The 226,379-nt window shown below is 64.6% G+C and carries 212 protein-coding genes, 1 tRNA gene and 4 pseudogenes; 93 read left to right on the forward strand and 124 right to left on the reverse strand.

Translation table 11 applies throughout. The features are described 5' to 3' along the window. The 4 genes and pseudogenes from KZ498_RS14560 to KZ498_RS14575 all read right to left on the reverse strand — a co-directional run. Positions 1-582 (reverse strand): annotated as a pseudogene (locus KZ498_RS14560) (hypothetical protein); the annotation flags it as partial. Between the two features lie 162 nt (positions 583-744). Further along, on the reverse strand, positions 745-1,272 hold the full coding sequence (locus tag KZ498_RS14565) for a hypothetical protein (RefSeq protein WP_312619727.1): 528 nt from the start codon (positions 1,270-1,272) through the stop codon (positions 745-747). A 147-nt stretch (positions 1,273-1,419) separates the two neighbouring features. After that, on the reverse strand, positions 1,420-2,316 hold the full coding sequence (locus KZ498_RS14570; protein WP_312619728.1) for a hypothetical protein: 897 nt from the start codon (positions 2,314-2,316) through the stop codon (positions 1,420-1,422). After that, positions 2,313-3,590 (reverse strand): hypothetical protein, encoded by a 1,278-nt coding sequence (locus KZ498_RS14575; protein WP_312619729.1) that lies wholly within the window; start codon positions 3,588-3,590, stop codon positions 2,313-2,315. The genes KZ498_RS14570 and KZ498_RS14575 overlap by 4 nt, the downstream gene beginning before the upstream one ends. 854 nt (positions 3,591-4,444) lie before the next feature. On the opposite strand from KZ498_RS14575, the gene KZ498_RS14580 reads away from it, so the two are divergent. Beyond that, positions 4,445-4,894 (forward strand): hypothetical protein, encoded by a 450-nt coding sequence (locus KZ498_RS14580; protein WP_312619730.1) that lies wholly within the window; start codon positions 4,445-4,447, stop codon positions 4,892-4,894. Positions 4,895-7,203: 2,309 nt separating this feature from the next. On the opposite strand, the gene KZ498_RS14585 is transcribed toward KZ498_RS14580, so the two are convergent. Beyond that, complete coding sequence (locus KZ498_RS14585) at positions 7,204-8,982, reverse strand: SNF2-related protein (protein ID WP_312619732.1); 1,779 nt, start codon at positions 8,980-8,982, stop codon at positions 7,204-7,206. Between the two features lie 185 nt (positions 8,983-9,167). Here KZ498_RS14585 and KZ498_RS14590 point away from each other — a divergent pair, with 185 nt between their 5' ends. The 4 genes from KZ498_RS14590 to KZ498_RS14605 all read left to right on the forward strand — a co-directional run bounded on the left by KZ498_RS14590 (position 9,168) and on the right by KZ498_RS14605 (position 15,679). Further along, complete coding sequence (locus KZ498_RS14590) at positions 9,168-10,052, forward strand: hypothetical protein (RefSeq protein WP_312619733.1); 885 nt, start codon at positions 9,168-9,170, stop codon at positions 10,050-10,052. 3 nt (positions 10,053-10,055) lie between these two features. Further along, positions 10,056-12,938, forward strand: a complete 2,883-nt coding sequence (locus KZ498_RS14595; protein ID WP_312619735.1) for a DEAD/DEAH box helicase family protein — start codon at positions 10,056-10,058, stop codon at positions 12,936-12,938. A 498-nt stretch (positions 12,939-13,436) separates the two neighbouring features. Beyond that, positions 13,437-13,784: a nucleotide pyrophosphohydrolase gene (locus KZ498_RS14600; RefSeq protein WP_312619736.1), complete on the forward strand. Its 348-nt coding sequence runs from the start codon at positions 13,437-13,439 to the stop codon at positions 13,782-13,784. A gap of 5 nt (positions 13,785-13,789) precedes the next feature. Further along, a complete protein-coding gene (locus KZ498_RS14605; RefSeq protein WP_312619738.1) occupies positions 13,790-15,679 on the forward strand; it encodes a DUF2075 domain-containing protein in 1,890 nt (629 codons plus the stop codon). A gap of 41 nt (positions 15,680-15,720) precedes the next feature. Here the strand turns inward: KZ498_RS14605 and KZ498_RS14610 are convergent, their stop codons facing one another. The 7 genes from KZ498_RS14610 to KZ498_RS14640 form a co-directional block, all read right to left on the reverse strand. Continuing rightward, entirely contained in the window at positions 15,721-16,293 is a 573-nt protein-coding gene (locus KZ498_RS14610; protein WP_312619739.1) for a hypothetical protein, read from the reverse strand. An 82-nt stretch (positions 16,294-16,375) separates the two neighbouring features. After that, positions 16,376-16,771, reverse strand: a complete 396-nt coding sequence (locus tag KZ498_RS14615; RefSeq protein WP_312619740.1) for a hypothetical protein — start codon at positions 16,769-16,771, stop codon at positions 16,376-16,378. Between the two features lie 366 nt (positions 16,772-17,137). After that, on the reverse strand, positions 17,138-18,400 hold the full coding sequence (locus KZ498_RS14620; protein WP_312619741.1) for a transposase: 1,263 nt from the start codon (positions 18,398-18,400) through the stop codon (positions 17,138-17,140). Next, positions 18,397-18,594: a hypothetical protein gene (locus KZ498_RS14625; RefSeq protein WP_312619743.1), complete on the reverse strand. Its 198-nt coding sequence runs from the start codon at positions 18,592-18,594 to the stop codon at positions 18,397-18,399. Before KZ498_RS14625 ends, KZ498_RS14620 begins: the two co-directional genes overlap by 4 nt. Before the next feature lie 390 nt (positions 18,595-18,984). Then, a complete protein-coding gene (locus KZ498_RS14630; RefSeq protein WP_312619745.1) occupies positions 18,985-19,833 on the reverse strand; it encodes an OB-fold nucleic acid binding domain-containing protein in 849 nt (282 codons plus the stop codon). 65 nt (positions 19,834-19,898) lie between these two features. Further along, the gene (locus KZ498_RS14635; RefSeq protein WP_312619746.1) at positions 19,899-20,144 is read right to left on the reverse strand and encodes a hypothetical protein; all 246 of its coding nucleotides are present in this window, start codon (positions 20,142-20,144) and stop codon (positions 19,899-19,901) included. A 451-nt stretch (positions 20,145-20,595) separates the two neighbouring features. Further along, the gene (locus KZ498_RS14640) at positions 20,596-21,591 is read right to left on the reverse strand and encodes an HNH endonuclease (RefSeq protein ID WP_312619747.1); all 996 of its coding nucleotides are present in this window, start codon (positions 21,589-21,591) and stop codon (positions 20,596-20,598) included. Positions 21,592-21,916: 325 nt separating this feature from the next. Here KZ498_RS14640 and KZ498_RS14645 point away from each other — a divergent pair, with 325 nt between their 5' ends. The 5 genes from KZ498_RS14645 to KZ498_RS14665 all read left to right on the forward strand — a co-directional run bounded on the left by KZ498_RS14645 (position 21,917) and on the right by KZ498_RS14665 (position 30,645). After that, a complete protein-coding gene (locus KZ498_RS14645; protein WP_312619748.1) occupies positions 21,917-22,381 on the forward strand; it encodes an excalibur calcium-binding domain-containing protein in 465 nt (154 codons plus the stop codon). Positions 22,382-22,715: 334 nt separating this feature from the next. Beyond that, positions 22,716-26,294 carry a hypothetical protein gene (locus tag KZ498_RS14650; protein ID WP_312619749.1) on the forward strand — a complete coding sequence of 1,193 codons (3,579 nt, stop codon included), beginning with the start codon at positions 22,716-22,718 and terminating at the stop codon, positions 26,292-26,294. A 1,024-nt stretch (positions 26,295-27,318) separates the two neighbouring features. Next, positions 27,319-28,353 (forward strand): hypothetical protein, encoded by a 1,035-nt coding sequence (locus tag KZ498_RS14655; protein ID WP_312619750.1) that lies wholly within the window; start codon positions 27,319-27,321, stop codon positions 28,351-28,353. A 518-nt stretch (positions 28,354-28,871) separates the two neighbouring features. Next, positions 28,872-29,864, forward strand: coding sequence for a hypothetical protein (locus KZ498_RS14660; RefSeq protein WP_312619751.1), 993 nt, complete (start codon positions 28,872-28,874; stop codon positions 29,862-29,864). 238 nt (positions 29,865-30,102) lie between these two features. Next, on the forward strand, positions 30,103-30,645 hold the full coding sequence (locus KZ498_RS14665; protein ID WP_312619753.1) for a cupin domain-containing protein: 543 nt from the start codon (positions 30,103-30,105) through the stop codon (positions 30,643-30,645). Positions 30,646-30,945: 300 nt separating this feature from the next. On the opposite strand, the gene KZ498_RS14670 is transcribed toward KZ498_RS14665, so the two are convergent. The 5 genes from KZ498_RS14670 to KZ498_RS14690 form a co-directional block, all read right to left on the reverse strand. Further along, positions 30,946-31,311 carry a hypothetical protein gene (locus tag KZ498_RS14670; RefSeq protein WP_312619754.1) on the reverse strand — a complete coding sequence of 122 codons (366 nt, stop codon included), beginning with the start codon at positions 31,309-31,311 and terminating at the stop codon, positions 30,946-30,948. A 35-nt stretch (positions 31,312-31,346) separates the two neighbouring features. Continuing rightward, positions 31,347-31,820: a luciferase family protein gene (locus tag KZ498_RS14675; protein ID WP_312619755.1), complete on the reverse strand. Its 474-nt coding sequence runs from the start codon at positions 31,818-31,820 to the stop codon at positions 31,347-31,349. Positions 31,821-31,880: 60 nt separating this feature from the next. Continuing rightward, complete coding sequence (locus KZ498_RS14680; protein ID WP_312619756.1) at positions 31,881-33,200, reverse strand: MFS transporter; 1,320 nt, start codon at positions 33,198-33,200, stop codon at positions 31,881-31,883. 246 nt (positions 33,201-33,446) lie between these two features. Then, positions 33,447-34,082 (reverse strand): NAD(P)H-binding protein, encoded by a 636-nt coding sequence (locus tag KZ498_RS14685; protein ID WP_312619757.1) that lies wholly within the window; start codon positions 34,080-34,082, stop codon positions 33,447-33,449. Then, entirely contained in the window at positions 34,082-34,453 is a 372-nt protein-coding gene (locus KZ498_RS14690; protein ID WP_312619758.1) for a helix-turn-helix domain-containing protein, read from the reverse strand. The genes KZ498_RS14685 and KZ498_RS14690 overlap by 1 nt, the downstream gene beginning before the upstream one ends. A 149-nt stretch (positions 34,454-34,602) precedes the next feature. On the opposite strand from KZ498_RS14690, the gene KZ498_RS14695 reads away from it, so the two are divergent. The 4 genes and pseudogenes from KZ498_RS14695 (at position 34,603) to KZ498_RS14710 (ending at position 41,732) form a co-directional block, all read left to right on the forward strand. Further along, positions 34,603-35,037 carry a DUF6069 family protein gene (locus KZ498_RS14695; protein WP_312619759.1) on the forward strand — a complete coding sequence of 145 codons (435 nt, stop codon included), beginning with the start codon at positions 34,603-34,605 and terminating at the stop codon, positions 35,035-35,037. A 577-nt stretch (positions 35,038-35,614) separates the two neighbouring features. Further along, positions 35,615-38,173 (forward strand): PAS domain S-box protein, encoded by a 2,559-nt coding sequence (locus tag KZ498_RS14700; protein WP_312620150.1) that lies wholly within the window; start codon positions 35,615-35,617, stop codon positions 38,171-38,173. A 252-nt stretch (positions 38,174-38,425) separates the two neighbouring features. Next, positions 38,426-38,809, forward strand: a pseudogene (locus tag KZ498_RS24710) (ACT domain-containing protein). Positions 38,810-40,313: 1,504 nt separating this feature from the next. Continuing rightward, complete coding sequence (locus tag KZ498_RS14710) at positions 40,314-41,732, forward strand: MATE family efflux transporter (RefSeq protein ID WP_312619760.1); 1,419 nt, start codon at positions 40,314-40,316, stop codon at positions 41,730-41,732. Positions 41,733-42,478: 746 nt separating this feature from the next. Here the strand turns inward: KZ498_RS14710 and KZ498_RS14715 are convergent. The 3 genes from KZ498_RS14715 to KZ498_RS14725 all read right to left on the reverse strand — a co-directional run bounded on the left by KZ498_RS14715 (position 42,479) and on the right by KZ498_RS14725 (position 43,866). Continuing rightward, positions 42,479-42,991: a hypothetical protein gene (locus tag KZ498_RS14715; RefSeq protein ID WP_312619761.1), complete on the reverse strand. Its 513-nt coding sequence runs from the start codon at positions 42,989-42,991 to the stop codon at positions 42,479-42,481. A gap of 206 nt (positions 42,992-43,197) precedes the next feature. Further along, on the reverse strand, positions 43,198-43,440 hold the full coding sequence (locus tag KZ498_RS14720) for an amphi-Trp domain-containing protein (protein WP_312619762.1): 243 nt from the start codon (positions 43,438-43,440) through the stop codon (positions 43,198-43,200). 6 nt (positions 43,441-43,446) lie between these two features. Beyond that, positions 43,447-43,866: a CBS domain-containing protein gene (locus tag KZ498_RS14725; protein ID WP_312619763.1), complete on the reverse strand. Its 420-nt coding sequence runs from the start codon at positions 43,864-43,866 to the stop codon at positions 43,447-43,449. 261 nt (positions 43,867-44,127) lie between these two features. Here KZ498_RS14725 and KZ498_RS14730 point away from each other — a divergent pair, with 261 nt between their 5' ends. The 3 genes from KZ498_RS14730 to KZ498_RS14740 all read left to right on the forward strand — a co-directional run bounded on the left by KZ498_RS14730 (position 44,128) and on the right by KZ498_RS14740 (position 47,142). Then, positions 44,128-45,726 (forward strand): FAD-binding domain-containing protein, encoded by a 1,599-nt coding sequence (locus tag KZ498_RS14730; RefSeq protein ID WP_312619764.1) that lies wholly within the window; start codon positions 44,128-44,130, stop codon positions 45,724-45,726. Positions 45,727-45,785: 59 nt separating this feature from the next. Beyond that, on the forward strand, positions 45,786-46,601 hold the full coding sequence (locus KZ498_RS14735) for a MarR family transcriptional regulator (protein ID WP_312619765.1): 816 nt from the start codon (positions 45,786-45,788) through the stop codon (positions 46,599-46,601). Positions 46,602-46,908: 307 nt separating this feature from the next. Beyond that, entirely contained in the window at positions 46,909-47,142 is a 234-nt protein-coding gene (locus tag KZ498_RS14740; RefSeq protein WP_312619766.1) for an HTH domain-containing protein, read from the forward strand. A gap of 125 nt (positions 47,143-47,267) precedes the next feature. Here KZ498_RS14740 and KZ498_RS14745 read toward each other — a convergent pair whose 3' ends face one another. Genes KZ498_RS14745 through KZ498_RS14755 form a run of 3 tightly spaced genes read right to left on the reverse strand, consistent with a single transcriptional unit; the run spans position 47,268 to position 50,131 of the window. Next, positions 47,268-47,828, reverse strand: a complete 561-nt coding sequence (locus KZ498_RS14745) for a hypothetical protein (protein WP_312619767.1) — start codon at positions 47,826-47,828, stop codon at positions 47,268-47,270. After that, positions 47,825-48,592: an AAA family ATPase gene (locus tag KZ498_RS14750; protein ID WP_312619768.1), complete on the reverse strand. Its 768-nt coding sequence runs from the start codon at positions 48,590-48,592 to the stop codon at positions 47,825-47,827. The genes KZ498_RS14745 and KZ498_RS14750 overlap by 4 nt, the downstream gene beginning before the upstream one ends. A 60-nt stretch (positions 48,593-48,652) precedes the next feature. Beyond that, positions 48,653-50,131 (reverse strand): cobyric acid synthase, encoded by a 1,479-nt coding sequence (locus KZ498_RS14755; RefSeq protein WP_312619769.1) that lies wholly within the window; start codon positions 50,129-50,131, stop codon positions 48,653-48,655. A 74-nt stretch (positions 50,132-50,205) separates the two neighbouring features. Between KZ498_RS14755 and KZ498_RS14760 the strand changes: the two genes are divergently transcribed. Next, on the forward strand, positions 50,206-50,475 hold the full coding sequence (locus tag KZ498_RS14760) for a hypothetical protein (RefSeq protein WP_312619770.1): 270 nt from the start codon (positions 50,206-50,208) through the stop codon (positions 50,473-50,475). A gap of 22 nt (positions 50,476-50,497) precedes the next feature. Here the strand turns inward: KZ498_RS14760 and KZ498_RS14765 are convergent, their stop codons facing one another. The 3 genes from KZ498_RS14765 to KZ498_RS14775 form a co-directional block, all read right to left on the reverse strand. Further along, on the reverse strand, positions 50,498-51,148 hold the full coding sequence (locus KZ498_RS14765; RefSeq protein WP_312619771.1) for a cob(I)yrinic acid a,c-diamide adenosyltransferase: 651 nt from the start codon (positions 51,146-51,148) through the stop codon (positions 50,498-50,500). Between the two features lie 69 nt (positions 51,149-51,217). Continuing rightward, positions 51,218-51,934 carry an adenosylcobinamide amidohydrolase gene (locus KZ498_RS14770; RefSeq protein ID WP_312619772.1) on the reverse strand — a complete coding sequence of 239 codons (717 nt, stop codon included), beginning with the start codon at positions 51,932-51,934 and terminating at the stop codon, positions 51,218-51,220. After that, positions 51,927-52,982 carry a threonine-phosphate decarboxylase gene (locus tag KZ498_RS14775; protein WP_312619773.1) on the reverse strand — a complete coding sequence of 352 codons (1,056 nt, stop codon included), beginning with the start codon at positions 52,980-52,982 and terminating at the stop codon, positions 51,927-51,929. Before KZ498_RS14775 ends, KZ498_RS14770 begins: the two co-directional genes overlap by 8 nt. A 305-nt stretch (positions 52,983-53,287) precedes the next feature. Between KZ498_RS14775 and KZ498_RS14780 the strand changes: the two genes are divergently transcribed. After that, positions 53,288-54,661 (forward strand): hypothetical protein, encoded by a 1,374-nt coding sequence (locus KZ498_RS14780; protein WP_312619775.1) that lies wholly within the window; start codon positions 53,288-53,290, stop codon positions 54,659-54,661. Between the two features lie 47 nt (positions 54,662-54,708). Here the strand turns inward: KZ498_RS14780 and KZ498_RS14785 are convergent, their stop codons facing one another. From KZ498_RS14785 to KZ498_RS14800, 4 genes are read right to left on the reverse strand one after another with little or no spacing between them, the layout of a single operon-like run. Further along, positions 54,709-55,248, reverse strand: a complete 540-nt coding sequence (locus KZ498_RS14785) for an NTP transferase domain-containing protein (protein WP_312620152.1) — start codon at positions 55,246-55,248, stop codon at positions 54,709-54,711. Then, positions 55,248-56,051 (reverse strand): adenosylcobinamide-GDP ribazoletransferase, encoded by an 804-nt coding sequence (gene cobS / locus KZ498_RS14790; protein ID WP_312619776.1) that lies wholly within the window; start codon positions 56,049-56,051, stop codon positions 55,248-55,250. The genes KZ498_RS14785 and cobS overlap by 1 nt, the downstream gene beginning before the upstream one ends. After that, the gene (locus tag KZ498_RS14795) at positions 56,042-56,965 is read right to left on the reverse strand and encodes a CobD/CbiB family cobalamin biosynthesis protein (RefSeq protein ID WP_312619777.1); all 924 of its coding nucleotides are present in this window, start codon (positions 56,963-56,965) and stop codon (positions 56,042-56,044) included. Before KZ498_RS14795 ends, cobS begins: the two co-directional genes overlap by 10 nt. Then, positions 56,959-57,597 carry an HAD family hydrolase gene (locus KZ498_RS14800; protein WP_312619778.1) on the reverse strand — a complete coding sequence of 213 codons (639 nt, stop codon included), beginning with the start codon at positions 57,595-57,597 and terminating at the stop codon, positions 56,959-56,961. The genes KZ498_RS14795 and KZ498_RS14800 overlap by 7 nt, the downstream gene beginning before the upstream one ends. A 202-nt stretch (positions 57,598-57,799) precedes the next feature. Between KZ498_RS14800 and KZ498_RS14805 the strand changes: the two genes are divergently transcribed. The 3 genes from KZ498_RS14805 (at position 57,800) to KZ498_RS14815 (ending at position 60,224) form a co-directional block, all read left to right on the forward strand. After that, a complete protein-coding gene (locus KZ498_RS14805; RefSeq protein WP_004515075.1) occupies positions 57,800-58,180 on the forward strand; it encodes a translation initiation factor IF-5A in 381 nt (126 codons plus the stop codon). Between the two features lie 2 nt (positions 58,181-58,182). Further along, positions 58,183-58,986, forward strand: coding sequence for an agmatinase (gene speB / locus KZ498_RS14810; protein ID WP_312619793.1), 804 nt, complete (start codon positions 58,183-58,185; stop codon positions 58,984-58,986). Between the two features lie 224 nt (positions 58,987-59,210). Further along, positions 59,211-60,224 (forward strand): NAD-dependent epimerase/dehydratase family protein, encoded by a 1,014-nt coding sequence (locus tag KZ498_RS14815; protein ID WP_312619794.1) that lies wholly within the window; start codon positions 59,211-59,213, stop codon positions 60,222-60,224. Positions 60,225-60,268: 44 nt separating this feature from the next. On the opposite strand, the gene KZ498_RS14820 is transcribed toward KZ498_RS14815, so the two are convergent. Beyond that, a complete protein-coding gene (locus tag KZ498_RS14820) occupies positions 60,269-61,294 on the reverse strand; it encodes an amidohydrolase family protein (protein WP_312619795.1) in 1,026 nt (341 codons plus the stop codon). A 118-nt stretch (positions 61,295-61,412) separates the two neighbouring features. Here KZ498_RS14820 and KZ498_RS14825 point away from each other — a divergent pair, with 118 nt between their 5' ends. Continuing rightward, positions 61,413-62,381, forward strand: coding sequence for an alpha/beta fold hydrolase (locus KZ498_RS14825; protein ID WP_312619796.1), 969 nt, complete (start codon positions 61,413-61,415; stop codon positions 62,379-62,381). A gap of 69 nt (positions 62,382-62,450) precedes the next feature. On the opposite strand, the gene KZ498_RS14830 is transcribed toward KZ498_RS14825, so the two are convergent. Then, complete coding sequence (locus tag KZ498_RS14830; RefSeq protein WP_312619797.1) at positions 62,451-63,323, reverse strand: CheF family chemotaxis protein; 873 nt, start codon at positions 63,321-63,323, stop codon at positions 62,451-62,453. Positions 63,324-63,504: 181 nt separating this feature from the next. Here KZ498_RS14830 and KZ498_RS14835 point away from each other — a divergent pair, with 181 nt between their 5' ends. The 4 genes from KZ498_RS14835 (at position 63,505) to KZ498_RS14850 (ending at position 66,225) form a co-directional block, all read left to right on the forward strand. Continuing rightward, positions 63,505-64,218 (forward strand): hypothetical protein, encoded by a 714-nt coding sequence (locus KZ498_RS14835; protein WP_312619798.1) that lies wholly within the window; start codon positions 63,505-63,507, stop codon positions 64,216-64,218. Positions 64,219-64,269: 51 nt separating this feature from the next. Further along, complete coding sequence (locus KZ498_RS14840; RefSeq protein ID WP_312619799.1) at positions 64,270-65,037, forward strand: Nif3-like dinuclear metal center hexameric protein; 768 nt, start codon at positions 64,270-64,272, stop codon at positions 65,035-65,037. 4 nt (positions 65,038-65,041) lie between these two features. After that, a complete protein-coding gene (locus KZ498_RS14845) occupies positions 65,042-65,605 on the forward strand; it encodes a transcription elongation protein SprT (RefSeq protein ID WP_312619800.1) in 564 nt (187 codons plus the stop codon). A 185-nt stretch (positions 65,606-65,790) separates the two neighbouring features. Further along, the gene (locus KZ498_RS14850) at positions 65,791-66,225 is read left to right on the forward strand and encodes an ester cyclase (protein ID WP_312619801.1); all 435 of its coding nucleotides are present in this window, start codon (positions 65,791-65,793) and stop codon (positions 66,223-66,225) included. A gap of 140 nt (positions 66,226-66,365) precedes the next feature. Here KZ498_RS14850 and KZ498_RS14855 read toward each other — a convergent pair whose 3' ends face one another. Together KZ498_RS14855 and KZ498_RS14860 are read right to left on the reverse strand one after the other, a co-directional pair. Continuing rightward, positions 66,366-66,707 (reverse strand): AzlD domain-containing protein, encoded by a 342-nt coding sequence (locus KZ498_RS14855; RefSeq protein ID WP_312619802.1) that lies wholly within the window; start codon positions 66,705-66,707, stop codon positions 66,366-66,368. After that, on the reverse strand, positions 66,697-67,389 hold the full coding sequence (locus KZ498_RS14860; protein WP_312619803.1) for an AzlC family ABC transporter permease: 693 nt from the start codon (positions 67,387-67,389) through the stop codon (positions 66,697-66,699). Before KZ498_RS14860 ends, KZ498_RS14855 begins: the two co-directional genes overlap by 11 nt. A gap of 147 nt (positions 67,390-67,536) precedes the next feature. Between KZ498_RS14860 and KZ498_RS14865 the strand changes: the two genes are divergently transcribed. Then, positions 67,537-68,544 carry a deoxyhypusine synthase gene (locus tag KZ498_RS14865; RefSeq protein WP_312619804.1) on the forward strand — a complete coding sequence of 336 codons (1,008 nt, stop codon included), beginning with the start codon at positions 67,537-67,539 and terminating at the stop codon, positions 68,542-68,544. A gap of 84 nt (positions 68,545-68,628) precedes the next feature. Further along, the gene (locus KZ498_RS14870; RefSeq protein WP_312619805.1) at positions 68,629-69,132 is read left to right on the forward strand and encodes an MGMT family protein; all 504 of its coding nucleotides are present in this window, start codon (positions 68,629-68,631) and stop codon (positions 69,130-69,132) included. Here the strand turns inward: KZ498_RS14870 and KZ498_RS14875 are convergent. Continuing rightward, positions 69,129-69,950 carry a CPBP family intramembrane glutamic endopeptidase gene (locus KZ498_RS14875; protein WP_312619806.1) on the reverse strand — a complete coding sequence of 274 codons (822 nt, stop codon included), beginning with the start codon at positions 69,948-69,950 and terminating at the stop codon, positions 69,129-69,131. The genes KZ498_RS14870 and KZ498_RS14875 overlap by 4 nt on opposite strands. Next, positions 69,951-72,083 carry an ATP-dependent protease LonB gene (gene lonB / locus KZ498_RS14880; RefSeq protein WP_312619808.1) on the reverse strand — a complete coding sequence of 711 codons (2,133 nt, stop codon included), beginning with the start codon at positions 72,081-72,083 and terminating at the stop codon, positions 69,951-69,953. It abuts the gene before it with no gap. Between the two features lie 169 nt (positions 72,084-72,252). Here lonB and KZ498_RS14885 point away from each other — a divergent pair, with 169 nt between their 5' ends. The 4 genes from KZ498_RS14885 (at position 72,253) to KZ498_RS14900 (ending at position 75,527) form a co-directional block, all read left to right on the forward strand. Next, the gene (locus KZ498_RS14885) at positions 72,253-72,819 is read left to right on the forward strand and encodes a nicotinamide-nucleotide adenylyltransferase (protein ID WP_312619809.1); all 567 of its coding nucleotides are present in this window, start codon (positions 72,253-72,255) and stop codon (positions 72,817-72,819) included. After that, positions 72,819-73,595 carry an SAM-dependent chlorinase/fluorinase gene (locus tag KZ498_RS14890; RefSeq protein ID WP_312619810.1) on the forward strand — a complete coding sequence of 259 codons (777 nt, stop codon included), beginning with the start codon at positions 72,819-72,821 and terminating at the stop codon, positions 73,593-73,595. The genes KZ498_RS14885 and KZ498_RS14890 overlap by 1 nt, the downstream gene beginning before the upstream one ends. A 450-nt stretch (positions 73,596-74,045) precedes the next feature. After that, positions 74,046-74,858, forward strand: coding sequence for an endonuclease III (gene nth, locus KZ498_RS14895; RefSeq protein WP_312619812.1), 813 nt, complete (start codon positions 74,046-74,048; stop codon positions 74,856-74,858). Between the two features lie 471 nt (positions 74,859-75,329). Beyond that, positions 75,330-75,527, forward strand: coding sequence for a hypothetical protein (locus KZ498_RS14900; protein WP_312619813.1), 198 nt, complete (start codon positions 75,330-75,332; stop codon positions 75,525-75,527). A gap of 113 nt (positions 75,528-75,640) precedes the next feature. Here KZ498_RS14900 and KZ498_RS14905 read toward each other — a convergent pair whose 3' ends face one another. The 3 genes from KZ498_RS14905 to KZ498_RS14915 form a co-directional block, all read right to left on the reverse strand. After that, entirely contained in the window at positions 75,641-77,578 is a 1,938-nt protein-coding gene (locus KZ498_RS14905; protein WP_312619815.1) for an ABC transporter ATP-binding protein, read from the reverse strand. Between the two features lie 123 nt (positions 77,579-77,701). Continuing rightward, the gene (locus tag KZ498_RS14910; protein WP_312619817.1) at positions 77,702-78,733 is read right to left on the reverse strand and encodes an aldo/keto reductase; all 1,032 of its coding nucleotides are present in this window, start codon (positions 78,731-78,733) and stop codon (positions 77,702-77,704) included. Positions 78,734-78,795: 62 nt separating this feature from the next. Next, the gene (locus KZ498_RS14915) at positions 78,796-79,215 is read right to left on the reverse strand and encodes a disulfide bond formation protein B (protein WP_312619818.1); all 420 of its coding nucleotides are present in this window, start codon (positions 79,213-79,215) and stop codon (positions 78,796-78,798) included. Positions 79,216-79,332: 117 nt separating this feature from the next. Here KZ498_RS14915 and KZ498_RS14920 point away from each other — a divergent pair, with 117 nt between their 5' ends. Then, positions 79,333-79,635, forward strand: coding sequence for a hypothetical protein (locus KZ498_RS14920; RefSeq protein ID WP_312619819.1), 303 nt, complete (start codon positions 79,333-79,335; stop codon positions 79,633-79,635). Positions 79,636-79,656: 21 nt separating this feature from the next. Here the strand turns inward: KZ498_RS14920 and hpt are convergent, their stop codons facing one another. Next, positions 79,657-80,205, reverse strand: coding sequence for a hypoxanthine/guanine phosphoribosyltransferase (gene hpt, locus KZ498_RS14925; protein WP_312619821.1), 549 nt, complete (start codon positions 80,203-80,205; stop codon positions 79,657-79,659). Positions 80,206-80,322: 117 nt separating this feature from the next. Beyond that, entirely contained in the window at positions 80,323-81,846 is a 1,524-nt protein-coding gene (locus tag KZ498_RS14930; RefSeq protein WP_312619822.1) for a phytoene desaturase family protein, read from the reverse strand. A 148-nt stretch (positions 81,847-81,994) separates the two neighbouring features. Here KZ498_RS14930 and KZ498_RS14935 point away from each other — a divergent pair, with 148 nt between their 5' ends. Then, complete coding sequence (locus KZ498_RS14935) at positions 81,995-83,059, forward strand: Brp/Blh family beta-carotene 15,15'-dioxygenase (protein ID WP_312619824.1); 1,065 nt, start codon at positions 81,995-81,997, stop codon at positions 83,057-83,059. 89 nt (positions 83,060-83,148) lie between these two features. Here the strand turns inward: KZ498_RS14935 and KZ498_RS14940 are convergent, their stop codons facing one another. Together KZ498_RS14940 and KZ498_RS14945 are read right to left on the reverse strand one after the other, a co-directional pair. Beyond that, entirely contained in the window at positions 83,149-83,301 is a 153-nt protein-coding gene (locus KZ498_RS14940) for a hypothetical protein (protein WP_312619825.1), read from the reverse strand. A 140-nt stretch (positions 83,302-83,441) separates the two neighbouring features. Continuing rightward, positions 83,442-84,413: an aldo/keto reductase gene (locus KZ498_RS14945; protein WP_312619827.1), complete on the reverse strand. Its 972-nt coding sequence runs from the start codon at positions 84,411-84,413 to the stop codon at positions 83,442-83,444. Positions 84,414-84,555: 142 nt separating this feature from the next. Between KZ498_RS14945 and eis the strand changes: the two genes are divergently transcribed. Beyond that, complete coding sequence (eis, locus tag KZ498_RS14950; RefSeq protein ID WP_312619828.1) at positions 84,556-85,746, forward strand: GNAT family N-acetyltransferase; 1,191 nt, start codon at positions 84,556-84,558, stop codon at positions 85,744-85,746. An 8-nt stretch (positions 85,747-85,754) separates the two neighbouring features. Here the strand turns inward: eis and KZ498_RS14955 are convergent, their stop codons facing one another. The 6 genes and pseudogenes from KZ498_RS14955 to KZ498_RS14980 all read right to left on the reverse strand — a co-directional run bounded on the left by KZ498_RS14955 (position 85,755) and on the right by KZ498_RS14980 (position 90,802). Continuing rightward, positions 85,755-87,134, reverse strand: a complete 1,380-nt coding sequence (locus KZ498_RS14955) for a hemolysin family protein (protein ID WP_312619829.1) — start codon at positions 87,132-87,134, stop codon at positions 85,755-85,757. Between the two features lie 58 nt (positions 87,135-87,192). After that, the gene (locus KZ498_RS14960) at positions 87,193-87,435 is read right to left on the reverse strand and encodes a UPF0058 family protein (protein ID WP_312619830.1); all 243 of its coding nucleotides are present in this window, start codon (positions 87,433-87,435) and stop codon (positions 87,193-87,195) included. 368 nt (positions 87,436-87,803) lie between these two features. Beyond that, a complete protein-coding gene (locus tag KZ498_RS14965) occupies positions 87,804-88,211 on the reverse strand; it encodes an NAD(P)-binding protein (RefSeq protein WP_312619831.1) in 408 nt (135 codons plus the stop codon). Between the two features lie 170 nt (positions 88,212-88,381). After that, a pseudogene (gene ppcA, locus KZ498_RS14970) lies at positions 88,382-89,859 on the reverse strand (phosphoenolpyruvate carboxylase). Between the two features lie 224 nt (positions 89,860-90,083). Next, the gene (locus KZ498_RS14975) at positions 90,084-90,554 is read right to left on the reverse strand and encodes a nucleic acid-binding protein (protein WP_396276136.1); all 471 of its coding nucleotides are present in this window, start codon (positions 90,552-90,554) and stop codon (positions 90,084-90,086) included. Next, positions 90,551-90,802, reverse strand: coding sequence for a hypothetical protein (locus tag KZ498_RS14980; protein ID WP_312619833.1), 252 nt, complete (start codon positions 90,800-90,802; stop codon positions 90,551-90,553). Before KZ498_RS14980 ends, KZ498_RS14975 begins: the two co-directional genes overlap by 4 nt. Before the next feature lie 296 nt (positions 90,803-91,098). Between KZ498_RS14980 and KZ498_RS14985 the strand changes: the two genes are divergently transcribed. From KZ498_RS14985 to KZ498_RS14995, 3 genes are all read left to right on the forward strand, one after another. Then, positions 91,099-91,755 (forward strand): thioredoxin domain-containing protein, encoded by a 657-nt coding sequence (locus KZ498_RS14985; RefSeq protein ID WP_312619834.1) that lies wholly within the window; start codon positions 91,099-91,101, stop codon positions 91,753-91,755. Then, positions 91,752-92,351, forward strand: a complete 600-nt coding sequence (locus KZ498_RS14990) for a hypothetical protein (protein WP_312619835.1) — start codon at positions 91,752-91,754, stop codon at positions 92,349-92,351. Before KZ498_RS14985 ends, KZ498_RS14990 begins: the two co-directional genes overlap by 4 nt. A 75-nt stretch (positions 92,352-92,426) precedes the next feature. Continuing rightward, positions 92,427-92,999, forward strand: a complete 573-nt coding sequence (locus KZ498_RS14995) for a hypothetical protein (RefSeq protein WP_312619836.1) — start codon at positions 92,427-92,429, stop codon at positions 92,997-92,999. 38 nt (positions 93,000-93,037) lie between these two features. Here the strand turns inward: KZ498_RS14995 and KZ498_RS15000 are convergent, their stop codons facing one another. Both KZ498_RS15000 and KZ498_RS15005 read right to left on the reverse strand, forming a co-directional pair. Beyond that, entirely contained in the window at positions 93,038-94,225 is a 1,188-nt protein-coding gene (locus KZ498_RS15000) for a redox-regulated ATPase YchF (RefSeq protein ID WP_312619837.1), read from the reverse strand. Between the two features lie 168 nt (positions 94,226-94,393). Next, the gene (locus KZ498_RS15005) at positions 94,394-94,678 is read right to left on the reverse strand and encodes a hypothetical protein (protein ID WP_312619838.1); all 285 of its coding nucleotides are present in this window, start codon (positions 94,676-94,678) and stop codon (positions 94,394-94,396) included. Between the two features lie 653 nt (positions 94,679-95,331). Between KZ498_RS15005 and KZ498_RS15010 the strand changes: the two genes are divergently transcribed. Next, entirely contained in the window at positions 95,332-97,290 is a 1,959-nt protein-coding gene (locus KZ498_RS15010) for a S8 family serine peptidase (protein ID WP_312619839.1), read from the forward strand. 241 nt (positions 97,291-97,531) lie between these two features. Here KZ498_RS15010 and KZ498_RS15015 read toward each other — a convergent pair whose 3' ends face one another. Then, on the reverse strand, positions 97,532-98,029 hold the full coding sequence (locus KZ498_RS15015; RefSeq protein ID WP_312619840.1) for a GNAT family N-acetyltransferase: 498 nt from the start codon (positions 98,027-98,029) through the stop codon (positions 97,532-97,534). A 114-nt stretch (positions 98,030-98,143) separates the two neighbouring features. On the opposite strand from KZ498_RS15015, the gene trpC reads away from it, so the two are divergent. The 4 genes from trpC to KZ498_RS15035 are packed head-to-tail and all read left to right on the forward strand — an operon-like array spanning position 98,144 to position 101,875. After that, positions 98,144-98,956, forward strand: coding sequence for an indole-3-glycerol phosphate synthase (gene trpC, locus KZ498_RS15020; RefSeq protein WP_312619842.1), 813 nt, complete (start codon positions 98,144-98,146; stop codon positions 98,954-98,956). Further along, positions 98,953-100,215, forward strand: a complete 1,263-nt coding sequence (gene trpB, locus KZ498_RS15025) for a tryptophan synthase subunit beta (RefSeq protein WP_312619843.1) — start codon at positions 98,953-98,955, stop codon at positions 100,213-100,215. Before trpC ends, trpB begins: the two co-directional genes overlap by 4 nt. Then, positions 100,215-101,045, forward strand: a complete 831-nt coding sequence (gene trpA / locus KZ498_RS15030) for a tryptophan synthase subunit alpha (RefSeq protein ID WP_312619845.1) — start codon at positions 100,215-100,217, stop codon at positions 101,043-101,045. The genes trpB and trpA overlap by 1 nt, the downstream gene beginning before the upstream one ends. Before the next feature lie 26 nt (positions 101,046-101,071). Next, positions 101,072-101,875, forward strand: coding sequence for a 2-amino-3,7-dideoxy-D-threo-hept-6-ulosonate synthase (locus KZ498_RS15035; protein WP_312619846.1), 804 nt, complete (start codon positions 101,072-101,074; stop codon positions 101,873-101,875). Here the strand turns inward: KZ498_RS15035 and KZ498_RS15040 are convergent. Continuing rightward, complete coding sequence (locus KZ498_RS15040) at positions 101,872-103,497, reverse strand: P-loop NTPase (RefSeq protein WP_312619847.1); 1,626 nt, start codon at positions 103,495-103,497, stop codon at positions 101,872-101,874. The genes KZ498_RS15035 and KZ498_RS15040 overlap by 4 nt on opposite strands. A 251-nt stretch (positions 103,498-103,748) precedes the next feature. Between KZ498_RS15040 and KZ498_RS15045 the strand changes: the two genes are divergently transcribed. Continuing rightward, positions 103,749-104,915 (forward strand): 3-dehydroquinate synthase II, encoded by a 1,167-nt coding sequence (locus KZ498_RS15045; protein ID WP_312619848.1) that lies wholly within the window; start codon positions 103,749-103,751, stop codon positions 104,913-104,915. A 36-nt stretch (positions 104,916-104,951) separates the two neighbouring features. Here the strand turns inward: KZ498_RS15045 and KZ498_RS15050 are convergent, their stop codons facing one another. The 10 genes from KZ498_RS15050 to KZ498_RS15095 form a co-directional block, all read right to left on the reverse strand. Further along, complete coding sequence (locus KZ498_RS15050) at positions 104,952-105,368, reverse strand: zinc ribbon domain-containing protein (protein WP_312619849.1); 417 nt, start codon at positions 105,366-105,368, stop codon at positions 104,952-104,954. 85 nt (positions 105,369-105,453) lie between these two features. After that, positions 105,454-106,143: a type I 3-dehydroquinate dehydratase gene (locus KZ498_RS15055; RefSeq protein ID WP_312619850.1), complete on the reverse strand. Its 690-nt coding sequence runs from the start codon at positions 106,141-106,143 to the stop codon at positions 105,454-105,456. 36 nt (positions 106,144-106,179) lie between these two features. Beyond that, entirely contained in the window at positions 106,180-107,208 is a 1,029-nt protein-coding gene (locus KZ498_RS15060; protein ID WP_312619851.1) for a site-specific DNA-methyltransferase, read from the reverse strand. A gap of 111 nt (positions 107,209-107,319) precedes the next feature. Next, the gene (locus KZ498_RS15065; RefSeq protein ID WP_004591241.1) at positions 107,320-108,285 is read right to left on the reverse strand and encodes a transcription initiation factor IIB family protein; all 966 of its coding nucleotides are present in this window, start codon (positions 108,283-108,285) and stop codon (positions 107,320-107,322) included. A 348-nt stretch (positions 108,286-108,633) separates the two neighbouring features. Further along, positions 108,634-110,451, reverse strand: a complete 1,818-nt coding sequence (locus tag KZ498_RS15070; RefSeq protein ID WP_312619855.1) for a flippase-like domain-containing protein — start codon at positions 110,449-110,451, stop codon at positions 108,634-108,636. A gap of 67 nt (positions 110,452-110,518) precedes the next feature. Beyond that, the gene (locus tag KZ498_RS15075) at positions 110,519-112,285 is read right to left on the reverse strand and encodes a radical SAM protein (protein WP_312619856.1); all 1,767 of its coding nucleotides are present in this window, start codon (positions 112,283-112,285) and stop codon (positions 110,519-110,521) included. A gap of 45 nt (positions 112,286-112,330) precedes the next feature. Then, positions 112,331-112,675, reverse strand: coding sequence for a DUF4112 domain-containing protein (locus KZ498_RS15080; RefSeq protein ID WP_312619858.1), 345 nt, complete (start codon positions 112,673-112,675; stop codon positions 112,331-112,333). Positions 112,676-112,720: 45 nt separating this feature from the next. Further along, entirely contained in the window at positions 112,721-113,149 is a 429-nt protein-coding gene (locus KZ498_RS15085) for a hypothetical protein (RefSeq protein WP_312619860.1), read from the reverse strand. Between the two features lie 114 nt (positions 113,150-113,263). Further along, on the reverse strand, positions 113,264-115,186 hold the full coding sequence (locus tag KZ498_RS15090) for an ABC transporter ATP-binding protein (RefSeq protein ID WP_312619861.1): 1,923 nt from the start codon (positions 115,184-115,186) through the stop codon (positions 113,264-113,266). A gap of 95 nt (positions 115,187-115,281) precedes the next feature. Then, positions 115,282-116,079 carry a DUF429 domain-containing protein gene (locus KZ498_RS15095; RefSeq protein ID WP_312619862.1) on the reverse strand — a complete coding sequence of 266 codons (798 nt, stop codon included), beginning with the start codon at positions 116,077-116,079 and terminating at the stop codon, positions 115,282-115,284. 105 nt (positions 116,080-116,184) lie between these two features. On the opposite strand from KZ498_RS15095, the gene KZ498_RS15100 reads away from it, so the two are divergent. Next, complete coding sequence (locus tag KZ498_RS15100; protein WP_312619864.1) at positions 116,185-116,343, forward strand: hypothetical protein; 159 nt, start codon at positions 116,185-116,187, stop codon at positions 116,341-116,343. Then, positions 116,340-116,882 (forward strand): Hsp20/alpha crystallin family protein, encoded by a 543-nt coding sequence (locus KZ498_RS15105; protein WP_312619865.1) that lies wholly within the window; start codon positions 116,340-116,342, stop codon positions 116,880-116,882. Before KZ498_RS15100 ends, KZ498_RS15105 begins: the two co-directional genes overlap by 4 nt. 30 nt (positions 116,883-116,912) lie before the next feature. On the opposite strand, the gene KZ498_RS15110 is transcribed toward KZ498_RS15105, so the two are convergent. The 5 genes from KZ498_RS15110 to KZ498_RS15130 form a co-directional block, all read right to left on the reverse strand. Next, complete coding sequence (locus KZ498_RS15110; protein ID WP_312619866.1) at positions 116,913-118,016, reverse strand: FAD-dependent oxidoreductase; 1,104 nt, start codon at positions 118,014-118,016, stop codon at positions 116,913-116,915. Next, positions 118,017-118,802: a luciferase gene (locus KZ498_RS15115; protein WP_312619867.1), complete on the reverse strand. Its 786-nt coding sequence runs from the start codon at positions 118,800-118,802 to the stop codon at positions 118,017-118,019. Positions 118,803-118,861: 59 nt separating this feature from the next. Beyond that, positions 118,862-119,482, reverse strand: coding sequence for a CoA pyrophosphatase (locus KZ498_RS15120; RefSeq protein ID WP_312619868.1), 621 nt, complete (start codon positions 119,480-119,482; stop codon positions 118,862-118,864). A gap of 152 nt (positions 119,483-119,634) precedes the next feature. Then, the gene (locus tag KZ498_RS15125; RefSeq protein WP_312619870.1) at positions 119,635-120,105 is read right to left on the reverse strand and encodes a hypothetical protein; all 471 of its coding nucleotides are present in this window, start codon (positions 120,103-120,105) and stop codon (positions 119,635-119,637) included. Positions 120,106-120,137: 32 nt separating this feature from the next. Then, positions 120,138-121,274 carry an MFS transporter gene (locus KZ498_RS15130; RefSeq protein ID WP_312620154.1) on the reverse strand — a complete coding sequence of 379 codons (1,137 nt, stop codon included), beginning with the start codon at positions 121,272-121,274 and terminating at the stop codon, positions 120,138-120,140. 119 nt (positions 121,275-121,393) lie between these two features. On the opposite strand from KZ498_RS15130, the gene KZ498_RS15135 reads away from it, so the two are divergent. Continuing rightward, on the forward strand, positions 121,394-121,564 hold the full coding sequence (locus KZ498_RS15135; RefSeq protein ID WP_312619872.1) for an HVO_0758 family zinc finger protein: 171 nt from the start codon (positions 121,394-121,396) through the stop codon (positions 121,562-121,564). Here the strand turns inward: KZ498_RS15135 and KZ498_RS15140 are convergent, their stop codons facing one another. The 13 genes from KZ498_RS15140 to KZ498_RS15200 all read right to left on the reverse strand — a co-directional run bounded on the left by KZ498_RS15140 (position 121,565) and on the right by KZ498_RS15200 (position 134,836). Then, positions 121,565-122,650 (reverse strand): aldo/keto reductase, encoded by a 1,086-nt coding sequence (locus KZ498_RS15140; RefSeq protein WP_312619873.1) that lies wholly within the window; start codon positions 122,648-122,650, stop codon positions 121,565-121,567. It abuts the gene before it with no gap. A gap of 57 nt (positions 122,651-122,707) precedes the next feature. Continuing rightward, the gene (locus tag KZ498_RS15145; protein WP_312619874.1) at positions 122,708-123,892 is read right to left on the reverse strand and encodes a DHHA1 domain-containing protein; all 1,185 of its coding nucleotides are present in this window, start codon (positions 123,890-123,892) and stop codon (positions 122,708-122,710) included. Between the two features lie 48 nt (positions 123,893-123,940). Further along, on the reverse strand, positions 123,941-124,831 hold the full coding sequence (locus tag KZ498_RS15150) for an SDR family oxidoreductase (RefSeq protein WP_312619875.1): 891 nt from the start codon (positions 124,829-124,831) through the stop codon (positions 123,941-123,943). Further along, the gene (locus KZ498_RS15155) at positions 124,828-125,256 is read right to left on the reverse strand and encodes a DUF5791 family protein (protein WP_312619876.1); all 429 of its coding nucleotides are present in this window, start codon (positions 125,254-125,256) and stop codon (positions 124,828-124,830) included. Before KZ498_RS15155 ends, KZ498_RS15150 begins: the two co-directional genes overlap by 4 nt. Before the next feature lie 50 nt (positions 125,257-125,306). Continuing rightward, positions 125,307-128,309: a hypothetical protein gene (locus KZ498_RS15160; protein WP_312619877.1), complete on the reverse strand. Its 3,003-nt coding sequence runs from the start codon at positions 128,307-128,309 to the stop codon at positions 125,307-125,309. Then, positions 128,297-129,166 carry a hypothetical protein gene (locus tag KZ498_RS15165; RefSeq protein ID WP_312619878.1) on the reverse strand — a complete coding sequence of 290 codons (870 nt, stop codon included), beginning with the start codon at positions 129,164-129,166 and terminating at the stop codon, positions 128,297-128,299. Before KZ498_RS15165 ends, KZ498_RS15160 begins: the two co-directional genes overlap by 13 nt. Beyond that, on the reverse strand, positions 129,163-129,558 hold the full coding sequence (locus KZ498_RS15170; protein ID WP_312619879.1) for a hypothetical protein: 396 nt from the start codon (positions 129,556-129,558) through the stop codon (positions 129,163-129,165). Before KZ498_RS15170 ends, KZ498_RS15165 begins: the two co-directional genes overlap by 4 nt. Further along, a complete protein-coding gene (locus tag KZ498_RS15175; RefSeq protein WP_312619880.1) occupies positions 129,539-130,000 on the reverse strand; it encodes a hypothetical protein in 462 nt (153 codons plus the stop codon). Before KZ498_RS15175 ends, KZ498_RS15170 begins: the two co-directional genes overlap by 20 nt. 34 nt (positions 130,001-130,034) lie before the next feature. After that, on the reverse strand, positions 130,035-131,768 hold the full coding sequence (locus KZ498_RS15180) for a type II secretion system protein (protein WP_312619882.1): 1,734 nt from the start codon (positions 131,766-131,768) through the stop codon (positions 130,035-130,037). Further along, positions 131,765-133,627, reverse strand: coding sequence for an ATPase, T2SS/T4P/T4SS family (locus KZ498_RS15185; RefSeq protein WP_312619883.1), 1,863 nt, complete (start codon positions 133,625-133,627; stop codon positions 131,765-131,767). The genes KZ498_RS15180 and KZ498_RS15185 overlap by 4 nt, the downstream gene beginning before the upstream one ends. Continuing rightward, the gene (locus tag KZ498_RS15190; RefSeq protein ID WP_312619884.1) at positions 133,620-134,093 is read right to left on the reverse strand and encodes a hypothetical protein; all 474 of its coding nucleotides are present in this window, start codon (positions 134,091-134,093) and stop codon (positions 133,620-133,622) included. The genes KZ498_RS15185 and KZ498_RS15190 overlap by 8 nt, the downstream gene beginning before the upstream one ends. After that, positions 134,090-134,617: a hypothetical protein gene (locus KZ498_RS15195; RefSeq protein ID WP_312619885.1), complete on the reverse strand. Its 528-nt coding sequence runs from the start codon at positions 134,615-134,617 to the stop codon at positions 134,090-134,092. Before KZ498_RS15195 ends, KZ498_RS15190 begins: the two co-directional genes overlap by 4 nt. 90 nt (positions 134,618-134,707) lie before the next feature. Then, on the reverse strand, positions 134,708-134,836 hold the full coding sequence (locus KZ498_RS15200) for a hypothetical protein (RefSeq protein WP_312619886.1): 129 nt from the start codon (positions 134,834-134,836) through the stop codon (positions 134,708-134,710). A gap of 183 nt (positions 134,837-135,019) precedes the next feature. Between KZ498_RS15200 and KZ498_RS15205 the strand changes: the two genes are divergently transcribed. The 3 genes from KZ498_RS15205 to rad50 all read left to right on the forward strand — a co-directional run bounded on the left by KZ498_RS15205 (position 135,020) and on the right by rad50 (position 139,403). Further along, positions 135,020-135,382: a hypothetical protein gene (locus tag KZ498_RS15205; protein ID WP_312619887.1), complete on the forward strand. Its 363-nt coding sequence runs from the start codon at positions 135,020-135,022 to the stop codon at positions 135,380-135,382. Between the two features lie 84 nt (positions 135,383-135,466). Then, complete coding sequence (gene mre11, locus KZ498_RS15210; RefSeq protein ID WP_312619889.1) at positions 135,467-136,714, forward strand: DNA double-strand break repair protein Mre11; 1,248 nt, start codon at positions 135,467-135,469, stop codon at positions 136,712-136,714. A 13-nt stretch (positions 136,715-136,727) separates the two neighbouring features. After that, entirely contained in the window at positions 136,728-139,403 is a 2,676-nt protein-coding gene (gene rad50, locus KZ498_RS15215; protein WP_312619890.1) for a DNA double-strand break repair ATPase Rad50, read from the forward strand. A gap of 23 nt (positions 139,404-139,426) precedes the next feature. Here the strand turns inward: rad50 and KZ498_RS15220 are convergent, their stop codons facing one another. The 3 genes from KZ498_RS15220 to KZ498_RS15230 are packed head-to-tail and all read right to left on the reverse strand — an operon-like array spanning position 139,427 to position 140,514. Beyond that, positions 139,427-139,849: a hypothetical protein gene (locus KZ498_RS15220; RefSeq protein WP_312619891.1), complete on the reverse strand. Its 423-nt coding sequence runs from the start codon at positions 139,847-139,849 to the stop codon at positions 139,427-139,429. A gap of 25 nt (positions 139,850-139,874) precedes the next feature. After that, complete coding sequence (locus KZ498_RS15225; protein ID WP_312619892.1) at positions 139,875-140,282, reverse strand: hypothetical protein; 408 nt, start codon at positions 140,280-140,282, stop codon at positions 139,875-139,877. A 40-nt stretch (positions 140,283-140,322) separates the two neighbouring features. Next, positions 140,323-140,514 (reverse strand): hypothetical protein, encoded by a 192-nt coding sequence (locus tag KZ498_RS15230; RefSeq protein ID WP_312619893.1) that lies wholly within the window; start codon positions 140,512-140,514, stop codon positions 140,323-140,325. A gap of 107 nt (positions 140,515-140,621) precedes the next feature. On the opposite strand from KZ498_RS15230, the gene KZ498_RS15235 reads away from it, so the two are divergent. The 4 genes from KZ498_RS15235 to sufD all read left to right on the forward strand — a co-directional run bounded on the left by KZ498_RS15235 (position 140,622) and on the right by sufD (position 149,706). Then, positions 140,622-145,970: a DNA polymerase domain-containing protein gene (locus KZ498_RS15235; protein WP_312619895.1), complete on the forward strand. Its 5,349-nt coding sequence runs from the start codon at positions 140,622-140,624 to the stop codon at positions 145,968-145,970. Between the two features lie 125 nt (positions 145,971-146,095). Further along, a complete protein-coding gene (locus KZ498_RS15240; RefSeq protein WP_312619896.1) occupies positions 146,096-147,025 on the forward strand; it encodes an ABC transporter ATP-binding protein in 930 nt (309 codons plus the stop codon). Positions 147,026-147,061: 36 nt separating this feature from the next. Further along, complete coding sequence (gene sufB, locus KZ498_RS15245; protein ID WP_312619897.1) at positions 147,062-148,492, forward strand: Fe-S cluster assembly protein SufB; 1,431 nt, start codon at positions 147,062-147,064, stop codon at positions 148,490-148,492. A 2-nt stretch (positions 148,493-148,494) separates the two neighbouring features. Next, the gene (gene sufD, locus KZ498_RS15250) at positions 148,495-149,706 is read left to right on the forward strand and encodes a Fe-S cluster assembly protein SufD (RefSeq protein WP_312619899.1); all 1,212 of its coding nucleotides are present in this window, start codon (positions 148,495-148,497) and stop codon (positions 149,704-149,706) included. A 199-nt stretch (positions 149,707-149,905) separates the two neighbouring features. Here sufD and KZ498_RS15255 read toward each other — a convergent pair whose 3' ends face one another. Beyond that, positions 149,906-151,537, reverse strand: coding sequence for an alpha-amylase family protein (locus tag KZ498_RS15255; RefSeq protein ID WP_396276140.1), 1,632 nt, complete (start codon positions 151,535-151,537; stop codon positions 149,906-149,908). Positions 151,538-151,696: 159 nt separating this feature from the next. Here KZ498_RS15255 and KZ498_RS15260 point away from each other — a divergent pair, with 159 nt between their 5' ends. From KZ498_RS15260 to KZ498_RS15270, 3 genes are all read left to right on the forward strand, one after another. Next, positions 151,697-152,179 (forward strand): ferritin-like domain-containing protein, encoded by a 483-nt coding sequence (locus KZ498_RS15260; protein ID WP_312619903.1) that lies wholly within the window; start codon positions 151,697-151,699, stop codon positions 152,177-152,179. Next, positions 152,176-152,610: a metal-dependent transcriptional regulator gene (locus KZ498_RS15265; protein ID WP_312619904.1), complete on the forward strand. Its 435-nt coding sequence runs from the start codon at positions 152,176-152,178 to the stop codon at positions 152,608-152,610. The genes KZ498_RS15260 and KZ498_RS15265 overlap by 4 nt, the downstream gene beginning before the upstream one ends. Before the next feature lie 127 nt (positions 152,611-152,737). Further along, positions 152,738-152,810, forward strand: a tRNA-Gln gene (locus KZ498_RS15270). A gap of 212 nt (positions 152,811-153,022) precedes the next feature. On the opposite strand, the gene KZ498_RS15275 is transcribed toward KZ498_RS15270, so the two are convergent. After that, positions 153,023-154,633, reverse strand: a complete 1,611-nt coding sequence (locus KZ498_RS15275; protein ID WP_312619905.1) for a Na+/H+ antiporter NhaC family protein — start codon at positions 154,631-154,633, stop codon at positions 153,023-153,025. Between the two features lie 75 nt (positions 154,634-154,708). On the opposite strand from KZ498_RS15275, the gene KZ498_RS15280 reads away from it, so the two are divergent. Together KZ498_RS15280 and KZ498_RS15285 are read left to right on the forward strand one after the other, a co-directional pair. Continuing rightward, entirely contained in the window at positions 154,709-155,131 is a 423-nt protein-coding gene (locus KZ498_RS15280; protein ID WP_312619906.1) for a universal stress protein, read from the forward strand. 184 nt (positions 155,132-155,315) lie between these two features. Further along, on the forward strand, positions 155,316-156,044 hold the full coding sequence (locus KZ498_RS15285; protein ID WP_312619908.1) for a GNAT family N-acetyltransferase: 729 nt from the start codon (positions 155,316-155,318) through the stop codon (positions 156,042-156,044). 4 nt (positions 156,045-156,048) lie between these two features. Here KZ498_RS15285 and KZ498_RS15290 read toward each other — a convergent pair whose 3' ends face one another. Beyond that, positions 156,049-156,246, reverse strand: coding sequence for a hypothetical protein (locus KZ498_RS15290; protein WP_312619909.1), 198 nt, complete (start codon positions 156,244-156,246; stop codon positions 156,049-156,051). 280 nt (positions 156,247-156,526) lie between these two features. Here KZ498_RS15290 and KZ498_RS15295 point away from each other — a divergent pair, with 280 nt between their 5' ends. Continuing rightward, entirely contained in the window at positions 156,527-157,243 is a 717-nt protein-coding gene (locus tag KZ498_RS15295) for an HD domain-containing protein (protein WP_312619910.1), read from the forward strand. On the opposite strand, the gene KZ498_RS15300 is transcribed toward KZ498_RS15295, so the two are convergent. From KZ498_RS15300 to KZ498_RS15310, 3 genes are all read right to left on the reverse strand, one after another. Beyond that, the gene (locus KZ498_RS15300) at positions 157,238-157,933 is read right to left on the reverse strand and encodes a LysE family translocator (RefSeq protein ID WP_312619912.1); all 696 of its coding nucleotides are present in this window, start codon (positions 157,931-157,933) and stop codon (positions 157,238-157,240) included. The genes KZ498_RS15295 and KZ498_RS15300 overlap by 6 nt on opposite strands. Before the next feature lie 33 nt (positions 157,934-157,966). Continuing rightward, a complete protein-coding gene (locus KZ498_RS15305; RefSeq protein WP_053967480.1) occupies positions 157,967-158,857 on the reverse strand; it encodes a coiled-coil protein in 891 nt (296 codons plus the stop codon). 267 nt (positions 158,858-159,124) lie between these two features. After that, positions 159,125-160,969, reverse strand: coding sequence for a hydrolase (locus tag KZ498_RS15310; protein WP_312619914.1), 1,845 nt, complete (start codon positions 160,967-160,969; stop codon positions 159,125-159,127). Positions 160,970-161,077: 108 nt separating this feature from the next. On the opposite strand from KZ498_RS15310, the gene KZ498_RS15315 reads away from it, so the two are divergent. Next, complete coding sequence (locus KZ498_RS15315; RefSeq protein WP_312619915.1) at positions 161,078-161,251, forward strand: hypothetical protein; 174 nt, start codon at positions 161,078-161,080, stop codon at positions 161,249-161,251. A 26-nt stretch (positions 161,252-161,277) separates the two neighbouring features. Next, complete coding sequence (locus tag KZ498_RS15320) at positions 161,278-161,709, forward strand: DUF371 domain-containing protein (RefSeq protein WP_312619916.1); 432 nt, start codon at positions 161,278-161,280, stop codon at positions 161,707-161,709. 139 nt (positions 161,710-161,848) lie between these two features. Here the strand turns inward: KZ498_RS15320 and thsA are convergent, their stop codons facing one another. After that, positions 161,849-163,408, reverse strand: coding sequence for a thermosome subunit alpha (gene thsA, locus KZ498_RS15325; RefSeq protein WP_312620155.1), 1,560 nt, complete (start codon positions 163,406-163,408; stop codon positions 161,849-161,851). A 175-nt stretch (positions 163,409-163,583) separates the two neighbouring features. Here thsA and KZ498_RS15330 point away from each other — a divergent pair, with 175 nt between their 5' ends. Beyond that, on the forward strand, positions 163,584-164,393 hold the full coding sequence (locus tag KZ498_RS15330; protein WP_312619917.1) for an amidohydrolase family protein: 810 nt from the start codon (positions 163,584-163,586) through the stop codon (positions 164,391-164,393). A gap of 39 nt (positions 164,394-164,432) precedes the next feature. Here the strand turns inward: KZ498_RS15330 and KZ498_RS15335 are convergent, their stop codons facing one another. After that, entirely contained in the window at positions 164,433-165,338 is a 906-nt protein-coding gene (locus KZ498_RS15335) for a glycosyltransferase (RefSeq protein WP_312619918.1), read from the reverse strand. A gap of 96 nt (positions 165,339-165,434) precedes the next feature. Continuing rightward, positions 165,435-166,139: a methyltransferase domain-containing protein gene (locus tag KZ498_RS15340; RefSeq protein ID WP_312619919.1), complete on the reverse strand. Its 705-nt coding sequence runs from the start codon at positions 166,137-166,139 to the stop codon at positions 165,435-165,437. 246 nt (positions 166,140-166,385) lie between these two features. On the opposite strand from KZ498_RS15340, the gene KZ498_RS15345 reads away from it, so the two are divergent. Genes KZ498_RS15345 through KZ498_RS15355 form a run of 3 tightly spaced genes read left to right on the forward strand, consistent with a single transcriptional unit; the run spans position 166,386 to position 168,206 of the window. After that, positions 166,386-166,655, forward strand: a complete 270-nt coding sequence (locus tag KZ498_RS15345) for a winged helix-turn-helix domain-containing protein (protein WP_312619920.1) — start codon at positions 166,386-166,388, stop codon at positions 166,653-166,655. Between the two features lie 9 nt (positions 166,656-166,664). Continuing rightward, positions 166,665-167,450: an MBL fold metallo-hydrolase gene (locus KZ498_RS15350; RefSeq protein WP_312619921.1), complete on the forward strand. Its 786-nt coding sequence runs from the start codon at positions 166,665-166,667 to the stop codon at positions 167,448-167,450. Between the two features lie 33 nt (positions 167,451-167,483). Continuing rightward, positions 167,484-168,206, forward strand: coding sequence for a YkgJ family cysteine cluster protein (locus KZ498_RS15355; RefSeq protein ID WP_312619922.1), 723 nt, complete (start codon positions 167,484-167,486; stop codon positions 168,204-168,206). Between the two features lie 2 nt (positions 168,207-168,208). On the opposite strand, the gene KZ498_RS15360 is transcribed toward KZ498_RS15355, so the two are convergent. Further along, positions 168,209-168,607, reverse strand: coding sequence for a TRAM domain-containing protein (locus KZ498_RS15360; RefSeq protein ID WP_312619923.1), 399 nt, complete (start codon positions 168,605-168,607; stop codon positions 168,209-168,211). Positions 168,608-168,860: 253 nt separating this feature from the next. Between KZ498_RS15360 and KZ498_RS15365 the strand changes: the two genes are divergently transcribed. Beyond that, positions 168,861-169,103 carry a hypothetical protein gene (locus tag KZ498_RS15365; protein WP_312619924.1) on the forward strand — a complete coding sequence of 81 codons (243 nt, stop codon included), beginning with the start codon at positions 168,861-168,863 and terminating at the stop codon, positions 169,101-169,103. A gap of 199 nt (positions 169,104-169,302) precedes the next feature. Then, on the forward strand, positions 169,303-171,183 hold the full coding sequence (locus KZ498_RS15370; RefSeq protein ID WP_312619925.1) for a PAS domain S-box protein: 1,881 nt from the start codon (positions 169,303-169,305) through the stop codon (positions 171,181-171,183). Between the two features lie 48 nt (positions 171,184-171,231). Here the strand turns inward: KZ498_RS15370 and KZ498_RS15375 are convergent, their stop codons facing one another. From KZ498_RS15375 to KZ498_RS15425, 11 genes are all read right to left on the reverse strand, one after another. Beyond that, positions 171,232-171,837 carry a MarR family transcriptional regulator gene (locus KZ498_RS15375; RefSeq protein ID WP_312619926.1) on the reverse strand — a complete coding sequence of 202 codons (606 nt, stop codon included), beginning with the start codon at positions 171,835-171,837 and terminating at the stop codon, positions 171,232-171,234. Between the two features lie 52 nt (positions 171,838-171,889). Then, positions 171,890-173,077, reverse strand: a complete 1,188-nt coding sequence (locus tag KZ498_RS15380) for an SPFH domain-containing protein (RefSeq protein ID WP_312619927.1) — start codon at positions 173,075-173,077, stop codon at positions 171,890-171,892. 71 nt (positions 173,078-173,148) lie between these two features. After that, positions 173,149-173,745, reverse strand: a complete 597-nt coding sequence (locus KZ498_RS15385) for an NfeD family protein (RefSeq protein WP_312619929.1) — start codon at positions 173,743-173,745, stop codon at positions 173,149-173,151. 63 nt (positions 173,746-173,808) lie between these two features. Next, complete coding sequence (locus KZ498_RS15390) at positions 173,809-174,177, reverse strand: hypothetical protein (protein WP_312619930.1); 369 nt, start codon at positions 174,175-174,177, stop codon at positions 173,809-173,811. A gap of 41 nt (positions 174,178-174,218) precedes the next feature. Continuing rightward, the gene (gene metG, locus KZ498_RS15395; protein ID WP_312619931.1) at positions 174,219-176,357 is read right to left on the reverse strand and encodes a methionine--tRNA ligase; all 2,139 of its coding nucleotides are present in this window, start codon (positions 176,355-176,357) and stop codon (positions 174,219-174,221) included. 74 nt (positions 176,358-176,431) lie between these two features. Next, entirely contained in the window at positions 176,432-177,016 is a 585-nt protein-coding gene (locus tag KZ498_RS15400) for a VTT domain-containing protein (protein WP_312619932.1), read from the reverse strand. 77 nt (positions 177,017-177,093) lie between these two features. After that, complete coding sequence (locus tag KZ498_RS15405; protein WP_312619933.1) at positions 177,094-177,231, reverse strand: hypothetical protein; 138 nt, start codon at positions 177,229-177,231, stop codon at positions 177,094-177,096. A gap of 95 nt (positions 177,232-177,326) precedes the next feature. Beyond that, complete coding sequence (gene mfnA / locus KZ498_RS15410) at positions 177,327-178,379, reverse strand: tyrosine decarboxylase MfnA (protein ID WP_312619934.1); 1,053 nt, start codon at positions 178,377-178,379, stop codon at positions 177,327-177,329. A gap of 46 nt (positions 178,380-178,425) precedes the next feature. Further along, positions 178,426-179,328, reverse strand: a complete 903-nt coding sequence (locus tag KZ498_RS15415; protein ID WP_312619935.1) for a chemotaxis protein CheY — start codon at positions 179,326-179,328, stop codon at positions 178,426-178,428. Positions 179,329-179,383: 55 nt separating this feature from the next. Further along, positions 179,384-181,693, reverse strand: coding sequence for a phosphoenolpyruvate synthase (ppsA, locus tag KZ498_RS15420; protein ID WP_312619936.1), 2,310 nt, complete (start codon positions 181,691-181,693; stop codon positions 179,384-179,386). A 121-nt stretch (positions 181,694-181,814) separates the two neighbouring features. Further along, on the reverse strand, positions 181,815-182,726 hold the full coding sequence (locus tag KZ498_RS15425; RefSeq protein WP_312619937.1) for a PhzF family phenazine biosynthesis protein: 912 nt from the start codon (positions 182,724-182,726) through the stop codon (positions 181,815-181,817). A 120-nt stretch (positions 182,727-182,846) separates the two neighbouring features. Between KZ498_RS15425 and KZ498_RS15430 the strand changes: the two genes are divergently transcribed. From KZ498_RS15430 to KZ498_RS15455, 6 genes are all read left to right on the forward strand, one after another. Then, on the forward strand, positions 182,847-183,596 hold the full coding sequence (locus tag KZ498_RS15430) for a 4-phosphopantoate--beta-alanine ligase (protein WP_312619938.1): 750 nt from the start codon (positions 182,847-182,849) through the stop codon (positions 183,594-183,596). Continuing rightward, complete coding sequence (locus KZ498_RS15435; RefSeq protein ID WP_312619939.1) at positions 183,593-186,139, forward strand: ATP-binding protein; 2,547 nt, start codon at positions 183,593-183,595, stop codon at positions 186,137-186,139. Before KZ498_RS15430 ends, KZ498_RS15435 begins: the two co-directional genes overlap by 4 nt. A 104-nt stretch (positions 186,140-186,243) precedes the next feature. After that, positions 186,244-187,032 (forward strand): hypothetical protein, encoded by a 789-nt coding sequence (locus KZ498_RS15440; protein WP_312619940.1) that lies wholly within the window; start codon positions 186,244-186,246, stop codon positions 187,030-187,032. An 82-nt stretch (positions 187,033-187,114) separates the two neighbouring features. Further along, positions 187,115-188,050, forward strand: a complete 936-nt coding sequence (locus tag KZ498_RS15445; RefSeq protein ID WP_312619941.1) for a sulfide-dependent adenosine diphosphate thiazole synthase — start codon at positions 187,115-187,117, stop codon at positions 188,048-188,050. A gap of 129 nt (positions 188,051-188,179) precedes the next feature. Further along, complete coding sequence (locus KZ498_RS15450) at positions 188,180-188,668, forward strand: HTH domain-containing protein (RefSeq protein ID WP_312619942.1); 489 nt, start codon at positions 188,180-188,182, stop codon at positions 188,666-188,668. A gap of 209 nt (positions 188,669-188,877) precedes the next feature. Further along, positions 188,878-189,639, forward strand: coding sequence for a DUF7001 family protein (locus KZ498_RS15455; protein ID WP_312619943.1), 762 nt, complete (start codon positions 188,878-188,880; stop codon positions 189,637-189,639). Between the two features lie 21 nt (positions 189,640-189,660). Here KZ498_RS15455 and KZ498_RS15460 read toward each other — a convergent pair whose 3' ends face one another. The 5 genes and pseudogenes from KZ498_RS15460 to KZ498_RS15485 form a co-directional block, all read right to left on the reverse strand. Then, on the reverse strand, positions 189,661-190,311 hold the full coding sequence (locus KZ498_RS15460) for a methyltransferase domain-containing protein (protein ID WP_312619944.1): 651 nt from the start codon (positions 190,309-190,311) through the stop codon (positions 189,661-189,663). Continuing rightward, the gene (locus tag KZ498_RS15465; protein ID WP_312619945.1) at positions 190,308-191,204 is read right to left on the reverse strand and encodes a thiamine-phosphate synthase family protein; all 897 of its coding nucleotides are present in this window, start codon (positions 191,202-191,204) and stop codon (positions 190,308-190,310) included. Before KZ498_RS15465 ends, KZ498_RS15460 begins: the two co-directional genes overlap by 4 nt. A gap of 136 nt (positions 191,205-191,340) precedes the next feature. Continuing rightward, a complete protein-coding gene (locus KZ498_RS15475) occupies positions 191,341-193,026 on the reverse strand; it encodes a dCTP deaminase domain-containing protein (protein ID WP_396276141.1) in 1,686 nt (561 codons plus the stop codon). Beyond that, a pseudogene (dcd, locus tag KZ498_RS15480) lies at positions 193,012-193,365 on the reverse strand (dCTP deaminase); the annotation flags it as partial. The gene KZ498_RS15475 and the pseudogene dcd, both read right to left, overlap by 15 nt. A 41-nt stretch (positions 193,366-193,406) precedes the next feature. Continuing rightward, complete coding sequence (locus tag KZ498_RS15485) at positions 193,407-194,129, reverse strand: Yip1 family protein (protein WP_312619946.1); 723 nt, start codon at positions 194,127-194,129, stop codon at positions 193,407-193,409. Positions 194,130-194,227: 98 nt separating this feature from the next. Between KZ498_RS15485 and pth2 the strand changes: the two genes are divergently transcribed. The 3 genes from pth2 (at position 194,228) to psmB (ending at position 196,063) form a co-directional block, all read left to right on the forward strand. Then, positions 194,228-194,566 (forward strand): peptidyl-tRNA hydrolase Pth2, encoded by a 339-nt coding sequence (gene pth2 / locus KZ498_RS15490; protein ID WP_312619947.1) that lies wholly within the window; start codon positions 194,228-194,230, stop codon positions 194,564-194,566. A 70-nt stretch (positions 194,567-194,636) separates the two neighbouring features. Beyond that, positions 194,637-195,371 carry an archaeal proteasome endopeptidase complex subunit alpha gene (psmA, locus tag KZ498_RS15495; RefSeq protein WP_312619948.1) on the forward strand — a complete coding sequence of 245 codons (735 nt, stop codon included), beginning with the start codon at positions 194,637-194,639 and terminating at the stop codon, positions 195,369-195,371. Then, entirely contained in the window at positions 195,371-196,063 is a 693-nt protein-coding gene (gene psmB / locus KZ498_RS15500) for an archaeal proteasome endopeptidase complex subunit beta (protein WP_312619949.1), read from the forward strand. Before psmA ends, psmB begins: the two co-directional genes overlap by 1 nt. Before the next feature lie 56 nt (positions 196,064-196,119). Here psmB and KZ498_RS15505 read toward each other — a convergent pair whose 3' ends face one another. Genes KZ498_RS15505 through tenA form a run of 5 tightly spaced genes read right to left on the reverse strand, consistent with a single transcriptional unit; the run spans position 196,120 to position 199,619 of the window. Beyond that, positions 196,120-196,515, reverse strand: a complete 396-nt coding sequence (locus KZ498_RS15505) for a universal stress protein (protein WP_312619950.1) — start codon at positions 196,513-196,515, stop codon at positions 196,120-196,122. 58 nt (positions 196,516-196,573) lie between these two features. Beyond that, a complete protein-coding gene (locus tag KZ498_RS15510) occupies positions 196,574-196,702 on the reverse strand; it encodes a hypothetical protein (RefSeq protein ID WP_312619951.1) in 129 nt (42 codons plus the stop codon). Next, positions 196,699-198,207, reverse strand: coding sequence for a sodium:solute symporter family transporter (locus KZ498_RS15515; protein ID WP_312619952.1), 1,509 nt, complete (start codon positions 198,205-198,207; stop codon positions 196,699-196,701). Before KZ498_RS15515 ends, KZ498_RS15510 begins: the two co-directional genes overlap by 4 nt. Then, a complete protein-coding gene (locus tag KZ498_RS15520; protein WP_312619953.1) occupies positions 198,208-198,963 on the reverse strand; it encodes a TenA family protein in 756 nt (251 codons plus the stop codon). Further along, a complete protein-coding gene (gene tenA / locus KZ498_RS15525) occupies positions 198,960-199,619 on the reverse strand; it encodes a thiaminase II (RefSeq protein ID WP_312619954.1) in 660 nt (219 codons plus the stop codon). Before tenA ends, KZ498_RS15520 begins: the two co-directional genes overlap by 4 nt. Before the next feature lie 115 nt (positions 199,620-199,734). Here tenA and KZ498_RS15530 point away from each other — a divergent pair, with 115 nt between their 5' ends. Further along, positions 199,735-200,658: a thiamine-phosphate synthase family protein gene (locus KZ498_RS15530; protein ID WP_312619955.1), complete on the forward strand. Its 924-nt coding sequence runs from the start codon at positions 199,735-199,737 to the stop codon at positions 200,656-200,658. Positions 200,659-200,680: 22 nt separating this feature from the next. On the opposite strand, the gene KZ498_RS15535 is transcribed toward KZ498_RS15530, so the two are convergent. After that, positions 200,681-201,652: a C-terminal binding protein gene (locus tag KZ498_RS15535; RefSeq protein ID WP_312619956.1), complete on the reverse strand. Its 972-nt coding sequence runs from the start codon at positions 201,650-201,652 to the stop codon at positions 200,681-200,683. Between the two features lie 157 nt (positions 201,653-201,809). Here KZ498_RS15535 and KZ498_RS15540 point away from each other — a divergent pair, with 157 nt between their 5' ends. Both KZ498_RS15540 and KZ498_RS15545 read left to right on the forward strand, forming a co-directional pair. After that, positions 201,810-203,213, forward strand: a complete 1,404-nt coding sequence (locus tag KZ498_RS15540; RefSeq protein ID WP_312619957.1) for a TIGR00366 family protein — start codon at positions 201,810-201,812, stop codon at positions 203,211-203,213. 72 nt (positions 203,214-203,285) lie between these two features. After that, positions 203,286-204,635, forward strand: a complete 1,350-nt coding sequence (locus KZ498_RS15545; RefSeq protein WP_312619958.1) for an MFS transporter — start codon at positions 203,286-203,288, stop codon at positions 204,633-204,635. Between the two features lie 15 nt (positions 204,636-204,650). Here KZ498_RS15545 and KZ498_RS15550 read toward each other — a convergent pair whose 3' ends face one another. Further along, positions 204,651-204,779: a hypothetical protein gene (locus tag KZ498_RS15550; protein ID WP_312619959.1), complete on the reverse strand. Its 129-nt coding sequence runs from the start codon at positions 204,777-204,779 to the stop codon at positions 204,651-204,653. Between the two features lie 229 nt (positions 204,780-205,008). Between KZ498_RS15550 and truD the strand changes: the two genes are divergently transcribed. The 4 genes from truD (at position 205,009) to KZ498_RS15570 (ending at position 208,862) form a co-directional block, all read left to right on the forward strand. Next, a complete protein-coding gene (truD, locus tag KZ498_RS15555; protein WP_312619960.1) occupies positions 205,009-206,391 on the forward strand; it encodes a tRNA pseudouridine(13) synthase TruD in 1,383 nt (460 codons plus the stop codon). Between the two features lie 70 nt (positions 206,392-206,461). Then, complete coding sequence (locus KZ498_RS15560; RefSeq protein ID WP_312619961.1) at positions 206,462-207,157, forward strand: phosphoribosyltransferase; 696 nt, start codon at positions 206,462-206,464, stop codon at positions 207,155-207,157. Positions 207,158-207,623: 466 nt separating this feature from the next. Further along, on the forward strand, positions 207,624-208,286 hold the full coding sequence (locus KZ498_RS15565; RefSeq protein WP_312619962.1) for a ribonuclease H: 663 nt from the start codon (positions 207,624-207,626) through the stop codon (positions 208,284-208,286). A 315-nt stretch (positions 208,287-208,601) separates the two neighbouring features. After that, positions 208,602-208,862, forward strand: a complete 261-nt coding sequence (locus tag KZ498_RS15570; RefSeq protein ID WP_312619963.1) for a hypothetical protein — start codon at positions 208,602-208,604, stop codon at positions 208,860-208,862. 133 nt (positions 208,863-208,995) lie between these two features. On the opposite strand, the gene KZ498_RS15575 is transcribed toward KZ498_RS15570, so the two are convergent. Further along, positions 208,996-211,248, reverse strand: a complete 2,253-nt coding sequence (locus KZ498_RS15575; protein ID WP_312619964.1) for an NADP-dependent malic enzyme — start codon at positions 211,246-211,248, stop codon at positions 208,996-208,998. 171 nt (positions 211,249-211,419) lie between these two features. After that, complete coding sequence (locus tag KZ498_RS15580; protein WP_312619965.1) at positions 211,420-213,330, reverse strand: methyl-accepting chemotaxis protein; 1,911 nt, start codon at positions 213,328-213,330, stop codon at positions 211,420-211,422. 128 nt (positions 213,331-213,458) lie between these two features. Between KZ498_RS15580 and KZ498_RS15585 the strand changes: the two genes are divergently transcribed. The 5 genes from KZ498_RS15585 (at position 213,459) to KZ498_RS15605 (ending at position 217,223) form a co-directional block, all read left to right on the forward strand. Next, positions 213,459-213,947, forward strand: coding sequence for a cytochrome AA3 biosynthesis protein (locus KZ498_RS15585; RefSeq protein ID WP_312619966.1), 489 nt, complete (start codon positions 213,459-213,461; stop codon positions 213,945-213,947). A gap of 64 nt (positions 213,948-214,011) precedes the next feature. Then, positions 214,012-214,806, forward strand: coding sequence for a basic amino acid ABC transporter substrate-binding protein (locus tag KZ498_RS15590; protein ID WP_312619967.1), 795 nt, complete (start codon positions 214,012-214,014; stop codon positions 214,804-214,806). A 3-nt stretch (positions 214,807-214,809) separates the two neighbouring features. Next, positions 214,810-215,490 (forward strand): amino acid ABC transporter permease, encoded by a 681-nt coding sequence (locus tag KZ498_RS15595; protein WP_312619968.1) that lies wholly within the window; start codon positions 214,810-214,812, stop codon positions 215,488-215,490. Further along, positions 215,487-216,239, forward strand: coding sequence for an amino acid ABC transporter ATP-binding protein (locus KZ498_RS15600; protein WP_312619969.1), 753 nt, complete (start codon positions 215,487-215,489; stop codon positions 216,237-216,239). The genes KZ498_RS15595 and KZ498_RS15600 overlap by 4 nt, the downstream gene beginning before the upstream one ends. A 3-nt stretch (positions 216,240-216,242) precedes the next feature. Next, positions 216,243-217,223, forward strand: coding sequence for an amino acid ABC transporter permease (locus tag KZ498_RS15605; RefSeq protein ID WP_312619970.1), 981 nt, complete (start codon positions 216,243-216,245; stop codon positions 217,221-217,223). Here the strand turns inward: KZ498_RS15605 and KZ498_RS15610 are convergent, their stop codons facing one another. Then, positions 217,224-218,744 (reverse strand): replication factor C large subunit, encoded by a 1,521-nt coding sequence (locus KZ498_RS15610; protein ID WP_312619971.1) that lies wholly within the window; start codon positions 218,742-218,744, stop codon positions 217,224-217,226. A 99-nt stretch (positions 218,745-218,843) separates the two neighbouring features. Here KZ498_RS15610 and KZ498_RS15615 point away from each other — a divergent pair, with 99 nt between their 5' ends. Genes KZ498_RS15615 through KZ498_RS15625 form a run of 3 tightly spaced genes read left to right on the forward strand, consistent with a single transcriptional unit; the run spans position 218,844 to position 220,776 of the window. Continuing rightward, the gene (locus KZ498_RS15615) at positions 218,844-219,413 is read left to right on the forward strand and encodes a hypothetical protein (protein WP_312619973.1); all 570 of its coding nucleotides are present in this window, start codon (positions 218,844-218,846) and stop codon (positions 219,411-219,413) included. Between the two features lie 54 nt (positions 219,414-219,467). Then, on the forward strand, positions 219,468-220,016 hold the full coding sequence (locus KZ498_RS15620) for a type IV pilin N-terminal domain-containing protein (protein WP_312620156.1): 549 nt from the start codon (positions 219,468-219,470) through the stop codon (positions 220,014-220,016). 52 nt (positions 220,017-220,068) lie between these two features. Next, positions 220,069-220,776, forward strand: coding sequence for a helix-turn-helix domain-containing protein (locus KZ498_RS15625; protein ID WP_312619974.1), 708 nt, complete (start codon positions 220,069-220,071; stop codon positions 220,774-220,776). A 256-nt stretch (positions 220,777-221,032) separates the two neighbouring features. Here the strand turns inward: KZ498_RS15625 and hmgB are convergent, their stop codons facing one another. The 4 genes from hmgB to KZ498_RS15645 form a co-directional block, all read right to left on the reverse strand. After that, entirely contained in the window at positions 221,033-222,370 is a 1,338-nt protein-coding gene (hmgB, locus tag KZ498_RS15630) for a hydroxymethylglutaryl-CoA synthase (protein ID WP_312619975.1), read from the reverse strand. 96 nt (positions 222,371-222,466) lie between these two features. Further along, positions 222,467-224,359: a PKD domain-containing protein gene (locus KZ498_RS15635; RefSeq protein WP_312619976.1), complete on the reverse strand. Its 1,893-nt coding sequence runs from the start codon at positions 224,357-224,359 to the stop codon at positions 222,467-222,469. 14 nt (positions 224,360-224,373) lie between these two features. Beyond that, positions 224,374-225,564 carry a hypothetical protein gene (locus tag KZ498_RS15640; RefSeq protein WP_312619977.1) on the reverse strand — a complete coding sequence of 397 codons (1,191 nt, stop codon included), beginning with the start codon at positions 225,562-225,564 and terminating at the stop codon, positions 224,374-224,376. Between the two features lie 46 nt (positions 225,565-225,610). Next, positions 225,611-226,192, reverse strand: a complete 582-nt coding sequence (locus tag KZ498_RS15645; RefSeq protein ID WP_312619978.1) for a DUF2150 family protein — start codon at positions 226,190-226,192, stop codon at positions 225,611-225,613. Positions 226,193-226,379: the final 187 nt, after the last annotated feature.

Genomic DNA, 226,379 nt, shown 5'->3' on the forward strand with positions numbered 1-226,379 from the left:
ACGCCTGTGGAGACTGCGCTCCCTGTGGATACACCCGTATCTGCAAAGCGCGTCGTGGAAGCAGGAAGCCCTACCCTCAAGGAGCGAACGGCGCAAGCCGTGAGCGAGTAGGGTAGGGTAGTTCACTGCAAGAGCTCGACGTGTTGAATCGATTTCAGTGCCAGCAATCTGAGGACTCGGTGCTCTGACTTGGGAACTGATGACTCCATTCTCACCAACAGGAATCGTACCGACGCCGGCTGCATGGGCTGCATCGTCGAAGGCAGTAAGTGCTGATGCCTCAGCCGCCAAGTACGATTTATGCACGCCCCGCCGATAATCGGTGGCTTGCCCGATTCCTTTACGAAGATGCTTGTCGCCTTTGGCCTCAACAGCGATGAGTTCGTTTCGCCCGAGGATGCCGACGAGATCAGGCGTGCGACTGGCGATCGTGATTGAGTCGTTGAGTCCACAGTTGGGGCGTTCGCAGACAGTTGTCCGGACCTTGTCGTATGATTCGTCAGATCCTGGATCAACGAACAGGACTGCTCCCTTGCTGTTGAAATACCGGATGACAGCATCCAGGACAGTAGCTTCGTCCATCAACCAATCCCTGATATTACATCCATATTATTGTTGTGACCAGTTCAGGGTGAGACTGATAGACAAGTGTATTTATTTTAGTTCTGTTACTGAAAGTTACAGTGGCCGGTAGGAACGAGGTGAGACACACCCTGTTTCGAGTGTAATTCGGCACGTCTGTCACTATTTATAGTGTTCTCGGGATCCATCTCCCCTCATGAGTTCTGCAACGTCCTCTACGTTCTCGAACGCTGCGAGAAGTGCATACTCACGGGCGTCTGTCTTTGCGATGTCGTCTGTCTTGAGCTCCGAAGCAATCTGGCTCCGAAACTCCGCTTCTCGCGAGACGACTTTATGACGAGCGAAGAAGTTGAGGCGATTGTCTCGTTCGTCCCCGACGTTACTCCGACGCACGAAGTACGGATACTGGTGGCCACTGGTCTGGTGTGATCTGGTATCGCTGGCCGTCGAGGTACTCGTCGTACTCTCTTCGCTGGTACTATTCGCTTCCTTCGCTCCTGAGGACCCCCGGCCGTCATCTGCTTTCTCAGAGGTGACCCCCTTGGGTTCCCAATTATCCGCCTCTTTGTCTGCGATGTCATCAATCTCCTCAGCGGTTTCCTGTGGCTCGCCGTCTACTTCTTCCTCATCGTTATTCCGGAGTGTCTGTGTGGTGACGTCCAAAATATCAGAAAATCTTCCTGTCATCATCGATTCCTCAACGCCTAACAGTATCGCGACGGCTTCTGAGACCGAAGGGCAATATGGAGTGAGAGTTCGCCGACATTCAGCATTTGCTGCGCATGAGCGGCGTTTCGACCTACGCAGATTCTATTCATCACCATCATATTAGCAGGACTACTCCCACACATGCTCGTATTCGCAAACGGCTTGGAAGTAGCTTGGTTCGTCGACGACGGGTCGAGGGATGACTCCGTTGTCGAAATTGCTTAGCTGCCCGAGGTGAATTGGGAAGTGGCCAGTAGACGGGTCGTCGTCTCCGCTTGTGGCAACGAGCCGTCGGTTGACGAGTCGCAAAGTGGCTGTATCGTCTTCCTGCTCGGCTGTTTGTTTCCACTGTTTGATGGCACGTCGGACGGCGGATTGTTTCGCTGGTGCGATGTCATCTTTCGGGACGTTCACCCAGACGTGAGCATTCTCTGTGATGTATAATCGACCGGCTGTTCCGCGATACTTTTGATATTTACTGACGAGTTCTGGATGGTCAAAGGCTGATTCGAACCGGTAGTCTTTCCATTTCCAGAACAACGTCTCATCATGGCTGACGCTCCAACGTTCCCCATGATGGAACGGAAATCCCTTCCACACTTTGATACTATATTTCCGTGGTTTCGGTGGGTCTAAGTCTACCTCGTCGAATTCGAGTGTGCCTGAGAGTTTCCCAACGTATACCGGAATCCATCCCTTGTCGAGGGGGGCTTCATCGATGTGCTTGTACTCGTCGGCTTTGACCTTCGTCAAGACTTCGTTGTCAGCAGTGACTCGGAAACTCCCGTACCCGCCGGTTTTCCCGATGAGAGCGAGTGCGCGATGTAACCCGTCTGGTGGCTCTGTGTAAATCGCAAGATCGCGTTGTTCCCATTTGAGGACGGCGTCGTCAAAGTCGTCATCGGAGACGAGACTGTACTTCGACCCGCGATACGCAGACGGCCATGGTTTCCATGGTTCCAGTGTGATTGATTTTTGATTTTCTACTGGTACGCTCGTCGACTCCTCTTTGAGTGTTGCCGTCATTGAGAATCTCCTGTATGGCCACTATTCACTGCATCCAGAGCATTAGCCAGCGAGCCGAACTCTTTCTGATAATATTCTACCGGATACGAACCATGAGTTCGAACATCTTTCCAGGACATCATTTCATCCGCATCTTGTTTCGCTTCTAAGAGGTCAAACACTAGCTCTTTCCGGTCAGTCTCATCATATGTGATTAATTTCTCATCCGTATCGTCCGACGCCTTGTTTACAGTCCCTGTGCCCTCATCATCGGATGGCTTTGACTCCTGCTTTCCATCCTTGATGTCATCAACAAATCGGTCAAACGCTTCAAAGTCGCCGTCTTCACTGGGATCCGCGTACAGTGTCCCGGTTTCGCCGGCAGTGGGTTGGGTGCCGCGGAGTGGATCATCTCTGGCGGTTGAGCGGTCCAAGCCGGTTCCCTGCTTACCCCTGTTTGTCTCTGTCCGCTCAACTGTCGAGGGTGGGGTATCTCCCTCAACAGGTGTTGTGAGAGAGTCGATATCGAATGCTCGATTGATTTCGAGAGGATTGATGGTCTTCCTCGGGTCTGGGATTGATGGGAGTTCGACGAGGTCAGTGAGCGGCCCATCGTGGGATTCACCGTCTTCGAGTAGTGTGCCGACGACAACCATTGGGATTCTGGCCCGGCGGAACCATTCTTCGACATGCCCGGCATCGAAACAGTGGATGTCGTGTTCATCGGCGGAATCGAGGGCCTCGTCGGTGAATGCCCGATTCGTGACGATAGCCAGTTCAGAGGGACTGCTGATATCGTCTGGAACGACCGGTCCGTCAAGTAAGGCGTCGATGTGGTTGGTATCAACAGTCCCTGATGGGGTTGAGACGATGCGCAACGCGACGGTCATCTGCTGTCGGTGCCAGACAAGATCTGTTTCTACCTGCGTGGCCCCGGGCGGGCGTACCGTATTCCCGTCGAACTGTTCGAGTGCAAGCCCAATGAGTCGAGCAGCTTCGCGGTTCGAAACATACTCTAGGTCGTCGACGGCGAGTTGGTTCGTTACGGGCTCACGCGGTTCTGCGTCCGTGGCTTCGGGTTGTGAGAGCTGAACCGTCGCTGCTGACGTGTCTTGGGAGACAGGGATAGTCTGAATGATGTGTTCGACACGAGACAACGGGACGTCATCGAACTCGCGTTGTGCAAGATATTCAGCAATACGGCTCGTCGATATATCGTTCGCTAACCCGTTTTCGACGGTCGCACGGATGTTGCCCGGGTCATACCAGGAGAAGGATTGTTCGCTATCGCTCATAGTCGCCCTCCGGAGAGCCGGGCAAGTAGCCCCGTTCGATACTGTTCGATTATATCACCGGAGTCGCGTTCGAGCACAACAATCTCGTTCGACCGTACGAGTCGCTTCCCGTAGACTACAACGAATGCCGGGTTGGTACTGATGAGCATTGAGCGGAAGCTGAGTGAATCCGGGAGTGTGTCCTCGACTTTCGGCTGGAGTGATTCGTTTTCAGCTAACTCGTGACAGGTGCGACATTCCCCGTTATCCACAGCAGTCGTGGCAACGGATTGTCGGCACGTGGTACACGTCGTTTGGTGCTCTGTACACACCGCTTTCTGTAGAACCGGGTCGGTGTGAGCGTGTTCGGAGCACAGGTTCGCCTCGTCAATGACGCACGTTTGTAGGTGATTCTGGCACCGGGGCTGGTCGAGGTCAGTCTCGTCTTGACAGACACTGCACGACGCGATGTGTTCGTGGCAGTGTCGGTCCTCGTCGTCAACGCATTCAGTACTATCTGCGGCGCAGATTGGGTTGTTGCAGGTGCCACAACGGGAGTGATGGTCGGCACAGAAACTCTCTTTACAGTGGATACAGTCTGCACTGTCTGAGAGGCACGCCGTCTCACCGCAGGATTCGCAGGTCTCTCGGTCAGTGCGACAGACGAGATCCCCGCAGTTGTGACATTCCTCTAGATGGTCCGTGCAGAACGTGAAGTCACATTCTGTGCATGTAGCTGAGTGAGTGACGCAATGTGGTTGATGACAACCGAGACACCCCTCAGTGTGGGTGGCGCAATGTGGTTCTTCACACGTGGTACACATCGTCGCGTCGTCCTCGCATAACAGATCGCCGCAGTGTGCACAGGTTTGGACGTGGGCCTCGCAGACGCTCTCACCGCACGTATCACAGGCAATGATGTGGGAATCACAGTGTGGTTGCTCGTCGACAGTACACGTGGTTTGATCGGTCTGGCAGAGTACTTTGTCGCAGGTAGCACAGTCCGCACGGTCATCCTGACAGACGTGTTCGCCGCACCGATTGCAGGCTTCCAGATGTTCAGGAGTGAATTTAGTGCCACAATCAGCGCACTCTGCTGCATGGTCCAGACAACGGACTTCGTCGGTATCATCGGCGGTGGCAGAGTGTGCCGGGCAAAACGCCTCTTTACAGACTGCACAGAATCGGTTGTGCTCGGCGCACACCGTCTCATCGGTATGAGTACACGTGTCTTGGTGGTGGCGGCAAACGACGCCATCACAGTACGCGCAGTCAGTAACGAGGTCGACACAGTAGGTTTCCTCGCATTGTGTACACGTATCTGAGTGGATATTGCAGAGCACGGCGTCGTGGTCTGTACACCGGGATCGGTCTGCCGGGCAGAGAACGTCCCCACACGTAGCGCACGTGTCGCTGTGTTCCGGGCACAGGTCTTTTTCACACGTTTCACACGTCTCTGCGTGCACATCACAGGTAACAGCGTCACAGACATCACATTCTATCCGATCAGTCTCACAGATATCGTCGCCGCAAGCGGTGCACGCTTCGAGATGGTCAGTACAGAACGGTTCAGCACACAGGTCACAAGAATTCGTGTGTGTTGGGCAGGTGATATCGTTACACTCCGTGCAGGTTCTGGAGTCGTCAGTACAGACGATGTCATCGCAGACACCGCACTCCCCGCGGTCCGTTCCACAGATTTCGAGGCCGCACGTCTCACACGCTGTCAGGTGCTGTGTCCCGAAGGGATCTGCACAAATGTCACACTCGTTGCTATGGGCCTCACAGAGTTTGTCGCTGCAACCGGTACAGTCGATAGTATGGTCGCTGCAGAGGGTCTCTCCACAAGTGCCACATACGGTAGAATCGGACTCGCAGACGGTACGGTCACAGGTCGTACACGCGTCTAAGTGTCGCGCTCCGAATGAATCGGCACAAATCTCACACTCGTTGCTATGCGTGGCACACAGCGCATCACTGCAACCGGCGCAGTCAATAGCATGGTCTGTACAAATCGTGTCTCCACAGGTACGACAGTTCTCGGAGTCAGTTGCACACACACTGCGGTCACAGGAGGCGCATGTAGAGAGATGAGCGCTCCCGAATTTGTTCCTACAGATCTCGCATTGTTCAATTGACTCAGCGCAGTGATACCCGCTGCATCCGTCACAGGCGACGGCATCGTCGTGACAGCGCGTCTCACCGCACGTCTCACAGGTCACTCGGTCGTCAGGACAAACGCCAACCCCACACGCGGTACAGGACTCAAGATGATCGTCACAAAGCGTGCCTGTACACTCATCGCAGACGCCAGAATCAGCATCGCAATACAGATCACCGTCAACGCGGCACCTATGGAGTTGCGAGTCAGCATGGAATGTCCCGCAACTGGTACATTCTTCACCGCAAGCCAAACACGTTGAATTCTCGGTCACAGCACATGTATCGGTATGGCTGGTGCACACTGCTCGGCCGCACTCTTCGCAGACCGATCCACACTGGTGACATTCGACGCGGCCACACAACTCACAGGCCGCAACTGGTGTATCACAATTTGGACAACCGGTTGCACTACACTCTTGACAGATGTTTAGACAGCCAGCACAGATAACGCTACCACACTCGCACACTTGCGGCCGGGTTTCTTGGTCAAATGATGTCTCGCACGTTGCGCACCCGAATTGAAGCGTTTCCCCTGTTGCAGGTGCATAACGAGCCACCGCAGTACCAGACCGTTCACCGTCATCGATTGAAAGTGTGAGACTGCCGACATCGTGGGAAAGTAGCGTCATCCCGACGAGGGAAATGTTCACCGTGACATCATGCCGGTCAACCATGTCCTCTATCTCGTCGCCTTCGCGTTTATCGAATGATTTTCGTCGTTTTCGGAGCGCGCCACCGTGCAGTTCGTCTGCAAGTTCTTCCCGTCGCTGGTCGTACAAGTCACTGATTTCTTCTGCTCGAGTTGATGCAGCTTCGGTGGCCTCATCAAGTAACTCGGCCGCATCGTCTTCGATTCGTCGTTCAATCTCCTCGACAGCCGTCGTGTATCGCTGTTCGATTGTGTCGCCTGACGGGTTGATATCGCTTGTCTCGTGGGACCAGCCGAGCGTGCTGGTGTGAGCCAGTAATCGCTCGGTAATGGCGGGTTGAGGACTCCCGTTTCCCAGGTCTAGCGTGACGGTCTCAAATCGCTCCCGATGAAACGACGAAACACTCTCCATCTCGACCAGAAAATGAAACGCGACGGCGTCGGCTGTCTGTTCTGGAGTGAATTCATCAATCCTTGCTGTCGTTTCGGAGACATCGAGCACGTCAGGAAGGGTGACCTGCATATCGGCAGCCGTGAGATACAACTGTCCGACTGAGATTTCTTGTTTTACTAATTCGAGTAATTGGTTGAACGCGAGGGAGCCAGGTTGGACGAGAATCTCATCACGACCAGGTTGCTGGTCTTTCGGGTCAAACACCACGGCGACTTCACGAGATTCTGCGAGATTACTAAGTGGGCCTGGTAGTCTGACATGCCAAGAATCCGCGTTGCGTCGGTTGACGTCGCCGCCGTATGCTTCAATCGTTGTCGCAGTGAATCGACGCAGCTCCAAGCGATTGAGTGTGCTAACGTCATCAACGCTCATGCGCTCTCACCGAACTCAAAGCCGTCAAACACGCCGCGGTTGAAATCGTTCATTTTCTCTGCGGCTTCGGTATTTTCTTCCAGGTCAACTGCCATATCCTCGAAGTTATTTTCGAGTTCGACTTTTGAATCGGCGTGGCGTAACTGTTCGAAGACTTCCCGTTCGAAGTCGGATCCAGACTTTTCCATGCGGGAGAGGATATCTCGGAGTCCGCCGATGGATTGATTGAACAGATCGATCTTCCCGAACAGTTTGTTCAAGACGTGTTCCTCAATCGTGCCCTCCAAGGCCATATTGAAGACGTGGACCTCGCGGTCTTGCCCGATACGGTCGACGCGCCCGATGCGCTGCTCGACTTTCATCGGATTCCACGGCAAGTCATAGTTCACTAAGACATTGCAGAACTGCATGTTCCGGCCCTCACTGATCGAATCAGTGGCAACCATAATGCCGCCCTCATCTTTGAACTGCGCCACTTTCCGTTCTTTCCCCTTGCTGGAGAGGTCTCCGTTGACAATATGGACTGGCAGATTTAACCCTCGGATACTCTCCGCGATCGCGTCCTGTGTTGGACGGAACTGCGTGAACACAATTGCCCTAGTGGTCCCGATTTGGTCCTGAATCGTTTCGATGACATTCTGGAGCCGTTCCTGCTTGGTCGTCCGATCGATATCCTCGATAATCGACTGAATATCGCTCAACGCGCTCCGTTCTCCCTTTGAGAGAATCTTTTCTTTGTCAGCCAGCCACCGGTCAATCGTTTTGTCGACCGCGTACGGGCTTGACACGACTTCTTTCTGCAGAGTGAACAACACTAGGTGCCGAGCATCGTCACTAGAGTAGTTCGATCGGACATAGTCCGTGACCGCATCGTACAGCTCTGTCTCGGCTGCTGAAGGCTCAAATACGTTCGTATGGACGTTTCGGTTCGTAAAGTCGATTTTTGTCTCTTCACGACGGTTCCGAATCATCACACGATTGAGTTTCTCCTGCAGTTCCTCGCTACGTTTGATTTGAGCATCATCACTATCGACAACATACCGGTTGTCGAACTGTTGTCTGGTTCCGAGCATCCCGGGGCGGATGAGATCAATAATGTTGTAGAGGTCAGAGATGTCGTTTTGAATCGGTGTCGCGGTCGCAAAGAACGCCTCTCCGTAGCTAAGTTCGTCCATAAGTTCGTATCGCATCGTGTCGTCGTTGCGAACATAGTGAGCCTCGTCAAGAACAGCAACATCCCATCGGCGTGAGAGAACGTCGTCTCTGTTGGTTTTCGATTTGGCGGTGTCGACACTAGCGATTATCTTATCATGCGCATCAAATCCGCAGAAATTCTCATCGTAATTACAAACGAAGTCTAGTCCGAACTTCTCTTCAAGTTCTTTCTGCCATTGTGGGGCCAATTGGGCTGGGGTCAGGATGAGAAAACTGTCTCGAGTGTCCCGGAAATCCATCTCCTTGAGAACCATACCGACCTCTATCGTCTTCCCGAGTCCAACTTCATCGGCGAACAGAGCTCCACCGCTCATTTTGAACAAGGCACGGTGGGCGGCCTGAAGTTGGTGGTCTAGCAGTTTGATCCGGTCTTTAATCTCCTCAACAGAGAGTAACTCCTGTTGCCCTTGTGCGATTTCGAACTCCCGGGCCTGCACATTGAGGAGGTGGCTCGTCACGTTCGAAGTGTCCGTTGAGAGTGCCTCTACTGCAGTAGAGGGTTCATCGATAGAATATGATAGCTCCGGCCCAATCCCGGATTTCGAAACCTCTTGTGACATCTACTCGTACAATCTGGTACGCAGATGATAAACTCCACGTTGCCTTTTCAGGTAATGATAATCACACGTAGCAATACCAGAAAATACTATCAAATAGTCTACTTCTTTTCAATTTGGTCGTCAGACATATATTTCGGGCTGTGAATACATCATGAAACGGTCCCTCTGACCGTCACCAGCTACCGATGACATCAAGACATGAATCCGGCGACAGATGGACTGAACATTATCGTGGCTATCGACTGCGGACGAACCCGGACGGTGATGTCTGGTGGCAAGCCTACCAAGGAACTGACCGACTGTACCTGGAGCCTGCACCTGAAGACCTCGTCGAGTCACTACTAGAACTCAAACGCCTCGGTGGCCGTATTCGGATTACTGAAGGGAACGATGTACTCACACGGGCCGAAGAGGGCGACGAATACGAAACTTACTGGATCGGATCCTTTGACCTCAAGGGCGAGTTAATCCCACCAGAGGACCCAGATTTCAGTGTACCAGTACAGCCTGACGACTTGGAACCCGGTGACTTCTGGCCAAGCGTGTATGATGGTGCGAAATACTCATTCGGACCAGGCGTCGAGCGAATTTGGTGGGACAACCCACAGACGCACAAGCGACATCCAGTCCAAGAATCGCTTTCACAGGAGTTAGTGACAACACTGTCGCGGTACAAGCCACAGGGCGGTTCATTGCGTGTCACTCCATGGAACGATATTCTGACACTTGTGGATTTAGACAAACTCCCGTCACAAACTAAAACGGAATTCGATTCGCTCCCGCGTGTGGTGAAGAACCTCATTGCGCTTCGACGTGACCGTGGAGGCGTCCAAAAGCTCCCAATTTACGCCGGGCAGGTCGATGATACGCCATTCTCTATTGATGATCCCCCATCGTTGACCGACCCCTTCGAGCAAGAAAGTGGCGGGGTCGATAGTTGGCTTGATTCGCTCGGTGAAACATCACAGACAGATGTCGACAACCACACTGTGAGTGGTTCAGAAATCGAATCAGATCCGGGTAATGAGCACGATACTGATATCCCCGACGATGACCCGGTTGATTGGTAATCGATGGGGCGACGCTTCCCACCACCGCTGTTCGGTGTTGAAGAGACTGCAGACAGAGCACGGTGCTTTATCGACATTGCTACCGCCTCAATTGAACCAATAGAAAAGACGGAATTCGTTCGTCGCGCTCGCTTACGGTTACTGAAACCAGACGGAGAAAAATATTCTGAGCAGTATCTTCGCCGCATCGTTTCAACGTATATCCAGTTGGGTGTCCTTCGGCAAACACAAGATGGAGTCACAGTTTACGAGTTCGCCCACGACTGGAGATCGGGCGAACTTGAGTTTGAGACATTCCTCTGGTACGCCGTCAAGCAATCATGGGCGCTTGAAGGGTCCTTCCCGGAGGGAATCGAGGGGTTGTATAATATTCACCACGTCGTCAAACAGGCAAGTGAGCCAGTACGTAGGGGCACAATCCGAACACGTCTCGGGGAAAAGTACGGATACGAATTCAATGAGGAGGGAATACGCGGGTACCCACTACTGTTAGAGAGCATGGGTGCATTGCGTAACGGTGAGGATGGGTATGAAACGACAAGTCCTGAGAAATTCAGTGAACGGTTCCGTAACGCCGATATTCTGTGGCAGTTCGAGCAGTGGCTCAAACGGGAAGGCCCGAACACAACACCGCCCTCGGAGAGAGTGAAACGTGACCTCGCAAAGTACTATATGTACCGTGAATCCGGCGGGCATGGCCAACATCGGCAACTCCTCGATACAGCTAGACGTGATTATCTCGACGAGTCGGTGCTGACGGATTCGTCGGAACCGCGACTCCAACGGTCAAAAACGTACATCAAGCAACGGCGGCATCGTCGAAAACTCCGAGAGACAATCTGTGCAGAGTTCGATTCATTCACCCCGCAAGATCTCGCTGGTCTGTCGACAGCAATGTTGGAACAGATCGCCGATGCAGACACGGAAGTTGCGGCAATGCGAGCGAAGGCGAACGCTGGTAGCGGGTTTTCACGAGCGACTCTTGAAGCGATGGTCCCAGATCGGCAACCGTACACGTTTCCTGAAGCCTTCGAACTGTACGACTGGCAAAAAGAAGCCGCTACAAAATGGTTCACTGGCGAAGAGACGGATACGGAGCGCGGTATCGCACAGGTGGTAACCGGTGCTGGGAAAACGGTGATGGCGCTTGAAGTCATACGTCAGTGGCTCGCCGACCACCCAGATGGCGTGGTGACAGTTATTGTTCCGACGAAGGTGCTCATGCATCAATGGCTCGAAGAACTCGTCGAAACACTCGGTGTCCCGGCTGACGGCATCGGCTGGCTTGGCGACGGGCATAAGGACGGATTTGAGGGTGAATATCGGGTCCTTGTCTCGATCGTTAATTCGGCGGTCAAAGATGGGGCACTGTCACAGACGCTTCGAAATGCCGATGTGCGTGATCATCTGCTCATTGCCGACGAATGTCACCGCTACACCGGCGACACATTCTCTGAAGTGTTTGACTGTTATAGAACCGCCAGCTTGGGTCTTTCTGCAACCCCACTGTCTGACCCCACCGCTGACGAACGGAGTCCTGAAGACGAGATGCTGGTTGCCAACCTCGGCGATATCTACTACGAACTGTCGTACGATGAAGGCCAACGTCGTGGCCTCATTCCGGACTTCCGGATTAATTACATCGGGTTTGACCTCACCGATGCCGAACAAATGGCATACCAGCGCCTAACCGACGCGGTGGTTGACGCCGTCACGGATATTGAACGGCAGTACCAGAACCGGTTATACGAACTCAATGGAAGCTTTTCACGGAAACTGCAAATTATTCGGAACAGCGCTGACAAGGCGACGCCAGCGATCTCGGATTATTTCAAATACACACAGGAGCGGCGAGAATTGGTGGCTGACGCCGTCGCTCGGCAAGCCGTAACACTGGAACTGCTTGAAGAAAGCGTGGACAACGAGCAGAAAGCGATTGTTTTCCAAGAGCGAATCGAGCAGTTGGAGCGGATGGTTGCCCCGAAAGAAACTCGGGGCCGTGATGCACGGACTGGCGAAATCACCGATACAGATGTTGACCGTGCGCACCTCTACGAACGCTACCCGGCACTGGAACGAATCGACGAGAAATTGGAAGAACTGTTCTTCACGGCGAGTTACCGTCCAGTGATGTACCACTCCGGACATCGGAACAAAGCCTGGAATGATTTCGCCATCGAATGGTTCAGCGACGAGGGGTTTGCAAACGTAATGCTGAGCGTCAAGGCGTTGATCGAAGGCGTCGATGTCCCATCAGCAGACGTGGGTATCGTTCGTGTCTCTTCAGGGAGTATAAGACAGCGTATCCAAACGCTGGGTCGTATCCTTCGGACCGGCGAGGATCCAGACAAACAAGCGGAGCTGTTTGTTCTGTATGCACGAGATACCGTCGATGCGAACATCTTCGAGCGATACGACTGGCGGGAAGAATTCTCACAGGCAGAGGTTCGCCATCTCACATGGGAAACCGAAGAAGATGCGATTACTGGCCATCTCAGACCTGCAACCGAGAATGAAATACCGGACCCACCGACCAGCAAAACGATTCCAGATCCCGATGAGTTAGGACAAGGCGATCCGTACTCGGGCCCAAGCGAGGGATTCGAGTTCAGTGTTGATGCCGAGGGCCGTCCGTTCACCAGAACACAGGACGGTAGGAAATTTATTCAGTCAGAAAGCTACCGAGACATCGCTTCGTTCATCCATGCTGAGAAAGGTGGCGGGAGCGTGACGGTCAACGAAGCAAACCATGCAGTGACCTATCTCGGTGACTCACTCGTCTTCGTCGGCGTCGTCAAGGATCCCACTGAGATCGATTATATACAAGATTCCGGTGGCAGCTTAACGGACAAATCAGATATTACCCTCGATGAGATGGGCGAATAGACGTGAATTCTCTTCAATAGAATGGCGTGACGCTCTTTTGGCGTAGATTGTGGGTGTGTTAAAGTGCAGAGTTGAACTGACGGGATGCGTGAGGTGTAACTGAAACGGACCGGAGCACCTACCCATCACAAATTTAATGCCCATAGAGAATATATTTGAGCCTGATTATGCTCAAAGGGCATTATGTTACTCCCTCGCTCAGCACACGCTCACTGCGGTCCAGGCCGACAGTCTCTCTGGTACGGTTCGGACACAAGTCACTGACGAACTAGATACCCCCCTCGAGACGTTCGATCTCATCCAGATCGGTAAATGGAACACTGACAGTACGAATTATTCACTCGCCGAGTTCACAGACGCCTAAACCACGGGTTGATGTCGGGGTGCGATCGTCCGAGCATATTTATCTCGGTATTTTCAAAGGGGAATTGAAGTGAGACCAATAAGAGTTCTCCGCAAGCCAGACCTTCTATACGCGTCGCGACTGAACCATCATGTATGCAGCTCGACGAATTGAATGCAGAGATTAGGGAATTCTGTGATCGACGCGAGTGGGGGCAGTATCACACACCCAAGGAACTCGCAATCGGGATCACCACGGAATCCAGTGAACTTCTCGAACGGTTCCGGTTCAAGAACAAACAGGAACAGATCGCACTTATAGACGAGCCCCGTAGTCGTGAAATAATCGAGGATGAGATGGCTGATGTGCTGTTTTTTCTCCTCCGATTCGCGGATCTGTACGACATCGATCTCGAAACGGCGCTGGAAAACAAGTTAGAGAAGAATAGAGCCCAATATCCGGAAGACGAATATAAGGGACGGAATAAAAAGCACGACGAATAACGTCGATGCTCGTCTACGAAAATACCAAGGCTGGATTTCTCGACGACGTCCTTGAGGATCAACTCGTTCCAGAGATCAAACGTGGCTACGAATCTCAGGGGCTGGGAATGGGGAGCACCAGTGAAGTCCGCTCTTGGAAGAACTCTTTCCAGTATGTGTTCAAGGTACTCAGTGGGAGCGATGTGCCACCAGATGCTGGCGTAGCCATCGAGTTCAAAATTCCACTGACGTCACGGCGGATCGACTTTCTGATCTCCGGCTACGACGAGGACGACACGGCCAAGGTCGTCGTCATCGAGCTGAAACAGTGGAGCGGCCCAGAGACCGAAGCAGTCGAAGGGAAAGACGGCATCGTCAAGACACCGCTTGGAGGTGGCCTTCGGGAGACGACACATCCCAGTTACCAAGCAACCTCGTACGCCCAGTTGCTCCGGGATTTCAACACCACGATCCAGGAGAAACCCATCGAGTTGTCGCCGGTCGCCTATTTGCACAACTTCGAGCCACAGTACCGGAACCGCCTCGACAACGACCAGTACGACCCCTACACCGAACAGGCGCCGCTGTATTTACGGGGTGACGCCAAGAAACTGCGATCCTTCCTCGAATCCCAGATTCGGATTGGCGACGACAAGGCCCACCTCTACGAAATGAACGATGGGGAAATCAAGCCAGCCAAATCGCTCCAAGACACCTTACTGGGGATGCTCGAAGATCAAGACGAGTTCACGCTGATCGACTCCCAGAAAGTGGTCTTCGAGCGCGCCGTCGAACTGGCACAGCGCTCTCAGCAGGACGGCCAGAAACGCGTACTCCTCGTTGAGGGTGGGCCTGGCACTGGCAAGACGGTGGTCGCGATCAACATCTTGGCCGAACTCATCAGCAACGACCTATTTGCCCAGTACGTCTCGAAAAACCGCGCCCCGCGCGAAGTCTACAAGGAGAAGCTCCGGGGAGACAAGCTGGTCAAGGAGATCGAGCATCTGTTCACTGGCGCCGGTAGTTACGTTGAGACCGAGGCCGATACGTTCCCGGCACTGATTGCCGACGAAGCCCACCGGCTGAACGAGGAGTCGACCTTCTTCGGGCGTGGAGAGAACCAGATCATGGAGATCATCAACGCTGCAACCTGCAGTGTGTTCTTCATCGACGAGAGTCAGCGCGTCCACATCGACGACATAGGGTCGAAGGAGGAGATTGAGCGACACGCCCGGAATATGGACGCCGAAATCGAGCACATGACCCTCGAATCACAATTCCGCTGTAACGGTTCGAAGGGGTATCTCGCGTGGGTCGACGACGTCCTCGAGATCCGTGAGACGGCTAACGCCGACGGGTTTGAACTCGACTTCGACCTGCGCCTGTTCGACGATCCGGAGACCCTCCACAAGGCGATTGCACAGCGCAACGAGGAGACCCGTCTCTCGCGGGTCGTGGCTGGCTACTGCTGGGAGTGGGACAAAGAGGGCCGAAGCGATCCCGACGCCGTCGATATCACAATCGGCGACTACGAGCGCAGCTGGAACCTCGACGTGAGCGAGCCCTGGGCCATCGCGGAGGGGTCGATTGACGAAGTTGGCTGTATCCACACCTGCCAGGGACTGGAGTTCGACTATATGGGCGTCATCATCGGCGAAGATCTCAAGTACAGGGACGGAGAAATCGTAGTCGACCACGAGGCCCGCGCAAGTAGCGATCGGTCGCTGTTCGGCATCAAAAAGATGTTCGACGAAGAACCTGAGCGAGCAGCCGATTTAGCCGAAGAACTGATCAAGAACACGTACCGCACGCTCATGACACGCGGGATGAAGGGGTGTTACCTGTACTGCTGTGACGACCAGTTACAGGAGTATCTGCGGACTCGAATCAGAGCTGTCAGTACTGGGTCGGAGTGATGTTCCGGTTCGACCTCAGTATTATCCGAATGGTCTCCTTCTCAGGCTGACTCAGCCAGTTCCGAATATGCGTCTTCCAGGGAGCCTTCTAACTGCCAATTTGCCCGCTCGAAGGCCTCGTCGGTCGGCCCGTCCCACCGGGGGAATGCGGAGTGGCCGCTCACCTTGACGGTCCACTCAGCAGGCTTGTCGATTGGGTTCTCTGTCGGTAGTTCGACGACGTAGATATACTCCTCGTCACCGTGGATGCCGTCTGCTGGATTCTCGACGCCGTGGCCCAGCAGGAACAGTGGCTGGTCAAGATGCACCATCTTGGCTGGATCGAGGAGGTCCACTGGCTGGGCTGCGTCAATCGTTCGCTCTGGCTTGCCATCCAGATACAGTCTCATCGTCGAGAGTTTGCCGAGGAACACGAATGTTGCCGCCGTGTATCCTGGTCCGCGCTCGGCGCGGGTCGCATCGAGGAGTTCCTTCAGTTGAACGAGATCCCGAAGCACGCTCTCCGGGTAGCCGTCCGAATGCCGGTACACCTGCGCGACTCGTTCGACGTTACCTTCTGTTTTGTCGGCCTGTTCGACTCGTTGGACGAATCGGAGTTGGCTACGTGTCGACATCGATACTCTCCGGCGCGTGTGCGCCGGCACCTATCGCCGGCGCAAAAAACACCACACGTAGTCGCTGCGGGATAGAACCCTCCTACGCTAGATGCGACACCTCTTCTGGCTCCTCGACGTCATCGAACTCGCCACGTTCGACCGGCTCCCACTCCCCGTCCGGCTTCGGGCTCCACCAGTCAATCTCGTAGCCGTCCCGCGTGCCGAAGATCTTCACCCGTGCCAATCCATCGGGCAGATCACGACGGAACTTCTCGTCGATATGAAAGTTCCAGGTTGTGTCGGTGTCGAAGCAAGCGAGGATGGCCTCTTCGTAGCCCCGTGTCTCTTGGGACTCTTGGAGGATGACCTGCGTGTTACAGTTCTTGCAGAACACCCCCTCAAACGGGATGGGGCTGAAGACCTCGTGTCCACAGACTGGACACCAGAGGAACTCGAACAGTGCTTCACTATGACGATCAAGTACTTCCAGACTCATTGCTGAACCTGGCCCGCTCGGGACGGGCCATACATTGTGGCCCACAAATAAACCACACCGGTGGGACGATCCCGTCCTCACCGTTCGGCGCCGTAGACGGCTTTCGACGGCGACTCGTAGACACACTCAGGGCAGTCGAACCATCGCTGTACCGTTGAGCCATCGGCAGCCTTCTGCCCGATGACGACGTTGTTGGTCAGGCAATTCAACAAATAATACCTGAATACAGCACTGCGTATCCTGTTAGTCAAGTAGAGCCAATTTCCCTGCATTACGCCATTTCTCTCGTCCTGATCAAATGTAACGAATTGACGTCCACCTTGGGATTAGGCTCCTCCACGCTGGACGATGGTCCACGGGAGTGATTTACGGGTTTGTGCGCTGTTCTTTGGAATTTGTCCCGATCTCAGGGGCGTCTATGGTCGAACGCCACTCGTGATTGTCCCACTGGAACCGCACGGGCCGCGCCATCGGCCTGACTTGGTGGTCAGTATTCCGGCGTAGGAACGTCTCTGCGGCAGTGAGATCGGCGTGTCCCTCAAACCCGCAGGGACAGGTCAGCGTCTCTCGATGCCGAACCGTCTCGTCTTGCTCCCCACACTCCGGACACGTCTGACTCGTCCATGCCTCGGTCTTCTCCTCCACCTCGATCCCATATTCCTCACAAACGGACCGCAGCTGGTCGGTGAACTGTTTGAACGCCCAGAAGTGCTTCAGCTTCTCGTTGATTTCAGGGGACGGTTGGGTTTCGATGATGCCGGTGAGCTCGCCGATGTACATCGTTGCGATCCCTTCGTCGTGCAATCGCTCGACGAGGTCACGGATGAGGGCCTTCTGGGCGTGGGTCCGTCGGCGAGAGCGTTTTCGGTAAAGCCGGCGAATTCGCTGGCTCGTGTCCTGCTCTGGCGGTAACTTGGAGGATAGGCGCGCAATCTCTTTGGTCGTCGATCGGAACTGTTCGAACAGCTCTTCACCGTCGTAGAGGTACTGAGCCCCCACCGTGGTCGTACACGCAACGAGGTTGTTAGCACCCAGATCGAGGGCGGCTTCTTCGGAAGCCAGCGGTGAGTCCAGTTTCGATTCATCGACTGAGACTGGTTGATATGCCCGGTAGGTGTCTTCAACCTCGTCGTATTGGATTTCCAGCCGGCCCTGTTTGCCGGACCACTTCGGCTCGCCACGCACCTCCAACCGGAGCCGTTCGTAGTACCCCAGTCCATACCCCTCTTTGAGGTCCTGGCCGACCGGAATCTCTACCCGTGAGTACTCGCTCCACTGGATCTCGTACGAGTCATTCCGTACGAACAGCCGGAGATCCCGGCCATCCTCTTGATTCCCCCAGTAGCCGGGTGGGGACGCGTCTTCACCGCTTTCCAACTGTGCGAAAAACGACTTCCAGGCCGCGTTGTTCTTTCGTGTCACCGTCTGGACGCCGGCAGCGCCGAGTTGGCCTTTGTATTGTTCGCGAAACTCATCGGTCTCCCAGATGTTCTCGTCATCGAAGAACCGCTGGCGGCGGGCATAGGTCAACTCGTTCCAGAAGCTCGCGGTCGCGTTCATAACTTCCTGCAGAAGGGCCTCGTCTGCTTCCGAGAGTGGGCGCACCTCGAAGGTGTTGGTCCGCTTCATCGCTGGCTTACTTCCTGCTGGTCGGGTTGCTCCCACCGGTGAGGGGATGTACCAAGCCGTTCGATTTCGGCAGTCTGTTCGCGGAGGATACCGACGAGAATCTGCTCTGGAACGCCTGCCTGTGCCTGCACGACCAACAGACTCTGGAGTTCCTCACGGGCGTCCTCGGCGGCTTCGAGATTGTCATCACCCATCGATGCACTCCCGGGTATCCCCGGCTTGATATTTGAATGTTCGCAGCGGGATTCTGCATTTGGAGTTCCTTCGACTCCGATCGAAAGCGGCGTTAGCGTGTGGATCAGCGCCAACGAGTTGACTGAACACTGCCTTTCCTGCAGCCAATGCTTCGTCTTCTGTCGATGCCTCTACCAGCGCGTAAATCACCATATGCATTTTCAACACCTCAAAACGCCGACGACTGGGTAGGGGGCGTGTCCGCCCCAACTCCGCCGGCACCCATCACGGCGGAAAAACCATACCCGAGGTTGTGGCTGCGCGCGCAGCGAAGCGAGCACGGAGCGGAGGGTGGGGTGGCGGGGTCTGGGCCGGTCCGGCAGATAATAAAAAAGAGACGTGTTAGCTCGTTATTCCCACCACCGACCGCGTTCGGGGAAATGGATGGATGACCAGCCGGTGACGGCCAGCGAGGCGCGTCCCTCGTACCAGCTCACCGAGGCCCCGTGGATACGCACCGTATCGCCTTCCTCGATCCAGGGAGCTTCCGAGGCCTTCCAGATGGTCACACGCGTTCTGCCGCTCTCATCCTCGAGTAGCCCGACGTTCTGTATTTTGGGGCTTGAGGGATCCCACAACTGTGCGACCCGGCCTTCGACGCTCACCTCGCCGCGATTGACCTCTCCGATCTTCTCAATGGGGATGACCGTCCCGGCCGCCTGATCCAGTTCGTCGTAGACATCGACGACTGCGTCCGTCATTCCACGGCCGTCTGCAACCCGCTCGGCCAGCCGACGACTGATCGCCGCCCGCGTCCAGCCATCGAGTTGCTCTTCCAACCGCGCGGCCTGCCTGTTGACCGTTGCGAGGTCTGACTGCGAGAGCAGCTCTCGGGGATCGTCCTTCGCTGGATCCCGCCATCGGTCCACGCTCGCGGCCCGTTCGTCGAACCGCTCTCGTGCCTGCTGCCTCGCCTCCTGCACTGCCTGTCGCGACCCGGCTTCCCGCGTTTCAATCTGCTCGCCAACTCGGCCCCGAGTTCGTGCGATTTCGATGTCCCGCGCCATCGCTTCCTCTTCCTGTTCCAGGGTCATGCTCGCCCGGCAACTGTCCGGGTGATTCGTATCGACCTTTCCCTGGATCTCCTGTTGGACTGACCGCCGCAGTTCGGGTGTCTCGTCGACGACCCACCCGCGCTTCTCGTCTGTTCGCTTCTGTGCGACCGTACGCTTATCACGAATGATCTTCTTACCTGACATTGGAATCTCTCCTGATTCCGAAGGCGCTCACGCGCCGACACCGCGATGTCCCAGCATCGCGGTTTTCACGACGACAACTGCCCGACAGTCCCGACTGCGCTCTCGCTCGCGCCTTCGCGAGCGCCCCAGTGGGCGCGAGCGAGAGCGCTTTCGTGGGATGCATACACCAGCCCCGCGCGCCGGCACGCCGCCCGGAGCGAGCGGCCAGCGGGATTAGCTTGCTCGTGTCCGGCCCGGAGGGCGGGTACGTGTCCAGTGTGACTGTCGACGAGCACTCGCGCCGCCGGGTGGCGCGAGGGCGCAGTCGGCACCAAACACTGGAACGCGAAAGCCAGCGAGGGGCGCAACCGACAAGCTAACCCGCTGGCGTCGAAGGCACATACATTTTAGCCCGGAACGGACGCTCGCGGTGCGGAGAGCGTCCGCACGCCCGGAATGGTCAGTCGCGAGCGTGGCGAGAGCGACCGTCGCGAGCGGGGAGGCACGACCCGCGAGCAGGGAGCGACTCGCTGCGAACGGGGAACGCAGTGACCCGTGAGCACGCGGAGGGCGGCAGGGCGAGCGGGGCGAGCCATAGACGAGTCAGTTACACGATCCTCACAGATGTGGCTGTTCAAACGGGCAGGACTGATTGCTGAGATTGCGTCTAAAACGGCTGTTGGGGATGGCGAAATTATCGATAGCTAAAGTCTGATTGAAACTATGGTATATCTACTCGGGAAAGCTACCATATTTACACTTCGGGCGCAGTTTCCGTTGTGCTCAGCTCGTTATCCAGCCGATTGAGTCGTTATACTGCCGTAGATACGCCGGTGCGACATTTCCATCCAGCTGTGGAACTGACTCACCAGCCCGGTCTATGATTGTCTGTTTCAGCAGGTCACTGTCTGTCTCGAAGTCGGGATTGACGTGCAGCTGATAGTTGTGGTCGATGGTGAATAGTTCGCGATCGAAGGCTGCGTGGTGAATTTTGCTGAGTGGGAGGACGTTAGTAGGATCCGCCCGGTGCTGCGGATAGTCGCTCCAGGGCAAGACGTGGGCAACATCCAGCAGCCCGCGGTGGTCAACGCCGGATATCGGACAGGCCACATCGTACTGGACGAGTACTGTCTCCCGGAACTCCGGGTCAACTGCCCGGGCCTGCACCGTCGTTTCGTAGGTCGTTGCAGTCGAAGAATCTGTGGTTGATACGCCGGCCTGTGGGTCAGATCCGGCCCACTTTTCGACTGCAGTCTCCACGAACCGGCGTCCCTCATCCGTGAGTGCGTACTGCTGGCCGTCCCTGTGGACGAGCCCGAGACTCCGGAGCCAGTTCGCCCGCTGTTTGGCCATGTCCGTGTTGGCTGGATCCCAGCCCAGGTTTGCATGTGTCTCGAGTTGTTGACGCCCGATTTCTTCGATTGTCATCGGGGCAGGCACGAGCGAGTACAGCAGGCTCCGGAGGCCGACGTTCCGTCGACACATGATTTCGAGAAGCGTTTCGGTCGTTTGCTCCGCGACGTAGGTGGTGCCCTCCGGCCCGAGTCGCCAGTGGTGGCCGTCCTGCTGGATAAAGCCGACATCTTCGAGATAGTCGATTCGGCGCTGTATTGAGTCCCGGCTCGAGACTCGTTCGAAGTGGCCCCGGTGCCAGCCGATGAGTTCATCGGGTGTGGGCTGCTGGTCAGCGACGTACTCGAGGATTTCATCGAGCGTCTTGACGTAACTCGTCGCGCCGCCGAACATCGGGACGATACTCCGGAGCCGATCAGGTGGCATCCCTGGGTGGTATTCTGGAGGTCAGTACATGATCTTTGGGACTGCGCGGTTGGATTAATAGACGGAGTCTCTGCTGGCTGTCGGATTGAGAGGGTCCCTTGGCGTTGGTACTGTGTATTGCCGTTCCAGCGTTATCGTGCAGGCTACATGCCGAGTTCTTGACTGGGCTCTCATGGTTTCGAAGGCGATACGCTATGATCGTCCTGGAAGATTGTGGTCACGCACTCGGTGACTGGTGAGTCTCTACCTGCAGGTATGGTCGAGGTTGAGGGGTAGACGTTTTAGACCCAACGCGTATATGTAATTGGTAAGTAAACGACCGTAGATGCATAAAGGACGGCTGCTCGTTATCGGTGTCAGCCTCGTGGCGTTTGCGAGCGGCGTAACCGATCTCTGGAACGGAAACATCAGCCAGGGCGTGTTCGCGGTTGGCCTGTGTCTCGCACTCGGGTACTCGTTGAAGATCTCGACGGCCGAGGACCCGGTCGCTGGTGGGATCGTGTTCGTCGTGCTCCTCGTGGTACTGGGCGGCATTGTCGGCGCTATCGGCCTTGTGCCTCCACTGGACACCGGCGACGTCCTCGGATCTGACGACACAGAAACGAGTCCGACACCTGAACCGAGTGCTCTCAAGACAGACACCAGTGCTAAGTCGTCCGGATACAGCGGTGACTACGATTGCGATGATTTCTCCTCACAGTCGGCTGCCCAGGACGTGTACGAGGAGTCTGGTGGTGCCCATGGGCTAGACGGCGATGATGATGGGAAAGCGTGTGAGCATCTGCCCTGAAATCGAGCAGCGCACACGACTAGAAAGCGATTTACAACGAACACGCAACGTCTTTTGAGCGGTACAATGGCCCGTCAACTAGCTTTCAATCACATCTGTCGCTACCTGCACACCCGAATCGGGCGGGACTGAAAGGGGCCGGTCGCTCCGGGACGACGGGCGAAGCAAGCACCGACTGGCGCGCAGCGAGTGTACGGCGCCCCGCGCCGCAACCACTCGAACGGTGAGCGAAGCGAGCCCTGAGAGCCCCTCGACTGGAGCGACCGGGGGCGTTCTCAAGCAATACGACCGTTCTCCCACAGATTTATACTAAATTATACATATGAAAATTGTAATGGCAGTAGAGAACAATTTACCGGTCCCGGTCGAGGAGACCCGGCAGTACATTCGGATCACGCCGACGGACGAACCAGTTGATCCGGACACCGTCGAGGCGCAGTTCGAACGCCTCCACCAGCTGGACTCCCGCGACACTGCCACTGGTCTCCTGGACCGATTCACCGAGTCCCCGCCAACGATTGAAACGTACCTCGTCGCACCGCCGGAAGACACCCAGACGATCCAGTACTACGTGGGCGTCGACGCCGACGACCTCCACCAGCCACTTGAGCGTATCCTCCGGACACTGTTCCCGGACAGCTACGAGTTCAGAACTGTCCAGTGGGCACCGACACTCCTCCCTGAACAGCCTGCAGCCGGCGTGGAATTCGAGGGGCGACCCGATCGTCGCAGGGACTGGCAAACCCGGCTCACGCCGTTACGCGAGTTCCGGAACGACGGCGAGCACGTCCGCACGCCACTGGCCAGTGTTGTCGAGGCGATGGCCGCCACCGACGGACCGGCACTCCTGCAGGTACTCATCCAACCGAAGGCAGACTGGTCGACCGACAGAGACCTCCAGCGACGAGAACTCGAAGCGGGGCGGGAATCGTGGGCCGGCCAGGTTATCACCGCACTGATCGCCCCGGCCGAGCCGACCCACACCGACACGCCGATCCCCATCGAGGATCGAGCACGCCTTGACGAACTCGCCGAGCGCGACCCCCGACGGTCCTTCGAGGTCAACGTCCGTGCCGTCCTGTGCGACGACGTCGATCAACACGTCGCCGACGACCTCGCAACGGCCTTCGCCGAGGTGAGTCACAGCTGTTACGAGATTACCGGCACCGTCTGTACAGGCACGGATGCAGCCGACCTCCGAACCCGGATCTGTGACCGGATGTTCCGGCCCGCTGACTACGACCGACTGCAACACCGCCTTCCGTTCACCCGCCCGTCCAGTCCGGGGATCGTTGCCGACGCGAGTGAACTCGGGGGCCTCTGTCTCCTGGACGGCAGCGCACTCACGACTGCAGCCAGACGCGCCCTTGCGACGACACCCGGTGAACGACGCATGCTCCCACCGCCGCCATCGTCACATCTCACTCCGTTTCACGACGATGGCCTCCCACTTGGCCGTCCGCTTTCACAGGACGGCACGGCCCAGGACGACGCGGTGTCGCTCCCGCCATCACTCCAGTCGCTGCACGTCGCATGGTTTGGCAAAACTGGGTCAGGCAAGTCGACGAGCCTCACGAACGGGGTTGTCGCGAATCACGGGGCCACGGACGGGGCTGACATCGTGTTCCTGCCGAAAGGCGGTGGGATGGCCACCGAGTATATGCGCGCCCACTACGCCACGTACGGAGACCTCGATGATGTCCTCTACTTCGACTGTGCCACACTGTTGCCCGCGCTTTCGTTTTTCGACATCCGCAAGGACCTCGCGGCTGGCGTCTCCCGGACCACCGCTGTCGAGGACAAAGCCGACCACTACCTCGAACTGCTGGTGGGCATCATGGGTCGTGACCGGTTCGAACAGGCCGTCCGCTCGCCGGATATCATCCGCTATCTGGTGAAGGCACTGTTCGACCCGGTCAACGGCGACGACGCCTTCCAACATCGCGACCTGCATATGGCCGCCCAGGAGATGCACGACCGCCAATCCGCTCCAGCCGTTGCCGACGAGGACCTCGAACGACTCCTTTCCGGCGTCGTCGCCAACAGCGCCCGCTCGTTCGATGAGATCATGCAGGGGGTCGCCAACCGGATCGAGAAGATCCCCGTCGACCGACGACTGGCCCGCATGTTCAATCACGTCCCAGAGGATGACGACCGCCACTTCGATTTCGGCGAGTTCCTCGATGAGGACGTCGTCATCATAATCGACACCGGCCGCGTTCGGACAGATACCCAACGTGTCATGACGCTTGTCTTACTCTCGAACCTCTGGTCTGCACTTCGCCGGCGCGCCCAGTCGACACCATCTACTGAATCGTATAATCTCGTTAATGTCTATCTGGAAGAGGCAGCGTCGATAGCGACCTCGGATATCTTACAGGACCTGCTCTCACAGTCGCGTGGGTTCGGCGTTGGAATCACGCTTGCGATGCAGTTTCCAGACCAGCTTCGGCGGATCGACGACGGCGTCTATCGGGAGTTGCTCAACAACGTCTCGACGTACGTCACCGGAAACGTTCCGACTGACGACCGGCTGGCCAGCCGGTTCACGACCGCGGATATGTCAGCAACAGAGATGGCGGATCAGCTCAAGTGGCTCCCCCGTGGTGAGTGGCTGGTCCAGCTGCCCGCCCCCTTTGACCACCCTGAACCACGTCCGTTTCAGGTGGAGTCACTGCCGCTGCCAGCCGGCGATCCAGACGGCCCCGGACCGACGATTCCGACCGAAGAGATCGAGCAGTTGATCGAGGACGTAGCCGAGCGGACGCATGCGACCGCTGGACTCACACTTCAGGCACCGAGTACTACAGACGAGACCGGCGACGACAGTGATCCGACCGACAATGGTGCGCCCGTGCGCGTCGATAGTGCCCTCCCGCACACGCGGCGCCTCCCGGAGACGGTCTCCTACGACCGTGAGAGTCATGCCCTGCACTGTCAGCGGTGTGGAAACCGGTACGATCCGTCTATCGACGGGATGCGACGCGCGATCGCCTGTTGTGGCTCCCTTGCCGATATCAATCCGGATGACGTCCCGATCTGTACGCTGAATCTGAAGCGCTCCGCCGACGAACGTGCCGATAGCGAGTGGTCGACGTCACAGCTGTGTTTCCTCCAGGCCGTCTACAACGCCCAGCAACTCCGGTATGAGCCGCTCGAATACGATCTCCTGTCCGACTCGATGCTCCGACTCCAGGAGTATGTCGGCATCGAGAGCGACGCCGTCCAGGACCTGTGTGATGCCGACGTCCTGCGTCACGATACGGACCGCCCGCATCGACTGTACTCGGTGACACCCGCAGGGAGGGACGCTATCGGGGAGTCATACCGTCGTGGCGTCGATTATGGCCACGAGTGTGGCGACCTCGAGGAATCGAGTGAACACGTCCTTGCCGTGGAGGCGGCCCGGCTGTATCTCGAACACCAGTACGTCGCCGACCCGGCGTCACCGGTGTCCCAGGTCGTCCCCTACTACGAGATCCAGGACGGCTCGCTCCCAGCCGCGACGTTCATGGGGACGGACCAGGAGGCTGTTGAGGCGGTCTCGGAGTCCTATTCCCTGCATCGCCTCGATCTCGTCGGGCTGGATTCCGACGGCGAGGTCCGTGTCACTGTTGAAGCCGAGCGCGTCAACAACGACCTCGGACGCGCTGTCCCCGCCGATTTTGACAAGATGGCTGCGTGTGATCCCGATGAGGCCATCTGGGTCGCGATGTCTCACGACGACGCCCACGAGATCCTCGCTGCGCTGAATGATCCGCTGGAGGGGGATCCACGTGTCGAGAAAACGTATTCGGAAAGTACACCTGCGAGTTCCTTCTCCATCGACGAACCCGGGTTCACGGATATTCTCACTGTCAATCAACTGCTTGACCGCATCGACCGCCCGGATCCACGCGATATGCAAAGCTAGTCTGAGTCGATTGAGACTGCCAAACCGGGCGAACATCGTCCTTTGTCGATTTCCGGGTATCCAACCCAGGGCACCAGCCCCGCAACAAGGTGTGTGACCGCTGTCGAGCCTGGCTAGATGCGTGGGGAATCCAGTCGGCGAATGCCGTGGCTCACTGGCCAACGCGGCTCTATTCGCGGGACAGCGCCCTGCTCGAAGCGGGTCCGGAAACGCCGTGACACGCGAATATTATTCCCTCGGTTTGATAGTTCGGGCGGGCAGAGATTTCCAACCTTAGTTGCTGTCTGGTGATTCGACCTAAGGTTGGAACTAGTTGCGATCGTGAGGTGTGGCGTCGCTGCCATATCTGTTTCCCACGGAGCGCCCCGCTCGCCTGGCTTTTGCTCGTGTTTCGCCCGCCTGCCCGTTCGGTGTGCGTGTCGGTGGGCATCTAGGGACTGTTCGACCCGCTTTGCTCTATTCTACCGGCCGATTTCACCTGGGTTAATTCGAGCAGGCCTGCAATCCAACCAGAAGATACCTCTCAGGGCTGGTGCCATTCAATCAGGTCGTGGCCTCCCGTGAGTATCGTACCGGTTACCAAAGTCGTACGCAGTGACCTCGCATGAACGTCAGACTGGCCGGTATCTTTGAGCGGCGCTCGGCCAGGGACTCTTGATCAGGAGGCAGCTGAATCTGGGTTAGTAGTGTTATCTAGGCCGGGAATCATCGGAACATCTCACCCCGATCCAAAGAGATAGCCGATATAGAAATACTGATTACTCCATACGAAACAAAGGTATGTACGGCTGACATTTATACCAGAAGCCGGGAGCAGAGTACGGTGATGTTCCGAGGAAGAAGTTCTGATTCGTCACCGGAGAATTGTAGTGTTACTGAACTATGCAACGGTGGGTTTACTGGGGACACTGAGGTGGTGACAACAACTGGTCTGTGCCCCATCTCGGAATTGGACACTACAGACTACGTTCTGGCCCTGAACCCAACGACGAACGTTGTCAAGCCAAAAGCGGTCGTCGATATAATGCCGCTCAATCCTGCTGATGAAATAGTTAGTATCGAAACACGCCGCTCAAACTTCCGTATAATGCCAAATCATCGTATTCCTTATACAACGAAGCAAATTTCGTATCCACGATTCGTTCGAGCCCGGGAGCTACCTGAACGAATCAACTATCGGTTCCTCAATGAGTGGCGGCCCCGGCCGGGCACACGCCTCCCGCAGATTGATATCACCGACGTAATCACGGACTTTGAGGCGCGTGCCGAATTCGGCTGCCATGGTCATACTGTGAGACGGATTCTTCCAGATGGCTGTGAACCCTGTCGAACAAATAGTCACTACGGCTACTTTTTTGATGCTGAGACGTTCAAAACATACCAGAACGAACTGGAAGCTCTGGCCGAACGCGTGACAGTCCATGCCGGGCGAAATCACTGGCACCGACCCTACCGGTTTGACGGCGACGATTTCATCGAATTTCTTGGCTGGTTCATCACCGAAGGATCCGTTACATGGAAAGAGGATTCCGAGTCGGCGGTCGTCCAGATCGCTCAAGAGACTCCGAAGTATCGGACCCGAATTGCAAGCCTCCTGAATCGAATGGATATCTCGGTTGATACACAGGACCGGTCCTTTAGCTTTGGCTCGGTGATTTTCGCTCGGTTATTGAACCACCTCTGTGGCTCCGGCTCGAGAGACATGCATCTGCCCGACTTCATCTGGGCGTGCAGTGCTGCACAGAAAGAGCTCCTTCTCCAAACGTTGATCGACGGCGACGGACACGAGTCTGTGAAATACTACACTGCCAGCAAACAGTTGGCAGAGGAGATAATGCGGTTGCAAGTCGAACTCGGAATGAAACCACGGTACGGACGGAACGGAGATGTCTGGCGACTTTCTCTCTCGACCATCCGAGATGGTTTCAAATCGTCTCGCAATGTCTCGTTCATTCAGGTTACCGAACCGATGTACCAGCTGACGATCGAGGATTTCAGTCTCATCATGGCTGGTCGAAACCGGACGTTCCAGTGGATCGGTGTCAGTAACGTCTCATAGAGCTATCTTCTGAGTGCAAATCTAATCCTACGGCCTTGTTGAAACCCTCTGGTACTGATAGGAATTCGTCGTGAATAGAGAGAGTGTAGTAAGCACGGCAATTCTAGCTTTTGTAGCGATTCGGCCCTGTTGAAACCCTTGGTCGCTGATAGTTCGTTGAGGCCGTGCTGACTCGATGGAAACGCTGCTATCCCTGGAGAGCGTGAGGTAAGCATGGGACGCAAGAGACCGACCTGTATTCAGTGCCTTAGAGCACGTCGTGCTGACTGGTCCATGCGCGAAAGAAGCCGAATCATGGGCGCTACAGCCCCGGGGGGAATAATCGTCCTGTGTAGTGTTATCTATTACCATGTTTGGTGAACATCATCGGGGCATCTCGCCAGCAGCATCTGACCAATAAACGCTGCGTATGCAGCAGGGGCTTAATTACTCGCCAAAATCCGCAGTATCATCCAGTTCTGAAACGCCTGAAGCTGCACTAGAGATACGTTTATTGGACTTCCAAGTTATTCGTTAGCATGGAACAGACCCGATTCACTCCCGATCTTGACTTAGACGGGGTTTCCGCGGACGAGGCCTTCGCCGTATTGGGAAATGAAATTCGATTAGAGGTCATCCGGGTTCTCTGGCGTGCGGACGCTGCTCACGAATACGATGATGGATCAGATATCGCCGAGGCGATCTCCTATTCCGAGTTGCAGAAAAAGGTGGGCATTGAGGATAACGGAAAGTTCAACTACCATCTTTCACAGCTCGCGCCACATTTCGTTCGACGAACTAACGACGGATACCGGTTAAGCGGTGCGGGCAAACAAATTGCCAGAACGGTAATAGCTGTTTCCGGAACAGACCAACTCGACTTCTCTACGGAGATCGAAGACGATTGTCCGCTATGCGGAGCACACATAGAGGCTACCTATGAGGATCAGTGGCTTCGAATCAAGTGTACTGAGTGTGACGGGCTGTTCGGTGACCAAGCACCCAAGGGGACGCTCTTCCTCACGAGTTATCCGGCCGCTGGACTGACGAACCGTAATCCTGACCAAGCTCTCGCAGCCGGCCTCTACCGGTGTGCGTTGGATATCACCTACATGATGTACGGTATTTGTCGAGAGTGTGCTGGCCACATCTCGTCGTCAGTAACGGTTTGCGAGGCGCACGAAAGTCATGGGGACAGACCATGCGCCACCTGTGGGACCCCGTTCTCGGTGTGGGCAGACATGCGGTGTGATACCTGCGGGTTCGCCAAGCGGTTGCCGGCCGAAATGTTTGCCACTGGTCTGGCCATGGCGACCGGATTGATAGACAATCAAGAACTGGATATCCACTCCCCCTCGTTTGAAGAGGTCGTCAACTTGCTCCAAAATAGTGTCGAGACCACTGTTTCGAAGAATCCACTTCGTGTCTCGATCACTATCAAGGCCGAGACGAGTACGTTCACTATCACGCTGGACGACGAGATGAACATCCTCGATATCGACCGAAGGCTTCGATCTGAGACCCCTACCTAGTACTCAGGATTTGAGTCGATTGGGCTAGAGAAATATTATTCTCCTAACACATAAGTTCACTCTCGCATATAGAATTATTTGCCAGTAGCGGAGCAAGACCCAAGCGATGTGGCGTCCGTCTCGTGGAAGGACGGAACAGAGATATCGAGACCTCGGTTGGATGCCGCAGGAGGCGACCAATGATACCACCAAGCAACACGAACCCACACATCGACCGTTTCTGGTTGGGAGCGATAACATGACTGCCACGGAGCAAAGCAAGCAGGATCGTTTTCTGGATTGGGGAGGTTTCCCTGGTCGATGGGAGATCACGGGATCGACCGAGGAGACGAACGGCGAGCTGTTAGAAATGCGATTTGAAATCGAATCAGTCCCCGAGGACGGCCCGTTTGTCCACACTCATCCTCACGCCGCGGAGAGCTATGAAGTACTCTCTGGCGTTCTGGAAGTATACGAGGATGGTGAGTGGATGGACGTGCCCGCAGGCGAGAAACACACCGTCCCTCCTGATACCCCACATACGTTCAGGAACAAGACACCCGTCGAGATCATTAATATCCACGAGCCCGCGCTCCAGCACGAGGAGTTCTTCCGCAGGTTTCATCAACTCGTCGCGGAGCGGGGAGTGTCATTACCGCCAGGGGGCTTCAGTGATATCGTGTTGATAGCGATGCTGACGGTAGAACACGAAGAAGATATCCAAGCTGTGAGTCCCCCTCATTGGGTCTTTAAGATCCTGGCTGGCCTCGGCCGCGTGCTAGGATACCACCTTCCCGACTAATCAGTGACACTCTGTGTCAATTGACGAGTGGTTTTCTCAATCCCAACAGGAACTACTAGCAGTCTGTAGGTGTTGAGGTCGCACAACTGGACAGGGACTCCTACGGAAACGGCGTTCCACATTCAGCAACTACTAGTAGACTTGGCGGTGGTTGCTCCTGTTGTAACAAACCATCAGATGGCAGTGGATCTGAATGATACGGAGGTGAAGCTAAACCCGTGCTGAGTCCACAGCACGTATTTTCACCGGCAGGCCACCACGGACAACGAGCTGACTATAATTGCGTGCCGAACCAACTCCTCATGAGTCCGAACAGGTTCGCTCAATGTCCAATTTTCCGTCTGCAAGAACAGTCACGTTGACATCAAGGAGAGGACAGTCGGTAATCGACCACTCGAAGGTTTCACGTTCGGCTTCTGTTTCAATAGCCACCGTATATGGGCCACTGGAAAGTCCGGCCGAGAAGTAACTCGGAGCCCCCTCTTGATCGGGCGGAAACCCGGACTCGAATTCGTCTTCGAGATTCCCATCCGCATCAACTACTTCGACATGGATGAGAAAATCACGTGTCGCTTCCGTGCTGAACACGATATCGATCTCGCCTGACGGTCGCTCTGTGACGGTCGGCTGCCCACAGCCACTGAGTACAGTGACACCCGTGGCCATCAAGCCAAGTACTGCCCGTCTGTACATTGTCAAGTCTACTTTTCGGGTTCTCCCGCTTTTCCGGGACGGCGACGCTCGAACGCCGCTCGGACGGACTCGGTTGGGTTGAGGGCTTCAAGCTCACTCTCGACATCGACAGCGGCGAACTCCTCCGCGCCGGCAGGTGTCTTCTTGAGGATGTTCACGTGATACAGATACGAGAGTCGAACGAGCCATCGGGCGTGGTCGTAGTCACCCGGCTCTTCGATGTACAACGTCGTCCACCCGGAGTCATTAAGCAGGTGGTGGACGCCCGTCTGGTCCTCTTCGATGAGCACATCACGGAGCGCGCGAAGATAGGCGACATCGAGCATCCCCCACGCGTGGACGTGGCCGATTTCGCGCGGACCGACACGCCACTCGGTTCCGCCGAACCGGTGTTCGCCGGTTGTGACACCCGGCCACGAGCCCACATCTTCGATGAGGTCTTCAACTGTCGATTCAATCTCCGCTCTGCTTGAACCTGACATGCGAACGGTACGGTTCCAACAGATATGAGTCGTTCGTTAGCACCACTCAATACACACTGTTCACCGTCGCAACAACAGCGCTACCGGCACCAACAGGAGTGCCCCGGCGACGAACGGCGACCAGTAGACCACGACGTAGGCAGCGGCAGCAAGCGGTGGTCCGACCGTCCGCCCGAGACTCCCTGCCCCTTGCGTTACCCCGAAGGCTGCTCCCTGCGCATCTCCAGCGGCACCCTCCGACACAAGCGCCGCGAGGCCAACCGTTATCGCACCGTTTCCGAACGAGGCGAGTGCACCGAACGCTACCAGCACGACGAGTCCGCTGGTCATCCATTCCGGACCACTACCGAGGAGGGATGTCGTGCCAGCCATCGGGGACACCGCGAGCAGGATCAGCGCGAGGAACAGCGCCACGACGCCGCCCCTGACGACGTATCGAACGCCGATTTTCCGCGAGAGCCAGCCGATGAGCACCCCCTGGTTGACGATTCCGAGTGCGCCGATGTAAGCGAGGAACATCGCCGCCGCGGTGGCATCGTATCCGAAGAAATCAGCCAGGAGCGGCACGAACATAGTGGTCATACCGGCGAAGGCGAGCGAGGTCAGAAAGAACGCGATAACGAGCGGCCGGAGTGTCAGGTCGGCAAGCGCAGTCCGAAACTGACCGACGAACGTGACACGCCGTGCCGGGGTGCGAATCCGATCCGGTTCTTTCAGCACGACCGCTGTCGCTGCCAGCGCGAGAAACGAGAAGCCCGCTGCGGCAAAACTCGGCAGCGAGAAGGGAGTTACCGGAACGAACCCGGGCAAGAGAGCGCGCGCGGTCGATACCACCGCGTCGCTCGCCAGGAGCCCACCGATGGCCGGGCCAAACACGAACCCGAGGCCGAAGGCCGCGCCGACGAGACCGAGCGCGCCGGTCCGCTCCTCCGGTGACGTCACGTCGGCGATATACGCCTGTGCGGTGGCGATGTTCCCGCCTGCTGCACCGGCGATCAGTCGAGCACTGAACAGGATGACGAGGCCGACCGTCACGCCGAGGGCTGCGCCGATCTCCGCAGCGAACCCGAAGAGGATCCAGGCGACACCCCCGACGCCGACCGAGAGCATCAGCACTGGCCGCCGGCCACGCTCGTCGGAGATCCGGCCGAGCACCGGCGCAGCCCCGAACTGTGCTAGGGAATACGACGCCGCAAGCAATCCGATAAACACGTCGCTGACGCCGAACGAGCGGACGTAAAACGGGAGGATCGGGATGATGATACCGAAGCCAAGCAGATCGATAAAGACGATTCCAACAACGACTGCGACGCGGCGACGTGTTCCCGATGATGTGACTGGCTCAGCCTGCTCGGTCGTCGCTGCCTGACTCGAAGCCACTGGTATGTGAACTCGGTACAGACGAACATACGAATATCGGATGCCACACCCAACTGTCGAATCGAATAGTGGAGACGACAGAAACCGTTGCGCTGACGCTTTGCTCTCGAAGAAACGCGTCTCGTAACGTCGCCACGCGTATCAGGAGCGAAGTCGCGCTGGTGAAGTCAGTAGTTAGTGGTCTGCTAGATTTTCGCTGGATAGCAGGCGCGTAGACGAACTAACCGCGGCGAATCCGACGATGATTCAGGCCGGACCGGCGATGCCGACTCGGCCGAGCGGGGTGCCGTCGGCCAAGGTACGGACGACGAAGGCCGCCACGTTACCCGTCGTGACCTGTGTCCCGCCGTCGGGGAGCCGGTCGGTCTCGACGCGGGCCTGGCCGGTCGCGTCGCCGTCAGGCATGTTCGGTGGGCAGACCAGCGTCCACTGCAGGGATGATTCAGTGAGCGTCTCGTAGACCGCGCGGTGCTGTTCGGCCACGCCGTGGAGGAAGGGTGGGAACCCCTCGGCGTCCAGTCGGAGTCCGCCGCCGGGTGCGTCGAGAACGCCCGCTGCAGCGACGCCGACGAATCGCTCGATTCCGAGGTCGGCCATCGCTTCGACGAGCGTCCGCACACCGGCCGAGAGCGTGTCGTCTGCCGCCTCATCTGGCGGCGTTCCGAGTGCACTCACCACCGCATCGACAGGGCCACCGTCGCCGGCAGTCAGTGCCTCCCGGACCACGACAGGGTCCCGGACGTCGCCGGCCACAGTGTGGACCGTCGCGGGAAGCACCGATGGGTCCCGGGCGAGGCCTGACACCTCGTGACCAGCGTCGAGCAGCTGATCGACCACACGCCGACCCACGCGACCCGTGGCACCGACGACAAGAACGCGCATCAGTGGCGCACCCCCTGGCCGTACTCGCGGCACCACCCGTAGAGGTGGCCGAACGCGGGCTTGAGCGCCTCAGCACGCTCGGTTGCGATGTACTCCACACGAGGCGGGACCTCCTCGTGGTCGGTCCTGTCGAGGAACCCCCGCGCGGTCAGCTCAGCGAGGCGGTCAGACAGTGTCGTTGGGGACAGATCGAGCCGGGACTCCAGCTCCCCAAACCGCCACGGACCGGGGTCGCGGGCGAACAGATAGAGAAGGGAAAGCGTGTGACGTTTGCCAAGAAGCGTCAGAAGGTCAGCGACCGCCGCATCGGCTGCCTCGCGGTCGGCGTCGGGTAGATCCGGATGCGGCGGTTCGGGACGGGTGGCCGTCATGCCTTCACTACGCCATCTGTAGTATATTTACTCATCGACGAAACGGACTGCGTCCGCACAGCCCGGTGGCAACGGTGGCACTGAGTGACGCTTCACGCTACAGAAGTCTGGAGTGACCATCTTATGACTACAGGGAACGTAGGATGTGGATGGAACAGTCCACCACCCAAGCTCGATACGTATCGCCCGAAACCGCCGGTAGCCTCGCTCGGCAGACGACGCTCGGAGTGCTGGTCGCCGTCGTCCTCGCACTGTTCGTCCGTGGCCTCGCACTCGGCTCTGGTGTCAGTCTCGGGCCGACCGGGGCGAGCAGTCCGTTCGCGGTTGTTCCGCTGGTGATGTCCACTATGGTCGCCGGGGCGGGTGCCGCCGTCGCCTACGCCGTGCTCGACCGCCTGACCGCCCGTCCGGTTCGCAACTTCCTGCTGCTCGGTGGACTGGTCTTCGTCGGAATGATGCTGCCAGTCGTCCTGTTCGCGCCCACGCTCGGTGTCACGCTCATCGGACAGTTGGTCCTCATAGTCCTCCACGCTGTCGTCGCTGTCCCGCTCGTTGCGTTTATCGTCGGTGTAGTGGGGCTCTGAAACGCTTTCTCCGGACGGGAAACCATCCGACGGTCCTCAATTGATCACCGACGAATATGCGACGATACCTGAGATGCTCACTTTCTAACTCTGTTCAGCCGAAATAACTCCTTTCTCCTCCGTTGGGGATAGATGTCGTGCTACTTCAGTGCCGACTTGTCTGAGAACTCGAAAAGCAACTATCACGACATGCCCGGTTTCCGATGTACTTGTTGCAACGGTTCCATAGCTCAATAAGACGCTGATTTTGACTGTTTGATTGCTTCTTCAACTATCTCCAGTCCCCCAACTGAGAGCGTCTTCTACTATTGGTTCTTCTCTGTGGTCACCGCACAATTGTAGAGGGACTTTCCGAGAAACGGCGTTCCACATTCGAGAACTACTAGTAGCCGCTAGTGGGTCGGGAACCGGTAGCCTGGACCGGACTGGTCCTTCGAAGTTCCAGATGTACTATGTAATTGGACGAATATGCTGAATAGAGGGCGCGTATCTTGTAGACTCGGTTTTTGTTGAATCCGAGTTAGATGCTACTACCAGACTTAACTGCTGTGGGTGTCAGAATTGAACCATGGCTGAGATGTCAAGGAAGGATACTGATAGAATTCATCTCCTTTACGTAGATGACGAGCCTGATTTCGCAGACTTAGCTGCAACATTACTTGAACGGAAGGATAGTCAATTCACCGTAGCAACCGTCACCAGTGCCAGCGACGGACTAGACCGGCTTGCCGACACTGCATTCGACTGTATCATCTCCGATTACGACATGCCTGGACAGAACGGTATCGAGTTTCTCGAAACCGTCCGCGAAGAATATCCAGACCTCCCATTCATTCTCTACACGGGGAAGGGCTCCGAGGAAGTTGCTAGCGACGCTATTTTAGCGGGTGTGACTGACTACCTCCAGAAAGGCAGTGGAACTGACCAGTACACCGTCCTAGCCAACCGCGCCAGGAACGCCGTCGAGGGGCACCGTTCGCAACGGGCCCTTGCCGAGCGCAACCAAGAACTGCGACGCTACAAACAGGCGGTCAACTCGATGCACGAGGCCGCCTGTATCTACGATACTGCGGGCCAGTTCGAACTCGTCAACGAGTACCTGGCTGACTGGTACGGGAAATCCCCCGAGGCGCTTGAAGGCGAAGCGAGTGCGCTCATCCCGCGAATTCGAGAACAGACAGACGGCGATCCATATCAGGCATTGCTGGACGGTACCCGCGACGAATTAAAGGGTGAACTTGACGGCGACTTTCCCGGCCACGGCTACGCAGTACTGGCGTATCGGTTGACCCCACTGCGCGTGAACGGCACCGTGGACGGCATCGTCGGCGTTGCCCGTGACATCACTGACCGCAGAGAACGACAAGCCGAACTTGAACGCAAAGATAGGGCAATGGATGCAGCACCTGTCGGGATCAGTATCAGTGACCCATCTCAGGAAGACAATCCACTCATCTACGTCAACGAACGCTTCACAGAGTTGACGGGGTACGCCGGAGAGGAAGTACTCGGCTCCAACTGTCGCTTCCTCCAAGGCGAACACACGAACCTCGAGCCTGTCGCCCGGATGCGAGAAGCCATCGACGACGAAGAGCCCGTGACTGTCGAACTCCGGAATTACCGCAAGGACGGCACCGAGTTCTACAACCGGGTATCGATTGCACCAGTTCAGGATGAGGATGGCGAGGTCATCACCTACGTCGGCTTCCAACAGGACGTAACCGAAGACAAAGAACGTGAACAGGAATACGAGCGGGTGGTCGAACTCCTGAATCATACTGAACAGATTGCGGATGTCGGTGGGTGGGAAATCGATCCCGACACACAGGACGTGTTCTGGACGGACCATCTGTTCGAGATGGTTGCCGGAGACTACGACGAGGAACCACCGCTAGAGGACGCGCTCAATCTCTACATCGAAGCTGATCGTCCACGTGTCGAGACCGCAGTTGAAACTGCCCTTGCGGCGGGTGACCCGTTCGATGTCGAAGCGCGATTTCGCCGCTCAGATGGCGACATCGGGTGGTTCAGAATCCGCGGTGAGCCGACCATCGAAGACAACAAGGTCGTGACGCTCCGTGGCGCAGTGCAGGATATCACCGATTACAAGGAGCGCGAACAGGAACTCCAGCGCATCCAGACGTTTTTTCAGGAAGCCGAACGACTTGGGAACCTCGGTGCGTGGGAGTTCTCTGCAGACGGCACTGTCGTCTGGACCGACGGCACCCGCCGCATTCACGAGGTCGGTGATGAGTACGAACCGACACTTGAGGAGGGGCTCGAATTCTTCCATCCGGAGGACCGCGACCAGATTGTAGAAACCATCGAGAACGCCCTCGCAACTGGTAAGCCATACGACCTAGAGGTGCGTCTCATCACTGCCGAGGGCAACGAACGGTGGGTTCGAACTCGGGGAAAACCTGTTGAAGGAACTGAGGACACGGTCCGGGGATATATCCAAGATATCACCGACCGGAAGCACCGCGAGCGGCAACTCGAACGGCAGAACGACCGGCTTGACGAGTTTGCATCGGTCGTCTCCCACGACCTCCGGAGTCCGCTGAGCGTGGTTGAGGGACGACTTACACTCGCCCGTGAGGACTGCGAGAGTACTCATCTCGACCCAATCGGTGACGCGGTCGAGCGGATGAACAGTATTATCGATGGTGTCCTGTGGCTCGCACGGGAGGGGAGGGATATCGATGAGACAGGGGCGGTCGTCCTCCAGCAAGTGATTGAGGACGCATGGTCAATCGTGACCGACGACCAGGGAGAGGCAGAACTCATTCTCACCGACAATCCGGACGGATGGAAGCCAATCAGTGCTGACAGGGATCGGCTCCGACAACTGCTGGAGAACCTCTTCCGAAACGCCATTGATCACGCCGGTCCGAACGTGACGGTTCGCGTCGAGACGATGGGTGCAGGCTTCGCTATCGAGGACGATGGCCCTGGCATCCCGGAAGCAGAGCGCGAGCGGGTATTCGAGAGTGGTTACTCAACTGCGGGAATCGGCTTCGGACTTGCGATCGTGAGGCAGGTGGCTGAAGCCCACGGTTGGGAGGTTCGCGTGACCGACGGCTCTGAGGATGGCGCACGATTTGAAATTACTGGCGTCGAGTTCACTACTGAATAAATCCTCTGTATCTCGCACGCCGGTCCTATCAATTTCTGAGGGTTTCAACAGAGCCAGAGATTCTGATTTGCATCAACTACTAAGAAGATGTGCCGATGCAGCACTCGGCCTCCATCGATATCACGCTTCTACTCATGGACCAACTGCTTAGCCGGAATGGGAACCAGGGAGCTGAGAAAGATTCCCAGGCACCGCCGAACGGTTGTGATGCTCGTGACACACTTTTTAGGCCATCGTATAGTCATCGCTCGTATGGACCCAACCGAGTTTCTCCAGAACGGGGCAGTCAGCGTAGCGGACGGCACATATGCAGTCTGCCGGACCGACCACAATCATCCCGATGCATTTGCGACAATTCAGGACGAGACATAGACAACGGTAGTCGTCGAGCAGGATGATGTCGACGCCGTTGATGCCAGCGAGGTTGAGTCCGGGTGGAAGCGACTGACGTTCGAGATGGATCTCCCATTCGAACTCGTTGGCTTCCTCGCGACGGTTGCGTCAGCCCTTGCCGAGGTAGACATTTCTGTTTTCGTTATCTCTACGTACTCAACCGACCATGTGTTTGTCAAGGAAGACGACCTTGATGCTGCTGTCCTCCGACTCGAAAATTTGGGATGTACAGTCACCGACTGACAGCGGTCGTCAGTGAGGACTGTGATACGTGTAGCTCAGACTTGTTGTCCGTCTTGTACCCGATTGTGACAACACTCGGAAATGCAGGTAGCCGCTCCGGTCAGTGCTTTCCCTGTCCTGAGCAACCACCACTGGTCTCCAACTGCTACTCAAGATGCTAACTCCGTGCTCTGTATCCAGCAGTGGCTCTTCCACCTACTCACTCTCTTTTAGTATAGCGTGACCGATACAGGAGGCAGAAACAGCACCACAGTCTCGCTTCCTTCAGAGAATTCCAGCTGATGCCAATTAGAAAACGGCCCCGCAACTCGGACAGGCGCTCGCCGTGTGATTGACCTCTGACTTGCAGTTGCTACAGTAACGCTTTGACCCGGTTTTGAGCCGCCGTCCGACCGGGGATTCGTCCTCGGGACCCAGTTCAGCCCCACACTCACCGCAGTAGTTTTGCGCAGTGTCGCACTTTGACGAGCAAGCCGGACAGACACGGACCAGCCCCGAGTCCCTTTCGTCGTCGGACTCCCTATCGTCAGTCGGATCATTCGTGGTCAGAACGACCAGCCCGTAGAGGACGGCCCCAAACAGACCAGTCAACAAGGTCAGAACGGCCCAGAAGCCGCCATTGCGGTCTCGTCCGCTCGCGTCAAGGCCTACAGCGAACGCCACCATCGCCCAGACGAACGCAACCATCGCAAAGAGGACCACATGGCTGGACACGCGTCTTAGGTCCTGCTGAGGGATGCTCTCTGGACGTGACGCCAAAGCACCGAGCCACCATGGCTCAGCGCCTGGTACAGGACCCTCGCCAGTATCAACATCCCAGCAATGACCAGCACGACGCCAAGGGCCGCAGAGACCTGCTGGTAGAGCAGACCGCCGACACCGAGATCTGCAGCGGCAAGCAAGACCGGACGGAGGGCGTGATTCATTGTCTGTCCGAACGGCGTCGGTGTCTCTTGATTCCTCGCGGGGAATGGAGGTGGGCCCTGACGTGTTTGACTGCCTCGGTGGCAATGGCAGCACGTTGGGCCTGGGTGAGGGAAGGAGAGCAACTCATATCGTTACCATCTGCAGGTGAGCCTAAGTACTTCCTGAAGGCTCAAACCGTGATTGTACCGTGCTGAAGAATGAGCACTTACAAGTCGTCACGAACTCTGACACGTCTTCTGTTGATATGAGAGATCCATTCGGAGGCAGGGGTCGATATGCAAAAGACCGCAGGAAGTACAGACCTTTGACCAGAGAAATCGAGTCAGAAAGCTCGGTCGATGACACTGACGAACCTGCTATCTCGGACGAGTTGGTGACGACGGCACTGGTTCCTGAGAGGCACGACGCTTGTCTTGAACCGCGAAATAGTCCAAGACCCTCGTCACCGGGGAATTACTGTAGAGTTGGTAGAGAGTGTACTGAAGTCGAACCTTTGAGCTGACGTTCTCGTTGCATCAACCAGCACTGTACCGTTGCAGAGCAACACCGGTTTACTATTTGCGCCGGAACCGCAGGCATGCGACGACTCCGTGCGCTGGGTGAAATACTCGCCGGCTTCCTGGCCAGGGCCGGGGTCATCCAGCGGTCACGGCTCAAGGAAACGGTTGACCTCGCGTGGCCTCGTATCGTGACGGGGTTCGCAATCATGTCCAAGCGGACGGTTGACCTGGCGATTGTCGGGATCGCAGTGGGTGCCGATGCGGTTGCTGGTCTCACGGTTGCGAATGCTTTCTGGATGGTCGCGAAACTCGGATTTATCGGGCTGGCCGGTGGGACCCTCTCGCTGGTATCGCAAAACTACGGCGGTGATGACGAGCAGCGGGCTGCAGCGGTCGTACTCGCGAGTCTAATTGTCTCTATTGCGCTGGCGCTCGTTGTTGTCCCCGTGTTTATCCTTGGCGCCGACCGGCTCATAGCGCTTATCGGGAGTGGTCAGCGTGTGACCGCGCTTGGCGCGACGTACCTCGCTATTGTCGCGCCGGGGCTTCTGTTCGAAGGCATAAACCTGGTTGCCTCCCGGACGTACGCCGGAGCTGGCGATACTGTCACACCTATGGCGCTCCGCGCGACTGGTGGGGTGCTGAATGTCGTGCTAAGTGCCGGACTCGTGTTCGGGGCAGGTCTCGGCGTATTCGGCGCTGGACTCGGAACGACCATCGCTACCGGGACAGTTGCCGTCGTGTTCCTCTGGGGCCTGTCTGGACGCTCCTATGTTGGGCGAGGCGCCAGTCCAGTACCAGTCGGGCTTGGGCCAGTCCCGTCGCTGTCGCTGCTGCGCCAACTCTGGACTGTCTCGGCCCCGCTGGTTGCCCGGCGGGTTGCACAGGGCCTGGTTGTCTTCCCACTGCTTGCGGTGGCGTCGTCGTTCGGGGCAGTGACACTAGCTGCTATCGGGGTTGGTCGGCAGATTCGAGACTTGCTCAACAGCTTCACGTGGGGGTTCTCCATCGCAGCCTCAACGCTTGCCGGCCAGGCCCTCGGCGCCGCAAACGAAACACTTGCTGAGACATATGGCCGCGAAATCACGAAATTCTCGCTCGTAACCTACCTCGTGGCTGCAACGGTGGTCATCGTCTTCGCGACTCCGGTTGCAACGCTGTTCGTCGACGGTGAGGCTGTCCCGTTGACATCAACCTTCATTCGTGTTGCTGCAGTCAGCGCTGTCGCGCTCGGTATCGATGGCTCAGTGACGGGTGTGCTCCGCGGCGCCGGTGACACACGTGTGCCGTTCGTTGCCACCCTCGCGGGGCTATATCTGGTGGCAGTGCCGATCGCGTGGCTTGGCACCGTGACATCGCTCGGACGGAATGCGCTGCTACTCGCGCTACTTGCCGAGTCGAGCATTCCGATGGTGGTCAATGGGTTGCGCTTTCGGACAAACACCTGGAAAGTGGTCAGCCGCTCGTACCGACCGGAGACAGACGCGGTAAAATAGCGGCCACTAGCAATCCCTGTACGGCGAAAATCCGACAATAGCTTTCAACAGCAGTGGCCTCCAGACGCCAGTAGACAGAGGCACACCGATATACAAGAGCCTAGTCAGCACTCGCATGCAGATGTCGGCGGTACTGGTTGACTGATCCGTTTCCCGTTGTCTGCGATCGGTCGGTCGTCAGTCTCTGATTGGGGTGACCGTTGCCGGCACACCATCGCGCGGTCGAAGGACAACCACCCTTCTCGTCACAGAACAGCAGATAGATCGTACTGCCTCTTCAACGCTAAACTGCTAGGTTCGACCGATAAACGGACTGTAGCGAGAATCCAGCAAACTACGACCGGAGCCACAAGAGTCGTTCGTGATTTAATCGAGTCCTCACTCGTTCGCAGCTATGTCGAGGTTTCAGCCGCACCGAGAACGGCTACTGACCCTTGCGGGAGATGCGGACCCGATACGTGCCCCGCTGGCGGAGCAGACGCCGCACGAACTGCCCAACCCGGCTAGGTGCCGCCTGGGGACGAGGCACACCGGGAAGGTAGAATTTTGATTCAGTGGCTTTTTCTCGGTCGCCTGTACGGTTTCTCGGTGCCATATATATGAATGAACGGCCAGTGACTGCATGGATTTGTGGCTTAATCGTATAATCCATTTATTGTGGCCGCAGTCTTGATCTGCTAGAATCGTCTGAAAGAAGCCATACTGCCTGTAACTAGCGAACCAGGGTTGAAGCGGCAGTACGTCCGTTACTCCGTCCCGCCCGGCGTTTCGGTCCGGACCTGGGACCGGATCCGTTCGAACGTCGCTTGCGGGAAGAGGCCGGTGACGCTGTCGACCGAGAGCGTCTCGATGAGGCCGGCCGGCGGGCCAGTGACCAACAGCGCGCCCGCTTCGGAAACAGAATCGTCGATGGTGAGACCGAGGTCAGACGTCGCGCGCTCCTCGAAGCCAGTCATCGCGTCTTCGATAAGGCTCTCCTGTGCGGTGCGGTACTCCGCCTGTGCCTCGCTCTGCGTGAGGTTCCCCGCCTGCAGTTCTGACTGGATCTCCTGCTGTCGTTCCTGCAACTGTGCCTGGTCAGGTTCGACGCCGACCGTCACCGTCGCGGGCTCCGCGCTCGCGGTCTGGCTCTGCAGTGCTGTACCCGTTTCCGTTCCGTCGCTGTCTCCTCCCTGGAGGGCGTTACAGCCGGCAAGCGACACTGTCGCGCTCGTTCCGGCGAGTTGCATGAAGCGGCGGCGCGTGGACTCGAATTCCATTGTCGACTAGCACGGGTCACGCGGTGTAATCCTTCTGATAGCCGCGTGTGGACCCTGGCGCTTGCCTGATCTGATAACAGTACCATCGGCTGCTCATCTGGGCACGGACTGACGGCGAGATAGAGGGCCCTGCACAGTCACTGCGGAAAGGCGACTGCTTGGAACGGTCATGGGAGGGTAGAGGACGGGGTCACCGCAACGGGAGCCTACTCGGTCCACCGTATCTCGTACTCGAGTTCGTACCGCTGGTCGCCGGTTTCCGAATCTGTGAGTCGTTCGAGTTCGACTTCGAACCGGGGACTGTCCGGAACAGCGACGGTCTGTTCCGCAGTGGCACTCGATAACTGGACGTCGCCGGACTCGATCTGAGCGGCGGCATCCCGTAACGCCTCAGCGATTTCCGTCCTCGTCGCCTGGTGTTCAGTTTTGAACAGTTGTTCTTCTGGCATCGGTAGTCAGTATTCGGGCCGCTGGCCCCTGATGATGTCTCCGAGGTGCTGGTGTTCGTCGGCGAGCAGTTCTGTCATGTCATCGGCGGTGATGATTCCCACGAGCGTGTCTCCCTCACAGATGGGGAGCCGCCGGATTCCGTGGTCAGCCATCAGGGTGGCTGCCTCGTAGAAGCCGGCGTCGGGTTCGGCCGTACAGAGGTCGTCTGTCATCACGTCTTCGGCAGTCTGGCCGGCCGGGTCGATCTCCGCTCCGAGGACGCGAACAGTCAGGTCCCGGTCCGTGACGATTCCGACGGGTGTCTCGTCGTCCGTAATCACGACACTCCCGACGTTTTCCGCATCCATGGTCGCTGCAAGTTCGGTCACAGGGGTTTCGGGAGCAGTGCTGACGGTATCGCTTCGTGCAAGGTTTTCGATTGGCATTGGAACTCACCCATCAAAACCTGCGCTGGAAATAGCAGTATAGATTGTTATTATTCTCACATTATAGGAATTCCAACACCTCCTGAATACGCGCCGGGTCGTACACCGGCCGTCGTGTTATCACTACGAGAATACTGTTTCACTCAGTTCGGTACCAGCCCGGGCCCTTTTGATACGGTCGTACGATGGTCCCGAACGGCGTGGGTTTGAAAGCCGAAAGACAGTGGTGTCTGTGGTCCAACGGTGACTCAATAGGCGCGTATGCCGGGACTGGAGTCTGACGACACGCTCATACCACGGGGAGACGCGATTCCGACGCTCGACGACGAATCGGGAACGGTCGTCTGGCATCGCGAACACCTGCGGGTTCGCGACCAGGCCGCGGTTGCAAGCGCCGCGGCGGCCGAGTACGTGCTCCCGCTGTTCGTGTTCGACCCGGCGTTCTACGGCGCGGACGGCCTGGCCTGTGACTCCCGCATCCGGTTCCTGCACGACTGTCTGGCCGACCTCTCGGACCAGTACCACACCGCGACCGGTCGTGGCCTTACCTACGCTCACGGGGACCCGGTGGACGTGCTGGAGCGGTTCCGCGAGGCCGGCTGGGACGTCGTGACGATGGCCGTGCCGACGGGCCGCTACGGCCGCGAGCGGGACCGTCGCGTGCGGGAGCAGTGCGACGTCACCTTCGTCGACGGCGACGGGCTGGTCCGCGACCGAGCCGATACCCGCGACGGGTGGCAGGACGACGTGTCGGCGTGGTTCTCCGCCGACCCGCACGACTGGGACCCGACAGCGGTCACCTCCCGGAGCTTCGACAGCGGTGTCGACATCGGCACCATCGAGGACCACTACGGCGTCACACCGTCGAAATCCGAGGTGCCCCGCGGCGGGACCGGCCGCGCGAGAGAGCGGCTGTCGGCGTTCGCCGAGCGGATTGACGACTACCCGGGGAACATCTCCGCGCCGGCGGACGCGCGAGACGGGACCAGCGGGCTCTCGCCGTATCTCGCCTTCGGCTGTCTCTCTGTGCGCCAGGTCATCCAGTACATCGACGAGCACGCGCCCGACGGCCGCGGGAAGGAGCTGTTCGTCTCGCGGCTGTTCTGGAACAAACACTACGAGCAGAAGCTCGAAGACTGGCCCGGGTGGCTCGACACGGCGGTGAACCCGGTGTTAGAGGGGTTCAATGCGGAACAGTACGACCCTGACCTGGTGGCCGCCTGGAAGCGCGGGCGGACCGGGTTTCCGATGGTCGACGCCTCGATGCGGTGTCTCAGAGCGACGGGCTGGCTCAACTTCCGGATGCGGGCGATGTGTGCCTCGGTGTACTACCACCTGCTCCAGCAGCCCTGGCGGATCGGCGCGGACTGGTTTTACCACCACCTCATCGACGCTTCGGCGGCGATCAACTACACCCAGTGGCAGTCCCAGTGCGGGCTGGTCGGCAAGCCGACGCTCAGGCTGTACAATCCCCGAAAGCAGGTCCGCGACCAGGACCCGGACGGCGAGTTCGTCCGTCGATGGGTGCCCGAACTCGAGGCCCTCCCCGACGAGTACCTCGACCGGCCCGAGGGGACGCCGGTCCACGTGCAGGCGTCCTGTGGCGTCGACATCGGCGAGGACTACCCGCACCCGGTCGTCGACTACGACGCGGCCCGACAGGCGTTCCGCCGCCGGTACGAGGCGGTCCGTGCCGATGCGGCCGACGCCCTGCGGGACCCGGCCATCGCGCGCCGCGCTTCCTTTTCCGGCGGCCGCGAGGCCGCCGCACGCATCGCCGCGGAACACGGGACGGACGCGTCAGACGGCGCGGACGACGGCGGAAGGCAGGCCAGTCTCGGCTCGTTCGGCGACAAGTAGGCGGTCAGTGCTGCCACACGCCAAAGAGGCTAAGATGGTTGCCCACACAAGAGTGTGCAATGACGGAGGGTCCGGACGACACCGCCTTCGAGGACTGCCAGTTCCTTACCGGGTCACCACAGCGGTTCGCGGTGCTGGCCCAGCTCCGGGAGGGTCCGGCACGGCCCACGGACCTGTGTGATTCGGTGGACGCGACCCGGACCACGATCCAGCGGATACTCGCGGGCTTCTCCGAGCGCCAGTGGGTGGTCAAGCGGGACGGCGAGTACCAGCTCACGGTGACCGGCCAGAGGGTGTTCGACCAGTACGGGGCGCTTGTCGACGAGATCGAGCGGGCACGGGCGGCTGGGCCGCTGGCCGCCAACCTCGGCTCCATTGCGGGGGACCTCCCGGCGGACCTGCTGGACCCTGCGTGTCTCACGACGAGTTCCGAGCAGAACCCGCTGGCCGCGGTCAACCGGTTCACGGACTGGCTCCACGAGGTCGACGGCGACGTCCGGGCGATATCGCCCATCGTGACGTCGGTGTTCAACGACGTGGCGGCGGAGCTCCTCGAAACGGGGACCCACATCGAGTTCATCATCGACCACAGCGTGCTCGAACGGTCCGCGTCCGATTTCTCCGAGGCATTAGAACGAAGCGTCGAACACGAGAACATCGACACGTACGTCCACGAGAGCCCGCTCGATATCGGCCTCGCGCTGGACCGCTCGCGGGTCTGTCTGGCGGCCTACGACGACCGGAACAACATCCGGGCCCTAGCCGAATCCGACGCCGAGGCGGTGTACCAGTGGACCGAAACGGTGTTCGACCGATACAAGGCGCGGTCACAACCGCTTGCGGCGGTCCTGTCGGTGCAGGAAAGCAACCGGTGACTCGCTTTAGGGTCGAGGTTGGAAGGGCCGAAGGGAGCGCTGGTCGGCGGTCCAGCACTCGCTGGAGGGCGGGATGACGTATCCCCGAACCACGATACTGCCTGCGGTTGCCTATACTTATTTGCTGTAACTGTTCGCGGGTCCAAAACATGTTACAGGGGCTGTAACAGCAACAGTAAAATCTCGCTGCCCCGGCGTTCCGGCGTTGAATATCACTGACCCATACCACCGGCCAGTGTTTCTATACTTTCGCGCAGATTGAAATAATAGCCGACAGTATAAGTGTGTGCCAATCGATATCAGAAGTATGTCTCCGCCTGGGCGAGAGGTCCAGTACACTGAATCGGACGTTATCGAGGTGTTCAAACACCGAGGCGATTACGCGGAGCCACTCACAGCGTCAGAGGTGGCGGACAGGCTGGGCTGTTCGCGCCGGACCGCGCTGAACAAACTCCACGACCTCGAAGCAGAGACCGACATCACGAGCAAGAAAGTCGGGGGGCGGTCGCGGGTGTGGTGGATTCCCGTGCGAACGGACTGAGTCGTCACCGCGGCTCGATTTCGATGGAATGGCGGGCCGTCGCTACAGACACTCTGAGAGGCCGGAACACGCGGACGGACGGCCCAGCGCATCGTATCGGATTTCTGCCCGGGCGGTGACCGGCCCTACAACTCCCACTGCTGGGCGCGCTCGCGGGCCTCCGAGCGCGCCTGTTGTTTGATGGCCTCGATTTTCTCAGAATCGTCGAGGAACGCTTCGACGGCACTCTGTTCCGTGGGTCCGTCCTCGGCGTCAGCCGCAGCCGTGTCGCGGTCCGCTGACGGGAGCCGCGTGTCGGGAGCGGCCCGTCGCGTGCTGTCGGCCAGTGCCGGGTCGCCGCCCAGCCGCTCGGCGGGCATCCCCGGTGGGACCCGCAGGTCCTCCGCCTCGTGGGCAGATTCGAGGTCGGCGGGGGCGAGCGTGTACAGCGAGACGTGGTACGGCCCAGGGACAGCGAGGTCCGCGAGCGCTGGCGGGCCGCCCCGGTCCGTGCCGGTGTGGTAGGTCAGAACGGGGACGCCGTCGGTGAACGTGATGACGCCCCGGCCCTCACCGTCAAGCAGCAGCGTCTCCTGGGACTCGAAGACGGCGTATCCGGTCAGTTCGCGGTCGAGCACGTCGGCCAGGGTGTCCCGCGGGTCCGTGACGACGCGGGACCTGTCGAGTCGGCCGCGGGGCAGCCTCATAACGACTCGGGGATGACGGCGCTTCGGAACCGGTCGGCGGCGTCGGCGGCCGTTCCGTCCTGTACCGTGAGCGCCTCGGCGGCACCTCGATAGGCGTCCGCGGCCGCACACTCGGGCGCATGGGCCAGCAGCGGCCGGCCGGCACGGCGCGCCTCGCGGGCCCGCTCGCTCTCGGGCACCGCGGCCAGCGTCGGCCCGTCGAAGTACCGTTCTGTCTTCTCGGAGACCTGCTCGATGGATTCGGAATCGCGGACCTTGTTGAACAGGAGGCCGGCGACGCCCGTGCCGTAGGTCGTCGCGTACTCCTGGACCTTCAGCCCGTCCGAGATAGCGGGGATAGTCGGCTGGAGGACGACGACGACGCGGTCGGCCAGCACGACCGGGAGGACGGCGGTGCGACTGTCCAGCGCCGGCGGCGAATCGAGGAGGACAACGTCCGTGTCCGCCGCGAGCGTCGCGACCACGTCCCGGAGGCGGTCCGGGTCGGCGTCCCTGAAACCGTCGAGGCTCGTTCCACAGGGGACGACTGTGAGCCCGAACCGGTCGTACGCGGCCGCCCCGACGGGCGCGTCGTCGGCTAGCACGTCGTGCAGCGTCGTCTCGGCGCCGGAGAGGCCGGCGTGAAAGAGGAGGTTCGCCATGCCCGTGTCGGCGTCGACCACCGTCACGTCGTAGCGGTCGGACAGCGCCATCCCGAGGGCGACGGTGCTCGTCGTCTTGCCAGTCCCACCTTTCCCACTGGCGACCGCGAACACTTCGACCATTGGAGAATATTGCGAGCCAGCTGCATATAAATTTCTTGAATGTATCCGAGTATCAAAGCGTCACCGTTCGGGCAGTCCGAGCGGTCCGAGGTCGACGTGGTCGGCGATGAGACCCGCCGCTCGCTCGTACGGGTCGGCGCTCTCTCTCCCGTCTTCGGCTGGCGGGTCGACTCCGGCTGCCTCGAACGTGTTTCGCACGAAGGCATCTCTGGCAGTGTCGTTGACGAAGAGGTCATGCAGGTAGGTCCCGAGCACGCTGTCGGTCGCCGCCCCGTCGCCGTCGAACGGGCGGGCCGCCGCACCCGTCAGCGTCGAGTCGCCCATGTGGATCTCGTATCCCTCGACGAGCCCGCTTGCGCCGGCGAGCGGCCCGACGCCGTCGAGGTCTCGCTGGACGTGCTCGACCGTCTTCGATTCGCTGAACGCCGTCGTCACCGGGAGCAGCCCCAGGCCGTCCACCCGGTCCGCGTCGCCGGTCCCCTCGATCGCGGCGTTCGTGATCGCCTCGCCGAGCATCTGATAGCCGCCACAGAGGCCGACGACGGGGCCGTCGAACGCCCGCAGACGGTCGCCGAACCCGGCGTCGCTAAGCGCCAGCAGGTCGTCGACGGTGTTCTTGCTCCCCGGCAGGACCACCGCGTCGGCGCCGTCGAGGGCGGCCTCGGGCGGGACGTACGCGACCCTGACGCCGGGTTCGCGGGCGAGCGGCTGGAGATCGGTGAAGTTCGAGATGCGCGGGAGCCGCGGGACCGCGACGGTGACGCTCTCGCTCTCGGGCACGCCGTCGTCAGCGCCGACGACGGACCGCTCGCCGACGGGCGGCAGCGCGACGCTGTCCTCCTCGGGCAACCCGGGGTCGTCGTGGGGAATCACGCCGAGGACGGGGACGCCGGTCCGGTCCTCGAACTCCTCGATGCCGGGGGCAAGTAGCGACTGGTCGCCGCGGAACTTCGTTATGACCGCGCCGGCCACCTGGTCCCGGATGTCCTCGGGGACGAGTTCGAGCGTCCCGACGAGCGACGCGAACACGCCGCCGCGCTCGATGTCGGCGACGAGTATCACGTCGGCGTCGGCAAAGCGCGCCGTCTCGACGTTCGCCAGGTCGCGGTCGTGGAGGTTGATCTCGGCGATGGAGCCAGCGCCCTCGGCGACGATTACGTCGTGGGACTGTGCGAGTCGGTCGTGGGCCGCGCGGGCGGTGTCTAGAGCGTCCGCCCAGTGCTCGTCGTAGTAGCCGCGGGCCTCGAAGTGCCCGACCGCCTCGCCGTCCAGAACGAGTTGCGACTCGCCGTCGCCCCGCGGTTTCAGTAGCACCGGATTGTGGTCGGTCGCGGGCGCGACGCCGGCCGCGCGGGCCTGGACGTACTGCGAGACGCCGACCTCGCCCCCGGGCGTCGCCCGGGCGTTGTTGCTCATGTTCTGGGCCTTGAACGGCGCGACCGAGACGCCACGGTCGGCCAGGCAGCGACAGAGTCCTGCCGCGACGGTCGACTTGCCGACGTGGCTCGCCGTTCCCGCGACCAGCAGCGTGTGGGCCATTAGGCAGTGCTGGGGCCGCCTCGATTATCAGTGGTTCGGCGGGGTTCTTTACGCTGGCCCGCCGACCCCTGTCTGTGACCGACGAGCGACTCCAGGCCCTGCACGAACACCTCGCGGAGACCGGGTCGCGGCCGGTCGAACGCACGGCCAGCCGATGGCTCGGGGAGGCCGAGGCCGTCGCCGAAGACATCGCCGCGGGGGACCTTCCCGACGACGTGCTAGCCGAGCGGCTTGCCACCGTCGACCACATCCTGTCACACGTCGACAGCACTGACGATGCCCTCGCCGACGACCACGTGGAGGCGGCCCGCGAGATTGTCGACGACCTGCTTGCCGAGCGGTAGGGACCGGTCTGGGACGCCGCGCTCAGAACTCCGTCCCCTTCCGCGCACCCTGTCCGGCCTCGATTGGGTGTTTCTCCTTTTTGACCTCTGTGATGAGGTCCGCGCGGTCGGTCAGGAACTCGGGCCGCTCGTGGCCGCCCGTGAGGACGAGTTCCAGGTCCTCGGGCTTTTCGTCGATGAGCCCGAGTACGTCCTCGGGGTCGACGAGCCCGCGGTTCGCGGCGTAGAGAATCTCGTCGAAGACGAGCATGTTGACGCCGTCTTCCGGCGGGCCGTCGGCATCTCGCGGCGTCGAGAGGTCGGCGTCGGCGCTTGCCTGTACGAGCTCCCGTGCGCGGTCGAGCGCCCCCTTCGCGCGGGCCTCGTGCTCGTCGTCCTCGCTCCCGTCGAGGAAGCCGTGCCAGCCGTAGTGGCCCGCGTTCTCGTAGGAGAAGCCCGGCAGGGCGGCGATGGCGTTGTACTCCCCGCGCACGTCCTCGACGGTGCTGGTCCCCCCTTTCATGAACTGCAGGAGGTGGACCCGGTAGCCGTGGCCGACGGCGCGGGTCGCCATCCCCAGCGCCGCCGTCGTCTTGCCCTTGCCGTCGCCCCACCAGACCTGCACCAGCCCGAACTCCTCGGGCGCGCTCGGACTGATCGGTTCGGCGGTCGGTCCGGCCGTGTTGTCGCTCATGTCAGCCCGTTCGACCGGATTCTGTTTAGCCGTTTGGTATCTGGGAACGCCGCGCGATAAACGGCGCTTTCACGGCTCGGACACGTCGGTCTCGCGGTCGGTGACGACGCCGTACGCTGCATCCTCGACGGTCGGTAGGGCGTCGCCGTCGTACCGGGCGACCAGGCTTGCCCGAACAGCATCCCGAACGCAGGCGCGGGCGGCGGCCCCGAGTTCGGTCGCGCTGCCGGCGAACGGTGCGGATTCGGCGGCCGGGTCACAGCCGACGATGGCAGCATCCGAGGTGGTCCCGGGGACGCCTGCTGCGTCGAGCAGCGTCGCGGCCTTCGCCTCGACAGCCGTGGCGAGCAGCGTCGCCAGCGTGCCGTCGTCCAGTGCGCGGTCGACGCCGACGACGAGATTGACCGTGCCGGGCCGCCAGTCAGGGCTGTCCCCCGGTTTCGACGCGGTCCCGTCGGAACCGCCCGATGTTCCCTCCACCGACATCGGCAACGCCGCGGGGTTCGAGAGGCCCGCGGTCGCCAGCACCGAGACCGGGCCGCAACGGGCACAGCGGGCGTGTTCCATGTGAACACCGGTGAGCAGCGTCGGGCCGACGGGGAAGCCAGCCGCGGACAGCCGCTCGGCGCGGTAGGCGTCGAGGTCGGTCCGCTCGAACCCCTCCGGCACGGTGACGTTGTAGACGGCGTCCGCGGTCCGATAGCCGCCGTCCCACGCCGTCGAGAGCCACCGCGCCCCATCGCGGCGAATCCGGCAGATGCCGTCCCGAACGGTCGTCTCAAACATCCAGCGCGTCCAGCAGCCGGTCGTTCTCCGACGGGTCCCTGACGGCGACGCGGATGTGCGAGTCGAGCCCGCGGAACGTCCGGGCGTCCCGGAGTGCGACGCCCGCTTCGCGGGCCGCCGCCAGAACCCCGTCGACGGACTCGTCGTCGCCGACCGACAGCAGCAGGAAGGGGGCAGCCGAGGGGGCGACGTCGAACCGGTTCCCCAGCCGTTCCCGCATCCGTTCTCGCTCGTCGGCGACGCGGGCCTTCGTCTCGGCGACGAACCCGGTCTGGTCGTAGCAGTGTGTGCCGACCGCGGCGGCCGGCGCACTCATCGACCAGGCGCGCCGTGCGGTTGCGAGGCGGTCCCTGGCGTCGCCAGTCCCGACAGCGTACCCCATCCGGACCCCGGGGAGGCCGAACAGTTTCGTCAGCGAGCGGGCGACGACGACTCCCTCCCGGCCCGCCAGCGACCGCTCGTCGGTGAACCCCAGAAAGGCCTCGTCGACCAGCAGCGTCGTTCCGGCGGCGAGACAGTCGTCGGCGAACGCCCGGAGCGCCGCCGGGTCGGCTGTCTCTCCAGTCGGATTGTTCGGGTTGCAGACGACGGCGAGCGCGTGGCCGGACGGGTCGGCGCTCAGCAGGTCGTCGTGTGGGACGAACTCCGGCGTCCCGCCCTGGAGCCGGACCTCGCGAGCGTACTCGCCGAAGCTGGGGTAGGGGACGAGCACGCTGTCGTCCGCCCGGACTGTCGTCTGAATCGCCAGACGTATGGCTTCGAGGCCCCCGGCCGTGGGTATCACCTGCTCCGGCTCGCAGTCGACAAAGGACGCTGCAGCCGCCCGGAATTCGGGGTAGTCGTCCGACGGGTACGAGCGGGCGGTCTCGAACGCGTCCCGGTACGTCGCCGCGGCGTCCGGCGGGACGTGGGGGTTCGTGTTCGCGCTGAAATCCAGCAGGTCCGGGTCGTCGCTGCTGCCGTGTGGCACGCGACCGTCCGGGTCGATGGCGTCGCCGGCCCCCTCGCCACCGCTCGCCCGCAAGCCCTCGACCGAGTCTGGGTCCATGGACAGGGGCTACGGCGGGCGGTATGGAGAAAGTTTCGCGGTGACGTGGCCAGTTTCGACCGCGGCGCTCGTCCGGATGCGTGTTGAAACATCTGATAATCGCAGGCAGTGATTTTCCGATAGTTAATTTCAGGCTGAATTATAGACACTCTATCTATTGGGCGCCGGAAACGCCGCTTTAGCCCGTTGAACCCGACGGATACAGCATCGAACAACGCTCCGTTACTCAGGATTATTATCAAATACAGAAGTAACTATTGGCATTTATATATGTTCAGTTAATACGTACTTTTGGGGGAAGTGAAATGGAAAACGTAACAATTCAGGACGGGGAGGTGTCTGTTTCAGAGGCCGGCGTTCTCGTGAAACGGAATCTCACGTGTAGAGACGGGTGGATAATCGGCAGTGTCCAGATCGAGTCGATCGGTACGACGAGTGTGTTGGTCCACCTCGTCGATGACTTTCCGGAGTCATTACCGGTCGAGACGGCCGGGTTCAGACGCGACCAGGAACTGGAAGGCGGAGACATCACGACCGAGCGGGCGTCTATTAAACAGACCGTCGAGGGCGACTCGGTCACCGTCGACTACGGCATCAAACTGGCCGAGTCGGTCGAGGAAGTGGAGCTCGGGCCACCCGAGATCCGTGACGTGGAGTCCGCCGAGCTACCGCGGTCGGGTATCGCTCACACCGACGGCGGCGACCCCACTGGTGGACCTGCGGACGACCGTTCGGACGCATCGGCGCCCATTCCGACCGGCGAAACGACGGCCTCCGGGTCCAGCCCGGGGACGGCGATACAGTGGGGTGACGACGTCGCGTCATCGACCGGTGTCAAAAGAGCTGTCAGGAAGGTCGACGACGAGGACGGTGGGGCCGAGAGCACACAGACCGCCGACGACGGCCGCGACGGGTCGACAGCCACCGACGAGACCGAACCGGTCCTGGGCCCGGACCGAGCCGAACCACCGGAGTCCGCGCCGTCGTCGGACCGAAGCGAGCCAGAGGGGGAGCGCACCGGCGGGAGCGAACGAGGGGAGACGACTCGGCGGAGTGTCGACGCCCGAATCGATTGGCTCAGTGCCCGCGTCGACGAGTTCGCGGCCTACACGACCGCGCTGGAGGAACTCATCGACGACCACGGGACAGCCCCCGAGTTCATGGAGCGGATGGAGGGGGACCTCGAAGACCTCGAAGGGCGTCTGGAGTCCGTCCAGGAGGACGTAGACTCCGTCGAGGCGGCACACCGGACGGCCACGGAAGACCTCCACCGGAAGACGGACGATCTGGATCAGCGCCTCGACGAGGCCCGCACCACGTTAGAAGCGGAACTCGAGGACATCGACGACCGCGTCAGCGACAGCGTCGAACGTATCGACGACGACCTGGCGGACCAGCAGGCGGTCGTCGAGACACATTCAGACGATATCGAACGGCTCACCGAGCAGGTGACCGAGGTCGGGGACGAACTCGAAGCGGTCCGCGAGACAGTCGGTGCTGTGGACGACCAGACGGCAGAGCTAGCGGAGGAAGTCCACGCGATGCGTGACGACCTGCGCAGCATCCGGTCGGACGTCCAGGAGCTCACCGAGTTCCGTGACTCGCTCAGTAACTTCTTCGACGGGTCAGCGGATTCCGAGCGGCCGGACGAGCAGGAGTCCGAACCCGACGGCGAGTGACGGGCCGCTCGCGGCGGTAGCCAGCCGCCTTCCGTGACAGCAGCCAGTCAGAGCCACTGCGCTGCCACGCGCGCGTCGGCGAGCCTGTTGACGTTGACGGCGACGCGTCGGTCCCGCGTGAGCCAGGCGTCGTCGGGGCCGTCGCCGACGACGTTGACGCCCGTCGGCGCGACGGTTCGGCCACCTTCTTCGAACGTCGTGTCGTCGCTTACGCCGAGCCTGCGCTTCAGCGAGGCCGGGACCAGGACCGTCAGCGAGCCCCCGTCGTGCTCGCCGAGCACGCGGTCAACCATCTCACCGTCGAGCAGCGGCAGGTCCGCGGCGACGGTCAGCACCGGCCGTGAGAGCCGGTCGTCAGCCAGCGCCGCATCGAGGTCCGTGACGTACCCCTCACCCGGCGTCTCGATGCAGGGAACGTCCAGATGCGACCGCGTGTCCGGCGCGTTGGGCGACGTTGCGGCGACAATTCCCTCGACGGAACTATCTCGGAGAGCGCCCACGACACGGTCGACCATCGGCACGCCGCCGACCCGAAAGAGCGGCTTTTCGGTCTCGGCGTCGAGGCGTGTCCCACGCCCGCCACACATCACCAGAGCGTCCATGCGAGCACCCCCACGTCACCGAGCGGCACCGACCAGACGTCACCGAACAGCGACCACGCGGCGACGCCGACGTGGAGCGCGGCGGCGCGTGCTAGTTCGTTGGCCGCGCCGAAGGCGTCGCCGCCGACGCCGTCCAGTCGGCGGTCGGCCCAGCCCGAGAGGCCACGGGCGAGCAGCGGACCGGTGAGAACTGCGAGCGCGGTCGCCGGAACGGCGACGACGGCGGCCGGGAGCGCGACGGCGAGCGAGGCGAGAAGCTGCCGTGGGCCGGTCCCGTCGATGACTGTCGACCCGAACCCCTCGTGGCTCGGGCGGCCGACGCAGGCCAGCGTCGCCATCGCGAGCTTCGCCCCCACCTCGGCGGCGAGGACCAGCGCGACGGCGACCAGCGGCGGGAGTCCGGCCACGGCCAGCGCGGCCAGCGCCAGCGCGAGGAGCACGGTCCCCAGCGCGAGGACCGCCCCGACGCCGACGGTCGTGTCCCGCATCACGTCGCGGCGCTCCGCGGGGTCGCCGTGGACGACAGCCGCGTCCCCGAGGTCCGCGAGGCCGTCGGCGTGATTGACGCCGGTGACGAGGACGACGCTCCCGAGATACGCCGCGGCGATTACCGGGTCCGGGAGCAGGCCGGCGGCGAGGTAGGGGAGCGCGACGAGGCCGCCGACCACGTAGCCGGCCAGCGGGAACGCCGCAGGCGTCCCGACGAAGGCGTCCCACGCCCGCTCGCTCTGCCCGACCGGGAGCCGCGAGAGGAACCCGAGCGCCCCCCGGACCGCGGTCAGAACCACGCGAGCACCCCCAGTCCGGAGAGCAGGTACGCACCTACGCCGGCGACGCCGACCCGCGTCACGCTGCGCTGGGCCGTCGCCGCGTCGGGGAGGCGTCCCGCGGGGTTCAGGACGTACACGCCCGGCTTTTCGAGTCGAACGTCGAGCGCCGCGGCGGCCGTCCCCATCGGCCACCCCGAGTTCGGCGAGGGGACGCCGTCCAGCCAGTCCTGTGCGCGGACCAGTGCCCGGGGCGACCCACACGCGAGCGCGAGCAGGAGCGCGCTCACCCGTGCCGGGAGCCACATCACGGCGTCGTCGAGCCGCGCCGCGGGCGTCCCGACGCGTTTCGAGCGGTAGCCCAGCATCGAATCCATCGTGTTGACGGCCTTGACCCACGCCGCCGTCCCGGCCGCGACGGGAAGCGGCGGAAGGCCGACGCCCGCGGCGACGAGCCCGCCCAGGACAAACGCGGCCAGCGACGCGACGAGTCCGTCGGCGAGGTTCTCCGACGCGCTCTCGACGGCGGCGCTCCGGACCTCACTCGCGGAGAGCGCGCCCGCGTCGCGGCCGGCGAGCGCGAGCAGTCCGTCCCGAGCAGCCGTGAGGTCGGTCTCGGTGTCAGCGATGACGCCCCGAGCAGTCGCAAGTAGGTCCCGGAGGCTCGTGGTCAGGAACAGCGCGAGGCCGGCGAGCGCGACGGCGGCCAGCGGTGCGCGGCCGGCCGCGAGCGCGACTGCTGTGCCGACCGCCGTGGCGGCTCCGAGCGGCAACAACACTGCGGCGAGGCCCCCGACTGCGAGCGGATGGTCCCATTCGCGGTCGACGGTCCCGACGAGCCGCCCGAACCACGCGACGGGGTGAAACCGGGTCGGCGGTTCACCGATTGCGAGTTCCAGCCCGCCGGCGACGGCCACGGCCAGCGCGCTCAGCACAGCGCTCCCTCCCGGAGTTGCTCGGCTATCGCCGGCAGCGGATGGTCGTCCAGCAGAACCGACTGTGCGCCCGCGCGACCCGCACCGCCGTCCGTCCGGGCGTCGTCGCCGACGTGAACGAGGTCGGCGAGCGCCACGCCGAGCGCGTCGGCGGTCGCCTCGAAGATATTCGGATGCGGTTTCCGCCAGCCGCAGTCGACGCTGGTGACGACGGCATCGAAGGCGTGGCCGCTGCGGGTCTCGATGGCCGCTTGTTCCAGCGTTCGCTCGACCAGCCCCGGGACGCTGCAGTTCGAACAGATAGCGACCGGGCCCCGCTGTGCCGCGGCGTCTAGCGCCTCGATAGCCCCGTCGCGGACCGCTACCGGGCCGTCGAACGCATCGAGAACGGCCTCGGTTGCCGTCGCCTCGGTGACCTCGACTCCGCGGCTGGCAAGCGCCAGTCGAACGTGCTCGTCCAGCGGCGCTTCGCGCCCGCGGTCGTAGTCGCGGTGGGCCGAGCGGTAGGCGTCCTCCCAGTCGGCCGGCACCCGAACCGACCGGGCCGAAAGCGCCTCCGCGACGGCGTCCCACGGCTCCGACGGCCGGTCTGCCGCCACGAGCGTCCCGAACAGGTCGAACGAGAGTGCCACACCCGTGTGGTTAGTGCAAGCTCACTTGAACTGTGGGGGTGGACTCGGGACCCGTAGTGTCACGCGGTACCGCCGTCGGTGGACTGCGGGTCGGCGGAGACCCAGCCGCTCCGGTCGGACCCAGCTATAGCGGTGCAGTCGCGACGGGCCTGGCTTGCGTCATTCCAAACCGTTTATACCCAAACAGGGGTAATCCGGCGGTATGGCAAGAGAGCAGACCGAAGTTCGAGAGCTCGACGAGGGAAGCTACGTCATGATCGAGGACACGCCGTGTAAGATCAACTCCTACAGCACGGCCAAGCCGGGCAAGCACGGCAGCGCCAAGGCCCGAATCGACGCCAAGGGCGTCTTCGACGGCAAGAAGCGCTCGCTGTCCCAGCCCGTCGACGCGAAGGTCTGGGTCCCGATCGTCAACCGGAAGCAGGGCCAGGTCGTCTCCACCGACGGCAACGACGCTCAGGTCATGGACCTCGACACCTACGACACGTTCACGATGCGCGTCCCCGAGGACATCGACCTCCAGCCCGACGACGAAATCGAGTACCTCCAGTACGAGGAACAGCGCAAGATCACACGCTCGTAACGATGTTGCCCGGTGCGGGGGCCGACCGCGGGGCGGCCGACTACGCGCTCGTCGGCGCACCGCTGGACGCGTCGACGTCGTTTCGCCCCGGGGCGCGCTTCGGCCCGCGCCGCGTCCGCCAGTTCTGTCAGGGGTTCGACGATTACGACCACCGCACCGGCCAGCACTTCACCGACTGTTCCGTCTACGACCACGGTGACATCGGTCCCACGGCCGACGTCGCCGAGTACCTAACCTACCTCCAGGGCACCCTCTCGGATTTCGAGAGCGAGGGAGCCGTCCCGCTCGTCGTCGGCGGCGAACACACCGTCTCCGTCGCCGGCGTGCGCGCCCTGGACCCCGACGTGTTCGTCTGTCTGGACGCGCATCTGGACCTGCGCGAGTCCTACGCCGGCGACGAGTACTCCCACGCCACGGTAGCCCACCACGCGCTCTCGGTGGCCGACGAAGCGGTCGTGCTGGGCGCACGGACCGGGTCGGAAGCCGAGTGGGACCGCGCCGCCGCCGACGACGTGACCGCCGTCCCACCCGAGGACGTGGCCGACTGGACGCCCGCGTTCGAGGACGAACGGGTGTACCTCTCCGTCGACATCGACGCCGCGGACCCCGGGTTCGCGCCGGGAACCGGGACGCCGGAGCCGTTCGGCCTCGCCCCGCGAGAACTGCGCGATGTAGTCCGAGCCGTCGCACCGCAGGCCGTGGGCTTCGACGTGGTCGAGGTCAACGACCGCGACGACGGCCAGGCGGCGACGCTGGCCGCGAAACTCCTCCGGGCGTTCGTGTTCGCCCACGCGGCCGAGAGCTGACTCGAAATTAACCAGGGGGCCAGACGACCCTTCGTAGAGGGCGTATTTCAGACAGAACAGACTGCACAATACGCCCGAGTATCCAACGGTAGGCTCTCCTGTCAGTACCAGAACGTGCTAGGAGGGCGGCGAATACGGAGCACATATCGCTCACAGGCCGCCGTACACGTCTCACGTACTCCCCCGTCCTAACTTACTTGTTATATGTTAACGTCAGTCACACTATGGGGTATTTCGTCACAGGGGCGACTGGCCTCATCGGGACCCACGTGGTGGAGCAGTTAACCGACGAAGGGCACGACGTTGTCGCGCTGACGCGCTCGCGCTCGAACGCGAGCCACCTGCCGGACGAGGTGACGGTCGTCGAGGGCGATATCACGGAGAAAGACAGCATGCGGGACTCGATGACCGGGGTCGACGGCGTGTTCCACATCGCCGCCTGGTTCTACGTCGGGCCCGGCCCTCGCGAAGCTGAAACGGCCGAACGAATCAACGTCGAGGGGACGCGAAACGTGCTGGAACTCATGGACGAACTCGACATTCAGAAAGGCGTGTACACCAGCACAGTCGGTATCTATCCGGGAACCAGCGGCCGGACGGTGGACGAGTCTGTCGACCCCGAGTGTCCGACGTTCGCCGTCTATTTCCGCACCAAGTGGGAGGCCCACTACGAAGTCGCGAGACCGATGATGGCTGACGGCCTTCCGCTTGTCATCGTGCAACCGGGGGCGGTCTATGGTCCCCGCGACAAACTCTACGGGTCGGCACGAGGTGCGTTCCGCGATTACCTGCAGGAGGACCTCCCGATGATTCCCCGAAAATGGACGCTATCCTTCGATTACGTTTCGGACGCGGCACGAGCACACATCCTGGCGATGGAGAAAGGCCAGCCCGGCGAAGAGTACATCGTAGCCAGTGAGCCACAGACGATGGGTGACGTGTTACGGAGTGCAAGCGACATCACGGGGATTCCTGTCCCGCGAACCGTTCCGGACTGGCTGTTCGGCGTCCTGGCGAACGTGATGCGGGGCGTCGAACAGGTCACCACGCCCCCCGAAGGGTTGGAAGCAGAAATGCTGGAATTCTTTGCCGGGCGCCAGTACCTCGTCGATAACTCGAAAGCCAGGCGCGAGCTCGGGATTGCACATCGTCCCCTGGAGGAGGGGCTGCGAGAGTACCTTGCCTGGGAGATCGACCAACTCGGGATGGACTTGCAGGTGACATCCTCCGCGCCGTGAACGGCGCGGCTTCCCACGCATGGGGAATAGTCCCGCCGTCCGCTTCAGCAGACAACTCGTTCGATATCCAGCGGGGACGCTCGCCGAACAACCGCATCGACCGGGTCCGCGACGGCCGAGAGGTTGTCCGAGTCGCCGTCGAGTACCAGCAGTGCGGCCCGGCGGCCGGGTTCGATGACACCACAGTCGAGGCCAACTGCCTCGGCTCCAGCGGTCGTCGCCATCTGAAGCACCGTCCGCGAGGGGAGGTCGAACGTCTTCGCGGTGTACTCCATCTCACGGAACATGGATGGTGCGTTCAGCATCACGTTGTCCGTCCCGAGTGCGACGTCAGTGTACTCCAGGAGCGTCTCGATGGGCGGCCGGCCGACCCCGAGCACGCGGTTTGCACGGGGACAGACGGCGATGGGCACGTCCTGCTCGGCCACCCGTTCGAGGTGCTCCGCTTCGGCATGGACCATGTGGACCAGCAGGTCCGGTTCCAGGTCCAGCGCCGGGTGTATGTCCGTGGCGTCCGGTTCGCCGGCGTGAATCGCGAACGGGACTGCGCGCTCCTCTGCGACGGCACGCCTGGCGGTGAAATCATCGTCGGTCGCGCCGCTGGCACCGAACCCGTCGGCTACGTCCAGCACTGCGGGGTCATCGCTCCCGAAGATGAAGGCCTCGACATCGAGTCCCGCGGCGGCCTCGCGGAGCGCGGTTGCGCCGTCGACACCGAACTCACGGAAGTCGAGAAACGCCGCGGTGCCGGTTCGCTGCATGAACCGGAGCGTGCGGTGCATCTCGGCGATCAGCGTCTCGTCGTCGGCCGCTGCGATCTGTCGGTGTTTCAGGCTGTCGGGCGGGACCACCGCCGCTTCCAGGCCAAGTCCGACAGCCGCCTCCTTGGCAACCGAGTCTCCAACGTGGGTGTGCGCGTTCACGAACGCCGGCAGGACGATGCGGTTCTGGTCGCTCTCGCGCTCGGGTGTCTCCTCGACGGCCGATATGCGACCGTCCTCGACGACAACGCGGCCCTGGACCGGGTCGAACGACCGTCCTGCGAGGACGGTTCCCTCGATTGTCTCCATGTGGGAGGGAGGGAGCGGGGCTATATGTGTCCCATGGAAGCGGGAGCTATCCCCCAGTCCTTCTCTGTCGGTCCCGCTCCGCGGTACACTGATACGCCCGGCGCCGGACAGGTCGCGTATGAGCACCGGTACTACCGTTCCCGAGGACCGGGCGCTGTCGCCCGACGACTGGTCCCGTCCGGCCGAGCGCCGGTACGCGGACGCACAGGCCCGTCTCGCCGCCCGCTACGACCTCGCCGTCGAGTCCAGAGTCACCGAGACGGACGCCGCGGGCCGGGTTCACTATCTCGTGGGCGGGAACCCGGACGGCGACCCCGTGCTCTTCCTTCACGGGGTCGGGACGCCGGCGGCGACGTGGCTCCCGCTGTTTCCGGCGCTCACCGACGAGTACCGCGTGTACGCCCCCGACCGGCCCGGCCTCGGCCTCTCGGCCGCTCCGAGCTACCGCGGCCGGGACCTCCGGTCGTTCCTGGTCGCGTACCTGCTGGACCTCCTCGACGACCGCGGCGTTGCTCGCCCGCACGTGGTCGGCAACTCCCACGGGGGCCTCCAGTCGTTCCTGCTCGCGATCGACCACGACCGGGTGGACAGACTGCAACTGGTGGGCGCGCCGGGCGGGGTCTCGCGGGACCTCCCGCTCCTGTTTCGGCTCCTGACGGTCCGCGGCCTCAACCGCGTGTTGCTGTGGCTGCTCAACCGCGGCGACCCGGTCGAGAACGCGAAGCAGTCGATGCAGCGAGTCAACGTCGTCGACGCCTCGGCCATCCCCGACGTGTTCTACGAACTGCTCGCCGCCGGCCAGGACCTGCCCGGGCGCCGGGAAAGCCAGCGGTCGCTGGCGACCGCACAGGGGTCGTACGGCCGCGCGCATCCGCTGTTCGATATCCGGAGCGAGATTGTGCGGGTCGACCGCCCGACGCAGTTCGTCTGGGGGACGGCAGACGCCTTCTACCCGCCAGACGTCGGTCGCCCCGTCGCCGAGAAGATGCCGGACGCCACGTTCCACGAACTGCCGGGGCACGGCCACACGCCCTGGCTGGAGCCCGGTGACGAAGCCACGGAACTGGTCCGGGGATTCCTCGACTGAGGCGTATGCGAATTAGTACAGAGTATACGCAGAGTGGGCGGAGCTGGCCCCCGTTGCATCGGCGGACACTCAGCCGTCCGACTCACCGACGCCGGCGGCCCGCTCGGTGACGAGTACCCATCCCAGCGTGTCTAACCGCACCTCGCCGTCGTCTAGCGTCACCAGGTCGTTCTCGATGAGCTCTGCGAGAAGGGCTGGCGGGTCTGCCGATTCGCGTGCCAGTACGCTCCTGGAGTCTGTGCGCCCCCCGTGTGTGTAGAGCCGCGTCAGCGTCCGGACGACCGGGTCTGGGGGGTCAAGCTCCCGCAGCTCCCGCCGCAGACCAGCGTATCTGCGCCGAAGGTACCGCCCGAGCAGATTGAGCTTCCGTGGCGGGTTCAGCGACAGGTCGACCCCAACGACGACGCCCTGTCTGACGTACCGGAGGTCGACAGTCGGTTCCTGACGGTCCAGGAGTTCCTTTTCAGCGCGGCTGACGCCCACGACGGTCTCGAGGTCGACGTTAAGCGGTTGCCTGATACCGGTACACCCGACTCTGCCGGGGGTGACTCGGAGTTCGCCGATCTCGAAGCGGCGCTCTGTCACACGCCCGCCGATTGTCGCGGGGTGGCACACGGCCACCTCTGTCCCGTCGAGCAACCGACGGAACAGCAGCCCGCTGACCCGGTCTAACGTCGATTCCGTCCCGTCTATGAACAGGACGACGCGCTGGCCACCGCGTTCGAACCCGACTGTGAGCACCGTCCCCGAGAGCGCCCCCGACGCGGCCTGTGGCGGCCGCCCCAGCCGAATATCGAATATCTCGTCGAGTCCGGCCTCCTCCGCGAGCTGGCCGCCCTCGACAGCGATTCCTGCGGCGTCGAGCCGAAACTGTGCCTGGCTCGGTTCCGCGGAGACGGACGGGCAAAGCACAGTCGTCGAGAGTTCGATTGTCCGGGTCACGGTCGATCTCCTCTCGGCACAGACGTCGTGGCTGCACGGACGGGGAACGGCCTGACCTGGGAGTATCCAGGCCTCCGTGCTACCGTTCGCAGTGACAGTACGCCCGACGGGATGGCCACGGTCGGTGTAGCAGCCATACCGGTATAAGCATTTTAGTGAACAGCATCTCCACTTAGCGAGCATGGACCAGCTATCGTCGTGTTACTTCTGTGGCGGCGCGCTCGACGTCTCACTCTCCGAGTATCCGATTGTCCCGAAATCGCTCGACCCGGAGGCAGAACAGCAGGGGACCGTCGTTCTCTGCTCGACCTGTCGGGAGAAACTCGCGACAATCGTCGAACCGGCCGTCGAGGCGGCGAAGGCGGACGCCCGCGAGGCGTCGGAGCCAGTCGCCGATGCCGGGACGACGGCCGACGAGCCGACGACTACCGACAGCGTGGTCGAACCGGCCGACGACGGCTCGCTCCTCGGCGACGACAGCGCGAGCGCGCCCGAACGGGAACCGCTGGAGCAGTCAGCGCGAAAAGGAGAGCCGACACCAGAGCCGGATGCGGTGGAAACGACTGCGGCAGACACCACAGACCAGCGAACTGCGGAGTCGACCGAAGACGGCGACACAGGGACAGCCGCGACCGGGGCGGGGAGCGGGGACGCCGGAAGCAGCGAGAACAGCGACGGCAGCGCCGACAGTCCTTCGCTGACGAAACTGGAGTACAACAAGGTGATGCGCCTGCTCAAGAACCGGGAGATGCCCGTCGACCGCGCGGAGATCCGCGAGGTCGCGATCAACGCCTACGACCTCGAGGGAGAGCAGTTCGACGCCATCATCGACACCGCAGTGGACCGGGACCTCATCGGGCAGACGAACGGACAACTGGTCGACTCGGACGGATAGCCGGACACCGGTAGAGAAAAGCATACCAGCGCCCCTCTCGAAGCCCGCGCCATGAACGCAGGAGACATCGCGACGCGTCTCGACGACCGACTCGACACCGAGGCCTACGCCGACATCGACGCCAGTCCGAACGGCCTGCAGGTCGGACCGGCGACCCAGCCGGTCGAGCACGTCGCCTTCGCCGTCGACGCCGCCGTCGAGACCATCGACCGGGCCGCCGACGCGGGCGCCGACCTGCTCGTGACCCATCACGGCATCGTCTGGGGCGGGATGGAGCGCGTGACCGGAACCAACTACCGCCGGGTCGCACCACTGGTCGACGACGACCTCGCGCTGTACGTCGCTCACCTCCCGCTGGACGGCCACCAGTCGCTGGGCAACGCCGCGGGCGTCGCGGACCTGCTGAACCTCGACAACCGCGCGCCGTTTGGAGCGATGGGCGGCGAGTACATCGGCCAGCGTGGGTCCCTCACAGAGCCCCGGACGGTCTCCGAGCTCGCTGATACCCTCGAAGGAAGCACTGATACCGGTGGGCAGTCCGTCCAGGTACTGGACTTCGGCCCGTCGACCGTCGAGGACGTCGCCATCGTCACCGGCAGCGGCGTCGACTGGCTCGGGGAAGCGGTCGAGAAAGACGCCGACGTGCTCATCACCGGCGAGGGGAAACAGCAGGCCTTCCACGAGGCACGCGAGCAGGGGATTCACGTCGTCCTCGCCGGCCACTACGCGACGGAGACGTTCGGCGTCCAGTCGCTCCAAGCCGTCGCCGAGGACTGGGGGCTGGAGACGACCTACGTCGACTGCCCGACTGGCCTCTGAGGCGATGGCTGGGGAAGTTTCGTTCGAAGGCATCAGCTCGGATTCGGACCTCGTCGCCTGGTCACGGCAGTACTGTCGCCGGGTCCGCCGCGAGCGGGGCGTCTCGGTCCGGTTCGACCTCGTCGACTGGGAGGTCTCTCATCGCGCCAAGCGCCGGGCCGCAGCGGTCAAGCGGCCGAAACTGGACGACGCCTCCGTCGGCGACCGCTACGACTGGGACGGCGTCGACGGGAGCGACGGCCGCCCGCTGCCGTGCACGGTGTCGCTCACCTGGGACGCGTATTCGGACTTCGACCGGGCCGCCTGGGAAGCGACGCTGCGCCACGAACTCGTCCACGTCGAACAGTACCAGCGCGACGGGACGACCGACCACGGACGGGCCTTCCGGGAGCGAGCCGACCAGCTCGACACCGACGTCCACTGTCCGTCCTTCACCGACCCGAAACACGTTCTCACCTGCGAGGCGTGTGGCGACCTCGTCGCCAGACGCTACCGGGACTGCAAGCTCGTCGAGCAACGCGAGCAGTACCGGTCGGACTGCTGTGGCGCGGCGCTGGAACTGGACTGACTCCGGCCGGGTATCTCCCCCCAGCCCACCATCCAAACAGCACTGATACGTCGCTGCGTACCTGCCCGGTCCCAGCCTTTCCATGTTAAAGACTAACACACTTGGCGACGAACACAGTCGTGGGGCTCCCGGCACGGCCCGGACTCCGGTTCCGGTGCCCGGGGCGCCACGCGTGAGGTGACACAATGTCAACAACCGAATCCTCGAACGCGGACACCGTCAGGCGATACCTGCGCGCGTTCAACGAGCGAGACCTGGAGACGCTGGACGACATTCTGGCCGACGACGTGGTCGAGCACGGTATTCACGAGACACTACACGGTCCCGAGGACGTCATCGAGTTCCTGGAGTCACACTTCGAGCGGTTCCCGGACTACGCCGGCACGACCCACGCGATGATCACGGAGGGCGATACGGTCGCTGTTCGCTACTCCGCGACGGGAACGCACAAAGGGGAGTACCTCGACGTCGAGCCGACCGGGCACGAAGTCGAGTGGACCGGGATGGCGATGTACCGGCTGACAGACGAAAAAATCAGTGAGGTGTGGGTCGAGGAGAACCGACTCGGCCTGTTAGAACAGTTGGAAGCGGTCGACCCGCCCGCCCACCTCAGAATCTGACGGAGACGGATTGTTGTAGCGATGCACCGGTATCCGCCGACCTCGAAGTCGGCGTAATCCGGACGGAATCTACAACAACCCGTTTCAGAAGCGGGGCAGGCGGTTCCAGACCCACGCGGTATAGCACCGGATTCCTCCGGTCAAACGCCGGCAGAAAGCAGCAGTCGGATCGCCCAGAGGACACCCATCCCCGTCGCCATCGTCGCGAACACGTTCTCGGTCTTCCAGGCCACGCCCGCCGCGAGCGCTCCCGCGACGAACTTGTCGGTGGCGAAGTTCGCGGCGTCGAGGGTCACGAACGACGGGAGGACGAGCGCCGCGAGGACGGCCGCGGGGACGAACCGCAACGGACGCTCGACGCCCGGCGGAATCTCCTCGAGACGGCCGAACAGCGCGATAAAGGAGAGCCGGCAGGCGTAGGTCAGGACGCCGGCGAGCGCGACGGCGGCGACGAGCGCGGCCGGGTCGTAGCTAGTCGCCATCGGTCCCCTCCGCGAGTGACTCGGTGAGCACGCCGGCAGTGATGCCGACCCCCGAGCCGACGAGCAGGCCGAGGTTGAGCGGGAGGCCCGCGCCGAGGACGGCCAGCGAACCGCCGACGACGGCTGCGACCGCTGAGGCCCGGTCTTCGATAGCCGGGACCAGGATGGCGAGAAAGACAAGGGGGATAGCGAACTCCAGCCCCCAGGCGTCCGGGACGCCGGTCCCGAGCAACGCGCCGGCAATGGTGGTGACCTGCCACACAGCCCACAGTGTGACCGCCGCGCCGAGGTAGTACCACTTGCGGTCGACGGGGCGGTCGGACCGATAGCTGGCGACGGAGATGGCGTAGGCCTGGTCGGTCAGGACGTACGCGAGCACGGCCTTCCACCGGGCGGAGAACTCCCGGAAGTACGGCGCGATCGACGCCGAGTACATCAGGTAGCGGAGGTTGATGACGACCGCCGTCACCACGACCACGGAGAGCGGGGCGTTCTGGCCGAGCAGTTCCAGGGCGGCGATCTGGGACGCGCCGGCGAAGACGACGACGGACAGTCCGACCGCCATCGGGAGCCCGAACCCGGCGTTGACGGCGGCGATCCCGGCGACGAGTCCGAAGGGGACGATTCCCAGCAACAGCGGAACCGCGTCGCGGGCGCCGTGGCGGAACGCAGTAGTGTCCATGCCGACGGGTCCGCGCCGGTGACGCTAAGGCCTCCGCTTCGGACGCCGTGTGATATGTGGGGACGAGTCACACGGTCGAGCCGACGATTACCCACCACGCACGGCGAACCGCGACGTTGAAACATCGGCGCACCCGACTGGCGTCCAATGAGCGACCACACCGACGAGCGGGAGACGTTCCATCACGACCCCATCGGACACGCGGAAGCCCGGGCCGGGATGACGGTCGGCGAACTGGCCGACAGCTACGGCGAGGCCGGCATCGGAGCGAGTGACATCCACGAGGCCGTCGACATCTACAGCGAGATGCTCGACGACGGCGTGACGACCTTCTTCGGACTGGCCGGTGCGATGGTCCCCACCGGCATGCGGGCCATCGTCAGCGAACTCATCCGCGACGGTCACATCGACGTGCTGGTCACGACGGGCGCGAACTGCACCCACGACAGCATCGAGGCCATCGGCGGCAAGCACCACCACGGCGAGGTCACGCCGGAGGGTCGGACCGAGCGCGAACACGACGAGACGCTCCGGGACGAGGGCGTCGACCGCATCTACAACGTCTACCTGCCACAGGAGCATTTCGCCCTGTTCGAGTCCCACCTCCGCGACGAGGTGTTCTCGACGCTGGAAGACGAGGGCGCGGTCTCGATCCAGCGCATGACCGAGGCACTCGGCCGGGCCAACAGCGAGGTCAACGAGCGCGAGGCCGTCCCCGAAGACGCCGGCGTGCTGGCGGCCGCCTACGAGAACGACGTCCCGGTGTACTGCCCGGCCTTCCAGGACTCGGTGCTCGGCCTCCAGGCCTGGATGTACTCCCAGACCAGCGAGTTCACCGTCGACGCGCTGGCGGATATGACTCAGATCACGGACATCGCCTACGAGGCCCAGAGTGCTGGAGCGATGGTCGTCGGCGGCGGTGTCCCGAAGAACTACGTCCTCCAGACGATGCTGATCTCGCCCGACGCCTACGACTACGCCGTCCAGCTGACGATGGACCCCTCGAACACCGGCGGCCTCTCCGGCGCGACCCTGGAGGAGGCCCGCTCGTGGGGCAAACTCGAAAAGGATGCCCGGAACGTCTCGGTGTACGCCGACGCGACGATCACGCTCCCGCTGGTCGTGGCGGCGGCCCGCGAACGGGTCGGCGAGTGAGCCCGGCCCTCCCTGACGGTCCCGCCGAGCGCGACGGCGACGCGGCTGACCCCTCGGTGCAGGTCTGACCGGCGTCGATGCCGAATGTTGAAGGGCCGACCGGCCGACGGCCATAGTATGGAAGCACCGACCGGGGACGCAGGAATCTACGCCCGCGAGTCGTCGTATCTCGACCGGTACGTCCAGATCGGGGAGGCCGGCGACCGGATTATCTCGCTGTCGTTCCCGTCCCAGCCCGAGGACGACGCCGGCGAGGACCACGCGCTGTTGGACCGAATCGAGGAGTATCTCCAGGGTGTCGAGGACGACTTCACCGACGTCACCGTCGGCCTCACCGTCCCGACGGACCAGCGCACAGTGCTCGAAGCCGTCCGGGAGATTCCCTACGGCGAGGACGCCTCCGTCACGCAGGTCGCGCGGATGACGCCGGACCTGGACGCCGACGACGAGGACGACCTGATACAGGTCCGGGAGGCACTGGCCGCGAACCCGGTGCCGCTGTTGATTCCGGACCACCGGGTTCGGGACGGGCCGAGCGCCGCGCCGCCGCCCGTCGAGCAGAAGCTACGCGCCGTCGAGGGCCTCTAGGCCCAGAAGCGGTCGACGCCCAGCCCCTCGTGGACAATCAGTTCCAGGGCGTTGACCAGGTAGTGGGCGACGACGACGGCGAGGAAGCTGTTCGTCGCGATGAACAGGCCGGCAAGCGCCAGCCCCAGCGTCCCGGTGACGACGATGCCCGCCCGGCCCTGCGCGCCATGCCCCAGCGCGAAGGCGACGGAGGCGACGGCGGCCATCGCCCACGCCGGCGCGCCGAGTCCCGCGACGGGGACGCCGATAGCCGCCGCCCGGAAGAGGAGCTCCTCGACGAGTGCGATGACCGGCAAAACGCCGCCAAGCAGGACGACCCAGCCGCCGGCCGAGTCCGGGGCGAGCAGTTCCCGCAGTGACTCGTCGAAGGCGACGCCGAAGCCGTCGGCCAGCGCGGCGGCGGCCTCGTTGCCGACCCAGAAGCCGACCCCCGCGCCGATACCGACAGCCACCGCCGGCAGTCCCGTCGAGAGCCCGTCCGTGGTGATGCCGAACGCGCCGGCCGGAATCTCGAAGTAGAACGCGCCGGCGACCAGCAACACGCCGAACAGCCCCTGCGTGAACGCGACGTTGGCCAGCAACGCCCCGGTCGAGAGGTCACTCGGGGCGAACGTGTCGCGCATCTGTCGCCGCTGGGCCGCTGCCTCCTCGGTCTCGAAGCGTGGGATGGTCGGGTCCCGATCGGGCATCGAGACGCTGTCAGGCGTCGACGAGACGCCGCCGTCGGCCCGCACGGCTCCCTGTGAGAGCCGTGCGAGACCGAGCAGTGCAGTTAAAAGGAATCCCGTCAGGCCGACGAACGCGGCCCACTCGGGCATCTATTGGGGACTCGGGCTGCCGCCGCTCTGCCGGCCGACCTCGTGTTCGAGTGCCTTGCCCGTGATGGACTTGAGGCGGTCGACCAGCGAGTCCTTCTCCGCTTCGCCGGTCAGTGCGACCTCCAGGACCTCGGAGATGTGCGAGACGGGGATGATCTCGATCATGTCCTCGTACTCGTCCTCGATCATCACGTCCTGGGTGTTGGCCTCGGGGATGATGACCGTATCGAGGCCGGACTTGGCGGCCGCCTCGATTTTGTGGGTAACGCCGCCGACCGGAAGCACGTCGCCCCGGACCGACAGCGAGCCGGTCATGGCGAGGTTCTGCTTGACGGGGACGTCCTCCAGCGCGGAGATGACCGCGGTGGCGACCGTGATAGAGGCGGAGTCGCCGTCGACGCCGCCTTCACCGGCCTGGACGAACTGGATGTGGACGTCCTTCTCGGAGATGTCCTCGTCGGAGAACTTCTTGATGATTGCCGAGACGTTCTGGACGGCCTCTTCGGCCATCTCCTTGAGCTGTCCCGTGGCGATGACCTGACCGGGGCCCTGTGACGGGCTGACCTCGGCCATGACGGGGAGGACGATACCGCTGTCCTCACCCATGACCGCGAGGCCGTTGACGCGGCCGATTACGTCGCCCTGGTTGACGGTGAGCTCGTAGTCCTTGCGGCGCTCGATGTAGTTGTCCGCGAGCTGTTGCTCGATGGACCGGGAGCGCCGTTTGGCCTGCAGGACGTCCGCGCGCTCGGTTCGGTCGCGGTCCTCGGCGCGGGCGATGTCGCCGGCGACGCGGACCAGTCCGCCCAGGTCACGGAACTTCAGGCTGAGGTGGCCTTTGCGGCCGGCGCGACGCCGGGCCTCCAGGATGATCTCCTGGACGGCCTCCTCGGTGAAGTGTGGGAGTCGACCGTCGTTTTCGACCTCCTGGGCGACGAAGCGCGCGTACTTCCGTCGCATCTCGGGGTCGTCCTCGATGGTGTCGTCCATGTACACCTCGTACCCGTACCCCTTGATACGGGAGCGCAGCGCGGGGTGCATGTTCTCCATCGCGTCGAGGTTCCCCGCCGCGATCATGATGAAGTCACAGGGGACGGGCTCGGTCTGGACCATCGCGCCCGAGGAGCGCTCGGACTGGCCCGTAATGGAGAACTCGCCCTCCTGGATGGCCGTCATCAGCTTCTGCTGGCTGCGGATGTCGAGCGTGTTGATCTCGTCGACGAACAGCACGCCCTTGTTGGCCTGGTGGATGGCGCCGGGCTCGACGCGGTCGTGGCTCGGCGTCTCCATCCCACCGGACTGGAACGGGTCGTGACGCACGTCGCCCAGCAGCGCGCCGGCGTGGGCGCCCGTGGCGTCCTCGAACGGCGCGGTCTTCTGGTTGGCGTTGTTGACCAGCAAGTTCGGAATCATCGCGTCGCTGCCACGCGACCCGTAGCGGAACGCGAGATAGATGACACCGGCCGCAAGAATCCCCAGCAGGACTTGCTGGACGAGGATCAGGGCGTAGCCGATGACGATAGCGATGATGATCCACATGAGGAAGGTCCGCATCTGGTTGCGCTTGCGGGCCTCCTCCTTGTGGGCCTCGACGATCTGTTCCCCTTTGCCGCCGGGGACAGTGCGTACCTTCGGTTCATTGCCGTCGTCGGGGTTGTGGTAGACGAGAACGTCCTGCAGTTCCTCCCGCGGAAGCAGTTGAGACATCGCCTTCGCGAGCATCGACTTCCCCGTCCCGGGGGAGCCGATCATCATCACGTGGCGGCGCTGTTTGGCCGCCTTCTTGATCACGTCACGGGCGTGGTCCTGCCCGATGACCTGGTCGACGAGTCGGTCTGGCACTTCGATGTCTGCGGTCGAGTCGATCTCGAGACCGCCGAGGAGGTTCTCCTCGTCTCCCTCCAGTTCGGACTCGCCGTCAACCTGGACGTCGCTTCCGAGTGTCGTTTCGGACGTTTCTCCCTCGCCGCCCCACCGGTCCTCGGGCTGGTCGGATGGCTCGTCGGCAGAGGGTTCAGAGGCAGGTTCGTCGGGGTCCTGTTTGGCCCCGTTGGTCGACGCCTCTTCCTCCCCAGCGTCGGATGCCTCCCGGTCAGGGTCGGGAGTCGCGTCGGTGTCGGTGTTGTCGCTCATACAAACGTTGCTAACATACACAAGGAAGGCCTGTCGACTGATATACTTTCTCCCCGTGTCGGTTGTTGCACCACCCCCGAAACCGCAGTACAGCGCCCGAATCAAGCGGTGAGGTTTCCGGCAGTACCGCGTCGTCGGGTTTATCAAACCACCACACCCACTGGGGAGTATGCGTGGGTTCTACATCGGTCGCTTCCAGCCCTACCACAACGGCCATCACTCGATGGTCGAGCGGATTGCCGAGGAAGTCGACGAGCTCGTCCTGGGAATCGGGAGCGCCGACGATTCACACACCACACACGACCCCTTCACCGCCGGTGAGCGGATCATGATGATCACGAAGGCCGTCGCGGAGTACGACCTGACGACCTACGTCGTGCCACTCGAGGACATCAACCGCAACGCCGTCTGGGTGAGCCACGTCGAGAGCATGTGTCCGGACTTCGACGTGGCGTACTCGAACAACCCGCTCGTCGTCCGGCTGTTCGAGGAGTCCGGCATCGAGGTCCGCCAGTCGCCGATGTTCGACCGCGACCGGCTGGAGGGCAGCGAGATCCGCCAGCGGATGATCGACGACGAGTCCTGGCGCGACCGGGTCCCGCGGCCTGTCGTGGAGGTCATCGAAGAGATCCACGGCATCAAGCGGCTCCAGCACGTCTCGGACACCGACTCGCTCGAACGGTACGCCGCCACCGGCGAATCGGTCACGGAATCGCTCGACGAACTCGACGACTGATGATAACGCTGAGCTCCGATTTCGGGTCGCCGTATCCGGCGGCGATGAAAGGCGTCATCTGCCAGGCGACGGACGCGCGCATCGAGGACATCGCGCACGACTTTCCCCGCCAGGACGTCAGGGCGGCGGCCTTCTGGCTCACGCAGACGCTCCCGTACTTCCCCCCGGCGGTCCACTGTGTCGTCGTCGACCCGGGCGTCGGGACTGACAGGGGCGCCGTCGTCGTCCGCGCGGGCGAGCACGCGCTCGTGGGCCCGGACAACGGCGTCCTCGTTCCGGTCGCCCGCGAACTGGCCGAGAACGGCGGGACCGCTCCGGACGCGTTCGAGGTGTTCACCTGGGCCTACGACGACCCCCCGAGCACGACCTTCCACGGGCGGGACGTGTTCGCGCCCGCCGCGGCGGCCGTCCACGACACCGGCGTCGCCGCCGTCGAAACGCGGCCCGAGACCGACCGGACTGACGACTACGTCGCCCTCCGATTCCCGGAGCCATCCGTTGACAGCGACGGGGCGACCGGTGAGGTGCTCGTCGTCGACGACTTCGGGAACGCCGTGACGAACATTCCAGGCGAGGTGCTTGCGGACGGATTCGGGGGAGCAATCGGCGTCAACGGGCGCGATGCCCCGGTTCGGCGAGCGTACGCTGCCGTCGACCGGGGCCAGCGACTCGTCACCGTCGGCAGCCACGGCAACGTCGAACTCGCCGTCAACCGCGGTCGCGGCGACGAGGCGTTCGGGGTCCGGACCGGGGACGCGGTGGCCCTGTCGCTGTGACGAGGTGTGACCACCCGGTGTTTTAGGGCCGCCGAAAAATCGATGCCTTTTTGTGTTTTAGGGTAGCCTAAACAATCGTATGCCGGACGAACAGGTCACGTCGAGGCGGTCCGTCTGTCGCCGTAGCGAGTCGGGTGCCGCCGTCCCTGTCGTCCGCGCACCCGCCGCCCTACAGGAGGTGAGAGCCCGGGCCGTGCCTGCACGCTGACCTGTCAGTCTCGACCATCTTCAGCGGCGACGACCACCGTGGGCATAGCTCGTCGCCGCGCGCCACGAGTCTTATCGTGTCTGTCCCGTGGGCGTCTCGCCCCAAGGACGCCCCATTTCAGGTCCTTCGCCGTGGACCACTCCGGAACCGCCAATTCTTGACAGTGATGCGTGTCGGGAGAGTACGCACCGGGTCTGCCGTTTGGGACAGGCGTTTTGTTTCCACCAGCCCTGGCTCTCGGTATGAGCGACGAGGAACCAGCGGAGAACATCAGCGGCGGAACCGCTGGCGGCGGCCAGTCGGCCACGTTCGACCCGGAAACGGCGGGCACGCGGGCCGAGGCCGTCGTGGACCGCCTCGGCGAGATGTACTGGACGAAGACCTACGGTGGCCGGGACGCCTTCGAGTGCCTGGTCCGGACGGTTCTCAGCCAGAACACCTCCGACAAGGCGAGCCAGCCCGCTCACGACGAACTGATGTCGCGCTACGGGAGCGACGGCACCGACGGTGACCTCGCCCGCGCGTTAGCCGACGCCGACCAGCCAGAACTCGCCGAGACCATCTCCTCGGCCGGGCTCTACAACCAGAAATCCGAGCGCATCATCGCCCTGGCGGACCGTATCTGCGAGGAGTACGGCGGCGAGGCGGGCTTCGATGCGTTCGTCCGGACTAGCGACCCCGAGGACGTTCGGTCGACGCTGCTCGACATGAACGGCGTCGGCCCGAAGACCGCCGACTGCGTCCTGCTGTTCGCAGGCGGTCGTGGCGGCGTGTTTCCGGTGGACACGCACGTCCATCGCATCGCCCGCCGGATGGGGCTGGCCCCGCCCGACGCCGACCACGAGACGGTCCGCGAGTTCCTGGAGCGCGACGTACCCGCGGAGAAATGTGGCTTCGGTCACACCGCGATGATTCAGTTCGGCCGCGAGTACTGCACGGCCAGAAAACCAGCCTGTCTGGAGGACCCCGACGCCTGCCCGCTGGCGGGCCACTGCGACCAGGTCGGGGTGTATCCGGCCACCGGTGAGGTCGTCGACCCCGCCGAAGCGGAGTGAGGGCTTGGCGTTCCCGTCCCGCGGCCGAAGCTCCCCCGGGAGCGTCCGCTCCGGCCGGAATGGTGCTGCTCGGTTGTCCACTGCGACCCGGCTACCGCGTCTGTCCCGCAGAAACCGACGCCTTCGAGGCCAGTTTCGCCGGCCACTCTGCCGCTGGATCCACGCGTATGGGCCTGCCCACAGCCGCGGTCACCAGACGCAGGTGCATCAAGCGCGACGCCCGGTCGGCCCTCGAAGTACCGTCCCGTCATTCCGAACAGTAACGACCGCCGCTGAACGCCGATGACATACACGGGATTGCGACTCCACCGTCGCTCGAAGAGTTTCTGATAGGCGAAAGCGACCTCCCAGCCACCGGCGTTCTCGAACCGTGCGTACAGTTCGTCCGGGGTCGTTCATAGATGGTGCCTTCCCTGGAGCTGTCGTCCCCGATGACGCAGTAGAGCCCGCCGTCTCGAAACAGAGCGGGGCGTGACCTACAGCGGCGTCCAGTTGCTCTCTCGGGTCGGTGACCCGGTCGCAGAGCCGTGGGTCGTCGACGTGACCACCACGGCTGACGACGCGGCAGTCGCCGACGTGGTCCGGACGGAACTCGACGCCATCGACTCCTCCGAGCGGACCTCCTCTCGGGGGCTGTCGACGTGCTCTGAAGACGACGGTCCACAGTGACGACCGGGGCCAGCGACACCGGCTGTACGAAGAGCCGGCTCGTGTGTGAAACGGTGCACCGAAGCGTCCGCCGAGACGGACCGCGCAGAGACGTCGGCGGGGCCGACTCGCGCTCAGTCCGGTCGGTCCTCCGACTCCTGGCCACCGCGGTCGATGACCGCCTGCCGCTTGAGTGCCCGCTCGAGAAACTCACGGGGCAGGGAGGCGATGTCCCCGGTCTGCACCCGCCAGAAGTTCGCGTACAGGCCGTCCCTCCCGAGCAACTCCTCGTGGGTGCCGTCCTCGACAACTGTCCCGTCATCCAACACGAGGACCCGGTCGGCAGTTCTGACGGTCGAGAGCCGGTGGGCGATGATGAAGGTGGTCCGGTCGGCGGCAAACTCGGTCAGCCGGTCCTGGATGAGCGCCTCGGTTTCTGTGTCTACGGCCGACGTCGCCTCGTCGAGGATGAGGAGCGCGGGGTCTTTGAGCATCGTCCGCGCGAGCGCCAGGCGCTGGCGCTGCCCGCCGGAGAGCTTCACGCCGCGCTCGCCGACCAGCGTCTCGTACCCCTGCGGGAGGTTCTGGATGAACTCGTGGGCCTGGGCCCGCCGGGCGGCTTGCTCGATTTCCTCGTCGCTCGCGTCGAAGGTGCCGTACCGGACGTTCTCCCGGACGGTGCCGAAAAAGAGGAACGGTTCCTGGCTGACGTAGCCGATGGACCGTCGCAGACTCCGCAGGGTCACGTCGCAGACGTCCTGGCCATCGATTCGGACAGCGCCCTCGTCGACGTCGTAGAGCCGCGGCAGCAGTTTCAGCAGCGTCGACTTGCCCGCGCCGGTCGGGCCGACCACGCCGACGGTCGCCCCGCCCTCGATGTCGAAGTCGAGGCCGCTGAGCACGGTGTCCTCCGAGTAGGCGAACCGGACGCCGTCGTAGGTTACGGCGCCGGTGTCGACTTCGAGGGGGCCGGCACCGGGGCGGTCCCTGACTTCCGGGTCCCGGGAGAGGACTGCCTGAACGCGGCTGCCGGCCGCCTTGGCCCGCTCGTAGTCGTCGACGACATCGCCCAGCCTGACAATCGGCCAGAGGAACTGCTGGGCGTAGATGACGAACGTGACGAACGCGCCGGGAGTGAGCGTCCCCGTCAGCCCGAGCGGCGGGCGTTCGAGCACCCACAACCCGCCGACGAGAAAGGTGATGGCGAACCCGGCCCCGGAAATCACACTCAATCCCGGGAAGTACGTGATTCGGACCTTGATCGCCGAGAGGTTGGCGGCGAGATACTCACTGGCAGCCTGAGCCACCCGGCCGGCCTCGTACCGCTCGGCGCCCTCGCTTTTGATGACCTCGATGCCACTGACGTTGTTCTCCAGGCGGGAGTTGAGGTCGCCGATCTCCTCGCGAATCGAGAGATAGCGCGGCTCGATGAGCCGGGTGAACACCAGCGTAAAGACCGCGAGCACCGGAAGCGGCAGCAGGGTTATCGCCGTCAGCGGGGCGTTCAACCCGACCAGAATCATTCCGATTCCGCCGACGGTGGCGAGAATCCACAGCGTCGCACTGAGCCCGTCTTCCAGAAACGTCTCCAGCGCGTTCACGTCGTTGTTGAGGACACTCATGATGTCGCCAGTCCGACGGCTCGTGAAGTAGGCGAGTTCGAGGTCCTGCAACCGCTCGTAGGCGTCGACCCGGAGGTCGCGCTGGACGCGCTGGGCGAAGACGCTCCAGCCCCAGTCCTCGACCCACGAGGTGGCCGCTCCGCTGACGGTCGCGCCCACGAGGATGGCGACGGAAAAGTACAGTTGCTCGACGTCGGTGGCCGGAACGAGGCCGGCCGGCACCAGCGGGAGTTCGTAGGGCCGCTCGGCGAGGAATATCGTGTCGACGGCCAGCCCGATGACGAACGCCGGAACGAGACTGAACGCTCGGCCGAGAACCGTCGCGACGGCGCCGAGAACGGCGTAGTGCCGAGCGACTCCGTACTCGGTGTACAGCCGCCACACCGGTTTCTCCGACCACGTCCCGGCCCCCGCTGAGTCGTCGGCAGCCCGTTCGCGGTCCTCTCTCATATCACTGCACCTCTCCTGGGTGATACAAGAGGGCACGGGTGGACCGTCCCGGCCGGCCTCGTTCCGGCCGTCCGACGTCGTACCCGCCAGGCCACGGGACCGCAGTGGGACACGGCCGACCAGTTACTGACGGTGGCCCCAGCGCTCGCCGTCCTCGGCGTAGCGGGCGCTCACGATGCGGTTGAACTGGTCGTCGGACAGCGAGATGTCGGTCGCGCCGACGTTCTCGTCGAGCTGGTCGACCGTGCGGGCGCCGACGATGGGGACGCAGGTGATGTCCGGCTGCTCGATGAGCCAGCGCAGCGCGACCTGGGCGGGCGTGGCGTCGAGTTCGTCCGCGACGGCGCGGAGTTCGTCGAGGACGTGCCAGCCGCGCTCCGAGAGGTAGTAGTCCTCGAAGGAGTCGTAGATGTCGCCCCGAGAGCCCTCCGGTCCCTCGAAGGCCGTCGGGTCGTCGTCGTCCGTGCGCTCGTACTTGCCCGTGAGGAAGCCGCCGGCCAGCGGCGAGTACGGACAGACGGCCACGTCCTGGTCGGCACAGACGTCGAGGTACTCTTTGACGTCGTCGCGGTAGCCGGCGTGGAACAGCGGCTGTGTCACCTCGAAGCGCTCGTAGTCCTCGACGTCGCTCTTCCAGAGCGCCTTCGTCAGCTGCCAGGCGGCCATCGTCGACGCGCCGAGGTGGTGGACCTTCCCCGCGCGGACGAGGTCGTCGAGCGTCGACAGCGTCTCCTCGATGTCGCTCGCCTCGTCCCAGCGGTGGATGTAGTAGAGGTCGAGATAGTCCGTGTCGAGGCGGTCCAGCGTCCCCTGAATCTGGGCGCGGATGTGCTTGCGGCCCAGGCCGGAGTCGTTGGGACCGGGCTCGCCGCGACCGTCGAAGGGGAAGTACACCTTCGAGGCGACGACGAAGTCCTCGCGGTCGTAGTCCGCCAGCCACTCGCCGATGTACTCCTCGCTGGTCCCGTTGGGATGGCCGTAGACGTTGGCGGTGTCGATGAAGTTGATGCCCCGTTCCCACGCCGCGTCGAGCAGTTCGTGTGCTTGCTCGCGGTCGGTCTCGACGACGCCGCCGGTCTCCCGGCCGAAGCGCCAGGTGCCGAAACACAGCTGTGAGACCGTCGTCCCGGTCGAACCGAGTCTGGTGTACTCCATATCGGGGGGACGACGGGCTGTCGGAAAAAGAGGCGCGGTCCCGGCGAACGCCGTCCGGTATCCTACGACCGCACCGTGGACGCCACGACGACCAGCCCGGTCGCCAACAGAAACGCCACAAGCGAGAGGTTCGGCACGGTCAGCCCGAGCACGCGGTACTGTATCTGCGTGCAACTGACCGCCCCGAGGCCGCAGGTCGTCTGGCTCACCTGCAGCCAGGAGTGGTAGGCCGCGATGGCCCCTCCTGGCACCGACAGCGGCAGCGCCGTCCGGACGACGCCGGGGCGGTTCTCGACGGCGGCGACGCCGAGGACGACCACCATGGGATACATCAATATTCGCTGGTACCAGCAAAGGCGGCAGGGCGTCAGCCCCAGCCCAAGGGAGAGATAGAGGCTGCCGGCCGTCGCAACGGTGGCGACGACAGTCGCGGCAGTCAACAGGAGCCGAGGGCGGTGGGAGACACGTCGCGCTTCGGACACGGCAAAACCGGCGGCGGCCGGCGAAAAAAGCGTTCCGAGAACCGACCCGTCCCACGGCGTCGGCCTGACTGGCTCGGCAACACTCGCTTTTTCACTCCCCCCGCCGACAGCAAGCGTATGCCCGACGACTCGGACCCCGAGGCGAACCTCGAACAGTGGAAGTCGGCGATGCAGGAAGAGCACGCCGAGGCCATTTCGAACCCGGACCCCGACGAGTCCCACCGGATAGAGGGCGTGGCACAGGTCACCTACCGGGTGACCTTCGACTACGACGCAGGCGAGGACGTGCTCGAACGGGCAAGCGCAGAGGAGGTCGACGACCTGACCGACCCCGAACTGCTCTCCTGTGCGTGTGGCGTCCGCGGGATGACGACCGAGGAGGCACGGCAACACATGGCCGCCGCCGTCGAGCAGGGGTAACGTCTCGCGGCAGGTGTCGGCTCAGTCGTGGATGGTCACGCCGTCCTGGTCGACCGAGATGTCGACCAGGCTGGTCACCTCGTAGTCGGTGTCGTCAAGCGCCGACTCGCCCTGTTTCCGGAAGACGACGACGATATCCGAGATGTTCGCCCCGATGCCGTCCAGCGCCTCGCAGATGGAGGCCATCGTCCCTCCGGTCGAGAGCAGGTCGTCGACGATGAGCAGGTCGTCGCCCGCCTCGATGTCGTTGATGAACATCTCCGACTCGGAGTAGCCGGTGGTCTTGTGCAGCGGGACCTCCTCGTCGAGGCCGTAGGACCGCTTGCGGATGACCACGAGCGGGATGTCGGTCTGCAGCGAGAGCGCGGTCGCGATGTGGATGCCCATCGCCTCCGGCGCGACGATCTTGTCCACGTCGAGGTCGGCCGCCCGCGTCACGCCGACGACGACCTCGCGGAGGAGTTCCGGCTCCAGCATCGGCACGCCGTTGCTGAGCGGGTGGACCAGGTAGGCGTACCCGTCCTTGTCGATTATCGGGGCCTCGTGCAGCGACTCGCGGAGCTTCTCCATGCCTCCGTTACCTGAAGGGGGACAATAAACCGTTCGAGGCTGGGCTGTGGAACGTGTGTCACCGTCTCACGTCTCCCCCGGGTGGGCTGTGAAAACCGGCGATTGGGAGGGACGGCGTCAGTCCGCCGTCGAGGTCGAGCGGTCCCGCCCCGTCTCGAAGGGGCTGTCCTCGATGACGTCCCGGGCCGTGTGTTCGCCGCTGATGAGACACATCGGCATCCCGATGCCGGGCGTCGTGTAGGCCCCGGTGTAGTAGAGACCCTCCAGGCCGGCGCGGTGGCCGGGGCGGAGCGGCCCGGTCTGGAACAGGGTGTGGGCCAGCCCGAGCGCCGTCCCCTGCGGGTCGCCGAACTGCTCGGCGAACTCGCTGACACACGCCGACTCCTCGACGACGATGCGGTCCCGCAGGTCCACGCCGGTCTGTTCGGCGAGGTCGGAGAGGACGAACTCCCGGTACTCCTGGCGAACCTCGGGGCCGTCGTCCAGCCCCGGCGCGATGGGGACGAGGACGACGACGGCGTGGTGGTCGTCCGGGGCGACCGTCTCGTCGGTCTTCGACGCGACAGAGAGGTAGTAGGCGGGGTCGTCGGGCCAGGCCGGCCGGTCGAATATCCGCTCGAAGTGGTCGTCCCAGTCCGTCGGCAACACCAGCGAGTGGTGTGCCAGCGGCCCCACGTCGCCCTCGACGCCGAGGTACAGCATGAACGCCGAGGGCGCGTAGGTCTGGTCGTCCCAGTACTCGGGGTCGTGGTCGCGCGCGGCGGGGTCGAGCAGGTGTTGCTCGGTGTAGGCCGGGTTGGCGTTGCTGACCACCAGGTCTGAGGCGACGACACCGTCCTCGGTGGTCAGTTCGAACGCCCTCGCCTCGCCGGCGATGTGCTGGACCTCGGTCCCGGTCCGAACGTCGACGCCGAGTTCGCGAGCCAGCGACCCGAGGCTGTCGACGACGCCGGCGATGCCGCCCTCCGGGTAGAACACGTTCATGTTCAGGTCCACGTGGCTCATGATGCTGTACAGCGCCGGGGTGTTGTGGGGAGCCCCGCCGAGAAACACCAGCGTGTATTCGAGCAACTGCCGGAGCTTGGGGTGGTCGACGTAGCGACCGACGTAGTCGTCCATCGAGCCGAACAGCCGCGCCCGCGGCGCGAGCGGGAGGAGGTCGGTGTCGACGTAGTCACGCAACCGCTCGCGGCCCTCGTAGACGACCCGGTCCATCGCGAGGTCGTAGTTGCGCTCGGCCGTGTCGAGGTAGTCGGCCAGCGCGTCGCCGGCCCCGTCCTCGTAGGACTCGAACACCTCGTGGGCGTTCTCTCGGTTCGGCCGCATCGTCACGCGGTCGCCGTCCTTCCAGAACACCCGATACTGGGGGTCCAGCCGCTCCAGGTCGTAGTAGTCCGTGGGCTCGCGGTCGAAGTGGTCGAAGAAGCGCTCGAACACGTCGGGCATCAGGTACCACGACGGGCCCGTGTCGAACCGGAAGCCGTCGCGTTCGAGGACGCCCGCGTGGCCGCCGAGGCGGTCGTGGCGCTCGAGCAGTCGCACGTCGGCCCCGGCGTCGGCCAGGTAGCACGCGGCCGAGAGGCCGCCGAAGCCGCCGCCGACCACTGTCACCGTCAGGTCGCGAGGGAGGCCATCACGCATATCCGCCGCTAGCGACTATGCCTGAAAAAGGGTTCCTCGGATTCCCAGGAGCTCACAACAGTCACTGCCGAAATTAATCCACTGGGCGTTCCCAGTTCCCTGGAATCGCTTGTTTCGTTTATGATGGACTTTTCCCTAGCCTCGCTGTATGCGAACAATCAGCCTGGGGTCCGTCTGGCAGCGGCATCGGGACACCGACCGTCACCCGTCGCTCTGGCTCTCGCGGGCGAGCCTGCTGGTACTTGCCGCCACCTTCGGCCTCCTCGGCGCCGTCGGTGTCAGGGTCCCGCTCCGGGCTCAGATGGTCGTGTACCTCGTCGGGATGGTCGCGCTCAATCTCCCCCACGGCGGGTACGAGCACTTCGAGAACCTCCGGCGCCGACGCCCCTCCTTTCGCTGGCGGTACGTCGCGGTGTACCTGGCGGCCATCGGAGGGTTCGTCGGCCTGTTCCTCGCGGCTCCAGTCGCCGGCCTCGCGCTGGCACTGACCGTCGCCATGGCGAAAGGCGGCCTGGGGGGCCGGCAGGTGTTAGCGGCTACGAGCGGCACCGACCACCTGCAGACGCGGTTCCAGCGCTGGCTGGCGGCGGCCGTCCGCGGCGGCGCGGTGATGCTCGTCCCCATCGTGTTCTGGCCGGAGACGTTCCACGCGTTCAGTTCGCTGATGGTCGGGCTCGTCGACCCGGGAGCGCTCGCGCCGTACGCGGGCTCGTTCGACACGACCCGGCTCGTCGTCGGGTCGGGCTACGGTCTCGCACTGACGGCGCATATCCTTCTTGGCTACGTGCGCGGCGGCGGCCGCTCCTGGCTCGTCGACGCGGGGGAGTCGCTCCTGCTGGCGGCCTATTTCGCGTTCGTCCCGGTCCTCGTCGCCGTCGGCCTGTACTTCCCGTTCTGGTACTCCGCCCGACAGGTGGCGCGGACGGCGTCCGTCGAGACAGAGCCGGTCGGCGACGAGCGCTGGGACCTGCTCGGCGGCGCGGACCCCTCGACCGTCGCACTGCGTGCCTGGGTCGTCCTCGTCGTCGGGGCGCTGGCCACCTTCGGCGTCCTCGTCGGCGTCTACTGGGCGTTCCCGAACCCGCTGGGGACGGGCAACGTACTCCCCGGCGCGGTTGCGTTCTGGAGTATGTTCATCAGCATCGTCGCGCTCCCGCACATCGTCGTCGGGTCGCTCCTCGACCGTGACCGGGGCATCTGGTACGTGCCGTAGGGCCGACTTCGTTCGGTACCACCGACGAGGGCCGTGGCTGTGTGACAGGAACTGTATAAAAACCGACAGGGTCGTTCACCGGGGCGTCGTCACTTCGTCACCGGCACCGGCGGGCCGCCACAGTCGGGGCATTCGGCGCTGTGTCGCAACTCGGTGGTTTCCCACTCCTCGCCACAGACGTTGCACTCGTAGCGGTACGTCGTGTCGGTCCTGACGAGGGATCTGAGCGTTTCCAGCACCATACGTATAAATATTGGATTTACAACAAATTAAATCCTGCGTCGAAGTCCCGAATACGGGAGGAGAGGGCAGCTAAGCGCCGCTTGTGTCGGAATCGACAAAGCAATGCTGACGGACACGGCGGCGGTTTCAGGTCGCCGATTCACTCGTGGCCGGAAATAGGGACCGGCTCGTAGGGCGCTTCCAGGTACTCGATGTCCGAGTCGGTGAGGTCGACTTCCAGCGCCTCGACGGCTGCTTCGAGGTGCTCGACGCTTGAGGTGCCCAGAATCGGCGTCGTGACCCACTCCTTGTGGAACTGCCAGGCGAGGGCGAGCTGGGCCATCGACACGCCCTTCTCGGCGGCGAGTTCCTGGACGCGCTCGTTGATTTCGCGGCCGCCACCCGCCGCGTACGGGCGACCGATTTCGGCCTCGTGTGCCCCCCGGGTCGTCGCGTCGAACTCCTCGTGGGGCCGGGTGAGAAAGCCCGCGCCGAGCGGGCTCCACGGCATCACCGCGATGTCTTCGGTCTCACAGAGCGGGAGCATCTCGCGCTCCTCCTCGCGGTAGACGAGGTTGTAGAGGTTCTGCATCGAGACGAAGCGGTCGAGGTGCAGGCGGTCCGACGCGGACAGCGCCGCGGCGAACTGGTAGGCCCACATCGACGACGCCCCGAGATGTCGGACCTGGCCGCGCCGAACCGCGTCGTCAAGCGTCCGGAGTGTCCCCTCGATTGGCGTGTCGTAGTCCCAGCGATGGATCTGGTAGAGGTCGACGGTGTCCATCCCGAGCCGGTCCAGTGAGTTCGACAGCTCCTGTTCGATGGCCTTCCGCGAGAGCCCCCCGGAGTTGGGGTCGTCCTCGCGCATCTGGCCGTACCCCTTCGTCGCGATGACGAACTCGTCGCGGTCGTACTCCGAGACGACCTCGCCGAGGATTTCCTCCGATTCGCCGTCCGAATAGACGTTGGCCGTGTCGAAGAAGTTGATGCCCAGCTCTATCGCACGCTCGATGACCTCGCGGCTCTCCGCGCGGTCGAGCGTCCACTCGTCACCCTGCGTCCCGAAGCTCATGCAGCCGAGACAGATGTCCGAGACGGTGATGCCGGTCGAACCGAACGTCGAGTACTCCATACTGTCCGGTCGACCACGAGGGTGTAAAGTCCTCTGCCGGTCACGTGGGTCGCCTGCAGGTCCGGGGGCTCGGCCCACGCGGGACCACGATGTCGCCACGCAGATGCCTAGCTTTCTGTAGCTGGCGACCGCCCGGGACGGTATGTCCGAGTTCCGCCCTGTCCCGGCGACTGACCGCGAAGCCTGTCAGCGGATTCTCCAGTACGCGTTCGCGCCCGGAAAGGGGCCCGTGGACCCGGACCCGGACGGCGACTGGCCGCCGTCGCTGTTCGACCAGCGCGGCCTCTACGACGGCGACAGCCTCCGGGCCGTCTGCAAGCTGTACTTCCTCGAGACGACCGTTCGCGGCGCGGCGACGACAGTCGGCGGCCTCGGCGCGGTTGCGACGCCGCCCGAACACCGCGGGCAGGGGTACGCCGCCGACCTCTGTCGGCACGCACTGCGCGAGTACCGCGAGGCCGACGTCGGGTTCGTCACCCTCTGGCCGTTCTCGACGCCGTTCTACCGGCGCCTGGGCTGGGGAACGGCGAACACGTATCGCCGCTACGGCCTGCCGCCGTCGGCGCTCCCGGACCACGACACCGCCGGACGGCTGGTCCGCCTCGACGCCGACGACTGGGAGCGGCTCCGCCGGGTCGAGTCCGCCGCGGCCGCCGGGACGGCGCTCTCGCTCCGCCGCTCGGAAGCGTGGTGGCGCGAGCGCACGCTCGCCGACTGGGACGGCGGCGGCGTCCCGTACTGCTACGGCTACGAACGCGACGGGGAACTCCGGGGCTACCTCGTGTACACCGTCGCGGACGATGCCGACCACACGCTCTCGGTCACGAACGTCGCGGCCGCTGACGAGGAGGCCCACCGGGCACTGCTCTCGTTCCTCGGCCGACACGGGGCACAGGTCGAGCGCGTGGCGCTCCAGTTACCGCCCGACGCCGCCCTCCTCCATCGCGTCGACGACCCTGCGGCTGTCGACTGTACTGTCGAGGCCGGGCCGATGGTTCGTCTCACCGACGTGACCCACCTCGAACGCCTCGAGTGGCCCGACAGCGACCTCGCCTGTACCATCTCGGTCAGCGACCCGCTGCTCGACCGCAACGACGGCCTGTTCCGACTGTCGGTGAGCAGTGGCACCGCGACGGTCGACCCGCTTCCAGCCGCCGACTCGGCGGCCGACCTGACCGTCGACGTCGCGACCCTCTCACAGCTGGCCGTCGGGACACACGGCGCCGACGCGGCCGAGCGGCTGGCCGGACTGGAGATACTCGTCGAGTCCGTCCGCGCCCCGCTCGCGGACGTTTTCCGACCTGCGCCCGTCTATCTGGACGAGTTCTTCTGAGCGGTCGCTCACACGGTCGACGGCGAGTCGTCGACATCGCCCTCGCTGATTCGGATCGTCGAGATGCGGGTGCCGTCGACGCTCGTCACCTCGAAGACGTGTCCGGCCGCCTCGACGCTGTCGCCGACTTCCGGCGCGCGGTCGAGCCGACCCAGCACCAGCCCGCCGATGGTTTCGACCGCGTCGCTGTCGAGGTCGACGCCGAGGGCCTCACTGACTGCCGACAGGGACACGCCGCCGTCGGCGGCGTATCTCCCGTCGCTTAGCTTGCGTATCGCGTGTTCGCGGTCGTCGACGTCGAACTCGTCGCGCAGGTCGCCGACGACGGCCTCGACCACGTCCTCGATTGTCGCGATGCCCTCGAGCGACCCCCACTCGTCGATGACTGCGGCCATCTGACGGTGGTCTTGCCTGAACTGCAACAGGAGGTCGTTGATAGCTGTCGTCTCCGGGACGATGGGTATCTCGTGGGCGATGTCGCTTGCGGTCACGTCCTCGTTGCCTTCCTCGCCGGCCCGCAGCACGTCCTTGACGTCGATGAACCCGACGATCTGGTCGCTGTCGTCGGCGTCGACCACCGGATAGCGCGTGTGGCCCTCGTCGAGAACGACTGCCCGGATTTCGGACAAGGTGGCGTCGGCCGGCACGCTGACGACGTCGGGGCCCGGAACCATGACCTCCCGGACGACCGTATCGTCGAGGTCGAACACGCGCTCGATCATGTCGACCTCTGACGCGTCGATGTTCCCCTCTTCGCCGGACCGGGCCAGCACTCGCCGTATCTCACGCTCGCCGAGCGTCTCGTCCGTTTCCGAGGCCGGCGGCACACCCAGCAGTTGCGTGAAGGCGTTGGCCGAGCCGTTGAACACGACGATACCGGGATAGAACAGGTAGTAAAACAACTTCATCGGCGGCGCGAGCAACAACGAGAGCCGCTCGGTCTGGGCAATCGCGAACGTCTTCGGTGCGAGTTCGCCGAAGACGACGTGGAGGAACGTGATGATGCTGAACCCGATTGCGAACGCCACGAGATGGAGGAGACTCTCCGGCAGAACCGGCGCCAGGACGGGTTCGAGCAGTGCCGCGACGGCGGGCTCGCCGACCCACCCCAGCCCCAGCGAGGCCAGCGTGATTCCGAGCTGGGTCACCGCGAGGTAGTTGTCCAGGTCCGCCATCACTGCCTGGAGGGACCCCGAACCGGTTAGCCCCTCGTCAGCGAGTTGCTCGACTGACGTGCCGCGAACGCGAACGAAGGCGAACTCCGCGGCGACGAAAAACCCGTTCAGTCCCACGAGTATTAGCGCCAAGACGAGCTGTGCCGCCGAGAGTGCGATATTTACCATCGCAACCTCAGGATGGAGAGCGTCGGTGTGTTCATACAACCCCATGTCGGTCGCCGTACTAAAGTGCTGGAATACACTCGCCCGTACTACCGCTGATTGCCCGTCATCGATTCACCGATTGCTCGTGGCTGTCAGTGCGTGCCTCTCTGAGACACGACTCGATGGCACGACCGAGCATCAGAATCGCTTCGCGGTGGTTCTGTTTCGATTTGTGAATGCTTGACGGGCGCGTCTCAAGCGCGTCGTACGTAGACAGCGTCTCGACCGACATGGTTCCGTTCTCGACCAACCGTCGTGTGACTTCAGCGAGCAGAGCGTGAGTGTGGATGTACTCCGTTTTGCGCATGATTGTGGTCTCAGTCGAATGGGGGTCTGGAGAGCAACGGCGATCCATTCACAGCGTTGCGCTGCTCCGATTCCTCAGTGGACTGCAACCGAGAGCGGGACGGGGACGGTGCGGGTGGGTGTCGGAACAACGGAACGATGCCGTTGTCTCCGGTCTCAACTACGTATGTGAATGAGTATCAATACCCGCTATATTTCAGTTAATCAATAGTGGCAACGCCAGTGACAGGTTCCGGCGGTCGGGACGAGTACAGGGCCTGTATCTCGCCCAGAACCGGCAAGAGCGACCAGGCCTGCTCGGTTAGTACAGGTGACCGACCCACAGCTCTCCCCTCGCCGGGTGCGTCTGTGGTGATTTCGCCGCTTCGTTCAGACTGACGTAATCCGATCCAGGGCGACATCCGCCCCAGCCGATGCGGGATACACGACACTGTCGACAAAGTGCCGGTGTGCGTTGTCCTGTTCGCCGTCCCGTGCGATGCGGAGAATCGTTTTGACATCGGCGTTTCCGTCCGATGCCATCTCACAGACGGCGAGATTCACTTCAGTGTTATCGGTGAGCGCAGCGACGACGTCGACTGTGGATAGATCAACCTGGCCCAGGACATCGGGGTCCGACCCATCACCCTCGATGACGCGGTTCACCTTCGGGGCCACCTGCTCACAGTTTGTCGGGTTCTGTTCAATGACAGTGACTGCGTTTCGCTCTTCTCTGAGTTGCTCCGCAACGTGCCTGCCAACGCGGCCAGCGCCGACGATAACGATGTTCCGTGTCATCAGTAGACATGACAATACACGGCGTGTGACGGTTTAAGGATTAGCATGTCAGGGAGTGCGACAGTCGCCTCGGTCGTAGTATCCGTATGGTTCTCTCCCGGCCACGGACCTCTCACCACACTCGAAACAGACGAAGCAGCCGACCTCTCGTGGCCCTGTCCGGACTCGTCCTATCCGAGGAACTGCCGTTCGCGTGCGCCTCGCCGGACTGCCGTCTGGAGCGCCTCCTCGTCACCACACTCGAACGCGTCGATTGCCGCGTCGGTCGCCGCGCGGTGTTCCTCGTTTGGCTCCACGTCCACCATCTCCGTCGCGGTTTCGAGCGAGTCCGCCGACAGCGGGAGGACATCCGTACACCGCGGGTTGTAGTAGCGAGCGGCATCGCGGAGGTTGTCGAAAAAGGCCGGGAAGGCGTCCTCGATGAATCCCCTGTCAGCCTCGTCGAGCGCATGCACGCCGAGCAACGTCGGCGGACAGCCGATGCTGTACAGCGATGCCGTGTACCCGATTGCCCGGGGGAGGGCGTTCTCGCCGACCTCTCTGGAGTACCCGAACAGACCGACGTGGAGCTTGCGTGCCCGGCGGTCCGGAACCGCAGTAGCCAACCGATTGACCGTCTGCGCGATGTCGTCGACCTGCGCGGTGTACGCGCCAGCAGTCCGGTCGACGATGGAGAGCGCACGCTCCTCGTCGATAGGTGACGGCGGCGACCCCAGGTCTGCTGCCTGCAGGGTTTCGAGTCCGTCGCGAACTGTCTCCACCGGGTAGTCGTACTTGAACGCCGACTGGATGGTAAACGTCTCCACCTCGGAGTACGCGTCGGCGACCGCAGCTGCTCGGTCCGGCGTCAGGTTCCCGCGAAACGGTGCGGAGCCGCTGCCGAGCATCGGATGGATCTCGATACCGATCTCGTCGGCAGCCTGGTACAACCGCTGCAGCGCGATCTTGTTGATGAGGTCGGCAGCCAGCGACCCGTAGTTCAGCGCGGGGTCCGAGCGGGCGAGAAAGACCCGAACGCTGTCGAGGTCCTGGGCAGTCGCGTACTCGCGGACGATTTCGTCAGCCCGGAGCATGGCGTCGCGCTGTTCGATGAGGGGGATGACGCTGATACTGTCCGGATGGAAGTCACCGACCCAGTCGCTGATTGTGCGGTCGCCCCACACTATCTCCTCTGCCTTGCCGGTGACGTAGGACGTGTAGTACTCGTGGACAGCGTTGATCTGGTCGGCGTCCGTCACCATCGGGATGATAACCTCGAAGATCGGCGGGACTGTCTCGATACCGTGGTCCTCTGCGAAGAGGCGAGCGGCGTCGAACGACCGCGGAACGCTCTCGAGGATTTCGAGCAACACTTCGCCTCCGACGCCTCGACATCGGGGTTCGGTCCCCGAACGGTCAGCCGGAAGTCCTCGCCGAGCCGAGTTTCGGCGAAGAAGTCGTCGTACCGCGACAGGAGTTTCTTGACAGCGTACTCGTCGCCCTCTTTCCCTTCGAAATCCCACATCTGCTCGTCACAGCCGAGATGTGACGCGACGTAGTACGCTTCCTGGATTTCGTCCTCACCCTCGATGACATCGCCAGCAGTAAAGAACGGTAGCGTGGCGTTGTCCGGGTGCTGCGTGCTCAGTAACCGGGGCACGTCTGGCATAGGCGCACAAAGGCTCCGACGAACAAAAATCCCAGCGTAGTACCTGAGTCCCATCCGCCGTCAGCAGTCGGTAACGGCTCTGCAAACCGTGGTCGCGTCGCGCGGCCGGACCCTCTTCATCAGTTCTTTCACTTTCACTCTGAATAGTGTGGCCTCGGCACTCACGACTCACAATCTATCCATAGTGAATGTGTTTACAGCGTCTATAGAGTCCGCTCATCCCGTTACTGTTCGTCCAGCATCTGGATGCCGCGTTCCACAACCGCCTCGGTCACGAAGAGACTCGTCTCACGCTGGAGTGCTCGCATACGGGATGCCGCTTCGTCTCTGTCGAGCAATCCGCGACTATACCCGAGCGCGATGACGCCGATAGAACCGCGTACTTCGACGCCCGCGTCGGATGCTGTCTCTCGGGCGGCGAGGTCGTCGGTTAGAAGAACGACTCCCCGCTCTTTTGCGACCGCAATCGCGGCGCATTCTCCGGCGTCCAGTTCCTCAGTTCTGACTCGGCTTTCGTCGGCTTCGACGAGTTCGTACGAGAGGTCGGCCACCCCGTCCGGAACACCACCGACGTCGACCTCCTCGTAAACCGTCTCCGGGACGAGGAGCGTGTCAAACGTCGAGAGCAGTTCGATTGAATCGATTTCGGCGAGGTGAATGAGCGGTCCTGCGTCCGAAACGGCCACAGGCGTCACGCGTTCAAGCCCCAGTCAACGTCTTCCTCGACGACCTCACGCTCTCGCTCCGCTCGCTCGACTTTCGTCCGCCCGACGTGCTCGATGGCTTCCTCGCGGTCGAGTTCCCCATCGAGGTACTGTGCGAGCACGAGGTCCTCCCACAGGTGTTCGAGTCCGCGTTCGAGTGCCCGCTCGAACACTTCGGACTCCGGAAGGCCGCGGGCCTCCGCGATTTCTCGAACCCGGTCGGAAATTTCGGCGGCCATACTGTGTGTTTACTCGGCACCGTTCATAAATCCGCGTCTGCCAGTCCGAAACAGCCCTGACCGGGGCCTATGTCTACTGTGGCCACAACCAGACTCCCTCAGAGACACCTTCTACCGTCAAAAATAGCGGCCTCGGCACTCATAGGGCTCGTCACCAGCGGGGAGTCACCCCGGTTCGGCCCCGTGGGTCGTCGTCATCGGCCGGCGGATGCTACCGTCGCCGGCGACAAGACGGTTACTCATCGGGGCCACACAGTAGAACAAACGCTAAACCCGCGCGGACCGACCAGTCGAATATGAACAGACGACGCTTTCTGACACTCTCCGGGGTGGGTGTCGTCGGCGCAGTTGCGGGGTGCAGTAGCGATGGGGACACCAACGAATCCATCGACGACCACCCGGCGGCCGCGGACCTCGAAGCCCAGCCCCGCCGCGGTGAACTGGGCGGCCATGTCGTCCTGGCGTTCGAAGACCCCTCCTGTCCCACGTGTCGCCGCTTCCACGAGAACACGCTGCCGGACATCCGGGAGCACATCGTGGACGCGGGCAAGGGCGCGTACGTCGTCCGGACCTACCCCGTCATCTACCCCTGGGGTGAGCCGGCGACGCAGGCGCTGGAGTCGACGTTCGCCCGCGACAGCGGGGCCTACTGGGCGCTGTTCGACCACTACTTCGCCGAACAGTCGTCGTTCGACTCGGACAACGTCCTGGACCGAACGGCGACGTTTCTCACCGACGAGACAGAGCTAGACGGCGAGGCGGTCGCAAGCGACGCGCGGGAGCGGGTACACGACGACGCCGTCCAGGCCGACATCAAGGCGGCCGAGGACGCCGGGCTGGGCGAGACGACGCCGATTATCCTGCTGTTCGAGGACGGCGAGTTCGTGACGAAGGTCAACGGGAGCGTCAGCTACGACCTCATCGCGGAGGCGCTGGGGGAGGGTGACGGATGAGCACCGCACGGGGGCTCCACCTGCCGACGACGCGTGGGGACTGGCGGCTCATGGGCCGGACTGTCAGGCTCGTGCTCACGCTGCCGGTCTACGCGGCGGTCGCCGCGATTGCCGCCGTCGTCTCGCTGACGGTGTTCGTCGTCTCGCTGAACGTCCCGCTGGTGCTTGACCTCGTGGTCGGGGGGTCGCTCCCGCCCGCCAGCCGGCTGCGCGTGCTCGGCGAGCTGTACCCGTTCATCGGCACGTCGTTCAACCCCGCACAGGGGGTCCTGCTGGTCGTCGTGGCCGTCCTCACCGGTATCGACATCGGCCTGGTGACCTACCACTTCCGCGAGCACGGCCTCGACCTCCAGCAGGGCGGCGCGGGCGTCGCGGGCGTCGTCCTCGGAACGCTCGGTGCGGGCTGTGCGGCCTGTGGGTCGGCGGTCCTGCTGGGACTGCTGTCGCTGCTCGGCGTCTCGACCTCGCTGCTGTTTCTGCCGCTGGACGGACTGGAGTTCGCGCTGCTGGCGCTCGTGGTGTTGACGCTCTCCATCTACTGGCTCGCCGAGGGGATGCGCGGCGGCGAGATCAACGGCTGCCCGGTCGACCGCTGAACGGTCCGTGTCGCTGGCCGGTCGTCTCTCCGGCTCTGGCGGGGTATCGACAGCTCTGGCGGGAGAAAACGTATAGTGTCGTCAGCCGAACACCCGTACCGAGAAGGCATGCCCGAGACGGAGTCCCAGGTGACGGCGTCGACGGAGTCCCCCGCCGAGTACGAGCACCTCCACCGGAAGCGCAAAGAGACGGCCGGCACGGTCGAACTGGCCGAGGTCGCCGACGTGTGGGTCGGTGAGAGCGAACTCGTCTGCCGGTTCCGGTTCGACTGGGCGACCGACGCGATACAGCGGCGCTACGACCTGAACAGCGACCGAGACATCGCCAAGGTCGAGCGGCTGTGTGAAGCGAACGGCCTGCAGTTCGAGCAGGCCAGTCATCTGGAGGGGTCGCTGGTCGAACTCGAATACACCGGCTCTGAGTGGCTGCCACGGCCCGAAGCCGCCTACACCGACGGCGCGGGCTCGGCGGTCGAGACGTTCCGCGCGGAGTGGCGGTTGCTGGTGCGTGACCTCGCCCAGTCGCCCGCCATCCTCCGGCGGGGCATCGAGCGCGTGCGGAGCCTGTCGACGACGCAGCTGATTATCGGCGTCGTCCTCGTGAAGAAAGTCGCAATCATCGTGTTGCTGGCCCACCTCCTGCTGTAGCCCGGCGCTCGCCGGGTATCATAACAGCACCGACGGGTTCAGTTCGTCGTCGTGATCTCGACCACGTCGCGGTGGTCCAGCTGCGTGTCCGCGCCGACCTGTCGCTCGGTGCGCACGTCGTGGGCGTGCAGAAAGCCCTCGCCGATGTCGGTGTGCAGGAAGTACGCGAAGTCCTCGGCGGTCGAGCCGTCGGGGAGGACGAAACAGTCCTGCAGGAAGGTGCCGTCCTCCTGGGGCTTGCGAGCGCCGGGGAACACCGCGATGGCGCCCAGTTCCTCGAACAGCGCGGTTTCCAGCGCCTGCTGGATGCCCGTGCCGCCGAACTCGGTCACGAACGCCCGGATCTGTTCGAGACCGGCGGCCTTCTCCTCGGGCAGGTCCGCCGTCACCTCGAAGTCCTCGTCGCCGGGGCGGTAGGAGAGCACGTCCTGCTCGTCGCCGTTCTTCAGAGCTTTCTCCGCGTGGGCCGAGACGGGCACGAACGTGAGGTGTTCGTAGTCGGGGTCCGTCGTGATGGGGTCCCAGTTGTCCTGGGCGGCCTCGGTGTCCATCTTGTTGGCCGCGATGAGCATCGGCTTGGTCCGGATGCGGATTTCCCGAGCGAGTGCCTCTCTGTCCTCGTCGTCCCAGGTGTCGGGGTCGAGTTCGAGGTCCAGCGCGAGCACGACCTGTTTGATCTCGTCGGCGTTGATCTTGAACGCCGACATCTGCTCGGCGAGGTCGTCTTCGATGGCCTTGTCCTCGCCGTGGTAGCCCGAGCGGTAGCGCTCGATGCCCTTCTCCAGGACGTCGAGATACCACATGTCCAGTTCGTCTTCGAGGAAGTCGATGTCCTCGCGCGGGTCGTGGTCCTCGGTGGGTTCGCCCTCGAGGTCCGTCTCGCCAGTGAAGTCGACGACGTGGACCAGCACGTCGGCCTCGTTGAGGTCCGTGAGGAACTGGTTCCCCAGCCCTTTCCCCTCGTGTGCGCCGGGGACCAGCCCGGCCACGTCGACGAGTTTCGTCGGGACGAACCGGACGCCGTCCGTGCAGTAACCGTGGTTTGGGGTACAGGTGTGGTCGAACTCCGGGGCCGCACAGTCCACGCGGACATAGGCCTCGCCCATCGACGGGTCGATAGTCGTGAACGGGTACGCGCCCTCTGGCACGTCGTTCATCGTCGCCGCATTGAAGAAGGTGGACTTGCCGACGGAGGGTTTGCCGACGAGTCCGATCTTGTAGCTCATTGGGCACAGGAAGGTGAATCGGCGGCATAAACCCTGTCAAACCACCTGCGAGTGCCTGAGCATCACACGCAGACGACCAGCACTGACACGCCACCCTCCCGGGCAATCGTGTCTCGAAACCGCCGGGCGACAGCGACGTCGGACGGTCAGTCACCACGCCGGCGGGCGCTATTGCGTGTTCACTTCCTCGCGGAACTGCGACGGGGCGGGGATCACGTCGCCCATTTGGTCCGGTGTCGGCGTCCCCGTCGGTGCCTCTGGATCGATGGCCGACTCGCCGTCCCCGTTCGGGGCCGTCCCCGACTGGCCGACGGGTGCAAACTGCGGGGGTGCACCGATCACGTCGGACTCCGTCGGCGAGGCGACGGTCTGGGCTGTGGACCCGGACCCCTCGACCTGCTCGACGTTTACGTTCTCTTCCGCGTCATCTGAGATTGATATCTGTATTTTCACGGTGACGCCTCCATACTGAGACGGTCGTCGAGAGGGGATAACTATGCACAGATTACGCGGTTCTGGGGGAGTCGCCCCGACGCGACGCTACGAGTAGGGGGCGCGATACAGGCACAGCGGCCAGGCCGTGGTCTCGGACAGCGGTAGACGGGCGTATCTGGCCGACAGAAGGACCGAAAGCCCCATTTCCACCCTGCCTCCGGCGAATTACACGCCGGTCAGAGACGCTGCGTCGCGAATAATTCCGAATTTCTCAAGACAGGTTCCGCCGGTGTTCCGGTAAGGCCAGAATTCCCGGGATAGAGGCCTTGTCAATCAGGTCCACGGACACCGCGGCCGGGAGTTCCATGATTGTCCACCCGCGCCCTTGGCACCAATGGACGAGCCGGGTACGTGGTGGCGGGACTCTCGCGGATTCGTTGCCCGAACCTTCTCTCTCAAGTACATGTCAGCTTACTAAGTATCGTGGTCAGGTAAGGGTAGGCAGGTCATGTCATAAGCCATCACATCTCGTCCCCGAATACAGGTATTCCAGGCCTTCAGATCGGGATATACGGTACGGACTCCATAGCAAAGACCAGGGCACGTGTACCTGACTATGCTATGTATCGAACTGATACAACCGCGTGGCGTGTACCGACGGAGGGGCGACGATGATCGGTGGCTTTCCGACACAGATAACGGTCGGTGACGAGGGGGTCGTCGCGACCTGCGACGACTCTATCTTCCTGGTCTCGTTCACCGAACCGATGGACCGCGAGGCCGTGCTGGAGTTCCTCTCGGACTACGACATCCGTCTGGAGAGCGAACTCGCCGGGACCGAGGAGGACCGCGAGAAGTCGGGCAAACTCATCAACGACAGTCCGACACGCTTCTGGATCCACACGGAGGAGGACCTCGACGAGGAAACCTTCGAGGAACTCGAAGCGGCCGACACGGTAGAGTGGATCGCCCCCGCGTACAGGCGCTCGGACATGGAGGGACGCGAGGCGTACTTCACCGCGCTGCCCGACCGCGTCGTAGTCGAGCTCAAGCCGGCGGGCCCGCAGGCCGACGCCGACGCGATGGCGACGCTCTCCGAGGAGTTCCATCTCCAGGCCGACCCGGTCGCCGGCGAGGACGACGACCTCCTCGGTGACTTCCGTGTCATGCAACTCGAACGGCAGAACGGCAAGCTCATGCGTGTCGACGACGAGCGCCTGACCGCGCAGACTGTCGTCAGCCAGATGATGGAGTCGCTACCGTCGAACGTCAAGAGCGTGCGCACGGAGAACCAGCCGATGGTGAGTCCGCTCACGGCGGCCCCGGAGATAGAGCCCCCGATGGCCGAGACCGCCACCGCTGAGGCCGAACCGTCCCCCGAGGCGGAGGAGGCGATTACGCACGTCCCCAACGACACCTTCTTCACCGAACAGTGGGACATGGACAAGATCGGGGCCCGGGAAGGGTGGAACCTCGGCACCGCCAGCAGTTCCGTCAAGATCGGCGTCCTCGACACCGGCTGTGACCTCGGTCACCCGGACCTCACGTACGACGGGAGCGGGTTCAACGCGGGCACCGTGCAAAACGACGGCTCGCCGGTCGGGAACCACGGGACAGCCGTGGCGGGACTCGCGGCTGCGGAACTGGACAACCAGGAAGGCATCGCCGGGGTCGGTGGCGGCGCGAAGGTCCACGCGGTGTCCATCCCCAACTGGACCGAAGTCGAGGTGGCCCGCGCCATCAACGAGTCTGCGAATCGGGCCAACGTCGACGTCATCAACATGAGCTTCGGCTGGTGGTCCTGGGACAAGCAGATTATCAACCCCGCCATCGAGAACGCTCACGACCAGCAGGGCGTGGTTCTCGTCGCGGCGACGGGCAACGAGAACAACAACGTCATCCGCTACCCGGCGACCCACCCGAAGGTCCTCGCAGTCGGCGGGTCCGACCAGAACGACGAGCGCAAGCGTCCGGAGAGTCCCGACGGGGAGCGCTGGGGTGCCAGCTACGGCCAGGACATAGACGTCGTGGCCCCGGCGGTGCGGTGCTGGACCACCGACATCCAGGGCGCGAACGGCTACAACAGTGGGAGCGCCTCCGCCGGCTCCGCCGACGGCGACTACTACAAGTTCTTCAACGGGACGTCATCGGCGACCCCGCACGTCGCTGGTCTCGCCGGCCTGCTCAAGAGCTACAACCCGTCGCTGACGAACGTCGAGGTCCGGGACATCATCGAGCGGACCTGTGACAAGGTCAGCGCGAGCAAGTACAGCTACGCCCACCACAGCCACAAGTCCAACGGCGCCTGGAACGTCGAGATGGGGTACGGGCGCGTGAACGTCTACCGCGCGCTGCGGGCCGCGAGCTTCACGAAGCGTCGCTACACTGGGACGCACTTCGGCGGGACGCTCCAGCCCAACGAGACCCGGCGACAGTGGGTCGGACCCTGGGCACACTGGGTCGTGGTCGACTACGAGATCCGCCCGACTTCCGAAACTGGCTGGATCTCCGGCGACGTCGCCGAGACGTACCGGTCCCAGAACGGGATTTACTACCTCCTGAAGATAGAGAACAAGCGGAACCAGCAGTGTAACTTCGAGGCGAAGTACCTCGTCGACTACGACTACTGATCCGATTCCGGCCCGCGCCTCGACTACGACTACCGATCCGACTCCGGCCCGAGCCCCGTATTCGGTGGCGTGAACGCCCGTTTCCCCGCTTTCATTCGTCCGGTCACCCGTTCTGGGTCTCCGCCCCTCGCTGGCCAGGTTCTCGATTCGGCACTGTCGAGGGCTGGCGACAGTAGCCGGTACAAAGCCGACAGCGTCCATCACAGACGAGTGCCGCGACAAGAGACAGCCGTCCGTAGCCTCAAACCCGTCGCTCGTAGACGTTGACCGGCAGTTCCTTGCCGTCGACCTCGCTCGTCCGCTCGTCGACCTTCTCGAAGTGCTTGCGGTAGAAGGCGTTCCCGACCTCGTTTTCGGCCAGCACCTCGTCGCGTATCTTCCGAACGGAGAGTTCGCGGAGGTGCTGTTCTCCCTGCGAGAGCAGTTCTGACCCGATGCCCTCGCCCCAGTAGTCCGGGTGGACATACAGGTCGAGGTCGCCGAACCCCGCCGAGTCCGTCATCCCACAACTGGCGTACCCGACGATGTCCCCGTCCGCCGTCGAGACGAACAGTCCCACTTCCTCTAGGTCGATCATCTGCTCTAGCACCGGCGGCGCGTACCCCTCGCTCAACAGCTCGTTTACCGTCTCTTCTCCGAGGATGTCGTCGTACACCGTGTGCCACGCGGCCCTGGCGACCCGGCGGATGTCGGCGATGTCTACCGGTTCGGCCGGTCTGATACGTGTCTGAAACGACATATGTGAACATGTAACGCGAGACACCATAGAATTATTGCATGTTTGACAACGAGCGGTAACCGCCGAGGGCAGAGGGCAACTCTTATGTACACTTCTGTACGTTAGTGTTCAGTAATGGACGACAGTGAGGAGATAGCACCAGCGGTCCAGTCGATTCTCGACACGGCGCGGGAGCGCGGTGGCGGCGGCGACAGGGTGTCGGTGTCGCCCCGGTCGCTGTCCGACGCCTTCGACGCGGCGGCGAACGACGGGCGGACGCCAGTTATCGCCGAAATCAAGCCCACGAGCCCGACCGCGGACGGCGAGCGGGCCGACGACCCGGTCGCGCTCGCAACACAGATGGTCGCGGGCGGCGCGGCGGCGCTGTCCGTGCTGACCGAGCCGGACCACTTCGGCGGGTCGGCGAGAACGCTCGAACGGGTTCGGGACGCCGTCGACGTGCCCGTCCTGCGGAAGGACTTCATCCTCCACGAGGAGCAACTGGACGTCGTCGAGGCAGATGTCGTCCTGCTCATCGTCCGCTTTCTCGAAGCCGACGGGACTGACGACCTCGCGGAGCTCCTCACGGCCGCACGCGAGCGCGGCTTCCAGGTCCTCGTGGAGGCCCACACCGCGGCGGAGGTCGAGAAAGCGCTCGACGCTGACGCGGACGTCGTCGGCGTCAACAACCGCGACCTCGCCGAACTCGATGTGGACCTCGGCACGTTCGAATCCGTCGCGCCCGAGGTTCCCGACGGCGTCACACTCATTGCGGAAAGCGGCATACAGACAGAGGACGACGCCACGCGGATGCGCGACGCCGGTGCGGACGCGCTGCTGGTCGGTTCGGCCATCATGGACCACGGCGCGGCGACGGACGTGGAAGCGAACACGCGGCGACTCACACACGCGGAAACTGATGCAGTTGAGACGACCACAGACACATGAGTACTGACGACGCACACGACCCCAAGTTCGGCGAGTACGGTGGACAGTACGTGCCCGAGGCGCTGATGCCAGCCATCGAGGAGCTGACCGACGCCTACCAGCGGTACGTTATCGAAAACGAGGACGGCTTCATGGACGAGTTCCGCGAGCGGCTGGCCGACTTCGGCGGCCGACCGACGCCGCTGCAGTACGCGGACCAGCTCTCGGCCCGATACGACACGGACGTCTACCTCAAGCGCGAGGACCTGCTCCACGGCGGGGCTCACAAGCTGAACAACGCCCTGGGCCAGGTGCTGCTGGCGAAGTACATGGGCAAGGAGCGCATCATCGCCGAGACCGGCGCCGGTCAGCACGGCACGGCGACGGCGATGGCGGCGGCCCACCTCGATATGCCCTGTGAGATATACATGGGCGAGACCGACATCGCGCGCCAGCGCCCCAACGTGTTCCGGATGCGCATCAACGGCTCCGAGGTCAACCCCGTCACGGTCGGCCGCGGCACGCTGAAGGAGGCCATCTCCGAGACGATGCGTGACTGGGCGACCACCGTCGAGAACACCCACTACGTCATCGGGAGTATCGTCGGCCCGCACCCGTTCCCGAAGATGGTGCGGGACTTCCAGGCGGTCATCTCCGAGGAGGCCCGCGAGCAGGCCATCGAGAAGACCGGCGGGCTGCCCGATACCGTGCTGGCGTGTGCCGGCGGCGGCTCGAACACGATGGGGACGTTCGCCCATTTCGTCGAGGATACCGACGTGGACCTCTACGCCGTCGAGGCCGGCGGCTCTTCCCTGCAGGTCGACGAGGCGGAGGGCGTCGCGCCCAACTCCGCGACGCTGTCGACCGGCGACGAGGGCGTGCTCCACGGCGCGCGCACGAAGCTCCTGCAGGATTCCGACGGCCAGATAATGGAATCACACTCCGTGTCCGCGGGGCTGGACTACGCCGGCGTCGGTCCGGAACTGGCCCACCTGGTCGACGAGGACCGCGTCACACCGGTCAACGTCGACGACGACGCCGCACTGGAGGCGTTCCACCGCCTCTCCCAGGACGAGGGTATCATCCCGGCCCTGGAGACGGCCCACGCCTTCGGCTACCTCGAAGAGCACCACGACGAGGTCGGCGACACCGTCGTCGTCAACGTCTCCGGCCGCGGCGACAAGGACCTCGAAACGGTCATCGAGGAGACCAGCAAACGGGACCTCGACATCGCGCCTGATATGTCCATTTTTGAGCGAGTCGGCGGGGGTGGCCTCTGATGGGGCTCGAACGCGCCTTCGCAGGCGAACCCGCCTTCGTCCCGTACCTCGCAGCCGGCGACCCGAACTACGAGGCCTCGCTGGAATACGTCGAGGCGCTGGCCCGCGGCGGGGCCGACGTCATCGAACTCGGCCTGCCGTTCTCCGAGCCCATCGCGGAGGGAAAGACCATCCAGAACGCCATCGTCCGCTCGCTGGAGGCCGGGATGACGCCCGACCGCTTCTTCGAGTTCGTCGAGGACCTCGACGTGGACGTGCCGCTGGTGTGTATGACCTACTACAACCTCATCTATCAGTATGGCTCGGAGCACGGTCCCCGGCCGTTCGTCGAGAAGGCCGCCGCGGTGGGCATCGAAGGACTCGTCGTCCCGGACCTCCCCGCCGAGGAGGCCGGGCCGCTCCGCCGGGCCTGCGACGAGTTCGGTCTCGACCTGGTGTTCATCGTCGCGCCGACGACGAGAGGCGACCGGCTCGAACGGATGCTCGAACAGGTGTCGGGCTACGTGTACGTCCAGGCGCGTCTGGGCGTCACCGGCGCGCGCGAGGACGTGGACGACGCCACCGAGGAGTCGCTGGCGCGGCTCTCCGACTGGGACGTGCCCAAGGCCGTCGGGTTCGGCATCAAGACCGGCGCTCACGCCGAGCGAATCGTCTCCGCCGGCGCTGACGGGGTCATCGTCGGCTCAGCGCTGGTCGACATCGTCGCCGAGGGCCACGAGAACGGCGAGCCCGTCGACGCGGTGGCCGACCGGCTCGAAGCCAAGGCTCGCGAACTCAAAGCGGGGGCGCTCCGGGGGGCGTCAGAACGACCGCAACCGGAACGCACATAATCGTACTTGCCACACTGTCTCATATCATGACTGCAGGCAAACGCGCACGACTCGAACGCATCGGGACAGACGACACGTACGTCATCGTCCCGATGGACCACGGCATCACAATGGGGGCCGTAAAGGGTCTCAAAGACATCGAATCGACCATCGACGCGGTCACCAGCGGGGGCGCGGACGCCGTCCTCACCCAGCGGGGCATCGCCGGGCGGGTCCATCCGAACAAGAACGACGCGGGCTACATCACGCATCTCAACGGCTCTACCACCATCGGGCCGGACGAGCAGGACAAGCGGACCACGGGGACGGTGACGGACGCCATCCGTGCCGGGGCCGACGCCGTGTCCTTCCACATCAACGTCGGCAGCCAGTACGAGCCCGAACAGATCGAGGAGCTCTCCGAACTGACGACCGAGGCCAGCCAGTACGGCCTGCCGGTGCTGGCGATGGCCTACGCCCGCGGCCCCGACATCGACTCCGAGGACGAGGACTACAACCAGTCCGTCGGCCACGCCGTTCGGCTGGCCGAAGAGCTGGGCGCGGACATCGTCAAGACCGGCTACACCGGCTCCGCCGATACGTTCCAGCACGTCGTCGAGTCCACGTCGCTGCCGGTGGTCATCGCCGGCGGCTCGAAGGGGACCGACGAGGAGACCGTCCGGATGGTCCGGGGGACGATGAACGCCGGGGCCGCCGGCGTTTCGATGGGTCGCTCTATCTTCCAGCACGACGAACCGGAAAAGATTGCCCGCGCCGTCTCCGCCGTCGTCCACGACGACGCCACCACCGAGGAGGCGCTCCGCGAGGCCGGACTGGCTGTCGAGGTCTAGAGGCCAAACAGCGACCGCATTCGCGCGCCGAGACCGTCACTGGTGGCATCCGAATCACTGTCGCCCGGGGAGTCTGACGGCGAGTCAGCGGTCGGGTCGGTGTCGGATTCCGACCCGTCGGCTTCTTGCCGGTCGTCCGTGTCGGATTCCGATTCGTCGGCTTCTTGCCGGTCGTCCGTGTCGGATTCCGATTCGTCGGCATCTTGCCGGTCGTCCGTGTCGGATTCCGATTCGTCGGCATCTTGCCGGTCGTCCGTGTCGGATTCCGATTCGTCGGCATCTTGCCGGTCGTCCGTGTCGGATTCCGATTCGTCGGCATCTTGGAGGTCGTCGGTATCGAACTCCGATTCGTCGACGTTCTGCGGGTCTCCAGTCTCAGACTGTAGTTCGTCGGCATCTTGGAGGTCGTCGGTGTCGGATTCCGATTCGTCGACATCTTGCCGGTCGTCGGTGTCGGACTCCGATTCGCTGGCATCTTGCAGGTCCTCAGAAACCGACTGCGGTGTCCCGGTGGCCGGCTCTGGCTCGTCGCCACTCTCCTCCGCCCCGTCGAGCGGTGCTGGTTCGGTGTCGACCAGAGCCTCTCCGTCGATTACCGACCCGGTTTCGGTCTCGTCTTCGGTGGCCGCTGTCTGCTCTTCCGAGACGGGTGACTCGTCGGCGTCGGTCGGTTCTGCGTCGTCGTCCCGGTCGTCAACGCCGTCTTGCTCGGGCGGCACTGGACCGATGAGGTCGCTGTCGTCAGCGACTGTGCCCGGTGGGTGAACTTCCAGGCCACCGTCTGTCGTCCCGGCCTCGGCGGGCTCGGCATCCGGTGCTGGCTGTTCCACTTGCCTGTATGTCGGCACTGCATCGTCCGGGACAGAATGGGTCGCGACTGCCGTGGAGTCGACCGACGCCTTCTCGGTATCGACGAGCTGTCTCGAAATCCGCTTGTAGGCAATCGCGGCACCGCTCCTGGGCGCGTTCTGGACGGCGGGTGTGCCGTTGTCCTGCGAGTGCGGGACGGCGTCGTCTTCCGGGACGTGTCCGAGCAGTTCGACGTCGAGAAACTCCGCTATCTCGTCGGCACCCGGCGACGCCCCCGTCCCGGATTTCGTGAGGACGAGTCCCCGCACCGGGGCGTCGACCCGCTCGGCGAGCTCCTTCGTGTTCGAAACGTTCCGGATTGACGCCACCCGCGGCGTCGAAATGAGCAACACGTCGTCCGCGAGCTGGAGCGGTCGGATCGTCTCCTCGCTCAGTCCCGCCGGCGTGTCCAGCAGGACGACGTCGTGGTGCCACCGGAGAGTCTTGACGATGTCGGGTAGCAGGTCGAGGTCGGTGTCCGCGTACCCCTCAAGCGTGGTCCCGCTCGGAACAATTGACAGGCCCACGTCGGTTTCGTACATCGCGTCCGTGACCGATGCCTCGCCAGCGAGTACGTCGTGAAACGTCGGGTCCTCGTCCGTGTCGATGTCGACGTCGAGGAAATCGACGAGGTTCGCCATCGCGAGGTCCATCTCCACGACGACGGTCGAATACCCAGCTTCCGCCAGCAGTGTGCCGAGGTTTATGCTAGACGTCGTCTTTCCGACCCCCCCTTTCGCCCCGGCTATCGTGTAGACATGGTTAGTAACCATTTGTAGGTGGAAAGTACTGTCTGACTAGATAGGTAGTAATATTCATTGATAACTCTACTGGTCAACATTAATTACGATAATTGGAAAGCAATAAATAATGATAACCCCGTTAGGTGGTCGGTACATCCAGGAAACCCAGTGGATACACCGCCTGTGATACGCATGTCACGTCGCTCGCTGGACTGTCTGCCAGCCGACAGTCCGACCCGGGTTCCGCCACGTTCAAGCCCCGCCGTTGCGGACGTGGGCGTATGACTCGAAGCGTCTGGCTCAAGGCCGACAGCGAGGTCGGTGACTGGGAGACACGGAAACGGCGGGTAACCGCCGGCATCGAGGCCGGCGTCGACTGGGTACTTGTCGACGAGGATGACGTCGACCGCGTCTCGGAACTCGGCGAGATAAACATCGCCGCGTTCACCAACGGCGACGTCCACGTGATGGAGGCCGAGGCGGAGGAATCACAGGCCGATGCGACCATCGTCGGGAAAGGCGGCGAGGGCGACGGCACGGTCGACCTCCCGTCTGATTTCTCCGGCTCCGCGGACCTCTCGACGCTCCGGCAGAACGGGGCCGCCCCCGACGGCGGCTACGTCCGCATCTTCGACGAGGACTACGAGGCGTTCGCCGAGGCGGTCGCCGCCGAAGCCGACTTCACCATCGTCATCGGCGAGAACTGGCAGATCATCCCGCTCGAGAACCTCATCGCCCGCGTCGGCGAGGAGACGGACCTCATCGCCGGCGTTCGAACCGCCGAGGACGCCCGGACGGCCTACGAGACGCTGGAACTGGGGGCCGACGGCGTCCTGCTGGACACGGACGACGTCGACGAGATACGCAAGACCGTCGAGGTCCGCGACGAGATGGGCCGGGAGTCACTCGACCTGGAGTACGCCGAGGTCACGGCTGTCGAGCAGACCGGCTCCGCCGACCGCGTCTGTATCGACACGGGCAGCCTGATGGAACACGACGAGGGGATGCTCGTCGGCTCGATGGCCCGCGGCCTGTTTTTCGTCCACGCCGAGACGGCGGAGTCGCCCTACGTCGCCTCCCGGCCGTTCCGGGTCAACGCCGGCGCGGTCCACGCCTACGTCCGGACGCCCGACGGCGGCACGAAGTACCTCTCGGAGCTCCAGTCCGGCGACGAGGTCCAGATCGTCGACGCGAACGGTCGCACCCGCGAGGCCATCGTCGGCCGCGCGAAAATCGAGAAGCGCCCCATGTTCCGCGTCCAGGCCGAGACCGAGGACGGCGACCGCATCGAGACGCTGCTCCAGAACGCCGAGACGATCAAGGTCCACACCCACGACGGGCGAACCGCCGTCACGGACCTCGAACCCGGCGACGAGGTCCTCGTCCACCACGAGGACACGGCGACACACTTCGGCGAACGGATCGAGGAGAGCATCATCGAGAAGTAAGCCGGGTTCGGGTCGGCACCGACCTCGACGGCCGGGCTACTGCTGGTCCGGTTCGACCGGCTCCAGTTGCGTCGTACACCAGTGACAGAAGTCGATGTCCTGGTCGAGTTCCTTCCCGCAGTTCGGACACGTCGTGCCGGCTTCGACCTCCTGTGTCTGGTTCTCCTTGACCGCGACCCAGTAGGCGTCGACGACGTTGAGCGTCGTAATCACGACCGACCCGATCGTCACCTCGGTGGGTCTGGACTGATACGACGACGAGATAGCGTCTATGGTCAGATCAGTGACGGGGTCGATAGCCCCGGTGACGACGAACAGTACCGACAGCGCAAACAACAGCCCGAGCCACAGCAGTCCCCGCCCCCATTTGCGGAGATAGAAGTGTCCCAGCCCAGGGAAAATGAACGCAAGCACCACGGCCAGTAACGGCCGCTTGCGTCCTGTTTCAGTCATACTCGGCGAATCTGTCTCGCATACCCCTATATCTTCCGAAGGATTACTCTCCGGAGGAAATCCCCGCGGTAGGCACAGGCCAGTCTCAGGCGTCGCTCTGTAGCTGTCCGACCAGCTTCCGGAGCGTCGCGAGGTCGTACTGCCCCGGCGCGGTCGCGTCGGCGGGGTCGACCGGCGCGTAGCCGATGCGGGAGCCGTACAGCGGGGCGACGGCTCTGGAGTGGCGACCGGCCGCACCCATGCACATCGTGGCGACTCGCTCGCCTCCGGCAGTCAATTCGCGAGTCGCCCCGAGCATCGCCAGGACGTCGTCCGGCGACCGGGCCGTACTCGCCATCTTCCCTACGTCACCGCGAGCACAGGCTCGCTCGAGTCGGCTCACGATCGCATCACGGTCGGGCGTCGACTCGAAGTTGTGCGTCGAGACGACCACGGACGCGCCGCGGCCGTGGGCGGCGTCGGCGACGCGTCCGGCGTCGTGGTCGCCGGCTCCCTCCAGTGCCGCGAGTTCGAGGTCGACGGCCGCCACGGCGTCGTGTTCGAGCGCGGCTTCGAGCGCGTCGAGTCGCCCCGCGGTGTCGGCCGCCTCGCCGCCCTCCCAGGTCGGCCGGTTCGTGACGAGTACCGGGAGGTCGCCGTCGTAGGCGTCCAGCTGGGCCAGCGGCTCGTCGGCGAAGTCCATCCGTAGTTCCAGCCCGTCGGCGTCGGCGCGGGCGGCCGGCGCCACCCCGAGGTCGTCGGTGGCGGCGAGCAGGGTGAACGACTCGAAGTCCATACCTCGGCTTCGACAGACCCCCACAAAAAGCCGCCCCTACTCGACCGGTTCGTGGACGGCCCGGAAGCCGTCGTCGGTGGCCGTGACGGAGTCGACCGCGTAGAGCTGAATCCGTCGCTCCTGTTTCGTGTTGACGGCGAAGTCGTACTGTTGGGCCTCGTAGCCAGGCTCCTTGCCGTCGGCGCGCCGCTGTTTCACCCACGAGCGGTGGTCGGCGAGGCGCTCCCGGGCGATGGTCCGAGAGCGTTCCGGGGCGGTGGCGACCCGTTCTTCGAGCGCCGACAGCAGGTCCGGGTCGCGGTCCACACCCACGGAGTTCCGGCCGGCGACCATCGCCGCCAGCGTCGTCGTCCCGGTGCCGAGAAACGGGTCAAGTACTGTATCGCCGTACACCGAGAACATCGAGATGAGTCGATAGGGCACCGTCAGCGGGAAGGCTCCCGAGCGGTCCCGAAGTCCGTCGTCGAGGTCCTGGGTCTCGCCGGGGAGTTCCCAGAGGTCGGAGAACCACTCGTTGCGTTCCTCCCAGAAATAGGCGCCCTCGTAGCGACGGTCAGCGCCCGGTTCCAGGCGGCGGCGTTCCCCGTTGCGGAACACGAGGATGTGCTCGTGTTCCAGGGTCGGATAGGCGTTCGGCGGGACCATTCCAGAGCCCATGAACTTCGCGCCGCTGTTGGTCGGTTTGCGCCACAGGATGTCCGGCAGCGCGCGCAGCCCGTGGTCGGTCAGTCGGTCGGTAATCTCGGCGTGGTTCGGATAGGAGCGGAAGCCGTCCTCGAGGGACCGCGTCGCGTCCCCGACGTTGATACAGGCGATACCGCCCGGAACCAGGACGCGTTTCAGCTCCGCCCACACCGAATCGAGCACGTCGTGCATCAGCGTGAACGCCCGGTCGCCGTCGCCACGGTCAAGGGCCGCTCCGATGTCCGGGTCCAGTTCGGCGAAGATGTCGTCCCACATCTCTATCATCGGATAGGGTGGCGACGTCACCACCAGTTCGACGCTGTCGTCGGGACATTCGAGCGTGCGGGCGTCACCGGTTCGAACCCGGTGTGTCGTCTCCATACCGGTCCCAGCGGACGGGACGACTCTAGTCTTGCGGTTACTGGCCGGCGAGTCCGCTCACTGTGCGGTCGATACTCGGAAAAGCGCCCGCGCCACCGATACCTGAGAGGGTTACGCGACGGGGAGGTCCTGCTCGGCTTCCAGCAGTTCGTGGTAGCGGTTGCGGATAGTGACCTCGGAGATGTCGGCGACCTCGGACACCGCGGCCTGCGTCGTTTTCTCGTTGGTCAGCAGAGCGGCGGCGTAGACGGCGGCGGCAGCGAGGCCGACCGGCGACTTGCCGGAGTGGACGCCCTGTTCCTTGGCGTTCTGAAGCAATTGGCGGGCGCGGTGTTCGGCTTCGTCGGACAGTTCCAGCGAGGAGGCAAACCGCGGGACGTAGCTCTCGGGGTCGGCGGGGCGAACCTCCAGCGAGAGCTCGCGGACGACGTAGCGGTAGGTGCGGGCGATTTCGCTTTTCTCGACGCGGGAGACCTCCGTAATCTCGTCGAGCGAGCGCGGGACGCCGGCCTGTCGCGCGGCGGCATAGACGGAGGCCGTCGAGACACCTTCGATGGAGCGGCCGGGGAGCAGGTCCTCGTCCAGCGCGCGGCGGTAGATGACGCTGGCCGTCTCGCGGACGTTCTCGGGCAGTCCGAGGGCGGAGGCCATGCGGTCGATCTCTCCGAGGGCCTGCTTGAGGTTGCGCTCCTTGGAGTCCCGGGTTCTGAAGCGCTCGTTCCACTTGCGCAGGCGCTGCATCTTCTGGCGCTGTTTGCCCGACAGGGAGTTGCCGTAGGCGTCCTTGTCGCGCCAGTCGATGTTGGTCGAGAGCCCCTTGTCGTGCATCATGTTCGTCGTCGGCGCGCCGACACGGGACTTCTCGTCTTTCTCGCTGGAGTCGAACGCTCGCCACTCCGGGCCGCGGTCGATTTCGTCGGACTCGACGACGAGCCCACAGTCTTCACAGACCGTTTCGCCGTGTTCGTCGTCGATTACGAGCGAGCCACTGCACTCCGGGCACGCTGTGCTCTCCGATTCCGTCGACTCCGTCGTCTGTTCCTCACGCTGCTGTCGCGTCCGTGTGTGTTCACTCATTGGTTGCGAAGGCGGGTGCTCACCGGGCGAGAGACATCACAGAACCCGGAGGCAGTCGGTAACACTGTATTCGAACGAAAGTTATTAAATCCTTTCGGTATTGTGATAGAGACCGGCGATACACGTCACGAAACCCACGTTTGTGCATCAGTCGCATGACCATTCATATAACCAAAGGCGGACGTTTCCCCGTCGACTACCCGACCATCGAATAAAACGAGTCGTTCAGCGACTGTTACTATCGGTACTCAGACGAGCGGAAAACGGGTGGCAACCGTACGCACCGCTGTAGAGTATTCCCGCCGGCCCGTGCCCGGCCAAACCGGGAACCCGCTACGACAGTCCGTCTCAGTCGTTCGTTTCCGGTTCGATCGCGTCGGCGGACTGGGATTCCTCGACGGCCGTCGTCAGCGAGACGTTGAGCCAGGCCATCGACGCGACGCCGCCGATGATGGTCACGACGTTCTTGACCGCGTGGTCGACGATGGCGACACCGATAGCCGCAGCGACGCCGACCGGCGTCAGCGACGCGACGATGACGGTGAACGCCCCCTCGTAGAGACCGACCCCGCCGGGCGTCAGCGGCAGGACCTTGGCGAGGTTACCCACGCTGACCGCGAAGAAGCCGACGGCCACCAGCGACGGTGTCAGGCCGTAGCCGAACGCTTCGAAGACTATCAGCGCCGTTATGACGTCGAACGTCCAGATGAGGAGGCTCCCAATGCCGACACGGGTGAAGGCCGACCCGTCGGCGGCCACGGTCTGCACGTCGCCGACGAACCCTTCGACGACGTCGGCGACGTAGTCGGCGTAGGAGTCACTGCTCAGCCGGCCGATGACGGCCCGGACGAGGTTCCGGTCGGTGCGGGCGCTGGCGACGATAGCCACCACCGCTCCGATTGCCGCGAGGCCGACACCGGCCGCGACGGCGACGGCGGTCCGTCCGCTGCTGGCCGCGTCGCCGCCGACCGCGTCCCCGGTCAGCGCGGTTACCAGCTGCTCGGCCGACCCGGTTACCGCCAGTCCGATCATGACGACGCCGGCAAGCAGCGTAATCGTCAGCAGGTCGAACACCCGCTCGACGGCCAGCGACGCGAATCCCGAGGGGTACGGAATCGAGCGGCGGGCCTTGATGACGTACGCCCGGACGGCGTCACCGGCCCGTGCCGGGAACACGAGGTTCCCGGTCTGGCTGACGAATATCGCGCCCGTGAGGAAGCTCCACCGCTCCCGATACCCCATCGAGACGAGGATGTCCCGGTACCGGATGCCCCGGAGCGGCCACGAGACGGCGTAGACGACCGCGCTCAGCGCGACGGTTTCCGGCGCCGCGCCCGCCATCTCCGCGAGGACGCGGTCGGGGTCGAGATACTGTGTCATCAACAGGAGGGCGACGACGACGAGCATCGTCCCCGCGCCCAGCGACACTTCGCGTGTAATCCGGGGACTGACCGACAGTTCCCAGAACGTCCGGAGTATCTGGCTGCCCATGCCGAACACGTCCCGGACGATGTCGACCTTCGAATCGCCCCTGGGCGTCCAGTCGACGGGGAACTCCGTCACCCGGTAGCCGTTGCGCTGGGCCTTCACGAGCAGTTCCGTGTCCCAGAACCAGTGCTCGTCCTGGACGAGGGGCAACAGCGTCTCCAGTGCCCCCCGGTCGAAGGCCTTGAACCCACACTGGTGGTCCCTGAGGTCAGACCGGAGGAGCGTCCGGACGAGCGTGTTGTAGCCGAAGCTCGGAACCCCCCGCTTCGCAGGCCTGTCGGCGCGGTTCTCCGGCAGCCAGCGCGACCCCGTCGCCACGTCGTAGCCGTCGACGCGGACGGCGTTGACCAGTTCCTCCAGATGCGACATGTCCGTCGCCAGGTCAGTATCGAAATACACCAGCGTCTCGCCGTTGGCCCGCTCGAAGGCGTACTCTAACGCGCCGCCGCGGCCCAGCCGGTCGTCGCTGTGGACGTGCCGGATACGGCTGTCCTCGTTCGCGAGTCGCGTCGCTATCTCCGGCGTACGGTCCGAACAGCCGTCCTCCGCGACGATGACCTCGTACGTGTCCTCGGGGAGAAACGAGGCGAGCGTCTCGAGGGTCGTCGAGACCGTCCGCTCGATGGTGTCTGCCTCGTTGTAGGCGGGGAGAACGACGCTCACCTCGACCGCAGTCATACGCTCTTGGTCATCCCCGGAGTGAAAAGTACTTTCCGTTCGATAGGCTGACGGGTTCGGACGACCGTTAGTCAGCGCCTTCCTGGGACTGGGCGGTCGCGAACCGCTCGATAGACGCGACGTCGACGTCCCCGACCGACTCGTAGGGCCTGTTTACCACCACGTCGCCGGCGGTGCTCCGGCCGATGCCGGGAATCGCGGTGAGTTCGTCCATCGACGCGCTGTTGAGGTCAAGCGGGTATGGGACGCCGGTGACCGACCGGTAGCCGTGGTCGGTGACCGCGATGTCGACGACGGTGCCGAGTTCGCGCTCGCCCGGGATGCCGACCAGCAGCGGATAGGTGCCCAGCTGGCGGCCGAATGTCTTGCCGTCCTGGTGGTACTCCAGATGCACGTCGGGCAGCACCGTCCCCGGCGGCGCGACCCGCTGGAGCATCGGGTTGTCGATGGTCTCCCGGACCTCCTTCTTGTACTGCTTGAACAGTTGCTTGTGGTCCCTGGCGATTTCCGCGCCGGTGTCGGCCATATCGGTCCCCTCGAAGGCCATCACCTGCCGGATGTTCACCCGCCGGAGCATCAACCCCTCGTCGTACACCCGCTGGAGGAACCGCTTGTTGTGCTCGAATGTCTCCCGCGTCTCGCCTTTCAGCCCGTGGACGAGATTGATTCCCGGGAGGAGTTTCGGGAGCCTCCGGGCGGCGTCGTCGCCGAAGTTCGGAGCAGTGTCCCGCGCTCGCGGCGATGCCGCTCGCGTATCCGACCCGCTGCGCGGGTCGCCGTCTCCCCCCGGTCGCCAGCCAGCCACCTCGTTGACGATTTTCACCGCCTCGAAACACTGGTCGGCGGTGACGTTGAGGTTGTTGTCGCTCATCACGTTCGGGTCGGCCGACTCCAGGCCAAAGGCGGCGGTGTCGCCGGGCGTGTTGTGCTCGGCGATGACCCGGATTCCCTCGCGGGCCTTCTCGGGCCACTTCACGACCGTGATGGGGTTCATGTTGTCGAGATGCAGCGTCTCCAGGTCCGGCGCGACGTCGCGGATACCGCCGTAGAGCCGTCGCAGGGCGTCGGGGTTCGGTGCTTCGCCGTCGCCGCCGTAGGCCAGGATATCGGCCTGCCGGCCCAGCCGGAAGTGCTTCACCCCGCGGTCCGAGAGGGCGTCGACCTCGTCGACGACGCTCTCGGGCGGCCGGAAGTCCGGGTTGCCGTACATCGGCTCCGTACAGAAGGAACACCGGTACGGACACCCCCGGGAGGTCTCCATCTCGCAGATGAGGTACTCCGGGTGGTTCGGGTGCTGTTCGACGACGAACGCCCCGGCCCGCGCCCAGCGGGTCTCCTCCTCGATGTCCCGGTAGCGGTCGTTGAACCCCTCCAGGCCGGAGTCGACGAGGTCGAACACCGCGGCCTCGGCGTCCGCCATCGCCAGGAAGTCGAAATCGAGGTCGTCGCGGGCCGTCTCGCTCGCGCCCTCGTTGGCCTCGCCGACGCCGAACCGGACCGGCCCGCCCATGATGGAGGTGCCGTTGGCCGTCCAGGCCAGTTCGCGCACCTCGTCGGGCTCGGCCGGCGTCCCGCCGACGTACTTGCCGGGGACGGTCATGCCGCCGACGTACACCAGCAGGTCAGCGCCCTCAACATCCCGCCAGACGGCGTTGTCCTCCCGGAGTTCGTCGATGGTGTGATACGTTATCTGTTCGCGGGGGACGCCGGCGTCGACGAGCGCGCCGGCGGCGTACCGCGGGTACGTCGAGATGTACGGCGGTACCCCGAAGTGTGCGGGCTCGTCGACGTAGCCGTCGACGATGGTCACGTCGAGCGTCTCGGGGTCAGTCATACCCGTCGCTTGACGTTCGATGCCTAAAACCGTGTCTGGTCGGCCTCAGCCGTCGGCGTCGAGCGCCGCGGCGAGGAGGGCCGCGTTCCTGACGTTTGCCTTCCAGTAGGCGTCGAAGAAGTCGCCGACGAACGGGACGCTCCCGACCAGCGTGTCCAGCGCGACGTTGAAAAGCATCCGGACCAGCGTCCGCTTGCGGACGCCGAGCCGGGCGGCTTCGGCGACGATGTACAGCGAGCAGAGGCCGGCCAGGACGTCGCCGACAAACGGGACCAGGCCCAGCAGCGGGTCGAGACCGACGCGAAAGTCGGTCCCGGGGACGCGGACGCTCTCGTCGAGCAGGTGCGCGACCGTTCGGACGCGACCCAGCGCCGGCGGTTCCGTATCCATAGTTGACACACGAACGGGGGCCTAATGGTCGTGTCGCCGGTCTGTTCAACCCTCGAGAGCCCGCCAGTAGAGGCCGCGACCGAGCCAGCCGACGGCGAACGCGAGGCTTCCGATGACAAGCGCCTCGACTCCGAGAAACACCAGACCGTCGGGACTCAACAGGTCGGCGACCCGCTGGGGCAGGCGTCCGGTCGACTGGCTGAGGATGTAGTGGTCGGCGGCCCCGCCCAGAAGCGCGCCGTAGACGGACAGCCACGCGGGGACGAGACCGCCGCGGTCGAACCCGACCCAGGACGCGGCCGCTGTCCCGACCAGCGCCGCGTCAGCATGGAGGAAGACGACGCCACCGCTCGTGGCGAACAGCCCGAGCGCGTAGCCGGCGAACGTGATACCGAACAGCGCGACGAAGAGGACCAGACACCGGCGCGGCCAGGGGTCGGCCGCGAGCAGGGTCCTCGGGAGAGAGGGGACCATGGATGGTCGTTCAGACGCCAGCCCAATAGTTCCACACACGGTCGGTTGTGAGCCATCTCCAGGTTTCGACGGACGGGGCTCGGAATTACCGATAAACAGTTACAGCCGACCGTATCAGTCGTCGGCGCTGACCGCCCGGTCGTCGGCCTGGGCGTGCCAGAGGTCGGCGTAGTCGCCGTCGACGGCGAGCAGGTCGCTGTGGCTGCCGCGTTCGACGATCTCCCCGTCGTCCATCACGACGATGCGGTCCGCGTCCTGGATCGTCGAGAGGCGGTGGGCGATGACGAATGCGGTGCGGTCCGCGACCAGTTGCTCGATGCTCTCCTGGATGCGGTCTTCCGTCTCCGTGTCCACGTCGCTGGTCGCCTCGTCGAAGATGATGACCTCGGGGTCGTTCAACAGGGCGCGTGCGATGGCGACCCGCTGGCGCTGGCCGCCCGAGAGCTTGATACCGCGCTCGCCGATCTGCGTGTCGTACCCCTCCGGCAGGTCCCGGATGAACTCGTGGGCCTGGGCGGCCTCCGCCGCCTCGCGGACGCGGTCGCGGGCGGTCTCCCACCCAGCCTCTCGCGTCCCGTCGTCCGACTGTTCGGCGTCGAGCACCTCGCGGTCGCCGTAGGCGATGTTCTCGGCGACTGTCCCCGAGAACAGGTACGGCTGCTGTTCGACGATGGCGATTTCGCTCCTGAGACTCTGGAGGCCGTACTCGCGCACGTCGACCCCGTCGACCCGGACCGCGCCGGCGTCAACGTCGTGGAACCGCGGCACCAGTTTCAGCAGCGTCGACTTGCCGGCCCCGGTCGCCCCGGCCAGGCCGACGGTCGCGCCGTCTGGCACGTCCAGTGACACGTCGCGAACGACCGGCGGCTCGTCGCCGTAGCCGAAGGTCACGTCGTCGAACGCGACTGCGCCGTCGACACTTTCCGGTTCGTAGGGGTCCTCGGGGTCGGTGACTTCCGGTTCCTGGCCCAGCAGGCCGAACACGCGCTCGGCGCTGGATTTGGCGAGCTGGTACTTGTTGGCCGACTTGCCGACCCGGCGCATCGGGGAGTACAGCCGGCGGATGTAGAGGAAGAAGGCGGTAAACGCTCCCGCCGACAGCGCCGCTTCGCCCTGGGGATTGGTGATGAAGTCCATCCCGGCGACGTACAGAATCAGGACGAACACGATACCGGTCAGCAACCGCAGGCCGGCGAAGAAGGCCCGGCGGATGCGGAGCGCGGCGACCTTCTCGTCGTGGTACTCCTGGCTCTGTGCTGTCACCCGCTTGCGCTCGAAGTCGTAGCGGTCGAAGGCCTTGATGACCGGTGCGCCGCTGAGGTTGTTCTCCAGCCGGGTGTTGAGCCGCGACACCGTCTGGCGGATGGAGCGGTACCGCGGCTCGATCCACGTGAGGAAGAAGCCGCTGGCGACGCCGATGATCGGGACCGGCGCAAGCGCGATGAGCGCCAGTTTCGGCGAGTACGTATACAGGATGACGGCGATACCGCCGACGGTGGCCACCACCCGGATCATCTGGCGGAACTCCGTGTTGAGAAACGACTCCAGGCGGTTGATGTCGCTGTTGAGTATCGACATCATCCCGCCGGTCTGGTGGTTCGCAAAGAAGGACAGCGAGAGGTGCTGGAGGTGGTCGTAGGTGTCGTTCCGGAGGTCCCGCTGTATCTTCTGGGCGCTCGACTGCAGGAGATACCGCGAGGCGAACCGCGCCGCCGACCGGATGAGATAGGCGATGGCCGCGATGACGACGAGTCGCTGGAGGAAGGCGATACGGGCGGCCTCGCCGACGATTTCGCCGGGCGGCAGCAGGCCGGCATCGGTCAGCAGCCCCGGCTCGCCGCTGCTGAGGACGACCCTGTCGATGGCTGCGGCGACGATTATCGGCGGCACGAGGCGGGCGAACCGGGTACAGAACGCCGCCAGGATGCCGACGAGCAGCCGCAGCCAGTAGGGGGCGGCGTAACCGACGAGCTTGACCATCGGGTGGCCGTCGACGTTCTCGCGGACGCCCTCGAAGCCGCCCTGGTCGTCAGGCATAGACGGTAGTTGGCGCGGAAACTGATATATGCCGGGCTTCGGCCCCGGAACACTGTCGGTAACCCGTACAGGACGGGCGGAGACCGAGGCCCCCGTCAGACGTAGATACAGCCTTCACTTTCAGGACCGGCAGCGGACGGCCTGACACCGTCTGCGAGCCGCCCCGCCGAGACCACGGCGGCCAGCGAGTCGAGCGCGTCGTGGTTCCCGAGGTAGGTGTCGCGGTGCTCGCCGACCGTGACGCTACAGGCCTCCACCGCCGCGACGTTCGCCTCCCGGCGCTTTCGGGGGTCGTCGACGTTCTTGTACCCCTCGCGGTAACAGCCCAGCCACCCGAACGTCGCGGCGGGGTAGGCCTCCGCGACCAGCGTGTCGGCGTCCCAGCCCTGCATCGGGACGACGGCTGTCGTATCGACGTCTCGCAGCCGCCCGAGCACGTCCCGGACGCCGTAGAAGGTCATGCTGCGCGTCCGGTTCGTGTAGGGACACAGCGCGCCGCGGCGGAAGTCCGTCTCCCGACGCAGGTCCCGGTCTCCGGTCGCCATCTCTGCGGTGTGCCGGCAGACCTCGGAGAGCGACGCCGGGTCGGTCGGGCCGCTACCGCTCGCGAGCCAGTCGACGAAGCCGGCCCAGGTCCCGCCACACTGCGCGTCAAGCACCGTCTGGGGCAGGCTGAACGGGAAATCCAGGCCGACAGTGCCCACATCGTCGTCGGTGATGCGGTCGACGAGGCCGGCGTGGGCCGTCTCGCGGTCCCGGCCCCACTCCTCGGTCCCGCGGTAGCATCGCCGTACGTCCAGTCCCCCACCCGTCGGTATCGCCTCGGTGACCCAGAGCGCGTCGCCAGCGGTCGCCGCGCCGCTGAAATCCACCCCGAGGACGCGTTCACTCATACACCCGAGTACGGCGGTGACGGCATCAATGTTGGGACTGGTGGGAGCGAGGTGGTCCCGTCCCCGTCCGTAAGGGGTTTGTCCCCGACGGACCAACGGAATAGTATGCCAGCCACTATGGAAGTCGTCTGCACGGACGACAGCTGCGAACTCGATATGTTCGAGCTGCACTACACGTACGATATGCCGGATGATGTCGAACTCGCGGCGTTCTCCTGCCCGTACTGCGGCGGGACGGACTGCCTCGACGAAGTGGAACTATGATGCGGGATATCGGCTCCTCTATCAGCGACGCTATCTTCGAGAACATCGGCCGGGCCGCCGGTCGGGTCCAGGAGAACAAGCCGCTGCCCTCGGACCTGCTGGAGTCCGAAGACGCCTATCTCGTCGTCTTCGACGCGCCCGGCACGACGGCGTCGGACATCCAGGTCCGGTACGTCGAGGACCGCGTGGAGGTCCGCATCGACCGCTTCCGTGACTTCTACGAGGGCTTCGAGATGCGCTACCCCGGTCGCGGGCTCGCACTCGACGGGAGTGTCACTCTTCCGAGCGATGCCGCCGTCGACCCGGAGACGGCCCAGGCCACGCTCAAGAGCAACGGCACGCTGTACGTCCGCGTCCCGAAGGTCGAGGCGGACCACGACGAGGACGACGCGACGGACGTCGGGGTCGAAACCGACCACAGCGGGACGGACGCAGATGCGGACAGCGGCACGGCCGACGTCAAAGACGTGGCCGAAACGGCCGACGAGGGCGAAGACGATGACGTGGCCGAACCAGGCGACGAAGATGAAGACGCCTAAACGGCCCGTTTACAAATTCTGACAGCGTATTCACCCGTCCCAGTCGCGGGTCGGGTCGTCCAGCGCGGCGAACGTCTCGGAGCCGTCGAACCGCGTCGGGTCGACGCGGTCGGGGAGATGTTCTGAGAGCGGATTCTGGCGGTCGAGCACGGCCGCCGCGAGATAGTCGCCCATCGCTGGCGCGCGCATGAGCCCGTGGCCCTGCCAGCCGGTGGCCACCCAGAGCCCGTCGGCGACGTGCCCGGCCAGCGGCGCGCCGTCCGGCGTTGCGGTACACAGGCCGGCCCAGGCCCGGTCGGACGCTGGCGTGAGCGCCGTCGCCTGGCCGACGCGGTCGAGGCTCCGCGTGACGAACTCGGCGTCCGCCGCTGAGGTCCAGTCCGTCGGGTCGACCTCGTGTGCACCGTCGCCGACCAGCAGCGCGTCGCCTTTCGGCCGCCAGTAGAACTCCCGCGTCGCGTCGTAAAACGACGGCAGGGCGGCGTCGACCGGGTCGGTTACGAGTGCCTGTGCCCGGTAGGCTTTCAGCGCCAGCGAGACGCCGACATCTGCGACCAGGGGCTTCGTCTCCGGGCCCGCCGCGACGACTACCGCGTCGAACGTCCGCGTCTCCGCCGGCGTCTCGACGGTCGTCGGCGACGAGAGCGACACTGGGGTTCCCGTCTCGATGGTTGCGCCGTCCGCCCGGGCCTCCTCGGCGAGCGTCGCCACCACCGCGTCCGGGTCGAGCACGCCGGCGTCGCGGGCGAGACCGGCCGCCTCGATACCGCTGGTGTCCAGCGCGGGGTAGCGGTCGCCGAGTGCCACCGGCGTGAGCGCCTCGACTGCCACGCCGTTTCGCTGCATCCCCGCGATCTGCTCGCGGACAGCCGTGGCGTCGCTCCCGTCGCGGGCGACCCAGACGTATGGCTGTGGCTCGAACAGGTCCAGGTCGCGGTAGCGAGCGAGCGCGTCCGCAGCGACGGCGGCGTCCACGTCGTCGGCGAAGGCGTCGTAGCAGAGGCCGGCCGCGCGGCCGCTCGCACCGCTGCCGAGGGCGTCTCGTTCGAACACCGTCACCGACGCGTCGCGGCGGACCAGCGCCAGCGCGGTCGACAGGCCGACGGCCCCGCCGCCGACGACGGCGATATTCATTTACGAGAGGAAGGGGTCGAGTCCACGCGCCGGGTAGCCGACGACAGTGTCGACGCCGATGTCGTGGAGCCGCGCGGTTCGCTCGGCGACCGTCTCGACGGAGCCGACGAGCGCGTAGTCGCGGATGGCCTGTTCGAGGACGTCTCTGGCCCGGCCCGTGGCCCGGCTGTCCGTCGGCGCGCCCTCGGGCAGTGCGTTCCGGACCGGGCCCCGCCGGCCCGCGTAGTCGCCGACGGCATCGAGCATCGCGTCCTCGCTGTTGGAGAGTACGACCGGGGCGTAGACGGCAATCCCTCCCTCGAAGCCGGCCGTCCGGAGCGTCTGCACGTCGCGGGCCGTCGTCCGGGAGAGGAGTTCGTACTGCGTGCCGCCGACCGCCAGCGCGAGGCGCTCGATGCCCTCGGTGCCGACCCAGGGGTCGCTGTCATCGTCGACGGCCGCCTGCAACCGCGGTGCGATGGCCCGCGCGGTCTCCTCCTCGGAGAGATACGCGCTGTGGCCGGCGACCAGTACGCGCCCCGCACTCGCCGGTAGCGCGTCGACCCCGCTGTCGTCGCCCAGCGGGTCGAAGCCGTCCGCCCGGACCGGCGTGGTGACGCGTACGTCGGCGGTCGACACCAATTGTCCGATGGTCTCGGCGTCCGGGACGTGGGCCGCTCCCTCGTAATCGATTGCGAGCGTCTCCACGTCCAGATCCGTCGCCCGCGACACGTCCACTTCTGTCGGCTTGAGCGCCACCGCGTCGATGCCGGCATCCGCCAGTGTCACACCGGTAAGCGTGGTCATCCAGTACGCCAAAAACGCCACGGGGTCGCAAAATCCTGTCGCTCTCGGTCGCAGCCGGCTTACTCGACCTCGTCGCGGACGCTCGGCGGCAGGTCGTCGTCCGGCCCCATGTACCGGTCGGGCTCGGGCGGCATCCGCCAGTCGGTCGAGAGCTCGAGCAACTGGACGAGCATCCGCGCCGTCGCGCCCCAGACGGTGTAGCCGTCAGCGTAGAAGAAATGGAGCCGAATCTCGCCGTAGTGTGGGTGGTCGCGGTGCTCGGACTCGTAGTTGTCCAGGTCCGTCAGCTCCGACACCGGCAGGGTGACTATCTCCGCGACCTCCTCGTCCGAGGGCAGATAGTCCCGGTCCGGAATCCGCCCGACGAACGGGCGCACGGAGTAGTGCGTGATGGTTCTGATGTCGTCCAGCCGCCCGACGACGTTGACCGCCATCGGGTCGAGCCCGATCTCCTCGTTGGCCTCCCGGAGCGCCGTCTGCAACAGGTCATCGTCTTCGGGTTCGCGGCCGCCGCCGGGGAACGACATCTGTCCGGGGTGGTCCGACAGGTGGTCCGCGCGTTTCGTAAACAGTACCGCTTCGCCCTCGGGCCGCGTGACGACCGGGGCGATGACGGCCGCCTCCTGTGGCTCGTCGTCCACGACGACTGGCTCGTGGGCCGCTACCCGGTCAAACTGCATGGCCCATGGTAGGTGACGGGCCGTCTTAATTCGGGTGGCTCACTCCTGTGAAGTGTTCGATTTACTGACAGAGCGCCTGCCGTTCTTTTCTGGCTGTTCGGGACCGTATTCGTCCGATAGCAGACGTTCGAAGTCGCGTTTCTGGCCGGCCCCTACACGTCGTCGAGCCGGTCCCGGAGGCCGTCCATCTCCACGCTCTCCCAGGCTTCGATGTCGTAGCTCACGTCGAGCAGTGCCGCGACGCGGTCCTCGTCGTCGTTCTTGACGGCCATCACCGCGTCCTCTCGGAAGCGGGACTTGACGGCCTCTATTACGGCGTCGCGCGAGATGTCGCGGGCCGGTACGTCCATGATGTGCGGGAGGTCGGCCGCGCCGTCGGGCAGGGCCGGGAACGCGACCGGGCCCACTACCAGCAGCGTCTCGTCGGTGGCGGCGGCGTGGTCGTCGACGGCGACGAGATGGTACGAGTCGATCGCGTCGTCGATGGCCGCCGTGGTCGCGTCCGGGGCGGCGTCGACGCCCCGCTTGAACGCGAGTTCGCCACAGGCGTCGGCGAGTTCCGCCCTGGTGAGCGAGCCGAAGAGGTCGACGACGCCGGCCAGCTCGTCCGGTGGCAGGTCCATACAGGTGACGCGGTGCCGAGCGGCTTCAGCCTTTAGGCTCGGGCTGCGCTCGGCAGCCGGCCGTCGAGGTGCAGCGAGACCATCGCAACGAGGACGAGGAGCAACGCGATGCCCATGCCGCGAAGCAGCGTCGGAAACGTGACGCCGGCGTCCAGCAGGCTCCCGACGAGCGCGCTTCCGGGGGCCTGCATCACCATCATTCCCGCGCCGTAGGTGGCGTAGGCGCTCGCGCGGTGGCGGTCCGGGAGCGAGCCGAGCAGGTACGCGTCCACCGCCGGGAAGATGCTGTGGATGATGTAGCCGACGACGACGCTGAACGCCGCTAGCGACCAGAACCCGGTCAGCGACGGCAACACCAGCACGCAGCCGGTAAAAGCCGCCAGAATCGCCAGGAGGTACGGAATCGACGGGAGCCGGTCCGCCAGGTGACCACTGACGTAGAAGGCCGGCACGCCCGCGCCGAACGCGAGCAACAGCAGCGTCCGGCCCGACCCCGCGGACAGGCCGACGCTCGTAGCGTAGGTGACATAGAAGTTGAACAGCCCGTTCCAGACCAGTCCCGCGACGCCGATGGTGGCGACGCTGGTGACGATGATGTGCCACTGGGCGCGCGCCGCACCGAGCAGGTCGCTGTCTTCGCTCCCGGCGTCGGGCAGGGAAGAGCGGCTCGCGACGACGGTGAACGCGAGGGTCACCAGTCCCGCGGCGACCGCTATCCCCTGGAGGGCGGTCCGCCACGTTCCGACGATGAGCACGAACGATATCAGCGCCGGCGCGCCGACAGCGGCGAGCTGGGCGGCGACGCCGTGTTGCCCGAGCGCGCGGCCGGGCCGGCCCGGATACAGCTCGCTGACCAGCGTGTTCGCCGCGGTCAGGTAGACGCCGCTTGCAAGCCCCATGGCGAACGCGCCGACGAGCAACAGCGTCGGGTCGAACGCGAGGGCGGTGAACGTCGTTCCAACGGTCAACACGACGCCGGAGCCGAAGATGACTTTGGCCCTCGATACCCGGGTCAGCAGGACGCCGGTGGGCAGCCGTGGGAGTGCGCTCCCGGCCCAGACCATCGTCGCGAGCAGCCCGAGCGTCGCGTCGGACGCCCCCGTCGTCGCCCGGATCGGTTCGATGAGGGGTGCAAAGACGACTCTGGCGAGGTTGATGCAGAACACCATCCCCAGCAGCGATCCGAAGACGCGGCGGCGGGACACGACCGGCGATAGGTCGGAGAACCTGAACAACGTTCCGGAACGCCGCCACGGGGTTTTTACACGCGGGTAGCACACTGGCAGGTATGGACTCAGTGAGGAAGGCCCTCCGGGCCGGCGACGTCGAGAAGGACAACTACGGACGGCTCTCCTGTACCAGCTGCGACGAGCCGCTCTCGACGGACAACGACCCGGACGAAGTCGGAAAGGTCCGCGTCTGCCCGGAGTGTGGCAACGAGTGGAAGGAGCTCGGCTAGCTACTCGAAGACGGCGTCGAACGCGTCCGCGCCGAGCGGCTCGTACCGACCCGCATCGACGTTCTCGCGAGCGTGCTCGACCGAGCCCGTACCGACCAGCGAACAGGTCACGCCCGGCGCGCTGCGTGCGAAGTTGATGGCGCGCTGCGCGCTCGTCTCGCCCGAGAGCTTCGCCGCTACGTCGTCGGGCAGTTCGGCGGCCAGCTTCCCCTGCATTAACGAGGCGCTGGTGAACACGTCCAGCCCGGCCTCGTGAGCGAACCACAGCGCCGACTGTGGTCCCTCCGCGCCGTCGTGGGATCTGACCGTGAACGCGTCGGCCATCGCGACGTTGAACGGCAGTTGAATCGCGCGGAGGTGCGTCGCCGCGTTACCGACCGTCTCGGCCGCGGCGCGTGCGCGCTCGACGACCGCTGGGAGCGAGAGGTAGCTGTCGTGGTCGGCGGCCACGCGGAACGCCTCCCACGTCGCGACACCGTAGTGGTTGATGTCGCCGGCCGCCGCTCGTTCCTCTAGCCGCTCGAAGGTCGCCTCCAGCTGGTCGTACACCGCCTCACGGGCCTTGGATTTCAGTTGGGTCTCCGGATTGTGGACGTAGTAGAGGTCGACGGTGTCCAGTCCGAGGTTCGTGAGCGAACGGTCGAGCTGGTCGTCGATGTAGTCGGGCGCGATGCAGTGCTGGCCGGCAACGAGGTCCTCGCGGTCGACGATGCCGGTGTCGAGGTACTCCGACCGGACGAACGCGCCGGGGTCCGCCGGTCGCTCCCCGTCGAACGGGACGAAGCCGCCCTTCGTCGCAACGGCGATTGCCTCGCGGTCAACGTCGGCCTCCGCGACGGCGTCCCCGACGACGCGCTCGGAGCGCTGGTGGCGGTAGTTTATCGCCGTGTCGACGAGGTTGACGCCGGATTCGAGCGCCGTGACGATGGCGTCGTGGTAGCTCGCGTCCCGCTGGTCGGTCGGGTCGCCGAGGTACGTGCCGATGCCGATACTGGAGACGACGCCGTCGCCGAACCGCCGGTAGAACGTCCGCGCGAACTCGTCGTGGTCGTCCCGGTACGCCCAGGTCGCCTCCCGTGTGGCCATACCGACCGTAGGTCGGGCAGTGACAAAAGGACAGAGATTCACTGCGGTCGGCGACCGTTACAGTTCGCCGCTCATGGCGTCGAACACCCGCTCGCGGAAGTCTTCCCGGGAGACGCCGTCGCTGGGGCCGAGGCCGGCCATGTGCTCGATCGGGACCTTACCGCCGCCCATCCGGGCGTGGCCGCCGCCCTCCGCCATCGGGATATCGTCGACGACGGCCTCTATCGCCCGGCCGATGTGGACGCGGTCGTCCCGCGAGCGCCCGGCGATTCGAATTGTCCCATCCTTCTCGCCGATGACGACGACCGCCGAGACGCCTTCCAGCGTCTCCAGTTCGTCCGCGGCCTGTGGAATCGCGTCCGTGTTCGACACCTCGCCCACGTCGCTGAACGCGTAGGGCGCTCGCACCTCCCGGCTCCCGATGGCCCGGGATTTCACGTCGAGCACTTCGGCGTCGACCTGGGGGTTCGCGACGCGGTTGAGCAGGTCGCTATCCATCCCCTCGTAGAGAAACGCGGCGGCCGCGAAGTCCTCGGACTGACAGCCGTTGGTCAGCGACCGGGTGTCCGACTGGATACCGTACATCAGTCCCGTCGCGAGCGCACATGGGATACTTTCTGCCGGTGTCGCGTCGATATCGATACTCCCGGCCCCCTGCGTGTCGCTGAACTCGAACTCTAGCTGATTGAAATAGCTCGCGAAGATGGTCGCACAGGCCCCGTAGTCGGACCGTACGTCGGTGAACTCCGCGCCGGTGCCGTCGCCGGGGTGGTGATCGATGACGGCGACCGGCTCGATCTCCCCGGCACCGGGGAAGCCGCGTGCCGTGTTGTGGTCGACGAGGACGATTGCGTCCGTGTCGATGTCCTCGACGGTCTCGATGTGGTCGAAATCCAGGTCCAGAACAGTCTGGAAGGCCCGGTTCTCCGGGCGGCGTATCTCTCCGGAGTACAGCAGCGATGCTGCGGTGTCGGTGCCAGCGACGAGTTGGTTGACAGCCAGGGCAGAGGCCATCGCGTCCGGGTCCGGGTTCGGGTGCATCAACACCCCGATCCGGTCGTAGTCTGTCAGCACCTTACGCAGCCGATCACCGGGCGTCCGACTGAGATACCGACGCAGCCAGACACCGCCACCGAGGAGGGCGAGAAGCACCACAACGACACCAGCGACCAGCAGGGGGTTCTCGCTTCCGTACGCCGCGGCGGCGTCGACCTGCAGCCCGCCAGCGGCAACGCGTGTCATACCACGCTGTTCACCAGCCTGTGAATAATAAAGTTCGCCTCGATATCGTCAATTTTGCCGGTAGTTTCGGACGGCGTTGCGGTACCCTTCCCGGAACGTCGGGTACTCGAACTCATAGCCCAGTTCCCGGAGGCGGTCGTTCGAGCATCGCTTGCTCGTCTGGATGCGGCGCTTCGCCGTCTCCGAGAGGCTGTCGTCGGCGAGCCGTTCCTCGGTCGTCTGTTTCGGCGGGAACGGGACGTCGCACTGTTCGGCCAGCCAGTCGGCGAACGCCCACTTCTCGACGGGTTCGTCGTCGACGACCAGCACGACGTCCTCGCGGTGGTTCTCCGTCAGCAGGTGGCACACGGCGCCGGCCGCATCGGCTCGGTGGACCATGTTCAGGTAGCCGGCGGTCACCGGCCCCTCCAGATACCGCTCCAGCCGGTAGCGGTCCGGGCCATACAGGCCGGCAAAGCGCGCGACCGAGCCGTGCCCACCGTGCTCTCCCGGGCGCTCGCGGGCGACCCGCTCTGCTTCGGCCAGCACCTCGGTCTTTTCCGTCTGTGGGTCCAGCGGCGTCTCCTCGTCGACCCACGCGCCGTCGTGGTCGCCGTACACGCCGGTGCTTGAGGTGTACACCAGCCGCTCGGGTGGGTCGGCCCGCGACCAGAAGTGGTCGATAGCCGTCCGGAGTCCCTCGACGTACACCTCGCGGGCGGCCTCGGCCCCTCTCCCGCCGGAGCTTGCGGCGAAGACGAGCCAGTCGGCGTCCGGGACCGCCGACAGCGACTCCGGGTCGGTCACGTCGGCGCGGACCGCCTCGAACCCGGCGTCCTCGATAGCCGCGATACCGTCGTCGGACCGGCGGACGCCCACGACCTCGTGGTCGTCCCGCATCTGCCGTCCGAGTTCGAGGCCGACGTACCCACAGCCGAGGATTACGACGCGCTCCGTCACTGCGTTGCCCCCTCGATGTAGCTGTGCAGGAGCGCGTACTCGGAGAGTGTCACCGGGTAGCGCCCCTCGATTTTCTGCTGTATCTCCTTTGGCTCCAGTTCGTCGTCGATGCCGGAGGCCAGCGATTCGACGTCCATCACGGCCGTCGTCATCCCCATCAGGAGGATGTCCTGGGCCTCGGCCTGCAACGCGTCGGCGTCCGGACGGTTCGGCCCGGTCGCAAGAACCGAGACCGCCTCCTCGAGCGTCCGGTCGGCGATATCGCCGTCGGCGAACGCCGCCACAGTCGCCCGGTCAAGACCGGTCTCGGCGGCGACCTCCTCGACGCCGACCGTCTGGACTGTCTCGGCCAGGACGGTGCCGTAGGCCGCAAGTAACTCTTCGGGTAACTGCTCGCCCGCGTCCGGAAACTCGCCTCGAAGCATGGTCGTCGGTACGGTCCCGGGGTATTTTACTTCGGGTATGCGGTCCGAGTTCAGGTGCCGGCGTCCGGCCACCCGCTCGATTCCTCCACGGCCGTTCCGTCCTTGTCGCCGACCCCGCGTGGCTTGGGCGGCACCACGACGACGATGCCCGTCTCCGCCCTGAACGAGACGCGGTCAGCGGTACCCAGTCGCTCGGGCACGCCGTCGTCGTCCACGTCGAGCGTGACGTTGTGTCCGTCACGAGCGTAGGTGGTTCGCGCGCCGGGGTCGCTCGGCGGGCCGTGGCTCGCGGAGACGCCGAACCTGGCGTACTCACCTTCGACAGTGACCCACCAGACGTTTGCCGTCGCGTACCAGGGGGTAACCGGCGGTGCCAGCGGCAGTCCCGCCGGCAGTTTGTCCGTCCCGAGTCGGTTCGTCGCGACCTGCTGGGCCGTCCGTTCGCCGGCGTTCGCCAGGGCGTTGCTCAGTTCGGCTTTCGCAACGGACCGCACCGCGGCGGCCGTCTCGCTCGTCGAGTCGCGTGTCGGCCTGGTCGCCGGTGTGTCGACCGCGAGCAGCGCCAGGCGGAGCCGGTCCCGTTCGACCCGCGTGAGGTTCAACCGGTCTCCGGCGATTCGAGCGACCCGACTGTGTGCGGAGCCGTTCGTCAGCGCCAGCGCCCGAGACTCGGGGGTCTCCCACGCAGCCTTCGCCGCGGACACGATGGCGCTGCTCTCTTCAGCGTCCGCGGTTGCCTGCCGGTGGACTGCCTGCCGGAGTTCGGCCGTGAACGCCTCGTTTGCTTCCCTGACTTCCCGCTGGAGAGCGTCACGTTCCGTGGCGAGCGTGGCGTTCGACTCGCCTTCGAGGGTCTCGTTCGCGGCCGCGAGCGTGTTCGCCGCCGTCGCGAGGCGTACCCTGTCGGCCGATTCGAACGCACCGCCGGCAACGGCGTCGGCGGCGTTCCCGTACGGGACCGTGAACACGTTCACGTTGCGAGCGACCAGCGGGTGCTCGCGTCCGTCGAGGGCCCGATACCGGCTCCCGTCTAGTTCGGCCAGCGTCAGATACGGGGTCCGGGTATCTACCCGCGTTCTGACGGGGCCGGCCGGACCGACCGGCACCGGGCGGGACCGCGGGGCGCGCGTCTCTCGGGCGGTCAGCCCACGCCTGAGGTCCCGTAGCGACCCTTCTGTGCGCTCTCTTAGCTGCGCGTCGACCCGCTCTCGGGTGTCGTTCCGCGCCGTCGACTGCCTGCGTAGCTCCCCCGACACCTCGTTCAGATAGGCCAGCCGGGCCGCGACGCGCGCCTTCTGGGCCGCGCTGTTGTAGGTGTCCGGCACGTCCGCGAGGCGGGGACGACGCCGTGTGAGTCGCTTCCCGAGTTCGGCCGGCGGGTTCGTCTCGAAAGTACCGACGCGGCCCCGCTCGACGGTGACGGTCGTGTTGCGGACCGACGCCCGGAGGTCCATCAGGTCCCGGTACACCCAGCCGTGCAATCCGGGTGGGCGGTCGGCCGTCACTGTCGTTTCTGTCCGATGCAGGCTGTCGTCGACCACTCGCTCCGCGACGCGGTCACGACCACCGGCGTCGCCGACGAGCCGGACCGTCGCTGCCGGCCCCACGTCGGCGAGATTCGACCCGTTGAGCGGACTCGCGCCGGCGTCGTGTGCGGTCCGTATGGTCCGGTTCGGTGCGGGGGAGCGCCCGTGGTGGCGGCCGACGACGGCGACGGCCACGCGATAGCGTGCAGTGCTCGACGCGGTGGTGCGTCGTCGGTCCGTACCGTTCCGCCAGACGGCGGTCCGCGTGTACCGGCGCTCGACGGTCCGGCCGAACGTCTCGAGCGCGTGCCAGCCGTCCGGCGCTGTGACGCCACTACTGGCGTTTCCGACCGCCTCCGTGGACGTGGTCGTCCGGTCGGTGACCAGCGTCCAATCTGCACCCGGCGACGACGGCTTTCCCGGCGGCCCGCCGTCCACGCGGTGCTCGTCGATTTCCAGCGCTACCTCGACGGTGTACGCGTCTCTCAGGGTCTCGTTGAGTGTCGATGGCTCAGTGACGGTCCGGAACGCGGTGTCAGCCGTCTCGTTGACGCCGACGGTCATCGAGTCCGCCGGACCCGGACCGGCCGTGGATTTCGGACGCGGCGGCGTCTCACTGACCGGTCTGTACTCGGCCCGGTCCAGTACCGCGCTTGAGTAAGCTGTCCCCCGGCTACCACGAATCAGGTCCTCGATACCCGTCATCGCTGTCGCCTCGGTCAGGGCGCGGCGACCGGCAGGGTCGCTCCGCCCGAAGGTCGACCGCTGGACGCCGAGCAGCGCGCCGTTCGTCGCCAGCGAGACGTGCCGGTTCGCGACGACGTTCTCGATGCCCGCGCCACCGTACTGTGCATACCCTCTCGCCCACGCCATCGGGTACAGCCGGGCCGTCATCCGCTGGCTCAACCCCGACCTGTGCAGGCCGTTGTTCAGCCGCGTCTGATAGGTCGACACCTGGTCGTGGAGCATGAGCGCCTGTGTCGGGACGACGACCGTCGGCGAGATCCGGCGCGTCGAGACGACCGTCCCGTGCCGCCGAACTGTGAGCACGACGTCCTCGACCGTCGCGCGCATCGCGGTCTCGTTCGGCCCGGCACGTGCTATCGAGACGCGGTGTTTCGCCGCCCGGAGATCGCTCGCGTTCGTGACCGCCGGCAGCCTCGCGCTCACAGTCACGTCACCGCTCCGGGCCGAGACCACCGACAGCCGGTCCGCGACTCGGAGGTAGGCGCGGACTCTGAGCGAGTCACGGAACGCCGTCGAGTCGTTAAGTACCCGGCTAGTCGGCGTGTTAGCGGGTGTGACGACCGGGTTCGCCGCCGCCTGCCGACCGGCCGTCGCAACCCCGTCCCGCACGGCGACCTGTGTCTCCGCCGTCGCCCGATTCAGCGCCCGTTCGACGCTCGTCGCGCTCGGGGCCGGTTCGCTAACGAACGTCGGGGCCAGCGTGAGACTGCTCACCAGCAGAAGGACGCCCAGCAGTGCAAAGGGAACCCGGCCGCGGGTGTCGTCTCTCACGGCGACCACGTCCTGACGGTCACGCGAACACGGCTGGTCCGGACGGCTCTGGCAGCGTCCGCTGGCGAGTCGTACCGCGACCGCATGTCGGTCCGAAGCCTGGCCGCGAGCGCCGCGGTCAGGTCGCGGTCCATCTCGGTCGTCGATTGTCGCTCAACGGCGACAGCGGTCCCCGTCAGGTCGGCCATGCGCTCGTACCGTGCCGCCATCAACCCGTCCGACGGGTAATCGCCCCGGAGGGCATACCGGGACTGGGCCGGCGGGAACAGCCCGTCGACGACGCTTTGGGCCACGACCGTCGCCACGCCGTCGTAGCCGCTCGTCCTCGCCGCTTCCCGGGCCGGTTCCGAGACGTTCTCCATCCCGCTCGGGACCGTCACCGTCGCAGCCCGAACGTCCACGGTCTCGGGCGGCCGGTCACCGACGCGGCACTCGCTGGTGACCGGTGCACCGGGATACGGCGACCAGGTGACGCGGACGGCCGTTCTGTGTCCCCGACTGTGGAGTCTCTCTCGCGTTATCACACCGACTCTCGACTCGAAGTTCGTGCCGGCCCTCGACAGCCGCTCGCCGTCGACGGTGATGCCGCTCATCGCCGCCTCACCGAGCAGTTCCGCGACGGTCCCGTGACTCGTTCGCCGTCGCCGCGTGGCGTGGTCGGGCGGCTTGGGGCGCTCGGGCGGGACGACCAGCTCGTACTCGACGCTCGCGGTGCTCGTCGCCAGCGTCGACGCCTGCGCCGCCGCAGGGTTCGTGGTCGCCGCCGGCTTCTCGACGCCGACGCCACCCGCGATGGCTCCCGCGGCCGCGCCAACGAGCAGGAGAAACACCGTCACGTCAGCGACGGCGCTCACCGCTCGGGTCATCGCCACACCCGTACGGTGAGCGTTCCGCGTCGGACTGCCCCCGGACCGACTCGCACGCTCACCGTTCTTCTCTCGGTGTCGACTCCACCGGGTGGTCCTCGGCCGGCAGTCCACCGTTCACCGGTCGTTGCTGCGATGGTCAGGTTCCCGTGGTAGTCTGCGGGAACTACCTGCAGCGCTGCGTCGAGCCGCTCGGGCTGAACGATGCCTGCTGTCGAGAGCCGCCGTTCGACTGCGTCGGTGGTCGGCGTGGCGATGTTACGGTCGTCGTCAAGCGCCCCGAACGCATCGTCCAGCACGCCGGCGTACAGTGCCAGGCCGAGCCCGACGGCGGCGACGGCGACGAGCGCGGCGAGGGGCTCGGTTGTTCCCCTATCCGACGATGGTGACATCGGTCCCTCCCCAGGCGACGTGCCTGGCCGTCAGTCGTTCGGGGGCCGGTCGCCACGCCGTATCCGTGTGCCGCGCCCTCCGGACGTCACGGCGGAACGCCTCTGACGACCCGTACACTGTTTGCGGACGCGCTCCGGACAGCACTGCCCGGAGCCGCTCGGTCCGCGCGGGAACAACCGTTCGAACCAACCGCGCGGTGGCTGTTCCGCCCTCGTTGCGAAGGCGGAGTTCGCGGCCGTCGAGCGACCACTCGTCGGCGACGAGTCGCCGGTGTACAACGGACCCGGGCGGGCTGGTGGTTACCTCGTCGATGGTCGCCGCTGTCTCCGTGGCGGCTGGCGGTGCGGTCGTCGGCAGGCCGACGACGACCCCCAGGACGGCCACGCTCACCGTCCCCAGACCGACCCAGAGGTACAGCGTGTCGACGTGCGTCTCGAACATGGACTGGTCTGGCCGCGTTCTCCAACTTAAAGACTCAGACCAGCAGCCCGGTGGCGACGACGGCGACAAGGAAGGTTGCCGTGGCCGACAGGAGCGCCAGGCCGGCGCGGTAGCCCACGAGTGCGCGGTCGTGTCCGCGGTGAAGCCCCGTCGAGAGCCCAGTCAACAGGACAGCCAAGACGAGAACGTACCAGCCGACGACCGGCCCAAGCAGCGCGCTCGAAACAGTGCTGAACTGCTCACCGCCACCCATCGACCCGGCGAGCGCGACGGTTGCGCCGCCGACCAGCGGGCCGAACAGCGCGGCCGTATTCGACAGTGTCTCGGTTATCTGCGAGAGGTCACGGCGCGTCTCGCGCTCGATGGCCCGGAGTGCGTCCAGATGCTCACCCATCGTTGCCACCGACTCCCCTGCCGGAGGTCCGATTGTCGCAGCCGTGTCTAGTAGCCTGGCCACCTGCCGGGTCCGGGTGCTCGGAACGTCGGCGAGCGCGCCGCCTGGACCCAGGAACGCCCCCTCGACGCTGGTCCCGAGACAGTCCTGGTTCGCGACGGCGGATTCGAGGACGGCGCTGGTCGGCGTGGGCGTCTCGTCGACGGCCTCGACGAGCGCCGCCTCGACCGACTGGCCGCGGTCCAGACGGCGACCGACGGCAGACAGCGCGTCCGGGAGGCCCGCTTCGACGGCTGTGGCGTAATCTCGGACCTCGGTGAACGGTCGGTAGTAGACCACGAGCGCGCTCCCGACGCCCGCTCCGAGCGCGCCGAGAGGGGCGGCCCACTCGGCGACGACCACGCCGGCGAGTAGCCACCCTCCGGCGGCGGTGACGATACCGGCTGCGACCGAGGGGAGCGCCGTCGCCGGCACGTCCGGGTGGCTCCGCGGGACTGTCGTCGTCGGGAACGCGACCGGTCGCCGTCCGAGCAGCCAGCAACAGGCGACCAGCAGCGCGGTGGGTAACGCGACTCCGTAGACCACTGTCAGTGTGGGTGCGGTCACTGGCACGCCCGCGGCAGCGGCGGCGGGCAACAGCGACGCCATCGCCAGCGGCAGGAGGACGCCGAACGCGTACAGGCCGGTCGCCGGGCCACGGAGCGAGGCCGCGAACGCCGCCATCTCATCGCGCGTCCCCTCGAGAACGCATCTCCGTGCCCGTTCGAGGACTTCAGGCCGCTCCTGGGCCGGGGCTGTCGTCGCGTTCTCGACCAGCCCTACAGCACGCTCGAGCGCCGGAAACCGGGCGCTCCAGGCCGCCCCAAACGTCCCCAGTCCGCTCCGTGGCGTGCCCGCGGCTCGCTGTCGATGGTGGTCCAGTCGGGCGGCGAGCAGGCCGCTCCCGACCCGTCCAGCGAACGCCGCCGCCCGTTCCGCGCTGGGCCACAGTGTCGCACCGAGCACCAGCGTCGTGACCAGCGACGGCGCGGCCCCCAGCGTTCGGATCCGCTTTGCCTCCGCGGCAAACGGCACGCCGTACCGTCCTGCTGTCGTGACACAGAAGGACAGGACGAGGAGTCCGAGGCCCACGGCCGTCGCTACCGGTCCGTGCACCACCGAAACGACCACCGCCGCGAGCAGGGAGCCACACACCCCGACGCCGTAACTGGCTGTCAGTACTGTCTCTGCCGGGACTTGGAGCGAGAGCAGTCGGCACGCCCGCCGGTAGCCGTCGGGCACCTCGGCGGTTCCCGGGTAGGCCGTTGTGAACGCTTTGACCGCCAGCGAGCCAGCGGCGTCACCGGACTCGTTCGAACCGCTGGCGTGGTTCACGGTTGAACCTCGTCCGTGGGTGCCCTGCAGGAGGAGTCCTCGACAGGCTCGGACTCGGCGAACTGCTCGGCCCGTGCCTCGACCGTATCGAGGACCGCGGCGTAGGACTCGCCCGGTGTGGCAAGCGACTCCACCAGGCGGCTGTTGCCCCGCTTGAGACGGCCGGTCGCGGTCGCCGTCGGTCCGTCGCGCTCGTAGAGCAACTCGGAGGTGACGTCGTCGCCCCGGACGGCGATTTCCGCGACGGAGGCGATGCCACGGCCGTGTTTCGACGCGGGCGGGGCCAGCGTCACGACGAGGTCCGTCGCGCCGAACGACCGGACCGGGACACCGAGGTCCGACACCAGCCGCTCCCGAACTGCCTCGGGGCCGCTGCCGTGAATCGTCCCGAGCACGGCCCCGTCGCCACCGCCGACGCGCATCGCCTCGTAGAGAACGCTGGCCTCCTCGCCGCGGACTTCTCCGACAGCGAGTGCGCCCTCGCCGAGTCGGAGCGCGGTCCGCAGGGCCTCCGTGGCGTCGACCGAGGCCCCCTCTCCTGTGGTGGTCCGGAGCGCCTGAACGTCCCGACCGACGGCCTGGAGCGACGACGCCGGGAGCTCGGGCGTGTCCTCGATGAGGATGGTTCGCACCTTGCGGGGCACCTCCCAGAGCAACGCGCCGAGCGTCGTCGTCTTGCCCGCGCCGCGGGGGCCGGCGACGAGACAGGCCCCGCCGCGTTCCACGACGACGGAGAGCAGACCGGCGACAGCGGCCGGCATCGTCCCGTTGTCGACTAGGTCGGCCAGCCGCCACGCGTCGCTGTCGTGGGCGCGAAACGCGAAGGCGAGGCCGTCGCTGACCGGTTCGCTCACGCCGGCGACGCGGATCTGTCGGTCGGCCACCGTCGCCGTCGCATCGAGCGTGGGGTTCGCTCGCGAGAACGCCCGGCCGCTCGACCGCCTGAACGTCGACGCCAGCGCGCTCGCGCCCGACGGCGTCAGCCGGACGTTCGTTCGCATCCGCTCGCCGTCACAGCGAACGTGGAGCCGCGTGTCACTGACGGGGGCCGTCGCGAACACGTCGGACACCCGTTCATCCGCGAAGATGTCGTCGAGAACGCCGAGGCCGCCGGTGTGTTTCTCCAGTACGGCCCCGACAGCGGTCGCCGTCGTGCAGTCGTCGGCCACCTCGTTCGCTGCGTCATACGGGTGATAGCCGCCGTCGACGGCGGCGTTGGCAACCCGTTCGTACGCTGTGACGAGTTTCTCCATCGTCGCCGCGTCGAACCGCTGCTCCCGTGGCTCGATGTGGTAGACGGGCAACCGCTCCGTGGCCGTGTCGTATCTCCGAACGACGGCATCCGTCGAAAGCGTCCGCTGGTCTCGGAGCGACGCTTCTGCCGGCGGCGCTGTCCCGATACGCGCGTCACTTATTATCGGCCCGGTGTAGGCGGGCAACGCCTGCTCGCTGGTGTCAAAGCCCTCGGTTGCGACCGCCAGCCCGGTCTCCGCAGCCAGGTCGGCGGCCGGGCCCGCTCGACCGACTGCCTCCGTCGCGCCGGCGACGGGGTCCCGGCGGGCACGGTCTGCGAGTCGCTCGTCCAGCGAGGCGACTCTGGTCACGAACCGGCCGGCAGCAGTGAGTACCGCCGCGGCCCCGTCGGCGTACACCCGCTCCTGTCCGGCCTGTTCTGTGACGACGGTCTCGACACCGGAAGCCGACAGCGAATCGATGACTGTCGCCCGGCACGCGGCCGACTCGGCGAGGTTGCCGCTGCCCGGGCAGTCGTCCGCCGACGCTACCAGTCGCGAACCCTCGACAGCCGTCTCACAGCGGCAGTCCGATACCGACGACGTCCCGAAGAGCCACTCACGCATGGCCACCCCTCGCCGCGGCTTCGGACTTAAATCGATGGACTGTCAACACCCGCCGACCGCCCGACCGCGCCAACACGAACACGAGTCGATGCGGGCCGGGTTCTTCGAGCCGGCCGGCCGGTGCTGGGGGTCTGATCGGGATATCGACCAGCCGCTCGGTCCGCTCTCGGGACTCGACCCGCCACGTTGCGACGCCGACGCCGGCCCGCTCGCGGAACCGGAGGTGGTCCACGCCGGCGCTCGTGTGCGTCCGCGCAGGCAGTCGTACCTCCACTACGCGTTGTGCGTCACCGGCCGGGGTCGCGTCGTCAGTGTCTATCAGCGTCTCAAGTTCGGCTGCCAGTTCGTCCAGTTGCCGCTCCATCGTACCGTCGGCGGCATCCGCTCGGGCTGTCGACAGCGCCGGGGTCGTCGCCCCGATCAGTGCGGTCGTGACCGCGACAGCCAGCACGAGCCGGTATATCACAGCAGCGCACGGATGCGTCCGAACACACCCGCGTCCGAGTCCGCCCCGTCGTCAGGGTCGCCGCCGTCGGTGATGGCGGAGAAATCGGTCTGCTCCTCGGCCGCGAGGCCGGTCGGGGCGCTCGGGCCTGTGTGGCCGTCGCTGTCCGACGAGCCTGGAGACGCCTGCGCTGTCTCCGTCCGTTTCTGGTCGGCCCCCGCTGCCGGCGGGTCAGATGCCGACCGGGCTGCCAGCGCCTCGTCGAGTCGCACCTCCAGTCGGTCGGTCGCCGCCAGCGCCGCGTCGGCGCGCTGCTCGACATCCTCGTTCACTGCACGGATGTTCCCCACGTAACCGCGGAGGGCCTGTGTGGCCGCTTCGAGTTCCGCCGTCCGCTCGTCGAGATTATCGACACGCTGTTCGACGGTGTCCATGCGGTTCTCTATCTCCGCGAGTTCCGTCACCTCCGGGAACTCCGTCGTCCCGTCCGTGACCGCGCGTTCGATCGTCTGAAGCCGTTCCGCAAGCGTCTCGACATCTGTCATGCCCGGCGCTTGTCCCGTGCTGGTACTTGAACGCTCGGGGGCGGTGTTGCGGGAGGCGTCTCCGTCACGCCCCCGGCTGCGCTCCCCGACTCACCCGCCCGTGCCGAGGATAAACACCGCGAGGACAATAGAAACGAGCAGCGTTGCCAGAATCAGCAGCGCGACGACTGTGACCGGGGAGAGCGCGTCGTCGGCAGAGAGGAATTCGGTTGGTGGCAAGGTGGTGGACGTCCGAAGGTTGTTTCCGTCGGCTGGCGCGACGGAGGTCTATCAGTTCTACCAAACCGGTCATCTCACAAAACTGTGTTCTTTTCCAACCAGTTCGGGCTGGGGGACTGTACGGCCACTAACTGCACCGGAACCGGCGAGCGTTTATACCGGATGCCGGGATTACGTCGTCCCATGGCCGATAGCGACCAGGTGAAGGCGGCACTCGCGGCGCTCGCTGACGGCGGTGCCGACAGTGACGACGATTGCGGAGCCACTCGAGTAGCCGACCGGGACGACAGCAGTGCGGACCGGACGGTCACCGACGATACGGGCGACGACGCCGACTACCGGAGAGTCATCGAGCAGGCAACCGAAGCGACCAGCGACCTGGACGCAGCGGTCGCCTTCGTCGAAGCGGTCGGCGTCGGCCGACTCGAAACGGCCGTCGCACAGGCCGACCACGAGGTGAGCGGGCTGGCCGACGAGGGGCGGGCGGCACTGCGTGAGTTTCGGCGGTACCGGGACGCTGCCGCGGGGCCCAGCGGTGGGTCGTAGCCATCGGCGCGACCGCACTGCCGTCGACCACTTTCACCGCGGTCACGATACCTCTTTAGGTGGCGCTGGCTTACGGGTGGGCAAATGACACGGGTGATACACACCGGCGATACCCACGTCGGGTATCAGCAGTACAACGTCCCCGACCGACGGGACGACTTCCTTTCGGCGTTCCGGCAGGTGGTCCGGGACGCCATCGCGGACGACGTCGACGCCGTCGTTCACGCCGGTGACCTCTTTCACGACCGCCGCCCGGCCCTGACCGATATCATGGGCACGCTACACGTTCTCGAAGAGCTTTCTGAAGCCGACACCCCGTTTCTCGCCGTTGTGGGCAACCACGAGGCCAAGCGCGACGCACAGTGGCTCGACCTGTACGAGTCGCTCGGCCTGGCGACGCGACTGAGCGACGAGCCGACAGTCATCGGCGACACCGCGTTCTACGGCCTCGATTTTGTGCCCCGGTCACAGCGTGACGACCTCGGCTACGACTTCGCTCCACACGACGCCGACAGCGCCGCGCTGGTCACCCACGGCCTGTTCCAGCCCTTCGACTACGGCGACTGGGACGCCACGGAGATACTCACCGAGTCGTCGGTCGAGTTCGACGCAATGTTGCTCGGCGACAACCACGACCCAGGCAAACAGCAGGTCGGAGACGCCTGGGTCACCTACTGCGGGTCGACCGAGCGCGCGAGTGCGAGCGAGCGCGAGGACCGCGGCTACAACATCGTCACCTTCGACGACGAGGTCCGTATCACCCGACGCGGTCTCGACACTCGCGAGTTCGTCTTCGTCGACGTGGACCTCGGGCCCGAAGAGGGCGTCGAGCGCGTCCGCAGTCGCGTCGGCCAACACGACCTGGCGGACGCTGTGGTCATCGTGTCCATCAGCGGGGACGGCGACCCAGTCACGCCGGCCAGCGTCGAATCGTTCGCCCTTGACCGGGGTGCGCTCGTAGCCCGGGTCACCGACCACCGGGAAATCACGGCCGAGGACCAGGAGACGGACATAAGCTTCGCCGACCCCGACGACGCCGTCACCGAGCGCGTCCGCGACCTCGGATTGAGCGAGGCCGCCCACGACATCGACGAGACGATTCGCGCCTCGAAGGTCGCCGACGCGAACGTCAAAGACGAGGTCGAACGGCACGTCAGAGAGCTGTTGTCTGAAGATTTAGACGGGCTCGCGGCCGACGCTGACGCGTCTGCGGGCGACGGGCCAGACGACACAGATGCGTCTGTAAGCGGAAGTGCGGACGACGCCGACGATGGAGCGGCGGTGAACGAAGCCGACGATGACGGCCAGGCGAGCGTCGAGGAGTTCCTGTAATGGAGGCACTACGATGAGATTCGAACGCGTCAAACTATCCAATTTCAAGTGCTACGACGATGCCGACCTGCGGCTGGACAGCGGTGTGACCGTCATCCACGGGCTCAACGGGAGCGGGAAATCATCCCTGCTCGAAGCCTGCTTCTTCGCGCTGTACGGCTCGAAAGCGCTGGACGAAAACCTCGGTGACGTGGTCACAATCGGGGCCGACGACTGCACCGTCGAACTGTGGTTCTCCCACGCCGGGGGCGACTACCACCTCACTCGCCGGGTCCGCGCGACCGGAGCGCAGCCGACGACCGCGAAGTGCGTGCTGGAAACCCCCGAGGGGAACTACGAAGGGGCGCGCGACGTCCGCCGACGCATCACGGAACTCCTCCGCATGGACAGCGAGGCGTTCGTCAACTGTGCCTACGTCCGCCAGGGCGAGGTGAACAAGCTCATCAACGCCTCACCCGGGGACCGCCAGGACATGCTCGACGACCTCCTGCAACTGGGGAAACTGGAGGAGTACCGCGAGCGGGCCAGTGACGCCCGCGTCGGGGTCGGTCGCGTGCGCGACGACAAGCAAGGTGCGCTCTCCCAGCTCGACGAGCAGATCCAGGAGAAAGAACAGAAGGACCTCCACGAGCGCCTGAACGCTCTCGAAACGAAGGAGTCGGAACTCCAGGACGAGATTGAGCACATCGAGGACCAGAAGGCCACCGCCGAGGAGACGCTCACGCAGGCCGAGTCCGTGCTCGAAGAGTACGAGGAGAAACGCGAGGAACTGTCGGCGCTGGAAGCCGACATCGACGAACTGGAGACGACGGTTACCGAGACCGAAACCGAGCGAACCAGGCTCAAAGAACAGATTAGCGACCTGCAGGACCGGCGGGAATCGCTACGGGACGACCTCTCGGAGACGGTCGCCGAGACCGACCTTAGCAGTTCGGAGCCGGACCCGGACACCGTCGCCGCGCGACTCGACGAACTGCAGTCCCGCGACGACGACCTGCAGAGCCGGATCGAGGACCAGCGCGTGGACGCGAAAGAACACAGCAGCACTGCCAACGCGCTGACCGAGAGCGCCGCCGACCTCGAATCCCGGGCCGAGGACAAGCGCGAGGAGGCCGACGAACTGGAAGCAGACATCGACGCGGCACGAGAGACTATTGCCCAGCGCCGGGAGCAGATCAGCGACATTGACGACCAGATTGCGGACCTCGAAGCCAGGTTCGAGGACGCACCGACCGACCGCGGCGGGGCAGAATCGTACCGCGAATCCGTCGCCAGCGACCTCGACGACGCCCGACAGCGGGTGACCGAACTGGAGACGAAACTGGAGAGCGAGCGCGAGGCGCTCGCCGAGGCCGAGGCGCTGCTGGAGGCCGGCAAGTGCCCCGAGTGCGGCCAGGACGTGAGCGAGTCGCCACACGTCGACTCTATCGAGGAGGACCGCGAGCGGATTACAGAGCTGGAGGAGACGCTCGCGGACGCCCGCGAGGACGTTTCGGAGCTGGAAGCGAACCACGAGACTGCGACGGAGTTGGTCGAGACGGCAGACGAGCTATCGACCCTGGAGAACAACCGCTCGAACATCGTCCAACTGGTCGAGGAGAAGGAGGACGGGCTGGACGCGGACCGGGAACGCATTGGGACGCTCCGCGAGGACGCGGCGGAACACGAAGCGGAGGCGGAGACGAAACGCGAGAAAGCCGCCGAGGCCCGCGAACGGGCGGAGGACTGCCGCTCGATCGTCGCCGAGTGCAATCAGGAGCGCCAGCAGGTCAAGCAGTCGACCGAGCACTTCGAGCTGATCGAGGACCTGCTTGCGAAGATCGACGATTGCGACGACGACATCGAGCGCCTGCGCGAGAAGCGGCGCCAGCAGGCCGAACTAAACGACCAGCGCCGCGACCAGCTGGCGGAGAAACGCGAGCGCAAACAGACTCTTGCGGAGTCGTTCGACGAGGAGCGCATCGCGGAGGCCCGAAGCGAGAAACAGCGGGCGAGGAAGTACATCGACCAGGCCGAGGAGACCCTGGCGGAGAAACGCGAGAAACGCGACGAACTCCAGAACGCCATCGGCGGCGTCACGAACGAAATCGAGGAACTGGAGTCGCTGCGGGAGCGCCGCAAGGACCTGGAAGCGACCCTGGAGGAACTCGAAACGCTGTACGACGAGACCGAGCAACTCCAGGAGATGTACGGAACCCTTCGGGCGGAACTGCGCCAGCGCAACGTCGAGACGCTCGAGCGGATGCTCAATCAGACGTTTGACCTGGTGTATCAGAACGATTCGTACTCCCACATCGAACTCGACGGGCAGTACCAGCTCACGGTGTACCAGAAGGACGGGGAGCCGCTGGAGCCCGAACAGCTCTCCGGCGGCGAGCGGGCGCTTTTCAACCTCAGCCTGCGGTGTGCCATCTACCGCCTGCTCGCGGAGGGTATCGAAGGTGCTGCGCCGATGCCCCCGCTCATCCTCGACGAGCCGACGGTGTTCCTGGACTCGGGCCACGTCACGCAACTGCTCGACCTCGTGGAGTACATGCGCGACGAGGTCGGCGTCAAGCAGATTCTCGTGGTCAGCCACGACGAGGAACTGGTCGGTGCCGCCGACGACCTCGTCCGCGTCGAGAAGGACGCCACGACCAACCGCTCGCGCGTCGAGCAGGTCGAGGCGACGGTCGCGGAACTGGCCTGACCGCGCTCGCGGAGGTGACCTGTTCAGTCGCGGAGGGGGGCCAGCCCGTCGCTGGCCGTCTCGGTGGTGTCGTAGCCCCGCTGGCCGTGGACCTGTGCCTCCGTGAGCAGGCCGGCGGCGCGGAACTCGGCCAGCAGGCCGTGCAGGTCGCTCTCACAGAGGTCGTACGCGGAGAGCAGTTCCTGTACCGAGAGCGGTCCACGGTCGTCGAGTTCCACGAGCAGGCCCAGCGACCGGTCGTCGTGGACCGCTGTGAGGACGCGACGAGCGGCGGAAGGAACGGCACCGGCGGCCGTGGCAAGCGGCGACTCGCCCTCGATGGGTTCGAGGTCGGCGTTCGGGACGTGTCGCTGTTTGCCGGTTTCCGGATTCCGGACCAGACTCGACTCAGTGGACTCTTTCAGCAGTAAGTAGCGCGTGCCGTCGTCGTCCCGCACAGTACGCATGGCATTGGGTAGCCGGTCAGTCCCGTTAGCCGTTTTGGTCGCCCGGTTCCCCGCCGTGGCTCTGCGTCTCTGTCGTCTCGGACGCCTCGGTCCCGTTCGAATCGTCCGATTTGCGCTCCCGCTCGAACTGGACGTACCGAAACGTTCCGTAACCGAAGGCGATGAGGCCGACGAGGAAGATACGGACCCCGAGGTCGACCTGCCCCTCGAAGTATGCCAGCATCGGGCCGAGCGAGAGCGCCATTAGCGCGACGTTGAACACGATGACGAGCTTGACGAACAGCCCCGTGGTGTCGCCCTGATAGTCGCCACCAGACGGGGAGGGAACGTCCGGCCCGAGGCTCTCCGGGTCGAACTCCGCAGGCTCGTACTGGCTCTTTTCCGAGAGGACGCCACTGCTCTCGTTGGGGTCGTCCTCGCCGGGGATGTTCATTACACTAACTACGACGGGTGGAGGCTAAAAGTACTTGCTGTCAGGCGATCTCCTGTAACGTGAGCGCCGTATCGGTCTGCATCCACGCGAGGGGGTTCTCCGCGTCGTAGAACACTGTCCCCTCCTCGGTCTCGTAGGTCTCGGTCGTCTGGATGGCGTCCGGGAGCGCCGGCTCCGACCGCAGTTCTTCGGACCTATCCGCCTCGCCGTGGGGGGATGCGTGGTGCGACATTAGCCGTCAAACTTGGGTATGTTACTCGATGGCATATACTTTCTGCCTGTGGCAACATCCCGCCGACCGTCGGTGTTTTTATGCGGCATCTCGAAGCATGGCCAAGAATGAGTGACGGGACCCAGGGCACGCTGGGGGACTTCGAGCAGGACGCGGACGAGGACCGCCCGGTCGCCGACGAGGCGGCAGCTATCGCTGGTAACGGTGGGAGCGACGGCGGGACGAGCGTCGTCGACCTCGACGAACGCCAGTTCCCGCCGGTCGAGGAGACTGTCGAGTTCGTCGTCACGCAGGTCGATTACACCATCGAAGGTCAGGGTGACGACGAGTTCCCGGTGGTTCACGTTTTCGGGCGCACAGACGACAACGAGCCGATACATGCGCGGGTCTTCGAATTCAAACCCTACTTCTACGCACCGACCGACAGCGTCACTGAGGACGAACTCCGCCAGTACGGCTCCATCACCGGGTGGGAAGCGGCCGACGAGGACGGCGAGCCGTACGAATCGATCCGGGGCGAGCGCCTGACGAAGATATTCGGCCAGACGCCCCGCGACGTGGGACAGATCCGCGACGACTTCGACCACTACGAGGCCGATATCCTCTTTCCCAACCGCCTGCTCATCGACAAGGACATCACGAGCGGCGTGCGGGTCCCGGCCCGCGAACTCGACGACGGCAGTCTGAAAGTCCACCACGAGGAGATACGGCCGGTCGAGGCCCACGCCGACCCGCGGGTCAACACCTTCGACATCGAGGTCGACGACCGCCGCGGCTTTCCCGAGGACGGCGAGGAACCGATTATCTGTCTCACCTCCCACGACTCCTACCGCGACGAGTACGTCGTCTGGCTGTACGAGTCCCCCGACGGCATCGACGGCCCCGAAGCCCTGGCCGGCTACGACCCGATTCGCGAGGACTTCGAGGCCGACGTGCGCGTCTTCGACGAGGAGGAGGCCATGCTGGAGGCCTTTGTCGACTACGTCGTCGACACCGACCCGGACGTGCTGACGGGCTGGAACTTCGACGACTTCGACGCGCCGTACTTCCTCGACCGCCTGGAGGAACTCCAGAGCTACAACCACGACTACGACCTGCAGGTCGACCGCCTCTCGCGGGTCGACGAGGTCTGGCGCTCGGGGTGGGGCGGCCCCGATATCAAGGGCCGGGTCGTCTTCGACCTCCTGTATGCCTACAAGCGCACCCAGTTCACCGAACTCGAATCCTACCGGCTCGACGCCGTCGGCGAGCAGGAACTCGGCGTCGGCAAGGAACGCTACACCGGCGACATCGGCGACCTCTGGGAGCAGGACCCCGAGCAGTTGCTGGAGTACAACCTCCGGGACGTGGAGCTGTGTGTCGAACTCGACCGCGAACAGGACATCATCGACTTCTGGGACGAGGTCAGAACCTTCGTCGGCTGCAAACTGGAGGACGCGACGACGCCCGGCGACGCCGTCGACATGTACGTCCTGCACAAACTCCACGGCGAGTTCGCACTGCCGTCGAAGGGCCAACAGGAGAGCGAGGATTACGAGGGTGGGGCCGTCTTCGACCCGATTACCGGCGTCCGGGAGAACGTCACCGTGCTGGACCTGAAGTCGCTGTACCCGATGTGCATGGTCACCACGAACGCCAGCCCGGAGACGAAGGTCGACCCGGATACCTACGACGGCGAGACCTACCGCGCGCCCAACGGCACCCACTTCCGGAAGGAACCGGACGGCGTCATCCGGGAGATGGTCGACGAACTCCTATCAGAACGCGAAGAAAAGAAGGCCGAGCGGAACAGCTACGACCCCGATAACCCGGAGTACGAGCGCTTTGACCGGCAGCAGGCAGCTGTCAAGGTGATTATGAACTGCTTCACACCGGATACCGACGTACTGACACCGGCAGGCGTTCAGAACATCCGCGACCTTGATGTCGGCGACGAGGTGTATTCGCTGGACCCTGAGACGGAGGTAATGGAGGTCAAACCGGTGGTCGAGACACAGTCGTATCCGGACTACCGCGGCGAACTCGTAGATATAGAGACGAGCAAGATGGACTTCCGCGTGACGCCGAACCACCGGATGCTTGTCCGAAAGAACGAGACCAACGGAATCACTGAAGACGGGTACAGTTTCGTCGAAGCCGGTGACCTCGACGATGCCACGAACTACGAACTCCCTCACGACTGGGATGGCCCGGACGGCAACCCGCTGGACACGGTGGACCTGACCGAGTTCGTCGACGACTACGAACTGTGGGTCCGGCCGTCGGTCCACGGCCACACGTTCTCCGCCGAGATCGGCCACTATCCGGACACAGTGCTGAAAAACGACATCGGCGAGGAGGGGTACGTCTTCGGCCCGGACGAGTTCGAGGCCAACCGTGAGTATATCGAATCGGTCGCCGAACGGACGTATATCCACGCCAAATCGGGTCGGAAGTGGATTCCGCGAACGTTCGACGGCGACGACTTCATCGAACTGCTCGCGTGGTACATCACCGAAGGGAACGTCTACACCTCCGAGACGAAACAGTTCGGAGAGAAGACCCGGGGAGCCTCGACAACGGTGCAGATTGCTCAGGACGCCATCGCTGATGGCGGCGAGTCCGACCATGCGGCAATTGGTGACCTCCTCGACCGACTGGGGTTCGACTACTACGTCAACGACCAGAGCTACCAGTTCACTTCGAAACTGCTAGGAGACCTCTTCCGAGATATTTGTGGCGGGGACAGTTTTGCGAAGCATATCCCCGATTTCGTCTTCGACCTGAGCCAGCGACAGAAGCGGCGCTTCCTCGACACGCTTATCGCCGGTGACGGAGACCGACAGAAGAACTCCTGGCGGTACACCACCTCCAGTGACCAACTCCGGGACGACGTGCTACGGCTCTGTGCACATCTCGGACTGACTGCGAACTACAACCGTAACAGCGGCTCTTGGCGCATCTACGTCACGGAAGACAGCAAGAACACGCTCCGGATGCATCGCAGTGGGTCACGGAGCACGGCCGACGACGGGGTCTACTGTGTCACCGTCGCGGACAACCACACGCTGATGGCCGGCCGCAATGGAAAATTCCAGTTCGTCGGCCAGTCGTTATACGGGGTTCTGGGATGGGACCGCTTCCGCCTCTACGACAAGGAGATGGGCGCGGCGGTCACCGCCACCGGCCGCGAAGTCATCGACTACACCGACGAAGTCGTCGCAAACGAGGGGTACGAGGTCGTTTACGGGGACAGCGTTACTGGGGACCGACCAATTGTCGTTCGTGACCCCGATGGGAGCGTTCGAATACGGCCTATCGAGGCGTTGTTCGAGCGCGCGAGCGCGAACGCAGAGGAACGGACTCCAGTTGCCAGCGATGGCGGCACAGCCACAGGCGGTGGGAGAGACAAAGACCGGCTGCCGCTGTCGGGATGGGACGCGCTTTCGGTCGACGAGACGGGCGAGACAGAGTGGCGACCGATAACGCAGGTCATCCGGCACGAGACGGAGAAAGATGTCCTCACGCTCCAGCACAAATTCGGCGAGTCGACGACGACACGCGACCACTCGTACGTGGTTGAGGAGGACGGAGAACTCGTCGAGCGGCCACCGGATGATGTCGAGGAACCGCTCCGAGTCGATGGCCTGCCGGACGTCGATACGGTCGGCACAGTCGATGTCTACGATGTCCTGAACGGTTACACGCGGACGTACGAGGACGGTCGAATGGTCGGCGCCGAGAACGCGGTCGAGAAAACGAAGCGCGTCCACGCTGATGATGAATGGGTGTGGTTCGGTCAGAACCACCACGACGGCATCGAGAAAATCCCGATGGTCAAACGGCATATTGACCTCACTGGCGAGGACGGTCGCGCCTTGGTCCGTCTCCTGGCGGCGTACATCAGCGAAGGCAGTGCATCCACGACAGAGACCACGGACAGTCGATACGGAGCGAGTATCTCCGAGTCACGGCGTCCGTGGCTCGAACAGCTCCAGGCTGACTATCACCGGCTGTTCGAGGATACGACCGCGAGTATCATCGACAGCGATGCAACGGACCGGCGAACTGTCGAATATGAGACGGCCGACGGAGTCTCCTCTACCTCGTACGACGACGCGACAAAGAAACTGCAAATGATGAACGAACTGGCAGCCGTCTTCTTCCGTCAGTTCGCGGGCCAGACTTCCCGTGAGAAACGCATTCCGCCATTCGTGTTCCACCTGCCTGACGATTTGCAGTCGCTGTTCCTCGATATTCTGGTGGAAGGGGACGGCTCGCGTGAGTTCCCACGGTACTCTGAGTCATACGCAGAGCGGAACTTCGACTTCGAAACGACCAGTCGGGAACTGGCTGGTGGCCTCTCTATGCTTCTCACTCAACGAGGCAAGAAACACTCGTTGAAATATCGTGACAAGAAAGACAGCTACACCATCAGGACGTGTGACTACTATCGGTCGGGTCGTGACCCTGTCGTGACCGAAACAGCACACGACGGCTACGTCTACGACCTGAGTGTCGAAGAGAACGAGAACTTCGTCGACGCTGTCGGTGGTGTCGTCCTCCACAACACCGACTCCGTCATGCTCCAGCTTGGCGACGTGGGTCCCGACGACGTCGAGGGCGACGTGGAGGTCACGGACGAGATTCGAGAGAAACATCCCGAGATGGACGACGCCGAACTGGAGACCCTCGCGGCGACCATCCAGAAGGGGTTCGAACTGGAGGAGACGATCAACGCCTCATACGACGAGTTCGCGATGGAACGACTCAACGCCCAGTTCCACCGCTTTGAAATCGAGTTCGAGAAACTCTACCGGCGGTTCTTCCAGGCGGGCAAGAAGAAACGCTACGCGGGCCACATCGTCTGGAAGGAGGGAAAGCACGTCGACGACATCGACATCACGGGCTTCGAGTACCAGCGGTCGGACATCGCTCCCATCACCAAGCGGGTCCAGAAGGAGGTCATCGACCGCATCGTCCACGGAGAGGATGCCGAGTCGATCAAGCAGTACGTCAGCGACGTCATCGAGGACTACCAGGACGGCAACGTCGACTACGACGACGTGGGCATCCCCGGCGGCATCGGGAAGAAACTCGACAACTACGACACCGACACCGCGCAGGTCCGGGGCGCGAAGTACGCCAACCTCCTGCTGGGGACGAACTTCCAGAGCGGTTCGAAACCCAAGCGGCTGTACCTCGACCGGGTCCACTCCGATTTCTTCCAGCGCATCGAGGACGAGGAGGGGCTGGACCCACAGCGGGACCCGCTGTACGGCGAGTTCCGTCGGGACCCCGACGTCATCTGCTTCGAGTACGCGGACCAGATTCCAGCGGAGTTCGAAATCGACTGGGACAAGATGCTCGATAAGACCCTGAAAGGGCCGATCGCCCGCATCCTGGAGGCGATGGACATCTCCTGGGAGGAGGTCAAATCCGGCCAGGAACAGACGGGACTCGGCAGTTTCATGTAACCCACAGCAGACGGGCGCTTATCGCTGTGAGAAATATTGTTTCTATATGCGGAAGTTGAGTTCACGGCAATGCGAAAGCTTCATGGGTGAAACGGACCTTCTTTCGGTTGACCTAAGAGATACCTATGGCAAAACTCGAAATCAACAATCTCCACGCAGAAGTCGCAGAAGAGGACGGTGAGACGATTCTCCGCGGTGTCGACCTCGAAGTCGAGTCCGGCGAGATCCACGCGCTGATGGGTCCCAACGGCTCGGGGAAGTCCACGACGGCGAAGATTATCGCCGGTCACCCCGCCTACGAGGTAACCGACGGCGAAGTGCTCATCCACCTCGAAGCGGACGAGTTCGGTGACGAAGAGATCCCGGAGGACCTCCGCACATGGAACCTGCTCGAACTCGAACCGAACGAGCGCGCCGCGCTCGGCGTCTTCCTCGGCTTCCAGTACCCGGCCGAGATCGAGGGCGTCACGATGGTGAACTTCCTCCGAACCGCGCTCAACGCCAAGCTCGAAGAGCGCGAGGAGCTGTTCGAGGACGACGAGGAAGAAGAAGCCGAATCCGAGGGCGGCGACACAAACGAGGACGCCGCCGGCTACGACACCTCCCCGATGGAGGGCAACGTCGAAGAGGGCGAAATCGGCGTCGCCGAGTTCCAGGAGATCCTCCAGGAGAAGATGGAACAGCTCGACATGGACGAGAAGTTCGCGTCCCGGTATCTCAACGCTGGCTTCTCGGGCGGCGAGAAGAAGCAAAACGAAGTCCTCCAGGCCGCGATCCTCGAGCCCTCGATCGCCGTGCTCGACGAGATCGACTCCGGGCTGGACATCGACCGACTGCAGGACGTCTCCAACGGCATCAACGCGCTCCGCGACGAGCAGGGCGCGGGCGTCCTCCAGATCACCCACTACCAGCGCATCCTCGACTACGTCGAACCCGACCACGTCCACGTGATGCTCGACGGCGAAATCGCCACCTCCGGTGGCGCCGAACTCGCCGAAAAGCTCGAAGACGAGGGGTACGACTGGGTCCGAGAGGAAGCCTACGAGGCCGCGTAACGCCCTTCCGTACACAGCGATAACACTACACACACTATGAGTTCAGATCAAGACCACCTCAAAGAGACCGACACCGAGAAGCGCTTCGAGTTCAAGAAGGAGGAGAAGTCCGCCTTCCAGGCCGAGAAGGGCCTCACGGAGGAGACCATCCGGGTCATCTCCGAAGACAAGAACGAGCCCGAGTGGATGCTCGAACGCCGCCTGCGCGCGCTCAAGCAGTACAAGGAAATGCCGATGCCGGACGGCTGGCCGGGCGCGCCCGACCTCTCGGAGGTCGACGTCGACGAGATCGTTCCCTACATCCGCCCCGACATCGAGACCCGCGGCGGGGTCGACGACTGGAACGACCTCCCCGAAGAGATCCAGGACACCTTCGACAAACTGGGCATCCCGGAAGCCGAGAAGAACGCGCTCTCGGGCGTCGGCGCACAGTACGAGTCCGAGATTGTCTACCAGAACATGCAGGAGCGCTGGGAGGACAAGGGCGTCATCTTCTGTGACATGGACAAGGCCGTCCAGGAACACGAAGACATCCTCAAGGAGTACTTCATGACCAAGGCCGTGCCGCCGAGCGACAACAAGTTCGCGGCGCTGCACGGTGCCATCTGGTCCGGCGGGTCGTTCGTCTACGTCCCCGAGGACACCACGGTCGACATGCCGGTCCAGGCGTACTTCCGCATGAACTCCGACGGCATGGGCCAGTTCGAGCACACGCTCATCATCGCCGAGGAGAACTCCGAGGTCCACTACATCGAGGGCTGTTCCGCCCCGAAGTACTCCGAGTTCAACCTCCACTCGGGCGGCGTCGAAGTGTTCGTCAAGGAGAACGCGCACGTCCAGTACTCCACGGTGCAGAACTGGTCGAAGAACACGTACAACCTCAACACCAAGCGCGCAATCTGTGAGGCCGACGGCACGATGGAGTGGGTCTCGGGCAGCATGGGCTCGAAAGCCACGATGCTGTACCCCTCGACCGTCCTCAAGGGCCCCGGCGCGACGGACAACCACATCACCATCGCCTTCGCCGGCGAGGGCCAGGACATCGACACGGGCGCGAAGGTCTACCACAACGCCCCCGAGACGAAGTCCACCATCGAATCGAAGTCCATCAGCAAGGACGGCGGCCGCACGAACTACCGCGGACTCGTCCACATCGCCGACGGCGCCGAGGACTCCTCGACCTCCGTCGAGTGTGACGCCCTGATGTTCGACAACGAGTCCACGTCGGATACGATGCCGTACATGGAGATCAAGGAGTCCAAGGTCGACGTCGCCCACGAGGCGACCGTCGGCAAGATCGGCGACGAGGACGTCTTCTATCTGCAGTCCCGCGGACTGGACGACGACGACGCAAAGCAGATGATCGTCGCCGGCTTCATCGAGCCGATCACGGAAGAACTGCCGATCGAGTACGCCGTCGAGCTGAACCGCCTCATTGAGCTGGAGATGGAGGGGTCGCTCGGATAACCATGAGTACGCAGGTACACGCCAATCTCACAGAGACCCAGGTGGAACAGATTTCAGACGACCTCGGCGAGCCCGAGTGGCTGCTGGAGACGCGCAAAGAAGCGCTCGCAGCGCTCGGGGACCTGGAGATGCCGGACGTCATCCGGACGCCGGGTCGCACCTGGACGAACCTCGACGCGCTGGAATACGAGTCGCTGGTCGACCCGCTCGACTACGCACAGGACAAGGACCGCATCGACGCCGAGGGCGTCGAGGTGCTGTCCTGGAGCGAGGCGCTCGAGGATCACGCGGACCTCGTCAAGGAGCACTTCGGCAGCGTCGTCGACCCGCAGCGGGACTATCTGACTGCGCTGTCGACGGCCCTGTTCTCGGCCGGGACGGTCGTCTACGTCCCCGAGGGCGTCGACGCCGAGGACGTGAAGATCCGGACGACGATGAACAGCCAGTCGCTGTTCAACTACACGCTCGTCCTCGCCGAGGAGTCCTCGTCGGTGACGATTCTAGAGCGCCAGCAGACCGGCGAGACGACTGACGACGACCAGTACTACTCCGGTATCGTCGAGGTCGTCGCCGAGGAGAACGCCTACGTCCAGTACGGCGCCCTCCAGAACCTCTCGGAGGAGACCTACAACTTCCAGGTCAAGCGCGGCCACGCCGACACCTACGCCACGGTCAACTGGATCGACGGCAACATCGGCTCCCGCCTGACCAAGTCAAGCGTCGAGACCCGACTGCTGGGTGACTCCTCGGAGTCCCAGATTCTGGGTGCGTTCTTCGGCCACGAGGACCAGCATTTCGACATCGCGAGCCGCGTCTGGCACGAGGCCGAGCACACCATCGCCGACCTCGTCACCCGCGGCGTCCTCGACGACAGGGCCCGCTCGGTGTACGAGGGCGTCCAGGACGTCGGCCGCGAGGCCTGGGACACGTCGTCGTACCAGCGTGAGAACACGCTCATGCTCTCCGACGACTCCGAGGCCGACGCGTCGCCAAAGCTCATCATCAACAACCACGACACCGAGGCCTCCCACTCCGCGACGGTCGGGCAGGTCGACGCAGAGGACATGTTCTACATGACCTCCCGCGGTGTCGACCCGGAGCGAGCGAAGAACATGCTCGTCGAGGGGTTCTACGTCCCCGTGCTCGAAGAAGTGCGGGTCGACGAACTCCGCGAAGACCTCGACCAGCTTATCTACGAGCGTCTTCGGGAGTAGCGAGACGGCGAAGCCGTCTCGAAAACGAACGGGGAGCGAAGCGACCCGTGAGTAGCGAGGTCGCGCAACGACCTCAGTTTAGCGAGCGGGGAACGCAGTGACCCGCGAACAGCGAGACGGCGACGCCGTCCTGAAAACAGATAGGCGGGTAGCCCGCGAGTATCGTACTGTTTTGCAGTTGCGTGTGTCTGCCGGTAGCTCACCAGTCGCTCTTGTCGCCGCGAAGCCAGACGTAGTCACACGGGTCGAGCAGGAAGGTGACGCCGCCGTCCTCGATGTGATAGCCGCCGTCGCCGACCGCCGTCGACGTGTCGGCGGCGGGGACCTCCCACTGGAGTACGGATTCGCGGTACTCGTCGGCGAAGTTGTGGGCGAAGATGAACGCGGTGTCGTCGGTGTCGACGCGGTGGACGAGCACGTCCTTGTGGCCCGATTCGGCCAGATGGTGGTCGCCGTCGCTGAGTTCGGGGTTGCGCTTGCGGGCCGCGATGAGACGCTGGATGCGGGACAGCAGCGACTCGGGGTCCTCGCGCTGGTCGGCGACGTTGATATGTTCGTAACTGTACTCGGTGCCGACGACCGGCGGATTGTAGCAGTCCTCCCGGTCGGCCGTCGAGAAGCCGCCGTTCTCTGTGTCGTCCCACTGCATCGGCGTCCGGACCGACTCCCGTTCGTCGAGCCACAGGTCCGACCCCATGCCGATTTCGTCGCCTGAGAGCACGACCGGCGTCCCCGGATAGGCAAAGAGGAGGCTGTGGGCCATCGCGATGCGGTCGTGGTTGTAGCCGAAGATGTCGGCCAGGCGGAGGCGGTGCCCGCGGCCGAAAATCCAGGAGGAGCCATCGTCGGGGCCGAAGTACTCCCGGGCGTGTTCCAGCGCCTCGTGGGGGAGCTTCAGGAGGTTCCACTCGTCGTGGTTCCGGAGGAAGTTCGCCCACTGGCCGACGCCGGAGATGTCCGGCAGGACCTCGTTCGCGCGGTGGAGCGGCCAGGTGTCTTTGACGCCGACGCCGTACACCATGTGGGCGTTCAGCACGAAGTTGAACATGAGGTCGAACGCCTCGCCGTCGCCGAAGTAGTAGTCGAGGTGTTCGGGCTGGTCGTCGGCTTCGGCGATCAACACGGCGTGGTCCTTGGTCTCGGTGACGACGCGCTTCATCTCTTTGAACAGGTCGATGCCTTCGGTCGTCGCGTTGTGCCCTTTCTCTATGAGCATCGGGTGGGCAGCGTCGATGCGGAAGCCGTCAGCCCCCTGATTCAGCCAGAACCGCATCACGTCGTGGATTTCGTCGCGGACGGCGGGGTTGGCGACGTTGAGGTCCGGCTGGTGGTGGTAGAACTGGTGGAAGTAGTGCTTGCCGGCGGCCTCGTCGTAGCTCCAGACGCCGTCTTCGCGGTCGGGGAAGATGTTGGACGTCTGGTAGGCGTCGTCGAGGTGGCTGGTCCACAGATAGTAGTCGTGGTACTTCGAGTCGGGGTCCTCGCGGGCGCGCTGGAACCACTCGTGGTCGATCGACGTGTGGTTGAACACGAGGTCGGTGAGGACACGGATGCCGCGGTCGTGGGCGCGGTCGGTGAGTTCCTGGAAGTCCTCTAACGTGCCCATCCGGTCGTGGACGTCGTAGTAGTCGGCGACGTCGTAGCCGTTGTCCCGGAGCGGGCTCGGGTAGAACGGCCGGAGCCAGAGACAGGTGGCGCCGAGGTCATCGATGTAGTCGAGCTTCTCGATAACGCCCTGGAAGTCGCCCCAGCCGTCGCCGTCGCTGTCGTTGAACGTCTTTACGTCCAGTGTGTAGATGACCGCGTCTTCGTGCCAGCCGCGTTCGACCATGTTGCGTACGAACACAGTCCCCTCCACTGTGTAGTTTGCGTCATCGCTCTCGCGGTTGGGAGCGGCGGCCACCGACGGCGATGACAGGGAACCGCTTAAGTCCGGCCCTCCCAGAACTACGTGTATGATTGTAGCACAGCGCCGGATGGGGGTGTTGCCGTGAGTCTTACACAGCCTGTCGGGTCCGACCATCAGCTCGCCCGGCTGCTCCAGATCGGCATCGTCCTCGAAGAGGTCGTCGAGGCGCGGTCCGCAAAGCACGCCGAGGAAACGAGCGGCGAGCACGAACAGGCGGTGCTCGACCTCCTCGAGCACGCCGAGACGGAGTCGGCCGAGCACCGCCGGCAACTGGAGGCGCTCATCGACGACCTCGAAGCGGACACCGTCCCGTTCGAGGAAATCGAGATGCTGGTCGAGGCCCAGTACGAGGCCGACAAGGACTTCGACGGCGTGCTGTACGACCAGCTCTGTAACGAGGAGACGGCGTACAAGTTCTACGACGACCTCATCGAAGCGATCGAGGCGTCCGACGTGACGTTCACCATCGACCGCGAGCGGTTGCTTGACGTGCTATCGGATATCCGCGAGGACGAGGCAGAGGGCGTCGAAGACGTGACCGACCTGATGGAGGAGTTACAATGAACACGCAGGCCCAGTATCTAAAAGCCATCTATCTCACCCAACAGCAGGAAGACGGTCCGGCATCCACCGGTGCCGTGGCCGACATGCTCGATGTCAGTCCCGCCAGCGCCAACGAGATGATCGGGAAACTCGAGAATCGAGGGCTGTTGAACCACGAGAAGTACAAGGGCGTCGACCTCACGGACGACGGCATCACGCAGGCTCGCGAAGCGCTCCAGAACTACTGCATCATCGAGCGGTTCCTCATCGAAGTGCTGGAGGTCGAGGAGTTCCGGGCCGAGGCAAAGCAACTGGAGGGCGTCATCGACGAGACGGTCGCCGAGCGCCTCGACACTATTATTGACCGCAAGCCACAGTGTCCGGACTGTTTCGACCCCGAGGGCGACGTCTGTAGCTTCCTGAAAGCCGAGGCGGAAGTCACGAGCGACTGACCGCCCGCTCTCGAAGCGTTCAAGTGCATTCCGTCGATTATTCCGAACGCAGTGAGCGTAGTCCCGTGGCGGTGAGCAAATCCTGTGGATTTGCGAGGTACACGGGACGAACGAACAGAGTGAGTGAAGTCCCGTGGTGTAGTGGCCAATCATAAGGGCCTTTGGAGCCCTTGACGGCGGTTCGAATCCGCCCGGGACTATTTAATTGGGCGTTGGAGTTCTTGTGACCGCAGGTCCCCTGTATACGAACGGTCGAGCGATTCCCGGGAGGACCCGTCTCGATTGTAGCCACGACAGTTCGCCGCGCTGGCAAGACCATCCCGCAATCGGTAGTCTCGCCGGGGACCGGAGAAACGCGAACGGGTGAGCCGCAAGCCGCTCCGATTCCCAAGTGGTGTTCCAGACTCGTCCGTCAGTCGTCGCCCGGAGCCACGTCCCGAAGCTCCTGCGTTGTCTTGGGTTCAACGCCGCGGCGTCGGGCGTCGAATTCCGAGAGGCCATAGACGATGCCGATGAGTGCGAGGACGCCAACAGGCAGCAGGACGAATGGCGTGATGCGGGTGAATCCCCACACCAGCATCAGCCCGGCGGCCACGAGGACGACGGTGGCCGCGTAGTAGAACTGTGTGCGGACGTGGTCGATGAGGTCGGCCCCGGAGAACGTCGACGACAGTACGGTCGTATCGGAGATGGGCGAGGAGTGATCGCCGAAAATGGCACCCGAGAACACCATCCCGACCATGACCGCGACCATGTTGTGGCTCCCGGTGAGATTCCAGGCGACCGGGATAGCGATCGGGGTCACGATAGCCATTGTCCCCCAGGAGCTCCCGGTCGAGAAGGCGATGAAGGCGCCGGTGAACAGCACGACGACTGGCAGCACCTCGGGCGTGAGGAACGCCTCCACGAAGTCCGCGACGTAGGCGCCCGTCCCGAGACCGCCCTCGTCGACCGGCGAGACGACGTTGCCGATGCCCCACGCGAGCACCAGAATTGTCGCCGCTGTTAGCATGATGCCGAAGCCATCAATGGTCGTATCGACGCTTTCACTCAGGGACAGAACTCCGTAGGCGTAGCCGAGGCCGTAGGTGGTTGCCACCATGGCGAAGGACCCGAAGATGAGCGCGAGGGCGTAGTCGGCCCCGGTGACCATGTCGTACAGTGAGGCGCCGGGTTCGTAGCCGGTGTACAGCGCCGAGCCGACGGTGACTCCGATGAGGACGACGATAGGGAGGACGAACGACATCAGCCGGGGGTCGTCGACGTTGGGCTCACCGAGTTCGGACTTGACGTCCTGCATCGGCCGGGCGTCGTCACGTGTCACTTTCCCGGTCTTGGAGGACCGGTGCTCGGCGGCGAGCATTTCGCCGTAGTCCCGCTGTGAGAGGACAATGATGCCGACCATCACGATGGCCAGAATCGAGTACATGTTGTACGGGATGGACTCCAAGAACACCGTAAAGGAGTTGGGAATCTCGCTGGCAGCCAGGTCTGTCGCCTCGTAGCCCGACTCAATCATCGACAGCTGGAAGGCGACCCACGAGGAGATGGCGAGCGTCGCGACCGGCGCCGCCGTCGAGTCGACGAGATACGAGAGCTTCTCTCGGGAGATGTTCAGGTTGTCCGAGATGTCCTTCATCGTGCTCCCGACGACCGCCGTGTTGGCGTAGTCGTCGAAGAACAGCACGATCCCCAGAATCCACGCCGAGACGCCGGCCTTGCGCTTGGTATCGATCCGTTCGCCTGCCCACCTCTGGACGGCGTGGGAGCCGCCCAGCCGCCATATCATCGCCACCGCCGACCCCAGAAGCAGCGTGAAGATGATTATCTGGGCGTGGAAGACGCTATCGCCGATGGCCGAGGCGATCCAGTCGAAGGTCTGTCCCAGACCGATGCCCCCCGTGAGGATAACGCCCCCGGACCAGATGCCGAGGAACAACGACAGGACCGCCTTCCGCGTGGCGATGGCGAGGGCGATTGCTAAAAGTGGCGGCACGAGCGACAAGGCACCGAATTCTGACATACAAAGACCATTACTACGATTCTATTTAAATCCCTCCGGATGAATTTATATATGGGCCCCGCAAAACCCGTCAGTATGACCGCTGTACTGGTCCCGTACGACGGGTCGAAGCTCTCCCGGGACGCGCTGGAGTTCGCCTGTGAACGGTTCCCCGAGGCGGAGCTAACGGCGCTTTTCGTCGTCGACACAAGCGTCACCCACCAGCCCGAGCAGTACGTGGGGGTCAAGCTCGGCGACATCTACGAAAAGCGCGAAGCCGAAGGCGAGGAGATCCTTGCCGAAGCCGAGGAACTCGCCGACGGGTTCGACGTCCAACTCTCGACAGTCCTAGAACAGGGGCGACCGTCGAAGGTAATCCTCGAGTACGTCACCGAACACGAGATCGACCACGTCGTCATCGGGAGCCACAGCCAGGACCTCATCGAGCGGTTCTTCGTCGGGAGTGTCGCCGAGCGGATCGTCGAGCGGATTCCGGTTCCGGTCACCATCATCCGCTGACCTCGTCCCAGAGAGCAGGGACTACTGTCCAAACAGCGCCCGCGTTCCGATGGTATCGACAGGGAGCAGACACAGGCCGATGGGGTCTACAAACCACCGTGTCCCCGCATGAATATCCCGACAAGTGTCCCAAATTCTGACACTGAACTGTAGATTTATGATGTTCCGTGCCAACTAGTGGCATATGCAAATCAGGGAGGCACTGTCGTCGGACCGGCCGGCTATCCGTGACGTGGCGCGTCGCTCGCTGGAGGCGTCGTACTCGCTGGGGCCGAAAGCGATTACGAGCGCTATCGAGGAGTGGTACGACGAGGAGCGCATCGAAGAAGTGCTTGACGAGGAGACCAACCGGTTGATCCTCGTCGCCGAACAGGGCGGACAGGTGGTCGGCCTCTCGGAAAGCGTTCTGTCGGGCGACAGCATCGGGACGATTCTCTGGTTGCACGTCGACCCGGCGTACCGCGGCGAGGGGGTCGGGTCGGCGTTGTTCGACGAGACCCATCGGGAGCTCTATGACCGCGGCGCCGAGACGCTCCAGGGGCGTGTGCTGGCCGACAACGTCGAGGGCAACAGCTTCTACGAGGACCGCGGTTTCGAGCGCGCCGGCACGGGTGAGGTCGACATCGCCGGACGGACTTACGTCGAGAACCTCTACACCGACGCCGACGAGTTGGGGCGTGAACCTATAACCGACGATGGGCGGACGGTCTACGTCGACCACAACAACCACGAGTCCGGGTCGATGGCCCCGTTCCACGTGGTCCACGTCACAGAGGAAGGGAGCGACCGCTATGGCTACTACTGCAGTAACTGCGAGACGCTGGCGAACGCGATGGACTCGATGGGGCGTATCGAGTGTGACAACTGCGGGAACGTTCGCAAGCCGATGCGCTGGGACGCCGCCTACCTCTAGCGGGTCACGGCGGCGACTGGTCCCCCGTTCGTTGTGACGATTCCCGCCTGTTCGCCGGGAGCAGTATCAGCCTGTAGTACAGTCCGAACAGGCACAGGGCGATACCGACGCCCACAAGCAGGTCAGTCACCGCGTGTTCGTTTACTGCGTGGGTGACGATAGACACGTCGCCCACGGGTACGTGGAGTGGCTGGAGAGACATATGTACTGATTTATTTATTAGATATAAAAACACGGACTCACGTTCCCAGCCGCTGGGAACCAGTAGCCGGATGCCGTCCGACGGAGACCGCATCTGACACAGCGTCGGTGGTACCTGTCCGCCGTCTGGTCAGTTTATTGGGAAAACCGGTTTCAGACCGCCGCCTGCATCGAAAAAAAGCCGGGTGTGGCAGCCGTTCTCCCTGTCGTAACGCTAAAGAGTCGAACGTACGTCTATATGTGTAAGATGAACATCGAAATCCGTCTCCGGAGGTGGTGCTGTGGGCGTCGAGATTAGGGAGTCACCTGTCTCAGCCGACGCGTTCGAGGATATGAAGGAGTTCGTCCACGACTACCTCGCGGCGAGCGTCGAAAACGAGGAAGAGGGCGGCCGCATGCGCTGGTACCCGTGGCACTCCGCGGAGTATCGCTTCAACCACATCCTCAACGTCGTCGACATCGCGACGAAAATCGCCCGCAAGGAGGGGGCGAACGTGGACGTGACCCGCGTGGCGGCACTGTTTCACGATATCGCGAAACTGGAAGCCGAACAGGACCTCCACGCGGAAGCCGGCGCTCGAATCGCGCGCGAGTATCTGACGGCACACGGTGACTACCCCGAATCGTTTATCGAACAGGTCTGCTCCGCCGTCGAGGCCCACTCGTACCAGGGGTCGCTGGACGACCTGCCCCTGGAAGTCCAGTGTCTCATCGAGGCGGATGTCCTGGATAAGGTCGGCGCCAACGGGACCGCCCTGATGCTGTTGCGCATGGGCTATGAGTCCCGGACGCACATGGACACGGCCGAGATGGTCGACCGCGTCGTCGAGCGCGGCGAGGACGCGCGCGAGCGTGTCGAGAGCGACACGGCCGAATCGATGGTCCACCAGCGACTCAAGCGGACCCGCTGGTTCCAGGAGTGGCTGACGATGGAAGTCGCCGAGATGGCCGTCGAAGACGACCTCGACGACGTGGCGACCGGGATGGGCGACTCATAGCGCTCGCAGCAGGAACAGAACGCCGGTCCCGGCTAGAACCGCGGCGCTGGCCCACGCGATCAGCGGTGCGAGCCGCTCGATTCGCGTTCTCGCGGCGACGATCGCCGCCGGAAACCCCGTAATCCAGAGGCCGATACCGCCGAAAAACCCGCCCAGCAGCACCGGGTGGCCTGTCTGTACGGTTAGCGCGTCGGTTCCGACCGCGGGCACGTACGACGCCACGTCGACCACGCCCGGTTCGAGGAGGCCAACGCCGACGGTGAGCCAGAAGGCGACCTGATAGGGGTTCGTCAGTGCCAGGACGAGCGCCTTGCGAAAGCCCCGACTGTCTCCGGCCGCGGCCGATGGGTCCGTCCCGGCGACAGTATGGGCCTCCTGGACCGCACCGTAGGCGAACCAGAGCATCAACAGCCCGCCGGCACCGACCATCACGCGTCGGAGTCCCGGCGTCTCGGTGATTACCGTGGCGACCCCGAGCACTGCGAGCACGAAGAAACAGGCGTCGGCGGTCATCGCCCCGAGACCGGCGAAGAAGCCAGCCCTCCAGCCCCGGAGCGCACTCTCCTCGGCGATAACGGCGTTCATCGGGCCCGGTGGTGCAGCAAGCGCCAGGCCGAACAGGATGCCACCGAGGGCTGTCGGGACAAGCGAGAGCGCGCCGAGCTGGAGCGGGCCGAGCGGGTGATGCATCTACAGTCAGTGAAAACAGAAAAATCCCGCAGATTACAGCTTGCCGGCCTTCTGGAGCTTCATCAGGTCCTCGGTGTCGAGGGTCTCGCCCTCCTTGAACTTCTGATAAATCTCCTCGGCTTCCTCGCGAGCGGCTTCCTGCTTTTCCTCGCGCTGGGAGCGCTCCTGCTCTTCTTCCTTCTTGTCGAGCTCGCGGAGCCGCTTCTGGACGCGGACGAAGTCCTCGTGGTGCTGGTCGGCCGCTTCCTGAGCGTCGACGAACTCCTCGTGCTTCTCGTCGGCCTCGTCACGGATCTCGTCGGCCTCGCGGTAGGCCTCGATCATCTCGTTGTGGTGCTTCTGGGCCTCGTCGGCCAGTTCCGTGACCTTCTGGTGGTGTTTCGAGGCTTCCGAGCGGACCTCTTCAGCCTCCTCTTTGAGTTCTTCGAGGTCGCCGCCCTGGTCGAGCTTCTCCTGTTTCTCCTGGAGTTTCTCGCGCTTGGTCTCGATTTTCTCGATGAGCTCCTTCTCGTCCTCCGAGGAGAGCACTTCGGTCTGTTGCTTGAACTCGAGATCCTCGATTTCCTCTTTGAGTTGTTCGACCGACGTCCCCTCGTCGAGTTCGAGGTCGTTTTTCAGGTTGTCGACCTTGTCGAACAGCTCGTTTGCTTCCGCATTGAGCTCGTTGCGCTTGTCCTTGTGCTCCTGGACTTGCTCGTTGAGCTCGTCGCGCTTCTCGCGGTGTTCCTGGGCTTCGTCGACCTTCTCGCGAGTCTTCGCGTTCAGGTCGTCGCGGGCGGAGGCCCGCTCGGACGCCATCTGGTTCAGCTCGTTCCGTCGGTCACGAAGCTGGCCGGCGAGTTTGATGAGCTCGCCTTTCGATTTGTTTTCAAGATCCTCTTCTGTTACTGTAACGTTTTTCGATTCGTCTATCGAGTCTGCCATTGTTGAAACCTCTATGCCATCACCGCTTCAGCACAGACAGTCGGCCCACTACTGAGGGGCTGACACCAATAACAAGGGTTCCCTCTCATGTTGGGCTGAAAGCGATACTGCCTGAACGCGGAAGCGTTCTGGTGTCTACAGATAGAGGTGGATATTGTTTAAATATTCCGGTGCACTGAATACCGCGTCAACGTCTCACACGCCCTATTTCCGGCGGTGTGACGGTCGGTATCGCACCCAGTCGCCCTTGTATATCACGGTCATATATCACTCGTTAATCCGGTACTCGTTTTTCACGACAGTCCGGCCGTCGGTGGCGGCGAGTGTCACCTCGTCACCGGCCGAAAGCGTGAGCGTGTCCACGGTGACGCGGGCGAACGGGCCGACAGTGTGTTCTGCCTGTTCGCGGTCGCCGTTGCGGTCCCACTCGACGGTGAGATCCGCCTTCTCCGGGCGGTCGTGGAGGACAACGATGTCCTGCTCGCCGGGCGCCGAGTCCGAGAGGACGACCTGTGTGGGCTCGTAGCTGTCGGCGAGCACGCTAAAGGCCGTCTTCTCGCTTCCGTCAGCGCCGAGCAGTCCCATGCCCGCGTCACCGACGTCCCGGAGGCTGTCGACGACGATGAGTGGGGCACTGCACTGTCGGAGCGTCTCGGCGACCGCACGGACGACGCCGGCCTGATACGCCTGTGACTCATTGAGGCCGCCATCGACGTGGCGGTCGTGGCAGGCGCTATCGAACCCGGGGCTGTCGCCCGGGGTCGGCGTCCCCAGCGAACCAGCGCCGAAGCCGGCGACGACGCCGCCGACATCGAACTGGGAGCAGAGCCACGGGAGGTCGGCCGTGTCGCCGTATCTCCACCCCGGGTAGAGGGTGGCCGCGTCGGGGTCGATTCCGGGCGGCCCGACGACCGGGAACGTCGGCACGGAGTCGACAGTCGCTGCCACCGATTCGGCGTCCCCGCTGTCGTAGCTGGCTCGCCAGGCGCGCCAACGGAACCGGAGTCGGTCGAGAACGCCCGAGCCCAGTCCATCAGCGTACGACGACACGGGCTCGTCGTGAACACCGACCGCCGCGAAACTGGGGTGCTGTGCGTAGGTCGCATCGAGCCGCGTTGCGAGGTCGGTCCCCCGGTCGCTGTCGAACGAGCCGGGGCCGGAGAGCGGGAGGTCCTGCCAGAGCAGGACGCCGTGGTCGTCACAGGCGCGGGCCACCTCGGGCGGCGTCCCCTGGGCCCGAACCCGGACCAGGTTCGCGTTGGCGTCGACGGCCCGCGCGACATCCTCGGCAGTCGGGTCAAGCAGTGTCACGCCGCGAACCGGCACGGTCTCGCCGTTGACCCGCAGGCCGTCGTCGTAGGAAACGGTGCGCAGTCCCGTCGTCACCGAGTGCTCGTCGTCGCCGAGCTTCGCCGTGAGGACGTACCGGGACTGCTCGCCGTGGTCGTGGGGCCACCACAGCGACGGGTCGCGCACGTCCATCGTGTACGTCACCGTCGTCGTCTCGTCGTCGGTCGAGACGCGGGCTCGGTCCATCATCCCCCCGCCGCGCACGTCGCCCTCGGGCCGGAGCGAGAGAGTCACCCGGTCGTCGAGTGGCTCCGCTGTCAGGACGGTCGCCGACACCGCCACCGTCGCGTCGGTTCCGTCCGCCTCGGACACCTGTGGCTGGACCGAGAGCTCGCTCACGCAGGGGTCCGGCCGCGTTTCGAGGGTCGCGTCCCACCAGATGCCCGGCACACAGCGCTCCGACGGGAGCTGGTCAGTCGCGTGCAGCCCGCCGAAGCGGTCCGCCGGTCTGCGACACTCGACGACGACCCGGTACTGCTCGCTCTCCGGGAGCCGAACCCGGAGCGGTTCGAAGTAGGCGTCGTGGCTGGCGAGCAACTCCCCGTTGCACCAGACGCGCGTTTGCGCGTACGCTCCGACCAGTTCCAGCAGTGTGTGTACGTCGCTCTCCTCACGTGGGTCCGAGAACGTTGTTTCGTACGCCACGGCCCCGGCCCCGGCGAACTTCTCGGGCCGGCCGGGGACCGACACCGGCTCCCACGCCTCCGGGGACGGCATCTCGTCATCCGGCGCAACCGCCGCGCCGCGCCACTCCAGCGACATACCTTGTGGCCCGTTCTCCGGGGGCATATCCTTTGCCCCACGGCTTCACTTTCACTTTCACTCCGGGGATGGCTCGCTTTGACATAGGTAGCCACCTACTATCCAGATATGCTCACCGAACTGCACGAGGCGGCGACACCGACCTGCGAGGCCCAGCACTGCGAGCGCTCGCTCGGGGAGCCGGCGCTGGTGTTCGAGACCGACGCCGGCCGCCGCGAGGCCCACGAGTGTCAGTGCGGTGCGGTGACGGTTACCGTCGCCCGACCGGAGTCGTCCCGCTGAAGTACGCCCGGCAGTGACCGGGAGGTATGACACTCGAGGAAGTGGTCCACGCACAGGGCCACGAGAACGTCACCGGCGAGCACGCGAGCACGCTGGAACTGACGAGCGACGACTTTCTGACACCCGCAGGCGACTGTATCCTCGCTATCGAGGCCGACCGCGTCCCTGCCGATTTCGACGACGAGTTCGTTACGGCCTGCCAGGACGCCGGTGCGAGGATGACGGCCACTATCGAGGTCGGCGACCACACCGCCACTGTGACCGGGACCGGCCACCCCGACCTGACCTTCGACAGCGACCGCAGTCACGTCCTCCGAACGAGTGACTACGTCGATGGCCGCACTGTGATGGTCAACGCCGACGCTGCGGCCGGCGACGTGGACCGGGACCTTATCGACGCGCTCGCCGACGGCAGCGATGCGACGCTGACGCTGTCTGTCGAGCCCAGTAGCGACTGACCGACAGTTTCTGCGGTGGTGGTCGTTGCACTCGGTTTTGCGCCGCTGTCCGCGCAGTCAAAAGAAAACAGGTTGTGAACGGCTTACTTCGACTCGAACTCTCGTCGAGTTCCGCTCTCGCGACGAGACGCTCGAGTCTCTAACTCGACGAGATGACGTCGTCGATGCGGACGATCATCGTCGCCGCCTCTGTGGCGGAGTCGACCGCTTCGCGCTTGACAGCGGCGGGGTCGAGGATGCCGTAGTCGACGGGGTCACCGACGATGCCGGTCTGGCCCTCGCTGATGACGCCGGCGATACCCTCGCTCTCGTGTTCCGCGCGGAGGTCGACGAGCGCGTCGATGGCGTCGAGGCCCGTGTTCTCCGCGAGGGTGCGGGGCAGCACGTCGACGGCGTCGGCGAACGCTTCGACGGCGAGCTGCTTGCGGCCCTCGATGGACGCCGCTTCGGAGCGGATGTGGTCGGCGATGGCGATCTCCGTCGCGCCTGCGCCGGGAACGACACCGCCGGCGTCGAGCGCAGCGACGACCACGTCGAGCGCGTCGTTGAGCGCGCGTTCGAGCTCGTCGACGACGTGTTCGGTGGAGCCGCGGGCGATAATCGTGACGGACTCGGCGGTCGCGCCGCCGGTGATGAACGTCACGTCGTCGTCGCCCTGCTTCTCGACGTTGACGCTGTCGGCGTGGCCGAGCGCGTCCTCGTCGAGCGCGTCGAGCGAGCCGACGCGCTTCGCGCCGGTGGCCTCGACGATGTCCTTGGCGGTCGAGGAGCTGATGCTTTCAGCGACGAAGACGCCTTCCTTGGCGAGCTGGGAGGCGACGCGGTCGGCGACGTCCTCGGTGACGAAGGCGACGTCGGCGCCGCTTTCGAGGACCTCCTCGGCGTAGCCTGTCAGCTCCTGCTCCTCGGCGTCGAGCGCGGCGTTGAGCTGGTCGACGCTGGAGACGTTGTACTCGGCGTCGATGTTGCTCTCGCGGACGTCGAGCTCGGTGTCGATGACCGCGATGGACGCGTCCTCGACCGACGTCGGCATGTTGTCGTGGACGCCCGTCTCGTCGACGATGACGCCCTCGACGAGCTTGGTCGCGGAGGAGGCCGCACCCGTCTGGGTGTGGACCTCGATGTTGTCCCGGCGGACGCCGTTGTCGCTCTTGGCGTGGCGGACGGCGTCGACGACGACTTCGGCGAGGCGCCCGGCCTCGACGTCACCGGTGCCCTTGCCCGTCATCGAGGATTCGGCGACTTCGACGAGCGTCTCGTCGTCGAGGTCGACGTCGAGGACGACCTCGTCGATGGCCTCGTGTGCGAGTTCGGCGGCGGCGGAGTACCCCTCGACGATTGTTGTCGGGTGGACGTCGTCGTCGAGCAGGTCCTCGGCTTTCGTCAGCAGTTCCCCGGCCAGGACGGACGCCGTCGTCGTCCCGTCGCCCACTTCGTCCTCCTGGGTCTGGGCGACTTCGACGATCATCTGGGCCGCGGGGTGTTCGATGTCCATCTCGGAGAGGATGGTCGCCCCGTCGTTGGTGATGACCACATCACCGTCGTCGGAGACGAGCATCTTGTCCATGCCGCGGGGACCGAGCGTGGTCCGTACGGACTCGCTTACGGCCTTTCCGGCGGAGATGTTCGATGACTGTGCGTCCTTCCCGTGTGTGCGCTGGGCGTCCTCATCGAGGATGAAAAGAGGCTGGCCGCCCATGCGTCGCTGGCCAGATGACATATGTGTTGAACCTCACTTAAGACAAGGCAAGCGGTTCTATATAAACCTTTCTAACACTGCGGACCGCTCGTCGGGCGACAGCGCGGTGCTGTCCCCGTAATCCCGGCCCGACCTGCACATGTTTTAATATAGGGGTATACACACCGTACAGTAGATGCTGGAGCTGGAACACGGGTTCCGCGTCGTCGACGTGCACGCACGGCTGGAGCCCGACGAACACCGCCGACCCCGGGACGGGATGGGTGACCCGGAACAGCTCGAGCGGGAGATGCACCAGGCCGGCGTCGTCCGCTCCGTCGTCTTTCCCAGCGAGCGGGACGGCTCGTATCTCAAAGCGAACAACGCGGTCGCCCGGATGACCGTCGAGCGGCCGATGGTCGCCTTCGCCAGAGTCAACGGCGCCCGGGACCCGGGAAGCGGGCCCGGGTCGGCCCTTCGGAACTTCGCGAGCAGCCGCACCGAGGACCACACCTCGCCGGCGGACGTCGAGCAGTACGCCTACGACGACCGGTTCTACGGCTTCAAGCTCCATCCACCGGCGGACGGACTGCCCGACGAGGACGTGCTCGCGGAACTGGAGTCGGTCTCGTTGCCCGTCGTCGTCCATGGCGGCGAGGGGTTCCCGCCCGAGACTGTCGCCGAGTCGCTGTTGGCGTACGATTTCCCGGTCATCCTCTCGCATTTCGGCGCACACCCACTCCGACGGGACCTGATGGAACGGGCCATCGACCTGCTTGAGACAAACGACAATCTGTATCTCGACACCAGCGCCGTCCGCTATCGGCGGCCGATGGAGCGGGCCATTCTGGAACACCCCGACCGCGTTCTCTTCGGGAGCGGCGTCCCCGGAGTCCACCCGAACGTGGCCGTGATGGAGATTCTGACGCTGGACGTCCCCGAAGACGCGATGCGGAAGGTGTTCTCGAACAATCCCAACCGCGTCGTCGAGGCGCTGGCACCCTGAAATCGACAGTCTCTCGACCGAACGGCTACCCTACGAGGGCTACCGCCAGTCGTACACAGTAACCGCGCGGTCCGCGCGCGCGGAGCGACCGTTCGGGTTCCGACGGGACGTCCGGTCGGCCACGCGTGCGCGGAGACCGTCGACGATTCCGGACCCAGTGCCACCGAACACGTCCTGCCCGTTGCCGAGCCATTGCGATGGCGTCGTCTCCCCGCGCACGACATCGACCAGCGCGTCCGTCGCGTCACCCGCCGCGTGGCTGAGGATTCGCCGCAACACGGTCGGCCGGACGTTGTAGTTCTTCGCCAGGCGATAGGCAAGCGACCGGTACTTCCAGTTCCAGTCGGTCTCTGCGACCCCGCCGTCGGCCTCGAACTCGCGGCTGACACACATCTCGGTGCTCCAGGCGACGCCGTAGTCACCGGCGGCCATCCGGTGTGCGAAGTCCCGGGCGCTGCCGACGTTCAGGTACTCGTCGAACCCGTCGAGGGCCTCCAGTACGTCGGCGTCGAACGCGACGTTTCCGGGGTTGAAATACGTCACGTCGCGGCCGGCAATCGTCCGTGTTTCCTCAGTCTCGGTCGTCATCCCGGCCCACAGCTGCTGGTGTGTCGGCCCGGTGATGGCCCTGGCTGCCCCCGAGAGCCCGTTCCTGACCGCGTCGGCCCAGCCGGACTCGACCGAGAGCGACTGGTGGACGAGCGCGATAACGTCTCCTGTCGCCCGGTCGAGTCCGGCGTTGCGGGCGACCGTGACCGAGCGGTCGGCGATTTCGACGAGGACGGACACGTCGTCCCTGTCACGGACCATTCCCGTCGTGCCGTCGGCCGAAGGACCGTTGACGACGATGACTTCCGCATCCGGAACCTGCTCGGTGAGTGCGTCCAGACAGCCGGCCAGCTCCTCCCGGCCGTTCAACGTCGGGACCACTACCGAGACATCCATACCTCTGGGTACGGCGGCGAAGGCGCTTAAAAGTCGCGGGAGGCAGTTGCCGAATTTCCCGCTCAGGGGAACCCGGGCTGTTCGAACTGCGGCACGTTACACGTGCGTGTTCCAGTACGACACCGAGGCCAGCTTCTCGCCGAGGGGCGTGCCGCCGAGCGCCGTATCGAGTGAGCGAAACGAAGCGGCCAGCTCGTTCGGAATCTTCCGGTAGAACCCGTACGGAAGCAGCCAGTCGTGGTTCGCACCGGTCAGTTCCAGGCCGGCCCCGTCTAGCAGCCGGTCGATCTCCCAGCGCGAGTAGAGCCGCGAGCCCATCGGGAGCGCCCAGTTGTACATCGACCGGGTGGAAAACCGATTGAACGTGTCGAAGAAGACCTGTTCCTTCGAGACGCGGCGCATCTCCGCGAGAAACGCCGCCGGCGTGTCCGCCAGATGGAAAAAGCGCATCGCAAACACGGTGTCGAAATGGTCGTCCGGGAACGGCAGCCGCGCCGCGTCGCCCCGCATGAACTCGACGTGGTCGTCGACGCCGGTCGCCTGTGCCTTCTCGCGACCCTGCTGGAGCATCGGACCGGAGATGTCCAGCCCGGTGATGTTCGCGCCGCGCTCGGCCAGCATCACGGTGAACCGTCCGGTCCCGCAAGCTACCTCTAACACGTCCTTATCGGCCACGGGACCGATCGCGTCGAGGACGGCCTGTTTCTCGCGTCGGTCGATCAGCCGACCGCCACGGGAGAACCGCTTGGCCTCGTACTCTTCGGCCACGGTGTCGGCCTGATACCACTCCTGCCCTTTCACGGTGTAGTGCTCACCCCGCGGGGGATAAAACGATACTGGAATCCCCTTTCACCGGTCGGGCCGTCTTCCGATCAGGCCAGCCCCGCCCGCTCTCGCCCTGACAGTTCCGGGCGCGGTTTCGGGATAGCGACGAGAACCGCACGATGGCGGTTCTGTATAAGGACACATTAAACACTTCATAGAATCTGTATTGTTTGGTCATGCATATAGCCAAGTTTTACCAGTAAGTCTTGAATATCTCTCACTATGAGCGCATTAACTGAAAACGCCGCGCCAGCACCTTTCACCGACGAGGAGTTCCGCGACACTCTGCGTGAACTCCCACCGAGTGCGAAACTCGTCGCGAAGGTGCTGGAAGACGATGCCCCGTTGTCACAGGGCGAACTGGCCGAGAACTCGCTGCTCCCGGACCGGACTGTCAGGTACGCCCTGAACCGACTGGAAGAGTCCGATCTGGTCGGCTCCCGGTACAGTTTCACCGACGCACGAAAACAGGTTTATTTCCTCACGGTCTGACCCGCCGGCATGGACTGGCAGCGGGCCGACGTGCCCGTCCCGACACGGGCACCGACCGGCACCACGGCAGCGTACGTCTGCGGCGAGGAGGCGGCTCTTCTCGTGGACCCCGCGGATACCGACGATGCGCTCGATACCCTTCTCAGCGACCGAAACCTCGCACACATCGCGGTCACACATCACCACCCCGACCACGCCGGTGCCGTCGCACACTACGCCAGAGAGACGGACGCGACGGTCTGGGCACGCCGCGGGCGGGCGGCCGCGTTCGAAGCCGCGACCGGCGTATCCCCTGACGAACTGTTCAGCGAGGGGACGACGATTCCGACCGACGCCGGCCCGGTGACCGTCATGGACACGCCGGGGCACGCGCCGGAGCACGTCGCCTTCGCAACCGGCGGGGCCGTCGTCTCCGGTGACCTCGCCGTCGCCGAGGGCAGCGTCGTCGTCGGCGCGCCCGAGGGCGACGTTCGGGCCTATCTCGCGTCGCTGCGTCGCCTCCACGCCAGGAACCCCGACGTGCTGTTGCCGGGCCACGGGCCGCGTATCGAGACGCCACGGGAGACCTGTGCGCGGCTCATCGGCCATCGACTGGAGCGCGAGCGGCGTGTTCGGGGGGCTGTCGACCACGGGGCCGACACCCTCGAAGACATCCTCGACGCCGCCTACGAGAAGGACCTCGCCGGCGTGCGCGACCTGGCCCGCGGGACAGTGCTGGCCCATCTCGAGAAACTCGCCGCCGAGGGGACGGTTTCGTGGGACGGCGAGCGGGCCGCGCCGAACCAAGCGGAGTGACGCCTTTTTGCCCGTCGACCCGCTACCAGCCCTGTGGACTCCCTGGAAACCGAACTCGAACGGGCCCGTGCCCTCGACGAGTCGGACCTGGCCGACGCGATCGAGACCATCGGGTTCGAATGCACCCGCTGTGGGGCCTGCTGCAAGGCCGAGTCGGGCTGTGGCGAGGGTGCTGATGAGACCGGCGGAGTCGCCGACGGTGCCGGCGAGAACGGGACCGACGCCGAACCTCACACGGCGACCGTGTTTCCCGACGAAATCCGGCAGCTACAGGCGGCCGGGGAGTACGACTTCCGGGACGTGGCCCGACCGATGCCGTACGGACTAGCGGACGGGCCGGACGGCCCCGAAGGCGAGACCTTCGAGTGGGCGCTCCAGACCGACGACTGCGGCGACTGCAGCTTCTACGCCGAGGACGGCGACGGCACGGGGGCCTGTACGGTCCACGGCGACCGCCCGCTCATCTGCCGGACCTACCCCTTCAGCGTCGCGCTCGGTGGGACGAGCCAGCCGATGGGCGAAGCAGTCGACGAGGAGGGGATGGTACGGGCCCACGAATGCGAGGGCCTCGGGCGTGACATCTCCAGAGCCGACGCCGAGGAGTTGGCCGCGGCGCTCAAGGAACGCGCCGTTCGGGAACTCGAGGAGGCCATCGGCGTCCGCGACAACTATCGGCCGGTCGACCCGTCAGCCGGACAGGTCGTCGTCCACGACTCCGAAGGGGCGAAACGGCCCGACGGCAGCCCCTACGAGTGAGGTCAAACGTCGTCGATAATCTCGCCGACCGCGAAGTTCGACTTGACTTCGGTGACTTCTATCTTGACTCGTTCGTCGATTTCGGCCCCCGGAACGATGATGACGTAGCCGCGCTCGACACGGGCGATGCCGTCGCCCTGCTTCCCGATGTCTTCAATCTCGACGTAGCGCGTCTCGCCCGGTTCGACCGGCGGCTGTGGCTGGTCCGGTGGCGTGTCTGAGACCGTCTCCTCGTCCGCCTCTGTCCCCTCGTCTGCGGAGATGAGCGCAACGCGGTAGGTACTCCCCGAGTCGACTGCGCCCGTCTCGACCTCTCGACGCGGTACCTCCACGACGTACCGGTCCCCCTCGTCGCGGATATCGGCACTGAACAGACACAGCAGTTGATCCGAGATTTCCAATGTGATAGACCTCCGTTCGGCCACAAAACGGGCCATTATTAAAGAACTGCCGGAGCGAACGACTGTTGCCGTTCAAACTTCGGGGCGGTGACGGGCAACCGCGGCGTTTCCCGCCTGTACCAACCGCCGCTCGCGTGGCCCTACTCGCGGCTGTATCCCCGCTTCGAGGAGGGGGAAACCGCAAGACAGCGGGCCGTTAACCGTCTGTACCAAATCCCATAAGGGGGTCTCGGTACTGTTCGTAACTGTACCAATGAGCGCCACCGCGCAAACCCCCGACAGTCCGCTCTCGGACAAGCAGCGACGTATTCTGGAGTATCTCCGTTCCAATGCTGACGACCAGACGTATTTCAAATCGCGACTCATCGGCGACGAACTCGGCCTCTCAGCCAAGGAAGTCGGGACGAACATGACAGCCATCGCCGACGGCGACCACGACGTGGCTGTAGAGAAGTGGGGGTACTCCTCTTCGACGACGTGGATGGTCGAGACCTGAAACGACCGCCCTGATTTGGATACAGCAGGGCCTCGACCCCGGGGTTCCACACGGGACCGTACTGTAGCACTGCGTAGATACGGTCCGGTGTGTTCGCTCACGCTTCGTCTCAGCCACGTTTCCCTTGGTATGCCTGGTACTGGTGCCGGTACAGAATGTTCTATATTGATACCGATTGAGGTCATAGCCGGAGGCAACAATGGGCGAGGCTGGTTCCGCTATCCGGGTACTTCACGTCGACGACGACCGGCAGTATGCGGAGACGACGGCGGCGTTTCTCGAACGAACGCGCGACGAGTTCGATATCGAGACTGCCACGAGCCCATCGGAGGGTCTCTCGTTGCTCGAAACAGAGACAGTCGACTGTATCGTGTCCGACTACGACATGCCCGGCCAGAACGGTATCGACTTCCTCGAATCTGTCCGCGAGAACTACCCGGACCTTCCGTTTATCCTGTACACTGGTCATGGTAGCGAAGCGGTCGCTGGCGATGCTATCTCCGCCGGCGTCACTGACTACCTGCAGAAATCATCCGGCACCAGCCACTACACTATTCTCGCGAACCGAATCGCCAACGCCGTCGAACAGTACCGGTCACAGCGAGCGCTCGAAGAGAACAAAGACCGGCTCTCGCTGTTTATCGACCAGTCACCGCTCGGATTCGTCGAGTACAATCCGGACTTCGAAATCGTCCGGGTCAACGACGTCCTTACGGACATGTTCGGCTACACTGAAGCGGAGCTGCTCGGGGAGACGTGGGAGGTGTTCGTCACCGACGAGAGCTACGACGACGTCGACGCGGTCACGTCGGCCCTCAGCGAGGCCAGCGGCGGCTACCACAGCGTCGACGAGAACGTCCGTAAGAACGGCGAGCGTATCATGGTCGAGTGGCACAACCGCCTCGTCACCGACGATTCGGGTGATGTCGTCACTATCTTTTCGAAATGTCAAGAAGTCACCGAGCGTATCGAGCACGAACAGAACCTCGCCAAGTTACGGGACTTCTTCGCCGAGGCGGAGGCGCTCGGTGACCTCGGCGCCTGGGAGTACGACGAGACCGGCGTCTCGACGTGGACGGAAGGCACCCGCCGCATCCACGGGGTCGGCGACGACTTCGACCCGACAGTCGAAGACGGGCTGTCGTTTTACCATCCAGAGGACAGGGAGACGGTCTCGGACGCCGTCGACGCGGCCCTCGAAGACGGCGAGCCGTTCGACCTCGAGGTCAGGCTCATCACGGCGACGGGCGACTGCCGGTGGGTCCGGACCCGCGGCAAACGCATCGAGGACGCGGAGAAGCGAACGGTTCGGGGGTTCATCCAGGACATCACCGAACAGAAGGAGCGCGAGCGCAGGCTCCGCCTGCAGAACGAACGACTGGAATCGTTCGCCAGCGTCGTCAGCCACGACCTTCAGGGGCCGCTGACGGCCGCACAGGGCCGTCTGGAGCTGGCCCAACAGGAGGTGAACAACGACCACCTCGACAGTATCGACAGCGCACATCAGCGGATGCAGACGCTCATCGACGACATCCTGACGCTGGCACGGGACGGACGCGAGGCGACGAGCACTGAGCCCCTCGACCTGCAGACCGCCGCGACCGCGTCCTGGCAGACCATCGACACGGCCAACGCGACTCTGACGACCGAGACCGACAGTGTCGTCCACGCTGACCCCCGCAGGCTGCAGCGCCTGCTTGAGAACCTGTTCCGGAACGGCGTTGCACACGGGTCGAAATCCGCACCCTCGCAGATGCAGGAGGAGAGCGTAGAGCAGGGGGCTGCGAGTAGCCCGGGACAGTCCGATGGGGCCGTCGGAAACGGTGACGGGGTGACAGTTACCGTCGGCGACATGGACGACGCCAGCGGCTTCTACGTCGCTGACGACGGTCCGGGCATCCCCGAAGACGACCGCGACGCGGTGTTCGAAGCCGGCTACTCGACCACGTCCGACGGCACCGGCTTCGGCCTCGCGATCGTCGCCGAGATCGCCGCCGTCCACGGGTGGGACGTCAGCGTGACCGACAGCGAGTCGGGCGGAGCCAGGTTCGAATTCACCGGCGTGGATATGCCGACCTAAACGAGACACAGACGCAGTCTGACCGACAGCGGGCGCTTTCCGCCGGCGTCACGGGTCATAGCGCAGTAGCGAGTCGGCCTCGCCGGCCAGCGCGGCGACGTCGTCGCCGAACGAGTCGGCGTACCGGATCAGCAGCGTCAGCACGGTCTCCGGTTCGGTGACCGCGTACCCGTCTTCCCGGGACAGGAGTCCGGCCGACTCCAGGTCGGCGGCGTAGTTGCTCACCGTCGGCCGTGAAACGTCCAGCTCGCTGGCCAGTTCCGAGGCCGTCACGTCCGGGCGGCGAAGCAAGGTGACGAGCATCCCGCGGGCGGTCGAGCGCCGCAGGTAGCCAAGCGCCACCTGCTCGAACTCGGAGAACTGGCCGGCCGGGAAGTACCGTCGGTAGTCGCCGTCCTTCTGTGAGGCGATGATACCTTCGTTTTCCAGCCGGTGGAGGTGGTGCTGGGCCTCGCCAGTCCCGAGTTTGAGGTCGTCGCGGAGCTTCGAGAAGTGGGTCCCGGGGTGTGCCGAGACGTACCCGGCGATGGCATTGGGGGCGTCGCTCTCGCTCCCACTGTCGGCGAACCGGGCAAACGGGCTGGCCGCACCGAGGGCGGCAAAGCGACGGAGCGTCGCTCGCTTGTCCTCGTCCACGTCGCCCTTACGTGTCATTGCTACCGAAAAGGTGGGTCGGTAATAAAACGTCTTCGCCTAGTTATCAGGACTAGTCGTCCTTGTCAACCTCTGACGTTCGCGTCGTGTCGTCGGGGCCGCCGGCCACGTCAGTCGTGCCCGAATCGCTGTCTATCTCGGCGTCCATCTCCTCGATGACGTCGTCGGCGCTGTCGACGCCGGAGTCCTCGCCGTGTTTGATCTTCTGGGCCTCCTCTTCCATGGCTTCGACGTCGACCTGCGCTTCTTCGTCGATCTGGCCGAGGATTTCCTCGATGTCGTCGAGGCCGAGCATCTCGCGGGTCTCGTCGTCGAAGTCAAGGGCTTCCAGCGCGTGGCCGTTCTCCTTGACGTCCGACCCCTGGAGGTGCTTGCCGTAGCGACCCACTAGCGAGGTCAGTTCCTGCGGGAGGATGAACTTCGTCGACTCGCCCTGGCCGATCTCTGCCAGCGTCTCCATTCCCTTGTCGATGACAGCCCGCTCGCCCATCGACTCGGCGGATTTCGCCCGCAGAACGGTCGAGATGGCGTCACCCTGGGCTTCCAGGATCTGGCTCTGCTTCTCACCCTGGGCGCGGATGATGTTAGACTGCTTGTCACCCTCTGCGGTCTCGATGGCGGAGCGCCGTTCACCCTGGGCTTCCAGGATCATAGCACGGCGTTTCCGCTCGGCGGAGGTCTGTTGCTCCATGGCCTGCTGGACGTCCTTCGAGGGGTTGACCTCGCGGACCTCGACTGACTCGACGCGGACGCCCCACTCGTCGGTGGGCTCGTCCAGTTCCTTGCGGATGCGGGCGTTGATTTCGCCGCGCTTGTTGAGCGTGTCGTCAAGTTCCATGTCGCCCAGCACGGCGCGGAGGGTGGTCTGGGCGAGGTTGGAGACGGCGCGCTCGTAGTTGTCGACTTCGAGGAACGCCTTCTTCGGGTCCATCACCTTGATGTAGACGACGGCGTCGGCGGTCACCGGCGAGTTGTCGCGGGTGATGGCCTCCTGCCGTGGCACGTCGAGCGTCTGGGTGCGCATGTCGAACCGCGTCACGTCGGAGACGAAGGGGTAGATGAAGTGAATCCCCTGGTCGAGGACGCCACGATAGGTACCCAGGACCGTGTAGGCACCTTTCTGGTACGGGCGGATGATCACAACGCTGGAGTACACCAGCGCGATGGCGAGCAGGAGGAATATTACGGTGACGAAACCGACGATTCCTCCGAGTTGTAGCGGTGCTGTCGCGGGGAACATGACAGTCAAACCTCCGGAGCGCTCGATGAAAAGGCTTCGGTGTCACTGTCACAAACTACCGAATTACACACTTACGCTCGCTCGGACTCCCGCTCGGGTTCGGCGTCCGCGTCGCGTCGGTTCCGGTCACGTTCGAGCGCGCGGTCGATCTCGTCGCTGTCCGACTCCACCGCCTCGACTTCCAGGACGTTCCCGCCGCCGGGGTCGATGACGATGACCTCCGCCCCTTCCTCGATTGGGTCGCCGGAACTGCGGGCCTGGTAGTAGGGATTGAAACCGCCGTCCTCTAGCTTGACCTCGCCGTCGCTCCGGGTCACGCGCTCGGTCACAGTCCCGAACTGTCCCGTGAGCGAGTCGGAACTGAGCGTCTGGCCGCGGCCCGGCGCAGCGAAATCGAGCTTCCGATACCCCCAGAGCGTGACCGCTGTCGTCGCCAGGACGATGACTGTGAGGATGAGCGGCGCGAAGATACCCAGGCTCGCCGGGATGAACAGCCCGACCAGCCCCGCAGTCAGCAGGGCCACGCCGAGGACGAAAAAGTGGGTGCCGGGGGCGAGCGCTTCGCCCACGATGAGGCCCGCACCGGCCAGAAACAGCAGGATGGAGAGCGACATACCTAACAGTGGTTCGGCCTGCAGGGGGGCAACCGCTGCCAGCGGGTTCACCATGCCCTTACTTAGTGTCGGAGCAGGATTAAGTGTCGGGGTCGGTCGCGACACACCGGTGCAGTCTCACACGTCGCTCGTCCGGACGAAGAACCCGTACAGCACTGCGGTTCCGAGTGTAACGGTCAGGACCACGCCGCCGAGTATGGACGGCGTGTACATCTCAGCCCCGAGGAACATCCGTCCGAGCGCGAGAATCGCGATGCAGACCCCCAGCGCGACGAAGACAACGTTCTCCGGTTTCGGCGTGTCGGGCGCCACCTCCAGGTCCGGGGCGAACGAGCCGGCGACCGCGCCCTCCTGGTCGTCAGCCGCGTCACCGTCGGGGTCGCCCTCGACCTGAATCACGTCGGCGTCCGTCGCCAGTTCGTACTCCTCGGTGAACGTATCCTGGGGAGCGGCCGTCCCGTCCTGGGCGGCCCCGTCATCATCCATACGTCCCGATACGGGGCGTGCCTACAAAAGCGCTGGCGACTCTACTTGATTCGCGTTCCCAGCGGGGCGTCCTCGTGGGTCGTCAGCAGGTCCGCCTCGTCGCCGGCGGCCAGCACCATCCCGTTGGATTCGACGCCGAACAGCTCGGCTTTCTCCATGTTCGCGAGCAGGATGACGCGCGTCCCGGGGAGGGCCTCGGCGTCGTGGAGCTGTCGGAGGCCGGCGACGACCTGCCGGACCTCGTGGCCGATGTCCACCTCCAGGCGCAGGAGCTTGTCCGCGCCCTCGACCGGCTCGGCGCTGCGGATTTCGCCGACGCGCATGTCGACGCCCTCGAACTCCTCGAAACTGATGCGGTCCTCGACCAGGGGCTGGAGGTCGGCGGGGGCGGGCCCGTCGCCGTCTCCGTCTGTATCTCCATCGCTGTCGGCCTCGCCGTCGTCGCTTGCTTCTTCGACCCGCTCCTGTAGCTCCTCGTTCAGCGCCTCGATGTGGTCGTCCTCGACCTGCTCGAACAGCTCCGCGGGCTCGCCGAATTCGGCCGGCGGCGCCTCGAGCGCGCTGTCGAGGGTCACGTCGGCGACGGAGCCCGGTTCGCCGAGCTGGCCCCAGAGGCGTTCGGCCTTGCCCGGCAGGACGGGCTGGATGAGCACCGCGACGGCTTTGGTCAACTGGACGCAGTCGCGGATGACCTGCTCGGCGCGTTCGGGGTCGTCGTCGACGAGGTTCCAGGGCTCGTTGCGCTGGATGTACTCGTTGCCGTAGTTCGAGAGCTCGATAGCGATTTCGGCCAGCTCGCGCACGTCGTAGTTCCGGACGGCGGTCTCGAAGTCCTCGATGGCGGCCTCGATGCGCTCGCGCACGTCGTCGCTGACGGCGGCGTCGGGCGTCCCGTCGTAGTTGCGCTCGGCGAACAAAAGCGAGCGGTAGATGAAGTTGCCGACGTTGCCGACGAGCTCGCCGTTGACCCGCTCCTGGAAGCGGTCCCAGGAGAAGTCCACGTCGGTGTCGACCTGTGCGCCGGTCGCGATGTAGTACCGGAACAGGTCAGGGTGGAAGCCGGCGTCGAGGTACTCGTCGGCCCAGACGGCGCGGTTCCGCGACGTCGAGAGCGCCTTGCCGTCGATGCCGACGAACCCGGTCGCCAGGATCGACCGGGGCTCGTTGTAGCCCGCGCCGCGCAACATGGCAGGCCAGAAGACGGCGTGGTGCTGGATGATGTCCCGCCCGATGACGTGGATTATCTCGCCGCTCTCCTCGCTCCAGTCGGCGTCCCACTCGGTGCCGTGGCGCTCCTCGCCGTCGACTTTCCAGACCGCCTCCCAGTCGTACTCGCCTTCGCCGACCCGTTCGGAGTACTGCTTCGTCGAGGCGACGTACTCGATGGGCGCGTCGACCCAGACGTACAGGACGAGGTCGTCCCCACCATCTGCGTCCTCCGGGTAATCGACGCCCCAGTCCATGTCCCGCGTGATACAGAGGTCCTGGAGTTCGCCCTCGATCCACTCGCGGGGCTGGTTCTGGGCGTTGTCGGTCCCCTCCAGACGGTCGAGGAAGCCCTGGAGGTACTCCTGGAAGTCCGAGAGCCGGAGGAACTTGTGTTCGCGGGTGCGGTACTCGGCAGGGTTGCCCGTCAGCGTCGACACCGGGTCCTCGATTTCGCCGGGTTCGAGGTGGCGCTGGCACCCCTCGTCGCACTCGTCGCCGCGGGCCTGCTCGCCGCAGTAGGGACAGGTCCCCTCGACGTAGCGGTCGGGCAGGGGCTGGTCCTCTTCGGTGTCCCAGGCGACCTCGATCTCCTTCTCGTGGACGTGGTCGTTTGCGACCCACGAGCGGACGAACTCCTGGGTGAGTTCGACGTTGGTCTCGTCGTCGGTGTGGCCGTAGTTGTCGAACTCGATGTTGAACTGCGGGAACGTCTCGGCGTAGGTCTCGTGGAAGTCCAGCGCGAACTCGCGTGGCTCGACGCCCGCTTCGGCGGCGTTGACCGCGACCGGCGTGCCGTGCATGTCCGACCCCGAGACGAACGCCGTCTGCTGGCCGATGCGTCGCAGGGCGCGCGACAGCGCGTCCCCGTCGACGTACGTCCGGAGGTGGCCGACGTGGAGGTCGCCGTTCGCGTAGGGCAACCCACAGGTCACGACCGCCGGCTGGTCCGTCGGAAACTCGTCGTGGCTCATACCTGTTCGTGTGCCACCGACGGGTCAAAAGGGGGTTGGTTTCGGCGTGCCGGCCACACTCCGCGTCCGCCCGGTCACAGCAGCGCGAGCGTCCCGCCGGCGAGCGCGAGTGTCACGACGAGGCGCCCGGCGCTGCCGAAGAACGTCGCCGCACCGAACCGATAGTAGTCGCGCTCGAGGACGGTAAACGCGTAGATCGAGAGCGTATCGGGGAAGAAGGGGACACAGAGCGCAAGCGCCAGGCCGACGTAGCCGTACTTCTGTGCGAGCTGTACCGTCTTCTTCTCGGACCACTCGATGATATTGAACCGTGAACGCTTGATCCAGCGAATGAGTGGGCCGTACTCCTTTGCCTCCTGGCCGATGTGGAAGGCCACGAGACTCCCGCAAGCCTTCCCGAGGCCGCTGGCGATGATAATCGCCACCAGGTTCCCGTTCGTGGAGAGTCCGAGCCGAAGGGTTTCGGCCGGAACCAGTACGACTTCGCTCGGGAGCGGGAGAATGAACGCGATCAGGAACGAGTACACCGCGATAATCCCCAGTCCCGTCGGGCCAGTGGCCGTACAGACGGTCTCTTCCAGTGGAGACAGGGGTGTACCGGCGGTCGTACAGTCGCCGATGAAGGAAATGAACGCTGGGGTCGCTACTACCAGTTCCACACCACCCTGTAGTAAACAGGCACTTCTAAACCTTCGTATGTTTTCTCGGGAGAACTCAATAGCAGCTGGGTAGCGAATCAGTACCAGTCGAGGTCCGCCACGAACGACCGCAACATCGACCGCGTGACCTGTGACACCACCTTTTTCATCGTCGGGTCGCCTTCGGCGACCACTCCTCGAAAAACGTGGGCGAAAAAGGCCGACTGCTCGGACACAGTCCTCGCAGTCGGGGAACGGCGTTCGCTTCGCTCACGCCGATAGAACCTCGGTAATCAGTTCTCGTGTCGCTGAAAACGCGACCCCGCCGCTCTCAGTACCAGTCGAGGTCCGCCACGAACGACCGCAACATCGACCGCGTGACGTGGGGCATGCATACGACGCGCATCTCGCCGGCTCCGGTCTTCGAGACCCGCCAGCCGCGGTCCCGGAGCTCGTCTGTCATCGGCATCGAGAGGTCGGCCGCGACGAGCGGGAGCTCCGGGCCGACCACGTCGTGACCCCGCGCCGCCAGCTGGTCGGCCAGCCAGTCGGCGTTGGCCATCGACGCTTCGTACTGCTGCCTGTAACCCGCCGGCCACAGCGCCTCCATCGCCGCGACGGCGGAGGCCACGCCGGCGCCCGACCGCGTCCCGGTCAGTGTGAGCTGGTCCGTCGACTCCAGATACGGCGTCTCGACGGCGAGTTCGTCGAGCAGCGAGCGGTCGCGCGCGAGCAGCCCGCCGGCGGGAACCGCCGCCTGCCCGACCTTGTGCGGGTCAATCGTCATCGTGTCCACGCCGGCGTGGCCGAAATGCCAGTCGTGGTCGGTAAACGGGAGGTAGAAGCCGCCCCAGGCGGCGTCGACGTGACAGAGGGCGTCGACCGTCTCGGCGAGGTCCGCGATGGCCGGAATCGGGTCGACGGAGCCGTACTCGGTCGAGCCGGCGACGCCGACGACACACACCGTGTCCTCGTCGACGAGCTCCGCCATCGCCTCCGTGTTGGCGCGGTAGTCCGTCGCCGGCGCGGTCCGCAGTTCCACGCCGAGCACGTCGGCGGCCTTCGTAAAGGAGAAGTGCGCGTGGACGGGCGCGACCACGTTCGGGTCGTCCGTGTCGGCGCGGTTGCGGGCGATTCGGATCGCCTGGAGGTTGGCCTCTGTCCCGCCCGAGGCAACGTAGCCCGCGGGGTCCGAGAGGCCGGTGACCTCGCCGAGATAGTCGACGGCCTCGCGTTCCAGGTCGGCCACGGTCTCGTACGTGCCCGGGTCTCCGGGGTTCGTCGCGAGGAAGCGCTCGGCAGCCTCGCGTGCCGACGGATGCGGCACGGTACACATCGACGAGAGGACGCGCTCGAACTCCTGTGGCTCGGCCCGCTGGAGCATCTAACCTGGATATGGTGGGTGGCTGATTTATGCGTTGTGCTCGGGGCTACCAGTTCGAGGGCCCGATTTTCTTGGTCGCCTTCGCGCGAAAGCCCGTGGGACCGATGAGTGACTCGAAGACGGTCTGGCGCTCGGTGTCGAGCGCGCCGCCGAAGGAGCCGACACGCATCGTCCGATACGTCTCGAACCCCTTGTCGTTGGAGTAGAAGTAGACGCTGCCGTGCAACAGGCCGTGGATGAGTTCGTCCGAGCGGACGGCGCTCGCGGGTCGGTCGAGCTTCACGAAGGCCACGGTCCCCCAGTTGACGACCGCCTCCCGGAGCCCCAGCAGGAACGCGACCTCGTGGTTCCTCGGGAGGCCGAACTCCGTTGCCCGTTCGAGGTCGGTCAGCGAGTCGATGACGATGAGCGTCTCCGCGGCGTCGGTCACCCGCTCGCTGATGTCGGAAAGCAGTTTCTCGAAGGTCTCCTCGGAGGGCTCTCGCTCCGGCGGCTCCGCGTCGGGCTGTTCGATACCGTCGTCGCTCCGTCGGGCATCGAACAGCGGGTCCGGGACCGGTAACAGCTCCATGAACCGCTGGGAGAAATCGGCGACGGTCATGTTGTCCGTGAGCGTCTCGAACTGGTAGCCGTCGAGCACGGCGTCGAGCTCGCTGTAGACGTGTTCGCGGTCGTGTGAGAGCGTGATGTAGGTCACCGAGTCCGGAATCCCCTCGCTGCGCCGGGCGATGCCGTTCGGGACCATCTCGGGGCGGTGTTTCGCGAGCATCAGCGTCGCCAGGCTGGTGTAGGTAAAGGCGTCGCCGCCCGCGTCCGACGCCCCGGCCAACAGGACCGTGCTCCCGGTCGGAACGCCCCGAACCTGTCCGTCCAGTCCGGGGATGCCGAAGGGGATATACGAGACACCGGAGCTGATACTCTTGGCTTCCGGTGTCGATTCGGGTGCCATACAGCAACGAAGCGAACGGAGCGGAAAAGTGTGCTGGCTACGTCAGGCGGCGGCCTCAGCGGACCGATTCCAGCAGGAGCCGCTGTTCGACGCGCTTGACCTCGTGTTGGACGTCACGCACGGCGTCGATGTTCGGCGAGATGGACGTGACCCCCTCGTCGACGAGGAAGTCCACCATCCGCGGCTTCGAGGCGGCCTGTCCGCAGATGCTCGTGGCGACGTCGTGCTCGCGGCAGGTCCCGATGACCTGGCGCATGAGTTCGAGGACGGCCGGGTGGAGCTCGTCGAAGCGGTCGGCGACGTTGCCGTTGTTGCGGTCGAGGGCGAGCGTGTACTGCGTGAGGTCGTTCGTCCCGAAGGAGACGAAGTCGATACCCGTCTCACAGATGTCCTCGATGGAGAGCGCGCTCGCCGGCGTCTCGACCATGACGCCCCAGTCGCGCTTCTCGGGGTCGATGCCGACCTCCTGCATCAGCGCCTTCGCCCGCAGGATGTCTTCGGCGTCGGTGACAAGCGGGAGCATCAGCTCGACGTTGTCATAGCCCAGGTCGTACAGGCGCTCGAACGCGCGGAGTTCGAGCTTGAACTCGCCGGGCCGGTCCAGCGAGCGCCGGATGCCCCGGTAGCCGAGCATCGGGTTGTGCTCGCTGGGCTCGTCCTCGCCGCCCTGGAGCTGTCGGAACTCGTCGGAGGGGGCATCGAGGGTCCGGACCCGGACTGGCCGCGGGTAGAACGCCTCGGCGACCGAGCGGACGCCCTCGACGATTTCGTCGACATAGGCGCGCTCGCCGTGGTCCTCGACGTAGCGCGAGGGCGTCTTGTCCGTCGAGAGGATCATGTGCTCGATGCGCAGCAGGCCGACGCCGTCGGCTCCCGTCGCGGCGGCCCGTTCGGCGGCCTCCGGAATGGAGACGTTGACCTTGACCTCCGTACCGGTCATCGGCTTGACGGCCGAATGTGCCTCGACCGGCCCGGCGTCTTCTCCCTCGTCGGTCGTGTCGGGGACTTTGGCCCCTTTCTCGACTGTGCCCTTGTCGCCGTCGAGCGTGACCGTTTCGCCGTCCCGGAGCTTCTGTGTCGCGTCTTCTGCCCCAACGACGGCCGGCACGCCGAGTTCCCGGGAGACGATGGCGGCGTGGCTGGTCATCCCGCCCTCGTCGGTGATGATGCCGTTGGCGCGTTTCATCGCCGGCACCATGTCCGGCGTGGTCATCTCGGCGACGATGATGTCGCCGTCCTCGACCTTGTCGAGGTTGTCGAGCTTGTCGACGATGCGGACGACGCCGGTGACCCGGCCCGGCGCGGAGCCGATTCCGGAGAGCCGAACCGCCTCCGACTGGCTCTCCATCGCCCCGCCGTCGGCGACGCCCGATTTGGCACCCGGCGGCTGACTCTCGGCCTCGTTGGCCGAGCCGGCGCTCCCTTCGGGGTCGTCAATCGTGGTGATCGGGCGGGACTGCAGCAGGTACACCTCGCCCTCGTAGACCGCCCACTCCACGTCCTGTGGGGTGTCGTAGTGGTCCTCGACGCGCTCGCCGATCTCGATGAGCCGACGGATCTCCGCCTCGTCGAGGACACGCTCGTTGCGCTTCTCCTCGGGGACGGAGCGTTCGATTGTCTCCCCGTCCTCGCCCCGAACACACATCACTTTCTTGTCGGCGACGGTCACCTCCTTGATTGAGCCGCTCTCGCGGTCGATGATGTAGTTGTCGGGCGAAACCGCACCGGAGACGACCGCCTCGCCCAGCCCCCACGCAGCCTCGATGATGGCCGTGGGGCCGCCGGTCGAGGGGTGGCTGGTGAACATGACGCCGGACTTCTCCGCGTCGACCATCTGCTGGACGACGACGGCGATGTCCACGGCGTCGTGCGCGAAGTCGTTCTCGTTGCGGTAGTAGATGGCCCGCTGGGTGAAAAGCGACGCCCAGCACTCCTTGACCCGCTGTAGGAGGTCCGCACGCGAGACGTTCAGGTACGTGTCCTGCTGGCCGGCGAAGGAGGCGTCCGGGAGGTCCTCGGCGGTCGCCGAGGACCGCACCGCCACGTCCTCGTCGCCCATCTCGTCGTAGGCGGCCAGCAGGTCCTCGCGGACCGACGGCGGGGTGTCTGTCTCCAGGATCAACTCCTGGGCGCGTTCGGCCGCCTCGGCCAGCGCCTGCGAGTCGTCGCTGTCGACATCGACGGCCTCGAACAGCGGCTCGTCGATTCCAGTTGCTTCGATGAACGACCGATACGTGTCGGCGGTAACGACGAACGCCGACGGAACGGGCAGGCCCGCTCCGGTCAGTTCTCCGAGAGACGCCGCCTTGCCGCCGACCCGCGCCAGGTCGTCGGCACCGATTTCATCGAGCCACAGTGTTGGCATGGACTCACTCGTATCATCTTCAACGACAAGTAAGGATGTTCCGGTTGCAGCCAATGCTGAATCTCTCTTCACTCGATATCGAGTGAATCAGGCAGTTACGCCGCCGGTGCGGCGTATGCGGTCACGCCTCGATGATGTCGTCGTCGTCACCAGCGGGGACGGTCACCGTCCCGTCCAGTGCGGTCACACCGCGACCGCCGACCCACACCTCGGTCCCGTCGGTGTCGACCGACACGGTCCCGGGCCGGTCGCGGAAGTGGCCGCCCTCGACGAGCACCTGCTCGATGGTGTCGTCAAGCGCCCCGTAGCGGCGGACAAAGGCCGCACAGGCCCCGGACGCCGTGGCACTTACCGGGTCCTCGGTCCGGCTCCCGGTCCGGAAGGCCCGCCCGTGTAGCGTCGACCGGCGGGTCGCGTCGCCGCCGACAGTGTCGAACGTGAACGGATACACGCCGGCCGCGTCCGCGCGGTCACAGAGCGAGGCGACGGCCCCTTCGTCCACGGTGAGGCTGCTCAGATGCTCGAAGTAGTTGATCGGAATCAGGAGCCACGGCTCGCCCGCGTCGGCCGTCGCCAGCGGGAGGTCCGCACCCACGTCCTTGAGCGTGGCCTCGTCGAGTCCCAGCGCGTCCGCGACGTCGTCGTAGGGGATATCGACCTCGGTGACGTCGGCCCGCCCCTGTTCGACCCAGACCATCCCGTTCTGTTTTGTCTCGACGGCGACCTCGCCCCCGGTGGTGGCGACCGTCCACTCGGCGGCGTCGACCGCACCACGTTCGTACAGCGCCGCGTGTGCGCCGACTGCTGCCGTCTCCGCCTGGTCCAGTTCCCCGGTCGGCGAGAAACAGCGGAGCCGGCGGTCGGCGTCGTCCGCCGGCAGGACGAACGCCGTCTCGGGGGCCCCCAGTTCGCTGGCGACGGCCCGCATCTGGTCCTCTGTCAGTCCGTCGGCCTCGGGCACGACGCCGGTCGGTGTGCCCGCTGTGGGCTCGGCGGCGAACGCATCGACAAGCAACGCCTGTCGGGTATCCATGGCACGGAGTTGTGCTGACCCGCAGATAACCTTTTCCGGAGCGAGCCGGGCGCAGTTCACCGCGGGTGAGCTGACACCCCTGACGGACGATTTTAGTACAGGGAGCTACCACCGGACGGTATGAGCGAGGACGTCGACCTCCCTGAAAACCACCCCCGCTACGAGTCGCTTTTGACCCGCCACCGGATCGAGGCGGGCGTCGACCGCGGTATCACCTCCCGACAGGGCCTCATCGCCCAGGGCCGTGGCGAGGCCTTCGACTACCTGCTGGGCGAGCGGACCATCGACAGCGCCGACGCCGCCGAGCGCGCCGCCGCCGCGTACCTCCTGTCCGCCGAGCACGCCGTCGTCTCGGTCAACGGTAACGCCGCCGCCCTCGTGCCCGGCGAACTCGTCGAACTGTCCGAGGTGACCGGCGCAGCCCTCGAAGTGAACCTGTTCAACCGGACCGAAAAGCGCATCGAGGCCATCGCCGACTACCTCCGCGAGCACGGCGCGACCGACGTGAAGGGGCTGACCGCCGACGGGCGCATCCCCGGGCTCGACCACGAGCGCGCGAAGGTCGACGCCGACGGTATCGGCGCGGCGGACGTGGTGCTGGTCCCGCTGGAGGACGGTGACCGCGCCGAGGCGCTGGGCGAGATGGGCAAGACGGAACTGGTCGTCGACCTCAATCCGCGGAGCCGCTCGGCCGAGGTGGCGACGGTGCCAATAATCGACAACATCATCCGGGCGATACCGACCATCACCGAGCACGCACGAGACCTCCGTGGCGACCCCGACGCCCAGCAAGCGGCCATCGACGCGTTCGACGCCGACAGCGCCCTGACCGAGGCCGAGCGGACGATCCGGGAGGGGGACCTCGAATGAGCCTGCCGCCGTACATCTACGCCGACCGCCGGGTCCCCGACGAGGAGACCGTCAGAGAGACCCTCGACCAGCGGACGATGACCGCCTTCGGCGACGCCGAGCGACTGGAACGCCTCCACCGGGTGTTCTATCCGGTGTTCAGGGTCGACTACGAGTACGAGACCGGCGAGGGGAAGCTGTTCGGCACGACGAGGAAATCCGAGACGGCGTTTCTCGACGGCCTCTGGGCGGACAACGACCGGGCCGTCGCGCAGTACGTCAACGACACCGACGCGGTGGTCCGCCGGGCGACCAGCGACTACGACTTCGGCCGCAGCGACCCGGCGCTTGGCCGCTCGGTCCTGTTGCAGTTCCAGGTCACCGACGACGACGCCCGGTCGCTACTGCCCCAGCGGGTCGCCGAGTACCGCGAACAGCGCCACGACTCCGCCTCGGGCGCGGCCAACGTGTTCCTCCGGAAGCTCAGGGAGTCCTACGGGCTCCCCGGCGACTTCGACCCCGACGGGTTCGACGGCGTCACTGCCGTCGACCGCCTCTATCTCCCGTTCTGGCTCGCAGAGTACCACTCGCCCGACAGCACGGACGTCAAACTCGTCACCTTCCGGGACCCGGATGCCCCGACAGAGGAACTCAAACGCCACGGCTGGCTCGCGGAGTTTCTCAGCGCCGAGCCCCGGCGGCTGGCCGACTACGGCTACGAGGTCAACCCCGACCGGCTCGAGCGGAACATCCGGGAGCGAATCGACCAGGCCGACGACTCCGACCCGACCCCGGATTCCAGCCCCGACGACAGCGACGACGACGCACCTTCGATACACCGCGAGCGACCTTCGGACGAGGGAACAGTGGTCCAGCCCGACGGCGTCGACATGCAGGCCGACGGGCTCGTCGACCCCGACCCGTCCCGGAGCTTCGCCGACGTGGGCGGGATGTCGGAACTGCTGGAGACGCTCAACCACAAGGTCGTCCGACCGCTCCAGGACCTGGCCGCCTTCGAGGAGTACGGCATCGGCGTCGTCAACGGCGTCCTGCTCCACGGCCCGCCCGGCTGTGGGAAAACACACGTCGCCGGCGCGCTCGCGGGCGAGGTCGACCACGCCTTCGTCGAGGTCACGCCCGCCGACGTGACCAGCAAGTACATGGGCGAACCCGCACAGAAGGTCGAGGAGCTGTTCCAGATCGCCCGCGCGAACGCCCCCTGTATCCTCTTCATCGACGAGATCGACGGCATCGCCGGCGCGCGTGACGGCGACAGCAACATGAACAGCAGCGAGCAGCAACTGGTGAACCAACTGCTCACCGAACTCGAAGGAATCGCCGAGGAGGACGTGGTCGTGCTGGGTGCGACGAACCTCGTCGAGGACGTCGACGACGCCATCCGCCGCTCGGGCCGGTTCGACGAGCGGGTGGAGGTCCCGCCGCCTGACCCACAAGCCCGCAAGCAGATTCTGGAGATACACCTCGCCGGCCGGCCGACGGCGGGCGACCTCGATTTGGACCCCGTCGTCGAGGAGACGGCCGGCTTCGCGGCCAGCGACATCGAACTCCTCGCCGAGGACGCCGCCCGGAAGGCGCTGCGGGCCGACGCCCCCATCGGGACGGACCACCTCATGCGGGCCGCCGCGGAGACCGACACCAGCATCCCGGACTGGGTCGACCCCGAGATGGTCGCCGAGGACGGCGTCGTCCAGCCCGACGGGGTCGACCTGCAGGCCAGTTCGCTGGTCGAGACTGACCCCGGACGCGACTTCGCCGACGTAGGCGGGATGGGCGACCTGAAAACACGCCTGGAGGACACGGTCATCGACCCGCTCGAGAACGCCGACGCCTACGCCGAGTACGGCATCGACGTGCTCTCTGGGCTGTTGCTGTACGGTCCGCCCGGCTGCGGGAAGACCCACCTCGCCGGTGCGCTCGCTGGGGAACTCGGTCACAGCTTCGTCGAAATCAGTCCCGCGGACGTGACCAGCAAGTGGATGGGCGAGCCGGCCCGAAACGTCGCCGAGGTGTTCGAGGTGGCCCGCGCGAACGCCCCCTGTGTGCTGTTCATCGACGAGATAGACGGCATCGCGGGCTCGCGGCGCGGTTCGATGAACACGAGCGAGCAGCAACTGGTCAACCAACTGCTCACAGAACTCGAAGGGGCGGCGGCCGAGGACGTGGTCGTCGTCGCCGCGACGAACTTCGTCGAGGACATCGACGCGGCGCTGCGGCGTTCGGGCCGGTTCGACGAACGGGTGGAGGTTCCGCCGCCGGACGCCGACGCACGTAGGCAGATTCTGGATATCCACCTCCGCGACCGGCCCGTCGCCGACGACATCGACTGGGGCGCCATCGTCGAGCCGACGGCCGGCTACGCCGCCAGCGACATCGAACTCGTCGCCGAGGACGCGGCGCGACACGCCCTGCGAGACGGGTCGGAGATCACACAGGAGCATCTGGAAATCGCCGTCTGGGAGACCCATTCGAGCATCGCCGACTGGGACGACCGGGACCGCTATCAGGGGGCTGAGGGGACGGCAGACCTGGGACTCGGGCCGTAGCCGGCGACCGGCACGCCTGTCGACTCGTCGCGTCAGTACGCGGTGTCTGAACGGTCCCGGACAGTGTCGAGGGTTCAAGCAGAGAGAGCCCGTACTGTAGGCGAATGCTGTTCTACCCCTCGGTCCGGGACCACGGCGTCGCGCTGTGTGAGCGGGCCGGCTACGACGTGACAGTGCGTGACGACAGCCGCGGGCCGCCGGCCCTCGCGACGCCCACCGACGACGCCATCGGCCTCGTCGACAGGGCGAATCCACAGCCGGTCGCCATCGAACCGTTGACCGAAGCCGACGTTGGCCCGTCCGGACTCGTCCCCCGCTTCGTCGACGCGGTGCAGGAGGACCGCGACTGCCTGTTCGTCGTCCCGTCCACGGAAGAGATGGGTACGACACTGACCCAGGTGGTCGCGACGGTGCTCGGAGACCCCGCCTGCCTCGCCGCTGACGGCCCCGACGGGCGACAGTTCTACAGCGGGCCCGACCGCGTGCCGCTCTCGGACGGGACCTACGCCTGCGCGCGGGCCCCGGCGGACGACCTCCAGTGGCGCGAGGTCAGGGTCGACGGGGGTCGACCCCGACTCGAACTGGGCGTCGGAACCGAGGTGGTCGCCGTCCTCGAACACGTCGACTCGCTGGCCGACGCCGGCCGCCACGCGTTCCAGCACGCCTATCGGCGCGCCGACGACGGACAGTTCGAAGTGACCGAAGGCGACGAGGTGGTCGCGCGGTTCCCCGGCCCGACGGCGATGCGCCGGGGCGGCTACCCGCCGGTGCCGATGCCGCTCGTCCCCGAACACCTGTTCCCCGCAGGCGGAGATCGCTCCCGGTGGGCCGTTTGTCAGCCGGACGGCGGAGCTGACGTGCTGACCGCTGCGGGACTTGCGGCCTGGGACTGAGGCATCGCTCGTCCGAGTCGACATTCTCACAGGTCACAGCACCAGAACGACTTTGTACCACCGAAAGATACCACTAGGTGGTATGAGCGACTCAGACTCGTTCGAACAGTTCAGCGACGTCGGCGAGGCAGAGGTCACGCGCGCAATCGGTCAGGAGTGGACAGAGGAGTTCATGGACTTCTCGGACTCGGACGTCATCGTCGTCGGCGGCGGTCCCTCGGGGCTGATGGCCGCGAAGGAACTCGCAGAGCGCGGCGTCCAGGTGATGGTCGTCGAGAAGAACAACTACCTCGGCGGCGGCTTCTGGCTCGGCGGCTTCCTGATGAACAAGGTCACGGTTCGGGACCCGGCCCAGCAGGTGCTGGACGAACTCGACGTGGACCACAAGCAGTCCAAGGACAGCGAGGGGCTCTACGTCGCCAACGGGCCGGAGGCCTGTTCGGGGCTCATCAAGGCCGCCTGTGACGCCGGCGCCAAGATGCAGAACATGACGGAGTTCACCGACATCGTCATCCGCGAGGACCACCGCGTCGGCGGCATCGTGATGAACTGGACGCCGGTCCACGCGCTGCCCCGCGAGATTACCTGCGTCGACCCTATCGCGGTCGAGGCCGACCTCGTCATCGACGCGACCGGCCACGACGCGATGGCGGTCAAGAAACTCGACGAGCGCGGCGTCCTCAATGCGCCGGGCCTCGAAGACGAAGCCAGCGGGATGGACCAGACCGACGACGACACCTACGGTGCGCCGGGCCACGACTCGCCGGGCCACGACTCCATGTGGGTCGGCGAGAGCGAGGACGCCGTTGTCGAACACACCGGTCTCGCCCACGACGGCCTCGTCGTCACCGGCATGGCGACCGCGACGACCTACGGCCTCCCGCGCATGGGCCCGACGTTCGGCGCGATGCTCGTCTCCGGCAAGCGCGCCGCACAGGTCGCCCTGGACGAACTGGCGGTCGATGCAGACCCGGTCGATCTCACGAGCCGCGACGCCACAACTCCCGCTGACGACTGAGAAAACCACTCCTCTCGGCTTTCTAACTGACCAGATTTTCTCCCGTTAGATGACTATTCAGGCCGTAATATCGCGCTAAAACCAACAATTATACAAGAGTAGTGTAGATATGTTAGTGATTACCAACCAATGTCAGAAGAGATGCAGCGGAGCGACAAACACGGGTCTGACGAGTCAGTCGGCGGCGAAATCACGGTCCAGCTCTGGAGTCGGCGGCCGGTCTGTGGCCCTCGGACGACAGCTATCGACCAGTTCACGGAGCTCGCCGCGACGGGGGTTATCGACGAGTTCGATATCCAGACGTGGCCCGAAGAAATCCCGGTGTCCCAGGGGAGCGGTCACGGCGAGGTGCTGGAAACCGTCGACCGGTACGAACAGTGGGCGACCGAACGGGGACTGAGTCTCCGTCCGCCGTTCGAGACGCGGACGTCGTCGCTGCTGGTCGGCGGAAGCACGGAGGTGCTGCGCCTCCCGATGATAGCCGTCGCCGTGTACGCAGACGATGAGTTGGCCGGGGTGTACCCGTGCACCGACGGGGAGACCACGTGGTCTGTCACCGATTGCATCGACGCGCTCACGACGGCACCGACCGGGCTCCCACACCAGTCCGAGTCCTGACCCGACCGTCGGACCGACACTGCCTGTCGCCGTCGGCGGTCCCATATAGCAGTTGATTGAGCTCCACATCTCCGAGCCGGAAGTGCCGTGCTGGGCCGCCCGCGCTGGGCCGCCCGCGCTGGGTCTCCGCTCCGACAGCCACTCTCTCAGTAGGTGCGAGTCCCCCGAGCCACAAGTGGTATTACCCGCCGGTACCACTGACCGATACAATGGAGGCCGTCACGCTGTACCGCGCCCCGACGACGGTCGCCGACGCCGACGCCATCGGCGACTGGCTCGACGCGCGGGTCGATGCCACTGTCTCCGTCAGGGACCGGTTTCTCTCGCTGTACGGCGACTCGGAGCTGGCTGAGTCGTTCGCCCGGGCGCGGGTGCTCTCGCCGTACGACCGCGAGACCGGGAACACGATGCTGGGAATCGTTCGCTACGAAGAGCGAGCACTGGAATCGCCCGAGCGGGCCGGCGGCGTCATCTACGACGGACTGGCCGTCCAGCGGGCGCTCCACGAGCGCATCCCCGAGTCCGAGCGGTCACTGGAACACTTCCACGTGCCGCTGCTGGACCGCGTCGTCGGGACCTGGGGCGACCACGACGGCCGCTGGCACAAGCGCGTGACCGTCCTCGGCCAGCCCGCGGTCGTCTCCGTGCCGGGGCTGTACGAGGCCCCCGCAAAGCCCGAGCAGTACTACAGGGAACAGCAGAAACACGCCCTGCTCTCCGGCGGGGCCCCGCCCCGGGAGGTGCTCGAAACCGAGGTCGAGGGGGAGTTTCTGGTCGACGACGACCCTCGGACCACCGACGTCATCAAGGGGTACGTCCTGCAGGCGTACCACTACCTCGACACCGGCGAGGCGTTCTGTGACGAGGCGGCCTGCCGGCTCCACAATCCCCACCGCCAGCCCGGCGTCGTCGCCGCCCAGCTACGAGAGCCCGAATTCTGCCCGAAGCACGCCGAACGGTATCAGCCGTAGCTGTTCGACTCACCGCACCCGTCAGGACACAGTCCCGCTCAGCAGGCCGAGGTATCCCCCGGCGAAGGTCTCGTAGCGCCTGTCGACCGTCCGCTCGGTGAGTCGCTCGCGGGCCGCCCGCACCCGCCGCTCGAACGCGCTGGCGTGTGACTGGGTCGAGAGCCGCGTTCCCGGCGCGGAGAGGCGAACGAACCCCTCGAACACGAGATTCAGCGGCGCGGCGAGGGCGCCGGGGCTCCGCTGGAAGTTCAGCAGCGCGACGCGACCGCCGGGGGCGACGCTGTCACACCACGCGTCGACCGCCGCCGCGGGGTCCTCGAAGATGCCGGCGACGAACGTCGCCAGGACGGCGTCACACTGTCGGACTGGGGGCCGGGCGGCGTCGGCCTGCACGTAGTGCACGCTCTCGCCCGTCCGCGCCGGACGACTGCTTGCCCGGTCGAGCATCGCACGCGTCAGGTCGATGCCGACGACTCTACCCGCCGGGCCGACTCGCTCACGGAGCGCCGGCACGTTCGCGCCCGTACCACAGCCCATCTCGACGACGGTGTCGCCGGGTGCGAGCGCCAGCGAGTCCGCCGTCCGGTCGCGCCAGGCAGCCACGCCGGGCGCACTCGCTACCCAGTCGTACACCCGCGCCCACCGACCGTAGAACGACTGCGCGTCGGTCACAGGATTTCGCGTGCCGTTTCGGCGACCGACACAGCGTCGTCCCCGAGCAGGTACACGACCGGTTCGATACCCATCGCGCCGGTGTGATACAGCACGTCGACGTCCGGTTCGTCGGCCAGCGCGGCCGCGACGGCCGGCTCGACGCTCTCCTCGGCGTCGAACTCGACTGCGGTCCGTCCCGCGTCCCGCAGCGCGCTCACGACGGCGTCGTCGTACCGGACGTTCAACACCGCACGGGCGTCGCTCCCGGCGGCCCGCGCCGCCAGCAACAGCGTCGCGACGTGCTCGCTGACGCCGAACTCCGGGTCCGCCGGAATGGTCGCTCGGCCTTTCACGTCGAGAATCCGCCCCGGGACGGCGGCCACATCCTCGATGCTCTCGGCCTCGGGGAGACACTGGACGAGGTTCGACCCGACCGCCGGGATGAGCGTCGCGAACCCGCTGGTGTTTTCGAGTACGCTGAGCCCGCGCCGCACCGACGCGAGCGTCCGCTCGGCCGACCGCAGCTGCGAGTCGGGGTCGTGGACGGCGAACTCGTCGTCGTACGCGCCCAGTTCCGGGACCGCGTCCTCGTGTAACTGCGCGAGCACGCCGCCCTGTTCGAGTTCGCGGACGAACACCTCCGTTTCGACCAGCGCCTGGACGGGACTCATATCCCCGTCGGCCAGCCCGTCGGCCAGTCGCTCGACGAGTTGCTCCAGTCCGCGATGGGCGAGCAGGTCGTCGTGGCGCGCCACGTCCCCGTGGACGTACTTCGAGACCGCGCTCTGACTGATGCCCAGCAGGTCCGCGACTTCCGACTGTGTCAGGCCGCGCTCCCGGAGGGCGTCGGCCAGTAGCGAGCGAAACGTCGGCAGGAAGTCGTCGACGACGATCTCCTCGATGAACCGCATCTATCGCCGCCCTCCGAACTCACTCGCTCGTCGCCGAGACGCACGGCTCGCTCGCAGTGCTCGCGGCCGGTTCATTGGTCGCCTCCGAACTCAACCTCGTTTCTCACCGATACCGTGATGCCACGCGTTGCGGGCATCACTGCTCGCCTCCGAACTCGCGGTCCCCCTGTATCTTGCTCGCCTGCGGCCCGGACTGGCCCTGGTACTTCGACCCCCGCTCGGCTCCGTAGGGGCGGTCGGCGGGCGTCTTGAGTTCGGTGAAGGTGAGCTGCGAGATTCGCATCCCGGGCGTAAGCGCGACCGGTGCAGTGCCGAGGTTCGACAGTTCGAGCGTGATCTGGCCCTCGTACCCGGGGTCGCACAGTCCGGCCGTGTTGGAGAGGAAGACACCACCTCGGCCGCCCAGGAAGTTCTCGATAGTACGACCGTTCGGTTGGACTTCGAGGTCGTACGTCGGCTCGACGCGGTCCGTCTCTTCGACCGACTCGACTCGCTCGAAGCGGACGTCACCGTCGAGAATCTGATCGAGCCGTGTCGTGTCGACACCGGCTTCCGCATAGGTCTCGCTGAACCGGCGGAGTGTCTCGCGTTTGACCGTCTCGTATTCCTCGTTTTCGACGTTCGAAATACTGGATTTTGAGGAGTACCCCATCGCGTCGGCGGCGTCTGCCATCCGCATGTCAGCCCGTTCCCGCAGGTCTCGCAATAGCGCGCTGGGTACCGGAACGTACTGACCGCGTTTGTGACGTTCGCCGCTTACGTCGACAGCCCACATCTCTCCTTCCCAGTCGACATCGCTCATCGGGATGTGTTGTTCGCGCTCGCGGCTGTAGACCGACCCTAGCTTCCCCAGCCGGGCAGTCAGATACATCACTCTGTTTGCCAGCGCGGGATTCGCAGTATAGAGTGTGTCACGTTCCTCTCGACGACACCCGTCTCCATCGAGTAGACCCTCGAGAAGGCCTTCGAGGACCGGCCGCGGCCACTCGAACGCCTGCTCCGGAACGTTCTTTTCGTCCCCAGAACCGGCGAGTTCACGGATAACCTTCGACCAGAGTGCCGAACAAACCGTGAGCCGTGTTATCCGCTCGTCTTCTTGCCAGGACGAACTCGCATCGTACCGCTCGAAGAAGCGGGCGAACCGTTCAAGATAGGCTTGGTCGGTGTTCGCGACCTGAATCTGTTTACGACGAGCGGACCCCTCCGCGATATAGAACCCGAGCATCCAGCCGAACGACCTCGTCAGCGGAATCGAACGCGGGAGCCGAGTGTCACTCTGTTTGAACGCGACCTCCAACTCATCGGGCAGTGCCAGCCGCGGGACCGCATCCAGCGGCGCGCTGTTGTTCTCTTCGTAATGCCGTCGTGATCCGCTCGGAATCCCGGTGTCGTCGACGCTCCCCACGCCGTCGCTCGCGTAAATCGTGGTTTCCGTCGGCTCGACGTAGTCGAGTACGTCGATAGAGCGTCGTTCGCTGGGGGACTGTGGGAGTTGCTTCGGGACCATAACCGCGGTCCCTTCGGCCTCTTCGCTCGGTATCCGTGTCACACCGCCCTGTTCGTCGAGCGTGAAGAGATTGTGGTCCTTCGTTACGAGGACTTCCCGCCCGGACTCCAGGGTAACGCGATAGATTCGTTTGGTCGGGTTCTCGATGTAGTCGGTGACTTGATGAGTGCGTACGGCCAGCGTCTGCGGATCGAATGCCACAGCGCGCGCGCTCCGCTCGTTCTCGACGATGTCCCCTATCTCGTAGAACCCGAATCCACCCTCGGGTGTCCAGAGGAACACCTCCTCGTCGTAGGGAAGCGACGCGTGCACCACAATCGCCAGACGGCCCAGCGACGACCGCCCCTCCACGTGGGCGATGAGGTCGTCGGGGATGGCGACGCGCTCGTGGGTCGTCCCCAGCACGAAATCGCCGGGATGGAGGATGAACTCCCCGCCCTCCTCGATGACCGTCTCCTCGACGTAGTCGGCGACTTCGTCCTCGGAGTTCGGGTGGATACAGGGGATATTGGCGTGCTGGAACTCCAGGAACTCCCGGCCGAGACGGAGGTCGACGCTGGCCGGCTGAATCTGGATGTCCGGGTCGTCGAGCGGCTCGACGACGAGGTCACCCTGTTCCAGCCGCCTGAGGATGTCCGCATCAGAGAGTATCATGAGAGTGGCGTTTGCGGCCGTGGGCCTAAACTTCCCGGTTCTCAGGAGAGGATCACGGGCAGGGTCGCGACGATGACAGCGACGGCGACTGCCGCGTACCTGCTGATCTCGTGGACGGCTCGGAGGCCATCGGCCCAGATGTACGCCTGCCAGGCTGCGGTCCCGATCTGTATCGCGAGGAACACGAGCCCGGAGAGGCCGCTCTGTAGATTCTGCACCTGTTCGAGCAGCATCTCCGGGGAGGACGCGGAGAGGTCGGCGGTGGAAGCGAAAAAGACGAGTGTGGCACCGCCGACGGCGACGCCGACGACGGACGGAACCAGCCCCCAGGCGGTAATCTCTGCTGTCTCTCCGAACTGGCCGGAGCCGCCGGCTATCTTTGCGCCGACGTACAGGAGCACACCCAGTCCGATCCAGACGACGACGAGGCCGACAAACAACCCCGGGAGCACCTCGTTCGCCTGGTCCCAGACGAGCGACCCGATCTCGACAGTTCTCGTCGCCGGTTCGTCACAGCCGGACATGGTTATCTCGCCGACGCCGCCGTCCTCGCAGAACTGGTCCGGCGGCCGTGTGGGGTTGTCTACCTCTGTAGTCCCGGTGAACTGAGCGGCGAACAGACGGAGCGCGACGCCGAGAACGGCCGTTACGGCGACGGCGATGCCGAGAGCGAGGGCGCCGCCACGAACGCCGCCCAGTCGGTCACGTCGCTGTTCGAAGAACGCGCCCGGTCGCAGGAGGAACGTTCGGATAGTGGAGGGCATCTCCGGGGTGTGCTCGGCCACGGCGTATGTACTCTGTGGTATGTGCAACCGTGGAGGGAGTCCGACGGGAGTTTAAGTACGGGTGGCCATGTGACCGTATGAAGCAGGCTATCGTCGCGCGGGCCGACATCGGCATGGGCGAGGGCAAGCTCGCCGCCCAGGTTGCCCACGCCTCGCTGTCGGCCTACGAGGACGCCGGCCCGAAACCCCGGAAAGCCTGGAAGGGCGCGGGCCAGAAGAAAGTCGTCCTCAAGGCCAAAAGCGAGTCCGAGCTGTTCGAACTCGCGGACGTGGCCGAGCGCGAAGGCCTGCCGCATGCGGTCGTCCGAGACGCCGGCCACACACAGCTCGACCCGGGAACCGTCACGGCACTCGCCGTCGGCCCCGCCGAGGACGAGCTGGTGGACCGCGTCACCGGCGACCTCCCGCTGTTCTGAGGGCAGCGGTGCGCGATACGGTTATATATGAGTAACCCTAACCTCAGGTGAACAAGAAACACGATACATCATGCAAGGAAACGAACAACAGGCCTACGACCGCGGGATCACCATTTTCTCCCCGGACGGACGCCTCTATCAGGTCGAGTACGCACGAGAAGCCGTCAAGCGCGGAACCGCGAGCGTCGGGGTCCGCACCGCGGACGGCGTGGTCATCGCCGCGGACCGTCACGCCCGGTCGCCGCTCATAGAGCGCGACAGCATCGAGAAGATCCACGAGATCGACTCACACGTCGGCGTCGCCAGCGCGGGTCACGTGGCCGACGCGCGCCAGCTCATCGACGTGGCGCGCCGGCAGGCCCAGGTCAACCGCCTGCGCTACGACGAGCCGGCCTCCGTCGAGTCGCTGACGAAGGAGATCACGGACTACATCCAGCAGTACACCCAGACCGGCGGCGCACGCCCGTTCGGTGTGGCGCTGCTCGTCGCGGGTATCGAAGACGGCCAGCCGCGCCTGTTCGAGACCGACCCCTCGGGGACCCCCTACGAGTGGCAGGCCGTCGCCATCGGCGGCTCCCGCGAGGACATCCAGTCGTTCCTCGAGGACGAGTACGACGACGAGATGGACCTCGAAGGCGGCATCGAACTCGCGCTCCGGGCGCTGGCCTCGGTCAACGAGGACGGCCTCGACGCGACCGGCGTCGACATAGCCACCATCGACGTGGAAACCGAGCAGTTCCAGAAGCTCTCGGAGGACGACATCGCCGAACGGCTCGAGGAATTCGAACTCGGAGGTGAGAACTGATGTACGACCCCGAGAACAGACTGACTGACGCCTACGAGCCCGAGGTCGGCACCCTGCCGAACGAGGACGGCGGCCGCGACGAGGAGAACGTCGTCAAGACCGGGACGACGACCGTCGGCCTCTCGACGGAAGACGGCGTCATCATCGCGACGGACCGGCGCGCCTCGCTGGGTGGCCGCTTCGTCTCGAACAAGCAGGTCCAGAAGGTCGAGCAGATCCACCCGACGGCCGCGATGACGCTGGTCGGCAGCGTCGGCGGGGCCCAGTCGTTCATCCGCTCGCTACGGGCCGAAGCCGACCTCTATGAGGTCCGCCGGAACGAACCGCTCTCGATTCACGCGCTGGCGACGCTCGCGGGTAACTTCGCCCGCGGCGGCCCGTACTTCGCCATCAACCCCATCGTGGGCGGCGTCGACGAGGAGGGCAGCCACGTCTACAGCGTCGACCCCGCCGGCGGCGTGCTCGAAGACGACTACACCGTCACCGGCTCCGGGACGATGGTCGCGACGGGGACCATCGAGGGGCAGTACGACCCCGAGATGAGCCTCGCCGAGGCCCGCGACCTGGCCATCCGCGCGGTCAACGCCGCGGCCGAGCGTGACACCGGGTCCGGCAACGGCGTGGTGCTCGCAGAGATCACCGAGGAAGGCGTCGAGATAGACGCCTTCGACGACTACGAGTCGGCCGAATAGCCCGGCTGCTCGGCCTCCGGTTTATTCGCGGTCAGCTGTCAGCGGCCGGTTTTTACTCATTCTCGCGGCACGACCCGCATCGGATAGTCCGACTGTCGCATGATGTCCTGGGCGACGCTGCCGAAGATGAGCCGGTCGGTCTGGCTCCGCTTGCGGACGCCGATGACGAGCTCGTCGGCATCGACCTCGCCGGCGATATCGAAGATATCCTCGGCAGGGCTGTTGCCCCGGATTATCTGGTAGGTTTCGACGGACACCTGGTCACCCAGCCGGTCCGAGACGATTTCGAGCGCGGCCTTCCCGTCGGCGACCGCGTCCGACGACGTGCTGTCGCCACCGCGCTGTGAGTTGACCGCGTAGACGCTGTCCTCCGGGTCGAGAACCGTTTCCAGGTACGAACACAGCGTTTCGCTGACTGCCTCGGAGTTGGTCGCGAGCACGAAGGTCTGCATGTGCCGTGGTGTGCCCCCCACGATTATAAGTGTGGGTATAGTGACCAATTGGCAGTTGTCACTCCCTCACGACCAGCCAGCAGACCGCGAGAAAGACGGCGAGGACGAACAGTATCGACCCCCAGACCAGCGCTCCGAAGGCCGTCGGGCCGAGCGCGGCGAGGGGGATGGGGGCCGGCAGAGTCATCGCTCGGTCCCCCCGTCGGCCACAGGGTCGTCGAGCGCCCGGATATCCCGGCCGAGGCTATCGAGGTCGGCGTCGGCCCCGCCCAGTAGCGTCGCGGCCGCGGTGAGCGCGGCCGAGACCAGCGTCGCGCCGGCGAAAGCGATCAAGAACGACGGCGTGGGCAATGCGCTCCCGACGCCGGGCACGGTCGCGACCAGCCCACGCAGCGACGGGAAGTAGGTGATGCCGATGACCAGGCCCGTAACCCCCGAGACCATCGCGCCCGGGCCGGTGAGCCGCTCGGTGTAGAGACCGGCGAGGAACGGCACGAAGACGGCGGCGGCCAGCAGGTCGGCCGTCAGGAACAACTGGAGGACGCTGTACCCCTGTGCGCCGATGAACATCGCGGCGAGCGCGACGGCGACCGTCAGCCCGCGTCCGCCGAGCCACAGGGTCCGCTGGTCGGGGTCGTCGAGCAGTCGGGCGAGGTCGGCCGTGACGACGCTGGCGATGGCGTTGCACATCGTATCGGCGGAACTCATCACCAGCAACACGGCGAGGACGACGACGGCGAGGGTCACCCACGCCGGGAACGCCTCCGCCACCACGAGGAAGAAGGCGATGCTCGCCGAGCCGGACTCGGTGAGTCCCAGCCCCGCCGCGGCGATGCCGAACAGCCCGGACAGCAGGAGCATCGGTACGACGACGGCGGCGGCGATGGCCAGCCCGCGCCGCAAGGCGCGCTCGCCGTCGGCGGCGTACACCCGCTGCCAGACGCCCTGGTTCAGCATGTTCGCGCCGAGGAGGGCGAAGGCGACGTACAGCCCGAACTCCAGGCCGGGACCGAATCCGGGGTCCAGCAGCGTCGGGTCGGCCGACACCACCGTCGCGTGGAGTTCGCTCGTGCCGCCCAGCGAAAGGAGCGCGCCGCCGAAACCCACAGCCAGGAGCGGGAGTATGACCAGCGTCTGGACGGTGTCGGTGACGATGCTGGCGAGTAGACCGCCGTAGGTCGTGTAGACGAGGACGAAGCCGCCGACGAGCAGGGAGGTCTGCCAGAGCGGCACGTCGGCGACGAGTGCCAGCGCGCCGGCGATGCCGGTCATCTCCGCGGCGAGGAAGATGAACATGTAGAACACCGAGACGAGCAGGACGAGCAGGTACATCCCGGACCCAAAGCGGGCGTAGGCGAACTCCGTCAGCGAGTGGCCCGCGGGCATCACCTCGCGGATGCGAGCGCCCACCGGAATAAAGAGGAGAAGGGGAATCGCGCTCCCGATGGCGTAGCCCAGTACAGCCGGCAATCCGCCGAAGGCGGCCCCGGCCTCGGCGGGGCTCAGCAGAATCCAGACGCCCATCATCGAGGCGATGACCGTCGCGGCGAGGGTCCCGCTGCCGGCCGAGTCGCGCGCCGAGATGTAGGCCTCAACCGAGTCGATGCGGCCGCGTGCGGCGAGGAGGCCGACGCCGGTGAACACGAGGACGGTCGCCGCGGTCAGCCCGAGAACGACAGCGGAGGAGACCATCTACGGACTCACCTCGCCGCCGGCCGTCGAGGGTCCCTGGTAAGCCGTCTCGAAGAACTGCCGTTCGAGCGCGACCGTGCGGTCGAACAGCGACGCGACGCGGGCCTCTCGCCGGGGGGAGAGCGTCGGCCCGACGGCGTCGAGTTCGCCCCGGAGCCAGTCGACGAACGCGACGAAGGCGTCGACGGCGTGGAGGTCCACCCACTCGGCGAAGTAGAAGGGCAGCCCCATGCCGGCGCTGGGCGGGCCGTCCGGGTCGCCGTGGGCCGCGACGGCCGCCGTGGCCCAGGACTCGTATAGCCACTCCGCCGGGACGAGGACGGCCAGCGTCTCGGCGTAGCCGCCCTCTCGCGCGGCCCGGCCCAGCAGGTCGATAAACGCCGCCGTCGTCGGCGTCGGCTCGGGGTCCCGCCAGCGCGACTCGTCGACGCCCAGCGCACTGAAGGAGCGTTCGAAGTAGTCGTTCTCCTCGTCGGTCACGGTATCGAGGAACTCGACGAGGCGGCGCTTTGCCGCCATGTCCGGGGCCTGCCCGATTGCGTGGCCGAACGTCCCGACGAGTTCGTCGACGAACGCGTAGTCCTGGACCAGATACGTCGCGAAGGCGTCCTCGTCGAGCGTGCCGGCCCCGAGTGCCTCGACGAAGCGGTGTTCGACGGCGTCGTCCCAGTCTGGCTGGCTCCGCTCGCGGAGCCACTCGGTAAACCGTGTGTCGTCGGTGGTTTCGGCGTACGCTGCGTACGTCTCTGCCGTCATAGCTCCCACCCCTCCCGCGTGTAGGCCATCTCCCAGAACCGGTGTTCGAGCTTCGCGCTCGTCAGAAATGCCTCCTCCATGTCGTCGTGTTGCCCGGGATAGCGCTCGCCACAGCGGTCGACGTAGGCCCGACACCACTCGGTCGCCTCTCGGAAGTCCTCGCCAGTGTACATCTCGATGAAGGGCGTGTACCGGTGCTCCCCCTCGGCCAGGTCGGCCATGTGCTTGGCCACGTCGAGGTAGCCCTGCATGCAGGGGTACAGCGCCGCTGCGATTTCGGCCTCGTGGCCCTCGTAGGCCGTCCGGACGAGGTAGTTCGTGTACGCCAGACAGGTCGGGGCCTTCTCGGTCGATTCCAGTTCGGCCTCGGAGATGTCGTACTCCGCCGCGAACTCCCGGTGGAGGTCCATCTCGGTGTCGAGCACATGGTGGGCGACGCCGAGCAGGTGCGTCATCGTCGCCTCGTCGCTCGCCGTCGCGCCGGCGAGCGCGAACAGCCGCGCGTAGTCCTGCAGGTACCGGTAGTCCTGTTTCACCCAGTGCCGGAACGCCGCCTCCTCCAGCGTCCCGTCGGCCAGTTCGCGGACGAACGGGTGGTCCATCTGTGCCTCCCAGAGCTCTGTGCCGATGTCGAGCAGGTGGTCACTGAACGCCATTGGTACCCGACACAACACGGCCCGCCGTATTATATCCTACTAATACAACTGAGTTATACTCCGGAACCGATTCGCCCGGGGGAGTACTTGTGGCTGGGGCGTCTCACTCCCGGCAATGACACTGCAGTTGCCCAGCGAGATTGTGGTCGAGCGGTTCCTCCCGACGGCCCGGGCGATGCTCGCCGCGGAACTCGACGAGAAGGGGTGGACTCAGCAGGAGATCGCCGACCAGCTCGGGGTGACACAGGCCGCAGTGAGCAAGTACGCCAGCGGCTCGGTCACGACCGAGGAGCGGTTCCGCGAGGACGCGCGCATGCGACAGACCATCGGGCGAATCGTCGACGGGCTGGTCGCGGGCGAGATGGACGAGTACGCGGTGCTGGGCGAACTGCTCGCCCTGGTACGGGAGTTCGAGGACCGGGGGCCGATCTGTGCGGTCCACGAGGAGGAGATGCCGGCGCTGCAGGGGATGGGCTGTGACCTCTGTGTTCGGGGGACCGACACCGCGGTGCAAGCGGAACGGGCCGTGCTGTCGTCGGTCCGGCGGGCGACCCGACTCCTGGCGGACAGCGGCGTCGTCGTCGACGCCATCCCGAACGTGGGGATGAACGTCGGCATGGCGCTGCCGGACGCCGAGGACGCGCTCGACGTGGCGGCGGTCCCCGGACGAATCCATGACCTGCGAGGGCGGGTCAACGTCCCGTCGGCCCCCGAGTTCGGCGCGTCGGAACACGTCGCACGGGCGATACTGGCCGCGGCCGCTGTCGACCCCTCTCGTCGGGCGGCGCTCAACCTGACGACCGACGCGGCGCTCCTCGATGCCGCCTGCGAACGGGGCATCGAATCGCTGGAGTTCGACGCCGGCTACGAGAACCGGGCCGAGCGGCTCGAAGCGGCCTTCCGGGAGCGGGGCGAGGTCCCTCGCGTCATCTACCACCGGGGTGCGTTCGGCATCGAACCGATAACCTACGTCTTCGGCGAGTCGGCGGTCGAGGCGGCCGAACTCGCGGTCGCTCTCCTCGACGCGGTCGACACGTAACCCGCCTCGGCCGCGGACCCAGTCAGAACCAGCCGGTCTCGGGGTCGATGGGGTTCTCGGGCTCTTCGCCGCGCAGGACCCGGACGACGTCTTCGGCCACGGTCTGTGTCAGTTCGACCCGGGACTCCTCGGAGTACCACGCGACGTGGGGGCTACAGACGACGCTGTCGAGGTCGTGCAGCGACGACTCCCCGGGGGGTTCCGACTCGCGCACGTCCAGTCCGGCCCCGCCGAGGTCGCCGCTGACGAGCGCGTCGTACAGCGCCGTCTCGTCGACGAGCCCGCCACGGGCCGTGTTCACGAGCAACGCGTCGTCACGCATCCGCTCCAGCGCGTCCGCATCGATAAGCCCCCGCGTCTCGTCGGTCAGGGGCGCGTGCAGCGAGACGACGTCGGCGTCGGCCAGCAGCGTCTCGAACGCGACCGACTCGACGCCGAAGTCGCCCATCCGGTAGGCCGGAACGTACGGGTCGTAGGCGATGACGTCGACGTCGAAGCCCCGGAGCTTCGCGGCGAACCGCCTGGCGAGCTTGCCGAAGGCGACGAGGCCGACGGTGCTGCCGGCGAGGCGATGCATCGGCTGCCCGGTTGCCCACTCCCACTGGCCGTTCTTGACCGACCGGTCGAACGTGGGTATCTTCCGCAGGCAGGCGAGCAGCAGCGCGAACGCGTGGGTCGACACTTCCTCGACGGCGTAGTCGGGGACGTTGACGACCGTCACGCCGGCCTCGACCGCTGCCCGCACGTCGATGTTGTCCAGGCCGATACCGGCCCGGCCCACAACCTGGAGCGAGTCGGCGGCGTCGACGACCTCGGCCGTGACCTGCGTGCCGGCGTCGACGACCAGCGCGTCCGCACCTTCGACTGTGCGTGCGACCGCCGTCGGCTCTTTCGCCGCCGTTATCTCGACGGACGCGTCGACCGCGTCCAGCACCGCCGCGCGGGTCTCCCCGTCCATCACTTTGGTGTCGGAGACGACGATCCGATATGCCATACCCTGCCTTGCTGTGGCCCCGGAATAAAAGCAGCCGTCAGGGCCGGGTCCGGTCATCGAAGCTGTATCGGGGGGCGCCGCTCCACGGTGACCGGGACAACACGACGGGAAATAGCAGCAAACTTTTATGATACATTCGCGAGCAGGTGGCAACACCATGTCGGCAAGTACTACAGAAGAGACAGTTCTCGAACGTATCGGCTACCGGCTCTCCGCGTGGGTGGAGCGCTGGATGCCCAGCCCGTTCCTGTTCGCGCTCATCCTCAGCTACGTCGTGTTCCTGGCTGGCGTCGGGCTCACCGGGTCCGGGCCCATCGAGATGGTCGGGTTCTGGTACGACGGTTTCTGGGCCTTCCTGACGTTCTCGATGCAGATGGTCCTCATCCTGATGACGGGCTTCGTCGTGGCGTACCACCCCCGTGTCAACGCCGGCATCCGCCGGCTGACGGAGCTTCCCAACACCGGGAAACAGGCGGTCGTCCTCGTCGGCCTGCTGACGATGCTGCTTGGCTGGATTCACTGGGGACTGAGCCTCATTCTCGGCGCGATTTTCGCCAGGGAGATGGGCAAGACTGCCCACGAGAACGGCATCGCCGTCCACTACCCGGTCCTCTGTGTGGCCGGCTATCTCGGTCTCGGCCTCACCTGGCACTGGGGGCTGTCCGGGTCCGCGCCGCTCCTGCTCGCCACCGAGGGCAACGAGTTCATCCAGCAGGGCGTCATCGACGTGGTCGTCTCCGCCTCGGAGACCATCTTCCATCCCTACGGCCTCATCCTGACCGGCCTATCGATAGCCTACGCCCTCGTCGTCCTCTACGTCATCACGCCGACCGGCGACCAGGCGCGGGGCATCACGCACTACATCCCCGAGGACGACCTGTTCGAGTCCGCGAGCGACGGCGGCGTGGAAGCGACTGCGACCTCCAAGCAGGTCCCCGCCGAGCGAATCAATCACAGCCGCGTGCTGGGCGGGATTATCGGTCTGACCGGTATCGCCCTGGTCGCTTCACAGTTCGTCCAGTCCGGCATCGACGCGCTCGGGCTGAACATCGTCAACTTCGGCTTCCTGACGATTGGCATCTTCATCTACATGGACCCACAGACCTACCGGGAGAAGTTCGGCGAGGCGGCGACCGCCGCGTCGGGCATCGTCTTGCTGTTCCCCTTCTTCGCCGGTATCCAGGGGATGATGGCCACCTCCGGGCTGGCGCAATTGATGGCCAACGCGCTCATCTCGGTCTCGTCGCCCCAGACGTTCCCGGTCATCGCCTGGCTCACCGGTGCGACGGTCAACATCTTCGCCCCCTCTGGCGGCGGCGAGTGGATCATCCTCGGCCCGCCGATTCTCGAAGCCGCTCAGAACCTCGGCGTCCCGGTCGGCCAGGCGACGATGGCCTACGCCGTCGGCGACGCCCACACGAACCTCCTGAACCCCTTCTGGGCGCTGCCGCTGCTCGCGATTACCCGCATCAAGGCCCGGGAGATGTTCGGCTACGCCATCGCGATGATGCTCGCGCTCACGCCGTTCCTCGCGGTCGTCCTGTTCGTCCTCCCGTACTGAGAGGGGAGCCCCGAGGACCGGCTGCTTGCCCCTTCTTCGAGGATTAAGACCCTGGACGACCTGTATCCGACAATGGCAACTGGGACAGGGGCCGACGAGGACGTGGACCTGCTCGACTCCTTCCGGCAGTTCTTCGCGCTGGAGCGGGACGTCCTCGTCCTGTCGCTGTCGATGCTTGCCTTCAGCCTCGCCTTCCAGATGACGAGCCGCTATATCCCCGAGTACATGCGGGTTCTCGGGGCCAGCGCCGGCGTCATCGGCCTCTACGGGAGCGTCGGGAACCTCATCAGCGCGGTGTACCCCTACCCCGGCGGCGCGGTGTCGGACCGCATCGGCTCGCGACTGGCACTGACCGCGTTTGCGACGCTGGCGACGGCCGGTTTCGGCGTCTGGTATCTCGCCTCGGTCGTCGGCGACGTAACGCTCGGAACGACGACGCTGCCGGCCTGGACGCTCGTGTTCGTCGGCCTCTTTCTGGCTCAGGCCTGGAAGTCCTTCGGGCTGGGCGCGACTTTCGCTATCGTCAAGCAGAGCGTCCCGCCGGGGCGGCTGGCGATGGGGTTTGCCAGCACGGAGATGTTCCGCCGCATCGGGTTCCTGCTCGGGCCACTCGCCGCCGCAGTGTTGCTCGCGACGACTGCGACGTTCGTCGACGGGTTCCAGCGCGTGCTGCTGGTCGCGCTGGCCTGTGGCGTCGTCGCGACCGTCGCACAGCACGTCCTCTACGACGCGAGCGAGGACACGCTCGGGAAGTCCTTCGAGGGCATCGACCAGGTACTCGCCGACCTGCGGACGATGCCGGCGACGCTCCGACCGCTGCTGGTCGCCGATACGTTCGTCCGCTTCGCTAACGGCATGGTGTACGTCTTCTTCGTCATCGTCGTCACCGACTTTCTCTCGGTGGGGTTCACCGGCTTCGGCGTCCGGCTACGGCCCGACGCCTTCTTCGGTGTTTTGCTCGGCGTCGAGATGGTCGTCGCCATCCTCTCGATGGCTCCCGTCGCAAAGCTCACGGAGTCTGCCGGCCTCAAGCCCGCCGTCGCGCTCGGCTTTCTCGTCTACGCCGTCTTCCCACTCTTGCTCATCTTCGCGCCGGGGAACCAGTGGGTGCTGGTGCTGCTGTTCGCGTTCTCCGGCCTGCGCTTTGCCGGCCTGCCCGCCCACAAGGCGCTCATCGTCGGACCCGCCCAACGGGACGCCGGGGGCCGCGTCACCGGGACCTACTACCTGCTTCGGAACACGCTGGTCATCCCCAGCGCCGCGCTCGGGGGCTGGCTGTACGGTAGCGAATGGGCCGTCTCCATCGGCGGCGTCGTGCTCGGGGCCGGCCCCGAACTCGCGTTCGGCGTCGCTACCGCCGTCGGGCTGTTCGGCGTCGCCTACTTCGTCGCCTTCGGTCGGGAGTTCGAGGCCTACGAATAGATCGCCGTGCTGTGCCTACCACTCGTCGCGGGGCGGGAACTCGTCGCCACAGCGTGGACAGTACCGCATCGGTGCACGGGACTCCTGGCCGTCCCTGTCGAACGTTATCTCTCGTCCACAGCTCTTGCATGCTAGCTTTGGCATCGTGGTGCTCTCCGGTCGCCCGCATAGCCACGACCTAGCGATGTGTTGACTAGCTGTAGTGATAACAGTAGGTGGTGGTCGCGGTACCCGATAGCTGTCTGGAACAGCCAGCCGCCCCGCTCTGGCTCTCAGCAGTCAGCGTGACGGCCGTACACATCGTTGACTGTGTTCTTGGGCCCGCCACTCTGCAAGCGCCAATCATAAGCGCCGAGCCGCGAACAGTCGACTAATGCAAGCGGCCCACCCAATCGAGCGGGCGGTCGGTATGGAGTACTACGTCAGCGACGCCGACGGGGTGGGCGGCCGCCTCCGCTCCTCGCCCGCGGACTTCCGCGTCCGGGAACTGGAAGCGTTCGACACCGAACCGGTCGACGCGGACACCGGCGCGTACCCGCATCTCGTCTTCCGAGCGGAACTGCGCAACTGGGAGACAAACGACTTCGCCAGCAAGCTGTCGGACCGGCTGGGCATCTCTCGCGAGCGGGTGTCGTGGGCGGGCACGAAGGACAAGCGCGCGGTCACGACCCAGCTGTTCTCGGTGAAGGGGGTCGCGGCCGAGGACCTGCCCGAGATCGGCGGCACCGACATCGAGGTGGTCGGCCGTGCCGGCCGCCCGATTCTGTTCGGCGACCTGGCGGGCAACGCCTTCGAGATTGTCGTCCGGGACACCGAGAACACCGACAACGCCGCCAGCGTTGTGGCGGACCTCAGCGAGTTCGCCAGCGGGGACGACCTCACGGCGGGCGGCGACCGCGCCAGCGACGCCACGCTACCGGCCGGCGACACGACGGTCGGCGTGCCCAACTACTTCGGCCAGCAGCGGTTCGGGTCGCGCCGGCCGGTCACCCACGAGGTCGGGCTGGCCATCGCCCGCGGCGAGTGGAAGGACGCGGTACTCGCCTACGTAGGGAACCCCCACGAGCGCGAACCGGAGTCGACGCAGGCGGCGCGGGCGTACGTGGACGAAACCCACGACTGGGCCGGGGCGCTGGACGAGCTCCCGGGTGCGCTGGGCTACGAACGCTCCATCTGCCACCGACTGGTCGAGAACGGGGCCGACGAGCCGGCGGACTTCCGGGACGCCCTTGAGGCGCTGCCGTCGAATCTTCAGTCGCTGTTTGTCAACGCCGCCCAGTCGTACGTGTTCAACCGCATCCTCTCGGCGCGCCTGGACCGTGGGCTCCCCTTCGACCGGCCGGTCGAGGGCGACGTGGTCTGTTTCCGGGACAGCGACGCGCCTAAGGACTTCCCGATTCCGGACGCCGACCGAACCCAGGGGGTCACCGCCGAGCGGCTGTCGACCGTCGAGCGCCACTGCGAGCGCGGCCGGGCGTTCGTCACCGCGCCGCTTGTCGGGACCGACACCGAACTCGGCGGCGGTGAGCCGGGGGACATCGCCCGGAAAGTCCTCGACGACGTCGGCCTCGACCAGGGCGACTTCGACCTCCCCGGGGCGTTCGACAGCGACGGGACCCGCCGTGCTGTCCTGCTCCGGTCGGACCTAGGCGTCGAGCGCGACGGCGCCGACCTGACCTTCTCCTTTTCGCTGCCGAAAGGGAGCTACGCGACGGTCCTCCTCCGGGAGTTCCGGAAGGGGGACCCTGACGCGTAGCGGGCCGTCCGGGCTCGGTAACTGCCGCGGAATATGCAACGATTAAGTCCGGTCACACACGCCTTCTCGTATGGGCGAGCTACCGGACGAGTTTTCGTGTACCATCACCGACTGGGAGTACATCTACGGCCTCTGCCGGGACGTGGCAGACGACGTGAAAGCCGCCGAGTTCGAGCCCGACGTGGTCGTCGCGCTGGCACGGGGCGGTTGGTTCGGCGGGCGCTGCCTCTGTGACTTCCTCGGGCTGGACGACCTGGCGAGCCTGAAAGTCGAACACTACGTCGGGACCGCGGCGAAAGGCGAGGAGGCACAGATCAAGTACCCGCTGGCCGACGGCGCGGTCGAGGGCAAGGACGTGCTGGTCGTCGACGACATCGCCGACACCGGGCAGTCAATCCAGACGGCCGCGGAGTGCGTGCGCGACCGGAACCCGAGCAGCGTTCGGACGGCGACGCTCCAGTTGCTCCAGACCAGCGACCACCAGCCGGAGTTCGTCGGCGAGCGCCTCGACGAGTGGACCTGGGTCGTCTACCCCTGGAACTTCGTCGAGGATATGGTCGAACTCGTCGCAGGCGTGATGGAAAAGAGCGACCAGCAGAGCCACACCGAAGCCGACATCCGTCGGCTGCTGCGGGAGTACCACGGCGTCAGCCGCACGGACCTGGAAATCGCACAGCCGAACCGACTGGGCGAGGTCACGACCGAGATGGAACGGCGCGGCGTCGCTGAACCGGTCGGTGACGGCTGGCAACTCACCGACGACTGAGGCGGAGCGCGTCGCCGTTTCCCGGTCCGCACGGAAACAGCGTACACCAGCCCGTACGAGCGGGTCCGACAGGACGGGCTACAGTCGGTATTGCTCCTCCCCACCGGTCTCGTCGCTGGTCGGCACGCTTTCGCTGGCCACGATAAAAATACAGTTAGCGACGGCTGCGGCCGTCGTCCCGGACGTACTCTAACGCGCTGACGAACTGCTCTTTGTCGACCCGGTCCCCCGACTCCTCGAGCCGTTCACGAATTTTTGTCGGCGTCATGCGTATTGATAACATGGCCCTACATCGACATAATTCTTTCTCACCCGCTAACAGGTCCGGAGTGTGGCTCGGGTCTGGAACGGAAGACAGGATGCTATGCGTTGTATCGCGCCGTAGAAGCGGCCCGAACCGCTGTACCAAGGCGATGACCCCCCGTCGAGGGAATATATTTAATACGCTGGTTACCCATTGCAAACCATGGCCGCTTACGGCCGGCCGTCACTTCGAGACCTGTTCGATGAATCACCGACGCCGCACATCGCGCATCCACCGCGGAGTCACCATCGAGACTTCTACGTTGCCACAGACGGGTCCTTCAGACCCCACAACGGCACGACATCGACCGGCAGCGGGTCGAACAGCCCGACGGGCGGGCTGGGTGTCGTCATCGAGACCCTCGACGGTGAGCGCGTCGTCAGGCTGTCAGTCCCGGACACGTGTCCCGACAACAACGTCGCGGAGTATCGGGCACTCCATCTCGGACTCGACGTGCTTGCGAGACGCGCCCCGCCCGACGCTCGCGTCGGACTGCTCATCGACCACGACCAGCTCGCCGAGAACGTGAACGCGGAGGTGCTGGCCTCTCACGGCTCCGCCTACGACCCGCCACACTCCATCTCGGTCCCGCCGGCGACGGGACTGCACTGGCGCGGAATCCAGGCACGCATCAACGGGTTCGGCGAGGTCCGTGCCGCGCGGATCTCCGGCGACCGCAACCCCGCCCATCCGCTGGCGAACGCACCCGACCAGTACGCCCACGTCAACGGGGAGCCGGACCGGTGTGTCCTCCCTGACGCGCCGACCGTAAACGAACGCGTCCCGCCGCCGTCACGCGCAGAGCGTGGCGGCACGTCGGACTGACGTCGCCGGCAGCCGCGCCGGCCACGGTATCGCATTCTTCCACACCGCGTAGTCCTGTCGGAACCTCGTGTCGCTCGCAGTTCGGGTATCCGAAAGAATAACATACAGCGGTCGGTCTCTGCGGAACCACAACGACGGGTAGAGAATGGAGTAGCGGGTGACTTCGATACGTTCTTTCGGCCCTGTTTCACCGGAGATAATCTATATAAGTTATCAAGATAGTACACCCCGTCACGGCGTACGTTCAGGGAACGTCACACAGACCAAATTTTATGTATTAGAAATCGGATAGTATACGGTGGGAGGTGAGCTTCGTTGAGTACCAGAACCGATGGACCGGACGGTTTCAGCGGACAGTACGTCGAGCAACTGTTGCCGCGTCAGTCGCCGACGCGGCACGACCTCGTCCTCGCCGTCATCCCCGCGGTGTTCCTCCTCACACTCGTCGCCGCGGTCGTTCTGGGCCTCTCGCTTCAGATGGCAGTCGCTGGCGCATCGCTCGTCGGCGCTGTGGCGGTCATCGATGCCCTCTTTCTGCACCCCCCGACCCGCGGCCGACGGCGAGACGACACGTGACATCGCGTTCCGGCGACGGGCCTGAGCGCTGTGTCTTTTGACGGAGCTAGAGGCGGATTCTGAATCGCGTCACGAACGCCCGCAAAAGGACAGCGGAAACGTGGGCGAAAAACGCTCGCTCCGCTCGCGTCCGTTACTCCTGTTGAGCGTCGACGACGGCGACGCCGGCGAGATTCACGATATCTTTGACCTCGTCGCCGCGCTGGAGGACGTGGACCGGCTTGTCCATGCCGACGAGCATCGGTCCGATGGCCTCAGCGCCGCCCAGTCGCTGGAGGAGTTTGTAGCCGATGTTCCCGGCTTCGAGGTTGGGGAACACGAGGACGTTCGCCGCGTCGTCGAGCTCGGAGAACTCGTAGGTGTCTTTCAGGATGTCCTCGACGACGGCGGTGTCGGCCTGCATCTCGCCGTCGACGGGGAAGTCGACGCGGTCGTCGGCCTGCAGGCGGGAGACTGCCCTGCGGATCTTCTTGGTCCCGGGGTTGTCGACGCTGCCGAAGTTCGAGTACGACAGCATCGCCGCCCGCGGTTCGACGTTGAACCGACGGGCCAGTTCCCCGGTGTGGCGGGTGACCTCCTCCAGCACGCCCGCGTCGGGGTCCTGATTGACCGTGGTGTCCGCACAGAAGATGACGCGGTTCTTGAACGTCAGCATGTACACCCCGGCCGCGTAGTCGGCGTCGTCGGCCGTGCCGATGACCTGCAGCGGCGGGCGCAGGGCCGAGGGGTAGTGGTGGGTGAGCCCGGTCAGCATCGCGTCGGCGTCGCCCATCTCGACCATCACGCTGCCGAGGTAGTTCCCGTCCCGGACCAGCTCCTCGGCCTCGCGGCGCGTGACGCCCTTCCGCTGTCGGAGTTCGTACAGCCGGTCGGCGTAGTCGGCCACGTCGGCGGTCTCTGGGTCGACGACGACGGGATCGAACTCCAGGCCGAACTTCCGGCGCGTGGACTCGATGCGGTCGGCGTCACCGATGAGAACTGGCTCGGCGATGCCCTGTTCGACCAGCTGGTAGGCCGCGCGGATCATCTTCTCGTCGTGACCCTCAGAGAGCACGACCCGCTGGGGGTCGCTCTTGGCCTTGTTGAGCACGACCCGCATCATCTCGCGGGACTTGCCCAGTCGAGCTTCGAGCTTCTCGACGTAGGCGTCCGTGTCGATTTCCTTCCGTGCTGCGCCACTCTCGATGGCGGCCTCCGCGACCGCGGGGGTCACCTCGAACAGGACCCGCGGGTCCAGCGGTTTCGGGATGATGTAGTCGGGGCCGAACTGCAGCGGCTGGTCGCCGTAGGCCTTGACGACCTCGTCCGGCACGTCCTGCTTCGCGAGGTCGGCCAGCGCCCGTGCCGCCGCCACCTTCATGTCCTCGTTGATTTCGGTGGCCCGCACGTCGAGCGCGCCGCGGAAGATGAAGGGGAACCCGAGGACGTTGTTGACCTGATTCGGGTAGTCCGAACGGCCGGTCGCCATGATGACCGTGTCGTCGCGGGCGGACTTGGCGTCCTCGTAGGCGATTTCGGGGTCCGGGTTCGCCATCGCGAAGATGATTGGGTCGCTACCCATCGACCGCACCATCTCCTGGTCGACGATGCCGCCGACGGAGAGCCCGACGAACACGTCGGCTCCGTCCATCGCGTCGGCCAGGTCGCCCTCCGGGACGTCGCGGGCGAACTCCTGTTTGAACCGGTTGAGGTCCTCGTGGGCCGCTCGCTCCTCGGTGATGATGCCCGAGGAGTCACACATCGTGATGTTGTCCTTCGAGACGCCCAGTGAGACGTAGAACTTCGCCGAGGCTATAGCGGAGGCCCCTGCGCCGGAGAAGACGACGTCCAGTTCGTCCAGTTCCTTGTCGGCGATGTCGGCCGCGTTGACCATCGCCGCGCCGGAGATAATCGCAGTCCCGTGCTGGTCGTCGTGGAACACCGGGATGTCGAGTTTCTCGCTGAGGCGGCGCTCGACCTCGAAACACTCCGGCGCGGCGATGTCTTCGAGGTTGATGCCGCCGAAGGTCGGCTCCATCGCCTCCACCGTCTGTATCATCGCCTCGGCGTTGTCGGTGTCCAGTTCGATGTCGAACACGTCGATGTCGGCGAAGCGCTTGAACAGCACACCCTTCCCCTCCATGACGGGTTTCCCGGCTTCCGGACCGATATCTCCGAGGCCGAGCACGGCGGAGCCGTCGGAGACGACGCCGACGAGGTTCCCCTTCGCGGTGTACTCGAAGGCCCGCTCGGGGTCTTCGTCGATTTCCTTGCACGGTGCGGCCACCCCGGGCGAGTAGGCCAGCGAGAGGTCTCGCTGGGTGTTCGTCGGTTTCGTCGTCGCGATCTCTATCTTCCCTGGGGGCTCACTCCGGTGGTACTCCAGTGCGTCCTCGTCAAGTCCCATACCCCGACGTCGACCCCAACTGTAAAAAAGACAGGTTTACCGTCAACGGACGAGCGGTACAACGACACCTGTCGAATACCGGTGGCTCACAGCGGCTCTTTTCCCGGGCGGTCCTGCCGATGGGAACACGTCCGTCGCCGGAATGCCGCCACGATGACCCAGCCTCGGGCCTCAGTTCGCGTTGGTGAGTTCGCCGACCCGGTCGGTCAACTCGGTGACCGCGTCCTCCTGCCGGTCGGTCGCCTCGACGATCTCCCTGGTCGCCGTCTCGGCCTCCTGTGCGTGGTCCTGTGCGTCTTCGACCATCGAAGTCACGTCCTCGATAGCGCTCGCCTGGTCGTCGTTGGCGTCGGCGACCTCCTGGATGCCCCTCGTGGCCTCCTCGACGGCGTCGGAAACCTCATCCAGCGCGTCTAACGCATCCGATATCTCGGACTCCGCGTGCTCGACCTGCTCGTGGGTGGTTTCGACCATGTTCGCGGTCTCGTTCGCCTGGTCCTGAATCGTGGTGATGCTCGTCGATATCTCGGAGGCGTACTCGCTCGTCTCGTTGGCGAGCGTCTTCACTTCGTCTGCCACGACGGCGAACCCGCTCCCGCTCTCGCCGGCGCGGGCAGCCTCGATGTTGGCGTTCAGCGCGAGCATGTTCGTCTGTTCGGCCACGTCGGCGATGATGTCGACGATCTCGCTGACCTCGTCCATCTGGTCGTCGAGGTCGGTGACGGTGTCTACGAGGTCTTCGCTCGTCTCGGCGAGCTCGTCGGTGACGTCCATGACCGCCTCACCGGCGGCTGACCCGTCTTCGGCGGCCGTTTTCGCGCGCTTTGCCGCCGACGCTACTTCGCTCGATGTCGCGGCGACCTCCTCCATCCCGGCCCCGATGTTCTGGACGTTGTCGGCTGCCGTCGTGAGGGCGTCAGTCTGTTCGGTCACCCGGCCCTCGACGGTCTCGGCGGCGGAATTCGCCTGCTGGATGGTTGCTGCGAGTTGCTGGGTCTGTTCGTCCACCTGGTCCGCCAACCCCTCGACCTGCTCGGCCATGTCGTTGAGCGAGCCGACGACCTCGTACAGCTGGTCGTCGACGTACTCGCCGCCGTCGGTCCGGTCGAACGACGCCCGGGCGTCGAGCCGGCCGTTCTTGAGCGCGGCCATGGTCGATTTGACCTCTTCGACCAGGCTCGTCACGGCCTCGTGACGGTTGGCCTCGTCGGTCCGGTCCTGGACCATCTCGACGACGGCGATGAGCTCGTCCCCGTCGTAGATGGGGGCAGCGCTGAACGAGATGTTGCGTTCGTTCCCGTGCTGGTCGGCCATCACGCTCGTATCGCGGTACAGCGTGAAGTCCTCGTCGTCGACCTTCGGCACGTCGTACTCTGTGTGGGTGGTTTCGGGCGCATCGAGGACTTTGTCGGCGAGCGTCTTCCCGCGTCGACCGTCCGGATAGAAGGCCATGCTCGCCATCTCCATCTCCTGTGCCTCGGATTCGGAGACGCCGGTGAGGTCCTCCAGCGAGCTGTTCCAGGTGAGGATGTCGCCGTCCGTATCCAGAATAAAAAGCGGCGTCCCGATGTGGTGGAGCACGTCGTGGTAGTCGAGTCCCGCGACGGAACCGCTGTCCGACGGCGACCCGGTGAACGCGTCGACGCCGGTCCGGGTGACGTACTGTGCCGTCTCCAGCCCCTCGTGGAGCTCCGCCTCGACGGTGTCGATAGCGGCCTGTGCGTCCGGGCCGAGTTCGTCCCGGAGCTGATCGAACGCGCCTTCGACGAGCGATTCGGTGACAAAGCCCTGGGTCGCGACGAACTCGCCCCCGCTGATTCCGGCGGCCTCGTACTCGTCGATCAACGCCCGGAGCTCGTCGGGACCGAGTTCGAACTGTCGTTCGACGTGCTGGGACCCGATTGTGGCGCTGTCAGGGTCCTCGAAGCGGTCGCTGAGTCGCGCCGAGTCCGGGTCGACGGCGTCGGTCAGAAAGCGGGTCTGCCCGTCACTCGCGACGACTCCCCCGTCCGCCCGTCGGGCCGTAGCGTCCGAAGAACGGGACCTCTGGCCGTAGATGAAGGTACGGATTCGCTCGAACATAAGGTAACTATATTCGATTCCATGGAACCTGTAGATAAAGATGACCCCGGGAGTATCAGTAAAGATAATGGGGTCTACCGGACGAGTGGGAAAAGAGAGCATAAGTACGTGCAACCGAAGGTATAGGTATGACCACCCGTTTCCGCCGACTGGTGGCGACGACGACGGTGCTGACGTTCGCGCTCATCCTGCTTGGCGTGTACACCGGTGCAATCGGCGCCGGACTGACCTGTGAGGCACGCTGGCCGTTCTGTGACGGCTGGATGGGGCTGTTCCCCGCAAACTGGGCGAGCTTCGTCGAGTGGTTCCACCGCTTAGTCGCAATGATTACCGGTTTCGGCATCCTCGGTTCGACCGTCGCCGCCTGGCGCGGTGAGTACAGCCGGCGGATCAAGCTCGCGACAGGCATCGCCACGGTCGTGCTCCCGGTGCAGGTTCTCCTCGGCGCGAACACCATTTTCAACTTCGGCGCCACGGCGCAGGTGCTCCACCACGGGGCCGCACAGCTCATCTTCGGTGCGATGGTCGCAGCGACGGCGTGGGCATACACCGACACGGCGGCGTCCCCGTCGGTGCGCTCGGCCGAGAGCCAGCACACGGCACGCGCTGACGATTGAACACGAGTACCACTCCCGTGGTTAACACGTAAGATATATTCCGGTCTGTCGTGTGGTGGGGATTATGTCAGACGACGGTCTTTCACGACGCCAGTACCTCTCCACGGTCGGTGGAACCGCAGTAACTGTCTCACTCGCCGGCTGTTTCGGCGGCGGTGGCGGCGGTGGCGGCGCGACGGAAATCACCGCCGGGACTGCGCCCGGGTTCCCCCCGTTCGAGATGAAGCAGGACGGCGAACTCGTCGGGTTCGACATCGACCTGCTCGAGGCGGTCGTCGACGAGACCGACTACACCCTGGCCGGCTGGGAGGAGTACGAGTTCAAGTCCCTGATTCCGGCACTGACCAACGAGAACATCGACGTGGTCGCCGCGGGGATGACCATCAACGACGAGCGCGACGAGACCATCGACTTCACCGACCCGTACTACAGTTCGAACCAGGCGATTGTCGTCCGCGAAGGTGGGGACTTCTCGCCGTCGTCGCTGTCTGACCTCTCGGGGCGCGCCATCGGCGCACAGAAGGGCACCACCGGCGAGAGCACGGTGCAGGACGAACTCATCGAACCCGGGAACCTCGACGAGTCGAACTACAACTCCTATGGAAACTACGTGCTGGCGGTCGAGGACCTCCAGAACGGTAACATCGACGCGGTCGTCATCGACGAACCGGTCGCCCAGACCTTCGCCGCCCAGCGCCCGGTCACCATCGCCTTCACCTACGAGACGGGCGAGAACTTCGGGTTCGGCGTCCGGGAGGGCGACGACGAGTTCACGCAGGCGCTCAACGACGGCCTGGCCGCGGTGCAGGACGGGAGCACCTACCAGGACCTGACGAACAAGTGGTTCGGCCAGCAGTAACCGATGCCACCGCTCCCGCTGCAGAGTGACTGGGCGTTCGTCGTCGGGAACCTCGACCTGCTGCTCGTCGGCACGGGTGTCACGGTCGGACTGACAGCGGCGAGCATTCTGCTTGGCTTTCTGCTCGGGTTCCCGGCGGGGGCCGTCGAGGTGTACGGCCGCGGGCCGCTCAAACGCGCCGTCGAGACGGCCGGTGTCGTGCTCCGCGGAACGCCGCTGCTCGTCATCATCATCCTGCTGTTCTTCGGGCTCTCGGTGTCGAGCAGTGCCTTCGTGACGGCGACCGTCGCGCTCGGTCTCCGGAGCGCCGCCTATCAGTCACAGATCTTCCGCGGTGCGCTCCAGAGCGTCGACGAGGGACAGCTGGAAGCCGCTCGCGCTGTCGGCATGGGCCGACTCCAGGCGATACGCCACGTCGTCGTCCCGCAAGCGCTACGCCGGAGCGTCCCCGGCTTTCAAAACGAGTTCACCATCGTCCTGAAGGACACGAGCATCGCGATCGTCATCGGCCTCGGCGAGCTACTGACCGTCGGTCAGAACCTCTATCAGGGCGGGCAGAGCACGGCCGCACTCGAGATTTTCCTGACTGTGAGCCTCATCTACTTCGTTCTCACGGTGGTGACGAACCGCTCGCTCGACCGTCTCGACGACCGCTTCAGCATCCCCGGAGGTGAGCGGGCGTGAGCGACCCGCTGCTGGAACTCGACGACGTGTACAAGTCCTACGGCGAGGAACAGGTCCTCTCCGGCGTCAGCTTCGAGATGGACGCCGGCGACGTCGACGTGGTAATCGGCCCCAGCGGGAGCGGCAAGTCGACGATGCTGCGCTGTGTCAACCGCCTCACCGAGATCAACAGCGGCGACATCTACCTCGACGGGGAGTGTGTCACCGATGCCGACACCGACGTGAACGAACTCCGGAAGCAGGTGGGGATGGTGTTTCAGGATTTCAACCTCTTCGCCCATCTCACGGCGCTGGGAAACGTCACGCTCGGCCTGCAAAAGGTCCGTGGCATGGACAAAGCGGCGGCCCGAGAGCGGGGATACGAACACCTCGAACAGGTCGGGCTGCTGGACCAGGCCGACTCCTACCCCGCCGAACTCTCGGGCGGCCAGAAACAGCGGGTCGGCATCGCCCGCGCGCTCGCGATGGACCCGAAGCTCCTGCTTTTCGACGAGCCGACCAGCGCGCTCGACCCGGAACTCGTCGGCGAAGTGGTCGACGTGATGCGGGACCTCGCCGCCGAGGGCATCACGATGCTCGTCGTCAGCCACGAGATGGGGTTCGCGCGCTCGGCCGCGTCGGACATCATCTTCCTCGATGACGGGCGTATCGTCGAACACGGGCCGCCGGAACAGCTGTTCGAGAACCCGCAGGCGGCCCGTACCGGCGAGTTCCTCAGTCGCCTGGAGACGACCCACGAGGGGGAGTGACCGATGGGCACGCCGGAGTCTACGACTACCGGACGGACGATCCGCGCCCGTGCTGCCGGGCTGACCGACCAGCCGCTGGCGCTGCTTACCGTCGCGGTCTTCTGGACGTGGCTCGTCGTTCGGTGGACGAACGACTTCCTGCTGGACGGCGCGCTCATAGAGCGGGACACGTCCTTCTTCCCGACCGCGCCGTTCGAAGCGGTCGCGGCGACGCTCGGCGGTATCGCGTCGAACCTCGGACCGGTCGGCGTCCCGGTCGGCTGGGTCGCCGGCTTCTTCGAGTTCCTGGCGGCGTCGATTCCCTACCTGCCGCCGCTGGCGACCGGCGTGTGGGCGACGGTACTGCTGACAGTGCTGGGCATCGCACTGGGGTTCGTCATCGCCGTCCCGCTCAGCGTGGCTCGCGTGTACGGCGGGAGCGCCACCCGCTCGGTCGCGCTGGGGTACACTGAACTGTTCCGCGGAACGCCGCTGCTCGCCCAGCTGTTCGTCCTCTACTTCGCGACGCCGCTGACGGCGTACATCCGTGAACTGCCCACCGTCGGGGCCGGATTCATCCCCGCCCAGGCGTTCTGGGTGGCCGTCATCGCCTTTACCCTCAACAGCGCGGCCTACCAGTCGGAGTACATCCGCTCGGCGCTGAACTCCGTCCCCGAAGGCCAGCTCACTGCCGCTCGTTCGATCGGGCTCTCGAAGGTCGGGGGGATACGGCACGTCGTCCTGCCCCAGGGCCTGCGCTACGCGATTCCGGGCTGGTCGAACGAACTGGTGTACCTCATCAAGTACTCGTCGCTGGCGAGTTTCATCACCGTCCGCGAACTGTTCGAACGGACCGATGCCATCGCCAGCGAAACCTACCGGTACACGGAGCTGTTCGTCCTCGCCGGCCTGCTGTACCTGGCGCTGGTCATCTCGGCGTCGCTCCTGATGGAGTACGTCGAGGGGCGGGTCGCGATTCCCGGCCTCGGCACGACCGGCCGGTGACTACATGAAATCCGAGAGCCCGGACTGCTGGTCGTCCTCCTCGGCCGCCTCGCTCGCTGACTCGGTATCGTCGTCGGTACCCGTGTCATCACCGGACCCGGCACTTTCGTCGGCCGCGAGCGTCACCTGCTGCTCGCCGTTCTCTCCGTCGGCGCCGGCGTCGTCGTCTGTATCGCCGTCTGTTCCACTGCCTCCGTCTCCGCCGTCGGCACTCGCGCCGTCGAAGGCCCCGCCGGAGTGTTCGACGGCGGCTTCCTCCCTGAGCGTCTCGGCGTCGGCGACGATGTCCTGGACCTTGTTCGTGTCCTTCCCCGACCCGGTGACGAAGGACACGTGCTCGGCCTCCATATCGTAGGTCGCCGCCATCGCCACCGTCAGTTCGCGGTTCCGGCAGTGGTGGGTCATCGTCGCGAGAAACGGCATTATCTCCCGGCGGGCGGTCCGCATCGAGACGCCGTCGATGGCGGCTATCTGCTGGGCGACGTAGTCCCGGGTGTTCCGGGTCCCCTTCGACCGGCCGAGCTTCGACCAGTAGCTCGGCGGGCCGTAGCGCGTCCACCCGCCCTTCGTCCCGTCTCGGGCCGCGGCGACGCCGGCGGTCATGTTGTCGCCGGCGTACCGCCAGAACGAGTAGTTCTGCGTCTCACGCACCCGACCGAGCCACTGGTCGGCGTTCGAGAGGAACCCGTATGCCCGCACCAGTTCAGCGCCCTCGTAGTCCTTGGGCATGTTGTCCTCAATCCAGTTGATGAGGTCGTCCGGCGTCTCGTCCACGTCGTAGCTGGCCTCCAGGGCCTCCTGTGCGCCGGCCTCCTTGAGCACCACGTCGAGGTACTCGAAGATGCCCTCGGTCGTGTCGCGTTCGCCGGTAATGACGTCGTCGGCGGTCAGCCGCTCCGTCGTCTCGGCGATGGCCTGGAGGTCCTTGACCGCGCCCCGCAGGTCGCCGCTGTTCTGTTCTGCGAGTTCCTCCAGGGCGTCGGACTCGTACTCGACGCCCTCCTGCCGACAGAGGTCCCGGAGGACGGGGACGATGGAACGGGGCGAGACGTCCCGGAACTCGATGTCCTGACAGTTGTTCCGCAGGCCGTTCGACATCTCGTAGTACTCGTTGGCGATGAGCACCATCGGCTGGCTGGCCTCCTTGACCAGCGCGGTGATGGCCCGCGCGCCCCCGCGGTCGGCGTTGCCGTGGATGTTGTCTGCCTCGTCCATGATGACGAGTCGCCGGCCGCTCCCGCCGGCGGTCAGCGTCCCTGACTTGGCGGCTTCGCCGGCCACCCGGTTGATGACGTCCTTGGTCCGGGAGTCGCTGGCGTTGAGTTCGATGGTCGGCCACCCCATGTCGTTTGCCAGCGCGTGAGCAGCCGAGGTCTTCCCGATGCCCGGGGACCCGTGGACGATGACCGCCTCGCGGTGGTCGTCCCACGTCTCCGCCCACTTCTTGAGTGCGTCGCGGGCCTTGTCGTTGCCCCGCACCTCCGACAGCGTCGTCGGGCGGTACTTCTCCGTCCAATCCATTGGAGTGTGGTTGGCGCGACCGGCGTTTAGTGGTTGCGGAGCGATGCTCCCGACACGGCCAGAAGACATATTCCCGTCACTGGCCGCGGGCTAACCGACATGAGCGACACAGCCCGTCAGAGCTACGCGGTCGGTGCACTCGCCGGCGCCGCGGCGTTCGTCCTGACGTACGTCCTCGTCTACGCCCTGAGCATCGCCACCGTTCAGGACGCGTTGCTGACGACCGTTGCCGAGGCGTTCGGCGACGACCGGGCGGCCTGGAAGATCGTCGGCTGGGTGTTTTTCAACGCGCAGTTCGTGACGACGACGATAACCGTCACCGTCCCGTTCCTCGGCGGAACGTCGGCGGTCAACTTCATCGCCGAGACCGAGTCGCTGTCGCCGGTCCTGTACCTGCTCCCGCCGGCGGTGCTGACGGCCGCGGGGATCGCGACGGCCCGTATCGACGGGGCGACCGACATCGGCCGCGCGGTTCGTGTCGGTACAGCCGTCGTGCTGGGCTATCTCCCGCTTGCGGTGCTCGGGGCCGTTCTGTTCACCGTCAGCGCCGGCGACTCGGGACAGGGCGCTCCGACGCTGCTGACGGCAGTTGTCCTCGCCGGCGTCGTCTATCCCGCCGTCTTCGGGAGTGTCGGGGGCGCAATCGCGACCGTGGTCGGGGACTCGTAGCGGGCGCCCGCTCCTGAGGTTTTTCACGGAAGGCACGGCAAGCGGCTGCCAGCCCTGGCTCTCTCCACCTCCAATCGGACCTGTCGCGGTGTCTCCCCGGTCGTCGGCGTGGTCCTCATGCTCGCGATTACCGTCCTGCTGGCGGCGATAGTCGGCGGGGTCGCCCTGAACGTGACCACCGAGTCAGATCGGCGGACGCCGGTCGTTGCCCGGTCGACGGGGGAATTCGTGACTGGCCCGTCGAGTGGATGCGGTGCGAACACGGTGGCGATTCGACACGCCGGCGGTGACCCGGTCCCGGCCGGTGAACTGGAGATAGCTGTTGTACTCCCCGACGCCGACGCCCGCATCGTCGACCTGCCGGTTTCCGGGACGGCGCTTTCAGCGACCAACACTCACGACCCGGACAACGTCGTCTACGACTACTGTGTCGGTGGTGTCATCGCCAACGGGGGAAAGCGGTGGACCGCGGGCCGGGCTCTCACCTTCCAGTTGAATGCCGGGGGCGGCACTGTCGAACCGGGCGACACCATCGAGGTACGCGTCGTCCACACCCCCTCGGACGGCGTCCTGGCTGCGGTCGAACTGACCGCCCGCCAGTGAGCGCCCGTGGTTCCGATACCCTTTTATTCGAGACTCTCCAGCGTGTGAACTAATGGCAGGGGGCGCACGCGACGACCTCGCGGAGAAGATGGCGGGTGAGGTGGCACTGAGCGACGAGCCAGGGGCGACTCTTCGGAAGTGGCGCACCGACTTCGACGTTGCACAGACCGAACTCGCAGAAGAACTCGACGTGTCCCCGTCCGTGGTCTCGGATTACGAGAGCGGCCGCCGTGACAACCCCGGTATCGGCGTGGTCAGGCGGCTCGTCGTCGCGCTGCTCGACATCGACGAGGAGCGGGGCGGCGACCACATCCGCCAGCACGCCCGCGTCCTCTCGGCCGGGTTCGACAGCGACGTGGTCCACGACCTCCGGGAGTACTCCGCCAACGTCGGCGTCGAACGCGTCTACGACGCCATCGACGCCACGGAACTGTTCCGCGGCAGCCAGGACACCGTGGCGGGTCACACCGTCATCAACTCTATCGCCGCCATCACCCGCCTCTCTTCGGACGAGTTCTACCAGCTGTACGGCCAGTCGACGAACCGCGCGCTCGTGTTCACGAACGTGACCCGCGGCGAGTCGCCGCTGGTCGCGCTCCGGGTCGTCTCCCCGACCCCCAACGCGGTTATCCTGCATGGCCTTGACGAAGAGGCTGTCTGGGAGCACGCTCAGGACCTCGCCCGCATCGACGACTTCTCGCTGGCGATCACCGACATCGACCTGGAGGACCTGCTGGACGGCCTTCGGAGCCTTCCCTGAGGGCGTGGCCTTCGAGGCGTGTTGGAATGTCTCTGATGAAACAACGCGTCTCTCGCCTACTCACGGGTCGCTGCGCTCCCCGTTCGGTCTTCGAGAGTCCCCGCTTCGCTCGGACTCTCGCTATTCTCCACGGCTCCCTGCGGGGGCCGTTCCGATTCGAGGCCTCTCTCCGGTCGAGCCCTCGCTACTCACGGGTCGCTGCGCTCCTCCGTTCGCGTTTCGAGGTTCTCGCTCGCGTTGCTCGCTTCGAACCTCGCTACTCCACGTACCGGTACTTCCGCTCACCCATCCGGCCCCAGCCGTCGAAGGCGAACTCGTCTTCCGGCGCGGTGAACTCCTCGACGTCCGTCTCCGTCTCGTGGTTGTGAACGTCGTGGACCTGTTCGTACTCCTCGAACGAGATGTCGTAGCGGTTCCGGATCTGCTCGTCGATGCTGAGCGCACCGATCTCCGCCTCCCAGCCGGGCACGATTGTCTCGGCGTGGACCTCCGCCTGTGCGCCGGAGCCATACGAGGCGACCAGTAGCCGCGCCCCGTCCAGGTCCAGTCCGTTCTCGCGGGCGTGTTTCAGACCGGAGGCACGTGCGATGTGGACGGAACCGGTGTACCAGTTACCGACCTCGCGGGAGATCTCGAGCGTCGGCTCGATTGCGCTGGCGTACCAGTCCTGATAACGTTCGGTTTCGGTGAGTGCGTCGGTGTACTCCTTGATTGCGGCGTGGAACTCGTCGTCGGTCTCGAAATCCGCGCGCATGGGCTGGTGGCCGATCTCCTCGGCGACCAGGTCGCCCACGTCCGTACCGCGGATGATGTGTCGATAGCCCAGTGCCGCGGCCTTCCGGACCATGCCCGGGAACGGCGTGTGGAACGGAATCATCGCGTAGTCGCCCGGGTGGATGTCGCCGGCCACCTCGGCGAAGTCCTCCAGCGCCTCGCGCATGCGGGCGAGGTAGACGTTCACCGAGCGCTTCCCGTCGACGGACGGGAACTGCTGGTTCGGTTTGAGGAAGTCGGTCTCGTCGGCGCTGCCGTACCCCTGCTCGGTCGAGAGCTCGACCAGATTGGGGTCCTCGTCGACGAGCATCGCCACCGCACCGGCCCCCTGCGTGGCCTCGCCGGGGTCGTCGCGGGCGTACAGCGCGGTGTCGGTCGCGATGACGAGCGCGGCCCGACCGCGGTTCCGCCCGGCCTTGATCCAGTTGTAGGCGTCGTCGACGCTCTGTGTCCCCGAGATGCACGCGAACTTCCGCTCGCCCTTATTGGCGTGATGGAAGTTCTCGTCGTACACCTGTTCGAGACAGCCCGCGATGTACGTCGAGACGGGTTTGGAGTTGTCGAAGGCGCTCTCGGTCGCCACGTCGATGCGGCCGATATCCTCTGGGGTCAGACCCTTCCGGTCCATCAGCCGGTAGGCCGCGTTCGCGCCCATCGTGACGATGTCTTCGTACACGTCCGGGAACGACGAGGCGCGCAGGCCGAGGCCCTTCGTGTACTTCCCAGGGTCGTCCCCCTGGGCCGGCGCGAACGTCTCCGCGAGGTCGAGTTTGAGCTTCCCTGTCCAGATCTCCATGGCGTCGATACCGACTGCAGTCATTGCCGAAGAGTCAGCGCGTGCGTATAAATTACTGTCGACCAGAGCTTCGACGATTGTGGAAGCCAAGCCACAAATTACGAATCGCTAACAGGATCATCAGGCCCCATCTGCAATCTCGGTCCGGGAATCGGTCGCGCTGGTGGTAATGTTGAACGCCGTAACCCGAACCGTGTACTCGCTGTCCCACTGGCCGGGGGTGTGGTTCAGTGCCGCCGTTCCACTCGTATCGGCGACTCCGGAGTAGGTGTATACTTCCGAGTCCACAGTCGTTCCATCGGGACTGATTAGTTCTACGGTGACGTTCTGGATGTCACCGCTGGAACTGCTGGCACTCCAACTGGCCTCGAACTGGACGGTCGGGTCGTTGTTAGTACACTTCCCTTGTGGGTTCCGGTTGCAGTCCTGACTGTTATCTTGGATACCGTCAACGGTCGCATAGAACGGCTTGGAACCACCATTTCCGACAACAACCGTTTGCGTGTCGGTTGCCACTCCACCCAAGCCGTCCGAGACCCGGAGCGTCACGTCGTAAGTTCCGTCTTGACTGTAACTGTGAGACTGCATTTCCCCGGTTGCCTCGTAGGTACCGTCGCTCGTCCAGTCCCACTCGTAGGTCAGCGAATCGGCATCGGGATCGCTCGATCCGCTGGCGTCGAATGAAATCGACTGGTCCGCATCAGGGTTTTCCGTAGAGTACGCGAACTTAGCTGTCGGGTCCTCGTTATTGACACTAACGGTCTGGGTGTCTTCGCCTACTCGGTCCGTGCTGTCACCGACACGGCCGACGACGTATACAGTGTCGCCAGTGCGTGCACCATCCTCGGCTAGCGTAACAGTCGTCGATGCGCCGTCGTACGGTGAGCCTGTCTTCTTATCAAGTTGCGTAACCCGACTGGAACTATCGTACAGTATCGCGGTGTAGTTCGTAATATCGCCATCTAGATCCGTCGCTTCAAAGGTGACGGAAACGTCGTACTTTCCGCTGTTACCGGTTTCCGAGAGCTCTGTCTCGGTTATTGAAACGGTCGGCGAACTCCTGATGCCGACAGGCACGACCTCCGTTTGCCGTCGCGATGCACCGTCGTTGTCGGTCACCCGTAGGGTGACATTTTTTTTGCCGCTTCCGGTGTACGAATGCGTCACCGTCTCCCCGGTTATCTCGTAGGTCCCATCGCTGGTCCAGTCCCATTCATAGCTCTTTATGCTACCGTCCGGGTCGTCCGACCCTGATCCGTCGAACGTTATCTCCTCGTCCGTCCCGGGTTCGGTCGGGTCGTACGTGAACGACACGTCGGGATTCTGGTTGTACACCGTCACGGTCTCCGTCCGGTTCGCCGTCCGGCCGTCGTCGGCTGTGATCGTCAGCGTGACCGGGTAGTCGCCGTTGTCCGGGAAAGAGTAGGTGGCCGTCTCGCCGTTTGCCGTCTTGTCTCCGTTGTTGAAGTCCCACTCGTAGCTCGCGATACTACCGTCCTCGAACTCGCTGTCGCTCGCGTCGAAGTCGACGGTCGACGCCGGCGTTGGATTCTGTGGATCGTATGTAAACCGCGCGAAGCTCGTCACTCTGACGTTGATTTGCTCCCGATCGAGAACCGCGTTGGAGGGGACGTGAATTGCGATGAGTGTGAGCTGATTGCCGGTGACCGCGTTGCTACGACGCCAGCTATCGCCGCGTTCGAACCGCGTGTCATCGGCCCCGACCCGCTGGGTGTAGGAGTCAAGCGAGTGACGCACTCGTTGGTTCCCGTCGGTGACGATGTCGACGTCGGATCGGGGGAGCGAATCGCCCCCGTTGTGGGTCACCGTCACGTGCTGGCTCGTTGCAGCTCCCTGAATGTCGACGACGGGTGTCTGAGAGTTTGTCCCGTTCCCCGAGAGGACGATCCCTCCGACCACAGCGGTGATCACGACAACTACGCCGGTCAGCAGGACGACACCGACCGTCTCAGACTGAGCGCGGTCGGTCGAGAGCAGGTGGGGAACTTTCATTGGCTGTTCGACAGTCAGCTGAGTGAGACGAAGTACAAGGCTGTTTCTCCGGTTTCAAGTTTGAGCGACAATATGAGCCAATCTTGCTGATTAGGATTGTTATTGAATTCGATCTCGACGTTCGTGACAGTGTTGCCACCGGTTAATTCGATCTTTGGAGTGAGTGTTTCGAAATTACCACCGATGTCGAGGGTTGCCGAATCGCTTCCGGCGCCTTCCTCCCGGATACCACCTTCAGTTGGGGAGTTCCCCGTGTTCGATTCGTAGAAATTGATTCGCGCCTCCGTGATGTTGTTCGTGCCACCGGTGTTGTTGAATTCCAGCGTGACCGTCTGTTTGTTGAACGTCTCGCCTTCCAGCGTGATATCGCCCGGCGAGGCCGGGTTGATCTCGTTCGTGCCGCCACCTCTCGCACCCGAAGGCGGCGTCTCCCCCACACCGACTGGGCCGCACTCGATTGTGTAGTCGCCGGTGAGTGTAAGCGTCACTTCGCCGCCGCTGACGTCGATGTTACTGGGGTCGACCTCGCCGTCGAGGAGCCTTACCCAGGTGTCCTCACTCGCCCGCGTTGGAAGCGTTATTGTGGGGTCAGTCACCCCCGTCGTATCGAGGCGACCGGCCCGCGGTTCGACGGCGACTGTCTGGCTTCCGCCGGTGTTGAAGTCGTTCGTTAATGGGACGATCTGTATTTGGTCGCCACGGACGAGCGTCTGATCGGTCAGCGCCACCGAACTGTCGCCGAAATCGTGCAGCAGAAACGAACTCTCGTAGCGAATCGTCCCGGCGCCGTCGTAAGCGGAGTACTCGGGAGTATATTCGATAAAGCGCGTCTGGACGGGGCTACCGGGACAGACCTCGTCCGTCTTGTCTGTTCCGCCCTCTTCGATCGTAATCGGCTCTGCTGGCGTCGTGTACAGCGATCCCGACGGCCGCGGCGGGTTAATAGCGGCCACCCGTGCCGGGAAACTCGTCCCCAGCGCCACCTCGGCGTAGCCGTCATTGCCGCCGGTGTACGTCTCCAGCAGGGTGTTTCGCACGTCGATCATGTCCCGCTGCACCTCCTGGTTGTGGTTGAACTCCACCTCCCGGTTTTGCTCCGGCACGGCAAACGCCTGGTACGACGAGAAGGCGATGATCAGCACACCGAACAACAGCACAGCCCCGACCTGTACTGACTGTGCACGCTCATCGCCCGTGAAAGTCATGGCGGTGAGTTACGGAGACGGTGATAAAAACCTGACTGCCGAATTATCAACTCTCGTCTTCTTCGACGACTTCCGGGTCACTCATCGCGGTCTGGAGACTGTCGAGTCCGTTGACCCACTCGGAGACGAGCCCGTATTCGAGGTCCTCGACGACTTGCATCGGAAGCTCCGACCCATCGATTATCAGCGTGCCGGCCTGCACACAGTAGCCGAGCGCCGCGTCGAGGTCCTCACCGGCTTCCGCGTCCGCGGCGGCCTCGATGTAGTCCGTGACCGTCGCGTCGTCTGCGGCACCTTCGGCAACGAACTCCTCTGCCGCGTAGAACACGCACAGCAGCGAGGTCTGGACGCCGTCGATCAGCATCACGGTCTCCTCGTCGTCGATGTCGATGTCGTCGAGAACGATCTCCCGGACGCCGGCAAGCTCGTCGAGCGTCGCCTCTTCGTCCAGCGGCCCGTCCTCGTAGTCCGTGAGGATCTTCGCGACCGCGATCGCGGCGTCGTCCTGTAGGTTCAACAGGAGTCGCGCCGAATCCTCGTCTTCAGGGTCGACGTCTTCTTCCTCGATACGGTCTAGCCAGTTCTGCCAGCGTTCTTCGGTGTAATACTCCCCCGGCGGAGTGCTCATACCAGTCCGTTCGTGCCGTTGGGGATAGTAGTTTCGACCGGCGGCCACTCCACTTCGGAATTACCGTCGCTCGGAAAGACCGGAAGAACCGGTTTTCAGCCTTCGAGACGGCTGTTCTGTCGAGTTTTTCCACAGTCTGTGTACTTCCCACACGTGTCACGGTCGCCCTCGGGGAACGTACTTTTAT

The sequence above is a fragment of the Haloarcula sp. 1CSR25-25 genome (genome assembly GCF_032027985.1).
Lineage (GTDB): Archaea > Halobacteriota > Halobacteria > Halobacteriales > Haloarculaceae > Haloarcula.

Excerpts from the sequence above, each read along its gene's own strand:
- KZ498_RS14565 (WP_312619727.1), bottom strand. The coding sequence starts at position 1,272 with ATGATGACAGGAAGATTTTCTGATATTTTGGACGTCACCACACAGACA.
- KZ498_RS14570 (WP_312619728.1), bottom strand. The coding sequence starts at position 2,316 with ATGACGGCAACACTCAAAGAGGAGTCGACGAGCGTACCAGTAGAAAAT.
- KZ498_RS14575 (WP_312619729.1), bottom strand. The coding sequence starts at position 3,590 with ATGAGCGATAGCGAACAATCCTTCTCCTGGTATGACCCGGGCAACATC.
- KZ498_RS14585 (WP_312619732.1), bottom strand. The coding sequence starts at position 8,982 with ATGTCACAAGAGGTTTCGAAATCCGGGATTGGGCCGGAGCTATCATAT.
- KZ498_RS14590 (WP_312619733.1), top strand. The coding sequence starts at position 9,168 with ATGACATCAAGACATGAATCCGGCGACAGATGGACTGAACATTATCGT.
- KZ498_RS14595 (WP_312619735.1), top strand. The coding sequence starts at position 10,056 with ATGGGGCGACGCTTCCCACCACCGCTGTTCGGTGTTGAAGAGACTGCA.
- KZ498_RS14600 (WP_312619736.1), top strand. The coding sequence starts at position 13,437 with ATGCAGCTCGACGAATTGAATGCAGAGATTAGGGAATTCTGTGATCGA.
- KZ498_RS14605 (WP_312619738.1), top strand. The coding sequence starts at position 13,790 with ATGCTCGTCTACGAAAATACCAAGGCTGGATTTCTCGACGACGTCCTT.
- KZ498_RS14610 (WP_312619739.1), bottom strand. The coding sequence starts at position 16,293 with ATGTCGACACGTAGCCAACTCCGATTCGTCCAACGAGTCGAACAGGCC.
- KZ498_RS14615 (WP_312619740.1), bottom strand. The coding sequence starts at position 16,771 with ATGAGTCTGGAAGTACTTGATCGTCATAGTGAAGCACTGTTCGAGTTC.
- KZ498_RS14620 (WP_312619741.1), bottom strand. The coding sequence starts at position 18,400 with ATGAAGCGGACCAACACCTTCGAGGTGCGCCCACTCTCGGAAGCAGAC.
- KZ498_RS14625 (WP_312619743.1), bottom strand. The coding sequence starts at position 18,594 with ATGGGTGATGACAATCTCGAAGCCGCCGAGGACGCCCGTGAGGAACTC.
- KZ498_RS14630 (WP_312619745.1), bottom strand. The coding sequence starts at position 19,833 with ATGTCAGGTAAGAAGATCATTCGTGATAAGCGTACGGTCGCACAGAAG.
- KZ498_RS14640 (WP_312619747.1), bottom strand. The coding sequence starts at position 21,591 with ATGCCACCTGATCGGCTCCGGAGTATCGTCCCGATGTTCGGCGGCGCG.
- KZ498_RS14645 (WP_312619748.1), top strand. The coding sequence starts at position 21,917 with ATGCATAAAGGACGGCTGCTCGTTATCGGTGTCAGCCTCGTGGCGTTT.
- KZ498_RS14650 (WP_312619749.1), top strand. The coding sequence starts at position 22,716 with ATGGCAGTAGAGAACAATTTACCGGTCCCGGTCGAGGAGACCCGGCAG.
- KZ498_RS14655 (WP_312619750.1), top strand. The coding sequence starts at position 27,319 with ATGCCGCTCAATCCTGCTGATGAAATAGTTAGTATCGAAACACGCCGC.
- KZ498_RS14660 (WP_312619751.1), top strand. The coding sequence starts at position 28,872 with ATGGAACAGACCCGATTCACTCCCGATCTTGACTTAGACGGGGTTTCC.
- KZ498_RS14665 (WP_312619753.1), top strand. The coding sequence starts at position 30,103 with ATGACTGCCACGGAGCAAAGCAAGCAGGATCGTTTTCTGGATTGGGGA.
- KZ498_RS14670 (WP_312619754.1), bottom strand. The coding sequence starts at position 31,311 with ATGGCCACGGGTGTCACTGTACTCAGTGGCTGTGGGCAGCCGACCGTC.
- KZ498_RS14675 (WP_312619755.1), bottom strand. The coding sequence starts at position 31,820 with ATGTCAGGTTCAAGCAGAGCGGAGATTGAATCGACAGTTGAAGACCTC.
- KZ498_RS14685 (WP_312619757.1), bottom strand. The coding sequence starts at position 34,082 with ATGCGCGTTCTTGTCGTCGGTGCCACGGGTCGCGTGGGTCGGCGTGTG.
- KZ498_RS14690 (WP_312619758.1), bottom strand. The coding sequence starts at position 34,453 with ATGACGGCCACCCGTCCCGAACCGCCGCATCCGGATCTACCCGACGCC.
- KZ498_RS14695 (WP_312619759.1), top strand. The coding sequence starts at position 34,603 with ATGGAACAGTCCACCACCCAAGCTCGATACGTATCGCCCGAAACCGCC.
- KZ498_RS14700 (WP_312620150.1), top strand. The coding sequence starts at position 35,615 with ATGTCAAGGAAGGATACTGATAGAATTCATCTCCTTTACGTAGATGAC.
- KZ498_RS14710 (WP_312619760.1), top strand. The coding sequence starts at position 40,314 with ATGCGACGACTCCGTGCGCTGGGTGAAATACTCGCCGGCTTCCTGGCC.
- KZ498_RS14715 (WP_312619761.1), bottom strand. The coding sequence starts at position 42,991 with ATGGAATTCGAGTCCACGCGCCGCCGCTTCATGCAACTCGCCGGAACG.
- KZ498_RS14720 (WP_312619762.1), bottom strand. The coding sequence starts at position 43,440 with ATGCCAGAAGAACAACTGTTCAAAACTGAACACCAGGCGACGAGGACG.
- KZ498_RS14725 (WP_312619763.1), bottom strand. The coding sequence starts at position 43,866 with ATGCCAATCGAAAACCTTGCACGAAGCGATACCGTCAGCACTGCTCCC.
- KZ498_RS14730 (WP_312619764.1), top strand. The coding sequence starts at position 44,128 with ATGCCGGGACTGGAGTCTGACGACACGCTCATACCACGGGGAGACGCG.
- KZ498_RS14735 (WP_312619765.1), top strand. The coding sequence starts at position 45,786 with ATGACGGAGGGTCCGGACGACACCGCCTTCGAGGACTGCCAGTTCCTT.
- KZ498_RS14740 (WP_312619766.1), top strand. The coding sequence starts at position 46,909 with ATGTCTCCGCCTGGGCGAGAGGTCCAGTACACTGAATCGGACGTTATC.
- KZ498_RS14745 (WP_312619767.1), bottom strand. The coding sequence starts at position 47,828 with ATGAGGCTGCCCCGCGGCCGACTCGACAGGTCCCGCGTCGTCACGGAC.
- KZ498_RS14750 (WP_312619768.1), bottom strand. The coding sequence starts at position 48,592 with ATGGTCGAAGTGTTCGCGGTCGCCAGTGGGAAAGGTGGGACTGGCAAG.
- KZ498_RS14755 (WP_312619769.1), bottom strand. The coding sequence starts at position 50,131 with ATGGCCCACACGCTGCTGGTCGCGGGAACGGCGAGCCACGTCGGCAAG.
- KZ498_RS14765 (WP_312619771.1), bottom strand. The coding sequence starts at position 51,148 with ATGAGCGACAACACGGCCGGACCGACCGCCGAACCGATCAGTCCGAGC.
- KZ498_RS14770 (WP_312619772.1), bottom strand. The coding sequence starts at position 51,934 with ATGTTTGAGACGACCGTTCGGGACGGCATCTGCCGGATTCGCCGCGAT.
- KZ498_RS14775 (WP_312619773.1), bottom strand. The coding sequence starts at position 52,982 with ATGGACCCAGACTCGGTCGAGGGCTTGCGGGCGAGCGGTGGCGAGGGG.
- KZ498_RS14780 (WP_312619775.1), top strand. The coding sequence starts at position 53,288 with ATGGAAAACGTAACAATTCAGGACGGGGAGGTGTCTGTTTCAGAGGCC.
- KZ498_RS14785 (WP_312620152.1), bottom strand. The coding sequence starts at position 55,248 with ATGTGTGGCGGGCGTGGGACACGCCTCGACGCCGAGACCGAAAAGCCG.
- KZ498_RS14805 (WP_004515075.1), top strand. The coding sequence starts at position 57,800 with ATGGCAAGAGAGCAGACCGAAGTTCGAGAGCTCGACGAGGGAAGCTAC.
- speB (WP_312619793.1), top strand. The coding sequence starts at position 58,183 with ATGTTGCCCGGTGCGGGGGCCGACCGCGGGGCGGCCGACTACGCGCTC.
- KZ498_RS14815 (WP_312619794.1), top strand. The coding sequence starts at position 59,211 with ATGGGGTATTTCGTCACAGGGGCGACTGGCCTCATCGGGACCCACGTG.
- KZ498_RS14820 (WP_312619795.1), bottom strand. The coding sequence starts at position 61,294 with ATGGAGACAATCGAGGGAACCGTCCTCGCAGGACGGTCGTTCGACCCG.
- KZ498_RS14825 (WP_312619796.1), top strand. The coding sequence starts at position 61,413 with ATGAGCACCGGTACTACCGTTCCCGAGGACCGGGCGCTGTCGCCCGAC.
- KZ498_RS14835 (WP_312619798.1), top strand. The coding sequence starts at position 63,505 with ATGGACCAGCTATCGTCGTGTTACTTCTGTGGCGGCGCGCTCGACGTC.
- KZ498_RS14840 (WP_312619799.1), top strand. The coding sequence starts at position 64,270 with ATGAACGCAGGAGACATCGCGACGCGTCTCGACGACCGACTCGACACC.
- KZ498_RS14845 (WP_312619800.1), top strand. The coding sequence starts at position 65,042 with ATGGCTGGGGAAGTTTCGTTCGAAGGCATCAGCTCGGATTCGGACCTC.
- KZ498_RS14850 (WP_312619801.1), top strand. The coding sequence starts at position 65,791 with ATGTCAACAACCGAATCCTCGAACGCGGACACCGTCAGGCGATACCTG.
- KZ498_RS14855 (WP_312619802.1), bottom strand. The coding sequence starts at position 66,707 with ATGGCGACTAGCTACGACCCGGCCGCGCTCGTCGCCGCCGTCGCGCTC.
- KZ498_RS14860 (WP_312619803.1), bottom strand. The coding sequence starts at position 67,389 with ATGGACACTACTGCGTTCCGCCACGGCGCCCGCGACGCGGTTCCGCTG.
- KZ498_RS14865 (WP_312619804.1), top strand. The coding sequence starts at position 67,537 with ATGAGCGACCACACCGACGAGCGGGAGACGTTCCATCACGACCCCATC.
- KZ498_RS14870 (WP_312619805.1), top strand. The coding sequence starts at position 68,629 with ATGTTGAAGGGCCGACCGGCCGACGGCCATAGTATGGAAGCACCGACC.
- KZ498_RS14875 (WP_312619806.1), bottom strand. The coding sequence starts at position 69,950 with ATGCCCGAGTGGGCCGCGTTCGTCGGCCTGACGGGATTCCTTTTAACT.
- lonB (WP_312619808.1), bottom strand. The coding sequence starts at position 72,083 with ATGAGCGACAACACCGACACCGACGCGACTCCCGACCCTGACCGGGAG.
- KZ498_RS14885 (WP_312619809.1), top strand. The coding sequence starts at position 72,253 with ATGCGTGGGTTCTACATCGGTCGCTTCCAGCCCTACCACAACGGCCAT.
- KZ498_RS14890 (WP_312619810.1), top strand. The coding sequence starts at position 72,819 with ATGATAACGCTGAGCTCCGATTTCGGGTCGCCGTATCCGGCGGCGATG.
- nth (WP_312619812.1), top strand. The coding sequence starts at position 74,046 with ATGAGCGACGAGGAACCAGCGGAGAACATCAGCGGCGGAACCGCTGGC.
- KZ498_RS14905 (WP_312619815.1), bottom strand. The coding sequence starts at position 77,578 with ATGAGAGAGGACCGCGAACGGGCTGCCGACGACTCAGCGGGGGCCGGG.
- KZ498_RS14910 (WP_312619817.1), bottom strand. The coding sequence starts at position 78,733 with ATGGAGTACACCAGACTCGGTTCGACCGGGACGACGGTCTCACAGCTG.
- KZ498_RS14920 (WP_312619819.1), top strand. The coding sequence starts at position 79,333 with ATGCCCGACGACTCGGACCCCGAGGCGAACCTCGAACAGTGGAAGTCG.
- hpt (WP_312619821.1), bottom strand. The coding sequence starts at position 80,205 with ATGGAGAAGCTCCGCGAGTCGCTGCACGAGGCCCCGATAATCGACAAG.
- KZ498_RS14930 (WP_312619822.1), bottom strand. The coding sequence starts at position 81,846 with ATGCGTGATGGCCTCCCTCGCGACCTGACGGTGACAGTGGTCGGCGGC.
- KZ498_RS14935 (WP_312619824.1), top strand. The coding sequence starts at position 81,995 with ATGCGAACAATCAGCCTGGGGTCCGTCTGGCAGCGGCATCGGGACACC.
- KZ498_RS14940 (WP_312619825.1), bottom strand. The coding sequence starts at position 83,301 with ATGGTGCTGGAAACGCTCAGATCCCTCGTCAGGACCGACACGACGTAC.
- KZ498_RS14945 (WP_312619827.1), bottom strand. The coding sequence starts at position 84,413 with ATGGAGTACTCGACGTTCGGTTCGACCGGCATCACCGTCTCGGACATC.
- eis (WP_312619828.1), top strand. The coding sequence starts at position 84,556 with ATGTCCGAGTTCCGCCCTGTCCCGGCGACTGACCGCGAAGCCTGTCAG.
- KZ498_RS14955 (WP_312619829.1), bottom strand. The coding sequence starts at position 87,134 with ATGGGGTTGTATGAACACACCGACGCTCTCCATCCTGAGGTTGCGATG.
- KZ498_RS14960 (WP_312619830.1), bottom strand. The coding sequence starts at position 87,435 with ATGCGCAAAACGGAGTACATCCACACTCACGCTCTGCTCGCTGAAGTC.
- KZ498_RS14965 (WP_312619831.1), bottom strand. The coding sequence starts at position 88,211 with ATGACACGGAACATCGTTATCGTCGGCGCTGGCCGCGTTGGCAGGCAC.
- KZ498_RS14980 (WP_312619833.1), bottom strand. The coding sequence starts at position 90,802 with ATGGCCGCCGAAATTTCCGACCGGGTTCGAGAAATCGCGGAGGCCCGC.
- KZ498_RS14985 (WP_312619834.1), top strand. The coding sequence starts at position 91,099 with ATGAACAGACGACGCTTTCTGACACTCTCCGGGGTGGGTGTCGTCGGC.
- KZ498_RS14990 (WP_312619835.1), top strand. The coding sequence starts at position 91,752 with ATGAGCACCGCACGGGGGCTCCACCTGCCGACGACGCGTGGGGACTGG.
- KZ498_RS15000 (WP_312619837.1), bottom strand. The coding sequence starts at position 94,225 with ATGAGCTACAAGATCGGACTCGTCGGCAAACCCTCCGTCGGCAAGTCC.
- KZ498_RS15010 (WP_312619839.1), top strand. The coding sequence starts at position 95,332 with ATGATCGGTGGCTTTCCGACACAGATAACGGTCGGTGACGAGGGGGTC.
- KZ498_RS15015 (WP_312619840.1), bottom strand. The coding sequence starts at position 98,029 with ATGTCGTTTCAGACACGTATCAGACCGGCCGAACCGGTAGACATCGCC.
- trpC (WP_312619842.1), top strand. The coding sequence starts at position 98,144 with ATGGACGACAGTGAGGAGATAGCACCAGCGGTCCAGTCGATTCTCGAC.
- trpB (WP_312619843.1), top strand. The coding sequence starts at position 98,953 with ATGAGTACTGACGACGCACACGACCCCAAGTTCGGCGAGTACGGTGGA.
- trpA (WP_312619845.1), top strand. The coding sequence starts at position 100,215 with ATGGGGCTCGAACGCGCCTTCGCAGGCGAACCCGCCTTCGTCCCGTAC.
- KZ498_RS15035 (WP_312619846.1), top strand. The coding sequence starts at position 101,072 with ATGACTGCAGGCAAACGCGCACGACTCGAACGCATCGGGACAGACGAC.
- KZ498_RS15040 (WP_312619847.1), bottom strand. The coding sequence starts at position 103,497 with ATGGTTACTAACCATGTCTACACGATAGCCGGGGCGAAAGGGGGGGTC.
- KZ498_RS15045 (WP_312619848.1), top strand. The coding sequence starts at position 103,749 with ATGACTCGAAGCGTCTGGCTCAAGGCCGACAGCGAGGTCGGTGACTGG.
- KZ498_RS15050 (WP_312619849.1), bottom strand. The coding sequence starts at position 105,368 with ATGACTGAAACAGGACGCAAGCGGCCGTTACTGGCCGTGGTGCTTGCG.
- KZ498_RS15055 (WP_312619850.1), bottom strand. The coding sequence starts at position 106,143 with ATGGACTTCGAGTCGTTCACCCTGCTCGCCGCCACCGACGACCTCGGG.
- KZ498_RS15060 (WP_312619851.1), bottom strand. The coding sequence starts at position 107,208 with ATGGAGACGACACACCGGGTTCGAACCGGTGACGCCCGCACGCTCGAA.
- KZ498_RS15065 (WP_004591241.1), bottom strand. The coding sequence starts at position 108,285 with ATGAGTGAACACACACGGACGCGACAGCAGCGTGAGGAACAGACGACG.
- KZ498_RS15070 (WP_312619855.1), bottom strand. The coding sequence starts at position 110,451 with ATGACTGCGGTCGAGGTGAGCGTCGTTCTCCCCGCCTACAACGAGGCA.
- KZ498_RS15075 (WP_312619856.1), bottom strand. The coding sequence starts at position 112,285 with ATGACTGACCCCGAGACGCTCGACGTGACCATCGTCGACGGCTACGTC.
- KZ498_RS15080 (WP_312619858.1), bottom strand. The coding sequence starts at position 112,675 with ATGGATACGGAACCGCCGGCGCTGGGTCGCGTCCGAACGGTCGCGCAC.
- KZ498_RS15085 (WP_312619860.1), bottom strand. The coding sequence starts at position 113,149 with ATGGTCCCCTCTCTCCCGAGGACCCTGCTCGCGGCCGACCCCTGGCCG.
- KZ498_RS15090 (WP_312619861.1), bottom strand. The coding sequence starts at position 115,186 with ATGCCTGACGACCAGGGCGGCTTCGAGGGCGTCCGCGAGAACGTCGAC.
- KZ498_RS15095 (WP_312619862.1), bottom strand. The coding sequence starts at position 116,079 with ATGAGTGAACGCGTCCTCGGGGTGGATTTCAGCGGCGCGGCGACCGCT.
- KZ498_RS15100 (WP_312619864.1), top strand. The coding sequence starts at position 116,185 with ATGCCAGCCACTATGGAAGTCGTCTGCACGGACGACAGCTGCGAACTC.
- KZ498_RS15105 (WP_312619865.1), top strand. The coding sequence starts at position 116,340 with ATGATGCGGGATATCGGCTCCTCTATCAGCGACGCTATCTTCGAGAAC.
- KZ498_RS15110 (WP_312619866.1), bottom strand. The coding sequence starts at position 118,016 with ATGAATATCGCCGTCGTCGGCGGCGGGGCCGTCGGCCTGTCGACCGCG.
- KZ498_RS15115 (WP_312619867.1), bottom strand. The coding sequence starts at position 118,802 with ATGACCACGCTTACCGGTGTGACACTGGCGGATGCCGGCATCGACGCG.
- KZ498_RS15120 (WP_312619868.1), bottom strand. The coding sequence starts at position 119,482 with ATGCAGTTTGACCGGGTAGCGGCCCACGAGCCAGTCGTCGTGGACGAC.
- KZ498_RS15125 (WP_312619870.1), bottom strand. The coding sequence starts at position 120,105 with ATGGACCTGCCACCGGACGAGCTGGCCGGCGTCGTCGACCTCTTCGGC.
- KZ498_RS15130 (WP_312620154.1), bottom strand. The coding sequence starts at position 121,274 with ATGGTGTTCTGCATCAACCTCGCCAGAGTCGTCTTTGCACCCCTCATC.
- KZ498_RS15135 (WP_312619872.1), top strand. The coding sequence starts at position 121,394 with ATGGACTCAGTGAGGAAGGCCCTCCGGGCCGGCGACGTCGAGAAGGAC.
- KZ498_RS15140 (WP_312619873.1), bottom strand. The coding sequence starts at position 122,650 with ATGGCCACACGGGAGGCGACCTGGGCGTACCGGGACGACCACGACGAG.
- KZ498_RS15145 (WP_312619874.1), bottom strand. The coding sequence starts at position 123,892 with ATGACACGCGTTGCCGCTGGCGGGCTGCAGGTCGACGCCGCCGCGGCG.
- KZ498_RS15155 (WP_312619876.1), bottom strand. The coding sequence starts at position 125,256 with ATGCTTCGAGGCGAGTTTCCGGACGCGGGCGAGCAGTTACCCGAAGAG.
- KZ498_RS15165 (WP_312619878.1), bottom strand. The coding sequence starts at position 129,166 with ATGACCCGAGCGGTGAGCGCCGTCGCTGACGTGACGGTGTTTCTCCTG.
- KZ498_RS15170 (WP_312619879.1), bottom strand. The coding sequence starts at position 129,558 with ATGTCACCATCGTCGGATAGGGGAACAACCGAGCCCCTCGCCGCGCTC.
- KZ498_RS15175 (WP_312619880.1), bottom strand. The coding sequence starts at position 130,000 with ATGTTCGAGACGCACGTCGACACGCTGTACCTCTGGGTCGGTCTGGGG.
- KZ498_RS15185 (WP_312619883.1), bottom strand. The coding sequence starts at position 133,627 with ATGCGTGAGTGGCTCTTCGGGACGTCGTCGGTATCGGACTGCCGCTGT.
- KZ498_RS15195 (WP_312619885.1), bottom strand. The coding sequence starts at position 134,617 with ATGACAGATGTCGAGACGCTTGCGGAACGGCTTCAGACGATCGAACGC.
- KZ498_RS15205 (WP_312619887.1), top strand. The coding sequence starts at position 135,020 with ATGGCCGATAGCGACCAGGTGAAGGCGGCACTCGCGGCGCTCGCTGAC.
- mre11 (WP_312619889.1), top strand. The coding sequence starts at position 135,467 with ATGACACGGGTGATACACACCGGCGATACCCACGTCGGGTATCAGCAG.
- rad50 (WP_312619890.1), top strand. The coding sequence starts at position 136,728 with ATGAGATTCGAACGCGTCAAACTATCCAATTTCAAGTGCTACGACGAT.
- KZ498_RS15220 (WP_312619891.1), bottom strand. The coding sequence starts at position 139,849 with ATGCGTACTGTGCGGGACGACGACGGCACGCGCTACTTACTGCTGAAA.
- KZ498_RS15225 (WP_312619892.1), bottom strand. The coding sequence starts at position 140,282 with ATGAACATCCCCGGCGAGGACGACCCCAACGAGAGCAGTGGCGTCCTC.
- KZ498_RS15230 (WP_312619893.1), bottom strand. The coding sequence starts at position 140,514 with ATGTCGCACCACGCATCCCCCCACGGCGAGGCGGATAGGTCCGAAGAA.
- KZ498_RS15235 (WP_312619895.1), top strand. The coding sequence starts at position 140,622 with ATGAGTGACGGGACCCAGGGCACGCTGGGGGACTTCGAGCAGGACGCG.
- KZ498_RS15240 (WP_312619896.1), top strand. The coding sequence starts at position 146,096 with ATGGCAAAACTCGAAATCAACAATCTCCACGCAGAAGTCGCAGAAGAG.
- sufB (WP_312619897.1), top strand. The coding sequence starts at position 147,062 with ATGAGTTCAGATCAAGACCACCTCAAAGAGACCGACACCGAGAAGCGC.
- sufD (WP_312619899.1), top strand. The coding sequence starts at position 148,495 with ATGAGTACGCAGGTACACGCCAATCTCACAGAGACCCAGGTGGAACAG.
- KZ498_RS15255 (WP_396276140.1), bottom strand. The coding sequence starts at position 151,537 with ATGGTCGAACGCGGCTGGCACGAAGACGCGGTCATCTACACACTGGAC.
- KZ498_RS15265 (WP_312619904.1), top strand. The coding sequence starts at position 152,176 with ATGAACACGCAGGCCCAGTATCTAAAAGCCATCTATCTCACCCAACAG.
- KZ498_RS15275 (WP_312619905.1), bottom strand. The coding sequence starts at position 154,633 with ATGTCAGAATTCGGTGCCTTGTCGCTCGTGCCGCCACTTTTAGCAATC.
- KZ498_RS15280 (WP_312619906.1), top strand. The coding sequence starts at position 154,709 with ATGACCGCTGTACTGGTCCCGTACGACGGGTCGAAGCTCTCCCGGGAC.
- KZ498_RS15285 (WP_312619908.1), top strand. The coding sequence starts at position 155,316 with ATGCAAATCAGGGAGGCACTGTCGTCGGACCGGCCGGCTATCCGTGAC.
- KZ498_RS15290 (WP_312619909.1), bottom strand. The coding sequence starts at position 156,246 with ATGTCTCTCCAGCCACTCCACGTACCCGTGGGCGACGTGTCTATCGTC.
- KZ498_RS15300 (WP_312619912.1), bottom strand. The coding sequence starts at position 157,933 with ATGCATCACCCGCTCGGCCCGCTCCAGCTCGGCGCGCTCTCGCTTGTC.
- KZ498_RS15305 (WP_053967480.1), bottom strand. The coding sequence starts at position 158,857 with ATGGCAGACTCGATAGACGAATCGAAAAACGTTACAGTAACAGAAGAG.
- KZ498_RS15310 (WP_312619914.1), bottom strand. The coding sequence starts at position 160,969 with ATGTCGCTGGAGTGGCGCGGCGCGGCGGTTGCGCCGGATGACGAGATG.
- KZ498_RS15315 (WP_312619915.1), top strand. The coding sequence starts at position 161,078 with ATGCTCACCGAACTGCACGAGGCGGCGACACCGACCTGCGAGGCCCAG.
- KZ498_RS15320 (WP_312619916.1), top strand. The coding sequence starts at position 161,278 with ATGACACTCGAGGAAGTGGTCCACGCACAGGGCCACGAGAACGTCACC.
- thsA (WP_312620155.1), bottom strand. The coding sequence starts at position 163,408 with ATGGGCGGCCAGCCTCTTTTCATCCTCGATGAGGACGCCCAGCGCACA.
- KZ498_RS15330 (WP_312619917.1), top strand. The coding sequence starts at position 163,584 with ATGCTGGAGCTGGAACACGGGTTCCGCGTCGTCGACGTGCACGCACGG.
- KZ498_RS15335 (WP_312619918.1), bottom strand. The coding sequence starts at position 165,338 with ATGGATGTCTCGGTAGTGGTCCCGACGTTGAACGGCCGGGAGGAGCTG.
- KZ498_RS15345 (WP_312619920.1), top strand. The coding sequence starts at position 166,386 with ATGAGCGCATTAACTGAAAACGCCGCGCCAGCACCTTTCACCGACGAG.
- KZ498_RS15350 (WP_312619921.1), top strand. The coding sequence starts at position 166,665 with ATGGACTGGCAGCGGGCCGACGTGCCCGTCCCGACACGGGCACCGACC.
- KZ498_RS15365 (WP_312619924.1), top strand. The coding sequence starts at position 168,861 with ATGAGCGCCACCGCGCAAACCCCCGACAGTCCGCTCTCGGACAAGCAG.
- KZ498_RS15370 (WP_312619925.1), top strand. The coding sequence starts at position 169,303 with ATGGGCGAGGCTGGTTCCGCTATCCGGGTACTTCACGTCGACGACGAC.
- KZ498_RS15375 (WP_312619926.1), bottom strand. The coding sequence starts at position 171,837 with ATGACACGTAAGGGCGACGTGGACGAGGACAAGCGAGCGACGCTCCGT.
- KZ498_RS15380 (WP_312619927.1), bottom strand. The coding sequence starts at position 173,077 with ATGTTCCCCGCGACAGCACCGCTACAACTCGGAGGAATCGTCGGTTTC.
- KZ498_RS15385 (WP_312619929.1), bottom strand. The coding sequence starts at position 173,745 with ATGGTGAACCCGCTGGCAGCGGTTGCCCCCCTGCAGGCCGAACCACTG.
- KZ498_RS15390 (WP_312619930.1), bottom strand. The coding sequence starts at position 174,177 with ATGGATGATGACGGGGCCGCCCAGGACGGGACGGCCGCTCCCCAGGAT.
- metG (WP_312619931.1), bottom strand. The coding sequence starts at position 176,357 with ATGAGCCACGACGAGTTTCCGACGGACCAGCCGGCGGTCGTGACCTGT.
- mfnA (WP_312619934.1), bottom strand. The coding sequence starts at position 178,379 with ATGCTCCAGCGGGCCGAGCCACAGGAGTTCGAGCGCGTCCTCTCGTCG.
- KZ498_RS15415 (WP_312619935.1), bottom strand. The coding sequence starts at position 179,328 with ATGGCACCCGAATCGACACCGGAAGCCAAGAGTATCAGCTCCGGTGTC.
- ppsA (WP_312619936.1), bottom strand. The coding sequence starts at position 181,693 with ATGCCAACACTGTGGCTCGATGAAATCGGTGCCGACGACCTGGCGCGG.
- KZ498_RS15425 (WP_312619937.1), bottom strand. The coding sequence starts at position 182,726 with ATGGATACCCGACAGGCGTTGCTTGTCGATGCGTTCGCCGCCGAGCCC.
- KZ498_RS15430 (WP_312619938.1), top strand. The coding sequence starts at position 182,847 with ATGAGCGAGGACGTCGACCTCCCTGAAAACCACCCCCGCTACGAGTCG.
- KZ498_RS15435 (WP_312619939.1), top strand. The coding sequence starts at position 183,593 with ATGAGCCTGCCGCCGTACATCTACGCCGACCGCCGGGTCCCCGACGAG.
- KZ498_RS15440 (WP_312619940.1), top strand. The coding sequence starts at position 186,244 with ATGCTGTTCTACCCCTCGGTCCGGGACCACGGCGTCGCGCTGTGTGAG.
- KZ498_RS15445 (WP_312619941.1), top strand. The coding sequence starts at position 187,115 with ATGAGCGACTCAGACTCGTTCGAACAGTTCAGCGACGTCGGCGAGGCA.
- KZ498_RS15450 (WP_312619942.1), top strand. The coding sequence starts at position 188,180 with ATGTCAGAAGAGATGCAGCGGAGCGACAAACACGGGTCTGACGAGTCA.
- KZ498_RS15455 (WP_312619943.1), top strand. The coding sequence starts at position 188,878 with ATGGAGGCCGTCACGCTGTACCGCGCCCCGACGACGGTCGCCGACGCC.
- KZ498_RS15465 (WP_312619945.1), bottom strand. The coding sequence starts at position 191,204 with ATGCGGTTCATCGAGGAGATCGTCGTCGACGACTTCCTGCCGACGTTT.
- KZ498_RS15485 (WP_312619946.1), bottom strand. The coding sequence starts at position 194,129 with ATGCCCTCCACTATCCGAACGTTCCTCCTGCGACCGGGCGCGTTCTTC.
- pth2 (WP_312619947.1), top strand. The coding sequence starts at position 194,228 with ATGAAGCAGGCTATCGTCGCGCGGGCCGACATCGGCATGGGCGAGGGC.
- psmA (WP_312619948.1), top strand. The coding sequence starts at position 194,637 with ATGCAAGGAAACGAACAACAGGCCTACGACCGCGGGATCACCATTTTC.
- psmB (WP_312619949.1), top strand. The coding sequence starts at position 195,371 with ATGTACGACCCCGAGAACAGACTGACTGACGCCTACGAGCCCGAGGTC.
- KZ498_RS15505 (WP_312619950.1), bottom strand. The coding sequence starts at position 196,515 with ATGCAGACCTTCGTGCTCGCGACCAACTCCGAGGCAGTCAGCGAAACG.
- KZ498_RS15510 (WP_312619951.1), bottom strand. The coding sequence starts at position 196,702 with ATGACTCTGCCGGCCCCCATCCCCCTCGCCGCGCTCGGCCCGACGGCC.
- KZ498_RS15515 (WP_312619952.1), bottom strand. The coding sequence starts at position 198,207 with ATGGTCTCCTCCGCTGTCGTTCTCGGGCTGACCGCGGCGACCGTCCTC.
- KZ498_RS15520 (WP_312619953.1), bottom strand. The coding sequence starts at position 198,963 with ATGACGGCAGAGACGTACGCAGCGTACGCCGAAACCACCGACGACACA.
- tenA (WP_312619954.1), bottom strand. The coding sequence starts at position 199,619 with ATGGCGTTCAGTGACCACCTGCTCGACATCGGCACAGAGCTCTGGGAG.
- KZ498_RS15530 (WP_312619955.1), top strand. The coding sequence starts at position 199,735 with ATGACACTGCAGTTGCCCAGCGAGATTGTGGTCGAGCGGTTCCTCCCG.
- KZ498_RS15535 (WP_312619956.1), bottom strand. The coding sequence starts at position 201,652 with ATGGCATATCGGATCGTCGTCTCCGACACCAAAGTGATGGACGGGGAG.
- KZ498_RS15540 (WP_312619957.1), top strand. The coding sequence starts at position 201,810 with ATGTCGGCAAGTACTACAGAAGAGACAGTTCTCGAACGTATCGGCTAC.
- KZ498_RS15545 (WP_312619958.1), top strand. The coding sequence starts at position 203,286 with ATGGCAACTGGGACAGGGGCCGACGAGGACGTGGACCTGCTCGACTCC.
- KZ498_RS15550 (WP_312619959.1), bottom strand. The coding sequence starts at position 204,779 with ATGCCAAAGCTAGCATGCAAGAGCTGTGGACGAGAGATAACGTTCGAC.
- truD (WP_312619960.1), top strand. The coding sequence starts at position 205,009 with ATGCAAGCGGCCCACCCAATCGAGCGGGCGGTCGGTATGGAGTACTAC.
- KZ498_RS15560 (WP_312619961.1), top strand. The coding sequence starts at position 206,462 with ATGGGCGAGCTACCGGACGAGTTTTCGTGTACCATCACCGACTGGGAG.
- KZ498_RS15565 (WP_312619962.1), top strand. The coding sequence starts at position 207,624 with ATGGCCGCTTACGGCCGGCCGTCACTTCGAGACCTGTTCGATGAATCA.
- KZ498_RS15575 (WP_312619964.1), bottom strand. The coding sequence starts at position 211,248 with ATGGGACTTGACGAGGACGCACTGGAGTACCACCGGAGTGAGCCCCCA.
- KZ498_RS15580 (WP_312619965.1), bottom strand. The coding sequence starts at position 213,330 with ATGTTCGAGCGAATCCGTACCTTCATCTACGGCCAGAGGTCCCGTTCT.
- KZ498_RS15585 (WP_312619966.1), top strand. The coding sequence starts at position 213,459 with ATGACCACCCGTTTCCGCCGACTGGTGGCGACGACGACGGTGCTGACG.
- KZ498_RS15590 (WP_312619967.1), top strand. The coding sequence starts at position 214,012 with ATGTCAGACGACGGTCTTTCACGACGCCAGTACCTCTCCACGGTCGGT.
- KZ498_RS15595 (WP_312619968.1), top strand. The coding sequence starts at position 214,810 with ATGCCACCGCTCCCGCTGCAGAGTGACTGGGCGTTCGTCGTCGGGAAC.
- KZ498_RS15605 (WP_312619970.1), top strand. The coding sequence starts at position 216,243 with ATGGGCACGCCGGAGTCTACGACTACCGGACGGACGATCCGCGCCCGT.
- KZ498_RS15610 (WP_312619971.1), bottom strand. The coding sequence starts at position 218,744 with ATGGATTGGACGGAGAAGTACCGCCCGACGACGCTGTCGGAGGTGCGG.
- KZ498_RS15615 (WP_312619973.1), top strand. The coding sequence starts at position 218,844 with ATGAGCGACACAGCCCGTCAGAGCTACGCGGTCGGTGCACTCGCCGGC.
- KZ498_RS15625 (WP_312619974.1), top strand. The coding sequence starts at position 220,069 with ATGGCAGGGGGCGCACGCGACGACCTCGCGGAGAAGATGGCGGGTGAG.
- hmgB (WP_312619975.1), bottom strand. The coding sequence starts at position 222,370 with ATGACTGCAGTCGGTATCGACGCCATGGAGATCTGGACAGGGAAGCTC.
- KZ498_RS15635 (WP_312619976.1), bottom strand. The coding sequence starts at position 224,359 with ATGAAAGTTCCCCACCTGCTCTCGACCGACCGCGCTCAGTCTGAGACG.
- KZ498_RS15640 (WP_312619977.1), bottom strand. The coding sequence starts at position 225,564 with ATGACTTTCACGGGCGATGAGCGTGCACAGTCAGTACAGGTCGGGGCT.
- KZ498_RS15645 (WP_312619978.1), bottom strand. The coding sequence starts at position 226,192 with ATGAGCACTCCGCCGGGGGAGTATTACACCGAAGAACGCTGGCAGAAC.